A 223,197-nucleotide genomic window follows, 5' to 3' on the forward strand; every position below is an offset into this window, starting at 1 on the left:
GGCGTGGCGGGCTTCATCGGCTCCAACCTGCTGGAAGCCCTGCTGCGGCTCGACCAGCGCGTGGTGGGGCTGGACAACTTCGCCACCGGCCACCGGCGCAACCTGGAGCAGGTGCAGGCGCTGGTCACACCGGAACAATGGCAGCGTTTCCGCTTCATCGAGGGCGACATCCGGGACCTGGACACCTGCCGCGCAGCCTGCCAGGGTGTGGAATACGTGCTGCACCAGGCGGCCCTGGGATCGGTGCCCCGTTCCATCGAGGATCCCCTGCTCACCAATGCCGCCAACATCGACGGCTTCGTCAACATGCTGGTGGCCGCCCGGGATGCGGGTGTCAAACGCTTCGTCTATGCCGCCTCCAGCTCCACCTATGGTGATCACCCGGCGCTGCCCAAAGTGGAAGACCAGATCGGCAAGCCGCTCTCCCCCTACGCGGTGACCAAGTACGTGAACGAGCTTTACGCCGACGTGTTCGCCCGCTGCTATGGCCTGGCCAGCATCGGCCTGCGTTACTTCAACATCTTCGGGCCGCGCCAGGATCCGGAGGGCGCCTATGCCGCGGTGATTCCCAAATGGATTGCCGCCATGATCAAGAACGAGCCGGTGTACATCAACGGCGACGGGGAAACCAGCCGGGACTTCTGCTACATCGAGAACACCATCCAGGCCAACCTGCTCGCCGCCACCACGGAAGAAGACGCGGCCATCAACCAGGTGTACAACGTGGCGGTGGGCGAACGCACCAGTCTCAATCAACTCTACGAGGCGCTGCGGGCCGAGCTGGCGCCCCGTTTTCCCCATCTGGCCCACGCGCGCCCCGTGTACCGCGACTTCCGGCCGGGGGACGTGCGCCATTCCCTGGCGGACATTTCCAAGGCACGCACCCTGCTCCACTATCAGCCGACCCACACCATCCGCGATGGCCTGCGCATCGCCATGGACTGGTATGTCCGGGATCTCACGGGGCATCGCTAGCCACTTCGAGTCCAAACACCCGACACGCGCAGCCTGGGGCGCTGGCCCCGTCCGCGCCCGCTGCCTCGCCGGCCTGCTCATCTGGTTCCTGGGGGTCGTGTCCGCTGGCGCGGCCGAACTGCCCCCGCCCCTTGCTGCGGCCCTCGCCGCCGCGAACCTGCCGGAGTCGGCCGTGGCCCTCGAGGTCGAGGATCCCGGCCAGAACGCGCCCCTGCTCGCCCTCCATGCCGACCGGCCCATGAACCCGGCCTCGGTGATCAAGCTGGTCACCACCTTCACCGCCCTGGAGGCGCTCACCCCCGCCTGGCGCTGGCGCACGGAAGTGTATGGCGACCGGCCGCCGCAGCGGGGGCGGCTCGCGGGCAACCTGTATTTCAAGGGCTACGGCGATCCCCGCATCACCCTGGAGACCCTCTGGCTGTGGCTGCGGGAGCTGCGCGCACGCGGCATCCGCGATGTGGAGGGGAACCTGGTCCTCGACCGCAGCTTTTTCGATGTGCCGCCCGAGGATCCGGCTGCCTTCGACGGCCAGCCCCTGAAGCCCTACAACGCAGGGCCGGATGCCCTGCTGCTCAATTTCCGCAGCCGCCGCCTGAGCGTGGTGCCCGAGGGGCAAGCCCTGCGCCTCACGCTGGACGTGGACGCCCCGGGTGTGACCCTGGTCAACGCCCTCAGACCGGTGGACGGCCCCTGCGCCGACTGGAGGAACGGACTCGCCACCCGGGTGGAAGCGGGCCGCCGGGGACTCGTGGTTCGGGTGAGCGGGCCCTATCCCCGGGCCTGCGGTGAGCAGTCCTGGCACCTGGCCCTGTTCGACGGCAACACCCAGTGGGAGACGCTGTTCCGCGCCCTGTGGGGCGAGCTGGGAGGACGGCTGCGCGGACGGGTGGTGGACGGCACGGTGCCCGGCGAGGCCCAACTCATCGCCCGCTTCGAGTCCGTGCCCCTGGCAGAGGTAGTGCGCGACATCAACAAGTTCAGCAACAACGTGATGGCGCGCCAGCTCTATCTCACCCTGGGCGCGGAACTGCTCGGCCCGCCGGCGACCCCGGACAAGGCGGCGCAGGCGATGGAAGCCGTGTTGAAGAGCCGGGGCCTCGATTTCGTCGAGCTGGCGCCGGGCAACGGCTCCGGGCTCGACCGCCGCACGCGCGTGAGTGCGCGCCACCTGGCGGCCCTGCTCGCGCGCGCCCGGTACTCCCCCTGGTATCCGGAATTCGCCGCCTCGCTCCCGCTGGTGGGACTGGACGGCACCCTGCGCCGCCGCCATACCGGCGAACCCCTCGCGGGGCAGGCGCGCCTCAAATCCGGCTCCCTGGACGACGTGCGCGCCCTCGCCGGCTACCTGCGCACCGCCAGCGGAAGGGAGGTGATCCTGGTGTGTCTGGTCAACCACCCCGACGCGGCACGCGCCCGACCCTTCCAGGATGCGCTGTTGCGCTGGGTGTTCGAGAACTTCTGATCAACCCTCGGCTTCACCTTCCTCGAGGGGATTGTCCGCCAGCCGCAGGGGATGGTCGGTGGGCATGTCCCGGAAGATTTGCCGGCTTTCTTCCGTTTCAAAATAGATCACCACGTTGCCGTCCACCAGATAGGGCAGGCCCGTAAGGTCCCCGAGGGGGGCGCCGGTGATGGGATCCACGTCGAACAGGATCTGCGCCGGTTCGTGCAGCCGGCGGCTGGGCTGCTGGTCGCGGAGGAGGGGATCGGTGGCGGTCCAGTTGGGGGCGTCGAAGGTCAGCATGGGGAACTCCTTTGGCAAAGAGGCGGACGATTCCGCCCTCAACTGACCTATAGCAGCCCGCGCCCCCGCCGGCGATCAAAATATTTTGGCCCGCCGCGCGTCAGGGTTTCCTGCCCAGGAGGGCATTCAGCAACTCGATGGGCAGGGGAAAGACGATGGTGGAATTCTTGTCCGCGGCGATGGTGGTGAGGGTTTCCAGATAACGCAGCTGGATGGCCGCCGGCTGCCGCGCCAGCACCTCCGCCGCCTGCGCCAGCTTCTCCGAGGCCTGCAGCTCGCCTTCCGCATGGATGACCTTGGCGCGCCGCTCCCGCTCCGCTTCCGCCTGCTTGGCGATGGCGCGCACCATGGACTCGTCGATGTCCACGTGCTTGATCTCCACGTTGGACACCTTGATGCCCCAGGCATCGGTCTGCTGGTCCAGCACGGTCTGGATGTCCAGGTTGAGGCGTTCCCGTTCCGCCAGCATGTCGTCCAGCTCGTGCTTGCCCAGCACCGCACGCAGGGTCGTCTGGGCGAGCTGGCTGGTGGCCGAGAGGTAGTCCTCCACCTGGATGATGGCCTTGGCCGGATCCACCACGCGGAAATACACCACCGCATTCACCTTCACCGACACGTTGTCGCGGGAGATCACGTCCTGACTGGGTACGTCCATGACAATGGTGCGCAAATCCACGCGCACCATTTGCTGGATGCCGGGGATCACGATCACCAGACCCGGCCCCTTCACTTTCCAGAAGCGGCCCAGCATGAACACCACGCCACGCTCGTATTCCCGCAACACCTTGAGGGCAGAGACGAGAAAGGCGATGACCAGAATGAGCAGCCAGCCGGAGCCGAATATGAGTTCCATCATGGGTTGTCTCCTTGGTTCAGGTTGGAATCCCTTGCACCTCCAGGGTGAGGCCGTCCACCGCCTGCACCCTCACCCGCTGTCCCGGCACGAGCGGCGCATCGCAGCGGGCACGCCACAACTCGCCATGGACGCGCACCCAGGCGAGGCCTTCTCTCACCTCGACTACCTCGCCTTCGGCGCCGACCAATTCCTCGCGGCCGCTGACCACCGGCTTTTTGCGCGAGGCCAGAGCCATGCGTCCCACCACCAGGATGAAGGCGGCCGTGGCCACGGTAAAGGCAATGATCAAACTGAGGGGCACCGCCGCGCCGGTCACCTCCCGGTCCATGAGCATCACCGAGCCGGCAACGAAGGCGACGATGCCCCCCAGCCCCAGCACACCGAAACTGGGCACGAACACTTCCGCGATGAGCAGCCCCACGCCCAGCAGAATCAGCGCCAGGCCTGCGTAGCTGATGGGCAGCAGCTGGAAGGCGAACAGGGCGAGCAGGAGACAGATGGCCCCCGCCACGCCCGCGACCCCGAAGCCGGGATTGGAAAACTCGAAAAAGAGGCCATACATGCCGATGAGCAGCAGAATGTAGGCCACACCCGGATCCGTGATCACCGCCAGGAAACGGGTGCGCCAGTCAGGCTCGCGGTTTTCCAGCACGGCGTTGCGGGTGGCGAGAGGCCGTTCGGTCTCCCCCACCTTCACCTTGCGTCCATCCACCGCGGTGAGCAGGGACGGCAGGTCCGCCGCCACCAAGTCGATCACCTTTTCCTTCAGGGCTTCCTCGGCGGACAGGCTCACTGCCTCGCGCACCGCGCGCTCCGCCCATTCGCCATTGCGGCCCCGCAACTGGGCCAGCCCGCGGATGTAGGCGGCGGCATCATGCACCTGCTTTTTCGCCATGGCGGAAGGCTCGTTAGGCTTGGCTTCCTTCTCCCTGCCCGGCTGGGCGGGAGGTTCCGGCCCGCCGATGGCCACCGGCGTGGCCGCCCCCAGATTGGTGGCCGGCGCCATGGCCGCCACGTGGGCGGCATAGAGGATGTAGGTTCCGGCACTGGCCGCACGGGCGCCTTCCGGCCCCACCCAGACGATGACGGGCACCCGGGCGGCAAGGATCTTGCGGATGATGTCACGCATGGCCGAATCCAGGCCACCCGGTGTGTCCAGGCGCAGCACCACGGCCTCCGCGCCCGCCTCTTCCGCGTGGCCGATGCCCCGCACCACATAGTCCGCGGTGGCCGGAGAAATGGCGCCATCCACGCCCAGTACCACCACCCGCGGGGCGGCGGCGGCAGGCAGGGCGACCAGGAAGCCGAGCAGGAAAAGGATGCGCAGGAGCATGCCCTTGACTATACCGGCAAAACGTCCAAAGCTGCCACCATGCTGCGTCGCGTCATCAAACTCCTGGCCGCCTTCGGCTTCATGGTCTGGTTTCTCGAGGCCGTGGTGGCGGCCGTGCGCTGGTGGCACGGTGACACACTGACCCCCTTTGACCGGTTTCTGGCCGCGACGTTGCCGGTTCTGATTTTGTTGTGGGCGCGGTATTTCTCGGTATTGGCCTGCAACGGCTGTGCGGCGCGCTTCCGCCGCGATCAACGCTGAGGCCGCAGAAGGTCGATTTTCAGAGTGGTCTCGTAGGGCGGGACGTTGCACTCGATGATGTCAGTGGGGGCGACATCCAGGGTCACACCCACGATGTCGGTGCGCACCGGCAGCTTGGCCGCGCCCCGGTCCACCAGCACGGCAGTGCGGATTTCGGCCGCCCCCTTGCCCGCCAAGTACTCCACCGCACGCAGCATGGAATAGCCCTTGTACATCACGTCGTCCACCACGATCAGGCTGCGTCCCGTGAGGTCGAGTCCGGCATGGGCCGGGTTTTCCATTAGGCGCGTCTCCGGATGGAGCAGGGTGAGATCATCCGCGTAGCGCTTGATGGCCAGATCCAGCCGCGACAGGCCGGGAATGCGAAAGTCGCGGGTCAGCCGTTCGAACAGCAGGTCGGCAAGGGGCGCCCCGCGACGCAGGATGCCCACCACGATCACATCCTGCCGGCCGGTGAGCAGACCCGCCGCCTGCCAGGCCATGCCGTCCAGCACGGCGGCAAGCTGCGCCGTGTCATAGAGACAGAAACGTTGCCCCGGGACCTGGCTCATGGCTGGCCCGTCATGAGGGCGTTAAGTTTTTCCACGTACTGGGGCGCATCCCACTCGGCACCCCCCTGCAGCGTGTAGCGGATGCGGCCCTGGGGATCAACGATGAAGGTGGACGGCGCGACGAACACCTTCCACGCGGCGATGGCCTGGCCGTCGGGGTCCATGAGAATGGTGAAGTCCACGTTGACCTTCTTCAGGAAGGCGCGCACTTCCGCCTCGCTTTCCCCCATGTTCACTGCCAGGATGCGAAACGGCCTGCCCGCAAGCCTGGCCGCCAGACGCTGCATGGAAGGCATTTCCTTGACGCAGGGGGCACAGTAGGTGGCCCAGAACTGCACCATCACCACCTGGCCGCGATAGTCGGCGAGATCGTGCACCTGCCCGGCGAGATCCTTGAGACGCAGGGGCGGGGTGGCACCGGCATAGGGCCTGAGCTCTTGGGCGAAGGCCCCGACCAGGGGCAGCAGCAGGGTGAAAAGCAGGACGAGACGGCGCATCATGGTCGGTTTTCCTTCTTCATGGCATCGATCCTGTCCAGGGCCTGCCGCACCAGTTCCGGCAGGTGCGCGGCCATGGCCGCCTCTTCCGGGGTCTGTTCCTCGCGCAGGAAGAAATAGCCGCGCACGCCCGGCAGCAGCGCTCCATGCACCTGGCTGCCCGCGGCCTGAAAGGCCTGTACCAGATGGTTGAGCCACCAGCGGCCGGGTGAGCGTGCGCCCTGGAGAATGACGATGCGAGTCACGGTTTCGTGCACCACCGGCTCGTAGCGCGCCTCGGTACCGGGTGCCGGCGTGCCGGCATAGAGCTCCGGATAGAACAGCAGCACGCCTTCCACTTCCTGACTGCCGGCGCTCCCGCGCCAGCGAGCGAGGCCCCGCAACACCGGCAGCGCCGCGCGCCCGGCCGTCACCAGATAGACCCGCTTGCCCGTCTGCCGCGCCCGTTCGATGAGGGCGGCGATCTCATCGGGCGGAAGCTGATCCATGCTGGAAGGCGCCATGGGCAGGAAATGGGCGCCCAGCATGTCCGGCAGCCAGGTCTCGATGCCCTGGGGCACCAGGGCCGCCGCCGCCTTCGCTTCTGCCGTGCCCTGACCTTCGTCGCAAGGAAACCACAACAGGAGACGGTCTCCGGCGGCGGGGAAGCGGCGCACCGCCACTTCCGTGCCGTCGGGCAGGGGGAACATCGAGACCTCCATGGCCCACGCGGCGAGGGGCAGCAGCAAAAGCAGCAGGGCCGGCGCCTGAAATCGGAGTTTCATGTCCTTTATCCTAGCCGCCCTCCCGGGCGCTGTCAAAAATCGCCGGTCTCCCCCTGCGCCAGTCGGGCAAGGGCCGTGGCGCGGGCTTCGGGCGCGAGGTGACCCAGCCGCCGCGCTGCCTGGTAGAAGCGGGGGAGATCGTAGTCCACCTGGGCGAGCAGCGCCCGCAGCGCCGGCACCTGGTCCGCATAGAGGGTCACCGAAGTCAGCTTGGCATTGTTGAGGGGTGTGCTGCGGAACCAGCGATCATAGCCGGTATAACCGCCCCAGGCCGCGCGCAGGGATTCGTATTCCCTTTCCGCCTCGCGCAGGATGGCGGCCTTGGCGGTGCGCGCCGCATCGGCATCCGGCGCCGCTGCGTAGGCTGCGGCCAGGCGGTCCCGGGTGCGCTGGAGTAGGGCCTGAAAGGCCTGTTTCCGTTCCCATCCCTGCTGCCAGCGGGCCAGCGCTCCCGCCTCCCCCTGCCGGGCGAACCAGCGTTTCACGCCTTCCTCTTCCACTACGCTGGCGAAGGCTTCATTGAAGGCGGAATCGCCCGGCACATAGACCACCTGATGGGCGAGCTCGTGGAAGATCAGGCCCACCAGTTCCGCTTCCGGATAATGGATGAAGGTGTTGAGGAGGGGGTCGTCGAACCAGCCCAGGGTGGAATACACGGGAATACCCGCCACATACACATCCAGACCCCGGGCGGCGAGAGCTGCCGCCTCCTCACGGGCCGCCTGCTCCGAGAAATAGCCCCGGTAGGCCACACAGCCCGCCACCGGGAAGCACCAGGCGAGGGGATCCACCGACAGCTCCGGCGTGGCAAACACGTTCCAAACGGCAAAGGGTCGGCCCAGATCGGCATAGCCCCGGAAACTGCCGTTGTCCGGCAAATGGAGCTCGCGACTGGCGAATTCCCGCGCCGCCCGGGCCCGCTCAAGCTGCCGGGCGAGGGCCGGGTCCGTTCCGGGATCGGCCAGCACTTGGGAAAGGGGCGCGGCGCGCCGGTAGAGCTCCAGCTGGCCCTGGATGGCCTGGGCGTAATAGCCGAGATGGCTGCAGCCCGAAAGCAGGAGCAGGACGAGAAGAAAAAGTCGAACCATCAGCCAGCCGCGCCCGTGGCAGGAAGCCGTCCATTCTGGGGCCAATCACGCCTGTTGGCGAGCAGGATGCCTGTCATCGATCCGTCACATTGGCGTCATACTATGACGGCGCTCGAACGAAGGAGAAGGTCATGCCCGCGACGATACTGGTCGTCGAAGACGAACCCGCCATCCAGGAACTGGTTGCCTTCAACCTGAAACAGGCCGGCCACACGGTAGTACAGGCGGACAGCGCCGAAACCGCCGGCCGGCTCATGCGCGAGGCCCTGCCGGATCTGATCCTGCTGGACTGGATGCTGCCCGGCCAGTCCGGCATCGAGTTTGCCCGTCGGCTCAAGGCGGAACGCCATACCCGCGACATTCCCGTGATCATGCTCACCGCGCGCGGCGAGGAAGCGGACCGGGTGCGCGGCCTGGAGACGGGTGCCGACGACTACGTCACCAAGCCCTTCTCCCCCCGGGAGCTCCTGGCCCGCATCAAGGCGGTGCTGCGCCGGCGGGCGCCCCAGATGACGGACGAACCCGTGGAAATCGGCGGGCTGCGCCTGGATCCGGCCAGCCACCGGGTCACGGGCAACGGCACGCCCCTCGAGCTGGGGCCCACCGAGTTTCGCCTGCTGCATTTCCTCATGACCCATCCGGAACGGGTGCATTCCCGGGCGCAGCTTCTGGATCAGGTCTGGGGCAGCCACGTGTTCGTGGAGGAGCGGACGGTGGACGTGCACGTCCGCCGCCTGCGCCGGGCCCTGGAACCCACCGGCCACGATGCGCTGGTCCAAACCGTGCGCGGCGCCGGCTACCGTTTCTCCCAGTCGCCCTGAAGGCTGCGGCGGCCCGGCGTGGCCGTCAGCCAGGCGCGGCCCCGTCAGGCCCCCGAAAAACCCGGCCCGGGTGCGCAGCCACTTGATGGCCGGGAGAAGGCCGGCCGGCGGCATGAGCCATCAGCCGGTTTGCCAAGCGTTGAGCCGGGATTGGATAATGGCCCCAGGGTTTCCCCTGTCCGTGCTTTCCCATGTCTGACTTCTGGTCGCGCGCCCTCGCCGCCCCCCTGCTCTACGCCCTGGCCGCACTCCTGCTGTGGCCGCTGGCCGGCGGCACGGCCGCGGCCCTGTTCCTGCTGGCCGCCCTCCTCGGACAGCTCATTTACCAGCTGCGCCAGGTGGAGAAACTCGCGCGCTGGCTGAAGGATCCCCAGCTCACCAACGTGCCCCAGGCCAACGGCCCCTGGGGCGATGTGTTCGCCCAGCTCTACCAGATCGTGCGCCGCCAGTCCAGGAGCCGGCACCAGCTCTCGGAGGCGCTCGCCCGCTTCCGTCGTGCCGGCGAGGCGATGCCGGACGGCGTGGTGATCCTGGACGAGCATGACGAGATCGAGTGGTTCAATCCGGTGGCGGCACGCCAGCTGGGACTCAACCTGGAGACGGACGCCGGTCGGCCCATCACCTACCTGCTGCGCCAGACCCAGTTCCACGAATATCTCGCCGCCCACAATTACAGCGAACCCCTGATCCTGCGTTCCGCCCGCAACCCCGAGCTCACCCTGTCTATCCAGCTGGTGCCCTTCGGCGCCAAGCAGAAGCTGCTCATTTCCCGCGACATCAGCCGCGTCGAGCAGCTGGAGACGGTGCGCCGGGATTTCGTGGCCAACGTCTCCCATGAGCTGCGCACGCCCCTCACCGTGGTGGGCGGCTTTCTGGAAACCCTGCTGGACCACGCCGACCTGCCCGCCGAACAGCGGCAGCACTATCTGCAAACCATGCTGGACCAGACCCGCCGCATGCGGCGTCTGGTGGACGATCTGCTGACCCTGTCGCGTCTGGAGAGTGCCTCCAACCCTCTGCAGGAGGCGCCGGTGGACGTGCCCGCCCTGGCACAACGCCTGCTCGCGGAAGCCCAGGGCCTGTCCCGCGGCCGGCACACCCTGCGCATGGAACTCAAGAGCGATGCCTGGCTCATGGGCAGCGAGCGCGAGCTGGAAAGCGCCTTCGGCAACCTGCTCAGCAACGCGGTGCGATACACCCCGGCAGGCGGCGAGGTGATCCTGCGCTGGGAAACCACGCCGGAGGGCGCGCGCTTTTCGGTGCAGGACTCGGGCATCGGCATCGAGCCCCAGCACATCCCGCGCCTCACGGAACGTTTCTACCGGGTGGACCGCAGCCGTTCCCGGGAAACCGGCGGCACCGGCCTGGGACTGTCCATCGTCAAGCACGTACTCACCCGCCACCAGGGACGCCTGGAGATTCAAAGCGAGGTAGGCAAGGGCAGCACGTTCTCGGCCTGTTTTCCGGCAAGCCGTGTGATCGCGCGCAAGGACCTCCCGGCGGCCCTCAGCCCACGCTGAAGGTCACCCGGTCGAAATCCGAGCCCCGGTTCATGAGGCCGGTGAGCTTCACCGTGAGGCGGTCCTCGAACAGCAGTTCCAGGGGACGGTTCTGGCTGTACCAGCCGCTGGGCAACACCAGCGTGGCCGGCACCTTGAGCGCCGGGATCTCGGGCAACAGCAGGGCGGGCTGATACTTGGCCGGCAGCGCAGCGATGAGCACGGGCGGGCGTACCCCCACCGCCACCGGAATGCCGGGGAAACTGTGCACACCCATCTGCAGGGTGCCGTCCGGCCGGTAGCGCAGCCAGCGCACCTCACCCAGCACGAAGCTACGGGCGTCAGGGGGACGCACCGCCACCAGCTGGCTCTGGTGGATGCGCGCGGCGTGCAGGCCCTCCGCCGCGAGCCGGAACCCCAGGGCGGATTCATCGACGATGGTCCAGGTCTCCAGCGCATACCCCTTCTGGGAGGCCTGGAGCCTGGCGCTGTGGCTGGAGACGTGACCGAACACCTGCAGGTCCTGCATGGCCTGCCAAGACAGCTCGGGCGCCTCCCCCGGCTGGCGCAGGGGCTTCTCACCGTTGCAGTAAAAGTGGATGGCGGGCACCGTGAAGGTGACCTGGGCCTTGGCCTGACCGACGCGCCGCTCGTAGGCGCGGATGGGCAGCGGTTCGCACCACTGCTGGTAGAGCTGGGCGAGAAAGGCTTCGCAGGCCGGCTGCACGCAGTCTTCCCCCACATCCAGCTCGGAGGGGCTGCCCCCCTTGCGCAGGTGGCGGATGCGCTTGAGCAGGGTCACCGCGAGCTGGTTGGTGTCGAGATAGCGGCCGGTGTCCGGCAGGCCCGCATCCTGCAGCATGGACGGCCCCTCGGCACGGGCGAGATCCACGGTCACCGGCGCCAGCCTGAGTTCGGGATAGAGGGGCGTGGGCTTTTCCTTCGTTACCGGCACCCGTGCGGCCCACTTGGCCAGCCAGCGGTTCACCTGGGCGAGCTGGCGCGCCGTGAGATGATAGGGATCCGCCAGCGCAACGAGCAACACCGCCACATAGGCCGCCTCCACCGAGGAGATGTCCATCATCGGATTGAGGCCGTCCTTCACCGCCTGGCGTGCCACGCCCTCCTTTTCGGCGAGGGCATAGGTCTGGTGCAGCTCACGCCACAGCCGTTCCGGTACCGGCTGATAGGCGTAGTGATGTTCCAGGATGTGGCAGCCCAGGGCATGCACCAGCCGCTGGCAGACGAAGCCCAGATAGGCCTGCAGCTCCGGCTCGCCGGCCTCCAGGCTTTCCAGGCAGAGCTGGTAGCCCCTGGCCAGCCCCTGCCAGAGGGCGAGCACCTTGCGCCACAGGGAGAGTTCCGTGTTGTCGAAGGGCAGGGGCTTGCCGGCATATTTGCGCCCCTGCTCGCCCTGCAGGTAGAGAATGGGTTCCCGCAGGGCCTCCATCACCTTCAGCCGCTCCACCCCGCTCATGGCGTAGTGGTTCACCAGCTCCATCTGCACCAGGATTTCCGCATGGGCGGCAGGCACGTTGGTCAGGGGCAGACCCTGCAGCCACTGGCGGCAGGTTTGCGCATCCGAGATGTGGGGGCGGGTGCCCTGCATGGTGCCGGCGCTGGCGGGAGGCGTCATGAGATCGGTGGGCCCGATGGCAATGACGCTATCCTAGGAACTTTGCAGGGCGTCTTCAAGGGCCCGGCGCAGGCGCCCGATTTCCGGCGGCGGACGGGGACGGGCCGGCCGAACCGGCGGCGCCCACACCGGCGCCGGGAAATGGGGATCGTCGAGGAAGCGCGGGATCACATGCCAGTGCAGATGGGGCACCTGGTTGCCCAGGCTGGCCAGGTTGATCTTGTCCGGCTGCGTCAGGCCGCGCAGGGCCTGCTCCAGGGCGAACACCACGCCCATGAGATGGTGGCGCTCGTCGTGCGCGAGATCGCTCATCTCCTTCACGTGGGCATGCCAGATGACGCGGCAGAAGCCGGGATAGCCCACCTCCTCCGCCAGCACCACGCGCAGCCGGGCATCCTGCCACACCACCTCGCCGCCCGCGCCGGTGCAGAAGGGACAGCTCACAGGAGCACCCGTTCGATGCCGCCCTGGCTGGCGCGGGCGATGTAGTCCTGCATCCAGTTCTCACCCAGGACATGGCGGGCGAGTTCCACCACGATGTAGTCCGCATCCAGTCCCGTGTCGTCCTGATAGCGCGCCAGGCCCTGCAGGCAGGAGGGGCAGGCGGTGAGCACCTTGACGGGTGCTGCGGGGGCGTCGCGTCGGATGGCGTCCCGGCCCAGGATCAGTTCCTCCTGCTTGCGGAAGCGCACCTGGGTGGCGATGTCCGGGCGGGTCACCGCCAGCGTGCCCGATTCGCCGCAGCAGCGGTCCGACAGGCGCACGTCGGCCGAAAGCAGGCTTTGCGCCACCTTGAGGGGCGCGTGGGTTTTCATGGGCGTGTGGCAGGGATCGTGGTAGAGGTAATGCCGCCCGGGGATGCCCGTCAGGGACACCCCCTTTTCCATCAGGTATTCATGGATGTCCAGCAGCCGGCAGCCCGGGAAGATCTTCTCGAACTGGTATTTGAGCAGCTGGTCCATGCAGGTGCCGCAGGAGACGATGACGGTGCGGATGTCCAGATAGTTGAGGGTGTTGGCGACGCGGTGGAACAGCACCTGGTTCTGGGTGCTGATGGCCTGGCCGCGATCCTCGAACCCGGCAGAGGTCTGGGGATAGCCACAGCACAGGTAGCCCGGCGGCAGCACGGTGATGGCGCCCACGTGCCAGAGCATGGCCTGGGTGGCGAGCCCCACCTGGGAGAACAGCCGTTCCGAGCCGCAGCCCGGGAAATAGAACACGGCCTCCTGTTCCTCCTGGGCCCGCGCCGGGTCGCGGATCACCGGCACGATGGCGGGGTCCTCCAGCCCCAGCAGGGCCCGCGCCGTCTTCTTGGGCAGCCCGCCGGGCATGGGTTTGTTCACGAAGTGGATCACCTGGGCCTTGAGGGGCGGCCGCCCGACGGTGGCGGGCGGCGTGGCACGCCCATTCACCAGCTTGAGCCGGCGCGCCAGGCGCGCCGCGAAACGCTGGGCCCGGTAGCCCCACTGGATCGCCACCTTGCGCACCAGCTTGATGGTGGCCGGATCGGTGGCATTGAGGAACAGCATCGAAGCCCATGTGCCGGCATTGAAGCGTTTCTGGCCCTGGTTGCGCAAGAAATTGCGCATGGCGATGGACACGTCGCCGAAATCGATGTCCACCGGGCACGGGTTGGCGCACTTGTGGCAGATGGTGCAGTGGTCGCCCACGTCGTTGAACTCTTCGAAATGGCGCAGGGACACACCACGGCGGGTCTGCTCCTCGTACAGGAAGGCCTCGATCAGAAGCGAGGTCGCAAGGATCTTGTTGCGCGGGCTGTAGAGCAGGTTCGCGCGCGGAATGTGGGTGTTGCACACCGGCTTGCATTTGCCGCAGCGCAGGCAGTCCTTGATGGAATCGGCGATGCGACCGATCTCCGACTGCTCCATGATCAGCGACTCCACCTCCAGCAAATTGAAGCTGGGCGTGTAGGCATTGCGCAGATCGGCGCCGGGCAGAAGCTTGCCCTGGTTGAAATGGCCTTCCGGATCGACGCGCCGCTTGTAGGCGGCGAAGGCCTCGATGCTCGCCGGATCGAGGAATTGCAGCTTGGTGATGCCGATGCCGTGCTCGCCCGAAATCACCCCGCCCAGCTCCGTGGCCAGCTTCATGATGCGCTCCACCGCCCGGTTGGCGGTGGCCAGCATTTCGTAGTCGTCGGAGTTGACGGGAATGTTGGTGTGCACGTTGCCGTCGCCGGCGTGCATGTGCAGAGCGACGAACACGCGGCGCTTGAGCACCTGCCGGTGAATCTCGTCGCAGCGGTCCAGGATCAGGCGGAAGCCGCGCCCGGTGAACAGGTCGTGCAGCGGGTCCCGCACCTCGCGCTTCCACGATACACGCAGGCTGTGATCCTGCAGCGCGCGGAACACCGTGGCCGCCTGGCTCTCCACCGGACCAAAGGCGGCCACGAAGGTAGCGAGCGGCGCATCCAGGTTTTCCAGCAGCCACTGCCAGCGCCGCCGCACCGCCGCCAGCAGTTCCAGCGCCCGGGCGCGCCGGGTCTCCGTGAGTGCCGGATCGGCAAGAGCATCCTCGTCGCGGCTCATGGGCAGTTCGCCGCGGAAGAAGGTTTCCAGCTCGTCCAGCAGGAGCAGCTTGTTGGCGATGGACAGCTCGATGTTGATGCGCTCGATGCCGTCGCTGTAATCGGCCAGACGCGGTAGCGGAATCACCACGTCTTCGTTGATCTTGAAGGCGTTGGTGTGGGCGGCGATGGCCGCGGTGCGCGCGCGGTCCAGCCAGAAAGTGCGGCGCGCCTCGGGCGTGACCGCGATGAAGCCCTCTCCGCCGCGGGCGTTGGCCAGGCGCACGATGTGGGACGCGGCCTCGCCCACCGCCTGCTCGTCGTCGGAGACGATGTCCGCCAAAAGGACCATGTTGGGACGCTGGGGCCGGTTGGCCTTGGTGGCATAACCCACCGCCTTCACGTAGCGCGCGTCCAGGTGCTCCAGGCCAGCCAAGCGCGCTTGGGGATGGGCGTCGAGGTACGCCTTGATCTCGACGATGGCCGGCACCGCCTCGTGCACCTGGCCGAAGAACTCCAGACACACGGTGCGGCCGTAGGCCGGCATGCGATGCAGGATGAAGGTGGCCGAGGTGATGATGCCGTCGCAGCCTTCCTTCTGGATGCCCGGCAGGCCGGCGAGGAACTTGTCCGTGACGTCCTTGCCCAGCCCGCTGCGCCGGAAGGCACGGCCCGGGATTTCCAGCACTTCCTCGCTCTCCACGCTGGCACCGTCGCGGGCGTAGCGCGTGATGCGGAAACGCGCATGCTCCACCTCGTGGATCTTGCCCAGGTTGTGATCCAGCCGTTCCACCGTGAGCCAGTGGCCGCGGGGGTCCACCATGCGCCAGGAAACCAGATTGTCGATGGCGGTGCCCCACAGCACGGCCTTCTTGCCGCCGGCGTTCATCGCCACGTTGCCGCCGATGCAGGAGGCATCGGCGGAGGTGGGATCCACCGCGAAGACCAGCCCCGCCGCTTCCGCCGCCTCCATCACCCGGCGCGTGACCACGCCGGCCCCGCAGCGAATCACCGGCACCGGATGAGCCACGCCCGGCAGCGTGACCTGCTCCACCGGGCCCAAACTGTCGAGCTTTTCCGTGTTGATCACCGCCGACAGGCGGGTGAGAGGCACCGCACCGCCGGTATAGCCGGTGCCGCCGCCGCGGGGAATGATGGTGAGCTTGAGTTCGATCAGCGCCCGCACCAGGGGCGCGATTTCCTCCTCGCTGTCCGGGGTGATCACCACGAAGGGATATTCCACGCGCCAGTCGGTGGCGTCCGTGACGTGGGAAACCCGGCTCATGCCGTCGAAGGCGATGTTGTCGCGCCGTGTGATGGCGGACAGGGTCTTCATGACCCGCGCCCGCAGGAGCCGGGTGTGCTCGAACTCCGCCTCGAAGGCGTCCACCGCGCGCGCCGCGGCGGCGAGCAGGCGCGCCACCTGCTCGTTGCCCTGACGGCGCGCCTCGATTTCCCGGAGGCGGTGACGCAGGGCACCAATGAGGGCGGCGCGGCGTTTGGGATCGGCGAGGAGATCGTCCTGGAGGTAGGGGTTGCGCGACACCACCCACAAATCCCCCAGCACCTCGAACAGCATGCGCGCCGAACGGCCGGTACGGCGCTCGCTGCGCAGGGCGTCGAGCACCTGCCACATTTCCTCGCCCAGGAATCGGATGACGATTTCCCGGTCGGAAAAAGACGTGTAGTTGTAAGGGATTTCCCGCAGGCGGGTGGTCATGGCGGCGTCCGGCAAAGCGGCATTTTAGCACCCGCGATCCCGGCTCCCGCCGGTCACGGTGCGGCGAACCAGGCGACCAGCGCGTAGCGGGCAAACTTGCCCAGGGCCAGAAACAGGGCGCAAAGCAGAGGCGACAGACGCAGCCAGCCCGCCGCCAGGGGCAGGGCATCGCCCACGACCGGCAGCCAGGCCAGAAGCAGGGCGGCGCTGCCGAAGCGCCGCACAGGGGCCAGCCCGCGCCCCTGCACCCGGGCCGGCAGGAGGCGGCCCATGAGGTAGGAAGTCATGCCGCCCAGGGTGTTGCCCAGGGTGGCCACGGCGAGGGCGGGCACCACCTGTTCCGGATGGAAACGCAGGTATGCGAACAGGGCCGCCTCGGAATGGCCGGGCAGCAGGGTGGCGGAAAAGAACGAGGCGGCGAACAGGCCGGCCAGCGCGATCACGGTGCGCCTAGCGTACGGCGCCGAAGATCTTGCCGAGCCAGTAGCCGCCCCGGCCCAGCGGATCCCGGCGGATCGCCTTTTCTTCCTCCGCCATCATGAGATAGAGACCGTCGAGGGCCTTGGCCGTCACGTACTCGTCGAGCCGGGCGTCCTGCGCGCTGATCAGGCCAAATCTCGCAGCCTGCCCGGCGAGCTGGTCATACTTCTGCGCAAGCGCCACCCGCCGTGTCATCCGGGACACGATGGGCAGAAACTTCTCGCGCAGCGACCCCGCCGTGGTCCGGCGGAAATAGCGGGTGGCCGCGTCCTCGCCGCCGGTGACGATGCCTTTGGCATCCTCGAAGGACAGGTTCTTCACGGCGTCGAGCAGGATCTTTTGGCCTTCCGGTATCGCCCCCTCCGCCGCACGGTTCATCGCCAGTACCAGCTCGTCGGCCTGCCCGCCCAGGCCGAAAGTGCGCAGGAGGCCCTCCACCCCCTGCAGGCTCTCGGGGAGGGGAATCCTGACCTTTTCGTTGCCGAAAAAGCCATCGGTCCGGCCAAGCCTCGCCACGGCACCCGATACGCTCGCGGTGAGGGCTTCCTTCAGTCCCCGCACCGTCTGGGCATCGGTGAAATCGGCAAGCGAAGCAGCCCAGGCAAGACCGGCAGCAAGACTCATGAGCACAATGGCAAGGGATTTTTTCATGGCCAACCTCGGCAGCGGAAACGGGACCAGTGTAGCCCATCCTGCGGCTCCACCTAGCGTGGACGCAGCAGGGGCTCCACCAGATCTTTCATGCGTCCGTAATGGACCTGGCCGTGCACCTTGTGGCGCAGCCGGCCTTCGGTATCGAGGATGTAGGAGGTGGGCAGGCGGCTCACGCCGCCGAAGGCCTGCTGGATGGCAACATCCGCCATGGCCGCCGGAAAGGTGTAGCCCTTCTCCTGCATAAAGGCGGCCACGGGCGCGGGCCCGTCGTCCACACTGAAGGCGATGATCTCGAAACCGCGGTCGCGGTAATCCCGGTAGAAGCGCTCCATGGCGGGCATCTCGTGACGGCAGTAGGGACACCAGGTGGCCCAGAAATTGACCAGGACCACCTTGCCGCGCAGGTCTTCCAGGCTCAGCGAGCGGCCGTCGAGGGTCGTATAACGCACGGGCGCCGGTCTGTCGTCGAGATCCTGCACCCAGGCGGGTGGCAGAAACCAGAGATAGGCGATGAGCCCCACCAGCAGCAGGGGAACCAGCTTGCCGTTGTGGCGCCTGAGAAAGGCTTTGGCGTCCATGGCCGCTTCTTCGCTATGATCCGTGTTTTGGGGAGGATTCCGACATGCTCTGGGTCAAGTCGTTCCACATCATCTTCATGGTCACCTGGTTTGCCGGGCTATTCTACCTGCCGCGCCTGTTCGTCTATCACGCCATGAGCGAGGACCGGCCGTCCATCGAACGCTTCAAGATCATGGAGCGCAAGCTCTATTACGGCATCATGACGCCGGGCGGCGTGATCACGGTGATCCTGGGACTGTGGCTGTGGCTGGGCTACGGCATCAGCGGCGGCTGGCTCCATGCCAAGCTGGCGCTGGTCACCATCCTCATCGCCTATCACCTCTGGTGCGGCCGGCTGCTCGCCGACTTCCGCGCGGACCGCAACCGGCACAGCCACGTCTGGTACCGCTGGTTCAATGAATTTCCGGTGCTGATCCTGATCTCGGTGGTGATCCTGGTGGTGGTGAAGCCATTTTGAGCGAGCATTTCTTCGCGCCCTGTCCGCGCGGTCTGGAAGGCGCGCTGGCCACGGAACTCGCGCAGCTCGGCGCGACCCGGGTGACCACCGCCGAGGGGGGTGTGGGTTTCGAGGGCGACTTTCTCCTCTGCTACCGGGTCAATCTCTGGAGCCGGCTGGCAAGCCGTGTGCTGTGGCGCATCGCCCACGGTCCCTACCGCAGCGAGGAGGACATCTATCGCCTCGCCCGCGCCGTGGACTGGCCCGGCTGCTTCGACGTGGGCCAGACCTTCGCCGTCACCACCGTGGCCCGCAAGTGCCCCCTCAAGAGTCTCAACTTCGTCACGCTGCGCATCAAGGACGCGGTGTGCGACCGCTGCCGCGACACCTGCGCGGCGCGTCCCAGTGTGGACACCGCTGCGCCCGGGGTGCGTCTTTCCGCCTTCCTGGACGCCACCCACCTGACCCTCTACCTCGACACCTCGGGCGAGGCGCTGTTCAAGCGGGGCTGGCGCAAGTCCAAGGGCGAAGCCCCCCTCAAGGAAAACCTGGCGGCCGGCATTCTGCACCTGGCGGGCTGGCAGCCGGGCATACCCCTGCTCGATCCCATGTGCGGCAGCGGCACCTTCCTGATGGAGGCGGCGCTGATGGCCCTTGCCATCGCGCCCGGCCTGGGACGCGGCTTCGCCTTCGAGCGGCTGAAGAATTTCGACGCCCCGGCCTGGGCGCGACTGCGCCGGGAGGCCCAGGCTACACGCCGGCCGCCCGAGCGCCTGCCCCTGTGGGGTTCAGACAGCGACGCCGGCGCCATCCGCCACGCGCAGCGCAATTTCAGGGAGGCGGGGCTTGCGGACGTGGTGAGTCTCGCCCACAAGGACGTGCTGGACCTGGAGGCGCCGGCAGCCGAAGGCATGCTGGTGACCAACCCGCCCTACGGCGAACGCCTGGGGGATCCGGCCACGCTGGCCGCGTTCTATCCGAGACTCGCCAGCGTGCTCAAGCAGCGCTTCGCCGGCTGGCGGGTTTTCATCTTCACGGCGGATATGCGCCTGCCGGGGCTGATGCGTCTCAAGCCGGCGCGCCGCACGCCCCTGTTCAACGGCCCGCTGGAATGCCGCCTGTACGAATTCCCCATGGTGGCGGGCAGCCACCGGCGGCCGCGCCCGTGACGCTCAGATGATGTCCAGGTGGTCGATGCCGGACATGATGTCGCGCTCCTTCGCCTCCTGGCCGTGCAGCTTGATCTGCAGACGCAGGTCGTTGACGGAGTCGGCATTGCGCAGGGCGTCCTCGTAGCTGATGAGGCCCGCTTCGTACAGCTCGAACAGGTGCTGGTCGAAGGTCTGCATGCCGATTTCGCGGGACTTGGCCATGACTTCCTTGATCTCGTGCACCTGGCCCTTGAAGATGAGGTCCGAGATCAGCGGCGAGTTGAGCATGATCTCCACGGCGGCGATGCGTCCCTTGCCTTCCCGGCGCGGGATGAGACGCTGGGAGATGAAGGCCTTGAGGTTGAGCGACAGGTCCATGAGGAGCTGGTCGCGCTTCTCCTCCGGGAAGAAGTTGATGATGCGGTCCAGCGCCTGGTTGGCACTGTTGGCGTGCAGGGTGGACAAGCACAGGTGACCGGTCTCCGCGAACTGGATGGCGTACTCCATGGTTTCGCGGTCGCGGATCTCGCCGATCAGGATCACGTCGGGTGCCTGACGCAGGGTGTTCTTCAGGGCCGAGAACCAGTCGTCCGTGTCCACGCCCACTTCCCGCTGGGTGATGATGCACTTCTTGTGGTCGTGCACGTACTCGATGGGATCCTCGATGGTGATGATGTGGCCCTGGCTGTTCTCGTTGCGGTACCCCACCATGGCCGCGAGGGAGGTGGACTTGCCGGAGCCGGTGCCACCCACGAAGATCACCAGGCCGCGCTTGGTCATGGCGATGTCCTTGAGCACCTCGGGCAGCCCCAGTTCCTCGAAGGTGGGGATGGTGGAGTTGATGGTGCGCAGCACCAGCCCCGTGCGCCCCTGCTGGACGAAGGCGTTCACCCGGAAGCGGCCGATGTCCGGCGGCGCAATGGCGAAGTTGCATTCCTTGGTGGATTCGAACTCGTAGGCCTGCTTGTCGTTCATGATGGCCCGCGCCAGCTCCACCGTGTGCTGCGGGGTCAGGGTCTGGTTGGACACCGGCGTCACGCGCCCGTCGATCTTGAGGGCCGGCGGAAAGCCGGCGGTGATGAACAGGTCGGACGCCTTTTTGCTGACCATCAGGCGCAGCAGGTCGTGCATGAACTTGGTGGCTTGTTCGCGCTCCATGTGAGCCTCCCGGGTGGATGACAGGGCGATACCGCCCCGCTCAGAACTTCGCGTCCTTGCGCGCCGCCTTCTGCGCCTCGGCTTCGGAGACGATGTTGCGGCGCACCAGGTCGGCCAGACACTGTTCCATGGTCTGCATGCCCACGGCCTGTCCGGTCTGGATGGTGGAATACATCTGCGCCACCTTGTTCTCGCGGATCAGGTTGCGGATGGCGGGCGTGCCGATCATGATCTCGTGGGCGGCGACGCGCCCGCTGCCGTCCTTGGTCTTGAGCAGAGTCTGGGCGATGACCGCGCGCAGCGATTCCGACAGCATGGCCCGCACCATGTCTTTCTCCGCCGCCGGAAACACGTCGATGATGCGGTCGATGGTCTTGGGAGCGGAGCTGGTGTGCAGGGTGCCGAACACCAGGTGACCGGTTTCCGCCGCGGTGAGGGCGAGACGGATCGTTTCCAGGTCGCGCAGCTCGCCCACCAGGATCACGTCCGGGTCCTCGCGCAGGGCCGAACGCAGCGCGTTGTTGAAGGACAGGGTGTGGGGCCCCACCTCGCGCTGGTTGATGAGGCACTTCTTCGATTCGTGCACGAATTCGATGGGATCCTCGATGGTGAGGATGTGCCCGTATTCGGTCTCGTTGATCTCGTTGATCATGGCCGCCAGCGTGGTGGACTTGCCGGAGCCCGTGGGCCCCGTCACCAGCACGATGCCGTTGGGGTGGTGGCAGAGGTCCTTGAAGATGGCCGGCGCGGCAAGCTGCTCCAGGGTCAGCACCTTGGACGGAATGGTGCGGAAGGCCGCCGCCGCGCCCCGCTGCTGGACATAGGCATTGACTCGGAAGCGCGCCAGGTTGGGCACCTCGAAGGAGAAATCGACCTCCAGGTTCTCCTCGTAGAACTTGCGCTGCGCATCGTTCATGATGTCGTAGATCATGCTGTGGACGCCCTTGTGGTCCAGAGGCTCCACGTTGATGCGCCGGATGTCGCCGTTGACCCGGATCAGGGGCGGCAGCCCCGCGGACAGGTGCAGGTCGGAGGCCTTGTTCTTGACGGTGAAGGCGAGCAGGTCTGCGATTTCCATTTATAATCCCCGGCGGGTGATTGCGCGAAAACGGTTGCAGGCGCGGCGGCGCTACGGCCATGGATAACGGCCGTTTCGGCCGTTTCTTGAGTGCTCGGCGGACCATTATGACGACAATCGAGAACGCATTGCAAGCCGTTAAGGCGCGCATCATTCGGGCCGCCGCGCAGTGCGGCCGCGACCCCGCCGGCATCACCCTGCTTGCCGTTTCCAAGACCTTCGGACCGGATGTCATCCGCGCCGCTTTCGCCTGCGGTCAGCGCGCCTTCGGCGAAAGCTACGTGCAGGAGGCGCTGAACAAAATGGCGGCGTTGGCGGACCTGCCCATCGAGTGGCATTTCATCGGCCCCATCCAGAGCAACAAGACCCGCCCCATCGCCGAGCATTTCGCCTGGGTGCACAGCGTGGACCGGGAGAAGATCGCGCGCCGCCTTTCCGACCAGCGTCCCAACGCCCTGCCGCCCCTCAACGTCTGCCTCCAGGTGAACGTCAGCGGCGAAGCCAGCAAGAGTGGTGTGACGCCAGAGGAGCTTCCACCCCTGGCGCACGCCGTGGCGAGCCTGCCGCGTCTGCGACTGCGCGGCTTGATGACCATCCCGGAGCCCACGGAGGACGTGGCCCTGCAGCGGCGCCGCTTCCGCCTGCTGCGGGAGCTGAAGGAGACACTGGTGGCAGAGGGTCTGCCGCTGGACACCCTGTCCATGGGCATGTCGGGGGACCTGGAGGCGGCCATCCTGGAGGGCGCCACCATCGTGCGCGTGGGGTCGGCGATCTTCGGGCAACGGGCGAGGACGGAGAAGGCATGAAAGGCGGCTGGGTGGGCCGGTGGGCCTGCCTGGGCCGGGCGGCCGTTGCCCGGCTGCCGAGCATTCCAAGAAAGGATTCGTGAATGATCATCACCTTCATCGGCGGCGGCAACATGGCCACCGCCCTCATCGGCGGCCTGCTGGGTCGGGGTTTCGCGCCCGGGCAACTGCGCGTGGTGGAACCCAACCCTGAGACCGCAGCACGTCTCGCGCAACGCTACGGCGTGGCGGTACAGGCCGCGCCCGACGCGGCCTTCCTGGCCTGCGATCTGGTGCTGCTGGCGGTGAAACCCCAGCAGCTGCGCGCGGTCGCCACGGGGCTTGCCCCCCATCTCGCCCGGCAGCTGGTGGTGTCCATCGCCGCCGGGGTGCGGGCGGCGGATCTGTCCCGCTGGCTGGGGGGCTACCGGCGGCTGGTGCGGGCCATGCCCAACACGCCGGCCATGGTGCAGGCCGGCATCACCGGTCTGTATGCCCTGCCCGAGGTGAGCGGGGCGGAACGCCAGCGCGCGGAGGACGTGCTGGCGGCGGTGGGCGAGGTGGTGTGGGTGGCCGAGGAAGCGGAAATGGACGTCATCACCGCCGTATCCGGCAGCGGCCCGGCCTATGTCTTTTATTTCATGGAAGCCCTGGAGGAGGCGGCCATCACCCTGGGCCTGACCGAAACCCAGGCGCGCCGCCTGAGCCTGGCCACCTTCGCCGGCGCGACACGCCTGGCCGGCGCGTCCAGCGAGGACGTGGCCACGCTGCGCGCCCGCGTGACCTCCAAAGGCGGCACCACGGAGCGGGCTCTCGCCACGATGGAGGCCGCCGGCCTCAAAACCATCATCGCCGAGGCCGTGCGCGCTGCGGCCCAGCGCGCCCGGGAGCTGGGCGACGAGCTGGGCCGCGACGACGCCGCCTCATCATGACAGTTTCGTCATCTGCGCCGGGGGCCTAAAGCCATGCTCACCCAAGCCGTTATTTTTTTGCTGGACACCGTCGTCACCGCGTTCGTTGCGCTGCTGCTGCTGCGCTTTTACCTGCAGCTGCTGCGGGTGCCCCATGGCAATCCGCTCACGCCCTTCGTGGTGACGCTGACCAATTTCCTGGTGCTGCCCCTGCGCCGGGTGATTCCCGGGCTGTGGGGGTTGGACCTGGCCACGCTGGTGGGCGCGTGGCTGGTGCAATGGCTGTTGCTGCTGGTGGTGGAGGCGCTGTCCGGGCTGCCCCTGGCGCGGGGTTCCGCGGTCCTGTATCTGGGCTTCGGTCTGTGGGCGGCGGTGGAATTGTTGCGCATGAGCCTGTACCTGCTCATGCTGGTACAGGTGATGCTGTTCGTGGTGAGCCTGGTGAACCCCTACAGCCCCTTCATGGGGGTGCTGGAGGCCTTGTCCCGGCCGTTCACACGGCAGGTGCGGCGGATTCTGCCGCCCATTGCCAACGTGGACCTGTCGCCCATGGTGATCCTGATCGCCTGCCAGCTGCTGCTCATGCTGCCGGTGGCCTGGCTGGAGCAGGTGGCCAAGGGTGTGATCCACGCCGGCATGGGCGGGCTGGGACTGTGAGCGAGGCCCCCTGGTATCGGCGCGACGAGGCGCGCGGGGTGCTGGTGCTTACCGTTCAGGTGCAGCCCAATGCGGCGCGCACCCAGGTGGCGGGGCTGCACGGCGACGCCCTGAAGATCCGGGTAGCCGCCCCGGCAGTGGAAAACAAGGCCAATGCGCAACTGATCGCCTTTCTGGCGGAAGCCTTCGGGGTGCGACCGGGGGCGGTGACCCTGAAGGCCGGTGCCCACGGCCGGCGCAAGATCGTGGAAATCAAGGGCAGTTCCATAGCCCCGGAGACGCTGCTGAACGACACATGAGCACGCTTTTGGAACGACAGGTCGAGACCTACCGGCGCTGGCGCGAGGAGCTCCTCGCCGCCATCGACGCCTATCAGGCCTGGCTGGAGGCGCGGGGTGAGGTGGATGCCGAACAGTCCCTGCGCCTCTACGACCTGATCGAAAGCCTGCGTCACGATCACATCACTATCGCCTTCGTGGCCGAGTTCTCCCGGGGCAAGACCGAGCTCATCAACGCCCTGTTCTTTGCAGATTTCAAGCAGCGCCTGCTGCCCTCGGACGCCGGCCGCACCACCATGTGCCCCACGGAGATTTTTTACGACCCGGCCGAGCCGCCCTATCTGCGCCTGTTGCCCATCGAAACCCGCTACCGGGACGAGACCATCCGCCAGCTCAAGAAAAAGCCGGTGGAATGGGTCACCAGCCGGCTCGACCTCGATTCACCGCAGCAGATGGTGGAAGTGCTGCAAACCCTCACGGAAACCAAGCTGGTGTCCCAGGTGGAGGCGCGCACCATGGGCCTGTGGGATGACCAGGATCCCATGCAGGCGGACATGCTGCGGGAGGGTGACCGGGTGGAAATCCCCAAGTGGCGCCACGCACTGATCAACTACCCCCACCCCCTGCTCAAGAGCGGGCTGGCCATTCTCGACACGCCCGGCCTCAATGCCCTGGGTTCCGAGCCCGAACTCACCCTGAGCATGATTCCCAGTGCCCACGCGGTGCTGTTCCTGCTCGCCACCGATACGGGCGTGACCCGCTCGGACATGGAAATCTGGCAGAAACACGTGGCACCCCATGCCGCCCACAGCATCGTCGTGCTCAACAAAGTGGATACCCTGTGGGACGAGCTCAAGCCCCGGGACAAGGTGCAGGCCTCGATCGAACGCCAAAGGCAGGCCACCGCCCTGCAGCTGGGGGTGCCGCCCGCCAACGTGCTCGCCCTGTCTGCCCAGAAGGCGCTGTTGGCCAAGATCCGCGGCGATGCGGCGCTGCTCGCGCGCAGCGGCATCGGCGCGCTGGAGGAAATGCTCGCGCGCGAAATCATCCCCCTGCGCCAGGAAATCCTGCGCAAGGCCGTCACGCGGGAGATCGGCGCCCTGGTGCTGTCCGCCTACAAGAGCGTGAGCGCACAGCTCGCAGCAGTGCGCCGCGAGCGCACGGAGCTCACCTCCCTTTCGGGCAAGAACCGGGAAGTGATCCAGAAGATGCTCAACCAGCTGCACGAGGACAAGCTCGCCTACGAGGAGACCATCCGTGCCTTCAATGTCACCCGCACGGTGATCACCCAGCAGGGGCGCATCCTCCTCAACAACCTGAGCGTGGAGCGCCTCGACGGCATCCTGCAGAAGGCCCACGACTCCATCAAGGGCAGCTGGACCACCGCCGGCCTCATGCGGGGCATGCAGTCCCTGATCCGCCACACCGCCCAGCAGTTCCAGCACATCCACAAGCATGGCCGCCAGATCAAGGGGCTGGTGGACAGCGCCTACGTGCGCTTCCACGTGCAGCACGGGCTGGAACGGCGCGAGGCGCCGCTATTGGATCTGGATGCCTACCAGGCCGCCTTCCAGGAACTGGGGCGGCGCACCGAGGCCTTCTGCCGCGACCCCATCAACATCCTTACGGAAAAGCACTTCCTCGTGCGACGGTTCTTCCTCAACATCGCCGCCGAGGCGCGTGCCCTGTTCGAGCGCGCCCGTCAGGAAAGCGAGGCCTGGCTGCGCAATGCCCTGGGGCCGCTCACCAGCCAGATCACGGACTACAAGATCGCCATCGAGCGGCGCATCGAGAGCATCCGCCGCATCCACGACAACATCGACAACCTGCAGGAACGCCTGAAGGAACTCGCGGCCACGGAAGCGAACCTGGCCCGCGACGTGGAAATCCTGGGCGGCATCCTCACCCGCCTGCAGCCTCCCGCCGCGACCCAGACTGGCCGCCGGCGGAACGCTGCCTGATCACCGGCCCATTGCCCGTTCACTTGCGGTCGCTGTGGCCGAGATCCTTGTCGGGCGCGATGCGGTCCCGCACCAGCTGCTTGAGTTCCTTGGCTTCCGGGAAGCGGCCGGCCTCGGCACGGGAAAAAATCAGCTCCCCATCCAGCCACACCTGGAACAGCCCGTTGCCAGCGGGCGCCAGCGCCACCTCCCCCAGCTCGTCTTCGAACGTGCTGAGCAGCTCCTGGGCCAGCCACGCCGCCCGCAAAAGCCAGCGACATTTGGGACAGTAACGGATTTCGACACGGGGTGAGGCCATTGCAGACTCCAAAGAAAGGACACACGTTCAACCACCATCGCCGCCCATTTTGCAGAAAAAAGCTGCACAGGATCAGCCGCTGCCCAGTGTATGCCGGTGCAGCGACCGGCGGCGGCTACGTACCCGTTTCGTTTCGAAGTGGCCTTTTGGAGTAGATGTCTGCCGGCCCTGCCGTCGCAGGCTCGCTCAGGAAACCGTCGCGCCCTGGCGGGGATCGGGTTTTGGCAGACATCACCTGGGTGCGCCAGGAGCCGGTGACTAAAAAGCGGGTATAGGTAAAGCCCCGCCTCTGCTGGAGCGGCATTCATTTGTCCGGCCTCCTTACCGAGCCATCCTATTTTTCTTCAGCGGGCTGTTCGGCATTCGGTTTTTTCTTGAGCTGGGGCAGGAGGGGCATGCCGCTCGCCTGCTTGGCTTTAATTTCTTTCACAGCTTCTTCTAACGCAACGAAGCGATGCGGTGTGGCTGGATGGGAGGCAGTATGGTTGGACCGAATCGTTGCGGGATGGGCAGCCGCCATTCGGCGCCAGAATTTTGGGGCCTGCTCGAAATCCAGTCCTGCACGCGCCATCATGTACAAGCCCACATAATCGGCCTCCGCCTCGAAATCCTGGGAGTACGCGGCCGCGGCCGCGTTTCCGAACGCGCCCTGAGTGTTGACGCCGTAAGCGGCCGCAATGATATCGAGAATCGAACCGAGAACAAAGTTGGTCTTTTTCGCATTGATGTGCCCCATCGCATTGTGCGCAAGTTCGTGCGCCACGACGAGACCAAGCTCCGTATCATTCTGGGCAAACCGGAGCATCCCTCGAGTAACTACAACTTTATTGCCATCGGCAAAGGCGTTAATGATGTCCTGTCCATTCAGGTCCACCGCATAGTCGCAGGCTTTTTCCGGAGCAACCTCAAGCGATAGTCTCTCCTGGCCACGTTGAACGATCATAGCAAGAGCGTCTCCCCGTACCAGCAGCCCCGATAGTTTGTCCATGAGACCTTTCATCGCCCCGTCTCCGACAGGCACAGCCCACCCGTTGATGGATACCGGATAATCGCCGACCCGTAAGCCTGCGCGATCAGCTGGAGAGCCCGGTATGACATACATCACCTTGACAATATCGCTCAAGCCGTAGGCCGTAGCGGCTGCTTCTTTGAACTCCGGCCCGTATGCCGAGGTGTTCGCGAACCATGCCCCTATCGTGTGGCGCGTTTTCTCGCCACAGAGCTCATGTGCACCGGTCACAATTGGATACGAAACGCGGAAGAGCCGGATTTGGTCATCCACCAATGCCTCAAGAGCAACCTGCCGTTGTTTCTTCGCCTCGATCTCTGCGGCGACATCATCAACCTTGATGCGCTGCGTGGTCGGCGTAGCACACCCCGCGATGAGAATGACAGTCAGCAAAGTGACAGACGCTTTCCCCATGGTCACCCCCTTCGATCTTTGTTGGTCTGGTTCACTCGAGAGTTCGCTTACCCAAACGTCGGATGCCGACAGCCATATCCAGGGTGTTTCGTGTTGACGATCGATCTAGCACCACGAGTTGGCCGCAGCAGGCACGCGATCACGATATGATGCAGCATCTTCCCCCAGAGGTTCAACCGCGGGGCAGGCCTTTACGGTAGTGTTGCAGTTTGCTGCGGCGAAAGCGGCCGCAGTCGCCAGCCCCCTAACATGCGTTAAAAGGCCCAGGGTCAGTAAAAGGCTCAGGGTCAGGGCTTTGCTTTATAGTGCCACTGTGCGCCGCGGCGAAAGCCGCCGCCGGCGCCGCCCCGCAAGACGGCAGAAAGGGAAAGCGGGAAGTGTGCCACGGGTTTTTCACAACCAGGCGTCGTTCCTTTCCCGCGATGCGGCAAGCACTGGTGTCGGGATGGCTCCGGCGCGCGCCTGCGGTCGCATGCCTGGCGCTGGGGCAATGTTTCCGTCGGCTCACTCCCGCAGTCCCAAAAGGCCCTCGGGATCGAATTCGTCGAAGTCGGCGATGTCCTGCAGGGTAATCGGCCTTCGCAGCGCGAATTTTTTCCACGTCTCCCTGAGATCTTCCTCCCCGCTCTCTGGATCCTCATTGAGATTGTCGACGATCTTTGCCTTTTTCGTGAGCAGGTTGATACTGATCGACCGGACGAACTTATCGCCCAGATGAAAGTGGTCGTCGTAGCCGATCAGTTCAAAGTCACCGTGCCGGTAGCGAAAAGTGTAGCCCCAATCGCCACTGGTACTGCGTTGGTACCAGATGTAAAGCTTGCCTTTCTCTATCCAAACGTTGAGAACCGGCGTGGGCCCGGGCTCCCACATATCGTCTTCTGAGAAAAAGCACTCACGCTTGTCCACTGCGAGGGCATAACCATAGAGGTCGCTGAGCACGACGATGATCCCGCGGCGGTTGTAATCCCGTTCGTAGCGGTCGTCATCCTTGACGACTTTCCGTTTGTCCGTGCCCTTGATGAGGAAGACGTAATCCGGCCGGTTGTCGCCGTTCAGGTCACCCTGCACCTCACCAACCACAACATAGCCCGGCGGGACGAAGGCCGCCGGCGCTTTGGTCTGCTCTTTAAGGTGGGCAAACGCAATGGCACCGAAGACAAGGAAGACGATCAAGGCGACTTTTTTCATGACGCACCCTGCAGACCCAATGGGTCCAGAAAACCGGACAGAGGTGTCGGCGCCCGGCTGCCGGCTGAGCCCCGGGCACCCTGTCGGCATCACGCCGCCTGCCCGGGCACGCGCCCCGTCGGGGACGCCATGATGCAATACCAAACGCATTTTACCGGAATATGCGAGTGGCATTACCAGGCGCGAGGGCAGGAGAAGTTCGCCGGCACGGCGGACGGGGGCGCTTAGAGAGCCTTTTCCAGATGGAGGCGGAGACGCTCGGCCACCTGCTCCGGGGATTCGGTCACACCCAGGTCGGCGAGTTGGGTGACCTCCAAGCCCTCGTAGCCGCACGGGTTGATATGGGTGAAGGGGGCGAGGTCCATGTCCACGTTGAGCGCGAGGCCGTGGTAGCTCATGCCGTGCCTGATGCGCAGGCCCAGCGCGGCGATTTTTTTGCCCGCCACGTACACGCCCGGCGCCTTGTCGCGGCGCCGGCCTTCGATTCCATAACCGGCAAGCAGGTCGATGACCGCCTGTTCCATGCGGGTGACCAGTTCCCGCACACCGTAGCCGCGACGCTTCAGGTCCAGCAGGAGATAGGCCACGATCTGGCCGGGACCGTGATAGGTGACCTGGCCGCCACGGTCGATGGCAACGATGGGAATGTCCGTGACGCGCAGGATGTGGTCGCGCCGGCCGGCGAGCCCCAGGGTGTAGACCGGCGGATGTTCCAGCAGCCAGAGTTCGTCCGGTGTCTCGGGCCTGCGTGCGGCGGTGAAGGCCTGCATGGCGCGCCAGGTGGGCTCGTAGGCTACCCGCCCCAGCCGCCGCACCACCAGGGGTGGCGTTTGCCGCCGATCAACCGGGGGTGTCACAGGCTCAAAGCACCACCTTCACCAGGGGGTGGCGGGTGAGCTCGGTGTAGAGCGCATCGAGCTGGGCCCGGGAGGTGGCGCGAATGGTGCAGGTAAGGCTCAAATAACGGCCGGCACGGGAGGGCCGCATTTCGGTGCTGGCCACATCGTAATCCGGCGCGTGGCGCAGCACGATGTCCACGATGCTCTGGGCAAAATCGGCCTGCGCCTCGCCCATGATCTTGATGGGGAAGGTCATGGGAAATTCCATCAGGTCCTTGTCCGCGCCCATGCCTATCTCCCCCGCATGGTGGTGGCCTTGTAGGCCTGGTAGAGGGCATCCATGCGCCGAAACAGGGGCCCGGGCCGGCCATCCGCCACGGGCTTGCCGTCGAGCCGGGTGATGGGCAGCACCTCGCGTGTGGAGGAGGTGAGCCACAGCTCGTCCGCGCTGCGCACCTCGGCCTCGGGAATGCGGCGGATGTGCACCGGGATGCCGTCCTGCCGGGCGAGTTCCACCACCACGTCGTAGGTGATGCCGGGCAGCATCAGGTGATCCTTGGGCGGCGCATGGAGCGCACCCTGGCTGACCACGAAGATGTTGCTCGCCGCACCCTCGGTGAGGAAGCCGTCGCGCAGCAGGACCGCCTCCATGGCGCCCGCCTCCACCGCCAGCTGGCGCAGCAGGACATTGGGCAGGAGCGAGATGGACTTGATGTCGCAGCGCAGCCAGCGGTTGTCCTCGGCGGTGATGGCGGTCACCCCGCTGGCCTTGAGCGCCGGGTCGGGGGTGGCAAGGGGCGTGCTCATCAGGAACACGGTGGGTTTCACCACCTTGGGAAAGGCGTGATCCCGCGGGGCAGGACCGCGCGTGACCTGGAGGTAGAGGTACTGGTCTTCGCCCTCGTTGCGGGCGATGAGTTCAGCGATGAGCCCGGTCCACTCGGCGTCGGTATGGGGATTGGCGAGCTTGATCCCGTCCAGGCTGTACTGCAGGCGGCGCAAATGTTCGCCCAGCCGGAAGGGCCGCCGCGAATAGACGGGAATCACCTCGTACACGCCGTCGCCAAAGATGAAGCCCCGGTCCAGCACCGACACCCGCCCCTGCTCCAGGGGCATCCACTCGCCATTGAGGTAAATCACTTGAACCACAGCTTCACCGTATCCCAGGCACGGCCGAACACACCCGCCACCGGCACTTCCTCCAGGGTCTGCAGAGTGTAGCTGGCGTAGGGTTTGCCTTCGAACTGGATGGTGAGGGTGCCCACCGCCTGCCCCGGGGTCAGGGGCGCCAGCAGGGGCTGGCGGCTCACCAGACTGGCCTTGGCCTGGGGATACCAGCCCTTGGGCAGGGACAGATACACGTCGCGGTCGAAACCCGCCTTCACCGTGTTGGAGGCTCCCTTGTAAACGGGCAGGGTGGCCACCGTCTGGCCCTTTTGGTAGAGGCGGTAGGTCTCGTAGAACTGGAAACCGTAGTTGAGGAGCTTCTGGCTTTCCGCGGTGCGGGCATTGTCGGAGGCGGTGCCGGTCACCACGGAGATGAGCCGCATCTGGCCGCGCCTGGCGGAGGAGATCAGGCAATAGCCCGCCGCTTCGGTGTGGCCGGTCTTGACGCCGTCCACGTAGGGATCCTGCCACAGCAGCCGGTTGCGGTTGGGCTGGGTGATTTTGTTGTAGGTGAATTCCTTGAGGGAATAGAGCGGATAGAACTCGGGGAAGTCACGAATCAATGCCGCGGCGAGCAGGGCCAGGTCGCGCGCGGTGGAATAGTGCTGCGGATGGGGCAGCCCGGTGGAATTCACGAAGTGGGTGTTGTTGAGCCCCAGCCGTCTGGCCTCCCGGTTCATCAGTTCGGCGAAGGCCTCCTCCGTGCCGGCAATGCCTTCTGCAAGGGTGATGCAGGCATCGTTACCGGACTGCACGATCATGCCCTTGAGGAGATCGTCCACGCGGGCGGGAACCTTGGGATCGAGGAACATGCGCGAGCCTTCCGCACGCCAGGCCTTCTCCGACACGGGCAGGGTCTGGTCGAGCTTGAGCCGTCCCTGGCGGATGGCGGTGAAGCTGAGATAGGCCGTCATCAGCTTGGTGAGGGAGGCCGGCTCGATGCGCTGGTCCGGGTTCTGTGCGGCGAGCACCTGCCCGCTCTGGAAATCGAGCAGCACCCAGGAACGGGCGGCGATGTCGGGCGCCGGCGGTGGCGGCAGCAGACGGTTTTGTCCATGGGCCAGCGCCGCATGGACCAGCAGCACGAACGCAAACAGCAGTTTTCTCATGGGGAAAGGAAGGAAGGACAGGCTGCGGAAAAGACGCGATTATAGCGCGAAGGTTCCGTGTGCCCGGCCGCGGTCACAGGCTGTTGAGCCGCGCGAGCAGGGCGCGCATCTTTTCCGGCTCCTCGGTCTTGAGCATCTTGCCCACCAGGGTCTGCACTTCCGGCAGACTGGTCTTGAGCACCTGCTGCTTGACGGCGAGCAGATGGGCCGGGTGCATGGAGAACTCGCGCAGCCCGAAACCCAACAGCAGCCGGGTGAGCGCCGGATCGCCCGCCATCTCGCCGCACACTGCCACCGGGGTGCCGGCGCGCGTGGCGGTGCGAATGGTGTGGGCCACCAGCTGCAGCACCGCGGGATGCAGCGGATCATAGAGGTGGGCCACGGTATCGTCGGTACGGTCGATGGCCAGCGTGTACTGGATCAGGTCGTTGGTGCCGATGGAGAGAAAGTCCAGCTTCTTCACGAAGGCCTGCACCGTCAGCGCCGCTGCCGGGATTTCGATCATTCCCCCCACCTTGACGCCCTTGTCGTAGGGCAGGCCATCGGCCTCCAGGCTGTGCTTGGCCACCTCGATCAGATGCAGGGTCTGGTTGAGCTCCTGCACGGTGGCCAGCATGGGAATGAGGATCTGCACCCGGCCGTAGTGGGAGGCGCGCAGGATGGCGCGCAGCTGGGTGTGGAACAGATGGGGTTCGGCCAGGCACAGGCGAATGGCGCGCAGGCCCAGCGCGGGATTGGCGCTGGCGGGGCGCTCCATGTGGGTGAGCTGCTTGTCCGCGCCCAGATCCAGGGTGCGGATGGTCACGGGCGCCCCGTCCATTTCCTGCACCACCTGGCGGTAGAACTCGAACTGCTCGTCCTCCCCCGGCAGGTCCGGACGGTTCATGAACAGGAACTCGCTGCGGAACAGACCGATGCCCGTGGCACCATTCTCCTTCACCTGGGCCACGTCCTGGGGCAGCTCGATGTTGGCATGGAGCTCCACCGGCGTGCCGTCCAGCGTGCGCGCCCGGGCCTGGACGAGGCGCCTGAGCTTCTGGCGGTCGATCTCCCACTGGTTCTTGCGCAGCTGGTATTCGGCGAGCACATGCTGGTCCGGATTGACGATGACCACGCCCTGGTCGCCGTCCACGATGATCAGCTCGTGCTCGCGGATGAGGCTGCGCGCATGGTGCAGCGCCACGACGCAGGGAATGTTGAGGCTGCGCGCGAGAATGGCGGTGTGGGAGGTGGCGCCGCCCACGTCCGTGATGAAGGCGGCGAACTGGTGGCGCTTGAACAGGATCATGTCCGCCGGGGAGAGGTCATGGGCCACCAGGATGCTCGCCTCCTCCGGCGTGCGGGCCTCGGCGGGCGCCCCCGGATGGCCCAGCAACTGCTTGAGCACCTTCTCCACCACCTGGATCACGTCCTGCTTGCGCTCGCGCAGGTAGGGATCTTCGATGCTCTCGAACTGGTCCAGCAGGTTTTCCATCTGCTGGCTCAGGGCCCATTCCGCATTGCATTGCTGGGCCTCGATGAGCTGCTTGGGCACCTTGGACAGGCTGGAGTCGTTGAGGATCATCAGGTGCACGTCGAGGAAGGCTTCCACCTCGGGGGGCGCGTTGGGCGGGATGTGCTCCCGGGTGGCTTCCAGCTCCGCGCGCACCGCCGCCACGGCGGCATCGAAACGGGCCTTTTCCTCCTCCAGCAGATGGCGCGGCAGGGCGTAATGGGGCACGTCCAGGGCAGCGTGGGAGACCAGGTGGGCAAAACCGATGGCGATGCCGCCGGACACCGCCACGCCGTGCATGGTGAAGCTCATGCCTGCCCTTTCGCCGGCAAGCCGGGCGCGCGCCCCAGCAGTCGCACGCCGCGGCGGGATGCCCGTGGCGCACAGGCCGTCATTGACCCTCCCCGAACTTGTCGCGGATCAGGGCGGTGAGGGCGGCCATGGCCTCGGCCTCGTCGGGACCATTGGTCTCGATGCGAATGGTGCTGCCCTTGGCGGCGGCCAGCATCATCACCCCCATGATGCTTTTCGCATTGACCCGGTTGCCATTGCGTTCCAGGAAGACATCGCTTTGGAACTGGCCCGCGAGCTGGGAGAGTTTCGCCGAGGCGCGCGCATGCAGGCCCAGTTTGTTGGTGATTTCAACGTCCTGCTGCAACACTGCACGCTTCCTTCGACACCTCGATCACCCCTTCCCGGCCACCGCTGATGGCCTTTTCCACCACCACGTTCAGCGGCTGTTCCCGATAGGTCAATGCCCGCACCAGCATGGGCAGGTTCACGCCCGCCACCACTTCCACCCGGCCGGGCTCCAGCAGACGGCAGCCGATGTTGCAGGGCGTGGCGCCGTAAATGTCCGACAGCACCAGCACCCCGCTGCCATCGTCCAGCTCCGCCACCAGCTTCCGCGCCTGGGGCAGCAGGGCAGCGGGTTCGTCATGGACGCTCACCCCCAGCTGGCGCAGGCGCGGCGGCCGCGCGCCGAACACGTGGCTCGCGCAGTGAATGAGACTCTCGCCCAGGGTACCGTGGGCGATGATCAAAATTCCGACCATGATGCCATCCTCACCGGGGGATGCCCCGGCCTTCCGCTAGCGGCAACTCCCCGCGTTGCCCGGCGGCCGGCGTACCTGGCGCCGGCCCTGTTTGGCTAGAAAGATTCGTGCCACCAGGGCCCTGCCGCCCCCGGTCAGGGCACGATCACGGGCTTGGGCGCATCCGGCGCGAATTTGAGGCGCCGGGCCAGGGCCTGGGTGACGAATATTCTACCCTGCCCGTCCACCAGGAGGGCCTGGCGAACCTGCAGTTTTTCAGCCACTTGGCGCCAGGCCGCGGGGCCGGCGATGAACAGGGGCTTGGACAGGACATCCGAACGGACCCCCGCCTGCGGCCCCGGCGGCACCAGGACCGTCACCGCCTGCACCCCCTGGGCCGGCCAGCCGGTGCGGGGGTCGATGATGTGACAATAACGTCGGCCGTCCGCTTCGAAATATCGCTGGTAGTCGCCGGAGGTGCCGATGGCCTCACCGTCCTCCAGATCCAGCTCGGCGAGCACGCCGGCGCGGCGGGGATGCTGGATGCCCACGTGCCAGGGACGGTCGCCGGCCCGCCCCAGGGCGAGGATGTTGCCGCCAATGTTGATGAGGGCGTTATGGATGCCCGCCGCCTTCAACCGCTCTGCCGCCAGGTCCAGGGCGAGCCCCTTGGCGTAGCCGCCGAAATCGAGCTGCACGGCGGGATTGCGGCTTGTTGCCCGCCCTGCCGTGATCTCGATGTCGCCCATCACCGGCCGGGCCGCCACCAGGGCGGCGATGGCCGCCGGGTCGGGACGCACCGGCTTGAACTCGTCGGCGTGAAACCCCCAGAGGGCGATCAGCCGGCCGATGGCAGGATTGAACAGCCCATCCGAGGCGGCCCACCAGCGGCGGGCATCCTCGATGGCGGCGGCGAGCTCCAAGGACACCGGCGCCGCCTCCCCCCGCGCGAAAGCTGCGTTGAGCGCGGTCACCGGCCCCGGCTGCCAGGCGTGGAAATCGCGGTTCAAGCGGTCGAACTCACGCAATACCGCGCCGGCCGCGTCCCGCGCCTTGTCCTGCGGCTCGCCCTGGATCACCACTTCCACCAGGGTGCCGAACACATAGGACTGCTGGTGATAGGGCGGCTCCCGGCCGCAGGCCGCGAGCAGCAGGGCGACAAGCCCAATCATGAGCCGGGCGGCAAGGGGGGCCCAAGGCGTGCCGTGTGGCATTCCGTGTCTCACGCCCCGTTCCGCGCGCGCCTCTCCAGCGCATCCAGGAACATGGCCGCCACGTCGAAGCCCGTCTGGGCGGTGATTTCCTGCATGCCCGTGGGACTGGTGACATTGATCTCGGTGAGGTAATCGCCGATGACATCGAGCCCCACCAGGAACAGGCCCGCGTCCTTGAGCACCGGGCCGAGGGCCGCGGCGATTTCCCGGTCGCGTCTGCTCAGGGGCTGGGCCACGCCGCGGCCGCCGGCGGCGAGATTGCCGCGCGTCTCACCGGGTTTGGGAATGCGCGCCAGCGCCCACGGCACCGGCTCGCCGTCGATGAGCAGGATACGCTTGTCCCCCCGCACGATCTCCGGAATGTAGCGCTGGGCCATGACGGTGCGCGTGCCCATTCGGGTCATGGTCTCCAGGATGACGCTCAGATTGGGGTCGGTCGGGGAGACGCGGAACACACTGGCCCCACCCATGGCGTCGAGGGGTTTGACCACGGCATCGCCCTGGGCCTCCACGAAGGCACGCAGGCGTGCCATGTCGCGGCTCACCAGGGTGGGCGCCATGAACTGGGGAAAGCGCGCAATGGCGAGTTTTTCGTTGTAGTCGCGGATGGCGGCAGGCCGGTTGAGAATGCGCGCGCCCTGCCTCTCCGCCAGCTCCAGCAGATAGGTGCTGTAGACATACTCGAGATCGAAAGGGGGATCCTTGCGCATAAGCACCCAGTCGAAATCCTCGAGGCCATGGGTTTCGGGCGCTTCCACCGAATACCAGGACAGGGCGTCGTCGATGAGCTGGAGCCGACGCACGCTCGCGCGCACCGCCTGCCCTTCCAGCCACAGGTCTCCCTGCTCCAGCACGAACAGCACATGCCCCCGGCGTGCCGCCTCGCGCATGATGGCGAAGGTGGAGTCCTTGTAGGTCTTGATGTGTTCCAGCGGGTCGAGAATGATGGCCAGGCGCATGACTCACCCAACGACAAGCGAAGCCGGTCCGTCTGCCCAGCGCTGCGGCCGAATCGCCTGGGAAACGCCGCATCGCGCAGATGGTCCGTCGAAGCGGCGGGCACTCGTTGAGCGCGTCGCCGCGCCACGGATCGCGCCAATCGCACCGTGCCCGGACCGGCAAACTCCAGCGGCGGGAAGCCGCCGGGGGCCCTCCGGCCCGAAGACGCCTCGCGCGTGGCGCGAAAGAAGTGCTTCCCCCACGGTATCAGGCCGTGACGCGCTGGCGCCGGGGATCGGTCTGCTCCAGCTCCAGCGATGCCGCGAGCAGGGCGAGGCGCGCGATCACGCCATAGGCATAGAAGCGGTTGGGCGGTGCATCCGGGCGCGCCCCGGTCTCCGGCAGGGAACAGGCCGTCTCGAAGGAAAGGGGCACGAAGTGCATGCCGGGCGAATTGAGATTCTCGTCCTTGCCCCGGCCCGTGTGCACCCGATAGAACCCGCCCACCACGTAGTGGTCGATCATGTACACCACCGGCTCGGCCACCGCCTCGTTGATGCTCTCGAAGGTGTAGACGCCTTCCTGGATCAGCACCTCGCTGACCGCCAGGCCTTCCTTGACCACGGCCATTTTCTTGCGCTGGTTGCGGTTGAGCGCGCGCACGTCCTCTGGGCGCTTGGCGGTCATGATGCCCATGCCGTAGGTGCCGGCATCCGCCTTGATGATGACGAAGGGTTCTTGGTCGATGCCGTTCTCCCGGTAGCGGGCGCGGATTTTCTCCAGCAGCGTTTCCACCTTGGCGGCGAGGCACTCCTCCCCTTCCCGCTCGCGGAAGTTGATTTTGCCGCAGGTCTCGAAGTAGGGATCGATCAGCCAGGGGTCGATGCCGATCAGGCCGGCGAACTCCGCCGCCACCCGGGAATAGTTGGCGAAGTGCACGGACTTGCGGCGCACGTGCCAACCCGCGTGCAGCGGCGGAATGATGGGTTGTTTGATCCCCTCGAGGATGTCCGGCACGCCCCCCGACAGGTCGTTGTTGAGGAGAATGGCGCAGGGATCGAAGCCGTCCAGGACCAGACGCCCGCCGTCGCGGTGCATGGGCTCCAGCAGCAGTGACTCGCCGGTGGGCAGGTCGATGGACGTGGGGCGGGTGATGTCCGGAATGAGGGTGCCGATGCGCACCTCGAGCCCGGCATGGCGCAGGATGTAGGCCAGCGCCGCCACGTTGGCGAGGTAGTAGAGATTGCGCGTGTGGCTCTCGGGAATGATGAGAAAGCGGCGCGCATCGGGACAGATTTTTTCCACCGCCGACATGGCGGCGTGCACGCACAGGGGCAGGAAATCCCGGTTCAGGTTGTTGAACCCCCCCGGGAACAGATTGGTGTCCACGGGCGCCACCTTGAAGCCCGCATTGCGCAGGTCCACCGAGGCATAGAAGGGCACGCTGTGCTCCTGCCACTTGAGGCGGAACCAGTGCTCGATTTCCGGCATCGCCTCCAGGATGCGTTTTTCCAGGGCGAGCAGCGGGCCGGTCAGGGCGGTGGTGAGATGGGGAACCATGATGACCCGGGCAGTGGGGGACGCGGCGATTTTAGCCTAGAATGCGGGCTCGCTCTGAAGGGATCTCACGCCATGCACGCTCCCATCGTCATCATCGGGCTGGGCCAGCTGGGCCGCGTATTCGCCGGCGGCTTCCTGCGCGCCGGTCATCCCGTTTTTCCGGTCAACCGTGGCGACGACATGGACACTTTGGCAGCCGGGATGGGCGAGCCGGCCCTGGTGCTGGTGGCCGTGGCGGAACCGGACCTGCACCCGGTCCTTGCCGCCCTGCCCCGGCCGTGGCGGGAACGGGTCGGGCTGATCCAGAACGAACTGCTGCCCCGCGACTGGCAGAGCCACGGCATCGTCCGGCCCACCGTGGCGGCGGTCTGGTTCGAAAAGAAGGCGGGCACCGACGCCAAACCGCTGCTGCCCACCCCCGTGCATGGTCCCGCCGCGCAAGCCGTGGTGCGTGCCCTCGCTGCCATCGGACTGCCGGCACGCGTGCTGGCAGGCGAAGCGGAGCGGGACTACGAACTCGTGCGCAAGAATCTCTACATCCTCACCACCAACATCGCGGGGCTGCTCACGGGAGGCAGCGTGGGTGAGCTGTGGGCGCAGCACCGGCCCCTCGCGGAGGAAGTGGCGCAGGAGGTGCTGGAGGTGCAGCAAATCCTCATGGGCGCTCCCCTGGATCGGGCGCGCCTGATGCAGGGCCTGGTGGAGGCCATCGAGGCGGACCCCCAGCATGCCTGCCGCGGCCGCAGCGCGCCGGACCGGCTCCGCCGCCTGCTTGCCCACGCCGATGCCGCGGGGCTGGCCGTGCCCAAACTGCGCGAGATCGCCGCCGGCGTGTTCGCCTGACCGGACGGCGCCTCACCCCATAAAAAAGGCGCCCGCGGGCGCCCCAGGCCTCGGAGAGGCAAAGCCTATTCCACACGTTCCCCATGCAGGGCCACGTCCAGTCCTTCGCGTTCCTCTTCTTCCGCGACGCGCAGGCCCATCGCCAGGTCGATCACCTTCAGGATCACCCAGCTCACGACCGCGGTGTAGATCACGGTGACGCCCACCCCGATGAGCTGGGTCACCACATTGCCCTCCACACCACCGATTGCCTTCACCGCAAACACGCCGGTGAGGATGGCACCGAGGATACCGCCCACGCCGTGCACGCCGAAAGCATCCAGGGAATCGTCATAACCCAGCATGCGCTTCAGACTGGTGGCGCTCCAGAAGCACACCACCCCCGCCGCGATGCCGATGATCAGGGCCCCCATGGGTGCCACGAAACCGGAAGCGGGCGTGATGGCCACCAGGCCCGCCACCGCGCCCGAGGCAATCCCCAGCACGCTGGGTTTGCCCTTGGCGACCCACTCGGCGAACATCCAGCCCAGGGCGGCCGCGGCCGTCGCGATCTGGGTCACGGCCATGGCCATGCCGGCGCGCGCATCCGCCGCCACCGCCGAGCCGGCGTTGAAGCCGAACCAGCCCACCCACAGCATGGCCGCGCCGGTGATGGTAAGGGTCAGATTGTGGGGTGGCATGGCCTCCCTGCCATAGCCGATGCGCTTGCCCAGCATCAGGGCGGCCACCAGGCCCGCCACGCCGGCATTGATGTGCACCACGGTGCCGCCGGCATAGTCCAATACCCCCAGGCCACCCAGCCAGCCGCCCGGCCCCCACACCCAGTGGGCGACGGGTGCATAGACCAGCAGCGACCACAGGCCCGTGAACCAGAGCATGGCGGAAAACTTCATGCGCTCGGCAAAGGCACCCGCGATGAGTGCCGGCGTGATGATGGCAAAGGTCATCTGGAAGGTCATGAACACCGACTCGGGGATGTTGGCGCCGTCCGCCCCGGACAGGGCATCGAGCCCCATGCCGTTCAGGAACAGGCGGCCGAAACCGCCGACGAAGGGGTTGCCTTCCTGGAAGGCGACGCTGTAGCCGGCAACCATCCAGATGATGCTGATCAGCGCCGTGATGGCGAAGCTCTGCATCATCGTGGCCAGCACGTTCTTTTTGCGCACCATGCCGCCGTAGAACAGCGCCAGACCGGGGATGGTCATGAACAGCACCAGGGCGGTGGAGATGAGCATCCACGCCGTGTTGCCAGTGTCGAGCTTCTTCGCGACCGGAGCCGGTGCGACGGCTTCGGCCGCGGGTGCGGCAGCCGGCGTTTCCGCGGCGGGCACCGGCGCAGCGGCCGGCGCCTCGGCCGCAGGGGCAGGGGCCGGCGCGTCCCCGGCAAGCCCCGGCATGGCCAGGACCACGCCGGCCAGGAGGGCGAAGAGCGTGATGAATCTTTTCATGGTGTCCTCCCTCACAATGCGTCCGGCCCGGTTTCACCGGTGCGGATGCGAATGGCCTGTTCCAGATCGAACACGAAGATCTTGCCGTCGCCGATCTTGCCCGTCTGGGCGGCCTTCTGGATCGCCTCCAGCACCGCATCGAGCATGTCGGCGCGGATGGCGACCTCGATCTTCACCTTGGGCAGGAAGTCCACCACGTATTCGGCGCCGCGGTAGAGCTCCGTGTGTCCCTTCTGCCGGCCGAAGCCCTTGACCTCGGTGACGGTGACCCCCTGCACGCCGATGGCGGACAGGGCCTCACGCACCTCGTCGAGCTTGAACGGCTTGATGATGGCCGTCACGAATTTCATGGCTGGGTTCTCCTTCAGAAGGATTTCGTGAAAGAGACGAAGGCACGGCCATTCGCCACTTTCTTGAAGTCGTTACCGCTGGCCGAGGTGGACCAGTCATAGACCCAGTCCTTGGCGTTGGTGTCGGTGTAGGCCAGGGTGATTACGCCGAAGCCCACATCCTTGCTCACGCCCAGCTTCCAGTCCGTGTAGCTGGCATCGCCGAGGTTCTTGACCGTCTGGTGCCCCACGTGGCCCAGGACGCCCCAGCCGTTGCCCAGGTCGTAGCTGGCGTTGAGTTCCAGGTAGTGGCTGCCCCGGGTGTTGCGGTTGTTGGTGGCGTCGTACCAGCCGATGAAGTTCTCGGAAACCACATGGCTGTATTTGACGCTCAGGAACTTCCAGCTGCCGCCGACATAGACTTCCGTGGTGTCCGGCGATTTGGCGGTGGTCTTGTCGCCGGGGTAGTAATAGGTGATCACGCCCAGGTCATAGCCGAAATCCCCCACGGTGCCCTTGTAGCCCCCGTAGAAGTCCCATTCCATGCTGTTGTTTTCCTTGAAGGGGTCGCCTGTCGTCACGGTGCCGGTGCTGTCCTTGAAGGCGCGCACCGAGACCCACGACACGTTGGAAGCCCAGGTGCCCAGGTAGAAACCGCTCGGGTGGGCATAATCGATGCCGCCCTGGATGGCCGGCCTGCCCTGGGTCTGGGATACGCCGCGGAAGACGTAGTCGCTGGTGAGAGTGAGGTTGCCGCTGAGGCTTGAGGCACTTTCCTGCGCCATACCCGCGGGGGGCAGGGCGGCAAGCAGTCCGGCAAGCGGGGCGAACCGCAACAGAGATGGGTTCATGATCAGGCTCCTTGTCGGGTGAATGCGAAAAGCCGCGTCCCTGCTTCAGCACACACCGTGCCAGACCGCGAAAACGTCGGACAATCAAGGCCCTAAAAATTTGATCCGGGGACGCCCCGGCCCCACCCTCACCAAGCTGGTGCACCGTTCACCGTCCATGCACCAGGACGGCGCAGCCCGGCGGCCGGCATGCGCGCGGCATGGCGCCTCTGCTACACTCGCCGTTTTCGGAGGTGATCATGTTGAGCGCCAAGTTCCTCGACGAGCTGTCGGGCCGGATTCGGGAAGTCTTCTCCCAGTCCCCGGCTGCGGATGTGGAAAAAAACCTGCGGGCCGTGCTCACGAGTTTCTTTGCCCGTCTCGATCTGGTGACGCGGGAGGAATTCGACGTGCAGCAGGCGCTGCTGGTCCGCACGCGGGAGAAGCTGGACGCCCTGGAGAAGAAGGTGGCGGCCCTGGAAGCCGCGGCTGCCACCCCGGCCAAGGCGGCCGGGAACGGGACGCGCGCACCCGAGGCCTGACCCTCCTCCATGAGCCTGGCCGTGCTCTTCAGCCGCGCGCTCTCCGGGGTGGAGGCGCCGCTGGTGACAGTGGAGGCGCATCTGGCCAATGGACTGCCCGCCTTCACCATCGTCGGCCTGCCGGAAGCGGAGGTGAAGGAAGCGCGCGACCGGGTCCGCGCGGCCATCCAGACCGCGCGGTTCGACTTTCCCGCCCGGCGCATCACGGTGAATCTGGCGCCTGCCGACCTGCCCAAGGAAGGCGGCGCCTTCGATCTGCCCATTGCCCTGGCGATCCTCGCCGCTTCCGGCCAGATTCCCGCAGAGGAACTCCCGCGTTTCGAGTTCGCCGGTGAGCTCGCCCTCACCGGGGCCCTGCGCCCGGTGCGCGGCGCGCTGGCCATGACCTGGCGCGCGGGGCGAAGCGGACGGGCCTTCGTTCTGCCGGCGGAGAATGCCGCCGAAGCGGCGCTGGCCGGCACCGCGCAAATCTATCCCGCCCGCAGCCTGCTGGAGGTCTGCAACCACTTCGCCGGCGGCGAGCGGCTGTCACCCTACCGGGGTGAGCCGGCGCGGGCCGTCCCCGCCTATCCGGATTTCGCCGAGGTAAAGGGACAGGCCCACGCCAAGCGCGCGCTGGAAGTGGCGGCGGCTGGCGCCCACAGCGTGCTGATGAGTGGTCCGCCGGGCACCGGCAAGTCCATGCTGGCGGCGCGTCTGCCCGGCATCCTGCCGCCCATGAGCGAGGAGGAGGCGCTGGAATCCGCCGCCATCCAGTCCCTCGGCAGCGGCGGATTCCGCCTGGAAAACTGGCGGGTACGGCCGTTCCGCTCGCCCCATCACACGGCCTCGGCGGTGGCGCTGGTGGGGGGAGGCAGCCAGCCCCGTCCCGGGGAAATTTCCCTGGCCCACCACGGCGTGCTGTTCCTGGACGAATTGCCGGAGTTCGACCGGCGCGTGCTGGAGGTCTTGCGCGAGCCGCTGGAATCCGGCCGCATCCACATCTCGCGCGCGGCCCGTCAGGCCGAGTTTCCCGCGCGCTTCCAGCTCGTGGCGGCGATGAATCCCTGCCCCTGCGGCTATCTGGGCCACCCCTCGGGCCGCTGCCGCTGCACGCCGGACCAGGTGGCACGCTACCGCGCCAGACTCTCGGGGCCGCTGCTGGACCGCATCGACATCAAGATCGAGGTGCCGGCCCTGCCGGAGGCCGACCTGACCGCTGCGCCCACGGGCGAACCGTCAGCGACCATGCGCGCGCGGGTGGAAGCGGCACGGAAGCTTATGGTGGCCCGCCAGGGCAAACCCAATGGGGAGCTCACCCCTGCCGAAATCGACACCCACTGCCGGCCGGATGCCGCAGGCGAGGGCCTCTTGCGGCAGGCCATCGCCAGGCTCGCCCTCTCCGCCCGGGCCTATCACCGCATCCTGGCCCTCGCCCGCACCATCGCCGACCTGGAAGGCAGCACGACGGTGCAAGGTCCCCACATCGCCGAGGCCATCCAGTACCGGCGTGGCATGGATGGCTGAGGGAGGCTTCCGCCGGATCAGCCCGGCAGGAGCGCCTCGATGGCCCTGATGAGGCGCGGTGACTCCGGCTCGGTGGTGGAATGGAAATAGTCCACCAGGCGGCCGTCGGGCCCCACCAGATACTTGTGGAAGTTCCACTTGGGCGCACCGGCCAGCCCAAAGCGTTCCCGCGCCCAACGGTAGAAGGGATGGGCCTGCTCGCCCCTGACGTGCACCTTCGCCGCCATGGGGAAGCTCACGCCGTAGTTCACCTGGCAGAAGTTGGCGATCGTCTCGCTGCTGCCGGGTTCCTGGCCCCCGAAGTCGTTGCTGGGCACCCCGATCACCACCAGGCCGCGCGCGCGGTATTTCTCGTAGAGGGCTTCCAGCCCCCGGTATTGCGGGGTGAAGCCGCACTCGGAGGCGGTGTTCACCACCAGCAGCACCTTGCCCCGGTACTGCGCCAGGGGCAGGGGCCTGTTGCCAATCAGGGTGGTGAAGCTGTAGTCGTAGGCACTGCCGCCCAACCCGTCGGCGGCGTGCGAGCCAAATGGCCAGATCATGACGGCTCCCAGCAGGATGGTTCGCAACAGCCATTGAAACATGGTTTGATCCCTCGGGCAGGACACCGCCCGCTCGGTGCGCAGGTGGGGTCTCCCCACCCCCTGACCACGTCTGCTCCCGGGCCAAAGCTTCCCGTCCTGCGCCCCGTGCACCAGAAAGCACATCCCCCTGGGGCGACCGGCTTCAGCGCGCTTCCATGTCCAGGGCCGTGTCGTAGCTGGGCTTGGCCTCGAGGAAGGTGGCGAGGCCAAAGGCGGCGGTGGGCTGCATGTGGATGCAAATCATGCGCACGTTGATGGCGCGACAGGCGCGTGCCAGGCTCTCCAGCCAGGCGTGGTGCAGCCGGTCGATCACGGGCACGTCCGCCAGGTCGTAGTAGAGGCGCTCGGCCTTGTGGGCCTGCAGCTCGGCGAGGAGGCGTTCCAGCACCGGGCCGGTGTCCGAGAGATCCAGGGCGCGACTGGGTTCGGCCAGCATGGCGCCGCCGCCCACGCGCGTGAGATGGATGCCACCCACGTTCATGCCGCGCGGCTCACATGCACGCCCAGCAGGCGGAAGGCTTCCTTCAACCCGTCGGACAGGGTGGCGCGGGTGGTGACATTGCCCAGGTCGATGTTGAGGCTGGTCATGGCGCGCGCGATCTCCGGGCGGATACCGGTGAGGATGGCAGTGGCCCCCATGAGCTGGATGGCCCGCACCATTTGGATCATGTGGTGGGAGACCTGGGAGTCCACCGTATGCACGCCGGTGACGTCCATCACCACCGCGCTTGCGCGTTCCTGGGCGATGCGGTTCAGGAGTGCTTCCATGATGAGCAGGGTGCGCGAGGAGTCCAGGGTGCCGATGATGGGCAGCGTCAGCACGCCATCCCAGATTTCCGTGATGGGCGTGGAAGTCTCGCGCAGCTCCCGCTGCTGGGCCTCGATGGTGCGTTCCTTCTCTTCCAGATAGGTCTGGAACACGGCCAGCAGCAGTTCGTTGAACACGCTGGAGAGCAGAAGCAGGATGGCGCGCATGTCCTCCGGCGCCACCTGCTCGTCCCGGCCCAGGGATTCGATGAAGCAGCGCTGCAGGAACTGCATGTAGCGCACGAAGTCTTCCATGCGTCCGCCCCGCGCCACGATCTGCTGGGAGATGTTGCCGAAGAAGGTCTTGAGCGCCCGGAACGCCGGCTGGTGGGAATCCAGCGGATCCTCCGTGTCCAGCAGCGTGACCATCAGTTCCAGAAACTGCACGCTGAGATCCGTGATCTCGTCGGTGGACAGGACGTTGGCCTCGCCGAATACGGCCTTGCCCTGTTCCTCGATGCGGTTGGATATGTGGCCCACCTGCAGCTTGAGCTGCTCGATCAGGGTGAGCTTGGCTTGGGTCGGGTTCTTGGCCATTTGCCGTCTCCTATGGAATGCGGGTGCGTCCGTCTAGTTGAGTCGCAGCACGCACACCGACTGGTCGTCGGTGAGCCGTGCCATGGAATTGCCCAGCACGTAGGCCACCAGCTGGGGATGCTGGCGGCACAGGCCAGGGAAGGTTTTCTCGTCCCAGCCGCGCCGGATGCCGTCGCTGGTGGAGACCAGCACCGCCCCGGCCTCCAGCGCGAGGTCCATTGGCCGGGGTGTCTTGTGTTCCCGTCCCAGCACGCCCGGCGCGAAGGCATAGTGCTGCACCTCGCCCTCGCGGCAGACGTGGGCGGCCATGTCACCCACCCCCAGCAGGGTAAGCCGGCGCCTGCGCGGCACGAGCTCCCAGGCGATGGCCACCGCGCCACGGCTGGTGGCACGCAGCTGGCGGTCCACCCGCTCCATGAGGCCGGTGAGGCTGTCCGCCTCTTCCACGTGGCGCGCCAGGTGGGCCGTGGCATGCGCCGCCTCCGCCCCATGCCCCAGCCCGTCCAGATGCAAAAGGCGCAGGCGCTCGCCGTCGTCGTGCAGATAGATGTGGTCACCGTTGTGGCGGTCGTCCGCCAGGGAACGCACGAACAGCCCCACCTCGCAGCGGCCCGGCGGCCGGGGCTCGGGCTCGAAACGGCACCACACCGCGGTGCCATGCCAGCGCTCCGCCCCGCCGGCGGGGCGCTGGGAAAACAGGCCGAAGCGGTCCGACAGGCGCTGCATGCTGCCAAGTCCCTTGCCCAGGGTGCCGGCCGTGGAGAAGCCGTCCCGCTGGGCGAGGGCGGGATTCTCCACGCCGGGACCGTAATCGAAGGAGACCAGATCCAGCGCGTTGCCCGGCTGCTGCCAGATCTGCAGCACCCCGCGCCCGTGGGCGTGCTTGATCAGGTTGGTCACCATCTCGGACGCCACCAGCACCATGTTCTCCCGGCGCGCCTCGGCAAACCCCAGCCGGCGCGCCACCGACTGCAGGCGCGAGCGCAGCAGAATGCCGGCGCTCTCGCTGGCGATGGCGTCGGAAAAGAGCAGCCGGCAGGCGCCGGAATCGAGCAGGGCCGGTGCCGTCACGGGACCGCCTCCTCGAGGGTGTACTCGCTGAAGGTGATGCGCCCGTCCGGCAGACAGGTGTCGGCGACGATGCGGCCCCGCCCGCGGTTCTTGGCCTCGTAGAGCGCCCGGTCGGCCCGGGCGATGAAATCCGTGAGGGAACCGGCGCAGGGTTCGTCCGCCGAAATGGCGGCCAGCCCCACGCTGATGCGCCCGTCCATGGCCCTGAGCAGGGTGTGGGCCCGACGCAGGGCAATGGCCTTGCCGCAGCGGTAGAGCAGGGCGAACTCGTCGCCGCCGAAGCGGAAGGCGGCGTCGGTGTCACTGCGAATCACCGACAGCATGGCCTGGGCCATCTTGCACAGATAGGCGTCGCCATACTGGTGGCCGTGTTCGTCGTTGATCTGCTTGAAGTGGTCCAGGTCACACAGCACCAGGGTGATCGCCTGGCCACTGGAGGCAGCTTGCATGAAGGCCTGGGCGATGCGCGCATCGTAGGCGCGGCGGTTGTAGAGGCCGGTGAGGGGATCGGTCTCCGCCTGGCGCAGCGAATCCGCGAGTTCCGCCTGGCGTTTTTCCAGCGCCGCCTGCATGCGCGCGAGCTCCCGCTCCGCCCGCGCCCGGGATTCCTCCAGGAAGCGCGCCATCTCGGCATTGCGCCGCAAAAGGAGGGCGGGATCCTCGATCTCGGTGGAACGCTGGAAATACTGGCGCAGTTCCGAGATGAGCGCCGGGCTGGGCGCCTGACTGAGGCGCGCGATGGTCAGGGACTCGGCGCCGTTCCAGGTCACCTTGAGCTCGCCCTGGTCCAGGCGCAGACTGGCGGGGAGGGGATAGCCCGTGCCCGCCCCCGCCGCGCGCAGCCGCTCGGCCAGCGCGATGCTCGCAGGCGTGGCGGCAAAGGCATTGCCGCCGAGGCGGGAAACCGCGCTCAGCACGAAGCCGATAAAATTCTGCAGATCCGGCTCGATGGCCAGGTTCTGCCGCAACAGCTCGGTGGCCATTCCTTGCACGACAGGGGTTTGCACGCCAACGTTATCGGGCCGCGTGAGGAAATCTTGAGGCGCTTGTCGGAAATCCGGAGGGAGAGGGGGCGCGATGGAACACGAACTCGAAAGCTGGCGGGAAGAAAAGCGCTCCGCCTATCTCTACCGGGTGGTGTCCGATGCCGAGTCCGGCACGCCCCGCCAGATTTTGTTCCTGGAGCTCGCCCGCGCGGCGGACGAACAGGCCGAGCTGTGGGCGCGGGAGATGCGCAAATCCGGGCACACGCCGCCTGCGCGCTACGTGCCGGACCTGCGCACCCGGCTGGTGGCCTGGCTGGTGAAGAAGCTGGGCCCGCGTTACCTGCGCGCGGTGCTCGCCGCCATGAAGGTGCGCGGCATGTCCCTCTACACCAAGGCGCCGGTGGGCCACGCCATGCCCACCGATGTCTCCCAGGTGGGGCGGCGGCACCAGGGCATGGGGGCCGGCAACAACCTGCGCGCGGCCGTGTTCGGCGTCAACGACGGGCTGGTATCCAATGCCAGTCTGATCCTGGGGGTGGCCGGGGCGGTCTCCCACAGCCCGGGGGAGGCCGGCATGATCGTCCTCTCGGGCATCGCCGGCCTGCTGGCCGGCGCCTTTTCCATGGCCGCGGGCGAGTATGTGAGCGTTCGCTCACAGCGGGAGATGTACGAGTACCAGATCGGCCTGGAACGCGCCGAGCTGGAACAGTATCCGCAAGAGGAAGCTGCGGAGCTGGCCCTCATCTTCGAACACAAGGGCATGGCCAAGGACGAGGCGAAGGCCCTGGCCGACAAGCTGATCGCCGATCCGGACCGGGCCCTGGACACCCTGGCGCGGGAAGAGCTGGGCCTGGACCCGGACGACCTGGGTTCGCCCCTCGCCGCGGCGGTGTTTTCCTTTCTTTCCTTCTCTGCCGGGGCGGCCCTGCCCCTGCTGCCCTTCGTGCTGTTCGACGCCGCGCGCGCCCTGCCGGTGGCAGTGGCTCTCACCGCCCTCGCCCTGTTCGGGGTGGGCGCGACCCTCTCCCTGTTCACGGGCCGCAACGCCTGGTTGGGGGGACTGCGCATGCTGGCCATCGGCGGTGCCGCCGGAGCGGGTACTTACATCATCGGAAAAGCGCTAGGGGTCACGCTCGGCTAGTCCTTAAGCTTATAGATGCGGACGGCGTTCCCGTAGGCTACCTTGGCTGCCAGATCGGGGGGCAGCTGCTCCAGCAGCTGTCTCGCCAGTTCGTGCGAGTCCTTCGGCCCCCGCTCCGGCGGCCAGCGGGGCGTGTAGAACATGTCGCTGTGAATGGTGAAGCGGTCGGGAAAGTCCTGGATCAGCTTGAGCCACTGGGGTTTCAGTTGGCCACCCTCGTCCAGCGGAATCGTCGGGCGCGGGCCGCGCTGGGCGACCAGCAGCGCCGAATAGAGATTGGGGTGGCGCTCCAGCAGCTGGCGCATGAGCAGCGGCGTGCGCTGGCCCAGCGGGTCGCGCCCGGCATGGGCCCAGTTGAAGCGCGCCTTGCGGTTGTGGGCGAGCAGGCGCTCGAAGGCCTGCAGATTTTCTTTCAGCTCTGGCGGGTTGTTGCGCCGCAGCATGGGCGGCGTGGGCATGTCCGCCGGAATCACGTCGAAGTGGAAATCGATCGGCACGTCCTTCTCCGCCGCGATGTCCGCCAGCAGCAGGAGCAGCGGGTGGTCCGGCGGCGCGGATTCGCTTGCATGGATGTCGCCCATGCCGACTGCGACCGCCAGATGTTCCGCGGTGACTTCGCCGAAGCCGAGGGCGCCGAGCGCGAGGATCTCGTCGCAGCGCCGGCGGAAGACGGTCTTCACCTCGTCGGTGACCTCGCCTGGGGCGTATTTCTGGATCATGCCGTTGAGTGAGCCGCCGCCGGCGAGGAAGCTGAAGCGGGTGGGGTGGTCCTTGATCGCGCGGGCAATCTCCTCCGCGTCGTAGGCCAGGGCCGCGCCGTGGGGCATGGGCGGCGGGACGATGAACATGCGGCGGATGCCCACCCGGTCCATCTCGTGCAGCATCGTTTCCAGGGTGCCGGCATAGTTGCGGTGCACCGGGTCGAACTGCGCCTGGGTGTCGATGTACTGCGGCGCTTCCGCATGTGCCGCGAACACGCTGCCCCAGAGCAGGGACGCGGCCACCGTCCGTGTCAGCGCCAGCGCCTTGCCCATTTCACACGTCACTGCGCGTCGGCCTGGCCGCGACCAGACGCTTCCAGCACACGCGCGAGAAACGCCGTGGTGGTCTTCAGGGCATCCGCCGTCGCTGCCGGGTTGCTGCCAACCATGACCGGTCCCAGGCCTGGGTTCCCCGTATAGAGGCGCGGCGGCATCGGCTTGTCGAAGGCGTGGTAGGTGTCGGGATAGACCTTGATGTCGAAGGAAGCGCTGCCGGCTTCCTGGCGTTTGGCCAGCTGCAGGCAGGCGGAAGCCGGATTCCATTCGTCCTTTTCGCCGACGAATACCTGGATCGGCGCATAGGGCGCGAAACGGTTGTCCATCTTGTCGCACTCGGGGTAGAACATCACGGCGCCGGCAAAGCCCGTGCCTGCCAGTTTGCGGTAGGGCGAAGCCTGGTTCATGGCCTGCAGGCTGCCCGTTGCGCCCCAGCTCACTAGGAAAATCCGGTCGGCCAGCACGTCGCTGCGACTGCGGAGGTAGGCGAGGCCGCCGAATGCGTCCTTCAAACGGGTCACGTTATCGATGGATCGGGTCTTGCCGGACTGACTGCAGATTTCCTTGAACCCGCGCGGGTTGAAACCATCGATCAGCAGCACCGTGATGCCCATCGCGTTCAGGTGGTGGGCCATTTTTCGATAGTTGGGATTGATCTGGCTGCCGTCCGGCGTCAGCAGGCCCTGACAGGCGGGCGCGAGAACGGCTCCGGGAGCTTTGCCCTCGCCGGAGGCCTTCAACAGATAGCCTTTGATCTTCACTGGCTTGGGGGAGAACACGCCAGTGGTTTCGAGACTGTCGAAGTCGATCGGTTCAAAGGCCCGCTGCGCCGACGGGGAGGGGTCGACTGCACCGGCCCCGTGGGCACCGAGCCCGAGAAACACGGCAAGAAGGAATGCGCGAAATGGTTTGCCGCTTGTCATGGCAGTGTCCCTCCTGTGAGCCAACCGCGATTGTTGTTGGCATTACGGTACCCGCACCGCCCGCGGCGGCAAGAGGCTAGCTGGGCCCCAGTTTGACCAGCTCAGTGTGACCGAAGCCCTGCGAATAGTCGAGCAGCGAGATCACGGTCGGCCGCACCCGCACGAAGGCGATGGCCGGGTCCGAAGCCGGGAACTCCCCCATGTCCGGAAACTTGGCGGCCAGGATGTGCCAGGCGGCTTCCCGCTCGCCGCCCCGCAGGATGCGCGCATGGCCGCCCAGGTTCAGGCCGCGGATCCTGCGCCAGTCCCGGTATTCCCGGTTGATGGCGGCGGCGACCTTGTCGCAGCGGCGGATGTTTTTCACCTTCTGGCTGGTACGGTCGCAGGAGAAGTAGAGATCGAAGCCGTCGTTGGCGTAGCCGACAGTGGTGACCTGGGGAAAACCGTCGGGCCGGATGGTCGCCAGGGCCATGTAGCGGTGGCGGCGCAGCACATCGAGGATGAACTTCTGCTGGCGCGGCTCCATCAACATTGCTCCCAGGGCAGGCCTTCGAAGCGCCAGCCGTTGAGCCTGCCCCGCTGGTGCTCCTCGTTGAGGTCGCCCTCGAACCCGTGTTCCACGTTGTACACCTTGGTGAACCCGGCTTCCTCCAGGGCCTTGCCCGCATCGCGGGAGCGGTTGCCGCTGCGGCAGATGAGCACCACCGGCCGGTCCACCGAGGTGGCCCGCTTGACGTGGGCGACGAACTCGGGGTTGCGCTCCCAGTTGGGCCCGTCCACCCAGGGGATGAGCAGCGCGCCCTTGGGGTGCCCCACGAACAGGTATTCCCACTCGCTGCGCACGTCGATGAACACCGCCTCCGGATGGGTGCGCAGGAACTCGTAGGCTTCCCGGGGTTTCAGGTGCTTCATGGACCCAGTATAGGCAGCGGCGGGCCAGCCGGCCAAACCGCCGCCGGCAAGGCCGGTGTGTTACCATAACACGCTTTTTTTTCAAGCGTTTTTTATGTCCGTCGACCGCATCGCCCGCCTGCCGGAGCTTCTCGCCCAGCGCATCCTGGTCCTGGATGGTGCCATGGGCACCATGATCCAGACCTTCAGGCTCACGGAGGCCGACTACCGGGGCAGCCGCTTTGCCGACTGGCCCCAGGATCTCAAGGGCAACAACGATCTGCTGGTGCTCACCCAACCCGAGGTGATCCGGGGCATCCACGCCGCCTACCTGGAGGCGGGGGCGGACATCATCGAGACCAACACCTTCAACGCCACCCGCATCGCCATGGCCGACTACGGCATGGAATCGCTGGTGCACGAGATCAATCTGGCGGCGGCACGCCTGGCGCGCGCGGTGGCCGACGAGTACGAGGCGAAGGATCCGGCCAAACCCCGTTTCGTCGCCGGCGTGCTGGGCCCCACCAACCGCACCGCGACCATTTCTCCCGACGTGAACGATCCGGGCCTGCGCAACGTCACCTTCGACGAGCTGGTGGCGGCCTATGGCGAGGCCGTGGACGGGCTGGTCCAGGGCGGCGTGGACCTGATCCTGATCGAGACCATTTTCGACACCCTCAACGCCAAGGCGGCGGTGTTCGCGGTGCAGGCATATTTCGACCGCATCGGACGCCGGCTGCCCATCATGATTTCCGGCACCATCACCGACGAATCCGGACGCACCCTCACCGGCCAGACCGCAGAGGCCTTCTGGAACAGCCTGCGCCACGCCGAACCCCTGTCCGTGGGCTTCAACTGTGCCCTGGGCGCGGACAAGCTGCGCCCCTACGTGGAGGAGATCGCCCGCAAGGCGGATGTCTATGTCTCGGCCCACCCCAACGCCGGCCTGCCCAATCCCCTCTCGGAAACCGGCTATGACGAGACGCCGGAGCACCTGGCGGCGGAAATCCGCGCCTGGGCCCGGGATGGCATCCTCAACATCGTGGGCGGCTGCTGCGGCACCACGCCCGCCCACATCCGGGCCGTGGCGGAAGCCGTGGCGGACCTGGCGCCGCGGCGCATCCCCGAAATCCCCCGTTGTCTGCGTCTGTCCGGACTGGAGGCGCTCAACGTGTGCGAGGGTTCCCTGTTCGTGAACGTGGGCGAGCGCACCAACGTCACCGGCTCGCGCATGTTCGCCCGCCTCATCCTCAACGGTGAATACGACAAGGCCCTGGACGTGGCGCGGCAGCAGGTGGAAAACGGCGCCCAGATCATCGACGTCAACATGGACGAGGCGATGCTGGATTCCGAGACGGCCATGGTGAAGTTCCTCAACCTGGTGGCCTCGGAGCCGGATATCGCGCGGGTGCCCGTCATGATCGACTCCTCCAAATGGAGCGTGATCGAGGCGGGACTCAAGTGCATCCAGGGCAAGGGTATCGTCAATTCCATTTCCCTCAAGGAAGGCGAGGCGGAATTCCTGGAACGGGCACGGCTTGCCCGCCGCTATGGCGCGGCGGTGGTGGTGATGGCCTTCGACGAACAGGGTCAGGCGGACAGCTTCCAGCGCAAGATCGACATCTGTGCCCGTTCCTACCGGCTGCTCACCCAGGATGGCTTCCCCCCCGAGGACATCATCTTCGATCCCAACATCTTCGCGGTGGCCACCGGCATCGAGGCGCACAACAACTACGCCGTGGATTTCATCGAGGCCACCCGCTGGATCAAGCAGAACCTGCCCTATGCCAAGGTGAGCGGCGGCGTCTCCAACGTCTCCTTCTCCTTCCGCGGCAACGAGCCGGTGCGCGAGGCCATCCATACCTGCTTCCTCTACCACGCCATCCGCGCCGGCATGGACATGGGCATCGTCAATGCCGGCCAGCTCGGCGTCTATGAGGAAATCGATCCGGAACTGCGGGAGCGCGTCGAGGACGTGCTGCTCAACCGCCGCCCGGACGCCACCGAGCGGCTGGTGGAATTCGCGGAACGCTACAAGGGCCAGAGCCGGGAACAGGTGGAAGATCTCGCCTGGCGTCAGTGGCCGGTGGAGGAGCGCCTCACCCACGCCCTGGTGAAGGGCATTACCACCTATATCATCGAGGACACGGAAGAAGCCCGGCAGAAATTCGAGCGGCCCATCCAGGTCATCGAGGGCCCCCTGATGGCGGGCATGAACGTGGTGGGCGACCTGTTCGGTTCCGGCAAGATGTTCCTGCCCCAGGTGGTGAAATCGGCGCGGGTGATGAAACAGGCCGTGGCCCACCTGGTGCCCTACATCGAGGCGGAAAAGGCCGCCAGCGGCGACACGCGCACCAAGGGCAAGATCGTGCTGGCCACCGTCAAGGGGGACGTCCACGACATTGGCAAGAACATCGTGGGGGTGGTGCTCGCCTGCAACAACTACGAGGTGGTGGACCTGGGGGTGATGGTCCCTGCCTCGAAGATCCTCGACACGGCCCGGGAAGTGAATGCGGACATCATCGGCCTGTCCGGCCTGATCACCCCCTCCCTGGAGGAAATGGCCTTCGTCGCCAGGGAGATGGAGCGCCAGGGCTTCACCGTTCCCCTGCTCATCGGCGGCGCCACCACTTCCCTTGCCCACACGGCGGTGAAGATTGCACCCCAGTACAGCGGGCCGGTGGTGTACGTGAAGGATGCCTCCCGTTCCGTGGGGGTCTGCACCAGCCTGCTGTCGGACGACCAGCGTGCCGAGTACATCGCCAAGGTGCGTGCCGACTACGACCAGGTGCGGGCGCGGCACCTCGCCAAGGGTGAGCGCGCCCGCCTCATTCCCCTGGAGGCCGCGCGGGCCAATGCCTTTCCCACGGACTGGGCGCACTACACGCCGCCCGTGCCACGCCGGCTGGGGGTGCAGACGTTCCGCGACTATCCCCTGGAGGAAATCGCGCGCTACATCGACTGGACGCCCTTTTTCCAGACCTGGGACCTGCACGGCCGCTTTCCCGGGATCCTCGATGACGAGGTGGTGGGGGCGGAAGCGCGCAAGGTCTATCAGGATGCCCAGGGCATGCTCGCCGGCATCATCCGCGAGAAGTGGCTCACCGCCAACGCGGTGATCGGTCTCTTCCCCGCCAATGCCGTGGGTGACGACATCGAGATCTACACCGACGAGACCCGCACCCAAGTCGCCATGGTGTATCACACGCTGCGCCAGCAGCAGGAGAAGCCCTCGGACCGGCATCACTACGCGCTGGCGGATTTCATCGCGCCCAAGGCCACGGGGGTGCGCGACTACATCGGCGCCTTCGTGGTCACCGCCGGCATCGGCATCGAAAGGAAACTGGCCGAGTTCGAGGCACGCCACGACGACTACCAGGCCATCATGCTCAAGGCCCTGGCGGACCGGCTGGCGGAAGCCTTCGCCGAACTGATGCACGCGCGGGTGCGCCGGGAATTCTGGGCGTATGCGCCGGACGAAGCCCTTTCCAACGAGGAACTCATCGCCGAGAAATACCGGGGCATCCGCCCCGCGCCGGGCTATCCCGCCTGCCCCGACCACACGGAAAAGGGCCCGCTGTTTGAGCTGCTGCACGCACCGGAGAACGCGGGGGTCACCCTCACGGAAAGCTATGCCATGTGGCCCGCCGCGGCCGTCTCCGGTTTCTATTTCTCCCACCCCCGGGCACACTATTTCGCCGTGGGCAAGATCGGCCGCGACCAGCTGGAAGATTACGCCCGGCGCAAGGGCTGGGACATGGAAACCGCGCAGCGCTGGCTCGCGCCCCTGCTCTAGGCGCGCAGCCGCCGGCTGCTCCCCGGCACCCAGGCGTGTTACCCACGCGGCCTACCCCGGCGCGACCGCCGAGGTCGCGCCGGCCCAGGGGGACGTACCCAGCCAGTGGTTTAGCGCCTCGAGGGGCATGGGGCGCGCCATGTAATAACCCTGGGAACGGTCACAGCCGAGCCGGCCCAGCAGCTCCCACACCCGGGCGTTTTCCACGCCTTCCGCGGTCACCGTGAGCCCCAGGTTGTGGGCGAGGTCTATGGTGGAGCGCACGATCACGGCATCGCTTTCGTTGTTCTCCATGTCCAGCACGAAGGACTTGTCGATCTTGAGTTCGTCCACCGGCAGACGCTTGAGATAGGCCAGGGACGAGTAGCCGGTGCCGAAGTCGTCGATGGCCAGCTCCACGCCCATGCGGTCCAGTTCCGTGAGGATGGCGAGACTGTCGGCGGGGCTGGCCATGACCGCACTTTCCGTGATTTCCAGCATCAGGTGTTCCGGCGCCATGCCGGTACGGGCAAGCAAAGCCTCGATGGCTGCCGGCAACCCCAGGTCGTGCAGACTGCGGGCGGACAGGTTGACCGCCACGTGCAGCCGGTGGCCCTGACGGTGCAGCCGGGCCAGGTCGCGCAGCGCCTGCTCCAGCACCCATTCGGTGAGGGCGCCGATGAGGCCCGCCTGCTCGGCCAGGGGCACGAACTGGTCCGGGCCCAGAAAGCCCTTCGTTCGGTGGTTCCAGCGCACCAGGGCCTCGAGGCCCACCACACGCCCGGTGCGGTGCTCGATCTTGGGCTGGTAATGCAGCACCAGCTCGTCGTTGCGCAGGGCCTCGCGCAGTTCGCCCTTGAAGGAGAGATCCCCCCGGGTCATGCGCGACTGGTCGGGCGCAAACAGGGTCCAGCCCCGGCCCGAGCGCTTGGCCGCGTACATGGCAATGTCGGCACAGCGGATCAGGCTGCTGGCATCCTCGCCATGGTCGGGATAGAGGGCGATGCCCAGGCTCGCCCCCAGGTCGATGCGGTTGCCCTGCCACAGGAAGGGCGCATCCAGCGCGGCCAGGATCTTTTTCGCCACGGTGGCCGCACTCTTCTCCGTGAGCCCGTGCAGGAGGAGCACGTACTCGTCCCCGCCGAGCCGGGCCACCGTGTCTTCGCCGCGCACTGTCTCGGCCAGCCGGCGCGCCACCTCCCGCAGCAGTTCGTCCCCCACCTCATGCCTGAGGGTGTCGTTCACCTCCTTGAAGCGGTCCAGATCCAGCAGCACGACGCCAAAGGAAAAGCCATGGCGGTGCGCGTGGGCGATTTCCGTTTGCAGACGGTTCTGCAGCAGACAGCGGTTGGCAAGCCCCGTGAGGGGATCGTAGAGCGCCTGGCGCGCCAGAAGGCCCGCCTGGCGCGCGACCCGGCGGCTGACCAAGGCGGCAATGGCAAGGCCCAGCAGCACCGCCGCCGTCCCCAGCGCCAGGAGCATGTTGCGCACCGAGGCGTAGGAGGCCTGGGCCTCGCGCAGTGCGAGCGCGGTCTGTTCCCGCTGCAGTTGAATGAGCGCATTGACCTCCCGCGCAATGGCCCGCTGGCGCGGCATGGCCACATTCCGGATCTGTTCGAACACCGCCTCCGGATCATTCATGAAGATGCCCATGTCCACCACTTTCTCCACCTCCGGCTGGGCTTCGCGGGTCAGTTCCCGGATACGGGCGAGAATGAGCTGCTCGGCCGGACTCAGGGGCATGGCCTCGAGTTTCGCCCGCGCGTTCATGTAAATGACCCCCTGGGCGTGGAAATACTGGGCCAGGGCATCCTTGTCGAAAGTATCGGAGATGATGGGGATGGCGTGCATGGCCAGCGCCCGCTCGCGCAGGGCATTGTGCATGGTGGTGGCGAGCTCGGTCTTGACGTTGTGGTTGTTGGCGATGCGCGCCAGCCGGTCATTCGCCTCCTGCATCCCCCGGAGGGCAAGCCAAGTGAGGGCCCCCAGCAGGCAAAGCACGACGACAAAGCCGGCTACAATACGGCTGCCGATGCCCTGCCTGGGGTCATCCCCGCCATGGGGGGCCGTCCCCCTGTCTGTGTCCCGGACCATGGCCCTGTTTACGGCAGGGCCAATCTTGACTTGAGGTCAGCATGTCATCCCTTCCCCGTGCGCTGCTCGTCACCCTCCCCGGCTGTCCCCATTGTCCCGGCGTGAAGCGCGCCCTGGAGAAGCTGCGGGAGGAGGGCCTGATCGGCACGCTGGAAGTGGTGGATGCCGCCGGCCAGCCGGAACGGGCCCAGGCCCTGGGCGTGCGCAGCGTGCCCTGGCTGAAACTGGGGCCGTTCCGTTTCGAGGGACAGCTGACACCGGACGAACTCCGGCGCTGGGCGCGCGAAGCCGCCGATCCCGGGGGACTGCGCCGCTATTTCGTGGAAATGCTCAAAACCGGCCGCCGGGACAAGGTGGAAGCCAGCATCCGCGAGGAGCCCGCCCGCGCCGCCCTGCTCGCCGCCCTGGTGACCGACCCGGAAGCCGCCATGGCCGTCCGCCTGGGCATTGGCGCGGTGCTGGAAGAATTCCAGGGCACGGACTTCACCCGGGCCATGGTCGCCCCCCTGGTGGCCGCCCTGCCCGGGGCCCAGCCCCGGGACCGGGCCGACATCGCCCATTTTCTGTCTTTGATCGGCGGCCCCGAGGCCCGGGCGGCCCTCGCCCGCCTGGTGGACGACCCGGATCCCGAGGTGCGCGAGATCGCCCGGGAGGCGACGGGCGGCCCCTGATCCCCGGCTGCTTTGGGCTACCATCAGGGGCGTACCATCAGAAAAATCTTCGCTTCCCATGCCCTTTGAGGTCCGGTTACTGCCCAGCGGCCACGTGTTCGAAGTGGCCGGCCACGATACCCTGCTGGAAGCGGCGCTGCGCGCCGGGGTGGCCATCAATTACGGCTGCAGCAGCGGCAACTGCGGCCTGTGCCGTGCCCGCCTGGTGTCGGGACAGGTGGAACGCGTCCGCCATCACGATTACGTGTTCCCGGAAGCGGAAAAGAACCAGGGCTGGCTGCTCATGTGTGCCCATACGGCGGCCAGCGACGTGGTCCTGGAAGCCGGGGTGGCGACCGGCGCCGCCGAGATCCAGTTCCAGGAAATCGTCGCCCGGGTGAAAGCCATCACCCCCCTCACGGACAAGGTGCGGCTTTTGCACCTGCAAACGCCCCGCAGCCAGCGGCTGCGCTTCCTGGCCGGGCAAAGCGTGGCCCTCACGGTGGGAGAGGATGCCGGGGTATATGCCATCGCCAGCTGTCCCTGCGACGACCGCAACCTGCAGTTCCACGTGCGTGCCGTCCCGGGCGACCGCTTCGCCGCCCGGGTGTTCGGCGACATGAAGGTGGGCGACAACGTGACCGTCTATGGGCCGGTGGGGGATTTCGTGCTGCGCCAGGACGCCCGCCGCCCCCTGCTGTTCATCGCCTGCAACAGCGGCTTCGCGCCCATCAAGAGCCTACTGGAGCACGCCGCCTCCCTGGAATGGGAAGCCCCCCTCCACCTCTACTGGCTGGCCACCGTGCCGGGGGGTCACTACCTCTCCAACTGGTGCCGCGCCTGGGAAGATGCCCTGGACCAGTTCCACTACCGGGAACTGACCGCCGACAACCTGCAGGAACCCAACCCGGATCAGGTGCTGAACGCCATCCTCGCCGAGCACCCCGACCTGGCCCCGTTCCAGGCCTACGTGGCAGGCCCCCAGGGCTTCGCCTCGCGGGCCTGTGCGCGCCTGATGGAACACGGTCTGCCACCGGCGCAGCTGGCGGCTGCGGTGGTCTGAGCCGTTGGCCCCGCTGCTTCAGGACTGGGCGGTGAGCTTGAAGTAGAGCGCTTCTTCCAGGGCATCCCGCGCCAGGGCGTAATCCGGCTGCAGTTCCACCGCCCGGGAAAAGGCCCGGGCGGCATCGGCGAACCGCTGCTGGGCCATGAAGGCCAGCCCCAGCTGGAAATAGAGCTCGGCATTGCCCGGGCACAGGCCGATGGCCTCATTGAAGCAGTGCACCGCCACATCGGGCGAGCCCACCGCATAGCAGATGAGCCCCAGGTTGACCCAGGAGGCATAGAAATCCGGCTTGAGGGTGATCGCCCGCTGGTAGCACAGGGCGGCTTCCTGGATCTGCCCCAGATTCTGCAGGGCAACCCCCAGGCCGTAATGGGCGGAGGCAAACAGGGGATCCGTCGCGAGGGCACGGCGGAACAGCTCGGCCGCCTCCTCGAACCGGCCGGCGTCGTTGAGCAGCATGCCCAGGTTGTTCTGCGCCTCGGGGAAGCGCGGCCGCAGGGCCAGGGCCGCGCGGTATTCGGACATGGCGCGCTCCGTTTTGCCCTGGGCGGCGAAGGCACGCGCCAGGTTGTAGCGGGCGATGGCCAGCCGCTTGTCGTCCCGGCTGCGGGCGGCCAGGAGCACGTCCACGGCGGACTGGAAGGCTTCCTGGGCGGCATGGTGCTGGCCGGCCTCCATGAGCCGGTTGCCCTCGTCCACCAGGGCGGCAACGGACAGGGCGTTTTGCTGGTTGGCGCGCAGGACGGCCTGGGCGGAGCGGGAATTTTTCTTCATGTTCCCATTTACGGCAGGCGCGGCAAAATATTGAGGGCCCACCGACCCGGGGTTGAATTTTCCCGGCGGCATACCATCTAAGGAGCAGCGAAGCAGATTGCTTCAAGGAGGTAGCAGATGATGAATTTGGTGTTCGCCAACGATCAATACCAGGTGCTGGAATACCCCGAGCTGAACGGGTTCGAGCTCCTGAACACCCGGCTTGGCACGGGCGTGTTCCTGAGTGGGGAAATGGCGCGCGTGTTCCGCCAGTCCATCGAGGGGCTGCGCAACAGCAACCCCACGGAAGAAGACGTGGAAGGCGTGATCGGCAATTTCGACGCCCTGATGACCCACCGCCTGATCTACCACTGATTCCCTCCCACTGATCCCGTTCCGGCCCCGGCCCCCGGGGCTTTGTTTTTTCGGCCGGCCCGGCGCTTGACGATCGCGCCCGCCCGGGTGCTATCATGGCCGACCGCCCCGGCGGGGCGGATCGCCATTTTCTGGAGTGCCTGGAGAGCCCCTGCATGAAGCTGGAATACAATTACCGGATCGGCCCGGCCGGGATCGAGTTCTCCCTGGTGGAGGATCTCGACGATGGCATCGAGGTGCAAGGCACGCCGGAACAGCGCATGACGGTCCAGCGCTATGTCATGCTGGCCTGGCAGGAGGCCATCAACCACACCTTCACGCCGGAGCAGATCCGGGAACTGATGGCCACCCCGGAAGGCCAGCGGCAGTTGCAGGAGGGCGCGGAAGGCTATCTGGCCAAACTGCTGGAAAACTTTCCGCCGGAGCTGGACCGGCGCAAGACGCCGGACCGGCGCGACTGGTCCAAACGCCCCCGCGACGGCTCCACCGACCGCCGGCGCAGCCGCCGCAACGCCGGCGCCTGATTTCTCTTTGCGGCTGGCTGCGCGCCCGGGACGGCGCGCGCCCAACCGACTATAATCCGCGCTGTTTTTTCTTTCGTCCCCATGCCCAGCCCCTCGGCCCAAACCAGCTCCGTAGGCATCGTCACGCCCCAGACGGCGCAGTTCGACACGCCCATCGCCCTGCGCAGCGGGGCGGTGATCCCGCGCTATCAGCTGGTCTATGAAACCTACGGCGAGCTCAATGCCCAGCGCTCCAACGCGGTTCTGATCTGCCACGCCCTCTCGGGCAACCATCACGTGGCCGGCCGCTACACGGCGCACGACAAGTATCCGGGGTGGTGGGACAACATGGTGGGACCGGGCAAGCCCATCGACACCAACCGCTTCTTCGTCATCGGCGTCAACAACCTGGGCGGCTGCCACGGTTCCACCGGACCCTCCAGCATCGACCCGGAAACCGGCAAGCCCTGGGGATCGCGCTTTCCCGTGGTGACCGTGGACGACTGGGTGGAGACCCAGGCACGCCTGGCGGACCGGCTGGGCATCGAACAGTTCGCCGCCGTGGTGGGTGGCAGTCTCGGCGGCATGCAGGCGCTGCAGTGGAGCATCACCTATCCCGAGCGTCTGCGTCACTGCCTGGTGATCGCCGCCGCACCCAAGCTCACCGCCCAGAACATCGCCTTCAACGACGTGGCCCGCCAGGCCATCCTGAGCGATCCCGATTTCCATGGCGGCGATTACTACGCCTATGGCGTCACCCCCAGGCGCGGCCTGCGCCTTGCGCGCATGCTGGGCCACATCACCTATCTGTCCGACGACGTGATGGGCACCAAGTTCGGCCGCATCCTGCGTTCCGGCACTTTCCAGTTCGGCTACGACGTGGAGTTCGAGATCGAGTCCTACCTGCGCTACCAGGGGGACAAGTTCGCCGCCAGCTTCGATGCCAACACCTATCTGCTGATGACCAAGGCGCTGGACTACTTCGATCCCACCCACCACTACGAAAGCGGCCACCTGTCCGAAGCCCTGGCGCCGGCGAAGGCCAACTTTCTGGTGATCTCCTTCACCAGCGACTGGCGCTTCGCGCCCGAGCGCTCCCGGGAAATCGTCAAGGCACTGCTGGACAACGAACGCAACGTGACCTACGCGGAGGTGAAATCCCGCCACGGCCACGACGCCTTCCTCATGGTGGATCCCTATTACCACGAGGTGGTGCGCACCTACATGGGCAACATCACCCTATGAACACCAGCGTGCGTCCCGACTTCGAGGCCATCGGCGCCTGGGTGCACCCCGGCGCCAAGGTGCTGGATCTGGGCTGCGGCGACGGCAGCCTGCTCAAGTACCTGCGCGAGAGCCGCAATGCCTTCGGCTACGGCGTGGAGATCGCCGACGAAAAGATCGCAGCCTGCGTGCGCAACGGTGTCAATGCCATCCAGAGCGACCTGGAAAGCGGGCTGTCCACCTTCGCCTCCCATTCCTTCGACTACGTGATCCTGTCCCAGACCCTGCAGGCCATGCACCACACGGAGGACATCATCCGCGAGATGCTGCGCGTGGGCCGCGAAGCCATCGTCAGCTTCCCCAATTTCGGCCACCTGGGTCACCGCCTGCAGGTGCTGGCCGGCCGCATGCCGGTCTCCCGCGAGCTGCCCTACCAGTGGTACGACACCCCCAACGTCCACCTGTGCACCCTCAAGGACTTCGAAGATTTTTGCGCCACCCATGGCGTGGAAATCCTGGAACGGCTGGTGCTGCACCGCGGCCGCCGGGTAAGGCTGCTGCCCAATCTGCTGGGCAGTCTGGCGGTATACCGGCTCAAGGCGCGGTCGTGAAAGCCGGCTATATTGACAGGGTGAATCACACCCGGAGGAGAGACGCCATGAAAAAACTGCTCGCCACCCTTGCATTGCTCCTGCTGGCTCCGCCCCTGCTGGCCGAACAGGCCGCGCGCTTCGGCGATGTGGAGGTTCACTACAACGCCATGCCCACCGACGAGCTGTTGCCGGAGGTGGCCAAGAACTACAGAATCGACCGCTCGCGCAACCGGGGCATGGTCACCCTGTCGGTGCTGAAGAAGACGCCCCTGGGCGTGAGCCAGCCGGTGCGCGCCCAGGTCAGGGTGGTGCTGCCCACCCTCACCGGCCAGAGCGTCGAGGTGCCGGTGCGGGAAATCGTCGAGGGCACGGCCATCTACTATATCGGCGAGTTCCGCATCACGCCGCCCCAGACCCTCAAGTTCAGGGTGACCGCCCAGCCCGAAGGCGGGAGTCAGCCTTTGAGTTTCGAGTTCGAGCGCGCCTTCTACCGGTAGCGGCCGGGTTTCACACGAGAAGCCGCGCCAGTCCCCAGAGTCCGAGGGCAAGCACCGCCAGCCCGGCGAACCTGCGCACCGCCGGCTGGCGCACCCAGGCCGCCAGGCGGTTGGCGAACCAGCCCATGGCCAGCAGGTTGGGCAGGGTGCCCAGACCGAAGGCGAACATGGTGAGGGCCCCCTTGGCGGGACTGCCGCTGGCGAGCGCGGCGATCAGGACGCTATACACCAGCCCGCAGGGCAAAAAGCCCCAGAGCAGCCCGGCCAGCAGGGCCTGGCCCGGGCGCCGGATGGGCAGCACGCGCTTAAGCGACGGCTGCAGCCGCCGCCAGAGCAGCCCCCCCGCGCGCTCCACCTGCGCAAGCCAGCGGTTCCACCCGGCGAGATAGAGACCGAGCAGGATCAGCATGACCTGGGCCAGCCCGAACAGCAGCCGCTCCACCGGAAACAGGTGCCCCAGCCACAGGCTGCCTGCGCCCACCCCGCCCGCCACCGCCCCCGCCAGGGTATAGCTGACGAGGCGCCCCAGGTTGGCGGCGAGATACAGGGCAGGGCGCGGCTGCTCCCCCGGGCGCTGCAGGGCGAAGGCCGTCACCAGGGGCCCGCACATGCCCACACAGTGCACGCCGCCCATCAGCCCCACCAGGGCCGCCGCCAGCAGGGACAGTTCAGGCATGGGGTCCCGCCCGGGCGGCGCGCCACACCAGGATCAGCACCGGCAGTCCCAAGAGGGCGCTGCCCGTGAAGAAGGCGCTCCAGCCGAAGGCATTGACGAACTCGCCGGAAAAACCGGCGATGAACTTGGGCAAAAGGAGCATGAGGGAACTGAACAGCGCGTACTGGGTGGCGGAGTAGGCCTGGTTCACCAGTCCCGACAGGTAGGCCACGAAGGCGCTGGAGGCAATGCCCGCCGACAGGTTGTCGGCGGACACGGTGAACACCAGCGCCCACACATCGTGCCCGCGCGCCAGCAGCCACAGGAAGAGGAGATTGGTGGCGGCGGACAGCAGGGCGCCGAGGAACAGGGTGCGCATCAGACCCAGGCGGGCCACCAGCAGGCCCCCCAGGCCGGCACCGGCCAGGCTCATGATGACGCCATAGACCTTGGACACCGTGGCCACCTCCTCCTTGGTGAAGCCCATTTCCCAATAGAAGGGGTTGCTCATGACGCCCATCACCACGTCCGAGATGCGGTAGAGGGCGATCAGGCCGAGAATGACCAGCGCCTGCCAGCGGTAGCGCGCGAAGAACTCCGCGACGGGACTCACGAAACTGCCGTAGAGCCAGCGCCCGAAGCCTTCCCGGGCCATGGCGGGCGGCGGGGACGCATGGTCCGGCTCCCCAATGAGGAAGGTGGTGACGACACCCACGGCCATCAGCCCCGCCATCACCGAGTAGGCCACCTGCCAGGGGAAGAACTCGTAGCGCGTCTCACTGGGATCGAACAGCGCGGCGATCCACAGCACGCCGGCGCCTGCGATGATCATGGCGATGCGATAACCGGTCTGGTAGCTGGCTGCCATGGCAGCCTGTCGCTCCAGGCTCACCGCCTCGATGCGCCAGGCATCCAGGGCGATGTCCTGGGTGGCGGACGCCACCGCCACCAGCAGGGCAAACAGGAGGGTGGCGGAGAGGGCCCGCGCCGGGTCGCTGTGGGCCAGCCCCAGGAGCCCCACCGCCGCGGCCAGCTGGCCCAGCAGCAGCCAGGCCCGCCGCTTGCCCAGCCAGCGACCAAGGAGGGGCAGGGGCAGCCGGTCCACCAGGGGCGACCACAGGAATTTCAGGCCCCACACCAGTCCCACCCAGGAGAAGTAGCCGATCTGCGCGCGGTCCACGCCGGCCTCCGCCAGCCAGCGGGACAGGGTGCCCACCGCCAGCAGGGGAGGCAGGCCCGCGGAAAAACCGAGAAACAGGATGGCCAGCACCCGCGGGTGCCGGTAGACGGCCAGCGCCGCCAGCCAGGGATGGGCTTCAGGCCGGGACATCCTGATAATCCACGATCAGCGGCGCGTGATCGGAAAAGCGCTGCGCCTTGTACACCCGCGCCGACCGGGCCCGCGCGGCGATGTCCGGCGTGGCGATCTGATAGTCGATACGCCAGCCCACGTTCTTGGCCCAGGCCTGGCCCCGGTTGCTCCACCAGGTGTAACCCTCGCCCTCGGCCTCGGGATACAGGCGGCGATAGACATCCACCCAGCCGGACGCGAGCACCCGGGTGAACCAGGCTCTTTCCTCCGGCAGGAAGCCCGAATTCTTCTGGTTGGACCTCCAGTTCTTCAGGTCCTTCTCCGTGTGGGCGATGTTCCAGTCGCCGCAGATCACCACCTGCCGGCCGCTGGTGCGCAGGGCGTCGAGCTGCGGCAGGAAGCGCGCCATGAAATCGAACTTGGCCTGCTGGCGGGCCTCCGATGCGGAGCCCGAGGGCAGATAGAGGCTCACCACGCTCAGGGGGCCGAAGCGCGCCTCGAGATAACGCCCCTCGGCGTCGATGTCGGGAAGACCCAGTCCCTCGATGATCTGGTCCGGCTGGCGCCGGCTGTAGAGTCCCACACCGCTGTAGCCCTTCTTCTCGGCGAAGTGGAAATACCCGAACAGCCGGTCCGGCTGCAGCATCTCGCGGGTGAGGTCGGTGGCCTGGGCCTTGAGCTCCTGCACGCACACCACGTCGGCGCGCTGGTGCGCAAGCCACTGGAAGAAGCCCTTGGCGGCGGCGGACCGGATGCCGTTGAGGTTCGCGGTTATAATCCGCAAGACGATCTACTCGCTCATTGCCATGGAAGATTTCCGGCAGGAATTCATCGAATTCGCCGTGCAGAAACGGGTCCTGCTGTTTGGCGAATTCAAGACCAAGGCCGGGCGCTTGAGCCCGTACTTCTTCAATTCCGGGCTGTTCAACGACGGAGCATCCCTGGGCAGGCTGGGCCGATTTTACGCGAAAGCCATTCTCGCGGCCCAACTTGACTTCGACATGCTGTTCGGCCCGGCCTACAAGGGCATCCCGCTGGTGGCCGCGATTGCCATCGCCCTGGCCGAACTGGGCCGCAACGTGCCCTTCGCCTTCAACCGCAAGGAGGCCAAGGACCACGGCGAGGGCGGCCGGATCGTGGGCGCGCCCCTAAAGGGACGGGTGCTCATTGCCGATGATGTGATCTCGGCCGGCACGTCGGTGCGCGAATCGGTTTCGCTGATCCGGGACCAGGGCGCCACCCCCTGCGGCGTGGTGATCGCGCTGGACCGTCAGGAGCGGGGCCAGGGTGCCCTGTCCGCGGTGCAGGAGGTGGAACGGGACTACGGCATGCCCGTCATCGCCATCGCCACCCTGGACGACCTGATCGCCTACCTGCGCCGGCAGCCGGCGCACGCAGCGGATCTGGCGCGCGTGCTGGCCTATCGCGAGCAATACGGCATCGAGGACCCGGCCAAGTCATGAATTCCATGCGTTTCGTCATCGCCCCCCTGCTGCTCACCCTGTTCCTGGCCCCGGGCGGCGCCCTCGCGGGCAAGCAGATGTATCGCTGGGTGGATGCCCAGGGCAAGGTGCATTACGGCGACACCATTCCGCCCGAATACGCCAACCAGGGCAATGCCGAGCTGAGCAAAAGCGGCCGGGTGGTGAAGCAAACCCCGCCCGCCGCCACGCCGGAACAGCTGCGGGCACGGCAGGAGGCGGAGGCGCGGGAGCGGGAGGCCCGGGAGAAGGCCGAGGAACAGCGCCGCCGCGACCGGGCGCTCTTGGCGAGCTACACCACCCTGGACGAGCTGGATCTGGCCGAGCGCCGCAACCTGGAGGCGGTGGACGTGCAGATCAAGAGCCATGAGCTGCGCATCAAGTCGGTGCAGGGCCGGCTCGACGGTCTGCGCAGGCAGGAGGCCAGCTTCCGCGCCCGTCAGCGTCCGGTGCCGCCGGACCTCAGCGCGGACATCAGCCAGGCGCAGGCGGAAATCGACCAGCTGCGGGCACGCATCGCCCAGGCCAACCAGGAAAAGGACGCCATCCGCGCCCGCTTCGCCGCGGACCGCAAGCGCTTCATGGAAATCAAGGGTCTGGCGCCGGGCGGGCCCGCCACCCGGCCCTGACTCAACCCAGCCGGGCCTTGAGCAGCTGGGTCACCTGCTGGGGATTGGCCTTGCCCTGGGTGCGCTTCATCACCTGGCCCACCAGGGCGTTCAGGGCGCGATCCTTGCCGGCGCGGTATTCCTCCACCGACTTGGGATTGGCCGCGATCACCTCCTCCACCAGTTGTTCCAGGGCACCGGTATCGGTGATCTGGCGCAGGCCCCGCTTCTCGATGATGGTGTCGGCATCGCCCTCGCCCGCCCACATGGCCTCGAACACTTCCTTGGCGATCTTGCCCGAGATGGTGTTGTCCAGGATGCGCGCGATCAGGCCCGCGAGCTGCGCGGCGGAAATGGGGCTGTCGCCGATGTCGCGCCCGTCACGGTTGAGCGCCCCCGCCAGTTCCCCCATCACCCAGTTGGCGGCGACCTTGGCGTGGGCCGCCCCCACGCCCGCCACTACCGCCTCGAAATAGGCCGCCATGGCGCGGCTGGCCGTGAGCACGCCCGCATCGTAGCCCGACAGGCCATACTGGCTCATGAAGCGGCTGCGCTTGGCGTGGGGCAGTTCGGGCAGGCTGGCCCGGATGGCTTCGATCATCTCCTCCGGAATGCGCAGCGGCAGCAGGTCCGGGTCGGGGAAATAGCGGTAATCGAAGGCTTCCTCCTTGGAGCGCATGGAACGTGTCTCGTCCCGGTCCGAGTCGTAGAGGCGGGTTTCCTGCTCGATGAAGCCGCCGGCTTCGAGAATCTCGATCTGCCGACTCACCTCGTATTCGATGGCCTTCTCCAGGAAGCGGAAGGAGTTGAGGTTCTTGATCTCGCAGCGGGTGCCGAAGGTGTCGGACCCCTTGGGCCGCACCGAGACATTGGCGTCGCAGCGGAAGGAGCCTTCCTGCATGTTGCCGTCGCAGATGTCGAGATACTGGACCAGGGCGTGCAGGGTCTTGGCATAGGCCACCGCCTCCTGGGCGCTGCGCAGGTCGGGCTCGGAAACGATTTCCAGCAGGGGCGTGCCGGCACGGTTGAGGTCGATGCCGGTCATGCCGTGGAAATCCTCGTGCAGGGACTTGCCGGCATCCTCCTCCAGATGGGCGCGCGTGATGCGGATGACCTTTTCCTGGTCCCCCACTTGGATGGTGAGGCTGCCACCCTCGACGATGGGCAGCTCATACTGGCTGATCTGGTAGCCCTTGGGCAGATCCGGGTAAAAGTAATTCTTGCGGGCGAACACCGACTCGCGGTTGATCCGGGCGCCGATGGCCAGACCAAAGCGGATGGCACGCTCCACCGCCCCCTTGTTGAGCACCGGCAGCACGCCGGGCAGGGCGATGTCCACTGCACAGGCCTGGGTGTTGGGCGCGGCCCCGTAGCGCGTGGCGGCGCCGGAAAAGATCTTGCTGCGGGTGGAGAGCTGGGCATGCACCTCCAGCCCGATGACCACTTCCCATTCCATAACAAACTCCCGGGTAGCGGCAGACAGGAGACGGCGTGCGCGAGGTACCGCCTGCTGCCTGCCCTTGACTGTTCACAATTGGGGCATGCGCAGGTGCCAGTCGGTCACCTTCTGGTACTGGTGGGCGACGTTGAGCATCTTCGCCTCCGAGAAATAGTTGCCGATGATCTGCAGCCCCACCGGCCGTCCCCGTGCGCCGAAACCCACGGGAATGGACATGCCGGGCAGGCCCGCCAGGTTCACCGCGATGGTGTAGATGTCGGACAGATACATGGCCACCGGATCGTCGGCCTTTTCGCCCAGATCGAAGGCAGTGGTGGGCGAGGTGGGCCCCATGATCACGTCACAGCGCTGGAAGGCATCGCTGAAATCCTGGGCGATCAGCCGGCGCAGTTTCTGGGCCTTGAGATAGTAGGCGTCGTAGTAGCCGGCGGACAGCACATAGGTGCCGATCAGGATGCGCCGCTTCACCTCCGCGCCGAAGCCCTGGGCGCGGGTCTTCTTGTACATGTCCATGAGATCGCTGTACTCGGGCGCCCGGTAGCCATAGCGCACGCCGTCGTAGCGCGCCAGGTTGCTGGAGGCCTCGGCGGGCGCGAGCACGTAATAGACCGGAATGGACAGCCGGGTGTTGGGCAGGGACACCTCCACCACCTGGGCGCCCAGCCTGCGGTATTCCCCGATGGCCGCCTCGACCGCCGCCGCCACGTCGGGCGCCACGCCCTCGGCGAAATACTCCTTGGGCAGGCCGATCCGCAGGCCGGCCAGCGGTTCCTCCAGCAGCCGCGTATAGTCCTCGGCGGGACGGTCCAGGCTGGTGGAGTCGCGGGGATCGAAGCCCGCCATGACGTTGAGCAGAAGGGCGCAGTCCTCGGCGCTCTTGGCCATGGGGCCGCCCTGGTCCAGGGAGGAGGCGAAGGCGATCATGCCGTAGCGGGAGACCACACCATAGGTGGGCTTGATCCCCGTGATGCCGCACAGGGCCGCCGGCTGGCGGATGGAGCCGCCGGTGTCGGTACCGGTGGCCGCCGGCGCAAGACGCGCCGCCACCGCGGCCGCCGAGCCGCCGGAGGAACCGCCGGGAACCGCGGCGCGGTCCCAGGGATTCTTCACCTTGCCGAAGAAGGACGTCTCGTTGGACGAGCCCATGGCGAACTCGTCCATGTTGGTCTTGCCCAGGTTGACGATGCCGGCGGCGTTCATTTTCTCCACCACGTGGGCATCGTAGGGCGCCACGAAGTTGGCGAGCATCCGGGAGCCGCAGGTGGTAAGCCAGCCCCTGGCGCAGAAAATGTCCTTCTGGGCCACGGGAATGCCGGTGAGGGGGCCGCCCTGCCCGGCGGCCAGAAGCCGGTCTGCGGCATCGGCCTGGGCCAGGGATTTCTCCCGGTCCACCGTGATGTAGGCATTGAGCTCCGGGTTGTGGGCCTCGATGCGCGCGAGGAACAGCTCGGTGAGCTCGCGGCTGGATATACGGCGGGCGGCGAGCGCTGTGGCGAGTTCTTTCAGACTGCTGTTGATCATGTCGGGTCCCAATCTTGAGACGGCGCGCGCCACACCCGGCATCAGGGCCGGCGGTGGCACGCAGGGCCGGGGGGAAATTACTCGATCACCTTGGGCACCAGGTACAACCCGGCTTCCACCTGGGGGGCGATGGACTGGAAGAGTTCGTGCTGGTCGGTCTCGGTGACCTCGTCCTCGCGCAGACGCAGGGCGATGTCCTGGGCATGGGCCATGGGCTTGATGCCCTCGGTGTCCACCGCCTGCATCTGCTCCACCAGATGCAGAATGTTGGACAGCTGCGCGAGCACGGGCTCGATTTCGGCTTCCGTGATCTCGATGCGGGCGAGATGGGCGACGCGTTTCACGTCGGCTGCGGAAAATGACATGGATTTCACCGGGTTCCGTTAACGAAACAAGCCCTATAGGGTATCATAACCCCTTTGTTCGAGCAGGCTGCCGGCCGCCTCGCGCCTTCCCGGCGTGCCACCTGCCCCTTCCTTTCACGGTAGCGAAGACATGTTCGGATTCCTGCGCGGTTATTTCTCCACCGACCTGGCCATCGACTTGGGCACGGCCAACACCCTGATCTACGTGCGCGGCAAGGGAATCGTCCTGGACGAGCCCTCCGTGGTGGCCATCCGTCACGAGGGCGGGCCCACGGCCAAGAAGACCATCCAGGCGGTGGGCATCGAGGCCAAGCAGATGCTCGGCCGCACGCCCGGCAACATCACCGCCATCCGGCCCATGAAGGACGGCGTGATCGCCGACTTCACCATCACCGAGCAGATGCTCAAGTACTTCATCAAAAAGATCCACGGCTCGCACCTGTTCGGCCCCAGTCCGCGCATCATCATCTGCGTGCCCTGCGGTTCCACCCAGGTGGAGCGGCGCGCCATCCGGGAATCGGCCATCGGTGCCGGTGCGCGCCAGGTGTATCTGATCGAAGAGCCCATGGCGGCGGCCATCGGCGCCGGCCTGCCGGTGGCGGAGGCCACGGGCTCCATGGTGGTGGACATCGGCGGCGGCACCACCGAGGTGGGCGTGATCTCCCTGGGCGGCATCGTTTATGCGGCCTCGGTGCGGGTGGGGGGAGACAAGTTCGACGAGGCCATCATCAACTACATCCGTCGCAACTACGGCATGCTCATCGGCGAATCCACCGCGGAGCAGATCAAGAAAGAGATCGGCTCGGCCTTCCCCGGCTCGGACGTGCGCGAGATGGAAGTCAAAGGCCGCAACCTGGCCGAGGGCATCCCCCGCAGCTTCACCATTTCCAGCAACGAAATCCTGGAAGCCCTCACCGATCCCCTGAACAGCATCGTCTCGGCGGTGAAATCCGCCCTCGAGCAGACCCCGCCCGAGCTGGGCGCGGACATCGCCGAGAAGGGCATGGTGCTCACCGGCGGCGGCGCGCTGCTGCGCGACTTGGACCGCCTGCTCATGGAGGAGACCGGGCTGCCGGTGATCGTCGCCGAAGACCCGCTCACCTGCGTGGTGCGCGGCTCCGGACGGGCGCTGGAGGAAATGGAGCGTCTGTCCACCGTCTTTACCAACGACTGACCCGCGGGACAGGGCAGGAAAGCGCCCCGCCCGGGGTGAGGGGACATGATCGACACGACCCCGCCGCCGTTCTTCAAGACCGGGCTCAGGCCCGCCACCCGCTTCGCCATCTTTGCCCTGCTGTCGCTGTTCCTGATCCTGGCCGATGCCCGCTTCGGCTATCTCCATCCCCTGCGCCAGGCCCTGGCCGTGATCATCAATCCCCTGCAGCATGCGGTGAATGCGCCGGTGCGCCTGGCCGCCCAGGTGGGCGAATTTTTCGTCACCCAGACCCGGCTGCGCCTGGAAAACGACGAACTCCGGGAGGCGCGTCTGCGCCTGTCGGGACAGCTCATGGAATTCCAGGCGTTGCAGGCGGAAAACGCCCATCTGCGCGCCCTGCTCAAGGCGCGCGAGCGTTACGCCAATCACGCCCAGCTGGCGGAAATCCTCTATTCGGAACGCGATCCCTTCGCGCGCAAGATCATCATCGACCGCGGCAGTCTGCATCAGGTGGAACCGGGGCAGGTGGTGGTGGACGAGCTGGGGGTGGTGGGACAGGTCACACGGGTCTATCCCGGGGTGAGCGAAGTCACCCTGATCACGGACAAGAACCAGGCAGTGCCGGTGCAGAACCTGCGCAACGGTCTGCGCGCGGTGGTGTTCGGCAGCGGTCAGGACGGCACTCTCAACGTGCCCTTCATGCCCATCCATGCCGACCTGCAACCCGGGGACCAGCTGGTCACCTCGGGCATCGACGGCATCTACCCGCCGGGGCTGCCGGTGGCCACCGTGCTGCGCGTGGAGCGCAATGCGGCCTATCCCTTTGCCCGCATCACCTGTCTGCCCGCCGCCGGCGTCGATCGTCATCGCCAGGTGCTGGTGGTGGCCAGCCACGCGCCCGCCCCGCCGCCCCGGCCCAAACCCGTGGAGTCCGCCCGTGGCAAGCGCTAATCCCCGCCAGTCGGTGCTGACCCGCCCGCCCCGCACGCGGTTCATCGTCATGAGCCTCACGCTGGCCCTGCTGGCCAACCTGCTGCCGTGGAATGGCGTCGCGGTGCTGCTGTGGCCCGATCTGGTGGCCCTGGTGCTGCTCTACTGGATCATCCATTACCCGCGCCGGGTGGGGCTGGCCAGCGCCTGGTTCCTGGGTCTGTTGATGGACATCGCCGAGGGCGTGCTGTTCGGCCAGCATGCCCTGGCCTACGTGGTCACCGCCTACGCCGCCTGGCTGCTGCACCGGCGGCTGCAAACCTTCAATCCATGGCAGCAGGCACTCTACGTGCTGGGACTTTTGCTCCTTTTGGAACTCACCATGCTGCTCGTGCGTCTCGCTTTCGGTGCGGCCTTCCCGGGCTGGCTCTATTTCGCGGGCAGCCTGGTGGGCGCCGTACTGTGGCCGCTCCTCACCCTGGTGCTGCAGCTGCCCCAGCGCAGGCAGCCGGCCGCGGCACCGCCCTACGGTACCGCCCCGCGATGAGCCGCCGACCGGAGATCCGCGACCATCAGCGCGAGCTCTATTACTTCCGCATCCGCCTGGCGGTGGCCGCCAGCGTGGCCCTCGTGCTGTTCTTCATCCTGCTCGCCCGCGCCTTCTGGCTGCAGGTGCTGCAATACGAGCATTACCACACCCTGGCCGAGGAGAACCGTATCTCCATCGTGCCCATCGTGCCCAACCGCGGCCTGATTCTGGACCGCAACGGTGCCGTGCTGGCCCACAACTATTCCGCCTATACCCTGGAGATCACGCCCAGCAAGGTGCAAGGGGGGCTGGACAAGACCATCGACGCCCTGGCCCAGCTGATCGAAATCACCCCCAAGGACCGCAAGCGCTTCCGCAAACTGCTGGAGGAGAGCAAGAACTTCGAGAGTCTGCCCATCCGAACCCGCCTCAACGACGTGGAGATCGCCCGCTTCGCCGCCAACCGTTACCGTTTCCCCGGGGTGGAGATCCATGCGCGTCTGTTCCGGCACTATCCCCAGGGACAGCTCACCTCCCACGTGGTGGGCTATATCGGCCGCATCAACGAGGCGGATCTCAAGCGGCTTGAGGAGATGGAGCTGCTGCCCAACTACCGCGGTTCGGACTACATCGGCAAGGCGGGGCTGGAGCAGAGCTATGAGCAGGAACTGCACGGCACCACCGGTTTCGAGCGGGTGGAGACCGACGCCGCGGGACGGGCGGTGCGCACCCTGTCGCGCACCCCGCCGATTTCCGGCAACAATCTCACCCTGCATCTCGACCTCAAGCTGCAGCAGGTGGCGGAGCAGGCCTTCGGCAATTTCCGCGGGGCGCTGGTCGCCCTCGATCCCCGCACCGGCGGCGTGCTCGCCTTCCTGTCCAAACCGGGCTACGACACCAACCTGTTCATCGACGGCATCGACCCCCAGAACTGGCAGGCGCTCAACGAGTCACCGGACAAGCCTTTGGTGAACCGCGCCATGCACGGTATGTATCCGCCGGGCTCCACCTTCAAGCCCTTCATGGCACTGGCCGCGCTGGAGCTCAAGAAGCGCTCCCCGAGCCATACCATCGCCGATCCGGGCTATTTCAGCCTGCCCGGCAGCAGCCACCGCTATCGTGACTGGAAGCCCGGCGGCCACGGCATGGTGGATCTGCACAAGTCCATCGTGATCTCCTGCGACACCTATTACTACGGGCTGGCCGTGGACCTGGGCATCGACGCCATCCACGACTTCATGAGCCACTTCGGCTTCGGCCGCAAGACCGGCATCGACATCGAGGGCGAGCGCGCCGGCCTACTGCCTTCCCAGGAATGGAAATGGAAACGCTTCCGCCAGAAGTGGTTTCTGGGGGACACGGTGAGCGTGGGCATCGGTCAGGGCTACATGCTGGCCACGCCGCTGCAGCTGGCGGTGGCCACCGCCACTTTGGCCAACGGCGGGCGGGAAATGCGTCCGCGCCTGGTACAGGCGATCCAGAATGCCAAGACGGGTGCGGTCACACCGGTGGAGCCGGAGGTGGTGTCCCGGCTGCCCGTGAATCCGGAGAACCTGGAGCTCGTCAAGGCAGCCATGGTGGACGTGACCCGCCCCGGCGGCACCGCGGCGCGGGCCGGCGCCGGCGCGCCCTACACCATGGCGGGCAAGACCGGAACGGCCCAGGTGATCGGCATGAAGCAGGGCGAAAAATACATTGAGAGCCGGGTGGCGGAACGCCACCGGGACCATGCCCTGTTCGTCGCCTTCGCCCCGGCGGAGGACCCGAAGATCGCCGTGGCGGTGCTGGTGGAAAACGGCGGCCATGGCGGCTCCACGGCGGCGCCCATCGCCCGTGCCCTGTTCGACTATTACCTGCTGGGCAGGCAGCCGGCCGGTGCCGCCGCCACCGAGGAAGGGGCACAGGAAAATGGAGATGATTAGACGCTGGCTGCTGCGGGCGGCACGCCATGTGGACTGGGTGCTGTTCGCCCTGCTGGGCGTGGTCCTCCTGCTGGGTCTGGGGATTCTCTACAGCGCCTCCGGCCAGGACATGGGCCGCGTGGTCGGCCAGATGGTAAACATCGTGCTGGCGCTCGCCATCATGTGGGCGGTAGCCAATGTGCCGCCCCAGCATCTGATGCGCTTCGCCCTGCCGGCCTACCTGCTGGGCCTGCTCCTGCTGGTGGCCGTGGCCCTGTTCGGGGAAGTGAGCAAGGGCGCGCGCCGTTGGCTGGACATTGGGGTGACCCGCATCCAGCCTTCGGAATTGATGAAGATCGCGGTGCCGCTCATGCTCGCCTGGTATCTGGACAAGCACGAGAAGATGCTGCGCCTGCGCGACTTCGCCGTGGCAGCCCTGATCCTGGCCCTGCCGGTGGCCCTGATCGCCAAACAGCCGGATCTGGGCACGGCGCTTTTGATCTCCGCCTCCGGCTTCTACGTGCTGTTTCTGGCGGGCATCGGCTGGCGCGTGATCCTGGGGCTTTCGCTGGCGGGCGCCGCCATGCTGCCGGTGGTCTGGTCCCTGCTCCACGACTACCAGCGCCAGCGTGTGCTGACCCTGCTCGATCCCGGCCAGGATCCCCTGGGCGCGGGCTATCACATCATCCAGTCCACCATCGCCCTGGGTTCCGGCGGCATCGTGGGCAAGGGTTGGCTGCACGGCACCCAGGCCCATCTGGATTTCCTGCCGGAGCGCCACACGGATTTCATCTTCGCCGTCCTGGGAGAAGAATTCGGGCTGCTAGGCATCCTCGTGCTTCTGCTGCTCTATCTCGCCATCCTCGCCCGGGGACTTCTGATCGCCGCCAATGCGCCCTCCCTGTTCGGCCGACTCATGGCAGGCAGCATCACCCTCACCTTCGGTACCTATGCCGTGGTGAACATGGGCATGGTGTCCGGCCTCCTGCCGGTGGTGGGGGTGCCCCTGCCCCTGGTGAGCTATGGCGGGACCGCCATGGTGACGCTGCTGATGGGCTTTGGTATTTTGATGAGCGTGGCCACCCACCGGAGACTGGTGAAGACATGAGACGGGGTTGTCGTCCCGCGGCGGCCTGGACTGTCCTGGCCCTGTTGGCCGGGGTGCTGGCGGGCTGTGCCAGCGCACCGGGGCCGGTGCCGCGCCCCGGTTCCGGGGTGGAGAGCAAGCCTGCCGAAAAACCCGCCCCGGCCGTGGCGCGGCCCGGCGGTTACTACCAGGACGATGGTCCCGGCGACAACCCACCGCCCGACATCGAGCGCATTCCCGACGCCGAACCCAAACCGGAACCTCTGCACCGTTTCGCCAACAATCCCTACATCGCCTTCGGCCGCACCTATGTCCCGGATGTGAGCGGCCGGCCCTACGTGGCAGAGGGTATCGCTTCCTGGTATGGACGCAAGTTCCATGGCGCACGCACCTCCAGCGGCGAACCCTACGACATGTATGGCATGACCGCCGCCCACCCCACCCTGCCCATTCCCAGCTATGCGCGCGTGACCAACCTCGCCAACGGCAAATCGGTGATCGTGCGCATCAACGACCGCGGACCCTTCCATGGCGACCGGCTCATCGACCTGTCCTACACCGCCGCCTACAAGCTGGGACTGGTGCGCGCGGGCAGCGGACGGGTACGCGTGGAAAGCATCGACCCGGCCACCTGGAATGGCACTGCGGTGGCCGCCGCGGCGCCGGAGCCGGAGGGCGCGGCCTGGTGGGTGCAGCTCGCCGCCTTCAGCGTGGCGGCCAATGCCGAGCAGATGCTGGGCCGGGTCAGGGTCCAGGTGGCCGACCTGGCCGACCGGCTGCGGCTCGTGGAGGGAGACGGCGTGGTGCGTCTGCGCGCAGGACCCTTCGCCAGCCGCAGCGAGGCCGATGAGGCAGCGGCCCTGGTGCGCCGCCTCACCGAACTCGCCCCCATGGTGATCCGCTGACGGCCACCCCTTCCTGCGTCCACGCCAGGCCGGATCCTGACGCAAATAGACGTGGACGCTGACCGCGCCCCTCCCTAGAATCTGGGCTTTTGCCGCCCAAGCCCTGCTCCCCCCATGACCGTCGTCCAGGAAGGCAAACCCCACGAAAGCGTCCAGGAATCCCTGCACCAGGTGCAGGAGCTCCTGCGCAAGGCCGAGCTCGTCGAGTCCCTGGTGCACAAGCAGGACATGCCCCGCCATGAGCTGGTGGAATCCCTGGTTCACAAGCAGAACCTGGCAGCCCTGCAGAAAAAGCTGGACGAGCTGCATCCGGCCGACGTGGCCTACATCCTCGAGGCCCTGCCCCTGGAGCAGCGGCTCAAGGTCTGGGACCTGGTCAAGGCGGAACGCGACGGCGAGATCCTGCTCGAGGTCTCGGATGCAGTGCGCGAGAGCCTCATCAAGCACATGGACTCGGAGGAGCTGCTGGCCGCCGCCGAGACCCTGGACACGGACGAGATCGCCGACCTGGCGCCGGACCTGCCCAAGGACGTCATCGACGAGCTGCTCGCCTCCCTGGACGTCCAGAACCGGGCGCGTCTGCAATCCGCCCTGTCCTACGAGGAGGATCGGGTCGGCGCCCTCATGGATTTCGACATGGTGCCGATCCGTGAGGACGTCACCCTGGAGACCGCGCTGCGTTACCTGCGCCGGCTGCGGGAACTGCCGGACCAGACCGACAAGCTGTTCGTGGTGGACCGCAACAACGTGCTCAGAGGTGTGCTGCCCCTGAAGCGCCTGCTCACCGAGGAGCCGGAACAGACCGTGCGCGAGGTGATGGCGGAGGATGTGGTGGTGTTCCACCCGGAGGACGATGCCCACGAGGCCGCCCAGGCCTTCGAACGCTACGACCTGGTGACGGCCCCGGTGGTGGATCAGGAAGGGCACCTCATCGGCCGCCTCACGGTGGATGCGGTGCTGGACTTCATCCGCGAGGAATCCGAGGCCGAGAAGCTCAACCTGGCGGGTCTGCGCGAGGAAGAGGACCTGTTCGCGCCGGTGTGGAAGAGCGTGCAGAACCGCTGGACGTGGCTGGCCATCAATCTGGTCACGGCCTTCGTCGCCTCACGCGTGATCGGCCTGTTCGAAGGCACCATCGAGAAGCTGGTGGCACTCGCCACCCTGATGCCCATCGTCGCGGGCATCGGCGGCAATTCCGGCAACCAGACCATCACCATGATCGTGCGCGCCCTGGCCCTGGGCCAGGTGCAGGAAACCAATGCGCGCAAGCTGCTGTGGAAGGAACTGGGCGTGGCGGTGGTCAATGGGCTGCTGTGGGGTTCGGTGATCGGTCTGATCGCCTGGTGGCTCTACGACAACGTCGCCCTGGGCCTGGTCATGACCGCGGCCATGACCCTCAACCTGCTGCTCGCCGCCACCATGGGCGTGCTCATCCCCATGGTCATGCACAAGCTGGGACGCGATCCGGCAGTGGGATCCAGTGTCATGATCACCGCCATCACGGACAGCGGGGGATTTTTCATCTTCCTCGGACTCGCCACCCTGTTTTTGTTGTAAAGTCCGGATTCGTGCGGCCACGGGGCGTGGCCACAACGGGGCAATCGCCGGGGGCAACCTCCAGCCATGCAATACGACCTGATCGTGATCGGCTCCGGGCCGGGCGGTAACCGGGCCGCCGTCCTCGCCGCCAGTCACGGGCTCAAGGTCGCCATCGTGGAAAAGGCCGAGTGGGGCGGCTGTGGCCTCAACCGCGGCTATCTGCCCAAGCACGACTGGCATCACACCGCCCGGCTCATCGCCGCCGCCCGGGGCTTTCCCCGGCGCGGCATCCAGGGCAGCGTCAGCGGTGATCTCGCCGGCGCCTGGGAACACGCGCGCAAGCTGGCCCGCGCGGTGCGCGACGCCCACATCGCCCAGATGAAGCGCCTGGGTATCAACGGCTTCGCCGCCAGCGCCTCCTTCGTCGATCCCCACACCATTGCCCTGGACGGGCGCGACCGGTTGAGCGCCCGCCATTTCGTCATCGCCACCGGTTCCGCCCCCTATGTGCCCAAGCCGTTTTTCCTCACCGAGCAGCGGGTGCTCACCACGGACGAGCTGTTCGGGGCACCGCCGCCGCCCGGCAAGCGGGTGGCCATCGTCGGTTCCGGTGCGGTAGCCACCGAGCTCGCCTTCATCCTCACCATGCTGGGACGGGAGGTCACCTGGGTGGCGCAAAACCCGCCGCTGTCCCATTCCCGCTTCAGCGCCGCGGCCCTGCAGCAGCTCAACGACCGTCTGCGCCGCCATGGCATCGAGGCGCGCGTGGGGGCGCGCCCCGAGGCAGTGGAAATGTCCCCGGAAGGCGTGCGCCTGATCCTCGCCGGCAGCAGCGAGTCCGTGCTGGTGGACTGGGTGCTGCTGGGCACCGGCCGCCGTCCCCACACCTCGGGCCTGGCACTGGACGCCGCCGGGGTGAACACGGACAGCAAGGGCTTCATCAAGACCAACGAATCCATGCAGACCTCGCAGCCCCACATCTACGCTGCCGGCGACGTCACCAATCCCCGCATGAGCGCGAGCCAGGCGCTGGCCGATGCAGCCGTGGCGGTGGCCAACATCCTTGCGCCGGGCTCACGGGTCCAGGACCGGCGCGCGGTGCCCGAGGTGATCCATTCCGCCCTGGAACTGGGCCGCATCGGGGTGAGCCACGAGGCAGAGGAGCCGGGCGTGCTGGTGGGCAGCGCGGATTTCGGCCACAACGTGCGCGCCATGAGCCAGGACGAGGCCGACGGCTTCGTGCGCCTGCTGGGGGATGCCCGGACCGGAACGCTGGTGGGCGCGGAAGTGGTGGGAGCCGATGCCGCGGAGCTGATCCACCTGCTCGCCCAGCGTCTCGGCCAGCCCGACGCCCTACGCGCCCTGGCCAACGGCTTCTACGGTCATCCCGCCCGTGCCGAGGCGGTGTGCCAGGCCGCCCAGGCCTTGCTCGCCCGCCTGCCGGCCACCGCCCCGGCGGAAAAGGCCCTCGGCTGAAAAAATTTTCCGGGCCGCGGGAATAAACGGCCGCGTCGTCCTGTTTGCTCCAGTGTAATTCCCCTTAACCCGCCTCCCACGGAGACGGCGCCGCGCCGCCACTGACCTGGCACCCGGCGCAATTTCCGGCGAAGGCCTTGCAGGAGCAAACACCATGCACAAGATCACGCTGCCTTTCCTTCTGTTCGCCACCTTTTCGCTGACCGCCGAGGCGGGCCCCGCCGAGGATGCGCGCGCCCATTTCGACGCCATCGCTGCCGGCCAGGTGGACGCCATCATGGGCCAGTACGCCCCCAATGCCACGTTCCAGTGGGTGGGTGGCCCGCTGGACGGTGCCTACCTGGGCGAGGACCGTATTCGCGAGGTGTGGAGCCGTTTCGCCAGCAACGCGCCCTACACGGTCACCGTCGCGCGCCTGGAGGAATCCGTCAACGACAAGGGAGGCACGGTCACCGCCAGTGTGCAGTTCCAGGGGAAGAACACGGTCAAGGTGCGCTACGTGCTGGTGTACCGTGACGGCAGGCTGGTCAGCGAGGTGTGGCAGGTGGATCCCAAGCTCGCCTTCAACGGCTATTGAGCGAAGCTGCCCCCGTGTGGTCGAAGCCGCACCCCGTTGCCGAACACATTCCCCGTTTGCGTCGCTACGCGCGGGCGCTGACGGGGGATGCCGCACGCGCCGACGATCTGGTGCAGGACACCCTGGAGCGGGCCTTGACCAAGTTCGGCCTCTGGCGCCACGGCTCCGATCTGCGTGCCTGGCTATTCACCGTCATGCACAATGTGTATGTGAACCAGGAGGCGACGCGGCGTGATCGCCTCGGCCTCCCGTGGGAGGAGGCCGAGCTGGAACTGCCCCTGGCCGCCAGCCAGGACCACTCACTGGAGTTGCGCGACCTGGTGACCGCCCTTGGCCGGCTTGCCCCGGAATATCGCGAGGTGTTGTTGCTGGTGGGCCTGGAAGGCTTGCGCTATGAGGAAGTGGCGCAGGTGCTGGGGGTGCCGGTGGGCACCGTGATGTCGCGCCTGGCACGCGGACGCGAACGGCTGCGGCGCCTGATGGATGGCGAGTGGGGGCCCAGTCTGCGCAGGGTGAAATAATGACGGAAATCGACGAACAGCGCCTGCATGCCTACGTGGACGACGCCCTGGACGGGAGTGCGCGCCAGGAAGTGGAGGCCTACCTGGCACGCCACCCGGAGGCCGCCGCGCGTGTGGCGGCATGGCGTCGCCAGAAGCAGGCGCTGCATGCCCTGTTCGATCCGGTGCTGACGGAACCTGTGCCGGCCCGGCTTCTGCCCCGGCCGCCTGCCGCACGCCGGCTGCGCTACGCCGCCATGCTGGCCTGGCTGGGGCTGGGCGTGATCCTGGGCTGGCTGGGCCGGGGCGCCGCGCCCGCGCCCCAACCTTTGGCAAGTCTGCCGCGGGAAGCGGCAGCCGCGCACGTGGTGTATGCACCGGAGGTGCTGCATCCGGTGGAGGTGGAAGCGACCCGCGAGGTCCATCTGGTGCAGTGGCTGTCCAAGCGGCTGGGCCGCGAGCTACCCGCCCCTGACCTGAGCCGCGCCGGCTTCCAGCTCGTGGGCGGGCGGCTGCTGCCGGCGCAGGACGGACCGGCGGCGCAATTCATGTACCAGGATGACCAGGGCAGACGCGTCACCCTCTATGTGCGCGTGCTTGCCGGGACGACCGCCGATACCGCCTTCCGCTATGAACGCCGCGACGGAGTGAGTGTCTTCTACTGGGTGGACGGCCGTTTCGGCTACGCCCTGTCGGGCGATCTGGAACGCAGCCATCTGCTGGAACTCGCCACGGCGGTCTATCACCAGCTCGGCTGAAAGGAGTTTTCATGCCCAGACTGCGCATCCCGGGCATTCCCCCCTCGGAAATCACTCCGGTCGAACTGTTCCGCAGCCGCCGGGCCTTTCTCACGACCGGTGCGGCCGCGCTGGCCGCGCTCGCCGCCCCGGCGCAGGCGCGGCTGTCCGCCCGGGCGAGTGGCTATTCCACCGCGGAGCCCCCCACGTCCCTCGAGGATGTCACCCATTACAACAACTTCTACGAGTTCGGCACCGGCAAGGAGGATCCGGCGCAACACGCCCACAGCCTGATCACCCGCCCCTGGACGGTGAGCGTGGAAGGGCTGGTGCGCAAACCCGCCGTGTGGGACGTGGACACGCTCCTGCGTTTTCCCCTGGAGGAGCGCATCTACCGCCTGCGCTGCGTGGAAGGCTGGTCCATGGTGATTCCCTGGATCGGCTTTCCCCTGGCCAGCCTGCTGCGCCTGGCGGAACCCCTGGGATCGGCGAAATACGTGGAATTCGTGAGCCTGCACGACCCCCGGCAGATGCCGGGCCAGCGCCGGCCCATCCTGGACTGGCCCTATCGCGAGGGACTGCGTCTGGACGAAGCCCTGCACCCCCTCACCCTGTTGGCAGTGGGCCTCTATGGCGAAGTGCTGCCGAACCAGAACGGTGCGCCCATCCGCCTGGTGGTGCCCTGGAAATACGGCTTCAAGAGTGCCAAGTCCATCGTGCGCATCCGTCTTGTGGAGCAGCAACCCGTCACCACCTGGATGCGCGCGGCGCCTGACGAGTATGGCTTCTATTCCAACGTGAACCCGGCGGTGGACCACCCGCGCTGGAGCCAGGCGCGGGAACGGCGCATCGGCGAGTTCCGCAAGCGCCCCACCCTGCCCTTCAACGGCTACGGGGAGCTGGTGGCCCACCTCTATGCCGGAATGGATCTCCGGAAGTTCTTCTGAATGGGACGGGCGTCCCAACGGCCGGCGGGGCCTCCACCGCGGATCTGGCTCAAGGCCGGGGTGTTCCTGGCGGCCCTGATGCCTCTTGCGCGGCTGGGCCTACTGGCGCAGGGCGACGGTCTGGGAGCCAATCCGGTGGAATTCGTCACCCACTCCACCGGCACCTGGGCGCTGGTGTGGCTGCTCGCCACCCTGGCCGTGACGCCGCTGCGGCGGCTCACCGGGTGGGGCGAGCTGGCGCGCCTGCGCCGCATGCTGGGCCTGTTTGCCTTTTTCTACGCCAGCCTGCATCTCCTCACCTATCTGTGGTGGGACCAGTTCTTCGACTGGCGGGAGATTGCCCGTGACGTGGCGAAACGTCCCTTCATCACGGCGGGGATGACCGCCTACCTCCTGATGGTGCCCCTCGCCCTCACCTCCACCCAGGCCATGATGCGGCGCCTGGGCCGGAACTGGCAGCGGCTGCACCGCGCAGTGTACTTGGTCGCCATCGCCGCGGTGTGCCACTACGCCTGGCTGGTGAAGAAGGATCTCACCCTGCCGCTCCTCTATGGCGCCGTGCTCGCCCTGCTGCTCGCGGCGCGGGCGATTCCCGCGCTGCGCAGGCAATAAAAAAGGCGGGTGGGTTTCCCCACCCGCCCTGTGGGCCGTGCCGGGCTTACTTGAGCAGCGACGCCACCGTGGCCATGGGCTTCGGAATCACCGGAGCAATGGGCGCGGTGGGCGCAGCCGCCGGCGCCGGGGCGGGAGCCGCCGGCTTGGGTGCGGCCTTCTTGGCGGCCGGCTTCTTGGGCGCCGCCTTCTTCGCCGCCGGCTTGGGCGCGGCTTTCTTCGCCGCCGGTTTCTTGGCGGCGGGTTTCTTGGCTACCGCCTTCTTGGCCGCAGGCTTCTTGGCAGCCGCCTTCTTGGGTGCAGCCTTTTTGGGCGCGGCCTTCTTGGCGGCGGGTTTCTTGGCTACCGCCTTCTTGGCTGCAGGTTTCTTGGCAGCCGCCTTCTTCGGTGCAGCCTTCTTGGCCGCCGGTTTCTTGGCCGCGGCCTTCTTCGGTGCAGCCTTCTTGGCGGCGGGCTTCTTGGCCGCAGCCTTCTTGGCCGCCGGTTTCTTGGCGGCCGCCTTCTTGGCGGCGGGTTTCTTGGCGGCGGCCTTCTTCACCGCGGGCTTCTTGGCGGCCGGTTTCTTGGCAGCAGCTTTCTTGGCTGCAGGCTTCTTGGCGGTCGCCTTCTTCGCTGCGGGCTTCTTGGCTGCCGCCTTCTTGGCGGCGGGCTTCTTGGCCGCAGACGCGCCAGACGAACTGCCAGCTGCCGCTGCGGCCATTTCCAGTGTTGCCATGGTTGAACTCCTTTTCGAAACGTTAAGGGTTGAAACCGGCGCGGCCCGGGGCCACGCCACCCGGCGGCAGATGGCTTCCAATTGACTCACGCGCAACTCTTACCTTTCGTGACTCAGTTGAAAGTTCGCCACCGCCCGGTGACGCGAAATTTATGGCAGCGACTGGATGCACACAATAGGCGTCAACGCAAATCGGGCGTTTTTCTGCTGGAAAAACCGGGGTCTCGGTTATTTGGTCGCGAGTCGATACCAATTCGCCAAAGGCACCGCGGCGCGCAATGCAAGGAAAGACGCGGCTTCCGCGAGTTGGTATCGAGCCGAAACGACCCGGGCTGGCAAAAATAATTTTTGCGCGGCGGCGCGCCCGGAATCGTTCAGGACGCCGCGGACGGACCGCCCGGCAGCAGGTGTTCCAGGGCGTACAGGGCCTCGAGGGGTTCGCGCTCCCGGATCAGGAAGGACTGGGCGCCGCTCACCATGACCTCGGCGGCACGCGGCCGGCTGTTGTAGTTGGAGGCCATGCTCATGCCGTATGCGCCGGCGGACATGATGGCCAGGAGATCGCCCTGGGCCAGGGCAAGACGCCGGTCGTGGCCGAGGAAGTCACCGCTTTCGCACACCGGGCCGACGATTTCCCACACCCGCTCGGGGTCGTCGTGAGGCCGCACGGGCAGGATGTCATGCCAGGCATCGTACAGGGCGGGCCGCATCAGGTCGTTCATCGCCGCATCGACGATGGCGAAGTTGCGCGTCTGTCCGGGCTTGAGGTACTCCACCCGGGTCAGCAGCAGGCCGGCATTGCCCACCAGGGCGCGGCCCGGCTCCAGCAGCAGGGTCAGGCCGCGTCCCGCGAGGCGTTCGCCGATGCGCCGGGCATAGTCGGCAAGATCCGGCGGGGTTTCGTCCCGGTAGCGGATGCCCACACCGCCGCCCAGATCCACGTGCTCGAGCCGGATACCCGCGGCCGAGAGCCGGTCCACCAGGGCGAGCACCCGCTCCAGGGCATCCACGAAAGGCTCCACCTCGACGATCTGGGAGCCAATGTGGCAATCGATGCCCCGCAGCGTCAGATGGGGCAGCGTCTGCGCCACCTGGTAGAGCTCGAAGGCCCGGCCATATTCGATGCCGAACTTGCTTTCCTTGAGGCCGGTGGAGATGTAGGGATGGGTGCGGGGATCCACGTCCGGATTGACCCGCAGCGATACCGGCGCCCGGCGTCCCAGGCCTCCCGCCACCTCGTTGAGACGGTAGAGCTCGGCCTCGGATTCCACGTTGAAGCAAAGGATGCCCGCCTCGAGGGCCAGGCGCATTTCCGCCTCGGTCTTGCCCACGCCGGAAAACACCACGCGGGACGGGTCGCCCCCCGCGGCCAGCACGCGTTTGAGCTCGCCGCCGGAGACGATGTCGAAACCCGCCCCCAGGCGGGCGAACAGATTGAGAATGGCCAGATTGGAATTGGCCTTGACCGCGTAGCACACCAGATGGGGCAGGCCCGCAAAGACCCTGTCGAATTCCCGGTAGGCAGACTCCAGCCCGGCGCGGGAATAGACGTAGCAGGGCGTGCCGTACCGTTCGGCGACGTGGGTCAGGGGCAGTTCTTCCACGCACAGCCCCTGCTCGCGATAGCCGAAGGGATTCACGGCTTTTCCTTGACCGGGGCCGGGGCAGGGGCCGGTGTTGCCGCGGTGGGCTGGGGCAGGTAGAGGGGGCCTTTCACGCCACAGGCTTGCAGCACCGCAGCGAGCACCAATATCATGGGGACGAGTCGCATGGCTGGCATGAATCGGGGGTGGGGCAGGCAGCCCGCATCTTAGCACACCGGGAAAACACCATGACCGAGACGGAATTCAACCGACTGGTGGACGAGACACTGGCCCGCATCGAGCAGGCGATCGAGGACAGCGGTGCCGACATCGACTACGAGACCAGCGCGGGCATTCTCACCCTGACCTTCCCGGATGCCAGCAAGATCGTCATCAACCGCCAGGCCGCCAACCAGGAACTGTGGGTGGCGGCGCGCGCCGGCGGCTTTCACTACCGCTGGCTGGACGGCGCCTGGCGCAATACCCGCGACGGCTCCGAACTCATGCCCGCCCTCTCCCAATGGGTGAGCCAGCAGGCCGGCGAGCCGGTCAGCATCGGCTAGCAGGAGACGCCCGCGGCCGCCCATGCGCAAGAGCGCATTCAATCTGCTGGAACTCACGGAACGCCTGGGCAACCTGATCCGGGTGGAGATGCGCCGGCTGGGCGCGGCCTACAAGCTGCATCCCGTGCACCTGCAGGCCCTGAGCTATCTGCGCCAGGCCAACCGCTACAGCAACACGCCCCAGGCGCTCACCGAGTATCTGGGGCTGACCAAGGGCACCGTATCCCAGAGCCTGCTGCTGCTCTACCGCAAGGGTCTGGTGACCCGCTACGTGGACGAGCACGACCGGCGGGTGGTCCGCCTCAAGCTTTCCGCCGCCGGCCGCCGCCTCATGAAGGATGCCCAGCTCGCCCCCATCTGGCAGAGCGCCGCGGCCAACATCAGTCCCGCCCGCAGCCGCACCACCGTGCTGGTGCTGCAGGAGACCCTGCGCAATCTCCAGGCCATGCACCAGGAACGCACCTTCGGGGTATGCAACACCTGCGCCCATCTGCAGCGGGAAAGCGCCCGCATCTACCACTGCGGGGTCACGGGGGAGCGCCTGAGCGTGCCGGAGACCCGTCAGATCTGCCGCCTGCACACCCCGCGCACCTGAAGGCTCAGGCCCCCGGCATGAGGGTCACGGCCAGCTCCACCGGCCGCCCGGCGCGCAGCAGGCGCAGGGCCACCACATCCCCCACCTGAAAATCGTCCAGACGGGAAAACAGTTCGGCCACACTGCGCACGGGCCGGTTGTTCACCGCCAGGATGATGTCGCCCGGCACGACGCTGCCGTCCGGGGCGATGGTGGCGCCCTTCAGCCCGGCCTGGGCGGCGGGGGAATCCGGCAGCACCCGCAACACCACCACCCCCTCCACCCCCAGCAGACGGGTCAGGCGCGCATTGAGCATTTCATCCACCTCGATGCCCAGGGCGGGGCGGATGTAGCGACCCTTGGCGATGAGCTGGGGCACCACGCGGTTGACGGTATCCACGGGCACTGCGAAACCGATGCCGGCGGAGGCGCCGCTGGGACTGTAGATGGCCGTGTTGATCCCGATCAGGCGACCCGCGGAGTCCAAAAGCGGCCCGCCGGAATTGCCGGGGTTGATGGCGGCATCGGTCTGGATCAGGTGGTCGATGGTGCGGCCGTCCTCGGTGGGCAGGGCGCGGTCGAGGGCGGAAACGATGCCGGTGGTGAGGGTCCAGTCCAGACCGAAGGGATTGCCGATGGCAAACACTTTCTGGCCCACCTTGAGATCATGGCTGGTGCCGACGGGCACCGGCGGCGGCCGCTTGAAACCGACCCCGATCCTGAGCACGGCGATGTCGTGGGGCGGCGAGGCCCCCACCAAAGCCGCCCGGAAGCTGCGCCCGTCGGCCAGACGCACGGTGGCCTCGGAGGCCCCCTGGATGACATGGAAATTGGTGATCACGTGACCCGCGTCGTCCCAGATGAAGCCGGAGCCGGTGCCACGGGGCACGGTGAACACGTTGCGCGTGTAGAGATCCATGACGGTGGCGCGGGTGCTGATGAACACCACGCTGTCCCGGGATTTCTCGAAGATTTCGATGGTGGCCTTCTCGTCGGCGGCCAGGTCGCCCCGGGCGGTCACCGGGCGCGGCTGGGCGTCGCGACCCGTCTGCCCGAGCCACAGCGGCGCCCCCTGCCAGATCAGAAGCAGCAGCACGGCGGCCACGGCAAGCCAGAGCAGGGAACCAATGGTACGCAGGGACATGGCGCGTTCCTCGGCGAGTCAGGACTGGGACCGGCGCGCGGCCGCCTCGTCGCGCTCACGCATCAGCCAGTAAACGATGCCCAGGGCCAGGGTAGCGCCCGCGAGGGCGGCGATCTTGGCCGGCGCCACCTCGGGATCCAGGATCACGAACTTGCGCGCCAGTGCGATCAGGGCGATGAGCACGACGGTCTTCACCTGGATGATGCTGTCCCGGCGCAGCGCCACCTTGATGATGGAGTGCTTGAACTCCATGGCGATGAGGAGGGTCATGATGGCACCGAACACGGTCTGGAACACCGTGTGGTCGAGGGGATTGAAGGCGTCCACCCAGAGCAGGGTGAACACCAGGCGGATGAGCTGGATCAGGGAAATGACCACGATCACGGCGATCACGCCGGAGAGGATGAGGGCGATGACTTCCTCGAAGCGCTCGTAGAAACTCATCACCTCCCAGGCTTCGCGCAGATTTTTCCAGGCGGCAGAGGTGCGCGGCTTCATGGCGTCTCCTTGGCGGCGGGGTGAAGCGGCGATTGTAGCGTGTCGCGCAGGGCGGCGATGAGACCGTCGGTGCGTTCGGCATCGACGCCGCTTTCCAGCAGCGCCCGTTCCGCCAGGGCCAGTCCCGCTGCCAGACGCTCCACATAGACCTTCACGCCGGGTTCGCCCAGCAGGCGGCGGGCCTCCCGGTCGGTGAGACTGGTGGCCAGCACCGGCACTTCGGGATGGCTGTGACGCAGGAAATGGACGATGCGCAGGGCCTGCTCGGAACGGTGGAAGGTGATCACCACCAGCCGCGCGCGCTCCACACCGGCGGCGCGCAGGGTGTTGATGCGGCTGGCATCCCCGTAGTACACGGGCAGTCCTTCGGCCCTCGCCGCCTGGTAGGCCTCGTAGTCCGACTCCACGAGCAGGTGGGGGATCTCCGCCACCGCCAGCGCCTGGCTGACGATGCGCCCCAGCTGGCCCGCCCCGCAGACGATGACGTGGTGTTCCAGCTGGGCGGCACGCAGGCCCACGTCTTCCTCCTGGGGTGGGCCGGGCGGGGCCGCGCGGCCCGTGAGCAGGCGCGCGATGCCTTCGTGGTGGCGGATCAAAAGAGGCGCCGCGCCCATGGACAGGGCCAGGGCCACCAGCGCGGCCTGGCCCAGGTGAGGCGGGATCACCCCCACGGCCAGGGCGCCGGCCAAAAGCAGCAGGCCGAATTCGCCCCCATGGCCCAGGATCACCGCGCCGCGCCAGGCATCCGCGCGCGACAGGCCGGACAGGCGCAGCGCCGGCCAGTTGAGGAAGATCTTCAGGGGCACCAGCGCCGCCAGCCAAGCGAGTACCGCGAGCGGCGCGGCGAGCAACTGGCCGGCATCCACCTGCAGGCCCACGGTGATGAAGAACAGGCTCAGCAGCACGTCGCGGAAGGGCCGGATGTCGTCTTCCATGCGGTGGCGGAAATCGCTTTCCCCCAGCACCACCCCCGCGAGGAAGGCACCCAGCGCGGGGGAGACGCCCAGGACATGGGCCCCGTAGGCGGCGCCCAGCACCACGGTCAGCGCCACCAGCAAAAACACTTCCTCCACGCCGCGCCGGGCCACCCAGGCCATGAAGCGCTGCAGGGGCCGGCGCGACACGGCCACCGCCACCACGAACAGGGCCAGCACCCCTGCGACTTCCGCCACCACGGCGCCGGTGTCGGGCGCACCGCCGCGTGCCCAGATGGCAAGCAGGGCGAGCACCGGGATGGTGGCAATGTCCTGGAAGACCAGCACCGCCATGGCCATGCGGCCGTGGCGCACCGTGAGTTCACCCTGTTCCGCAAGCTGTTTGCCGGCGATGGCACTGGAGGACATGGCCGCCGCGGCGCCAAGCAGGAAGGCCGCCTGGGCGTCCGCCCCCAGGGCGTGGGCAGCGAATCCCACGGTGAGGCCCACGAACAGCATCTGCAAGAGACCCGCCGAAAGCACCCGGCGCCAGGTGGCCCACAGACTCGCCACCGAGAATTCCAGTCCCACCATGAACAGAAGCAGCACCACCCCCACCTCCGCCAGGAAGGTGAGGCTCTCCCCCGGCTGCAACAGTCCCGACACGGAGGGCCCCAGGGCCACACCGGCGGCAAGGTAACCCAGGAGGGTGGGCAGACGCAGGCGGCTCGCGATGGCGGCGGCGATCGCCCCCGCCACCAGCAGCACCAGGGAAAAGGAAAAGAGATCCTGCACGGACCCAGGCGTTCAGCGCAGGTGTGCCTGGACCCAGCGCACGATGTCCTGCGCCCCCATCGCCCCGGCCTGGCGCGCGACCTCGCGCCCGCCGGCAAACAGCGCCAGGGTGGGGATGCTGCGAATCCCGTATTGGGCCCCCAGCATCTGTTCCGCTTCGGTGTCCACCTTGGCCAGGCGCACCCGCGGCTCCAGCAGGCGCGCCGCCTGCTCGAACTGGGGCGCCATCATGCGGCACGGTCCGCACCAGGGGGCCCAGAAATCCACCAGCACCGGGATGTCGTTGCGCTCCACGTGCTTGGCGAAGGTGGCCGCAGTCAGGGGCACCGGGTGGCCGGTAAACAGGGGCTGGTGGCATTTGCCGCAGTTGGGATGCTGGGCGAGGCGCGCCGCGGGCACCCGGTTCACGGCATGGCAATGGGGACAGACAATGTTGAGGGTATCGCTCACGATGATTCTCCGACTGTTGTGACGGCAGCTTATCTGGGGGTGGTGGCGGCCTCGGCCAAGGCCGGTTTCTTCAGATCGGCGGTGAGGGACTGGATGGCCGCCTCGTCCAGGGTTTCCCGCGCCAGAAGCTCCGACGCGCAACGGTCCAGCACCGCCCGGTTCTCGACAAGGATGCCGTAGGCACGCTGGAACACGCCCATGACGATGCCCCGCACCGCGGCGTCGATGCGCGCCTGGGTGGATTCCGCCACCCGGCAGCCGCCGGCGGTGAGTTCGGGCACGTCCAGGAAGCGGGGACGCTGGGCCTCGTAGGCGATGTAGCCCAGGTCCTCGTCCATGCCGTAACGGGTGATCATGTCCCGGGCGATGTCGGTGGCCTTGGCCAGATCGTCGGCCGCGCCGGTGGACAGTTCGCCGAAGACCAGCTTCTCGGCGGCGCGCCCGCCCAGCAGCACCGCGATCTTGTTCTCCAGCTCCTGCCGCGTCATGAGGTAACGGTCTTCGGTGGGCCGCTGGATGGTGTAGCCCAGGGCACCAATGCCGCGGGGAATGATGGACACCTTGTGCACCGGATCGGTGCCCGGCAGGGCCAGGGCCACCAGCGCATGTCCCATTTCATGGTAGGCCACGGTCCGCCGCTCCCGTTCGTTGAGCACGCGGTTCTTTTTCTCCAGCCCGGCCACGATGCGTTCGATGGCAGCGGTGAAGTCGGCCAGCTCCACCGCGTCGGCCTTGCGCCGGGTGGCGACGAGGGCGGCCTCGTTCACCAGGTTGGCGAGATCCGCCCCGGAAAACCCGGTGGTGAGTGAGGCCACCTGTTCCAGATCCACGTCCGGGGCGAGCTTCACCTTCTTCGCATGCACCCGGAGGATGGCCAGCCGTCCGTTCTTGTCGGGGCGGTCCACCAGCACCTGGCGGTCGAAGCGGCCGGCGCGCAGCAGGGCCGGGTCCAGGATCTCGGGACGGTTGGTGGCGGCGAGGATGACGAGACCCACGGAGGAATCGAAACCGTCCATTTCCGTGAGGAGCTGGTTCAGGGTCTGCTCCCGTTCATCGTGGCCGCCGATGGGACTGGCTGCGCCCCGGGCGCGCCCCAGCGCATCCAGCTCGTCGATGAAGATGATGGCCGGCGCCTTCTGCCGCGCCTGCTCGAACAAGTCGCGCACCCGCGCCGCGCCCACCCCCACGAACATTTCCACGAATTCGGAACCGGAGATGGAGAAGAAGGGCACCCCCGCTTCCCCCGCCACCGCCTTGGCGAGCAGGGTCTTGCCGGTGCCGGGCGGGCCCACCAGGAGCACCCCCTTGGGAATACGCGCCCCCAGCCGGCCGTATTCCTGGGGATTCTTGAGAAAATCCACCACCTCCCGCAGCTCGGCCTTGGCCTCGTCCACCCCCGCCACGTCGTCGAAGGTGACACCGGTATCCTTCTCCACATAGACCTTGGCGCGGCTCTTGCCGATGGTCATGAAGCCGCCCATGCCCTGCTTCTCGGCGAATTTGCGGAACAGGAAGAACCACACGGCGAAGAAAATCACCGCCGGCAGCACCCAGGACATGAGATCGCGCAGGAAGGTACTTTCCACCACACGGGTGTAGGGCACGCCGTACTGGGACAGGCGCGCGGCGAGGTCGGGCTCCACCCGGTTGGCCACGATCACGGTCTTGCCTTTGACGTCCGGCGACTTGAGCTTGCCCGTGATGAGCTGGTCCGTGATGAACACTTCCTGCACCCGGCCTTCCCTGAGGGCCTGCTCGAATTCGCTGTAGGGCACGGGCTCGACCGTGCGCGCCGTCTGCCACCAGTTCTGCAACATGAGGAGCAGCGTGACGGCGACGATCCAGTAGATGAGATTCCATTGGGTTTTTTGTTCCATGGGTCTCCTTTCGTGTTCAGCGCCAGATCCCCAGGGGATGCCAGCGGGGCTGGCTCACCGGGGCGCCCGGCCAGTTCCAGTCCTGATGCAGGGCCGCACCACCCTGGAGCGCCCGCAGGCGGGCGATGCGTTCCTCGGTGGCGGGATGGGTGCGCAGCCAGGACGGCTCGGGATTGCCCCAGCCCGGCATGAGCCAGCTCTTCCAGGAACGGCTCACCCGCTCGATCTTCGCCAGGGCGGCGGCCAGTCCCTCCGGGTCCCCGGTGAGGCGCACCGCCATGAGATCCGCGTCGAACTCCCGCACCCGCGACAGCCCCAGCTGGGCGAGCAGTGCCAGCTGGGGTGAAAACAGCAGCAGCAACAGGCCGCTCCACTGGATCTCCAGGGCGCCGGCCAGCCATGCCGGCAGGGCCATGAGCAACGATACCTGCGCCACCAGGGCGATGAGGGCGGTGAGGCGGCTCACGTAGTCCGCCAGTCCCATCACCCGAAGGTCGTCCTGGGCGATGTGGGCGATCTCGTGGGCCAGCACGCCCGCCAGCTCACGCCAGCCCAGATTGCGCAGGAGGCCTTCCGTGACGGCGATGTGGGGATCGTGGCGGCTGCCCACGGCGAAGGCATTGGCCAGGGGCGTCGCCACCCAGTACAGGCGCGGCGGGTGTGGCAGCCCCGCGCGTGCCGAAAGCTGCGCCGCCAGCTGCTCGAGCGCGGGCGCCCCGGTGAGCGGGCGCGCGCCGTAGAGGCGCAGGGTCAGGCGTGACGCGGCAGCCGGCTCGACGGCCAGAGCGACCCCCGTGGCCGCCAGAGCCGCCCACAGGCCGGATTCGCCCATGAGCAGCCAGCCGGCGGCCCCGGCAATGGCCACCAGCACGCCCACCAGCAGCAGGCTCTGCAAGCGGTTGGCTCGTGCATGGCGGCGCCAGTCTTCGCCACCGGTTGCGGGACTCACAGTTCACCCAGGCAACGCAGACGCCGGCGCAGCCGGTCGGTTTCCTCCAGGAGATCGGCCACCAGCGCGGCGAGCTCCGGCACCGCATCGAAGTCCCGCTCCAGGCTGCGCATGCGGCGGGCCCGGGTGAGGGCCTCCTCGGCGAAGCGCCACACGCCGCCGACGCTTTCGGCATGGGGAAACAGCCCTGCCTCCAAGTGGGCGAGCAGCCAGTCGGTTTCCACGTCGCAGGCGGCCGCCACCTGTTCCAGGGTGAGCCAGCTCTCGGAGAGCAGGGTACCGATCAATACCTCTTCGTCGCTCATCATGTCCTCCCGGCGCGCGGGTCGAAGGCAAGCTCCCGCGCCATGGTTTCATAGAGTTCCTTCGCCCGCGGCGTATCCGCCGGCGGCAGCACCACCTGCAGGGTGAGCAGGAGATCGCCCGGCGGATCGGAGGGAATCCCCTTGCCCCGTACCCTCAGCTGCCGGCCGGACTGGGCACCGGGCGGGATGCGCACCTTGACCACACCATCCGGCAGTTCCACCGGCACCACGGCCCCCAGGGCCGCCTCCCAGGGCGCCACCGGCAGCCGCATGAGCAGGTCCTTGCCCTGCACCTGGAAACGGGGATGGGGATGGAAATGCACCTCCAGCAGGAGATCGCCGGGGGGACCACCCCCGATGCCGGGTGCGCCCTGGCCCACCAGCCGGATGATCTGACCCTCGCGCACGCCCTTGGGAATCTTCACGTTGAGGGTGCGCGTATCCAGCACCACGTGGCCACTGGCATCCAGACGCGGCGCGCGCAGGGTGATCTGGCGCGTGGCGCCCGTGAAAGCATCGGCCAGATCGAGATAGACCTTGGCGTGATGGTCCTCGCCCTGGGCGCGGAAGGCGCCGCTGCGCCGGCTGCGCCCGCCCAGCCCGCCGAAGAGCTGGGAGAAGAAGTCGGAGAACTCCGCCGCCTCGTGGGGCGAGAAACCGTGGGTGGAAAACTCGAAACCCGCATCCCAGCCCGGCGGCGGCCGGAACTCCTCACCGGAACGGTAGCCCCGGGCCGCGAGCTGATCGTAGGCGGCCCGCTTCTCCGGATCGGAGAGCACGGCGTAGGCCTCGTTGATCTCCTTCATGCGCTTTTCCGCATCCGGCTCCTTGGAAACGTCCGGATGATATTTGCGCGCGAGCTTGCGGAAGGCCTTCTTGATCTCCTCCGCCGTCGCATCGCGGGAGACGCCCAGCACTTCGTAGTAGTTCTTGAATTCCATGCCTGGTCCTTGTTCTGGCGTGTGCGGCGAGCAGGAGATATGAGGGCCGGGGCCCGCCAATCAAGGGGCCGCCCCTGGGTGGCCACCCATCAGGGACTCACCCATGGCGCTCGCCCCTCCGGGGCCCACCGGGCCAGCCGTCGCCCCGGCCGTTGAAACCCGAGACGACCGCCCAAAGCTATTTGGCGATAGGGAGAAGTTTCACACATTTTTTCGTTTGGACTGCTTTAATGAAAATAGGACAGGCAGAAAGGAGTGGGCCATGAAATTGGGTTTGCGCGATGTCGGCAGTCTGTGGGACAGCGTCACGGAGGGCTGGCGCCATCTCTGGGAATCGGCGCGGGGCGCCCTGACCCGGTTCAGGCCCGGCGACAAGACCAATTTGCCCAAGGCCGAGGAGATCGGGGACGAATCCTTCCTCCCCGCGCTGGGTTGGGCCATGCTGGGAGGCGAGGTATTCGAGGACGACACCCGGGTGGTGGTGCGCCTGGAGGTGCCGGGCATGGACAAGGCCGATCTGGACATCCAGGTGGAGGGCGACAGCCTGGTGGTCTCCGGCGAGAAGCGCTTCGAGCGTGAGTCCACCGAGGGCCGCTGGCATACGCTGCAGTGTGCCTATGGCAGCTTCCGGCGCGTCATCCCGCTGCCGGTACCGGTGAAGAGCGAGGAGGCACGCGCCAGCTACCGCAACGGGGTGCTCCGGGTGGAACTGCCCAAGCTGGAGCCCGGCCGGCGCGCGCCCCGATCCATCCCGGTGGAATGAGTTTTCCCAACCCTGTCATCGCAAGAGGAGCCGAGTCATGACCATCCCCATCTATGATGCCGCGCAAGGCAGGATCATCGTGCGCAACCACTACGGCGAGCTGGTGGAGCTGGACGAATGGTCCCCTGAGATCGCACGCCAGATCGCCGAGCAGGAGGGAATCACCCTCACCGACGAGCACTTCCAGGTGCTCAATTTCCTCCGGGATTACTTCATCAACCAGAACGGCAGCACCGAGGACGCGCACCAGATCCTGCGTTCCACCGAGGAGTATTTCGCCGACAGGGGCGGGCGCCGCTGGCTCTACCAGCTGTTTCCGCGCGGGCCCATGGTGCAGGGGATGAAGATCGCCGGGCTGCCGGTGCCACCCCACGCCACCGATCCGTCCTTCGGCAGCGTGAGCTGACCGTCACCCGGAAAGGCTCGCCCGGGCGCGGGCGATGGCGGCGCGCACGGCCTCCGGCGCCGTGCCGCCCACGTGGCGGCGCGCCGCGAGGGATCCTTCCAGGGTGAGCACGGCGAAAACGTCGCCGTCGATCACGGGCGAAAACTGGCGCAGCGCCTCCAGGGGAAGATCGGCGAGATCGCAGCCCCTGGCTTCTGCATGGCGCACCGCACGCGCCACCACCTCGTGGGCGTCGCGGAAGGGCACGCCCTTCTTCACCAGATAATCCGCGAGGTCCGTGGCCGTGGCGAAGCCTTCCCGCGCCGCGTTGCGCATGGCCTCGGCGTTCACGGTGATGCCGCCCATCATGTCCGCGAACAGGGTGAGTGCGTCCAGCAGCGTATCGACGGTGTCGAACAGGGGCTCCTTGTCTTCCTGGTTGTCCTTGTTGTAAGCCAGGGGCTGCGCCTTCATGAGGGTCAGCAGCGCCATCAGATGACCATAGACGCGCCCGGTCTTGCCCCGCACCAGCTCGGGCACATCCGGATTCCGTTTCTGGGGCATGATGGAGGAGCCGGTGCAGAACCGGTCCGCCAGCCGGATGAAGTTGTAGCGGGGGCTCATCCACAGGATGAGTTCCTCGGACAGGCGCGACAGGTGCATCATCACCAGGGCCGCGCAGGCGGTGAATTCGATGGCGAAGTCGCGATCGGACACTGCATCCAGGGAGTTCTCGCACAGGCCCTCGAAGCCCAGCAGTTCCGCCACCCGTTCCCGGCGGATGGGATAGGTGGTACCGGCGAGCGCCGCCGCCCCCAGGGGCAGACGGTTGACCCGCCGCCGACAGTCCGCCAGCCGTTCCTGATCCCGCGCAAACATTTCCTGGTAGGCCATCAAATGATGGGCGAAGGACACCGGCTGGGCCACCTGCAGGTGGGTGAAGCCGGGCATGATGGTCTCGGTGTGACCCTCGGCCAGATCCAGCAGCGCAAGACGCAGCCCGCGCAGGCGTTCCTGCAGCCGGTCGATGGCATCCCGCAGCCACAGGCGCACGTCGGTGGCCACCTGGTCGTTGCGGGAACGCGCAGTATGCAAACGCTTGCCTGCCTCGCCGATGAGCTCGGTGAGGCGGCGCTCGATGTTCATGTGCACGTCTTCCAGATCCACCGACCAGGGAAAGCGGCCGGTCTCGATCTCCTCACGGATGCGTGCCATGCCCGTTTCGATGGCGGCGAGATCGGCCGCGCTGAGCACCCCCACCTCGCTCAGCATGCGCGCGTGGGCAAGCGAACCCTGGATATCGAAGAGCGCCAGCCGACGGTCGAAAAAGACCGAAGCGGTGAAGCGTTTCACCAGCTCGTCCACGGGCTCGGAAAAGCGTCCCGACCAGGCGCCGTCCGGGGATTTTTCTTCTTGCATCAAGGATATGCCTTCACCACAATAGGAAGGTGGCAAGTATAAACCATCCCCATCCGGTCACCCTGCCCAATTTCGCCAATCTCGGCGTCATCCTGCGTATCCTGGTGCTTTCCAATGTCATGGGTCTGGCATCGGCCCTGCTGACCGCCCCCACCCTGGCCCAAAGCTGGCGCGCCCTGCAGGAGGTTTCCGTGCATCTGCAGCCGGTGGTACTGGCCAGCGTGGCCTTGCTGTTCCTGGGCAACCGGCTGCTGGCGCGCCTGCCCTATGCCTGGGGCGCGGCGCTGGTGGCGGCCCTGGTGACGCTCCTCGCCATGGGCCACGAGCTCCTGCTGGCGCGTCTGTTCCTGCTGGAAACCCGGGCCGAGCCGGCACGCGCGGGGATGCTGGCGCTTCTGGCAACGGGCACCATCCTTGGCTACTTCCACATGCGCAGCCGCATCCTCTCCCCCGCGGTGACCGAGGCGCGTCTGGCAGCGCTGCAGGCGCGCATCCGGCCCCATTTCCTGTTCAACAGCATCAATGCCGTGATGAGCCTGGTGCGCAGCGACCCGCGGCGTGCCGAGCGGGCGCTCCTGGACATGGCCGATCTTTTTCGTGTGCTCATGGGCAACAACCGGGAACTGGTGACCCTGGAGAGCGAGCTCAACCTGAGCTGGCAGTACCTGGAGCTGGAGCAGCTCCGGCTGGGCGACCGGCTCAAGGTGATCTGGCATATCGACAAGATGCCCAAGGACGCCCTGGTGCCGCCGCTGCTGCTGCAGCCCCTGCTGGAAAATGCCGTCTATCATGGAGTGGAGCCGGTGGCGGAGCCGGGCGAGATCGTGGTCAACATCTACCGCCACCGGGACCAGGTGCACCTGGTGGTGAAGAATCCCTGCCCCGCCAACGGCAGTCACCATGCGGGCAACCGTATGGCGGTGCAGAACATCCGCGAGCGGCTGGCCCTGCACTTCGATGCCGAGGCCACCATGAAGGCGGAAAGGCTGGGGGACACCTATCAGGTGCACATCACCCTTCCCTACACCCGGGCCAAGAATGCAGCCAGAACCCCTGCGCGTGCTGATCGTGGATGACGAGGCGCCGGCGCGCGCGCGCCTGCGTGACCTGCTCGCGGACCTGGCGCCGCGCCTGCCGGTCACCGTGGCGGGGGAGGCCGCCAACGGACGCGAGGCCCTGGATGCCGTCTGCCTGCTCAAGCCGGACGTGGTGCTGCTGGACATCCGCATGCCGGAGATCGACGGCATCGAAACCGCCGAACACCTGCTGAAGCTGGAACAGCCGCCGGCGGTGATCTTCACCACCGCCTACGACAACTACGCGGTGCGCGCCTTCGAGGTGAACGCCGTCGACTACCTGCTCAAGCCCGTGCGCGAGGAGCGCCTCATGGCCGCCCTGCAGAAGGCCCAGGCCCTCAGCCGGCCGCGCCTGGCGGCCCTCAGGGAGGCGGCAGGCCATGTGCGCAGCCATCTGGCCATCACGGACCGGGGGCGCATCGTGCTGGTGCCCGTGAACGAGGTGATCTACCTCAAGGCGGAGCTCAAGTACGTGACGGTGCGCACCGCAGCTCGGGAATATCTGCTAGAGGAATCCCTGAGCCGGCTGGAACAGGAGTTTGGCGAGCGTTTCGTGCGCATCCACCGCAACTGCCTGGTGGCGCGCGCCCATGTGGCGGGGTTCAAGCGGCTGAAGGACGGAGAAGGCGAAGGGGAACATGCCGGCAGCGGCTGGGTGGTGCTGCTCAAGGAGGTGCCGGAGACCCTGCCCGTGTCACGGCGCCAGCAGCACGTCATCCGGGAGTTCAAGAGCGGGTTTGCCGGCCCGGAGGCGGACTGAAGCCGGGCCGGGAGCAAAGCGGGCTAGTTTGCGGCGGTGCGCGCCTCGCCCCGCACCCGCGCCTGGGCGGCGTGGATGGCCTCGTCCAGCGGGCCGCCGTAGAAATCCGGATTGGCGATGCCCACCAGGGGCAGGGCCACCTCGCGCCCGCGGGTATCAAGGAACTTGACCGTCGGCGTCATGCTCACCTGGTAGCGCGCGGCAAACTCGGCGTGGGTGGTGGGGCGGCCGTCGAAATCCACCAGACGCTGGGAGCTGCCCGCGTCGACCTCCACCATCACCACCTTGTCGTCATAGTCGGCGTTGCGCGTGGTGGGGATGAGGAAGCCGTCGCGCACCTGGGCACAGTAATGACATCCGGCGGAGCTGAACAGGACGAGGATCGCCGCACGCCGGCTGGCGGCCTCGCGCGCCACCTTGGTGAGATCGCGCGCCATGGGCAGCACGCCACGCTCCACCGCACCCGCCGGCACCGCCGCCAGCCATGATAAAATGCCCGCCAGCAGGGCCAGCCTGAGCGTTTGCCAATGCAACGCCGCGGGTCGCAGCTTCCAGGTCTTCATTTCCGCTTGTCTCCGTTCCACGCCTGTCCTATCAGGCCGTCGTTTTCGTGATTGGGTTCCATTCCACCAAGCTTCCGGGGAGAACATCATCAGCGAACTGATCATTGCCTCGCGCGAAAGCCAGCTTGCCATGTGGCAGGCCCGCCACATCCAGGCACAGCTCGCCGGATTATACCCGGACTGGCGGGTGTCCATCCTGGGCATGACCACCACCGGCGACCGCATCCTGGATGCGCCCCTGGCCAGGATCGGCGGCAAGGGGCTGTTCGTGAAGGAGCTGGAAGTGGCCATGGCGGAAGGCCGCGCCCACATCGCCGTGCATTCCATGAAGGACGTGCCCATGGTGCTGCCCGAGGGCTTCGCCCTCGCAGCCATCGGGCCGCGGGAAGATCCACGGGATGCCTTCGTCTCCAATGAATACGCCATGCTCGCCGAGCTGCCTGCGGGCGCGCGGGTGGGCACCTCCAGCCTGCGCCGGCAGGTGCAGCTCAAGGCACGCTTCCCCCATCTGGTGATCGAACCGCTGCGCGGCAATGTCCAGACCCGGCTGCGCAAGCTGGACGAAGGTCAATACGCCGCCATCATCCTGGCCGCGGCGGGTCTCAGGCGCCTGGACCTCGCCCACCGCATCACCGCCGTGCTCAGTCCGGAAGAGAGCCTGCCCGCGGTGGGTCAGGGCGCGCTGGGCGTGGAATGTCTCGCCGCGCGCACGGATCTCATCGAGCGCCTGCAACCCTTGAACGATCCCGCCACGGCAGCCTGCGTGCAGGCCGAGCGGGCCATGAGCCGCCGGCTTGCGGGCAGCTGCCAGACGCCCCTTGGCGGCTACGCCACCCTCAGCGGCGACACCCTCACCCTGACCGGCTTCGTGGCGGATCTGGACGGCCGGCGCATGGTGCAGGACCGCCTTTCGGGGCCCGTGACGGAAGCCGAACGCATCGGCGTGGCGCTTGCGGAGCAGCTGCTCGCCCGCGGGGCGGACCGCATCCTGGCCGAGCTCGGAGTCCTGTCGTGAATACCGGGACCGGGCCCCTGGCGGGTCTGGGTATTCTGGTGACCCGTCCCGCGCATCAGGCCGAACATCTGGCCGAAGGCATCCGCGCAGCAGGCGGGGAGCCCATCCTGTTTCCCCTGCTGGAAATCGTCGATGTCCCGGATCTCGCGCCCCTAAACGCCCTCATCGACCGTCTGGACCAGTTCCATCTCGCCATCTTCATCAGTCCCAACGCGGTGGCCAAAGCCATGAACCTGATCCTGGCGCGGCGCACCCTGCCGCCGGGCCTGGCCATCGCGGCCGTGGGACAGGGAAGCGCGCGCGCCCTCAGGGAACGGGGCGTTTCCGACGTGATCGCCCCCCAGGGCCGCTTCGACAGCGAGGCGCTGCTGGCGCTTCCCCCCCTCAAGGCGGTCGAGGGCAAGCGCGTGGTGATCTTCCGCGGCGAGGGGGGCCGGGAACATCTCGCCGATGTGCTGAGAAGCCGCGGCGCCCAGGTGGAATACGCCGAGTGCTACCGCCGGGCCCCGCCCCAGGACGATAGCGCCCAGCTTTTGCACCTGTGGGCGCGGGGCGCGCTTAACGCCATCACCGTCACCAGCAGCGAGACCCTGCACAACCTGTTCGAGCTGGTGGGCAAACTGGGCCAGCAGTGGCTGCGCGCCACGCCCCTGTTCGTGACCCATGAGCGCATCGCGGCAGCCGCGCGCGCCCTGGGCCTCAACCAGGTGTTCGTCACGCCGCCCGGCGACGACGGGCTGGTGGCGGGCCTCATCGCCTGGCGCCAGGGCCGATCCGCTAGAATGTCCCAATGAACGAAAACGCCAGCGAAACCGTCTCCGCGCCCGTTCCTGCTCCCGAGCCGACCACACCGCCTCCCAGGAAGCCCCTGTTCACGGCCTCGCGCCTGATCGCCGCACTGGCGCTGTTGGTGGCGCTGGGCGTGTGGCTGTACACCGCCCGCCAGATCCACGGGCTGGAAGCCGAACTCGCGCGCAGGCTGTCGGCCATCGAGACACGCAGCAACGAAAGCCGGGTGCTGGCGGGTCAGGCCCAGGAGGCCATGCGCGAGCTGCTGGTGAAGATCGGCGTGCTGGAGCAGAAGCTGCAGGAATCCCAGGACCAGCAGCTCGCCCTGGAGGCCCTGTATCAGGAACTGGCCCGCGGGCGCGACGAGGCAACCCTGGCCGAGATCGAGCAGCTGGTGTATTTCGCCAGCCAGCAGCTGCAGCTGTCGGGCAACGTGAAGGCCGCGCTGATCGCCCTGCAGAACGCCGAGTCCCGCTTGAGCCGAAGCGACAAACCCCAGTTCCACCGCCTGCGCCAGGTGCTCGCGCGGGACATCGAGCGTCTGCGCGCCTCCCCCGCGGTGGATGTGACGGGCCTGTCCCTGCGCCTGTCCGAACTCATCGACGAGGTGGATGAGCTGCCGCTGTTTCCGGCGCCGCCGAGCGCCCCGGCCGGCACACCCGCCCAAACACCGGCGACCGGACCGGGCGGGCTCACCTGGTGGAAACGCTTCGCCGCCGAGGTGTGGTCCGATTTCACCCAGCTCGTACGCATCCAGGACACGGGCCGCGCCGAGCTGCCCCTGCTGCCGCCGGAGCAGGCCTATTACGCCCGCGAGAATCTCAAGCTGCGTCTGCTCACGGCGCGCCTGGCTTTGCTCCACCACGACGAGACGGGCTACCGGCGCGATCTCAAGGCCGCCCAGCAGTGGCTGGCCCGCTATTTCGATAGCGGCGACAAGCGGGTCAAGGCCGCCGCCAGTCTGCTGCGGCAGCTCGCCGAAAGTCCGGTGCGGGTGGATCTGCCGGACATTTCCGCCAGCGTGGCCGCGGTGCGCGACTTCCGTCTGGCGCCGGAGCGGGGGACGCGGTGAAGGCGCTCACATGGTTTCTGGCCGTCGTCGGCGCGGCCATCGCCCTGGTGCTGGCCATCAAGACCAACGTCGGTTACGTGGTGGTGGTCTATCCCCCCTACCGGTTCGATTTCTCCCTAAACTTCCTGATCATCGCCCTGCTTCTAGGCTTCGTCCTGCTCTATGGCGTGGTGCGTGTGGCGGTGCACACCTGGCGTCTGCCCGCCTATGTGCGCCGGTTCCGGCGCGAGCGGCGCCGGGAAAAGGGCCGGCGCGCCACCCTGGAGGCGGAGCTGGCTTTCGCCGAAGGACGCTGGGCCAGGGCCGAGCGACTCGCCCAGCAGGCCATGGACCTGGGCGAGGCGGTGCTGCTCAATGCACTGCTCGCCGCCCGCGCCGCCCACGCCCAGCGCAACTTCAAGGCACGGGATGCCTATCTCGCCCGGGCGGAGAAGGCAAGCCCGGATGACCCCACGGCACGGCTCATGACCCAGGTGGAGCTCATGCTGGATGCGCGCGACGTGCAGGCCGCCCTGCCCCTGTTGAAACAGCTTAGGGATATCGCGCCCAAGCACATCGGCGTGCTGCGCCTGGACCTCAAGGCCCAGCAGCTCGCCCGCAACTGGGATCAGGTGCTCGCCGTGCTGGCGCAACTGGAGAAACGCGAGGCCATCGAGCCAGTGCAGGCCGAGCAGCTGCGCCTCAACGCCCATCTGGAAAACCTGAAGCGCAAGGCCCACAGTGCCGAGGCCCTCGCCCAGTACTGGGAACGCATGGCGCCGGAAGACCGCACCCGCACCCAGATCGCGGCCAGCGCGGCACGCCTGTTCCTGGCCTTGGGCGGCACCCGCCAGGCACGCGAGATCATCGAGCAGAGTCTGGAAAAAAGCTGGGACAGCGCCCTGGCCGCCCTCTATGCCGAGTGCGCGGACCGGGACGTGATCCGGCAGATCGAGCAGGCGGAAAAATGGCTGCCGGCCCACCCGCGCGACCCGGCGCTCCTGCTGACCCTGGGGCGCCTGTGCGCGCACCAGGAATTGTGGGGCAAGGCGCGCTCCTACATCGAGGCCAGCCTCGCCGTGGAACCCACCCGCGAGGCCCACCTCGCCCTGGCCGAGCTGCTTGAACGCATGAACCAGCCCGACGAGGCCTGCCGCCATTACCGCGCAAGTCTCGCCCTGGCAGGCGCAGGCGGCACACCGCCCGCGTCGTGAGCCGGGCTTTACAAGCTTGGGAAAAACACCGCGCGGAGGGCCTGGCGCCCAGCCACCGGGCCACCACAGCGGGCAGCGAGTCGAGGAGACCGCGCCGCGTCACGCCGGAAGGGCGCCCCCCAGGCGTCTGACAACGGCCTGTCAGGCGGCGGATTGCGGCTGGCTGTCCTTGGCCGGGGTGAAGGCGTCCGAATAGAACTCTTCCTCCGGCAGGCCCGCCGCCACCAGCACGCGATGGGCCTCGTTCACCATGGCCGGCGACCCGCAGGCATACACCTGATAATTCCCGATGTCCGGATGGTCGGCCAGGGCACAGTCCTGCACGTGACCGGTGCGCCCGCTCCACTGATCCTCCGGCGCCGGCCGCGACAGCACGGGCACGAAGCGGAAGTTGGCGTGGGTCCTGGCCCATTGTTGGGGCAGATCCAGCATGTAGAGGTCATCCTTGTGGCGTCCCCCCCAGTAGAGGGTGATGGGGCGCGTGATGCCCACGTGGAAGGCATGTTCCAGCATGCTCTTGATGGGCGCGAAGCCGGTGCCGGTGGCGAGCATGATGATGGGCTTGTCGCTGTCTTCCCGCAGGAAGAAGGTGCCCAGCGGCCCTTCGAAACGCAGGATGGTCTTCTCCTGCATGGTGGTGAACACGTATTCCGTAAAGGCACCGCCGGGCACGTGCCGCACGTGCAGCTGCAACAGCGCATCGTCATGGGGCGCGTTGGCGAGGGAGAAGCTGCGCCGCTTGCCATCCTTGAGCAGGATGTCGATGTACTGGCCGGCCAGGAATTGCAGGCGCTCGCTGGCGGGCAACTTGAGATAGAGCACCGCTACGTCTTCCGACACGCGCTCGATCTTCTGCACCCGGCAGGGAATGGTCTTGACCTGGATGTCCTTCGCGGCACCCACCTCGCGGGATTCGATCACCAGGTCGGACAGCGGCCGCGCGCAGCAGAACAGGGCAAAGCCGGCGGCCTTGTCCTCGTCGCTCAGGGCCGTGCTCTGGTAATCCCCGTAATCCACCCGGCCTTCCAGGATCCTGCCCTTGCAGGAACCACAGGCGCCGTTGCGGCAGCCGTAGGGCAGGGTGAAACCGTGGCGCAGGGCGGATTCCAGGACGGTTTCGTCGGCCTCGGCGTCGAAAGCATGGCCACTGGGCTGGATGGTGATATGAAACGACATGGCGAATCCTCAGGGAACCAGACAATCCCGGTATAATCCAGGCCCCTGCCTGGATGGTTCGAACATGAGACGGCTGTTGATCGTGGGGTGCGGCGACGTGGGCCTGCGGGCGGTGAAACGCCTGTTGCCCGCTTTCCATGTCTATGCGCTCACGCGCAACCCGGCGCGGGTGAGCACCCTGCGCGCCATGGGCATCACGCCCATCATTGGTGATCTGGACCGTCCCGAAACCCTCACCAAACTCGCGGGCCTGGCCCACTGCGTGATGCATTTCGCGCCGCCGCAGAACGAAGGCGAGGTGGACCGGCGCACACACCACCTCCTGGCCGCGCTGGACAGGGGCGTGATGTTACCACAGCGTCTGGTGTATATCAGCACCACCGGCGTGTATGGTCATTGCGAGGGTCAGTGGGTGGCGGAAACCCATCCGGTGCGCCCCGCCACGGCCCGCGCCAAGCGCCGCCTGTCGGCAGAAACCCAGTTGCGCGAATGGGGAAGGCGCCGGGGCGTGGCGGTGTCCATTCTGCGCGTGCCCGGCATCTATGCCCAGGACCGTCTGCCCCTGAAACGCCTGGAGGCGGGCCTGCCCACCCTGGTGCCGGAGGAGGACAGCTACACCAACCACATCCACGCCGACGACCTCGCCCGCATCGCCGCCGCCGCCATGTTTCGCGGCCGGCCGGGACGCGTCTACAACGCCGTGGACGATTCCAACATCAAAATGGGGGACTGGTTCGACCTGCTCGCCCGGCGCCACAACCTGCCGCCGCCACGCCGCGTCACACGCGCCGAGGCGCAGACCCAGTTGCCGGCCAACCTGCTGTCCTTCCTCAACGAATCGCGCCGGGTGAGCAACCGGCGCCTGAAACGGGAGCTGCGGGTCAGGCTTGCCTACCCCGACGTGGAGGCCGGGACCCGCCCCGCGCCGGGACTCAATCCTCGCGTCTGAATTCCCCCTCGATCACATCCGGGGCGCGCCCCGGCGCCCGGGCTTTGCGCTGCGGCCAAAGCAGCACCCCCACGGCCAGCAGGTCCGACACCAGACCGGGAAAGGCAAGCAGCAGGCCCGCCAGCATCACGCGCCCCGAGGCCAACAGGGCCTGCCAGGGATCGCGCCCTGCGGCCAGGGCCGCGATGAGCCGGCCCTGTGCCGCGAACTGCTCCTCGCGCATGAGCAGCAGGCCCGCCACGAAGGCCACCAGCAGCCAGACCAGCAGCCACCAGCCGATCTTTTGCGCGACCAGCACCATGACCAGCACTTCGAGGGTGGGGAAACCCAGTAAAATGAGCGGGATCAGAAAAATACGCATGGAGGACGCAGATGGGGGCGGTACTGGTGATTTCGAATCTGCCCGATCAGGACAGTGCGCAGGCGCTGGCGCAGGCGGCGGTGACGGCGCGGCTCGCCGCCTGCGTGAATGTCATGGCACCCTGCGGCTCAGTCTATCGCTGGCAGGGCCGGCTGGAAAGCGCCACGGAAGTGCCGGTATTCTTCAAGACTTCCCGGGAACGCTATGCCGAACTGGAGGCCTTCATCCGCGCCCGGCACCCCTACGAACTTCCGGAGATCGTGGCAGTCCCAATCGAAACCGGCCTGCCCGCCTATCTCCAGTGGCTGGCGCAGGAGAGCGCCGGCGAACCCTCACAATAACAGCGAACGGAAACCAGCGATGAAACTCTTTGCCGCCCTTGCCCTGTTTTTGTCCTTCGCCGTCCACGCCGCAGAAGAAGGCGAACTGCTGGAACCGGAAAAGGCCTTCGCCTTCTCCGCCCGCGCCCTGGATGCCGCGACCTTGGAAATCCGCTACCGCGTCGCCGACGGCTACTATCTCTACCGCGACAAGTTCCGTTTCGAGGTCGAGCCCCGCTCCATCGGCCTGGGCGCGCCCCAGCTGCCGCCGGGCAAGGTGAAGCAGGACGAGTTCTTCGGCCGCGTCGAGACTTACCGGGGCACCCTCGTGTTCAAGCTGCCCCTCACCCGCCCGGCACCGGGCCAGACCCTGACCCTGAAGAGCACTTCCCAGGGTTGCGCCGACGTGGGCGTGTGTTATCCGCCCCTCACCCAGACGGCCCAGCTCACCCTGCCCGCCGCGGCGCCCAAGCCCCCCGCCGGCCTCACGGCGCTCAAGGAACTCGGCACCGAGCTGGGCGGCGAATCCGACCTCCTTCCCCCGGATCAGGCCTTCAAGGTTGCCGCGCGGGTGCGGGATGGACGCACCGTGGAGGTGAACCTGGAGCCCGCGCGCGGCTACTACCTCTACCGCGACAAACTCAAGTTCCGGGTGGTGGAGGGGGCCGCCAGCGTGGCGGAAGTCAGGCTGCCCCGGGGCGAGCAGAAGGAGGACCCCAACTTCGGCAAGACCGAGGTGTACCACGACGCCGTGCAGGCCCAGGTGGTGCTCAACCGCGCTGAGGCCGGAGCGGGCCGCATCGTGCTGGAGGCGGGCTGGCAGGGTTGCGCCGACAAGGGGGTGTGCTACCTGCCCGCCACCCGCCGCTTCACCCTGGATCTGCCGGCCCTGGCGGCTGCCACGCCTGGACCTGCCGCAGCACCGGCAGCCGCCCCCGAGGCTGCTTCACCGGCGCCTGCCGCGCAAGCCACGCAGCCGGCTCCCGCGCCCACGCCGGCGACTCCCCCCGCTGCAGCGCAGAACGGCACCCAGGCCGAGGATGAGTCCTCGGCCATCGCGCGCCTGTTCCGGGAAGGGCATTTCTGGGCCATCGTCGCCAGCTTCTTCGGCATCGGCCTGCTGCTTGCCCTCACGCCCTGTGTCTTCCCCATGATTCCCATCCTGTCCGGCATCATCGTCGGACAGGGCAAACAGCTCACCAAGATGCAGGGTTTCGTGCTGTCCCTGGCTTACGTGCTGGGCATGGCTGTCACCTATGCCATCGCCGGCGTCGTGGCGGGACTCTCCGGTGCCCTCATTTCCGCCGCCCTGCAGAATCCCTGGGTGCTGGGCGCCTTCGCCCTGATCTTCGTGGCGCTGGCCTTCTCCATGTTCGGCTTCTACGAACTGCAGATGCCCAACTTCATCCAGAGCCGCTTCACCGAAAAGGCCAACCGCATCCAGGGCGGCAACCTCACGGGGGTGTTCGTCATGGGCGTGCTTTCCGCCCTGATCGTGGGCCCCTGCGTGGCCGCCCCCCTGGCCGGGGCGCTGCTCTACATCGGCCAGACGCGGGATGTGTGGCTGGGCGGTTCGGCCCTGTTCGCCATGGCCCTGGGAATGGGCGTGCCGCTGCTGGTGGTGGGGGTCGCGGGCGGCGCCCTGCTGCCCCGCGCCGGTGCTTGGATGAACGCGGTCAAGGCCTTCTTCGGCGTCATGCTCCTGGGCGTGGCCATCTGGCTCATCTCGCCGGTGATTCCCGCCGTGGTGCACATGCTGCTGTGGGCGGCGCTGCTGATCGTCTCCGCCATCTACCTGCATGCCATCGATCCCCTGCCGCCGGGTGCCTCGGGCTTCCGCAAGTTCTGGAAGGGTGTGGGGGTGATCACCCTCGTGATGGGCGTCTCGCTCCTGATCGGGGCCCTGTCCGGCAGCCGGGACATCCTGCAACCCCTGGCCGGGCTCCGGGCAGCGCCCGCCGCAGCGGCGGCCGCGGAAACCACCGGTCTGAAGTTCGAGAAGGTGCCCGCCGCCGAGTTCGACACGCGCCTGGCGGGCGCGCGCGGCACGCCGGTGATGGTGGACTTCTACGCCGACTGGTGTGTCTCCTGCAAGGAAATGGAGCGTTTCACCTTCAGTGATGCGCGGGTGGTGGAACGCCTTAAAGGCGTGACCCTGCTCAAGATCGACGTCACCCGCAACGACGAGGCGGACAAGAAACTGCTCAAGCGCTTCAACCTGTTCGGCCCGCCCGGAATCATCTTCCTGGATGGCGAGGGCAGGGAACGCTACCGGGTGGTGGGCTACCAGCCGCCCGAGAAATTCCTGCAAAGCATCGACACGGCGCTGAAGTAAGGCCATGGGGACCCGGGCGCAGTGGCTGCTGATCGGGGTGGTGGCCCTGGTCGCGCTCGGCCTGGGCCTGTGGGCAGGCGAGCGCCACAGCCGCCCCGCGCCGCCCGCCGGGATGACGCCGGAAGCCCTCTATGCCCTCACCTTCCCGGATCTGCAGGGCCGCCCCCAGGGGCTTGCCCGCTGGCGGGGTCAGGTGCTGGTCCTCAACTTCTGGGCCACCTGGTGCCCGCCCTGCCGCGCCGAAATGCCGGAATTCGTGCGGGTGCAGACACGCTACGGGGCGCGCGGCTTCAGCTTCGTGGGCATCGCCCTGGACGAGCCGGCGGCGGTGGAAGCCTTCGCCCGGGAACTGGGCATCAACTATCCCCTGCTTCTGGGCGGTGCCGAGGGCGCGGCCCTCGCACGCACCCTGGGCAGCCGCGGTGCGCTGCCCTTCAGCGTGATCCTGGACCGGCAAGGCCGCATCGTCGCCACCCGCCTAGGCACGCTCAACGAATCCGAACTCGACCAACTGCTGCCTTCCCTGCTGTGACGGCTTCGCGGACCGGGGACATGCTGGCGCCATCTTCGGCGAAGATATGGACAAGTTCCCCCGAATTGCGGCAAACTTGCGCCCATGAAAAAACAAGCCCCCGCCGCGGGGAGCCCGGGCCGGCCAGCCGGCACCAACAAGAAAAACATCCTGGTTCTCCATGGGCCGAATCTCAATCTCCTGGGTAGCCGCGAGCCGGAGCACTACGGCCCCGTCACCCTGGCGGAAATCGACGCGCGCCTGAAACGCCGGGCGGAGGCCGCCGGGGCACGGCTGGAAACGTTCCAGAGCAACGGCGAGGCCGCCCTGATCGAGCGCATCCACGGGGCGCGGGAGGCGGGCGTGGATTTCATCCTGATCAACCCGGCGGCCTTTACCCACACCAGCATCGCCCTCCGGGATGCCCTCACCGCCGTCGGCATTCCGTTCATCGAAGTGCATCTGTCCAACGTGTTCGCGCGGGAGCCCTTCCGCCATCACTCCTACCTGTCCGACCGGGCGGTGGGTGTCATCAGCGGTCTCGGGGCGCTGGGCTACGAGCTGGCCCTGGAATACGCGCTGCAGAACTGAGGAACCCGTCATCATGGATTTGCGCAAGCTGAAGAAGCTGATCGACCTCGTCCAGGAGTCCGGTATCGCCGAGCTGGAAATCACGGAGGGCGAGGAGAAAGTCCGCATCACCCGCACCCAGGCGGGCGGCCCCGTCACCTACGCCGCGCCGCCGGTGCAGCAGGTGGTGGCCGCCCCCGCCCTGGCCCCCCAGGCGGCCCCGGCGCCGGCGGCGGAACCCGCTTTGCCTGAAGGCCACGTGGTGAAGTCGCCCATGGTGGGCACCTTCTACCGCGCGCCGGCACCCGGTGCGAAGCCCTTCGTGGAAGTGGGCCAGACGGTGAACGCAGGCGACACCCTGTGCATCATCGAGGCCATGAAGCTTTTGAACGAAATCGAGGCCGACATCGGCGGCGTGATCAAGGCCATCCTGGTGGAGAACGGCCAGCCCGTCGAATACGGCGAGCCGCTGTTCGTCATCGGTTAGACCTCCACGCGCCAGGCGCGGGAACAGGGCAAACGCGGGCCTCATGGCTGCCACCCCGTGGAACCGTCCGTCCCCCCTGGCTGCGTGGTGAACTAGAGGTTTCCCCATGTTCGAAAAGATCCTGATCGCCAACCGCGGCGAGATCGCCCTGCGCGTGCAGCGGGCCTGCCGCGAAATGGGCATCAAGACCGTGGCGGTGCACTCGGAGGCGGACTCCGACGCCAAGTACGTGAAGCTCGCCGACGAGTCGGTGTGCATTGGACCTGCGCCGTCCCACCTGAGCTATCTCAACGTGCCGGCCATCATCGCCGCCGCCGAGGTCACCGATGCCGAGGCCATCCACCCGGGTTACGGTTTCCTCTCGGAAAATGCCGACTTCGCCGAGCGGGTGGAATCCAGCGGTTTCGTGTTCATCGGCCCGCGGCCGGAGAGCATCCGGCTCATGGGCGACAAGGTGAATGCCAAGCGCGCGATGCTGGAATCCGGTGTGCCCTGCGTGCCGGGCTCGGAAGGCGCGCTGCCGGAGGATCCGGACGAAATCCTGCGCATCGCCCGCGACGTGGGCTATCCCGTGATCATCAAGGCCGCGGGGGGTGGCGGCGGGCGGGGCATGCGCGTGGTGCACACGGAAGCCAATCTGCTCACCGCCGTGAACATGACGCGCAGCGAGGCCCAGTCGGCCTTCGGCAATCCCGAGGTGTATCTGGAACGCTTCCTGCAGAATCCCCGTCACATCGAGATCCAGGTGCTGGCCGATGAGCACGGCAATGCGATCCATCTGGGGGAGCGCGACTGTTCCATGCAGCGGCGCCACCAGAAAATCATCGAGGAGGCGCCGGCGCCGGGCCTGGACCCCAAGCTCCGGGACAAGATCGGTGAGCGCTGCGCCGCCGCCTGCCGCCGCATCGGCTACCGCGGCGCCGGGACCTTCGAATTCCTCTACGAGAACGGCGAATTCTTCTTCATCGAAATGAATACGCGGGTGCAGGTGGAGCACCCGGTGACCGAGCTCATCACGGGAGTGGACATCATCCAGGAGCAGATCCGCATCGCCGCCGGCGAGAAGCTGCGTTACCGGCAAAAGGACATCCAGTTCCGGGGCCACGCCATCGAGTGCCGGATCAACGCCGAGGATCCCTATACCTTCGTGCCCTCGCCCGGACGCATCACGCAGTACCACGCGCCGGGCGGGCCGGGCATCCGCGTGGATTCCCACGTCTATCAGAACTACTACGTGCCGCCCTACTACGACTCCATGATCGGCAAGCTGATCGCCTACGGTGCCACCCGGGAACAGGCCATCGCCCGCATGCGCATCGCCCTGTCCGAAATGGTGGTGGAGGGCGTGAAGACCAACATTCCCCTGCACCAGGACCTGATGCAGGATCCCGCCTTCATCGCCGGCGGAGCCAGCATCCATTACCTCACCCACAAGCTGGAAGCCCTCAAGCCGGGCAAGTGAAGGGCATCCGCCCATGGCCTGGCAAGTCCTGAAGATCCGCACCGACGCCGCAGCCGCCGAGCGTCTCGCCGACGCCCTGCTGGAAGCGGGCGCCCTGTCCACCGGCATCGAGGATGCCCAGGCCGGTACGGCGGCCGAACAGCCCCTGTTCGGCGAGCCCGGCCTGGAGAACGCAGCCCCCCTGTGGCAGGACAGCCTGGTCACCGCCCTGTTCGAGCCGGGGGTGGACGTGGCGGCCGTGCTCGCCGCCGCGACCCAGGCAGCCGGCCTGGCCGCGCCGCCGCCCTGGACGGTCGAGTCCCTGGCGGAACAGGACTGGGTGCGGTTGACCCAGTCCCAGTTCGAGCCCATCCCCGTCTCGCCCCGCCTGTGGGTGGTGCCTTCCTGGCACAGCGCGCCGGATCCCGCGGCCATCAATCTGGTGCTGGACCCGGGGCTCGCCTTCGGCACCGGCAGCCATCCCACCACCCGCCTGTGTCTCCAGTGGCTGGACGCGGAACTCAAGCCCGGGGAATCGGTGCTGGATTACGGCTGCGGCTCCGGCATCCTGGCCATTGCCGCGAAGAAGCTGGGGGCGGGCGAAGTGGCCGGCGTGGACATCGACCCCCAGGCCGTGGCGGCTGCGCGCGAGAACGCCGCACGCAACGGCGTGGCGATCACCTTCGCTTTGCCCGGTCAGCTGCCTGCGGCACAATACGACGTCGTGCTGGCCAACATTCTCGCCAATCCCCTGCGTGTGCTCGCGCCTGCCTTGGCCGCCGCCGTGCGGCCGGGTGGCCGCATCGTGCTCTCGGGGCTGTTGGCCGAACAGGCAGCGGAAATGAGCGCCCGCTACGCCCAGTGGTTCGACATGGCGCCCCCCGTGGCCGAAGAAGGCTGGGCGCGGCTTGCCGGGGTGCGCCGACCATGAGCATGCAGACCACCTGCCCTTCCTGCCAGACCGTGTTCCGCGTGACGGCGCAACAGCTGGAAGTGCGGGGGGGCAAGGTGCGCTGTGGCAAGTGCGCCTTCGTGTTCAATGCCTTCGACACCCTGGTTACCCCCATCGAGACGGTGAGTCTGATCGCGCCGCCGGACGAAGCGCCGCCGGCCACGGAACATATCACCCTGCAGCCGGCCCCGCTCACCATGGCCGAGCCCCTCACCGCGTCCTTCCCCCTGCCCACGGACGAGCAGATCCAACGGGAGACGGAGGAGATCAACCGCACCATCGCCGAGACGGAGCAACTGGAAAACCAGCGGCCCCAACGGACGCGGGAGGAACGGGAAACACGCGCGCGCCCGCGTCTGGAAATCACCCCGGAATTGCAGGAGAAGCTTCAGAACCTGCAGGAAGAACTCAGCGCCCAGGAAAAGCGCGCACGCTGGCGCCGCCTGGGCTGGACGGCGGGTGCCCTGGGACTGGCCGCCATGGCGCTCGTGCAGATCGCCTATTTCCAGCGCGTGTGGCTCGCCTCCCGTTACCCCCAGACCCGGCCGGTGCTGGAAGCCCTGTGTGGACTTGCCCGCTGCGAGATCGGCCTGCCCGCCGAGGCAGACCGGATCCGGCTCGAATCCTCGGAACTGCAGGCCGATCCCGAGCGGCCCCAGGGGGTCGTGCTCAGCGCCACGCTGCGCAATCTCGCGGCCTTTCCCATGGCCTACCCCCATCTCGAACTCACCCTGACCGACAGCAACGGCCGGCCGGTGGCGCGACGCCACCTGGCGCCCCGGGACTATCTGCCGGCAACGGCCCGGGCCGAGCAGGGCATGCCGCCCAACGAGGAAGTGACGGTAAAACTGCCCCTGCAGGTGGTGGGCGTGGACGCCACCGGCTACAAGCTGCTCGCCTATTACCCCTGACGCCAACTCATTTCACCGCGCCCATGACGGCCACCTGGCTGGCATACCAGAACACCCCCTGGTCCAGGGTCTCGTAGCCCACATTGAGGGCCTGCAGGGCACGGGTGCGCAGCGCCTTGCCTCCCAGGCTCCAGCTTGCCCGGATGAGCACGGCGGCGGGGGCGGGCGTGGCGCCGTCCGGCACGATGCGCTGGTAATAGGGGCGCGCGAGCAAAGGCTGGGCATCCAGCGTCCAGCCGCGGGGACCGTGGAACAGCTCCCAGGCACGGGTCACCAGGGCATGCGCCCGCTCCCGGTCAGCCGCCTGGCCGTCCAGGGCGGCGTAGGCCAAAAGTCCCTCGGCCACGTAGGCGTAGTCCTCCAGATCGGCCGGGCCCAGGCGGCGACCGCCGGCGATGCCCTTGATGAGCCCGCCATCCGGCATCAGTCGTTCCACCAGGCACTCCCGCAGGGCGCGTGCCGCCGGCCGGTAACGGGGTTCGTCCTGGGCTGCGCGCGCCAGCGCGGTGAGGGCCAGCCCGTTGAGACCGGCCAAAAGCTTTTCGTCGCGGGGCAGCACCCGGCGCGCCCGCTCCGCCTTGAGGCGGGCGTACACGGTCGCAAGACGCGCCGCCTCTCCGTCCGCGGGAGTCACGAGTTCCATGGGCAGATAACCCAGTTCGAAGGGGGCGGGCTGGCCCAGCCCCCAGACACGTTCCACCAGGGCGTAATCCGCAGCATCGAGCAGGCGGGCGAGTTCCGTTTTGTCCCAGAGATAGGCGCCGCCCTCGCGCCCCTCGCCGTCCACCGCCGAGGTGCTGGTGATGAAGGCGCCGGAGGGCTCGCGCAGCGTCTCCAGCATGAAGTCCAGGGTTTCGTGGGCGATGCGCCGGTATTCCGGCCGGTTGAGCACGCGCGCCGCATCCAGATAGAGGCGCGCGAGCTGGGCGTTGTCGTAGAGCATTTTCTCGAAGTGGGGCGTGTGCCAGTCCGGATCCACCGTGTAGCGGAAGAAGCCCCCCGCCACGTGATCGCGCAGGCCCAGGCGGGCCATCTGATCCAGGGTGAGGCGCAGGAAGTCCGCCAGACGGGGATCGGGAGCCCGCTCCTGGATTTCCAGCAAGGCGGCGAGCTGGGGCACGTGGGGAAACTTGCTCACCTTGCCGAAGCCGCCACGAAAAGGATCGGCTAGGGCCAGGGCTTCCTCCACCAGGCGCTGGCGGTAGAGCACGGCGATCCCTGGCGCAAAACGCGCCTCCACCGTGATCGGCGGCGGTGGGGGTAGCGCCGCCTCCCTTGCCAGGCGCGCAAGCTGCGGGCCCTCGGCTTCCCAGCGCGCGGCCAGGCGCTCGACCGCTTGCAGAAACTCCGCCGGCGATGCGTAGAGCAGGGCGAACAGGGGATAGCCCTCGGGGGTGATGAAGACGTTCAGCGGCCAGCCGGACTGGCCACGGGTGGCCTCGGCGAAGGCCTGGAGCTCGGCATCCAGGGCGGGGCTGAGTTCCCGGTCCACCTTCACCGGAATGAAATGGGCGTTGAGAAAGGCCGCGATCTTGGGATCGCGGTAGCTCTCCCGCTGCATCACGTGGCACCAGTGACAGGAGAAATAACCCAGGGAAACGAACAGCAGCTTGTTCTCGCGCCGCGCCCGCGCCACGGTTTCGGCATTCCATTCCTGCCAAGCAGTGGGGTCGGTGCCGTGCAGGGCGAGATAGGGGGACGGATGATGCCGCAGCTGGTTGGTGAGCGGCTCCGCCGCCACCGGCAGGACACCCAGCATCAGCAGGAGAAGAAGGATGCGCACGGAGGCTCCTCTTGGCCAGGGGCGGGCCGGACGCCGGCGCCGCTCACGGGGAATGCCTGGGTTGGGCCTCAATGGCCCCGTTTTTGTTCCGCCTCGATGCGGTCCAGCTCGGCGTCCAGCTCGGACTCGGACAGGGGCCGGTAGGGTTCGTCCCCGGTGCGCGGCCGGCTCACCAGCCGCGCCAGCAGAATGCCCACTTCGTACAGCAGCCACAGGGGCACGGCCAGCATGAACTGGGACACCACATCCGGCGGCGTGAAAATGGCGCCCACCACGAAGGCCCCCACGATGATGTAGGGGCGAATCTCGCGCAGCTTCTCCACGCTCACCAGCCCCACCTTCACCAGCAGGACCACCGCCACCGGGACTTCGAAGGTGATGCCGAAGGCAATGAACAGGGTGATGACGAAGTCCAGGTATTTGCCGATGTCGGTCATCACCGCGACGCCTTCCGGCGCCACGTGGGTGATGAAGCCGAACACCACCGGGAACACCAGGAAATAGGCGAAGGCCATGCCCACGAAGAAAAGCAGGGTGCTGGACACGATGAGCGGCAGGGCGAACCGCTTTTCATGGGCATACAACCCCGGGGCGACGAAGGCCCAGATCTGGTAGAGGATGTAGGGCAGCGCGATCAGAAACGCCGCCAGCGCCGTGACCTTCATGGGCACGAAGAAGGGTGTGGTGACCTCGGTGGCGATCATCTGTCCGCCCCGGGGCAGGCTGGCGAGCAGCGGCTTGGCCAGCAGGGTGTACAGGGTGTTGGCGCCGGGATAGATGGCGAGGACGATGAAGGCCACCACCACCGCGGCCACCATGCGCAGCAGGCGGTCGCGCAGCTCGAGCAGGTGGGAGATGAAGGTCTGCTCGGTCATGGGGCCTTGGGCGGCGGATTCTCAGCCGTGTCCGCCGGGGGTTCGGCGAGGGGCGGGAGGGGCAGCTCCAGCTGGGGCGAGGGTTCGGGAGGGGGCGAGGCGCCCGCGTCCGACGCAGCTCGCGTGACCTCCACCGGCTTCGGTTCCTCGACGAATTCCAGGGACCCCACGGCATCGGGAATGGACTTGAGGATCTGGCCGGTCTCGCCCATCTCTTCCCGCAACGAGCGCTCCACCCCGGTGACCGCATCCTTGGCCTCCTGCAGGCTGGTGGAGAGCTTCATGATCTCCTCGTTGTGCATTTCGCGCTTGATCTCGGCCTTCACGTCCGAGACGTAGCGCTGGAAGCGCCCGAACAAATGCCCCGCGGTGCGGGCCACCTTGGGCAGGCGCTCCGGCCCCAGCACGATGAGAGCCACCACGCCGATGACCAGGAGTTCGGAAAAGCCAACGTCGAACATGATCAGGCGCCCCACTCAGGCTTCGGGCATCCAGCCCTCACCGGCCCCCAGTGACCCCTGCCGCGCAGCCCGCCGCCTGCGTTGGGCCTGGCTTCATCCGTGGGTCTTGTCCTTGACCTCGCCTTCCACCGTGGTGCCGGCGGATTTGGCTTCCACCTGTTTGGGCGCCTCGCCGGCGCCTTCCTTCATGGCGTCCCTGAAGCCCTTCACCGCGCCGCCCAGATCGCTGCCCAGGTTGCGCAGCTTTTTGGTGCCGAACACGAGCAGGACGATGGCCAAAACGATGAGCCAGTGCCAGATGCTGAAAGAACCCATTTGTCGCTCCTCCGGAAAATCAGATCTTGGGAATGCGCTCGCCGCCACCGAACACATGCAGATGCAGGTGGAACACTTCCTGGCCGCCGCCCCGGCCGGTATTGATCATGGTGCGGAAACCGTCCGTCAGACCGTGTTCCCGCGCCAGGCGCGGCGCCAGCAAAAGCAGCTTGCCCAGCAGCGCCTGGTGCTCGGGACCACAGTCGGCCAGGCTTGCCACGTGTGCCTTGGGAATCAGCAGCAGGTGCACCGGGGCGATGGGCCGGATGTCGTGGAATACCAGCACATCCTCGTCTTCGTAGGCCTTGCGGCTGGGCAGCTCACCCCGCACGATCTTGCAGAAAATGCAGTCTTCCATAGCGGTCTCCCACGCTCCGTCACGATTTGGGCCGCGAGGCCTTCTCCACGAGACCGGAGACGCCCTCGCGCCGGGCGAGTTCCGCCAGCACATCTTGCGGCCCAAGGCCCTGGCTGGCCAAAAGCACCAGGGTATGGAACCACAGATCCGCCACTTCGTGCACCAGCTGGCCACGATCGCCGCCCTTGGCAGCAATCAGCGTTTCCGCCGCTTCCTCGCCCACCTTCTTGAGGATGGCGTCCAGCCCCCTGGCATAGAGCCGCGCCACGTAGGAGGTCTCGGGATCGGCCCCCTTGCGGGCCTCCAGGGTGGCCGCGAGCTTCTCGAGGATGTCGTTCATGGTTGCCGCCTCACTTGCCGTAGATGGCCGCAGGATCCTTGAGCACGGGTTCCACGCTCACCCAGTGATCCCCCTCCAGCCGGCGGTAGAAGCAGCTGTGGCGGCCGGTGTGGCAGGCAATGCCGCCCACCTGCTCCACGGTGAGCAGGATCACGTCGCCATCGCAGTCCAGGCGGATTTCCTTCACCTTCTGCACGTGTCCGGACTCCTCGCCCTTGTGCCAGAAGCGCCCGCGGGAGCGGGACCAATACACAGCCTCGCCGGTGGCGGCCGTCCGGGCCAGGGCTTCCCGGTTCATCCAGGCCACCATCAGCACGCGGCCGCTGCCCGCCTCCTGGGCGATCACCGGTACCAGGCCGTCCGCGCTGAAGCGTACTTCGTCGAGCCAGTCTGCCATGGCGCTTCCGTCAAAAGGCCCATTTTACACGTCCGGCGGCCGCTCACAGGCGCACTTCGATGCCGTGGCGCGCCAGATAGGCCTTGGCCTCGCGCACCGTGTATTCGCCAAAGTGGAAAATACTCGCGGCCAGCACGGCGTCGGCATGGCCCTCCAGGATGCCGGCCACCAGATGGTCCAGATTGCCCACCCCGCCGCTGGCGATGACCGGAATGTCCACGGCATCGGCCACCGCGCGCGTCAGGGGAATGTTGAATCCCTGCCGGGTGCCGTCCCGATCCATGGAAGTGAGCAGGATCTCCCCCGCCCCCAGGCTCTCCACCTGACGCGCCCAGGCCACGGCATCCAGCCCGGTGTTCCGGCGCCCGCCATGGGTGAACACCTCCCACCTGCCCGGACCGGTCTCCTTGGCATCGATGGCCACCACGATACATTGGTTGCCGAAACGCGCCGCGGCCTCCGCCACCAGCTGGGGGTTCTGTACCGCGGAAGTGTTCATGGAGACCTTGTCGGCACCGGCGTTGAGCAGCCGGCGCACGTCCTCGACACTGCGTACCCCGCCGCCGACGGTGAGGGGAATGAACACCTGGGAAGCCACCGCCTCCACCACGTGCAGGATGATGTCGCGCTGGTCCGCGCTGGCGGTGATGTCGAGAAAGGTGAGCTCGTCCGCGCCCTGTTCGTCATAGCGCCGGGCGATCTCCACCGGATCGCCGGCGTCCTGCAGATTGACGAAATTGACGCCTTTCACCACGCGACCGGCGGTGACGTCGAGACAGGGAATGATGCGTTTGGCAAGGGACATGCCGGGAATCTGTGATCCAGCGGGGGTAGGAAACGTTGGCGCGCGTTGGGGGCGTCCTGCCAGGGGCCGGCGGCCTACCGCGCACCCAGCTCGTCGGCGAGCTTCTGCGCCGCCGCGAAATCCAGTGTACCTTCGTAAATGGCGCGGCCGACGATGGCCCCCATGATGCCCTCGTCCTCCACCTGGCACAGCGCGCGGATGTCATCCAGGTTGGTGATGCCGCCGCTGGCGATGACCGGGATGGTGAGCTCCCGCGCCAGACGCACGGTGGCCTCGACGTTCACCCCGGAGAGCATGCCGTCGCGGCCGATGTCGGTATAGATCACCGCCTCCACGCCATAGCCCTCGAATTTCCTGGCCAGATCCACCACATCGTGGCCCGTGACCTTGGACCAGCCGTCCACCGCGACCTTGCCGTTCTTCGCATCCAGGCCCACCATGATGTGGCCGGGGAAGGCATCGCAGGCCTCGTGCAAAAAACCCGGGTTCTTCACCGCCGCGGTGCCGATGATGACGTAGCTCACGCCGTCGTCGAGATAGCGCTCGATGGTGTCCAGATCGCGGATGCCGCCCCCCAGCTGAACCGGGATTTCCCCACCCACCGCATCGATGATGGCCTGGATGGCCTTCTCGTTCACCGGTTTGCCGGCGAAGGCGCCGTTCAGGTCCACCAGATGCAACCGACGCGCGCCCTGGGCCAGCCAGTGGCGGGCCATGGCGGCGGGATCCTCGGAAAACACCGTGGCGTCTTCCATGACACCCTGCTTGAGGCGAACGCAGTGACCGTCCTTGAGGTCGATGGCGGGAATGATCAGCATGGCGGAACTCTCACAGGCAGGCCGATGAGGTACAGGCGGCGCCCGCACTGGCGCTGCCGTCCCAGAGCACGAAATTGCCCAGCAGAGTCAGGCCCGCGGCCTGGCTCTTTTCCGGGTGGAATTGCACGGCGAACACGTTGTCCCGGGCCACCGCGCTGGTGAAAGGAAAGGGATAGAGGGTATATCCCGCCACCAGGTCGGGCGTGGCCGGTTCGCAGTAATAACTGTGCACGAAATAGAAGCGCGCGCCGTCTTCAATGCCCTGCCACAGGGGATGGGGCTGGGCCTGCCAGACCTGGTTCCAGCCCATGTGAGGCACCTTGAGCCGGTTGCCCTGGGCATCCTGCATGGCCTCGGCGGGAAACCGCAGCACCCGCCCCGGGAGGATGCCAAGCCCCGGCGTATCGCCTTCCTCCGAATGTTCGAACAGCATCTGCATGCCCAGGCAAATGCCGAGAAACGGCTTGCTTTGCGCCGCCTCGCGCACCACTTCGGTGAGTCCGCGGGCAGCCAGCTCGCGCACGCAGTCGGCGGCATGTCCCACGCCCGGGAACACGACGCGGCCCGCGCGCCGGATCACCGCGGGATCGCTGGTGACGCTCACCGTCACGCGCGGGGCCACGTGTTCCAGGGCCTTGGAAACCGAGCGCAGGTTGCCCATTCCATAATCGATGACGGCGATGTCTGTCATGGTCGGATGCGGCCGGGCGCGACGCGTCGCACCCACAGGCCCGCCTACAACGTTCCCTTGGTGGAAGGCATGATACCGGCTGCCCTGGGATCGAGCTCCACCGCCATGCGCATTGCCCGCCCGAAGGCCTTGAACACGGTCTCCGCCTGGTGGTGGGCATTGATGCCGCGCAGATTGTCCACGTGCAGGGTGAGCTGGGCGTGGTTGACGAAGCCCTGAAAGAATTCCCGGATCAGATCCACGTCGAAATCCCCCACCCGGGCACGGGTGAAGTCCACCTGGAACACGAGGCCGGGGCGCCCCGAGAGATCCACCACCACCCGTGACAGGGCCTCGTCCAGGGGCGCATAGGCGTACCCCATGCGGCGGATACCCTTTTTGTCCCCCACCGCGCTGGCGAACACCTGGCCCAGGGTGATGCCCACGTCCTCGACGGTATGGTGGGCATCGATGTGGAGATCGCCCTGGGCCTGCACTTCGATGTCAAACAGGCCATGACGGGCCACCTGATCCAGCATGTGATCGAGAAAGGACACGCCGGTGGCGATGCGGGCCTGGCCGCTGCCGTCGAGATTGATGCGGGCGCTGACGCGCGTTTCCAGGGTCTGGCGTTGGGTGGCGGCTTCGCGCATGGGGTCAAAGACAGGTCGCGAGAACTTGCAGGAATCGGCTGTTTTCTTCCGGTGTGCCCACGGTCACGCGCAGGCAGCCCGCGAGCATGGGGTGGGCCCGGTTCAGGTTTTTGATCAGGATGCCCTGTCGCTTCAAGCCTTCGAAAGTCCGCTCCGCATCCGGGACGCGGAACAGGATGAAATTCGCGTCGCTGGGATAGGGGGCAACACCCGGCAGGGCCGCCAGCGCGGCATAAAGCTCCCCGCGCGCCTCGCGGATGCGCGCGGCCTGGTCTTCCAGCACCGGCATCGCCCCCAGCACCCGTTCCGCCACCACCTGGGTGAGGGTGTTCACATTATACGGCAAGCGCAGCTTGCCAAGCTCCGCAAGCCACGCCCGGTCCCCCACCAGAAAGCCGAGCCGCAGGCCCGCCAGGCCCAGCTTGGACAGGGTCCGCATCACCAGCAGATTGGGATGGGTCCCAAGGCGGGGCAGGAAGCTCGCGCCGGCGAAGACGTGATAGGCCTCGTCCACCACCACCAGTCCGGGCGCGGCTTCCAGGATCTCCACCAGCGCCGCCTCGTCGAACAGGTTGCCCGTGGGATTGTTGGGATAGGCAATGAACACCAGCGCCGGCTGGTGGCTGCGGATGGCCGCCAGGGTCGCCTCCCGGTCCAGGCTGAAATCCGGCGCCAGCGGCACCCCCACGTAGCGCACGCCGGCGAACGCGGCGATCATGCGGTACATGACGAAGGAAGGCTCCAGGCCGAGGATGGTGGCGCCGGGCCGCGCCACGGCCAGCGCAAGGATCTGGATGATCTCGTCGGAGCCATTGCCCAGCAGGATGTCCCAGTGCGGCGCGATGCCCATGGCCTCCCGAAGCCGCGTCTTGAGCCGCGTGGCGTCCGCGTCCGGATAGCGGTTGATCTCGGCGCGGGCCACCAGCTGGGCGATTTCCGCGCGCAGCGCCTCCGGCAGCAGGTAGGGATTTTCCATGGCGTCGAGCTTCACGTAGCCGGTGGCTTCCGGCACGTGATAGGCAGTGAGGGCGCGGATTTCGTCGCGGATGAGCTGGTCGGGCGTAAGCGGCATGGGCATCAGCGCACGGGCAGGGGGCAGGCTCATTGCCTGGCTTGGGCGGGACCTTGGCAATCCAGGGGACTCAACGATGGGTGATCCGGTACTCCGCCGACTTCGCATGGGCCGGCAGGCCCTCGCCGTAGGCCAGGGTGGCGGCGATGCGCCCCAGGGTGTTCGCCCCCTCGGGCGAGACCTGAATCAGGCTAGTGCGCTTTTGGAAATCATAGACCCCGAGGGGCGAGGAGAAGCGCGCAGTGCGGGAGGTGGGCAGCACGTGGTTGGGCCCGGCACAATAGTCACCCAGGGCCTCGCAGGTGTTGCGCCCCATGAAGATGGCGCCGGCGTGGCGGATATTCTTCGCCCAGAACTCCGGCTCTTCCACCGACAGCTCCAGATGCTCGGGCGCGATGCGGTTGGCGAGCGTCACCGCCTCATCCAGATCCCGCACCCGAATCAGCGCGCCACGACCTTCCAGGGAAGCGGTGATCACGTCCCGGCGCGGCATGTCCGCGAGCAGTTGCCCGATGCTCGCCGCGACGCGTTCGATGAAGTCGGCATCCGGGCAGAGCAGGATGGACTGGGCGAGTTCGTCATGCTCGGCCTGGGAAAAGAGATCCATGGCGATCCAGTCCGGCGGCGTCCGGCCGTCGCAGATAACCAGGATTTCCGAGGGCCCGGCCACCATGTCGATGCCCACCACGCCGAACACCCGGCGCTTGGCGGCAGCCACATAGGCGTTGCCCGGACCGACGATCTTGTCCACCTGGGGGATGGTCTCGGTGCCGTAGGCCAGGGCCCCCACCGCCTGGGCGCCGCCGATGGTGAACACCCGGTCCACCCCGCACACTGCGGCGGCGGCCAGCACCAGATCGTTCACCACGCCGCCGGGCGTGGGCACCACCATGACCAGTTCCCCCACCCCAGCCACCTTGGCGGGAATGGCATTCATGAGCACGGAGGACGGGTAGGCCGCCTTGCCGCCGGGCACGTACAGCCCCACGCGGTCCAGGGGCGTCACCTGCTGGCCCAGCACGGTGCCATCCGGCTCGGTATAGGTCCAGGACTGCAGCACCTGTCGCTCGTGGTAGGCACGCACCCGGTCCGCCGCCAGCACCAGGGCCTCGTGCACGTCCGGGTCCAGTGCGGCGAGCGCTTCCGTGAGCCGCGCCTTGGGCAGCTCCAGGGCCTGCACGGAAGGCGCATCGAGCCGGTCGAATTGGCGCGTGTAGTCCAGCACGGCGGCATCGCCGCGCTGTCTCACGTCGTCGAGGATCCGCGCGACGGTGGCTTCGATGGCGGCATCCTGGGCACCCTCGAAGGCGAGCAGCCGGGCAAACTGGGCCTCGAAATCGGCATCGGCAGTGGACAGGCGGCGCAGTTTCAGCATGGGTCAGTCTCCAACGGCCGCGGCAAACTGGTCGAGCAGGGGCTTGATCTGCCCGTGCTTGAGTTTGAGCGCGGCCTGGTTCACCACCAGCCGGGAGCTGATGGGCATGATTTCCTCCACGGCCACCAAATTGTTGGCCTTGAGGGTGCCGCCGGTGGACACGAGATCCACGATGGCATCCGCCAGCCCCACCAGGGGCGCGAGTTCCATGGAGCCATAAAGCTTGATCAGGTCCACGTGCACCCCTTTGCCGGCGAAATGCTCGCGTGCGGTCTTCACGTACTTGGTGGCCACCCGCAGGCGCGCGCCCTGGCGCACCCGCCCGGCGTAGTCGAAGCCCTGGGGCACCGCCACCATCATGCGGCAGCGGGCGATCTTGAGATCCAGGGGCTGATACAGCCCCGTGCCGCCGTGCTCCAGCAGCACGTCCTTGCCGGCGATGCCGAGATCGGCCCCGCCATGCTGGACGTAGGTGGGCACGTCGGTGGCGCGCACGATGATGAGGCGCACATCGGGCCGGTTGGTGCCGATGATGAGCTTGCGCGAGGCCTCCGGATCCTCCAGCGGCACGATGCCCGCCGCCTTCAGAAGCGGCGTGGTTTCCTCGAAGATGCGGCCCTTGGACAGGGCGATGGTGATGCCGGACACGGTCGATATCCGAAAAACCTTCATTCTACAGGAGACGCGCCGCGCCTCCCACGGTTGGACGCAGGCCCACCGCCCCTGGTGCCGCCGGTCCGTTTGCCGTAGCATGCCCCCCTTCCGTTCCAGTCCGCACCGATGAAAACACCCGCTCTGCCCGACCGTCTCGCGCCAGCGTTCGCCCTTGCCGGCCTGTCGCTGCTGATCGCCTTCCTGACGCGCCTTGTCCTGGTCATTGCCGCGCGCGAAGGGCTGCCCCCGGGCCTCCTGCCCCTCGGGGAAATCTTCGGCTTCGGCCTGCTTTACGACGTGGCGACCGCAGTGTATTTCGTCGCCCCCCTGGTACTCGTCCTTGGTCTGCTGCCCGACCGGGTCGCCCGCTGGCACGGCCTGCGCATCCTGGGCATGGCAGCAGTCCTGGGCCTGACCTTCGTGCTCCTGCTCACGGCGGTGGCCGAATGGTTCTTCTGGGAAGAGTTTGGCGCCCGCTTCAATTTCATCGCTGTGGACTACCTGATCTACAGCCAGGAGGTGCTGGGCAATATCCGTGAAAGTTATCCCGTGGGGCGCATCCTGACCGGCCTGGCCGTGCTGACGCTGGCTCTGTGGCTGCCCCTGGCGCGACGGGTGTATGGAGCTAGCGCCGCACCCTGGCCATGGAACTCCCGCGCAGGCTGGATCGGGGGCTGGGTTGGACTGGTGGCCGTGCTCAGCTTGGGGCTCGACCAGGACCTCAAGAACCGAAGCCCCAACGACACCGTCAACGAACTGGCGGGCAACGGGATCTACTCTTTCTTCGCGGCGAACCGGCGCAACGAGCTGGACTTCGAGCGCTTCTATGCGGCCCTGCCGCGGGACGAAGCGTTTGCCATCACCCGGCGCACCCTGGCGGCGGATGGCGGCGAGTGGCTCGTTCAGCCGCCCGGCGGTGTCAAGCGCCATTTCCCCGCCACGACGGCGCCCCGTCGGCTCAACGTGGTACTGGTGAGCATCGAGAGCATGGGCGCCGAATTCCTGGGGGCCTATGGCGATTCCCGCGGCCTCACGCCCAACCTGGACCGGCTGGCGCGGGAAAGCCTGTGGTTCTCCCGGGTCTATGCCACCGGCAACCGCACCGTACGGGGCCTCGAGGCGCTGTCCCTGGCCCTGCCGCCGACACCCGGCCAGTCCATCGTGCGCAGGCCCGGGAACGAACACCTGGCATCGCTGGGCGGGGTACTGGAAGACATGGGCTACGAAGTGACCTTCGCCTACGGGGGCTATGGCTACTTCGACAACATGAATGCCTTCTTCCAGGCCAACGATTACCGCGTGCTCGACCGCACCGACATGGCTGCGGAACGGATCGGCTTCGCCAATGTGTGGGGCGTGGCCGACGAATACCTGTTCGACGAGGTGCTGGCGCGGCTGAACCGCCTGGCCGCGTCCCGCGGGACGGCGGGGGACGCACGGCCTTTCTTCGTGCACGTCATGACCACCAGCAACCATCGGCCCTACACCTATCCCGCCGGCCGTATCGACATCCCCTCGGGCTCGGGCCGGGAAGGCGCCGTGAAATATACCGACTGGGCCATCGGTCATTTCCTCGAGCAGGCGCGCCGCCAACCCTGGTTCGACGACACCGTGTTCATCATCACCGCCGACCATGGCGCCAACGCCCGGGGTACCGTGCAGATCCCGGTGGACCGGTATCTCATCCCCGTCTTTTTCTATGCGCCCAGGCATATCGCGCCCCAGCGCGTGGACCGGCTCATGTCCCAGATCGACATCCCGCCGACCCTCCTGGGATTGCTGGGAATCGAATACGACGGGAAGTTTTTCGGCCGCGACATGCTGCACGCCCCGCCCGCCGGTGATCGTGCCTTCGTGGCCAATTACCAGACCCTCGGCTATCTCAAGCACGGCAGGATGGTGGTGCTTCGCCCACGTGTCGCGCCCGAGATGTTCCGTCTGAACGAGCGCGGCCTGCCGGAGCAGCCGGTGGCCGACCCGGACCTCGCGCAGGAGGCAGTGGCCCTCTACCAGACCGCGGCCTACCTGTTCCGCAGCGGGCTGTACCGGGACGAGGAACAGCCTCCGCCCCGGACCACGGTAACGGCGCAGCGCACGCGGTAACCAATTGTAACCAATTGGGGTCAGAGAACCAATTGGGGTCAGGGCTTTACTTTATAGTCAGCGCACCCGCCGGATGCGGGCGCCCAAGCGGGAAAGTTTCTCCTCGATCGCCTCGTAGCCCCGGTCCAGGTGATAGATGCGGTCGATCAGGGTTTCCCCCTCGGCCACCAGCCCGGCGATGACGAGGCTCGCCGAAGCGCGCAGGTCGGTGGCCATGACCGCCGCACCGGTGAGCCGCTCCACGCCCTCCACCACGGCCTGGTTGCCGTCGATCTTGATGCGCGCGCCGAGACGCTGCAGCTCCACGGCGTGCATGAAGCGGTTCTCGAAGATGGTTTCGCGAATGACGGCGGTGCCGCGGGCAATGGTGTTGATGGCCATGAACTGGGCCTGCATGTCGGTGGGAAAAGCCGGGTAGGGTGCAGTGCGCACCGATACCGCCTCAAGCTTTCGCGGCGCCCGCAGGCGGATGGCTTCATGGCTGGGCGACTTTTCCGTGACGATGTCGCAGCCGGCATCCATGAGCTTGTCGATCACGGCATCCAGATAGGATGCGGAGGTGTCCAGCAGGCGGATCTCGCCGCCGGTGGCCGCCGCCGCGCAGAGGTAGGTGCCGGTCTCGATGCGGTCGGGCATGATGCGGTGGCGCGCGCCGGTGAGGCGTTCCACGCCGCGGATGCGGATCACGTCGGTGCCGGCCCCGGAAATGCGCGCGCCCATGCTGGTGAGACACTGGGCGAGATCCACCACTTCCGGCTCCCGCGCCGCGTTTTCGATCACCGTCTCGCCCTCGGCCAGGGTGGCCGCCATCATCAGGTTTTCCGTGCCGGTCACCGATACCAGGTCCATGAAGATGCGCGCCCCCTTCAGGCGTTCGGCCCGCGCCACGATGTAGCCGTGCTCGATCCCGATCTGGGCGCCCATGGCCTGCAGCCCCTTGATGTGCAGATCCACCGGCCGCGAGCCGATGGCGCAGCCGCCCGGCAGAGACACCCGCGCCTCGCCGAAGCGCGCGAGCAGCGGCCCCAGCACCAGGATGGAGGCACGCATGGTCTTCACCATCTCATAGGGGGCCTCGCGCCGGTGGATGTCCGCGCCGCTCAGGGTGACCTCCATCTTCTCGTCCACGGTCACCTGCATGCCCATGCCGCCGAGCAGGGACAGCATGGTGGTGACGTCGCGCAGATGGGGCACATTGGTGAGCGTGAGTGTCTCCGGCGTGAGCAGCCCGGCGCACAGAATGGGCAGGGCCGCATTCTTGGCGCCGGAGATACGCACTTCACCCTGGAGCGGCACGCCGCCCTGAATCAGCAGTTTGTCCATGTCTTCGGTGGGAGTTGCACCTTGCCGTCGCGCGGGGCGGACAGAGCCTGGTCACGGCCGGGGCCCGCCCGGGGGGTGCCGCGGTCTTGCGACGGCCCCCTAGCGCTTTGCCCAGTCCTCGGGCGTGAAGGTCTTCATGGACAGGGCGTGGATTTCTTCCCGCATGCGGTCGCCCAGCGCGGCATAGACGGCCTGGTGCTGCTGCACCATGTTCTTGCCGCGAAACACGGGGCTGACGATCACCGCCTCGAAGTGGTGGCCGTCGCCGCGCACTTCCACGTGGTCGCAGGGCAGGCCCTGGCGAATGTAATGCTCGATCTGTTCGGGGGTCACCATGGCATCAATAGCGGAGCTTGTAGCCCGACTTGAGCAGTTGCAGGGTCGCCAATGATAAGACCAAACAGGCCAGGGTCACAATGAACAGGCTGCGTTCCGGCGGCACGTCGGACAGGCCGAAGAAGCCATAGCGGAAGCCGTCGATCATGTAGAAGAAGGGATTGAAATGGGACACCGCCTGCCAGAAGGGCGGCAGGGAATGGATGGAATAGAACACCCCTGCCAAAAAGGTGAGGGGCATGACGAGGAAATTCTGGAACCCCGCCATCTGGTCGAATTTTTCCGCCCAGATGCCCGCCACCACGCCCAGCGCCCCCATCAGCGCACTGCCCAGGAACGCGAAGCTGAGCGCCCATCCCGGATGACGCAGGGGCACGGGCGCAAACCACACCGCCACCAGGAGCACCCCGAGGCCCACCACCACACCCCGTACCATGGAGGCCGCCACGTAGGCGAGGAAGAACTCCCGGTAGGAAATGGGCGGCAGCAGCACGAACACGATGTTGCCCGTGATCTTGGACTGGATCAGGCTGGACGAGCTGTTGGCGAAGGCATTCTGCAGCACCGCCATCATCACCAGCCCCGGAATCAGGAAGGCCGTATAGGGCACGCCGGGATAGACCTCGTGCCGGGCCAGCACATGGGAGAAGATGAGCAGATAGAGCAGCGCCGTGATGATGGGCGCCAGGATGGTCTGCAGGGAAACCTTCCAGAAGCGCAGGATCTCCTTGTAGAACAGGGTGAGGAACGAGGTCATGACTCTCCCTGCATCAGCTGGATGAACACTTCCTCCAGGTCCGGCTTCACCAGGTCCAGATCGGCGATCACGGCGCCGTGGGTGCGCAAAAGGCACAGCAGGTTCTCCAGCTCGGCCATGTCGTTCAGGCGCACCGTGTAGCGGTCGCCGCTGACGGTCACGCGTGCTTGCAGCTCGGGCGGCAGGTGCCCCTCGCGCAGGGTGAAGCTGGCGTATTTCTCGGTGAAGCGGGCGAGCAGGTTCTGCTTGGTGTCCAGGGCGATGATGCGCCCCTGCTTGAGCATGGCGATGCGGTTGCACAGGGCCTCCGCCTCTTCCAGGTAATGGGTGGTGAGCAGGACCGTGTGCCCCTCGCGGTTGAGCATCTGGATGAACTGCCACAGACTCTGGCGCAGCTCCACGTCCACGCCGGCCGTGGGCTCGTCCAGGATGATCACCGGCGGCTTGTGCACCAGCGCCTGGGCCACCAGCACGCGCCGCTTCATGCCCCCCGAGAGCTTGCGCATGTTGGTGTCCGCCTTGTCGACCAGACCCAGACCGTCGAGCAGGGCGTCGATCCAGGCGTCGTTGTGACGCAGGCCGAAATAGCCGGACTGGATTTCCAGCGTTTCGCGCACGGTGAAGAAGGGATCGAACACCAGCTCCTGGGGCACCACGCCCAAGGCCCGGCGCGCGGCGCGGTAATCGTGCACCACGTCGTGGCCCATGACCCGGGCGCTGCCGGACGTGGCGCGGGCGAGGCCGGCCAGGATATTGATCAGGGTGGATTTGCCCGCGCCATTGGGCCCCAGCAGAGCGAAGAATTCGCCGGCCTCCACGCTGAGATCCACGCCGCGCAGGGCGTGCAGCTCACCGAAGCGCTTGTGGACCGCGCGCACTTCCAGCGCGGGGGAACCGCCGGCGCTCATGCCTCCTCGGGCAGGAGTTCCGTGACGCCATAGAGGGCGGCCAGACTCTTGAGACTCTCGGGAAGACGGGCGAAACGCAAGCGCTGGCCGCGCCGTGCCGCCTGACGCTGCCATTCCAGCAGCAGACTGACGGCGGCGGAATCCACCTCGGTGACCCCGGAAAGATCCACCGTGGTCACCTCCGGCGTGAGCAGGGCGCTGCCCTGCTCCAGCAGTGCGCGGGCGTTGGACATGTGGACGGGACCGCTCAGTTGCAGCCGGTCCCCGTCACGGCGGATGGCGCTCATCAGTTCTTCCGGGTGGCCGGCTGGCCCACCTGGGCGTTCTTCTCGGCCAGGGTGCGGATCAGCCTTTCCATGCCCCCCTGCTGGATTTCCTGGGCGAAGCTGGAACGGTAGTTCACCACCAGGCTCACCCCCTCCACGGTGATGTCATAGACCTTCCAGCCGTCCGGCGTCTTCACCATCTGGTAGTCGATGGGAATGGGCTGCCGGCCCGGTTCCAGCACCACCGTCTTCACCGTCACGTCGGTGTCGTTGGGACCGAGACGCAGCGGCTTGTATTCGATGGTCTGGTTCTTGTAGTTGGCCAGCGACATGGCATAGGTGCGCACCAGGAGGTCGCGGAATTCCTTGACCAGCCGCTCCTGCTGTTCCGGCGTCGCGTCGCGCCAGTAACGCCCCACCGCCAGCCGCGTCATGCGCGTGAAATCGAAATGGGGCAGCACCTTGGCATCCACCAGGGCATAGATCTTTTTCTGATCGCCCTTCTGGATGTCCTTGTCGGCCTTGATGATGGCCATCACCTCGGTGGCCACGGACTTCACCAGCTCGTCCGGCGGCAGGGTGTTGGCCAGGGCCGCCAACGGCAGGGTAAAAAACAGGAGAAGGGAAGCGAGCAGTTTTTTCATGGCTAGGTCCTTTCAGACGCCCGTGGGGGGGCAGGTTTACTTGGCGCCGTCCCCCTCGGCCGCCTTGCTGTAGAGGAACTGGCCGATGAGGTTTTCCAGCACCACCGCGGACTGGGTCTTGGCGACCTTGTCGCCATCCTTGAGATTCTCGGGATCCCCGCCCGGATCCAGGCCGATGTACTGCTCACCCAGGAGGCCGGAGGTCAGGATCTTGGCAAAGGTATCCCGCGGGAACTGGTAACGCTTGTCCACGTTGAAGGTGACCCGGGCGCGGAAGGTCTGGTTGTCGAACTGGATGTCCGCCACCCGGCCCACCACAACACCGGCGCTCTTCACCGGCGCGCGCACCTTGAGTCCGCCGATGTTTTCGAATTCCGCCCAGAGGCGGTAGGTCTCGTTGTTGTTGAAGGTGCCCAGGTTACCCACCTTGAAGGCGAGCACCAGCAGGGCAGCCATGCCGGCGACCACGAAAGCGCCCACCCAGAGGTCCATCGTCGTGCGTTCCATTACGCCTATACTCCCCGAAACATGAATGCGGTCAATACGAAATCCAGCGCCAGCACGGCCAGCGACGAGGTCACCACGGTACGCGTGGTGGCGTGGGACACGCCCTCCGCCGTGGGCGGCGCGTCATAACCCTCGAACAGGGCGATGGCGGTGACGGCGATGCCGAACACCACGCTCTTGATCACGCCATTGACGATGTCTTCACGGAAGTCCACCGCCGCCTGCATCTGCGACCAGAACTGTCCCTCGTCCACGCCGATCAGCACCACACCCACCAGATAGCCGCCGAACACGCCGATGGCGGAGAACATGGCGGCCAGGAGCGGCATGGAAATCACCCCGCCCCAGAAGCGCGGCGCCACCACCCGCGCAATGGGGTCCACCGCCATCATTTCCATCGCCGAAAGCTGTTCGGTGGCCTTCATCAGGCCGATCTCGGCGGTGATGGCGGAACCCGCGCGGCTGGCGAACAGGAGCGCGGAGAGCACCGGCCCCAGCTCCCGCACCAGGGACAGGGCCACCAGGGTGCCCAGCGCCGATTCCGATCCGTATTTCTGCAGCGTCTCGTATCCCTGCAGTCCCAGCACCATGCCCACGAACAGGCCCGACACCAGGATGATGATCAGGGACAGCACCCCGCTGAAATAGATTTCCTTGATGGTCAGGTGGAAGCGCCGGAAGCTCGCGCCGGAATGGAACAGGGTGGCGACGAAGAAACGCGCCGCGTAACCCATGCGCCAGACCGCATCCACCACGCGATGGCCGATGCCGCGCACCGCGGCCAGGAAGCGTTCAACCATGGCCCGCCTCCAGCCCCAGGTCCGCGCTGTAGGGAGGAGCGGGATAGTGGAAGGCCATGGGCCCGTCGATCTCGCCATGCACGAACTGGTGCACGAAGGGCGTCTCCGAGTTGCGGATTTCCTCCGGCGTGCCCTGGGCGATCACCACGCCGTCGGCCATGAAGTAGATGTAGTCCACGATCTGCAGCGACTCCTGAACGTCGTGGGTGACGATGATGGAGGTGGCGCCCAGGGCATCGTTCAGGCGGCGCACCAGGTTGCCGATCACGCTCATGGCGAGGGGATCCAGTCCGGTAAAGGGTTCGTCGTACATGATCAGCATGGGATCGAGGGCAATGGCCCGCGCCAAGGCCACCCGCCGCGCCATGCCGCCCGACAGCTCCGCCGGCCGCATGTTCCACACTGCATGCAGCCCCACCGCATGCAGCTTCATCATCACCAGGTCGCGGATCAGGGACTCGGGCAGGTCGGTGTGCTCGCGCATCTGGAACGCGACGTTGTCGAACACCGTCATGTCCGTGAACAGGGCACCGAACTGGAACAGCATGCCCATGCGCCGGCGCAGGGCATAGACGCCCTCGCTGTCCAGCTCGCTGGTGACCCGGCCGTCCACCACCACTTGGCCGCTGGTGGGCAGGATCTGCGCCCCGATCAGGCGCAAAAGCGTGGTCTTGCCGCAGCCGGACAGGCCCATGATGGCCACCACCTTGCCGCGCGGGATGGTCATGTTGATACCCTTAAGCACCGGCCGCACGTCGTAGGTGAAATTCACGTCCCGGATTTCGATCAGGTTCTCGGAAGCCATGAGCGGGAACACAAAAATTGCGTGATTTTATCCCGGCCGCGCCGTTTTCAGTAGCCCAGGACCTCGACCAGGGTGCGCACTTCTTGCAGGCGCCCCAGATGGGCGTCCAGGGACAGCAGATACAGCCTGTGCCCCTGGGCAAACGCCTCTTGCCCCTTTTCCTGGATGCGCTCCGCCAGGGCCTTGAGATCGCTGCCGGCATCGAACCAGATGAGCCAGGCATTTTCCCCGGGACCCAGCACGACGGCCCGTTCCCCCAGGGCGGCGATGCGCACGGTCTCCTCCGGCTGCAGCGCGCCGGGGGGATGCTCCAGCAGGAAGCGGAAACGCTCCAGCGTCTCCGCCGCCCAGGTCTCCAGGGTTTCCGGCGCGGTGCGCGCCCAGTGGGCGTGGGGCAGGTACACGCAGTCGAACTGGGTGGCGTAATAGGCGAGCCGCCATTCCTCCGGCAGGTCTTCGGGATAAAAGGCGCCCAGCCAGTGGTCGTGTTCCCAGCCAATGGCGCCCAGGGCGGTGAAATGCATGGCGGTATCGTTCATGCCCGGGATTATCCCAGATCGGGCGAGCCTCACGCCCCCTGGCATGACGGTCGCCGGTGATGCCGCCATAATCCGGGATTGCCGACCCAAAGCGCCCGGGCCATGCACTTCGATCTCTTCCACGAACTCGCCATGCCCCCCGGCCTCGCCCGCAGCGAGGTGCAGGCCGTGGACGACTGGCTGGAGGAGCTGGCGCTGGCGGACGCCCTGGGCTTCCGCTGCGCCTGGCTGGTGGAACATCACTTCACCCGCCACTACTCCCACAGCTCGGCCCCCGACCTGCTGCTGGCCGCCGCAGCCATGCGCACGCGCCGGCTGCGCCTGGGACTGGGGGTGATTCCCCTGCCCCACCACCACCCGGTGCGGGTGGCAGAGCGCGTGGCCACCCTGGACGTGCTCTCCCACGGCCGGCTGGAGGTGGGCATCGGCCGCGGCTTCGCGCCGGAAGAATACCGGGTGTTCGGCACGCCCATGGGCGACAGCCGCGCCCGCACCGAGGCGGGCCTTGCGGTGCTGCGCGCAAGTTTCGCCGGCAGCCCGGTGCTCCTGCCGGACGGCACGCGGGTGGACATCCTGCCCCGCCCGGTGCAGCCGGCGCCGCCCCTGTGGGCCGCCGCGGTGAGCCCGGAAAGTTTCCGCTGGGCGGCCACGCAGGGACTCAACCTCCTGGCCGGCCCGTTCAAACCCTGGTTCATGACCCGCGCCGACATCGCCGCGTATCGCGCGGCCTGGCAGGGTGAGGGAACGCCGGCCATCGGCATGACCCTGGGCGTGTTCTGCCTGCCAGACGGACGCCGGGCACGCCGGCTCGCGAAACCGGCCTTCGAGTGGTTCTACCGGGAACTCCTGCGCGTGACCGGGCCGGTGCTGGAGCGGCTCTATCCCGGCTACGAGCACTTCCGCGAACTGGGGCGTTTCCGGCACCTCATGCGCCTGGGCGTCGACCTTGCCCTGCTCACCCGCTTCGGCATGGCAGTGGTGGGTTCGCCTGCCGAGTGCATCGACCGCCTGGCGCCCCTGGCGGAGGCAGGCGTCACCCACGTCCTGTGTGCCGTGGGCGCCGGGGCGCTGCCCACGGCGCTGGTGCGGGAGTCGTTGCAGGTAATCGCGGAAGAGGTGATGCCCGTCCTCGGAGCAGGCGCCTGATGCAGGTTCTAGTCACGGGTGCCGCCTCCCATCTCGCGCGGGTGCTGCTGCCCGCCCTGTGTGCACGGCCGGACGTGGAGGCGGTGATCGGCCTGGACCTGCGTTCGCCCGGCTTCGTCCATCCCAAATTCACGCCCCACATCGCCGACGTGCGCCGTCTCGATCCCTCCCTGCTCGCGGGCTGCGACGCCCTGGTGCATCTGGCCTTCGTGGTGCTGCGGGGACGCATGGATCCCGCGACCATGCGCGCCATCAACGTCGAGGCCACCCAGCGCCTGTTCGAAACCGCCGCCCGGCTGGGTGTCGCGCGTCTGGTGCATCTGTCCAGCGCCGCCGTCTATGGCCATGGCGAGGCCCTCACCGAGGATGCGCCCCTGGCCCCCCTGCCCGGCTTTTTCTACGCCGCGCACAAGGCGGAGCTGGAAGCCTGGTTCGAAAGCCACCTGCCCCAGGCGGTGCGCCTGCGTCCCCACGCCATTCTCGGCCCCTGCTGTCAGCAGCTCCTCACCACGTTGCTGCGCCTGCCCCTGGCCGTTGCCGTGCCGCCCCCCGCACCGCGTCTGCAGTGCGTGCACGAAGAGGACGTGGTGGCCGCCATCCTCGCCGCGCTCGTTAGCGACGTGAGCGGGCCCTTCAACCTGGCCGCCCCCGGCCATTTCACCTGGCACGAGCTGGGCCGCCGGGTGCGGCTGCCCCTGCCCCTTGCCCGGGGGCTGCTCACCGCCGCCTGGCAGCTCACCGGCTTCGGCGGCGAACCCGGCTGGATCGAGGGGCTGCGTCACTCCCTCACGCTGGATGTCAGCCGGGCCCGCGCCCTGCTCGACTGGCAGCCCCGCCACGACGTGCACGCCACACTGGCTGCTATCATGGCCCCATGACTGCCGCCATCCGTCTCGAGGGTGTGTGCAAGACTTACGCCGGGCGGCCCGTGCTGCGCGACGTCTCGCTGGAAGTGGCCGCAGGAGTCACCTGCGGGCTGGTGGGCGCCAATGGCGCCGGCAAGACCACCCTCATCAAGTGCCTGCTGGATTTCTGCACCCTCGACGCGGGCCGCATCACGCTCATGGGCACGCCCCACCATGCCGTCGAGGCACGGCGCGCCATCGCCCATCTGCCGGAAAACTTCCTGCCGCCCCACTTCCTCACCGGGCGCGAATTCCTGCGCTATCTCCAGAGTCTGCGCGGTCAGCCCTATTCCGGGGCGGACACGGCGGCCGCCTGTGCGGCGCTCGACCTCGATCCCGAGGCATTGGACCGGCCGGCGCGCACCTATTCCAAGGGCATGACCCGCAAGCTGGGGCTGGTGGCCTGTCTGGTGAGCGGCGCGCGCCTGTTTGTGCTGGACGAACCCATGAGCGGCCTGGACCCCAAGGCACGCGCCCTGCTCAAGCAAGCGCTGGCGCGTCTGGCCCAGAAGGGCCACACGGTGTTCATGAGTACCCACGCCCTCGCCGACGTGGAAGAACTGTGCGATGCCATGGCCATCCTGCATGAGGGCACCCTGCGCTTCATGGGCACGCCGGCCGCCTGCCGCGCCCGCTTCGGCACCACCACCCTGGAGGCCGCCTATCTGGCCGCCATCGCATAAGGCGCGGCCTTGGTTTCCCCGCGCCGGTTCTGGCACAATGCCGGGAAAAGTCATAATTGTCGAACCCGGCGCAGAGGCTTTCGTTTCTGGGAGTTCCTCGTGGCAACACCGCAGAATGAGAAGCCCGCTCTCCTCATCGTCGACGACGACCCTCTCATCAGCGAAACCCTGAGTTTCGTGCTGGCCAAACGGTTCCGGGTGCTGACCGCGGATTCCCGCGCGCGCGCCCAGGTCCTTCTGCAGGAGCTGGAAGCACCGCCCGAGCTCGCCCTGGTGGACCTGGGCCTGCCGCCGCTGCCCCACCTGCCGGACGAGGGCTTCCATCTCATCTCGGAGCTGCTCGCCTATTCGCCCGACATCAAGATCCTGGTGCTCTCGGGGCAGAACGACGAGGCCAACGCGCGCCATGCGCGCACCCTGGGGGCCATCGACTTCATCGCCAAGCCCTGCGACCCCGACACCCTGATCGGCCATCTGGAGCGGGCGCTCGAAGCCCGGCGCGCAGAAGTGGCGGCGCAGGCCCAGGCCGAGGGCGATGCCACCTGCGGCCTGGTGGGGACAAGCCCGCCGGTGACCAAGCTGCGCCAGCAGATCGCCCAGTTCGCGGATTCGCCTTTCCCCGTGCTGATCGAGGGCGAATCCGGCAGCGGCAAGGAACTGGTGGCAGCCTGCCTGCACAGGCTCTCCAGCCGGCGGCGCAAGCCCTTCCTCGCCCTCAACTGTGCCGCGATCTCGCCCACCCTGGTGGAGCCCACCCTGTTCGGTTACAGCAAGGGCGCCTTCACCGGCGCGCAAACCGCCCGCTCCGGCTATTTCGAGGATGCCAGCGACGGCACCCTGTTCCTGGACGAGATCGGTGAGCTACCCTTCGAACTGCAGGCGAAGCTGCTGCGGGTGCTGGAGAACGGCGAATTCCAGCGGGTGGGCGAGACCCAGACCCGGCATTCCAATGCGCGCATCATTGCCGCCACCAACCGCGACCTGCGCGCGGAGATTCGTGCCGGCCGGTTCCGCGCCGACCTCTATCACCGTCTGTCGGTGTTCACCATCGACGTGCCGCCGCTGCGCGAGCTGGGGGAGGACAAGCTGGCGCTGCTGGAGCATTTCCGCGCCTTTTACGCGCGCCAGGCCAAGGTCGCGCCGTTCGAGCTGGACCGCCAGGCGACGGAACGCTGGATGAGCTACCACTTCCCGGGCAACGTGCGCGAGCTGCGCAACATCGTCATTCGCCTCACCACCAAATATGGCGGACAGAAGGTCAGCGCCCAGCAGCTGGAGGACGAGCTCGATACCGAGGTCATGGCTGCAAGCCCCCTGGAACTGCTCACCAGCCCCGAGGCGGTGATGGAAATGGCGCGCAAACATCTGCAGAGCCAGGCCAATTTCAACCTGGACCAGATGCTCAAGCAGTGGGAGAGGAGCTACGTGGAGGCGGCGCTGAAACTCACCCACGGCAATCTCAGCCAGGCGGCCAAGCTGCTGGGGGTCAACCGCACCACGCTCTACAGCCGCATGCAGTCCTACGAGAACGCGGCTCGCGAGTAGGAAACCAGACGGCCCGCGCGTGTACCTGGAGTTCTTCGGTCTTTCCCAGCCGCCCTTCCGCATCACCCCCAACACGGAGTTCTTCTTCCCCGGGGGCAACCGGGGCGCCATTCTCGATGCCCTGATCTATGCCATCCGCCACGGCGAGGGCATCGTCAAGGTGATCGGCGAGGTGGGCAGCGGCAAGACCATGCTCTGCCGCATGCTGGAGGACAGCCTGCCGGAAACGGTGGAGACGGTCTATCTTGCCAATCCCAGCGTGCAGCCCGGCGAGATCCTGCACGCCATCGCCTTCGAACTGCACCTGCCCCTGGCGCCGGATACGCCACGACTCGAGGCGATGCAGGCCATCCACGACCACCTGCTGCAACGCCATGCCCAGGGCCGGCAGGTGGTGCTGTTCGTCGAGGAGGCGCAGGCCATGCCCCTGGCCACGCTGGAGGAGATCCGGCTGCTGTCCAATCTGGAAACCCGGCACCACAAGCTGCTCCAGATCGTCCTGTTCGGCCAGCCGGAACTGGACGAGCTGCTTGCGGATCCCGCCATCCGCCAGCTGCGGGAGCGCATCGTCCACAGCTTCCACCTCGATCCCCTGAACGCCACCGACACCCGCGCCTATCTCAACTTCCGCATGCGCCAGGCAGGCTACCGGGGGCCGGACGTGTTCGGTCCCGCCGCGGTGCGGGAAATCCAGCGCGCCTCCCTGGGGCTGACACGGCGCATCAACATCATCGCCGACAAGGCCCTCCTGGTGGCCTACACGGAACGCACCCACCAGGTGAATGCGCGCCACGTGCTGGCCGCCGCCCGCGATTCCGAGTTCATCGACTTTGCCCGTCCCGGCCAGCGACGCCTGTGGGCCGCGGGCGTCGCGCTGTTGCTGCTCGGGGCGGCGGCAGGCTTCGCCGCGGGACGCCTGCTGCCCCACCCGAGCCCGGCGCCTGCGCCTGCGCGCCCGGCCGCGGTGTCTGCCGCCCCCGCCGCGCCCGCCGGCGCGCCCGGCCCCGCACCGGCGCCCGCCACGCCGGCGGGTCTGGCTGCGGCACGCCTGGCCGCCACCGAGGCCTGGCTGGCCAGCGCATCCCCAGACACGTTCAGCATCCACGTCCAGCTGGTGGCGGGCACAGACCCGAAAAAGCTCGAGCTTTACTTGGAAGAGCTGGGCAAACTCGTTGAAATAGAGAAGGTTTTTGTGTACCGTACCCAGGCGGGAGGCAAACCCGCCATGAGTGTGCTCTACGGCAGCTTCCCCGACCGGGCCGCCGCCAACGAGGCCATGTCCCGCCTGCCCGCCGCCCTGCGCGCCCAGCGCCCCTATTTGCGCAGCGTGCGCGGGGTGCGCGAGGAAATCCGCAACACCCGCTGACGGCCGCCCTGCGGGGTAGAGAGGAGCAAGCGATCGTGAGGCGTTCCGGCATCCTTCCCCTGACCGGCCTGGCCTTCCTGGTATGCGCCGGCTGCGCCAACGAAGCGCGCATCCCCCTCTCCCAGGGCCACATCGCCCCACCGGCTGCCGCGACGGCCGACATTCCCCCGCCGGTCAGCGCCGCGCCGCGCCTGCCGCCCCCGAAGCCGGCGGTGAAGGCACCCACCTACAGCGTCGTGGTCACGGAAGTGCCGGTCAAGGAACTCCTGTTCGCGCTCGCCCGGGACACCCAGCTCAACATCGACGTGCATCCCAATATCCAGGGCGTGGTGACCCTGAACGCGATCAACGAGACCCTGCCGGCCATCCTGGACCGCATCGCCCACCAGGTGAACATCCGCTGGAAACTGGATGGCCGCACCCTGATCGTCACGCCGGACACGCCCTATCTCAAGACCTACCACGTCGATTACGTGAACCTCAGCCGCAAGACCACCTCCACCATCGGCGTCTCCGCCCAGGTGGCCACCACCGGCAGCGGCACCGCTGCCGGGCAGCAAGCCGCGGGCAGCAACAGCTCCGCCACCAGTGTCACCAGCACCTCCAGCAATGACTTCTGGGAGGTGCTCGCCGCCAACATCCGCGACATTTTGCGCACCACGCGCGCCCAGGCCCTGTCCGCGGAGGAACGCAATGCGCGCGTGGAAGCCCTGCGTGCGGCGCGCGAGGAGCGGTTGCAGCAGGCCAGCGCGGTGGCGCGCGCCGGGCAGGCCGCGCCCACCCTGTACAAGGAGATTTTCGGTCAGGGCGCTCAGCCGGGTCTGGATGAGCGCAAGGACGAGGTCATCGTCAATCCCGTGGGCGGCACGGTGATGGTGATGGCCACCGAGGCCCAGCACAGGCTGGTGCAACAGTACCTGGAGGGCGTGCAGGCGGCCGCCAACCGTCAGGTGCTGATCGAGGCCACCATCGTCGAGGTCATCCTCAAGGACGAGTTTTCCGCCGGCATCGACTGGCAGCGTGCCCTCACCGCCGGCGCGGGCACCGGGTTCTTTTTCGGCACCAATCCCAATCTGGTCACCAGCACCCCCTTCTTCACCCTCACCTACAACAATGCCGGCCGCGACTTCACCGCGGCGGTCAAGCTGCTGGAATCCTTCGGCGAGGCGCGGGTGCTGTCCAGCCCCAAGCTCATGGTGCTCAACAACCAGACCTCCATGCTCAAGGTGGTGGACAATCTGGTGTATTTCTCCGTGGACGTGCAGCAGGGCACCCAGACGGCGGGGGGCATCATCGTCCAGCCCACGTTCACCACCACCGCCCACACCGTGCCCGTGGGCGTGGTGATGGCGGTCACTCCCCAGATCAATGCCGATGGCCGCGTCACCCTGGTGGTGCGCCCCACCATCACGCGCAAGGCCGGCGATGCCCCCGACCCCAATCCGGAACTGAAGAAGGTCGGCGTCACCAACAACGTGCCCGTGATCCAGGTGCGGGAAATGGAATCGGTGCTGCAGGTGGCCAGCGGCGAGACGGTGGTGCTGGGTGGCCTCATGCAGGATGACAGCGCCAAAAACCGCGACGGCCTGCCGGGACTCACGGAGAACCCGGTCACCAATTTCCTGACCGGCCGCCGGGAGCGCAACGTGAAGCAGACCGAGCTGGTCGTCTTCCTGCGCCCCACCGTCATTTCCAATCCGAGCCTGGCCAGCGACGAGCTTTCCTTCTACCGCCGCTGGCTGCCCACCCCGGCGCAGAAGCCTTCGTCGTCGCCATGAGCCTGCTGATGAAGGCATTGAAAAGCGTCGAGCGTCCGCCCTCGGGCCCGGACAGCCTGCCCCATTCCGGGGCGTCCGAGGGCGCGCCACCGGCCCCCGCCCAGGCGGCGGCGGACCTGATCCGCGCCCACGGCGAAGGCAGCGAAAACCGGCGTCTGCTCGTGCTGCTGATCCTGCTCGTGGCCGTGGTCCTTGGGCTGGGGGGCTATTTCTACGTGGCGGTGTACATGCCCTGGCTGCTTGTGCCCAGACCCCCCGCAGCCGCGGCGCCCCCGGGCCCCGTCACGAACGGTCCCGCCGCGCCGGCGCAACCGCTGACCGCCCCGCCGCAGGTCCTGCCGCAGCTTCTGCCGCCAGGGGACGGCGCGCCCGCGCCCGGGAAACCCGCGGCGGCCCCGCTGCTGCCCGGCGAGCCGGCGGCCAGGCAACCGGCGCCCGTCAGCCCTGCAGCCGGCAAGGCGGCTTCCGCCGGGGTCGGCTCAACCCCTGCCACGCCACCCATCGCGCGCGAACCGCTGGTGCGGCCGGCGAGCCCCCGGGATGCGGCCGATCCCTCTCCCGCCCTCGCCCAGGCCTACGCCCTGCTGGAGGCCGGGCGCGAAGCGGAGGCGGAAGCCGCCTACCGGAAACTCCACGCCCTCGATCCGGACAATCCGGACGTGCTGCTGGGGCTCGCGGTGATCGCCCAGAACCGCAACCGGGACGATGAGGCCGCGCGCCTCTACCTGCGTGTGCTGGAAAAGGATGGGCGCAACGGCTACGCCCAGGCGGCGCTGGTGGCGCTATTGGGCCGCAGCGAGCCGGCGCAGGCGGAGGCGCGTCTGCGCGCCCTCATGGCGGAGCAGCCGGCGCCGTATTTGTACTTCGCCCTGGGCAATCTCCTCGCCGCCCGGGGCCGCTGGCATGAGGCGCAGCAGGCCTATTTCGAGGCCCAGCGGCTGGAGCCGGAGGTCGCGGATTATGCTTTCAATCTCGCGGTGAGCCTGGAGCACGTGAACGAGCCGCGCGCGGCCGCGGAATACTACCGGCGTGCCCTGCGGCTTGCCCGCCAGCACGGCGGCGCCCACTTCGACCTCAGCCGGGCGGAAAGCCGCCTGCGCCAACTGGCCCCCTGACCGTGTCCGAACAACGCCGCAAGCTCCGTCTCGGTGACCTGCTGGTGCAGCAGGGCCTGATCACCCAGGACCAGCTGCGCATCGCCCTCAAGGAGCAGGAAAAGAGCCAGCTTCCCCTGGGCCGGCAACTGGTGGCCCTGGGCTTCGTCACCGAGGCGGTGATCCGCGACACCGTGGCCCACACCATCGGTCAGGAAAGTGTGGATCTTTCCACCGTGGTGGCCGATGCGGAGGCCCTCCGGCTGGTGCCCCAGGAGTTCGCCCGCCGCCACAACCTGCTGCCGCTGGCGTTCGATGCCGGCAAACGCCTGCTGGTGGTGGCGGTGGCCGACATCTTCAACGTGATGGCCCTGGACCAGCTGCGCGCCCTGGTGGGCCCCCAGGTGGAGATCAAGCCGCTTCTCGCGGGACTCGCCCAGCTTGCCGAATACATCGACCTGTTCTACGGCTACGAGCTGTCGGTGGACGGTATCCTGCGCGAGATCGAGACCGGCGAGGTGGACTACGCCAGCCTGGTCACCGCCAATGGCGAGATGGAATACACCCAGCCGGTGGTGCGCCTGGTGGGGGCGCTGCTGGCGGATGCGGTCAAGCGCGGTGCCTCCGACATCCACTTCGAGCCGGAATACGCCTTCCTGCGCATCCGCTACCGCATCGACGGCGTGCTGGAACAGATCCGCAGCCTGCACAAGACCTATTGGCCTTCCATCGCCGTGCGCCTCAAGGTGATGAGCGGCATCAACATCGCCGAGACCCGCGCCGCCCAGGACGGGCGCTTTTCCCTCAACCTCAACGGGCGGCCCATCGATTTCCGGGTCTCCACCCAGCCCACCATCTGGGGCGAAAACATCGTGCTGCGCATCCTCGACCGGGAGCGCTCCATCATTCCGCTGGAAGCCATGGGCCTGCCACCCGACACCCTGGCCACCCTGAAGCGCATGATGGCCCGGCCGGAAGGCATCCTCATCGTCACCGGTCCCACCGGCTCCGGCAAGACCACCACGCTCTACTCACTGCTCACCCACATCAACGACGAGACCGTCAACATCATGACCCTGGAGGATCCGGTGGAGTATCCGGTCACCCTCATGCGCCAGACCTCGGTCAACGAGACGGTGAAGATGGATTTCGTCAACGGCATCCGCTCCATCATGCGCCAGGATCCGGACATCATCCTGGTGGGCGAGGTGCGCGACCGGGAGACGGCGGAAATGGCCTTCCGCGCCGCCATGACGGGCCACCAGGTGTTCACCACTCTCCACACCAATTCGGCGCTCGGGGCGTTTCCGCGCCTCCTGGACATCGGCATCTCGCCGGAGATCATGGCGGGCAACATCATCGGCGTCATCGCCCAGCGTCTGGTGCGCCTGCTCTGCCCCCAGTGCAAGGCGCCCTACAATCCCAGCCGCGAGGAACGGGCGCTTCTGGGCGATGTGCCCGAGGACACCGTCATCTACGGCCCGGTGGGTTGCGCCAACTGCCACTACAAGGGTTACCGGGGACGCATGGCCCTGATGGAACTCCTCTACATGGACAACGAGCTGGACGAGCTGGTGGCCACACGGGCGCCCCTGCACGCGCTGCGTGCCGCAGCGGTCGCCAGGGGCTTCCGCTCCCTGGCCGAGGACGGCATCCGCCGCGTGCTGGAGGGCAAAACCAGCCTGACCGAAGTGGCGCGGGTGGTGGATCTCACCGGCCGCCTGCGCTAGAGGGGCGGTGCCATGCCGGCCTTCCAGTATTTCGCCGTGGATCGCGACGGGCGCCGTCTGCGCGGACGCATGGATGCCGTCAACGAGGCCGATCTGGAGCAGCGCCTCAAACGCATGGGGCTGGACCTCATCACCAGCCGGGTGCAGACCCATCCTCCCGCCCTGTTCGGCCGGCCCGTCTCGCGGCGGGACCTGATCAACTTCTGCTTCCAGCTGGAGCAGATCACGCGCAGCGGCATTCCCCTGCTGGACGGCGTGGCCGATCTCGCCGCGACCCTGGACAACCCCCGCTTTCGTGAAGTGGTGGCCGCGGTGCACGAGGACATGGCAGGCGGACGCATGCTCTCCGACGCGCTGGCCAGTCACCCGGCGGTTTTCGATGCCCTGTTCGTCAGCCTGATCCGCGCCGGGGAGCAGACCGGCAACCTGCCGGAGGTACTGGCCAATCTTGCCAGCACCCTCAAGTGGCAGGACGAACTGGTGGGTCAGACCAAGCGCCTGCTCATCTATCCCACCGCGGTGCTGATCGTGGTGGGCGCGGTGATCGTGTTCCTGATGCTGTATCTGGTGCCGGAGCTCACGTCCTTCCTGCGCACCATGCGCCAGGAGCTGCCCTGGCAGACGCGGGCGCTCATCGCCCTGTCCGATTTCGTGGCACGCTACTGGCCGGTGCTGTTTCTGCTGCCCCTGGCAGCGGGGGCGCTGTTTCTCGTCGCCCTCCGGCGCAGTGGCAGCGCGCGTCTGACCTGGGACTGGCTCAAGCTCAACCTGCCCCTCACGGGGCCCATCCTGCAGAAAATCCTGCTGGCGCGCTTCGCGAACTTTTTCGCCCTGCTCTACCGCTCCGGCATCACGGTGCTGGATGCCATCGCCGCCTGCGAGGGCATCGTCGCCAACCGCTACGTGGCGGAAGGCCTGCGCCGCGCCGCCCAGCAGATCAGCGCCGGCGAGAGTCTCACCGAAAGCTTCCGCAACACCGGGCTGTTCCCGCCGCTGGTGCTGCGCATGATCCGCATCGGCGAGACGACAGGCGCCCTGGACGAGGCCCTGATGAACGTCACCTACTTCTACAACCGCGACGTGCGTGAATCCGTGGAGCGCGCCTTAAGGCTGCTGGAACCCGCGCTCACGGTGTTTCTCGGGCTGATCCTGGCGGCCATCCTGTTTGCCGTGCTCACGCCCGTCTATGATATTTTGGGCACGGTGAAACTGTGAGCGCGCCGCGCCGTACGCGAGCCACCGATGCCCGCTAGAATCGTCCTCAATCTCTCCGCGCGCCATGTCACCTGGGGCGTGTTCCGCGCCGGGCGGCTTGCCCAGGTGACCCGCCTGCCCAACGACGGCAGCGCGCAGGCCCCTTTTCTCCAACTGCTTGCCAGCCATCCGCGCCGTCCCGTCTATGTCATGCTGGACGTGGTGGAAGAGGACTTCCGCGCCGAGACCCTGCCCCACGTCTGGGGCCGCGCCCGGCGGGAGATGGTGGAGCGCAAGCTCGCCCAGCTTTTCCGCACGCCCTACCGGGCCGCCTGCCGGCAGGGGCGGGTGGCGGGTCGCCGGCGCGACGACCAGTACCTGTTCGTGGCGCTGACCAGCCAGGATCTGCTGCGCCCGTGGCTGGGGCTGATCGCCGCCCAGGGCACGCCGCTGGCCGGCATCTATCTGCTGCCCTCGGTGAGCGAATCCCTGGTGGCGCGCCTCGACGGCCATGGCGCCCGGCTGCTGGTCTCGGTGCAGGGCGGCGGGCTGCGCCAGAGCCTGTTCGTGGATGGGCACCTGCGCATCAGCCGCCTCACGCCCCTGGAGGACACCTCCGCCGCGGCGCTGGAAAGGCTGCTGCCGGAGGAAATGGAAAAGAGCCGGCTGTTTTTCTACAACGCGCGCCTCATCGCGCGGGACGCGCCCCTGGTGGCCTGGGTGCTCGATCCCACCGGTGAACTGGCCGCTGCCTGCAGCCGGGTACCGCCGGAACCGGGCTTTCACTGCGAGGCCGTGGGAGCCGAACGTCTCGCCCGGGCGATGGGGCTGCCCGAAAGCCGGCTGCCCCGCGACATGGATGCCCTCATGCTCTGCTTGCTGGGCCGCCACGCGCCCGCCTGCAATCTGGCGCAACCGCAGCAGCGGCGGGGCTTCATGCACCAGCGCCTGCGCCTGGCCGCCTATGGGCTGGCCGGCGGCATCACTCTTGCGGGTGTCGCCTACGCCGGCGCGGCGTTCTATCAGCGCCAGGACTGGCTCGAGCAGGCGGCGCGGACCCGCGCCGAGGCGCAAGCGGTGCACGCCCGCTACGAGGCCGTCACGCGCACGTTTCCCGCCGCGCCCGCATCGGCGGAGCAGATGCGTGCGGCAGTGGAAGCGGCCGGGCTGCTCTCGGCCCAGCGCCGCACGCCCGAGACGGCGCTGCGGCTCCTGGGCCGGGTGCTGCCGGCCTTTCCCTCGGTGGAACTCACACGCTTCGCCTGGAAATCGGAGCTTCCCCCGGTTGAACAGGTGGAGCTCGCCGCGGAGATTCGTCCCTTCGATGGCGACTATCGTGCCGCCCTCGTCCTCATCCAGCGTCTGGCGGACAGCCTGCGCAGCCAGCCCGGCGTGAAGGACGTCAACGTGGTGGAGCTGCCGGTGAATCTGGATCCCCGAGCGCCGCTCGCCGGCAACACCGCCGAAGCCCCGGAAAGCGCCAGCGCCCGCTTCCGCCTGGCCCTGCGTCTGGAGCATACCCCATGAGCTTCGCCGACTGGGTCAGGACGTGGCTTGCGCCATTGGTAGCCCTGCTGGCCGCCGCCGCGCTCGCGGTCTGGCTGGCCAACGTGAGCGGGAGCGCGGCGCGCGAGGCCCGGCAGACCTTGGAGGCAGAGCGACAGCGCCTTGCCCAGGCACGCGCGCGGCTCAATCAGGTGGACGAGGAACGGCGCCTCCTGGAGCGCTATGGTCCCGCTTACCGGCAGCTGCTCGCCGCCGGCATCGTGGGACCGGAACAGCGCGTGAACTGGATCGACGCCGTGCGTGGGGCGGGCCAGAGCCTGCGCGGCTTCGGCGTGGATTACCGGCTCGCCGGCCGGCAGCCGGCCCGACTGCCGGCCCCGCCGGCGGGCGTGGTGGTGCAGGAAAGCCCCATGGAACTCAACCTGAAACTGCTGCACGAGGGCGACCTGCTGGCCTTCCTCGCGGCGCTGGACAGCCAGCAGGCGGGTCTGGTCCTGCCGCGATCGTGCACCATCCACCGGCTGGGCAGCGGCCCCTTCAGCGCGCGCTTCGAACCCAAGCTCGCCGCGGAATGCAGCCTGGCCTGGGTCACCTTGAGCCCGGTGGAGAGCCGCCCGTGAAGCGTTGCCTGCTTGGCCTTGCCCTGCTGGCTGCCTGCCTGACGAAGGCATGGAGCGACGACCTGGGCCGGATTTTCTTCACGCCGGAGCAGCGCGCCCTGCTCGAGCTGGCGCGGCGCACCCAGACGGCGGGAGGCCCAAGTGAGGCAGGCGGGGGGCTCACCCTCAACGGCATCCTCACCCGCAGTGACGGCCGGCAGACCGTGTGGATCAACGGCCGTCCCCATCCGGACGCCCGGGCACGCGCGCCGGGCACGGCCCTGATTCCCCTGGAAACCGGCCAACAGGTCCGACTGCGGGTGGGTCAGACCCTGGATCCCGTCACCGGCCGGGTGGTCGAGCCCTATCGCCTGCCCCGGCCCCCGGCGGCGCCGGACAAGCCTGCCGCGGGCCCGGCCGGGGCTGCGCCTGCGCCCCAGGCAGGGGCCGACGCCGTGAAGCCCGCCCGCCCCCGCGCCGCGCCAGCGGACGCCGCCGATGAAGCAAATGAAGCGCCGTCCCAGTGAAATGCCCGCACGCCAGCCCCTGAAGCGAAGAGGCGGCTTGGGCGTGATGCGCCGAGGCAGGAAAACGCGTGGCGAGCCTGGCGTGTTCCCCATGCGGGCGCGGGAGGGGGGCGCGGCCCTGTTCCTGGTTCTGCTCCTGCTTTTGGTGGGCGGCGGCCTCGTCTTCGTCAGCCAGCTCAAGAGCGCTTCGGTGGAGCTCGAGGCCCAGCGCAAGACCGCGGCGGCGCTGGCCCAGGCGAAGCAGGCGCTGCTGGGCTACGCGCTCCTCGACGCCGGCAGCACGAGCGTCAACCCCGGCCGCCTGCCCTGTCCGGATCAGGACAACGATGGCGATGCGCAGGGTGCGGCGTGCGCAGCCCCTTACCTCGGCTGGTTTCCCTGGCGCACGCTGGCCACCGGCGACCTGCGTGACGGCGGCAATGAACGTCTGTGGCTCATCGTGGACGGAGCCTTCCGCAGCGGCGGCGGCGCGCTCAACACCACGATCCAGCCCACCCTGAAGCTGGACGGCCGGCCGGTGGTGGCCATCCTGTTCGCGCCCGGCCCGGTGCTCAACCGGCTTGGCCAGGTGCGCCCGGTCACCGGCCCGTTTTCAGCCGTAACCACTTCGCCCAATTACCTGGAGGGCATCAGCCCAAGCCCGCCCGCCGTGACCACGGCGCCCCTCTCCGACACCTACAACGACCGCGTCCTCGCGCTGACACCCCGGGAACTCTTCACCGCCGTGACGCTGCGCATGGCGCGGGAGCTTGCCCAAGCCAACTCACCACCGTATCCAGCAGGCACTTTCGCCGACCTCGCCAAACCTGCAATTTGGAGCGCCAATAACTGGGACGCCGCAGTGGATCCCGCCTCCAGCGTCACTGCCTCCACCATCACCCTCAAGTTCCAAGACTGCGCCATTGTCTATACGATCACGGGAACACATGCCGTGCAGCGGTCCCAGCCATCCTGCTGAGCCGGCCCTTTGACCGGTGTTGCCCCGGGTCTCGTGGGCAGCGCTGGTGGGGTGTGTCCGGCCACGCCGCGCAGCCGCCCCTGGCAGGTTGGCTCCGCTGGAATCCGCGGATCGTCCTTGCTTCGGCTGCCAGCAAAACGACGCCATGCTGCTCTGGTTCGTCATCGGTTACTGGCTGATCTCCGTGGGGATCGGCCTGTGGGCCGCCACCCGCGTGCACAATGCCCGTGACTTCGCCATCGCGGGCCGGCATCTGCCCTTCTACATGGTGACGGCCACGGTGTTCGCCACCTGGTTCGGCTCGGAAACCGTGCTGGGCATTCCCGCGACCTTCCTCGACGAAGGCCTGAACGGGGTGGTGGCCGACCCCTTCGGCGCCAGCATGTGCCTGATCCTGGTGGGGCTGTTCTTCGCTGCGCCGCTGTACCGAATGAACCTGCTCACCATCGGCGACTTCTACAAGCGGCGCTACGGGCGCAGTGTGGAAATGCTGACCACCCTCGCCATCGTGATTTCCTACCTGGGCTGGGTGGCCGCCCAGATCACCGCCCTGGGGCTGGTGTTCAACGTGGTCTCGGGCGGCGAGATCAGCCGGCAGACCGGCATGTGGATCGGCTCGCTCACCATCCTCGTCTATACGTTCTTTGGCGGCATGTGGGCCGTTGCGGTCACCGATTTCCTCCAGATGCTGGTCATCGTCATCGGCATGCTGTGGATCGGCAATGAAGTGAGTGGCATGGTGGGTGGCGTCGGCGCAGTGGTGGAGCACGCACGGCAGGCGGGCAAGCTGGCCTTCGGCCCGGGGCCGGATCTGAAAGACATCATCGCCTTCACCGCGGCCTGGCTGACCATGATGCTGGGCTCCATCCCCCAGCAGGACGTGTTCCAGCGCGTGCAGTCGTCCAGGACCATACGCATCGCCGTGTGGGCCTCGGTGCTGGGTGGCGTGCTCTATTTCCTGTTCGCCTTCGTGCCCATGTTCCTGGCCTATTCCGCCACGCTGATCGACCCGCACCTCGTCGACACACTGATGGAAAAGGACTCCCAGCTCATCCTGCCCACGCTGGTGCTGGAGAAGACGCCACTCGTTGCCCAGATCATGTTTTTCGGCGCGCTGCTCTCAGCCATCAAGAGCTGCGCGTCGGCGGCACTGCTGGCGCCCTCGGTCACCTTCACCGAGAACATCCTGCGTCCCCTGCTGCCGCCCATGTCGGACCGGAAACTCCTTCACGCCATGCGTGGCGTCACTCTCGGCTTCACCCTGCTGGTGACGCTCTACGCCCTGCAGTCGAAGGCGAGCATCTTCAGAATGGTGGAGGAAACCTCCCACATCACCCTGGTGGTGGCTTTCGTGCCGCTGGCCTTCGGCCTTTACTGGAAACGCGCCACCAACCAGGGCGCGCTGCTGGCGATTTTCTTCGGCCTCGCCGTGTGGCTGTCGCTGCTGATCTTCGGGCCGGCCGATCCCCTCGTGCCGGCCCAGCTCGCCGGCCTGCTCGCGAGCCTCGCCGGCATGGTCCTCGGCTCCCTCATGCCGCAATTCCTGCCCCACCCCCTGCCGGAACGGAGGGAGCACGAGTTCCTGCACGAGCACGCCGCGCATCCGCACCCCGGAGTGCAGCCCCACCGCCATTGAGGATGCGCCTCCGCACATCCCCAGAGACGCGTCTGCGCCCCGCTAGGGACGTTCCAGTCGCTCCAACAACCCCTTCGCGCTAGCAGCGAGTCGGGAATTTCCCCCGAGATCGATCGCCCGCTTCAGCGCTTCACGGGCCTTGGCCTTGTCGCCGGCCTCGGCATATGCCATCCCGAGGTGATAAAGAATCTCCGGGTTTTTGGGCGCCAGCTGGGCGGCCCGTTGGAACGAAGTTAGCGCAGCCCTCGTATCGCCGCGGGCCTTCTGCGCAAGCCCCAGGGTGTCATGGAAGTTCGCGACGGAAGGGTCCAGCTCCACGGCCTTGCGCGCCCAGGCTTCGGCTTTGGCCGAGTCTTGTCCTCCCTCGACGGCAAGCGCTGCCAAGTTGTTGTACGCGAGGGCCTGCTTGGGATCGAGGGCAATCACTTTTTGATAGGATGCCATGGCCAAATCGCGCTGACCTGCGCGGTGGGCGCTCAGAGCGAGCCGGAGCTGGGGAAGATAAGACTTCGGCGCCAGCCTGGCCGCTTCCTGGTAAGCCGCCATGGCCTGGGATTGCTGTCCTTTCGCATCGAGAAGGTCGCCACGCAGGAGCAGGGCGTCCACCAGGCTCGGCTGGAGAGCCAAGGCCCGTTCCACCGCCGCCAAGGCGCGATCCACATCATGCATGGCCACATACAACCTGGCCTGGGCCAGGGGCGGCAGCGGATTCTTGGGCTCGATGCGCCCCGCCGTGCTCAATGCCGATTCCGCCTGCGCAAATTCGCCCAGTCGCGTCAGGGCAACCCCTGCCGCATAATGCGCGCCAGCGTGCTGGGGGTCGATGGCCTGCACCTGCCGGTAGTAGCTCAGCGCCTCCTGCAGACGCCCCTGGGCGGACAGCAGGTCGGCTAGATCCATGCGTGCTCGTATCGCCGACGCATCAAGCTCCACCGCCTTACGCAGCGCGGCTTCCGCCTCCTTGTACTTGCGCTGAATCGCCAGGTAGCGCCCCAATGAGGCTTGGGCGTGACTGCTGTTCGGATCGGTCTCGACAGCCTTGCGAATCCATTTGCCCGCCTCCTCCTGCTGCTTGTTCTGAAATGCGACCTCCGCCAGGCCCAGCATGGCTTTCACCGACTTGGGGTCCAGTTTCAGTGCTTCCCTGAAGCCCTGCGCCGCGGCCTTCACGTCGCCATCGGCGAGACTTTTGATCGCACGTTGGTATGCCTGCTCCGCAGGCGACACGGCGGCAGAGCCAGGCGCCGCGAGTTCCGCGGGTTTGGGCAGTGGCAGCGGGGAGGCATGCGCCGCCAGTGCGCCCGACAAAAGCCATGTAAAGAAAGCAATGCTGCGAGCGGACATGAGCGAATAACCCGTTAATCGGCGTATTCAAGCGAAAAAATCCCTTTGGGCTTGGCCCAAAGGGATTTTAGACGCTATGGCGGGGCTGCCAGCGTTCAGGCAGACCTGCGGCGACGAACCGCCGCCAGGCCCGCGAGACCCAGACCCAGCAACGCCAGAGAGGCGGGTTCCGGGGTCGGGTAGACGGGAGTGCCGCCCACGCCCTTGAAGCCGAAGATATAGGTCGCGGGGGTGCCGCCCGTGGGGTCGTCGCTGTTTTGGCCCAGGGAGAACAGTTCGATGCCTTCAGCGGCGATTGCAGCCAGCGCGTCCTTTTCACTGCCCGCGGCACCGTAGAAGATGTCGAAGGCGTAGCTCGCCCCATCGGCAAGATCGCCGAAGTTGAAGCGGAAGTAGGCCCCATGGTCATCCGGGCCCGAGTCCGTGCAATCGACGTTGTGACACCCGTACAGATTCGAGTAGCCCGCCAGCGGGTCGGGCGTGTTGAAGCCGTTATCCCCCGATTCTTCCAGCAGCGTGGTGGTTGCCGTGCCCTTGATGGTCACGTACTCGCTGAATTCGGTGGGAGGGACGTCCCAGTCCATCACCCGCACGTACTTGACGTTGTTCACCAGCCCACCCGTCGTATTGGTGATGGTCACATGCACGCGGAACAGGGCATCCGGCGCGTTGGTGGATGGCTGGTACTCGTGAGTGACCTTGATGCCGGGCAGACTGGTCAGGTGGACCACGGAGGTGGCGCTCGTCGCAGTGTTGGTGAAGCTGTCGACGGTGAGGTTGTGGCTGCCGCCAACGTCCCTGTCCGCATAGCCTGACACGGCGCCGTTTACCGACACACCCCAGCCTTCGCACCAGCAGCCCGGGGAAGTTGCGTCGCGCCAACTGCCGTCGGGAAACTTGAAAGCCAGGCCCGTGAGGGAAGCGTTGCTGACGATGTCAGGTTCAGTGTTTAGCGAGCCATCGGGGTTGATACCCATCGCGACAGTGCCCGCAGGATTGATGATGACCGCGCCGGCGTGGGCCGTCGCTGCCGTGCCGAGCAGCCCAGCCGTCATCAGGCCAGCGGTGAAGAGTTTTCCGGCAAATCCCATGATAATCCCCTTTCCTAGTCAAGCAGTAGGACACGATTGTCCCGACAGCCCCAAGTTAGCAACTGGCGTGCCAGCAGCACAAAGTGACCACAATTCAATGGGTTGCCACACAGGGGCGGGGCACGGGAACGCGTTTCAGTCAAGGTGCCCGACATTCGGCGCCGGATGTGCTTGCCAGCCCAGCCTGTGATTACGCCTTATGTTCTTGTTTAGTATCGTGAAACACAAAAAAATGGGCTGTGTAAAGAAATCCGACAAACCGGCCAGATCCGGCGCAAGCCATGAGCGGTGCGATGGGCCGTGCGGCGGAAAATCGCCAGCCGGCTGCCCCACTCCCAACTGGTGCAAAGGGTGTTGGAAGGCGTGGCAGCCTTCCTTTTCCACGGCCCCAGCGCCTCCTTTCGCTGCCTGCGCGCAGAGCACGACCGACGCCTGTGGCCCCGTCAGCGCAGAAAGCCTTCCTGCTCCAGCTTGATGAGGATGCGCTGAACGGCTTCGTCCACGGTGAGCTGGCTGGTGTCGATCGTGAGCTCCGGCTGCTCCGGCACTTCGTAGGGGTCGGACACCCCCGTGAAAGCCTTCACGAGACCCGCCCGCGCCTTGGCGTAGAGACCCTTGCGGTCCCGGGCCTCGCACACCTCAATGGGGGTGGAGACATACACCTCGAAGAAGCCGCCGTATTGCCGGATCATTTCGCGCACGGCACGGCGGCTTTCCCGGTAGGGCGCGATGGGCGCGCAGATGGCGATGCCCCGGTGCTTGACGATCTCGCTCGCCACGTAGCCGATGCGGCGCACGTTGATCTCGCGATGCTCCCGGGAGAAACCCAGCTCGCTGGAGAGGTGCTTGCGCACGATGTCACCGTCGAGCAGGGTCACCTGGCGCCCGGTGATTTCCAGCAGCCGGATCTGCAATGCCTTGGCGAGGGTGGACTTGCCCGCGCCCGACAGGCCGGTGCAGAACACACAGAAGCCCTGCTGGTGGCGCGGGGGATGGGCGCGCTGCAGGGCGGCCACCACGTCGGGCCAGGCATACCACGGGGGAACCGCAAGGCCCCAGTCCAGGCGGCGTTGGAATTCCTGCGCGGGGAAGGCCAGCGCCCGCGCCCCCGGCGGCACTTCTTCTTCCGGCAGGAACTGGGCGCGCTCCTCCACATACACCATGCGGCGGAAGGGCACCAGCTCCACGCCCACCGCATCGATGCCGTCCGGCACGGCTTCCCGCACCTCGGCCAGAATGTCCTCGCCACGGCGGTGGTCGCCCGCGGCCATTTCCTCACCGCCGACGATGAGGTGGGCGCAGCCGTGATTGCGTGCGAGGATGGCCCGCAGCATCACGCCCCGCGGGCCGGCGGGCAGCTGCGCCAGAGGCAGCAGGGCAAAGAGGCTGGAGGCGGGCGGCAGGTGTTTGAGCGCCGCCTGCCAGGCGCGCACGCGGCTGAAATACTCCGCCTCGTTGGGTGGCAGCACGCCGGCCACGCCGTGCAGGAGCAGATTCGCCTCGCGCGCCAGCGATGCCTGCACCGCAAAGGCTTCGTGCATGCGGTGCAGGGGATGGGCGGTCTGACAGGCGATCACACGCTTGAAGCCACGCCGCTGAAACTGGGCGCGCAGGGCAGCCGGCGTGAGGCGCAAGTCGAGAAAGTCGTGACGGGGCGGCAGGGCCACGCCTTCCACCCGCCCGCCGACACAGATGCCGCCCGCTGCGGCGCCCAGCGCCGCAATTTCCAGCGCCTCGTCGGCCGGCCACACCTCCGACACCGTGAGCACCGCGGGCATGAAACCTTCCGGGTCCCGCAGCGCATAGCGTTTCCCCGGCAGCACGCCCTCGGCCTGTTTTTCCGTAAGGCGCAGCACCACCGGCCACGGCCACCAGGTGCCGTCGGTGAGACGCTGTGATTCCAGCACCGCCCGGTAATCCTCCCGTCCCAAGTAGCCGGCCAGGGGCGACAAAGCGCCGTTGAGCAGGAGTTCCAGCTCGCACAACTGCTCGCGCGTGAGATCCAGGTCCGGCAGATCGCGCGCTTCCTCGCGCAGGGCGCTGGCGCGGTCCGCATCCACGAGCAGATCCATGAGCCGGCCGCCGTAGGGGGCGATGAGGGTGTCCGTCACGCCTTCCTCCCCGGAACGAAGGCCGCGTCGAAGGCGGCGATGAAGCGGGCAAGCTCCGCCTCGGGCAAATGGTTGATGCCTGCCGCCGCCCTGCGTCCGCCGCCGGTGGCAAACTGGCTGGCGAGCCCGTCGGCGCCGCTAGGGTTGGCGAGCGGTGCGCGGATGCTGACGAGATAGCCACCCTCCCTGCGCGTGAGCACCGCGTGGGCCTGCTGCGGCGCCTGCCGCGCCAAGAGGTTGCCGAACAGGCCGGACACCCGGCGCGCCCAGGCCGCGTCCGGCAACAGATAGATGGCACCGGCCGCGGAGACGTGCACCGGCTGCAGGGCGCGCGCCTGTTCCAGATCCCGGGCACAGCCTTCCCTGAGGATCACGTAGGCACGCTCCTGGGCGATGAAATCGAAGGGGTCGCGATAGGCGTGCACCAGGCGGTACAGCTCCGCGGGGTGAAAGTAGAGATCCTCCGGCGTTTCGCCGTAGGCGTTGTAGTTGAGACACTCGCCCAGCTCACGCAACGCGTCGAGCTGGGCCTCGCTCAGGCCCAGATCCTTCGCCGCGCACCGGGCCGCATCGTGCAGGTTGTCACCGAAGGCCGCCACCACCGCCCAGGGACGATGGCGACCGGAAAGATGCCGGTCCACCAGCAGACTGGTGCACCACTGGGAGCCCGTTTCGATGTGCACCGACAGACGGGGATGGGCCGGAATCTCCCCCGCCTGATGGTGATCGAAATAGGTCACCTCGGCGCCCGCCTCCAGCATGCTGAGCAGCGCCTCGCGGTTCTTGTCCAGGGAAATGTCCAGCACGGTGACGCGATCCCCCGCCCCGGCCGGCACGCGCGCAAGCAAGGCGATGTCGCGCTTGACGCCGGTGACGAGCCGGGCCTCGCGCGGCTCTTCCAGGCGCAGCATGTGCAGGGCGCAAATGCCGTCTGCATCGCCGTTGAAGACGTCATAGTCGGTCATGGGGCCATTCTAGCGGGAATCGGCGGCAGGCTATACACTTCGACCCTGATGCTCACGCTGCGAGCCCGCCAGCCTGCGGCCCCGCGATTCAGTGGGAAGGCCACAGTGCACGCTGCCTCCCGCACGTGCCGCCGCAGGCCGGCAACGTGCGACGAAGGCCGCGAATGGACAGGAGCCCTGCACGAAGCAGGGGGTGACCGCGGCGGCCACAGCACACGCCAGCCGTGCAGCCCGCATGGTGCCCCACCCTGTGCCGGCGCAGCGACAACGCCCTGACGAAGAAATGGTGGAACGCTTCACGCCCGAACTCATGCGTCCGGCGGCACGGCTTACGCGGCCTGCTTACGGAGACGCGAGCTGACATGGCCGCATCCGTCCTCGTCGTCGGCGGCGCCGGCTACATTGGCTCCCACATGGTCGCGGAGCTCCTTGCGCGCGGCTGCCGCGTGACCACCTTCGACAATCTCAGCACGGGGCATCGCGATGCCGTGCTGGGAGGAGAATTCATCCAGGGCGATCTCGCCGACCGTGCGGGCCTCGATGCACTGTTCCAGAGCCGCCGCTTCGACGCGGTGATGCATTTCGCGTCCTTCATCCAGGTGGGTGAGTCGGTGCGTGAGCCGGCGAAGTATTACGCCAACAATGTCACCAACACGCTCAATCTCCTGGATGCGATGGTGGCCCACGGCGTGGGACGCTTCATCTTCTCCTCCAGTGCGGCGGTGTATGGCAATCCGCTTGCCGTGCCCATCGCCGAGGACCATCCGCGTCAGCCCATCAACCCCTATGGCCGCACCAAGGTCATGGTGGAAGACATCCTCGCCGATTACGACCGGGCCTACGGGCTGAAATCCGTTTGTCTGCGCTATTTCAACGCCGCCGGCGCCGATCCCGCCGGGCGGCTCGGCGAGCGCCACGAGCCGGAAACCCATCTCATTCCCCTGGTGCTGCGCGCCGCGGCGGGCCGCCTGCCGTATGTATCGGTGTTCGGCCGGGACTACGACACGCCGGATGGCACCTGCATCCGGGATTACGTCCACGTGGCCGATCTCGCCGCGGCCCACTGGCTCGCCCTGGAATACCTCCTTGCCGGCGGGACCTCCACGGCCTTCAATCTGGGCAACGGCGCGGGCTTTTCGGTGGCGGAGGTGATCGCCACCGCCGAGCGTGTCACGGGGCGCGCGATCCCGGTGCAGGACGCACCGCGCCGGCCAGGCGATCCGCCGCGCCTGGTGGCGGATGCCACGCGGGCGCGCGAGGTGCTCGGCTGGCGCCCGCGCCACGAAGCCCTCGCCACCCTCATCGCCCACGCCTGGCAGTGGGAATGCCGCGCGCCATGAGCGCGCCAGGACGCCGGCCGCCCCTTGCCCTGCTGCTTTACACCGCCCTGCTGGTGTACGGCAGCCTCTACCCCCTGCAGGGCTGGCAGGTGCCCGGGCCCGCCGCCTGGGACTTTCTCTTGGCGCCCCCGCCGCCGGTGATCACCCGCACCGATCTCGCCACCAACGTGCTCGTCTATGTGCCCCTGGGCTGGCTGCTCGCACGTTTCCTGAGCGCCTCCCGCCGCCTGCGCGCGGCCCTGCCCCTGGTTGGCGTGCTCGCGGCCCTGTTTTCCACGGCCATGGAAACCGGCCAGTTGTTCGTCCCGGGGCGGATCGCTTCCAATCTGGACATCGTGGCCAATACTGCGGGCGCGCTCCTGGGCGGGGTGCTCTTTGGGCTGGCACGCCTGCACCGCGCGCCCGGACGGCTGCTTATCATTCTGCGCCAGCGTCTCATCGCCCCCGGCCGGCTGCCGGAGGTCGGCCTGCTCCTGCTCGCCCTGTGGCTGCTCACCCAGCTTTCCCTGGAGCCGCCGTCCCTGCTTGCGGGGCACCTGCAGCGCGGCTTCGTGCCCTTCTGGGAGGCCGGCGCCAGCCTGGACCGGCTGGAGCCTTTGCTGGCCGCCCTCTACGCCGGCGAGCTGGTGGTCCTGGGGCTTCTGGCCGCTTCGGTGTTGCGGCAGCCGCTGCCGCCGGCGGCGATGACGGCCGCCGCGACCCTGTTCCTGCTGCTGGGCAAGTTCGCCGCGGCGGCGGTGCTGGTGAAGTGGACGGTGATGGGGCGACTGCTGTCACTGGAACTCCTGGGCGGGCTTGCAGCCGGCGCGCTGTCCCTCACCCGGCTGCTTCGGGTCTGGCCCCAGCGGCGGGCGCGGTTTTCGGCGGTGGCCGTCGCCCTCGGCCTGGGCCTGGCCCTGGCATTCCTGCTCTGGCCGGAGGTGGCGGTGCCCTCGGCGCGCCTGCTCAACGTCACCGGGCTGGCCGCGGCCGCGGCGCTGGCGTGGCCGTGGCTCGCGGCCGCCTATCTGACGCTCGCCCGGATAGCACCGCCGTCACCCCGGCCGTAACGGCGACGGTCAATCCCCAGGCAAGCAGGAAGCGCAGGGCAAGCGCCCCGGGACCGGCGTAGTGCGCGCGGTCGGCCGAGAGCAGAAACTGCAGCGCGGAAAACACCTGCCCGTATTTCACCAGGGTGGGCTCCAGCCCCAGGGCGAGCAGGCCCCAGGCCAGGGGGGCGCTTCCCGCCACCATCCAGGGCAGCCAGCGGACACGGTGCCCGCCAAGCCAGGCGGCCAGACCATAGCCCGCCAGCGCGGTCACGAAGCCCGCCAGCCATACCCACAGGAAGGCATCCCAGCGCGCCGAATGGGCAAGGAGCTCCGTCAGGTTGTCCGTGTTGGCGGCCAGCACCACCACCGCATAGGACACGGCAAGGAGCGGCACGGCCAGGGCCGCGGCCAGCCACTGCGCGGGCCGCGCCGCACCCAGGGCCAGGCAGGCGGCCGGCAAGGCCGCCGCCGAAACGGCGGCGAACAGGCCCAGGAAGCGTGCCGCGATTTCCCATTCCCCGGGCCAGTTCAGGGTGGGGCTGCCCACCACGTCGTGAAAACTCTCCAGGGGAACGGCGAGCCGCAGCAGCACGAAGGCAATGAGCCCGTGCAGCAGGGGCGCGGCCGCCAGCCGGCGCAAATGACAGGTGTGAGCGCATGCTTTCGCCAGCCAGGCCGGAAATCCGACGATCCACACCAAGGCCAGCGCCAGCCCCAGGGCAGACAGGACGGGATGGGCGCCCCCCAGCAGCTCCCGCACGTTGTAGGGCACGAAGGGCAGCCGGGCGAGCAGGAGGAACCCGACGGCGAGCGCCGCCACCAGCAGCAGCGGGCGCAGGGGCTGACGCAAGGCAGGGCGTTGCCGGGCGGCCGACGGTTCCGGCCGGGGCTGGCTCACCGAAACGTCGCCGGCGAGCCACCCGGCAAGCCACACCCCTGCCGCCGCGCCAAGGCTTTCGATGATCCAGTCCGTGACATCGGCGTTCTTGCCCGGCAGGAAGAGCTGGCCTGCCTCCACGGCCGCGGCGGCACACGCCCCCAGGACCAGGGCTGCCGGTGGGCTGAAGCCCGCGCGCACGGCCAGCCAACCCACCGGCAGGAAGAAGAGCAGCTTGTGGAGCACCTCCGTGGCGGCGCGGTACTCGGTCCCGAAGTAATAAGCGGTGAAGGGCACACGGGCGAGGCCTGCGACCCGCCGGGAAAGAAACGCGCCATCGGCGCGGAAGTCGAAGGGATACCAGAACACCAGCGCCAGCACCACCACCCACAGGGCGAGCAGGCCGGCCGCGGTCAGGGGCCGCAGGGTCCAGCCGGACCGGCGCGCCAGACCCGCCCCCAGCAGGCCTCCCAGGGCAGCGGTGAACACGTCGGTCACGTCCGTCACCCGGCTGAACACCCAAAGCTGCAGGAACTCGAGCAGCGCGGCGGCCAGCACCGTGTTGGCCACCGTCCGCAGGAAGCCAGCGCCTGCGCGGCGCCACAGCCAGGCCGCGGGGATCCACACCGCCACATCCGCCAGCAGCTGGTAGAACGCCTCCACCGGATCCCGGGGCAGGCCGGCGAAGGGCACCAGCACCACCCGCCCCTCGCGGAACTTGTGATAGACCTCCACCGGACTGATGGTGAGATCCAGGGGCAGCACGTTGTAGAGGAACAGGCCGGCAAGCCACAGGGCGAGCAGGCGCTCCTGGCGCGCCAGGGGACCGTGCGCCTCGCGCCAGCTCTGCACCCAGCCCATGAGGCGCGGGCCCGTCATCCACCAGAGCGCCACCCCCGCCAGCGCGCCCAGGGTCTCCGCCAGCACATCGTTCAGGGAAACGGTGCGCGGCGGGAAGAACAGCTGGGTGAACTCGAGCGCGAGAGAAAACAGCACCGCCCCCGCCAGCACCGTCAGGGAAGCCGCGAGCCGCCAGCCCCAATGCCAGCGATGCCACAGCACCCCCAGCCAGAGGAAGGCCAGGGGAAGGAACAGCAGGATGTTGGCCACCCAGTCGGCCCGCGACCCGATGCCCAACTGCAGGTAGGGGATGGCCCGGAAGCGCGCCAGCGCCTCCTCCGGCGGCAGGGGCCGGAAGTCCAGCGGCACCAGGCTGCCGTAGATGACGAAGGCGCTGTAGGCCAGCGCGGCCCAGAACAGCAGGCGGCGGGGGGCAGGGCTCATGGGTGCGGATCCGGAACCCTTACCTTAGCAGCTCATTGCCCATTTCCGCCGGTGGCGTGCACGCCACAAAACGCTCCAGGAGCAAAGCGGGGTCGGCCGCCGGGTCGAAGCCGGCCGCCTCCGGCGGGCCCGTCACGTTCGGCCCGTGCACGCCCGCCACCGGCTCGCGGGCGTGGATGAGGTTGTGCATCACCCGCTGCACATGGGCCTCGGAGCCCGGCCCAAGGCGCAGACTCACCCCCGTGCCCGCCGCCAGCACCACGTTGCGGGTGATGGTCACCTCCCGCGGAATATCGTTGTGGGGCTGGATGCGAATGGCATCGCCGTGGGGCGCCAGGAAGACATTGCACTCGAGCACGATGTTGCCCTCCCCCTGGAACAGGGCTTCGCCGGGCATGGGGTTGCCGTGGAACACGTTGTGGTGCACGAGATAGCGGTCCTGGGCCCCGGGTCCCGTCCTCGGGAAATGTCCCAGAAGCACGCTGGGCCGGGACAGGCTGTCGGCACGGGGCGGCGCGAGCTTCACGAAACGGTTGTGGCGGATCACGGTGACGGCGGCGAACAGGGGCTCCACGAGAAACACCCCCTTCAGCCCGTGGTGCTCCAACACCGTTATCTGGTAGTCGATACCGTATTCCCCCGTAGCCGTGCGGCCGTAGACGTAGCCGCTCAATTCCGCTTCCAGGCGACGGCCGCTAGCGGGAAGGGGCTTCACCGGCCAGCCGGACACGGCCGGCTAGAGTTCGGTGTCGACGGTCAGGAGAACCCGCAGCATGATGGAAACATGAGTTTGTGTGTATCCACGGCTAGCGCAGCGCACAGCCGACGGCGGCACGGAAAATGTTATGATTTTCATTCTACTCGATCTGCGCGGCGACCAAGCGTAAATGCCCTATTTTCCAGCTAACGGCCACGACCCAAAGGGTCACATTTGCTGAACGAAGGAACAAACTTGGCCCAGGCACAATTAAGCGACAAGATGCGCGAAGGCGCGCTCTGGGCTTACATGCAAACCGCCGGGATCACCGGCCTGCAGTTTTTGTCGGGCATCGTGCTGGCGCGAATCTTGGATCCGGTCGACTTTGGCGTATTCATTGCGGCCACCGCCTATACCGCAATCTTTAGCAGCCAAGTGACCTTCGGCATTCCCTCCGCCCTGCTCCAGACCAAGGAAATATCCGACGCGCAGGTGCATTCGTCGTTCTGGATGATGGAGGCGATCGCGCTGCTATGCACTCTGTTCGCGGTGGGACTTTCGCTGCTACTCACCGACACTTACGGCGACCCCCGTTATGGCAGCGTGATGCAGCTCATGTGCGTGACGTTCTTCTTCCTGCCGTTCGTGAATATCACCACCACGCTGCTGCGCCGCGAAATGGACTTCAAGGCCATCAGCAAGATCCGGATTCACGCCACCTTGCTGACTATGCCGGTGGGTATCCTGTTTGCGCTGTTCGGTTTCGGGCCCTACAGCCTGGCAGTATCGGGTATCACATCTATCGCCGTGACTGCCATGTTGCAGGCCCGGCGTAAGCCCTGGCTTCCACGCCCGCAGTTCCAAGCCTCCGCCATGCGTGATTTGTTCGGCTATGCCTGGCGAACCAACGTGAACAACAGCCTCGACACCTTCGGAGAGCGGGTCGACAACATGATGATCGGCGCCATGATGAGCCCCTACGCCTTGGGCATCTACAACCGCAGCTATTCCTTGGCCCGGCTCCCGGTCGAGCAGCTGGGGCTAAGCCTGCAGCCGCTGCTGTTCGGCGGCCTCGCCCGCATCCAGGACGATCTCGCTTACACGCGCTCTATGTACCAGAAGGCAGTCGGCACCCTGAGCCTGGGGGTGTTTCCCCTCATCCTGCTGTTCATCTTCATCGCCCATAGCTTCATCGCCAACGTTTACGGCGAGAAATGGCTGGAAGCTGCTTTACCCCTCCAGATCATGGCCTGCGGCGCCTTCGCTTTCCTGCTCTCTATCACGCTGCGCGCCCTGATCGCGGCGCAGAACCTTGTCAGCCGCGAAATGCCGCTGCAGGTGGCGCGGATGCTGATAACCGTCGTGGTCGTCGCCATTGCCGCACCTGGCGGGCTGACAGCGGTCGCCGTCGGTATCACGATGCGCGAGTTCTTTTTCCTTGCGCTGCTTCAGCGCACGGTCAGCAGCGCCGGCCTCGGGCTTACCGCACGCACGATGTTCTACGCAATCGCTCCGACCGTTCTCGGCTGCTTGGTGGGCGCCGCGGCGGGTGCCGGTGCGCACGCACTGCTGCTCGCGGGCACGCCCCCGACCTCGGTCCTATACTTGTTTGTAATGAGCGCCTGCGTGCTCGGCGGATATGCGCTGGCGATTCTCATCATGGGTCGTAGCTGGCGCTCGCATGCGCCCCTACAGGCGGCACTGGGAGTCGTCACCGACTGGGCGAGGCGGCTGCCGCAAGGAGAGGCAATTGCCCGATTGATTCGCCCTTCCGTGGAGGAAAACAAATAATGCTGAATCGGCTCACAGCAAATATCTCGAACAAGCCGGTGCGCGGCGGGACCATTGTCGCGCTGCTCATTGCTGGCGCGTTCACCGTCCTGCTGCTGCTTCGCTCGGTGCTGGAGTACTCGCAGCCCGGCCCGCCGATCCGTCAGGAGATCATTTATTCCTACATCGGCTACATCGCCTACGCCATGGGGCGCCTCGCGTTCTGGGTGTTTGTGCTTTCCGCCGCAATGGCCGGGATCGGCGTGCTGGTCTATGGCAGCATCGCGTCGCTGATGCAGTGGCGCTTCCGCTGGTACTGGGCGGCGATCTCCGGCGTGGCCGGTCTCGGCGCGCTGACGGCCTACGCCTTCCTGTACCAGCTCCTCTACGTGCCGAGTAGCATCGCCGCCTCCTTTAACTACCGCATCAGCCGCCTCTATCCGGTTTGGGAGCAGCTTTCTCCCGAACGGTTGACCGTCCTGGGTTGGGCATTGGCCATTCTCATTGTCGCGCCCGGCGCCCTGTGCGCCCTGCGGCTCGCGCTGCGGGGCAGCTTGGGCCGCGCGGGCGGTGTGGCTCTGACTCTAGCAGGCGCGTCGGCCCTCGTGGCTTTCGCCACCGAGCAGTCCGACGCAACGCCCCGGCCCGGACTGGGCTCGAACGATCCGAAGCGGCCCAACATTCTGATGATCGGCTCCGACAGTCTGCGCGCCGATCGTCTCGGTGTCCTCGGCTATTGGCGCAATCTCACGCCCAACGTCGACCGGCTCGCGCGCGAGGGCACGGTGTTCGCCCAATGCTACGTACCCATCGCACGCACCGGACCCAGCCTGGCGTCCATGCTTACCGGCGTGTGGCCGCACACTCACGGCTTCCGCGACAACTTCATCTCGGACGAGGCGAAGGTGTTGCACGTGGCAACGCTGCCCAAGGCCCTGCACGAGGCAGGATACATCACCGGCGCGGTGGGCGACTGGGCGGCCAGCGATTTGGGCAAGATCACCTTCGGCTTCGACCGGCTCGATGTGCCCGCCGACCAGTGGAATGCCAAGTTTCTCATCAAGCAGGGGCCCAAGGACATGCGCCTGTTCCTGGTATTGTTCACCCACAACCGCTTCGGCAAAGCGGTCCTGCCTGAGCTCTACTATCTGGCTGGCGTTCCCCTCACCTCCGAAAAAGGACGCGACGGGCGTCGGCTCCTGGAGCGAATGGCGGTCTCGGGCAAGCCGTTCTTCCTCAACATATTCCTAGCCAGCACCCACGGGCCTTTCGGCTCAGCTTGGCCGTACTACCACATGTTCTCCAATCCTGACTATCGGGGAGATTCCTTGTTCTCGCTGACCCGTTCGAGCAGCGCAGAAGAAGTCGTGGCGCAGCAGGGAAAGAGCGAACGTGATTTTGACGTGCAGCAGATGATCGACCTGTACGACGGTGCCACCAAGAGCTTCGATGACGAGGTTGGGCGCTTCATAGAATTCCTGAAAGCCAGCGGGCTGAGCAGGAACACGATCGTTATCGTCTACAGTGATCACGGCTTCGATCTGTTCGAACAAAAAACCTGGGGGCAAGGTAACGTGCTGTCGGATGAAGCCCATCGGATCCCGCTGGTGATCTACGATCCGCGAACGCCAGGTGGCGGCCGGGTAGTTACGCAGGTGGTGCGTTCGGTAGACCTGATGCCGACCGTGCTCGACCTGCTGGATCGCCCCATTCCGGCGACGGTCGAGGGCGAATCCTTCGCGCGCGTGATCAAAGACCCCAAGGCCACCATCGCCAGCCGCCCAGCCTTCGCCGAAACCGGCATGTGGATTTCGCCCAACGTGCCAGGGTTGCCGAAGGACCGCATACGCTACCCATCCATCCTCGAAGCCCTCGAAGTACCGCACGCCGAGACAGGCACCTTGGCCATCAAGCCGCCTATCGAGAACGAAATCATCCGCGCCAAGTCGCGCATGATCCGGACCGACCGATGGAAGCTGATCTATTTTCCGCTCAAGGAGGGCGCCTCTTACCAGCTTTATGACATGGAGAACGATCCAGGCATGCGCACCGATGTCAGTGCAAAACATCCGGCGGTCACAGCAGAGCTAAAGCAGCAGCTCGTCGCCTGGCTGAAAAAGGATCCGTCGCGTGTATGGAAGAACGACCATCTCGTCCCGAATAACGCGTCCCTTGCGCCGGCGAAACCCTGACGTCATGACCACGCTGACCCTACTCAACCGCGCGACCCTCGTGTTCGCCTCTTTCTACCTGCGGCGCGCGCCGACCCAGTTCGGCCGCTGGCGTCTCATCAACCATTGCCTGCCACTGCTTCGGCAGCATGGCGCCGGCCTTGGGGCACGCGTGGTCAAGACGCGCTACGGCTTCAAATTCCACGCAGATCTCGCCGACTGGCTGGGGCAGTACGTTTACCTTACCGGCGCCTACGAGCCACCAACCGCGCGGGTGATCGCAAATCTACTGCAGGAGGCCGACGCCATGCTCGACATCGGCGCGAACGCGGGCTTTTTCAGCCTCCTTGCCGCAAGCCGGGTCGGCCGCAACGGCCGCGTCTATTCCTTTGAGCCGGTGCCGACAGTGCGTCGGCGGCTGGCAGCTAACGTCGCCTTGAATTGCTTCGACAGCATTGTCATCTCCGAGGTAGCGCTCTCGGATCAACCCGGTCAGGTTGACATGTATGAAGGTCCTGAAGGGCACAAAGGTTTGTCCAGCCTGCGACCGCTCGAGCATGCGGCGCAGAAGATCACGGTCCGCGTCGAGCGCCTTGATGATCGACTGAATGAACTGCCGCGCATCCGCCTGGCCAAGATCGACGTAGAAGGCGCGGAGCAGAATGTGCTGCTAGGCATGAGTAGCCTGCTGGAACGCGACAAGCCGGACATCGTTCTCGAAATCACCGATTCCTATCTGCAGCAATTTGGCCACAGCGCGGACGAATTGCTAAGCTGGCTCACCGCGCGTGGCTACCGCGCCTACCGCATCGACGAGCAGGGGCTGCTTCCGCTTTCCGGGCCCGTACCGTCGAGTTGGCCAGATCAGTTCAACGCCCTTTTCACGACCGCATCCCGGCTTCCGAGGCGCCTGCAGGAAATGGTTTATGGCCATTAAGCGTGCAGGCAACTGCCTTCTCATCAACAACAGCCCGCAGCCCGGGCGTGAGCATCTCGCCAAGCTGGGCGGAGGCGGCATGAGCCTGCTGGGGTTGCTGTCCAGGCTGCCGGAATTCGGTTGGCAGCCCCATGTGGTGGTGCCGGGTGAGGGCCAGTTCACGGAACATGCCCGTGCCCTGGGCTTTCCCGTCGAGGTGTATCCCTTTCAGCCCCTGAGCGCCGGCCAGCCCCTGGCCTCCGCCATGGGCACCCTTCACTGGTTGCGTCTGTTTCGGCGGGTGCGGCCGGCCATCATCCATGCCAACGGCTTCGATCTGAGCCGGTCCTTCGCGCTCGCAGCGGGGTTTGCCGGGATCCCCTACGTGACCCACGTGCGTTTTCCCGTGGACGCGGCGGGGGCGCGCTGGACGTTGCGGGGCCTGCCCAAACCGGCGGCATTCATTTTCAACAGTCACGCAATGCATGACATGCTGTGGCCTATGCTACAGCCGATCACACCCCGCAGCCGCGCGTACGTCGTGCACAACGCCGTGGAGCTGGAGCGCTTTACGGAATCCCCGGCACCGCAAGCGCCTGTTTTCCGAATAGGCATGATCGCCAATTTCGCGCCAATCAAACGGCACGAAGATTTTTTCCACATCGCGGCAGAAATGCTTAAGGAGCGTGTTGACCTTGAATTCTGGGTCATCGGCGAAGATACCGAAGGAACGGGCAGGCGCGCTGATCTCAAGGGCCTGGTCCGGACGTTGGGAATCGAAGGACACGTGCAGTTTCTGGGTCACCGCGGGGATATCCCCGACCTTCTGCGCCAACTCCATCTCCTGATCATTCCGTCCAAATTCGAATCTTTTGGGCGGGTGGCAATTGAGGCTATGGCATGTGGACGTCCAGTTGTCGCAAGTAACGTTGGGGGTATTCCCGAGATCATCGAAGATGGGCAGACGGGGTTCTTGCGGCAAGTCGGCGATGTGCGCGGTTTCGCTGAGGCCGCGCTGATGCTGCTCTCCGACCGGGGCCTTTGGGAGCGTATGAGCCGGGCGGCGGCTCAGGCCGTTCGGGAGCGGTTTTCCCTGGCGGTTCACACGCAGGCCATAACGTCCATCTACCGTGAGTTGCTGGAAGGGCGGTAATACTTAGGGTCGGGACAAAAGCGGCAGTAGGGCCTGTCGGGATCAGTCGTGGTGGCCTTGGGTTCAGGCTCGACACTCTGGGTAGAGGCTGCAGGGGCTGGTTCGGGTGCTTTGCCCCCGCTGTCCGGCAGGGCGGGACTGCCGGACGCGGCCACCGGTTCCGGATAGGAAAGCTTTCCACCCAACGTGGTGTAACGGTTCTTCAGGGCGCGGTGGCTGGGATTCCAGCGCAGGCCCTTGGTGGCCACCTTATCAGGCCGTTGAGAAACCCCGCTTATCTTAGCGGGTCGGTTAAATGGGCTCACTGACAATCCGGACACACTGACCCCGATGTGAGACAGGATGCTTAATCAGGGCGCGATTTTCTTCTACGTGTGTCGCGATGACCGGTTTCCGAAAAATCACCCGCTGCGCAAGCTGCGTGTTCTGGTCGTTGCGGTGCTGGAGTCGATGGACCAGGAATTCGAGACGGTCTACGCCGAGACGCGTCGACGGTCGGTGCCGTCGGAGCGGTTGTTGAACGCGATGCTGCTGCAGATCCTCTTCACCAGTCTTTCTGAACGCCTCCTAGTCGAGCTCATAAGGGGCACCCTCTCGTATCGCTAACCCGCGGCGCTTTCCAGCGATGATCCCGCATGGGCCCCTCCAACTTCAGCGCCAAACGGAAGCGTCTGTTCAACGAGGGACTGGCCCGAGTGTTCTTCAAGCGGGTCAAGGTGTTGCCCGCTGGCAACGGTTGACGTCCAGTGAGCCCTTCAGCGTGGATGACACCGTAGCCGACTCCTGGGCGTCGCACAAATGCTTTCGCCCCAGGGACAATGATCGCCCGAGTCCGCTGGGGCGAAACCCCGAAGTAGATTTCAGGGGCCAGCCACAGGTCCATAACAGGCACGCCTCAATTCGGCATCCCAACCCCGGCTGTGCGACAGGAGCCACGTGCTGATCGAGAACCGCAACGGCTTGGTGGTAGACTGAGCCGCCACCGAACCGAACGGTCCAGCGTAACGCCAGGTTGTGCTCAAGCTTCTGGCCAGGAACGCCAAGCGGAGCACGCCCTGGCCCCGCACCTGTGCCGACGCGCTCCGGGATTACCCCAAATGACACTGTCGGACCGGACGCACCTGCAGTGCCGGTGGCGACGCCTTGTACGCGCTAAGTCTGCTGATCGCGGGTATGTGGAGCAAAAACTCTATGTGCGCCAGCTCACTTTCCGGTGGTCGCCCGCTTATTCATCAGGACAGAATCGGCAATAAGGGCCCTTCGTGCTGGACGGGACCGGCACCCTCGGCGTGGTCCCCGAAGCATCCTCCGCTTCCGAAGGCGCGGCCCTTTCCGCGGCGCTGGGTGGCGACGGCATCTCCTGCGCGGAATCGGTCATCAAACGCGGTGCCGCTTCAGTCGGCGACGGTTGCTCCGGGCGCGCCTCTTCAGTTTTCGCCAGCGGCTTTGGGTAAGGCAGCTTCCCGCCCAGGTAGGTGTACCGGCGTTGCAGCAGCTTACTGTCCGGGCTGTACCGCAAGCCTTCGGTCACAGCTGCCAGCGCCTCCTCCCGTTGCTTGCGGTCGGCCAGAAAGTCCGCATATCCAGCCCAGCCAAGCGCATAGCCGGGCCGGGATTGGGTCACGCGCGCAAAGGCCCGTGCGGCCTCGACGTCCTTGCCCAGCAATGCCAAGGTCTTCGCCTTCTGCACCAATACTTCAGGCAGGATGTAGGAATCGGGTTGCGCGCGTTCGATAACGTAGTCAAAGTCGGTAATCGCCTTACTGAGCAGGCTTGCGCGGCGCGCACCCATGTGCCGAAAGGATTGGTTAACGTAATTCAGCGCCCAGCAATAGTGATGGATACGCGTGAAGTCTGCGCCAAGCACCGACTGCCATTTGTTGAATTCCGCCTTGTCGAAGCCGCCGCCGCCGACCAAACTGCCCAGCTTTGGCTTGCAGTAAGGCGGAAGCATTGCCATATCGGCGGCAGATATCCTAGGGTTCGTTGCGTACGCTGGCGCCAGAGACAGGACGCTAGCTCCAGTAAGCAATGCGGTTACAAATTTGTTCGTATTCATCCACCGATCACATTATCTTATACGGACACAGAATCACCTGCCTGCGGCTGGATATTGCCGGCAAACCGCACGGTCTTCCACCAATTGCGCAGACGACGCATGGCAGGATACTCATGTACCTACTAATCAGGTACGCAACCGCCAACGACGAACACACTGCTGCGAGTATAGCTAACCCGGGCACCGCACCACACGATTCAATCTTTCGGATAACGGTATGACAAGCGTGGCTTTTTAGAGCAATTGCGTCTTCCGAGCCACCGCATGCCAGCTGAATTCGCAGTGCGCGCGCTGCATGGCTTTTTTGGCAATGCTTCCCGCGCCAGCTGCATCATTGAGCAGGGTGACTAGGCCGCTAGTCACAGATTCCAGTTGTTCGCCCCGCACGCGAAGGCCCGTCACCCCCTCCACCACCGCGGCCCCGGTCCCCCCCGCCGTGCCTGCCAGCGCCGGCTTGCCGCAGGCCGCCGCCTCGATGAATACCATGCCAAACCCCTCCGTGTCGCCGTCGATCTCGCGGTTGGGCATGGCAAAGACATCGCAGGCATTGTACCAACGGGGCAGATCGTCCGGTGGCACGTGCCCAAGCATGTGCACCCGGTCGGCCACGCCCAGTTCCCGCGCCAGATTCGACAAATAGTCCCAGTCCTCGCCGATGCCGATCAGGGCATAACGCACTTTTAGGCCCTGGCGCAGGAGTTCCGGCAGGCTTCTGATCACCATGTCGAAACCCTTGCGGCGGGACAGCCGGCCCACGGACAGAATGAGTTTTTCGTCGGGAGCCAGGCCGATGCTTGCCTTGAGGTCGTCGCAGGGCAGCCCCGGGCGGAAGCGCTCGGTATCCACGCCCGGGTAAATGAGCACGATGCGCTCCGGCGCCACACCCAGCCTGAGGAGCTCATCACGGGTGAATTCGCTGTTGGCGATCACACGGTCCGCATGGCGGTAGACGAAGCGCATGACCCGGAATTTGGCGGGCTGGCGCCAGGTGGTGATCTCCTCGCCGTGGGCATAGATGACTGCGGGAATGCGGGCGATGCGCGCCACCAGCCAGGCCACCAGGCCTTCCGGCAACACGCGGCCGGCGTGGACGGCCTGAAAACGATGACGCAGGGCGAGCCCCAGGCTCTTGAAGAAAAGCTTTCCATACATGGCCAGCGACTCGGGCTTGAGCCACCAGTGGCGTCGCAGGGAGAGCCGGTGCACGGTGTTGGGGTGGGCCGCGTCGTGTTCGGCGGCGCCCGGCACGTCCGCCGTCACCACGTGGATTTCCTTACCGCCGAGGCGGCGGTACACCTCGTCGAACCAGACGGCGGTGCCGCCCTTGGTGGGCAGGTAGAGTTCGGTGATCACGAGCAGCTGCACGCCTGGGTTCTCCGTGGTAATCATCCCGCGTCGGCCTGGCGCAGCAGGTCGAGCAACGGTCGCAGGGGAATGGCTTCGACGCCTTCCCCAAGAGAATACTGCTCGCCGCCGGGATAGACGATAAAGGCACGATCCGGCTTCAGGTCCTGACACGCGTTGTGGAATCCGCGCTCGACCCTGGGCGCCAGGCTGCGCTTGACTTCCACCACCCAGCGGCGGTCAGGCCATTGCAGCACCAGATCGACTTCCGCGCCGGCCGCAGTGCGATAGAAATGCGCCGCCGCATTCGGTCCCGCAGCCGTCACCACATTCTCCACGACGAAGCCCTCCCAGCTGGCGCCCACGACGGGGTGCCCCAGCAGCGTCTCCTCGTCCCGGATGCCAAGCAGCGCGTGCAGGATCCCGCTGTCCCGCACATAGAGTTTCGGCGATTTGGTGAGCCGCTTGCCGACGGTGCCGTGCCAGGGCGGCAGCCGCCGCAGGAGAAACAGCTCGGTCAGCAGGTCGAGGTAACGGTTCACGGTGCGCACGTCGATGCCCAGACTGCGGGCCAGCAGGGCGGCATTGAGCAAGCCGCCCTGCGCGCCGGGCCCGGTCGATGAGGCCGCGCAACACCGGAAACAGGCCGGGGGCACGGTGGACCTCGTCCAGCACCACCAGCCGGTCGAGACGCTCGCCGAGATAGAGCTCGGCAGCGGCGAGCTTGGCGCGATCCTGCTCGGACTCGAGATCCAGGTAGACCCCTCCCAGCCGGCCCGCGACGTCCAAGGCGAGGGTGGTCTTGCCGGCCTGGCGCGGGCCCAGCAGCGCCACCGCCGGATATTCGGCCAAATCCTGCAGCAGCGGTTCGAAGAGTTGCCGCTTTATCATCCTTGCAATTCTGTCGTCATGATGCGTTTTTTACAAGGATATGATTGGCCGCTTGGACAGGCATTCCGCGGCCGGCGCGAGCCTTGGAGCAGGGTCGGCGGCCGGCCCCTCATCCGCGCACCATGGAAAGCACATCCCGCAGGCCCTGGGGAAACCGCCACAGGTTGGGCAGCACCACGCGCGCGGCCGCCCAGCGCCGGCCGCTCCGCACCAGGGCATACCCCAGATCGAGCCGCCCCTGCCGCAGACGGGCTCGCACGCCGCGGCGCACCCCCTCGGGATAGGCGGCGGACTCCCGGTACATGGCCTCCAGGGTGTGCACGTTGTCCTGCTGCGCCCGCAACGGATCGCGGCGGGTGGCGCTTCCTTCGTGGATGACATAGGCTGCCATGGGCCGGCACACCACGCCCACGCGCGCGCTCGCCGCGCACAGCCGCACCAGGAAAAACACGTCCTCGCACACCCGGTAGCCGGTGGGGTAGCCGCCCAGGCGCAGGAAGGTGGCCCGCGGCACCGAGAGCGTATGGGTGTCGCCGAAATGGTCGGCGACGAAGGCCTCGAATTCCTGCGCCTCCATGACCACCCGCGGCGCGCCCTGCGCCTTGCTCAGCATTGCCTTGCCCGATTCATGCTGGTCCATGGAGCGGGACAGGATGCGCCCCACGCCGTTCACGTAGTGGTAATCGCCGGTGAGGAAATCGAGAGACTCCCCTTCGGCGATCCACTCCCCGTGCCAGCGCAGCCGGTCCGGGTAATACCAGTCGTCGGCATCGAGGAAGGCCAGCCAATCCCCCGTGGCCACCTGTGCGCCATGGTTGCGCGCCGCCGACACGCCGCGGTTGTCCTGGCGCAGATAACGGATGCGGTCGCCATAGCGGCGGGCAATTTCCGGCGTCCCATCGGTGGAGCCGTCGTCCACCACGATGATCTCGTGGGCCGGCCAAGTCTGGGCGAGGACGGAGTCGATGGCCCGGGCCAGAAATGCGGCACCATTGAACACCGGAATGACAACCGAGAACCGCGGGGTGCTCATGGGGCGGCGAGCCTTGCCCAACATTGCGCCGGCGCCGGCGCACGCACCCACGCGGGGTCGCGCCGCACCAGCACGTCGCCCAGTTCCGCGCTGGACAGGAAGCGCAGATTCGGGTGGCGCTGCAGCGCCTGCTCCAGGGCGCGCAACAGTTCCTCCCGGGCGCGGGGCGCACCTTCGCCCACGTAGTTGAAGCGATGGGTTTCCACCAGGCACGGCCGCCCGCTTTGGATTTTTCGCGCAAGCCCGGCCAGCAGCCTTTCCCGGCCATGCCCGCGGGCGGGCTCGAAATACACGTCGCGCACCAGATAGCGCACGCCGGTGGGGGATGGGACACCGTTGTACAGACCGCAGCGCTCCGCAATCAGGCGCCCCCGTGCGTCGCGCCCGCTGTAGCGACAGCCGGGCGTGATCACCCACTGCACACCGGCCCGGTGCCAGGCGGATTCCACGTCGTCGTTCCACACGAAGGTGTTGGGCACGGCCACGGGGGGCACGGCGCCGAACCATTGCGCAAGCAGGGCCGCCTCCTCTGCCACAGCCTGTTCAATGGACTCCCTGGGCAGGCTGGGCGTTGGCAGTCGCGAGCCGTCAACCCAGCGGCTCTGGAACGCATCCGGCAGGGCCTCCGTGGACGCTTCCTCCGCAAGCCATGCCGCGACGGGCGGCTCATCCCGGGCCGCAACCAGCGCCTCGGGCCAGTAGTGCTCCAGCCCGTGCCACTGGATGGCGAACACGCCCGCCTCCACCCCGGTCTGCAGGGCGGCCAGCACCGGAACCTGGGAAGGGTGGTCCAGGGTGAGCCGGCGATAATGGCCGTGCCGGCGCCAGGCGTCCCGGTCGATGATCCCCGCCACCAGGCCGATGGTCATGACGGCGGAACGCCCCGCACCGTCGCGGATGGCCGTGAGCAGCCGCACCAGGGCTTCCAGCGCCGCCGCCTGCTCGGCCACGCGGCCCGGCGCATCCGCTCCCCAGTCGTCGCTCTCAAGCACCAGCACGGGGCGGATGAAAGCGGGTTCACGCCAGGCGGCGGCGAAACGGGATCCCTTCACACGCTGTACCCCATGCGCCGGGCCACCGGCTCCACCCGCGGCATGACGCGCTCGATGCGGTCCCGGTTGCGCCCGTCCTTCCATTTGTCCAGGCGGATGGCCGAGAAGGCGTTGTAGGGTGTGTCCAGCACGTTCCGGCAGTGAGCCTCCAGCGCCGGGGTGAAACGCAGGCCGGCCTCGGTGAAGAGCCGCCGGAATTCACCGACGGGATCGCGCACCAGATCCTCGTAGAAGACCTCGGACCACTGGCCCCCAGGCACGGCATCCCTGGCATCGAGGATGGCCTGATTGATGGCCTCGTATTGGAAGGCACACACTTCCTCGATGGATGCGCGGGTATAGGCCCGCCAGCCGTCGGCCAGGAAGAAACACCAGCGCGTGTAGCGTCCGCCGTCTATGGCCACGGCAGCCGGCAGTTCGTCGGACCAGGTGGCGAACTCCTCCGGTTTGCCCCAGCCTTCGATGAGACTGTTCAAATTGTCCCCGGGGCTGCGTTTCACGAAGACGAAATGGGCATCGGGAAAGAGAGCCTGGAGATAGGGCACACACAGCCCGTTCTGGTTGTTCTTGTCCACCCAGCGCGAGCGGCCGGTCCAGGCGTAGAAGTAGCGTGTCACGAAATCCCGGTCCGCCGCCGAGGCATGGCGCGCATCCAGGGCATGGGTGTCCCAGGCGCGGTCGCGCGGGTGGTGCAGCGCCATCCAGAAGTCGTGGGTCTCCCGGTGAAGCGTGCCCAGTTCCCGGGATTCGGAAAACGTCTTGTAAACCAGCGTGGTACCGGCCCGGCTGCAGCCGATGACGATGACGGGACGCTCCGCCGGCGGGCGCAGGAGATCCCACATGAGGCCGCGCCCCGCGCGCAGGGCGGCACGCCCATGGTGGCGCAGCGTTTTATCGACTTTCAACCAGAATTCACTCAAAATCGGGTCCTTCATTCAGGGGACGGCGCGCGCGCCGCACACTGCGGGGTCGTGGCGCGCGGCCCCATCGCAAGGGAGGTTCCATGCTCTGCGGCTGGCTGGGTGTCGCCACCGATGATGCACGCGCGGTGCTCGACAGGATGGCGCCGGGAGCACCGGGCGTGCTCGCCCGGCCGAATGCAGGGCTCGCCGTGCATTCGCCGCTGGGTCTGGCCACGACAGGGGAACACGGCGGGACCGTCGTCGCGATCCACGGCCGGGTGCGATTCGCGGAGCCCAGCCTCGCGGCGATTGCTGCAGAAAGAGGCGCGGCGGTGGCCGTCGCCCAGGGCTTCCGGGAACAGGGTACGAAGGTGCTCGGCGCGCTGCAGGGCGGCTTCTGCCTGGCGCTCATGGATCCGGGCACGCGCACCCTGCTGCTCGCCATCGACCGCATGGGCATCGAAAAGCTGGGCTTTGCCCTGCTTCCCCAGGGTGTGGTGTTCGGGCGCAGTCTGGACGGCGTGGCGCAGCATCCGGCCGTGGGGGTGCGACTCTCGCCCCAGGGTCTGTTCGATTACCTTTACGCCCACATGGTACCCTCGCCCGGGAGTATCTACCGCGGCGTGGAAAAGCTTCTGCCAGCCCAGTATCTGCTCTGGCGCGATGGCCGAAGCGAGCGTGGCTTCTATTGGGAAGCCGCCTGGGAAGACGCGGAAACCGATGCCTTCGACGAGCGGGCCGCGCATTTGCACACCCTGCTGGAAGAGGCCGTGCGCACCGCCTTGGGCAGCGATCGCGCAGGGGCCTTCCTCTCGGGCGGGCTGGACAGTTCCACCGTGGCCGGCATGCTGGCTCGCGTGGCAGGTCATGCCGACAGCTTTTCCATCGGTTTCGCCGCGGAAGGCTATGACGAAATGGCCTACGCCCGCATCGCGGTGCGCCATTTCGGTCTCACGCCGCATGAATACTACGTCACGCCGGCCGACGTGGCCGCAGCCATTCCCCTCATCGCCCGCGCCTACGACGAGCCCTTCGGCAATGCCTCGGCAGTGCCCACCTATTACTGCGCCCTGCGGGCCCGGGAAGCGGGGCTGCCGGTATTGCTGGCCGGTGACGGGGGCGACGAGATTTTTGGCGGCAATGCGCGTTACGCCAAGCAGATGGTGTTCGAGCTCTATCAGCGGCTGCCCCGCAGCCTGCGCAGCGGCCTGATGGAGCCCCTCGCCCGTCGGCTGCCCGACACGATTGCGCCCCTGCGCAAGGTCAAAAGCTATGTGGAGCAGGCACGCATCCCCCTGCCGGAGCGGCTGGAGACCTACAACTTCCTGCACCGCGACCCGCTGCCGGCGATTTTCGATGCCGCCTTCCTGAACACCGTCGATACGGACCGGCCGCTGGCCATCCAGCGCGAGGCCTATTTCCGCACCCGCGCCCGTCACCCCATCAACCGCATGCTGCACCTGGACTGGAAGCAGACCCTGGCCGACAACGACCTGCGCAAGGTGGGCCGCATGACGGAGCTGGCCGGTATCGAAGTCCGCTACCCCATGCTGGATGAGGCACTGGTGGACTTCGCCGCCAAACTGCCCCCCTCCTACAAGGTGCGGGGTCAGCGCCTGCGCTGGTTCTACAGGGAGGCACTGCGCGACTTCCTGCCCGCCGAGATCCTTGCCAAGAGCAAGCACGGTTTCGGCCTGCCCTTCGGCGTGTGGATGAAGGAAGACCCGGCCCTGCACGCCCTTGCCCTGGACAGCCTGCGCGCCTTCCGCGCCCGCGGTATTTTGCGGGAAGCCTACATCGACCGCCTGATCGCCGCCCACGAAAGCGAACATGCCAGCTACTACGGGGTGATGATCTGGGTGGTCATGATGCTGGAACAGTGGCTGCACGCCCATTCCCTTTCCCTCTGACCGGCGCTGCAGCGGGAGCCGCCGCCTTTTCCTCCTGGAGCAGGATCACCTTGGCCAGGATGATCAGCATGAGCACGTGGTAATAGAGGTCGAAATAACTCAGCCCCAGAAAGGCCCCCGCAGCGTAGTAGGCCATCATGGTCACCTGGCCCATGGCTGCGAGATCCGCCGCCCATTTGCGCTCCGGATCTTTTTTCGCACGGCGTATCACCCATGAACCCGTGCGCCAGGTGAGCAGGCCCAGCAGCAGCCACAGAGCCAGTGCCGGAAAGCCGTGCTCGCCGAGCTGCTCGAAATAAACACTGTGCACGTCGTGCAGGTCTTCAGGGTCAGGGGCATACATATGGAATGTCGGCGCCTGGAACATCTCAAAGCCCCCGCCGGTGATCCGTGTCTTTGCCACGTTGAGGGCCGTCCACCAGGCATTGATGCGACCCTGGGCCGAGCCATCCTCCTGATAGTTCTCGATGGTCTGCATGCGCTCGTACCACTGGGGCGGCATGATGAGCCAGACCAGTCCCGCGGCAATGGTTATCAGGAGGGCCGTGACAAACTTGTTGCGGCTCTTCCACCAGAAGATGACGCCCATCACTGCCGCCCCCACCAGGGCCCCGCGCGACTGACTGCCTATCGCGGCGAGCGCCGTGAGCACGATGCCCGCGGTGAGCCCCAGCCGGATCCAGCGGCTCTTCTCCGTGAGCTGCAGATAGCGCATGAGGGGAATGGTCATGAGCAGGGCGAGGGCAATTTCATTGTTGCCCCCGATGAACGAGCCTGATGGGCCCTGGACGCGATACACCCCGCCGTGGACGATGGTGAAGATGCCGCCCTTGATCCCGTAAAACCCCAGGGAAAGGACGATCACCCAGACCAGGAGACGCAGCTTGTGCCGGTCATTGATGACAAGGGGGGTGATGAAGATCATGAGCATGATTTTCATCACCTTTTCCCACTGGGTCCACGCGAGCTCCGGATAGAAGGCAAAGAAGGTGGTCAGCGTCCACCACAGCGCGAGCAGGAGAAGCACCGTCATCTCCCGGGTCCAGGGCATGCGCCTGGGCTCCTTTGAAAACAGTACGCCCCCCAGCGTGGCCAGCGCCGCCAGGTAGGCCCAGGGGAAAGAATAGGCAAAGCCATAGGCCAGCCGGTGCGGGTTCATGTAACTGATCCAGGAATACAGATACAGGCCCCAGTGCGGCCGCGACAGGGCGAAGGGGAGCACCCCGAAGAACACCACCGCCAGCAGCAGATCCCTCATGGCGTCACCCTGCTCACAATGTAACGATATTTGCCCGATGCCTCGCGGGGAATCTCCGCCACCCTTTCGATGGCAATGGTCACACCTTCGCCCAGGCGGCGGCCAAGGCCGCTGCGGATGCCTTCCAAGGACGCTTCGTGGAACCCCGGCCCCGTGACCAGCAGCACCCGGGTGAGATCCCGGCTTTCCTGGATGATTTTGAACTGCACCACACCCGGCACGTCGCGCACCACGTAGATCAATGCGAGGCCGTGCATGACGGTGCCATCACGGGCCACGACGAAGTCCGTGGTACGGCCCTGGATTTCCGCGAGCAGGGGCAGGCCGCGGCCGCAGGGGCAGGGTCGGTCGTCCAGCACACCCACGTCGCCCGTGCGGTAGCGGATGAAGGGGAAATCACCCGTGGCCAGGTGCGTGACCACGATCTCGCCGGGCTGGCCCGGCGGCAGAACGCGGCCATCATCCCCGACGATTTCCACGATGATGTCCTCCGCCGTCAGGTGCATGCCCCCTGCGGGGCACTCATGGGCGATGAAGCCGGCGTCGCGCCCGCCGTAGCCGTTGGCCACGGGACAGCCGAACACCCGGGAAATGGTTGCGCGCTGGTCATCGTAGAGCCGCTCCGAGGTGACGAAGGCCACACGAATGCCCAGCCCGTCCATCGCCACGCCTCTTTTTTCCGCGTGCCGGGCAATCAGCGCCAGGGAGGAAGGATAGCCAAACAGCATGCGCGGCCGGAGGCGGCGTATCCGGGCGAGATAGCCGTCGAGCTTCTGTTCCGACATCTCGAAGGCGGGCAGGAGGCAGGTGCGCAGCAGCCGGTCGCGCAGCGCACGCAGCCGGTCCTGCCGGGTGAGCTCGATGGGCGAGCCCCAGACCACGATTTCCGGATCGCCGATGTCCACCCCCCACCAGCGGGTGGCCCGCCACTTCGCCGCCACATCGTGGGAGACACGCTCCCGGCCGACGAAGAAAATCAGGGGCTCGCCGCTGGAACCGCCGGTATTGAACCGCGCCAGCCCCCGCGCATCGTCGGCCTTCAGCGTTTCCAGATGGGAACGGATATCGGCCTTGGTCAGGAATGGCAGCCGTGCCAGGTCGGCCGGGCTCGTCACGGTCTGCGCATCGAAGCCCAGGCGCCGGAACAGTTCCCGGTAATAGGGCACGTGGGCCTGGGCGCGCGCCAGCAGGTGTTTCAGGCGCGCAAGCTGCAGCGCGCGGATTTTCTCCCGCGGCCACCACTGGCTCCGCTCGAGCTCCCGGCGCACGGCCACGGTATCGTGTCCTTTCAGGCGCTCATGCACGGGAAACAGCACACGGGCTGCGAACCAGGTGTAGGCGTCGCTCATGCCGCTGCCAGCTCCCGGAAGCGCGTGATGAGCGTTCTCACGCGGTTGTCCCAGGCGTTCTCCGCCGCGTAGGCACGAATGCGCGCGCGATCCCATTGCTGGCGAAGGGCCCTTCCAAGCGCCGTGGCCAATGCATCCGGGTCGCCGAAGGGCACCACCATGCCCAGGCTTTCGTCGCGCACCACTTCCCGGTTGCCCCCCACGTCGGTGGTCACCACCGGCAGACCGCAGGCCATGGCCTCCAGGAACACGTTGGCCCAACCTTCGTTGCGGGTGGCGAGCACGAACACATCGGCCGCGGAAAGGGGCCAGCGCAGTTCCCCCGGCGGCACCACTCCGAGGAAGCGCACGTGCCGGCCCAGGCCCAGCCGGGCCACCTGCTGTTCCAGCTCGGCGCGCATGTCGCCCTCGGGGGAGGCACCGCCGACAATGAGATAGACGAGATTCGGGAATTCCCCGAGCAGGCTGGGCAGCACTTCTATCACGCGATGGAAACCCTTGCGTTCCACCAGCCCGCCCACGGAAACCAGCACTTTGGCGTCCGCGGCGAGGCCGAGCCGCGCCCGCGCCTCGCCCTGGTTTTCCGGATGAAAGACTTCGGTATCGACCCCGTTGCCCACGACCTCGATTTTGTCCGGCGCCGCACCCAGGTTCACCACATGGCGCCTGAGGGCCTCGGCCACACTGAACACGCGCGCCGCGCGTTCCAGTGCCGAAAGCATGCGCCGGCGTTTGAGCGCATGGCGGGCATGGGGCACCTCGGTGCCGCGCAGGGTGATGGTGACGGGCACGCCCAGCCAGCGGCCGAGCCAGGTCGCGGCGTAGCCGTCGGGCCAGGCGAAGTGGGCGTCGATGAGCTGGAAACCAAATTGCCGCTTGAGACGCCCCATCAAAGGCAGGCTGCAGACAGCCATCATGAAGCCATCCCAGCTGCGGAACAGGCCGGGCACCGCGAGAAAGCGCGGGTGCCACACTTCGATGCCCTGCTGGGTTTCGTGCCGGGGCGGCATCAGCCGGTAACCGGGCCTAAACAGGCGGATGAGTCCCTGCAGGGGAAACCAGGGCACCGGCGCCACCACGACCAGGGGCAGGTGGCGCGCCACGCGGAACATGCGCTCGCGGATGAACAGTCCAGCCGCGGGCTGCACGCTGCTGGGAAACAGCGAGGAAAACACCACCAGGCGCGGACCCTCAGCCATGTCGGTGTCTCCGTGCGTCTTCATACACCTGGCGATAGCGCGCCACGCTGGCCTTCCAGTTGCGCTCCGTTTCCACGAAGCGGCGACCCCGCGCACGCATCTCGTCCCACCGGTGGCGGTGAGCGAAAGCGTGCAGCACGGCACGCGCCAGGGCGGCGGCGTCATCGGCGGGAAACAGCCAGCCGGTCTCGCCGTGACGAATGAGCTCCCGGTGCCCGCCCACATCCGAGGCCACGAACAGGTGCCCCTGGGCCATGGCTTCCAGCGGCTTGAGCGGTGTCACCAGGTCGGTGAGGCGCATACGGTGGCGGGCGTACACCAGCAGATCGATGAGGTCGTAGTAGCGGTTCACCTCTCCATGGGGCACGCGGCCCGTGAACACCACGCGTTCCGCGACCCCCAGGCTTTCCGCCTGGCGTTTCAGGTTGCCTTCCTGCGGCCCGCCGCCCACCAGCAGGACCTTCACATCCGGCGCGTCCTCGAGAATGCGTGGCAGCGCGGCCAGCAGCAAATCCAGCCCCTCGTAGGCGTAGAAGGAACCGATGAAACCCAGCACCCGCGCCCCGGCAAGGCCGAGGGCTGCCTTGAGTTGCTCATCCGCCGGCCCGCCCAGGGGAAACCTTTCGATGTCCACTGCATTGGGTATCACCGTCACCTTGTGCGGGGCGATACCGCGCGCCACGATGTCGGCGCGCAGCCCTTCGCAGATGCAGGTGACCGCGTCGGCATGCTGGAAAGCCCAGGTATCCATGGCGCGGGAAAGACGGTAGCGCAGGCTGCCCTCGCTGGTGGTGCCGTGGTCCACCGCCGCGTCTTCCCAGAAGGCCCGCACCTCGTACACCACGGGGATGCCCCGGGCGTGGGCGGCCCTGACGGCCGGCACGGCATTGAGCTGGGGCGAATGGGCATGCACGATGTCCGGACGGACGGTGTCGATGACCGCCCCAAGGCGCCGTTCCAGCGCGCGCATGTCCGCCAGCTGGTTCAGCACCGGCAGGCGCCCCATGACGCCCTCGGGCTTGCGGGTGCGGTAGAAATGCAGCCCCTCCACTTCCTCCTCCGCCACGCTGCAGCCTTTCTGGCGCGGACCCGTGAGGTGGAAGGTCTCCCAGCCCAGCGCCCGCTGCTCGCGCAGGATGGCCGCGCTGCGAAAGGTGTAGCCCGAGTGCAGGGGCAGCGAATGGTCAAAGACGTGGAGGATGCGCATGGTTGCTGCTTCTCAGAAGGATGGCGGGGCCACCGGTCCCCTTTGCCCAGCGTTCCGACGAGAGTGCTGCTCCCAGCGCAAAGACTCCCAGTCGAGAACTGCCGCCCTAACGCCGGTGGCCACCACCGGGTCACTTTCCCACCGAGCGCGGGGGATCCAAGCGGAAGCGTCTTGCCGCGCCTCCTCATTCGAGAGATTCAACGTAGTTCTCACTCCCGTCGCGTCGACGTGTGCGATCGCTGAGGGATGCTCAAGGGAACCCACATACTGAAAGAGCCCGGCACGGGCGTAATCTCCGGAAAGTGTAAAATCGGTGCCCCCAGACAGGATGAGGGGCATCACGGTGGTTTGCCCCATCGGATGATTCAACCCCGCCAAAGGTCGGCTCGAGACGAAGACCGTGCGTGTCTGGGTATCGTCTAGGATGTGCCCATGCCCCAGGAAACCGTCGTCAAAGAGAGACTCGCCGTGATCCCCGCTGATGACGAACCAGGTCCTTTGGCTCAACCCCCTGTGCCGGATTTCTTCGACGATCTGGCCCAGGGCCCAGTCCGCGTAGGCTACGGCGTTATAGTAGGTCTCCCGAAGCCGTTCCCGACGGGATGGATCAATTTTCCCACGGGGCAGGGGCTTTATCCCAAGAAAATTCGGCATGCCATGGTAGTAATAGGGGAAGTGGGCGGATTGGAGATTTAGATAGAAAAAGAACGGTCTGTGAAGATCCAGCGCGCCCAGCGCCTGTCTGAACTGCTGCACCACGCGATGGTTGGACAGCGCCAGCGAGCCAAGCGCCGCGGAGGGGAAAACACGGTCCTCTTTGGCGGTCTCGGCGTCAAAGTAGATGTCCGCAAACTTTCTGCTCCCGACCTTGTTTGCCAACTCGCCGAACCCTTCTGCCTGCCCCGAAACCACCGCGATCTGATACCCGGCTCGTCTAAGCACCCCAAAGAGGCAGTTCTCAGGCGACGTGGGGTCGGTCAGCGTGCCGCAAAATATTGCTTTCAGAGAGCTCGTGGTATAACCCGTATGGCTGTAGTAGAGCGGGGCGGCGATACCCTCGCTGGCGATTTCCTTGAGATTGGGCATCACCGGTCTGCCGTTGACGCGTGCATCTAGCGCGTCTGCACGAAGACTCTCGACCACCACGAGGACGATGTTGTCTCGGTGTGAGGGCGCCAAAGCGGCTCGCCCGGGATCAACGGGTTCATGAAAGTCACCAAATAGGCCATCTTGGTCGATGCCATCGTCCGGAACATCGAGCGCATCGGGGTAACGGGAGGCGTCGAAGGGCCATGGATCGGGACGCCACGCAAAATACCCATAACCGTCCCCGTCGAAATCCGTCCCGGCGTCAAGGGCCAATTTGGCTAGAAAATAGGCTGTCGTGCGATTCATGTGATAACGGAAATCGCTGCTCTGATTGGCAACCCACACGCAAATCGCGGTACCCACCGAAGCCAATATTGCCCACCGGACATAGTAAGTGGCACGCCCTGCCAAAGGCTCGCTAACGCCAACCGTGGGCACGCCACCCCGTACAAAGGCATTTCCCAGCAAATACACCAGTACGAGGAAGGCCCCAGCAGCCAGAGCCACCGCACCTTCCTCGAGGATGTAGCGCAAAGCGTCCGCGAGGCTTCCGCCACCGAGGTTTTTCACCACGGAAAAGGTTAGGAAGTCGCTGAAATACTGGGCCAGCTGGTAGCGGCCCCCGATAAAGGCCAGGCTCAACACACCAGCGCCCCAAAAATAATGGTAGGCAAGAGTCGTACGGCTGACGCCCCACCGTGCAGCAAGAGCCGCGCCGGCCGCGAGCAGAAAGCCGTAGAAGGAAAGCTCCATGGCAATCAGGAGGCCCACGAACAACGGGATGTCAAAACCCGCGATCACATGCGATTGCAGGAAGGCGGGCTTGAAAATTTCGTACTTCGCGTGCAGCAATCCGAGTTCGACCGCGGAAAGGACCAGGACGTGGGCGAAGAGCAGAGCAGCAAGCCCTGGTTTGCCGAAGATGGCGTGGGTTGCGCGAAATATCTGCTTTCTCATGGCGTCAGCGCGGGGCTCTGACTGCGGCGCCTGCTCCCCAGCCGTCACTCGCGCACGCCGCACCAGAGGACCAGGAGCGAGTGTTTTCTTCCAATGCAGGCATGGTCGCGACGCCGCCAGCGGGCAATGGTTGCCACCTGGTGACAGATCGCCTTGGGCAGAACGGCCAATGGTCGACGATGTGGAGGATGCGCATCACGTCGTTTCCTTGCGGCAAATCAGCCAGAATCCAAGACAGCGGAGGTCGTCATCGCTGAGTCTCCGAAACCGGCGCGCAAGAGCCGGCCTGATTTCCTGCACTTCCAGAGGATCGGCGAGGAGCGTGGGCTCCAGCGCCATGATTTCGAGTCGCGCCTGCCGCACCGCTGTCCGGTAGGCATCGACACGGAGCCGATTGGGTGTGCCCTTGTGGCTATACATGAGCTGCCAGAGAAACTCGGGCCAGGCGAGAAAATCGAGGCGATTGTGCCGGTGCAGCCCGTGGCTCTTGGGATCCACCTGATGGATGGCGAGGGCGTCGCGTTTCATGGCGCGGCTCATATCCCGGAAGGTTGCCTCCAGATCGTTCACGTGCTCCAAAACGGCGCGGGAATAAACCAGATCGACCTCGTCGCAGAGTCCGCAAAGACCGTCCGGGTCGATCCGGTATTCGATTCGGTCGGGCCGAAGGCCTGAGGCGGGGTTGCCCGGTTCGGCGAAGCATGTCATCGCCCGCGCGCGCGCCGGGGGCGCCAGCGAATCCAGGAGTGTTTGATAAACGGCAAGGTTCTCTGGCGAGAGGGAAAGCAGGGGAAAGCGGTCCACGCAGGTGACACGCTCGGCACCGTGGGCGATCATGAGGAGCGCCACACCGGGAAGATCACCGGGACCGTATTCGAGGAGGCACTTGCCCCTCAGAAAATCGGGGATCTCCCGAGGCCGGATTCCCAACTTCACGAAGTAGTCATCAAAACACCGGCGGAAATACTCGGCGGCCTGGCCCACTGATTCGGCCCCGAGCCCCCGCCCGGTCTCCCCGGTGAGCCTCATGTAAAAGCCGGGTGCCAGGCGCGCCACCTGATTGGTGAGCGTGGCTTTAGCCACCCGTACGCCATCCTCCAGCCAACTCACGCTCGCCCTCCCGCAACCACCCGCAGCGCAGAACCCGCAGCGACACCGAGCGCCTCGTTCAGCCGCAGAAACGCCTCGAACATGAGCAGGCTCCAGAGGGGCGCGCTGAAATCCCGCACGCCGCTTTGGTGCTGGTCCACCATTTCCCGCAGGAAGGTCATGTCGAACCAGCCGGTGTCCGCCAGGCGGCTGCCCAGCACCGCTTCGCGCACGCGCGCCCGCAGGGGCCCGCGGAACCAGCTCGCCAGGGGTACGGCGAAACCCATCTTGGGCCGGTAGAGCACTTCCTGGGGCAGGTAGGGTTCCATGGCCTTCTTGAACAGGTATTTGCCCTCCCGCCCCTTAAGTTTCAGGGAACGGGGCAGGCCGGACACCCATTCCATCAGCACGTGGTCCATCAGGGGCTCGCGCACCTCCAGGGCGTGGGCCATGCTGGCGCGATCCACCTTGGTGTTGATGTCGCCCACCAGGTAGGTCTTCATGTCGAGATACTGCACGCGCGAGACCGGGTCGTCCTTGGGCGCGTGGGCATCGTGCCGGCGCAGCACTTCCACGGCCTGGTAGCCCTGCAGCTCGCGCCTGAAGCGGGTGCTGAACAGCCTGTTGCGCAGGGGATCCCCCAGGACGGAGACACCGTGGAAGTAGCCCGCGACTGCATCCCGCGCCAGGGCCTCGAAGGTGGACTTGGCGCGCAGCACTTTCGGCGCCCAGTCGAGCTTGGGGTAGAGCCGGCCCAGGAGGCCGAACAGGGGCCGCCGCAGGCCATCCGGCATCAGGCCGCGCAGGCGTTCTTCGTAGAGGTGCCAGCGATAGCGCCGATAGCCGGCGAAATTCTCGTCGCCGCCGTCTCCGGAAAGGGCGACGGTGACGTGGCGCTTCGCCAGCTCACACACCCGGTAGGTGGGCAGGGCGGAGGAATCGGCGAAGGGTTCGTCGTAGAGGCCGGCAAGCCTGTCGATGAGGTCGTAGTCGTCGGCATCCACCGTCTCCACGTGGTGGTGGGTGTGGTAGCGCCGCGCCACCTGCTGGGCGAAGGCGGCTTCGTTGAAGGCCGGGTCGGAAAAGGCGATGGAGCAGGTATTGACCGGCTCCGCCGACAGTCCGGCCATCATGGCCACCACGGCGCTGGAATCCACGCCACCCGAGAGGAAGGCCCCCAGGGGCACTTCCGCCATGAGACGGATCTTGACCGCTTCGCGCAGGCGTTCCACCAGTTCTTCCTGGGCATCGGCGAGGCTAACGGGCCCCACCGGACGGAAGGGAATGTCCCAGTACTGGCGCGGGGGGGGCAGCGGTGCGCCCCGGCGCAGGGTGAGGGTGTGGCCGGGCGGCAGCTTGAAGCAGTCGCGGTAGATGGTGCGGGGTTCCGGAATGTAGCCGTAGGCGAAGTAGTCCTCCACCGCCAGGGGATCCAGCACGCGCGCGAAGCCCGGGTGGGCGGTGAGCACCTTGAGCTCCGAGCCGAACAGGAACTGCCCATCGGGCAGCAGCGCATAAAAGAGCGGTTTGACGCCGAAACGGTCGCGGGCGAGGAAGAGGGTGCGCCGGTTGCGGTCCCACAGGGCGAAGGCGAACATGCCGCGAAAACGGTCGACGCACTGCTCGCCCCATTGCTCCCAGGCGTGGACGATCACCTCCGTGTCGCAATGGGTGCGGAACACGTGCCCGAGCGCCTGCAGCTCGGGCATGAGCTCGACGAAGTTGTAGATCTCGCCATTGAACACCACCGCCACGCTGCCATCCTCGTTGAACAGGGGCTGCTGGCCGGAGGCGAGGTCGATGATGGACAGGCGCTTGTGGGCGAGCCCGATGCCAGGCTCCAGATGCAGCCCGGTTTCGTCCGGACCACGGTGGTGCTGGCGTTCGTTCATGGCCGCGAGCAGCGCCCGGTCGATGGGACGTTCGCCGTCAAGATCGAAGATGCCTGCGATGCCGCACATAGTGGTTGGTCGTCAGCCCCGGCCCGCGACACGGGCCACGCTCGATCGGGGTGTGTGGCGCGCCAGCACTTCGTCATAGACGCCAAGATATCCGCGCACCATGGCGTCCAGGCTGAAGCGGGCGTCCACGCGGGCCCGTGCGGCGGCGCCGGCCTGGGCCCGGCGCACGGGATCGTCCACGTATTCAAGCAACGCCCGTGCCAGCTCCATGGGCCGACCCGGTGGCACCAGCCGGCCGGTGATGCCGTCTTCCACCAGCTCGGGATTGCCGCCGACGCGCGTGGCCACCACCGGCAGGCCGCTGGCCATGGCCTCCAGGATGGTGTTGGAAATGCCCTCGCCCAAGGAGGGCAGGACGAACACGTCCATGGCCCGCATCAGTTCCGGGATGTCGGCCCGCTCCCCCGGCAGCCAGACCCGGTCCGCCACGCCCGCGGCTTCGGCGATGGCCTGGCAGTGGGCGCGGCTCACACCTTCGCCGATGATCATCAGGCGCACGTTGCCGCGCAGGGCAGCCAGCTGCACGAAGGCCTGCATCAGGGTGGGGAAGTCCTTCACTTCCGCCATGCGGCCCACGCTGCCGATCACCACGCAGCCGGCATCGGCGAAACCTGCGGGACCGACGCCGGGGCGCGCCCCGCTGCGGGGATGGAAGCGTTGCCCGTCCACGCCGTTGTAGATCTGGGTGATTCGGCTGGCAGGCACGCCCACGGTGTCCGCGAGCCAGCGCGCGAGATCCTGGGACACGGCGATGTAGTGATGCACCAGCGGCCGCGCCAGCCGGCGCAGCAGGTTGTATTTGCGGTTTGTGCCTGCCAGATCGAACACATCGCGGCCATGCTCGCCGTGCACGCGGGCGCGCACGCCGCAGGCCGCCGCCACGAACTGGCCCTCCAGCGCAGAGAGATTGCGCGTGTGCACCATGTCCGGCGCGAGCCGCTTAAGGAGGCGTGCCAGCCGCAGCCAGAGGCCGGGATCCTTGCCCGGGCGCTTGCCGAGGGCGTGGAATTCCACCGCCGGGTTGGTGATGCGCAGGCGGTAGTCGGAATAACCCGCGAGGCACACCACGGCATGGCGGTAACGGCCGGGGGGAATGCGGTTGAGCAGGTTCACCATGCCGTTTTCCAGGCCGCCCGTGTCGAAGTGGTGCACCACGTGGGCGATGAGGGGAATGGCGTGGGTGCTCACGTGTCTGCCGCCTGCGCCAGGGTGGCCGTGAGGGCGGGCAGCATGTCGTTCAGGAATTCCTGCAGGGTGTGCGCCGCTCCCTCCGGCTGGTCTTCGTAGGGGGTATAGACGATGATGGCCGCGGCATCGTCCCAGTGGCCCAGAAGCCGCGCGCGCGCCTCGTAGAACTTGGCCCAGTAGGGGTTGACCGTAAAGGGCCCGTTGAGCCAGTTCCAGTGCCACACCAGGAGGCGCTGGGGCGCGGACCGGAGCCGGGTCTCCAGCACCGTCACCGGCCGGCCCGCGAGCTGCACACGCCGGCTTGCCTCGCCCACGTTGCTCCACACCGGGTGCTTCTGGCGCACCATCACGTTCTGGCTGTTGATGAGCTCGGCATCCTGACGCTGGTAGCGGTAATAGGCGAGGAACACGCCCACCACCTGCCCGTCCCGGGCATAGGTCTGGTGGAGGCTTGCGTCCATGCCCTTGTATTCGGGCCGCCAGTCGGTGACCGGGCTGACCACGCGCCAGCCGTTGCGACCGGCAGGCGGGTCCAGGCGCACCGCCAGGTCCTTCGGGGCGAGACCTTCCAGGTAGGCCGCATAGGCCGGCCAGAGGGCGGCGACGACGAGTCCCGCCGCGAGCATGGGCATCAGGCCGCGGGGCGGTGCCCAGCCGTAGGCCACCACCTGGGGAGCCGGTTCCGCCGCCTCGTCCTCGCGCCAGAAGGAGCCGATCCAGAACAGAAGCAGCATCACCAGTCCGAAGAACACCCAGCCGTAGATGTAATGGTCCACGCCCAGGGCCAGGCGCATGTCCGAGAGGTGGGCGATCATCACGATCATGTAGGCACGCAGGCCGTTGGCGATGATGGGCACGACGATGGCAGCCGCGGCGAACAGCAGGCGTTTTTTCAGGCTGCGGTAGGTGAGGTAGCCGTAGAGAGTGCCCAGGGTGAAAGAGGCAATGAGGTAGCGCAGGCCGCTGCAGCCCTCCACCACCGACCAGTTGCCGCTGGGGATGGTAAAGAAGGTGCCCTCGCGATAGACCGGAATGCCGGTGAGCCGCAGGGCCGCCACGGTGAAGTCCGCAGTGAATTCCATCATGGGCGGAATCAGGAATTCGCCCATGGGCACGGCGAACAGCAGGAAGGCCAGGGGAAAGGCCATGGCCCAAGTGACGCGCCACCCCAGCAGGGTGAACACCAGGGCGGGGACCATGGCCACCAGGGCGAGCTGCTGCACCACCAGCACCCGGGCCACCTCCGCCGCGAGCCAGACCAGGCCCAGTCCGGCCAGCAGGATGAGGCCGCGCCAGTCCGGTACCGGACTCAGGGCGGCGATTTCCCGGCGCCGCTGCCAGATGAGCCAGGCGGAGATGGGAAAGATGAGAAAGCCGTGGGCGAAGGTGTCCGAGCGCCGCCAAATGGCCACGGTGGATGCCACCGTGGGCCAGTAGATGACGAACAGGGTCAGCACGCCCGCCAGAGCGATCCAGGCGGCGCGCGGCCAGGGTGGGTTGCCGGTGGCGTTCATGCGTGCGCCTCGAGCGTGGGTGACGGGGTGACGGAGGAGGCGCCCTCGAGCAGCGCGTCCACCCGTGCCAGATGCACCGCCCAGGCGTAATCGGCCAGCACGCGGGCGCGGGCGCGGCGGCCCACTTCCGCAGCGCGGGCCGGGTCATCCAGGAGTTCGCCGCAGCGGGCGAGAAACTCGCCGGCGCCATCGGCCACCAGGAGTTCCTCGCCGGGGCGGGCGCGAATGCCTTCCAGCGCCTGGGGTGATACCACCGTGGCGCGGGCCATGGCCATGGCTTCCAGCACCTTGTTCTGGATGCCGCGCGCGATGCGCAGGGGCGCCACCGCAGCCGCGGCGTGAGCGAGCCAGGGGCGCACGTCGGGCACGCCGCCGGTGACCACCACGCCCGGCTGCCGGGCCAGCGCCTCGACGGCAGGCACGGGCCGCGCGCCGACGATGTAGAAGGCGCTGCCGGGATGGCGTCTGTAAAGGCCGGGCCAGACTTCGGAGGCGAACCAGGAGACGGCATCCACGTTGGCCCAGTAGTCCATGGCGCCGGTAAACACCAGCGCCCGGGTGCCGGCAGGGTAGGGATTGGCGCCCGCCGCGGCGGGGGAGAAGTAGTCCGTGTCCACGCCGTTGCTGAAGGCCGACACGTGCGCCGCGCTCTCCGGGGCGAGACGGCGGAACAGGGCCGCCTCGGCCTCGGAGACGAAGGTGGCGGCATCGAAGGTGAGCGCCACCTTTCGCTCGAAGGCGAACAGCCGGCGCGCCTCCCGCCGGTACAGGGCGCTCACGGGCCAGGGACGACTCGCCGCATACTGGCGCCATTTGTCCGAATCCATGTCCACGAAGTCGATCACGCGCCGCACCCCGCTGCGCGCCAGCACGTAGGGCGCCATGGACGAGGAATACACCAGCACCCGGTCCACGCCGGCGGCCAGGCGCGCATCCACCCAGCGCTGCATGCGGCGGTCCCGGAACCAGGGCAGGGTCAGGGGCTCGCCGGTGACGAAGCCCGTGAGACTGCGCAGCAGGGCCCGGCGCCGATCCAGGGGCAGCAGGCACAGCTCCCCCTCGACCCATTCGCTCAGGGCCGGCGCGTGGGCCCAGTCGGCAAGGTCGTCCACGAAGGCACCCAGATGCACCCGGTGACGCCGTGCCAGATGGGCAAGCAGGTGGAAGGAGCGGATCTTGTCGCCCTTGTTGGGGGGGTAGGGAATCCGGTGCACCAGGTAGAGCAGGTCGGTCATGCGGCCTTCGTTCCGGAGGGTTGTGCTGCGGCGCAGCGGCCCCTCATCCCAGGTTCTTCACGATGGCAGGGCCCAGGGCATTGGCCAGGGGCAGGGGCAGGCGCTTCCACAACTCGATGAACAGCCGGTATTTGGGATTGGCGGGGTTGTGCTGGGGAATTCCGGACCGGCGCACGAGATCGTATTCGTAATAGAGGGGCTGGGGTTCGAACCCCCAGTTCTTCTTGAAATCGAACTGCCCGGTGCCGCGCTTGCTGCGCCCGTAGTCGAACACCCGGCAGCCGCGCTCGCAGGCATGGCGCATCAGTTCCCAGTACTTGAAATCGTTGGCCGCCAGTTCCCGCGCGGCCGGCACGTCCCCCGCGTAATAGGGCAGCACCTCGTCGCGGAACCAGAAGGTGAGCACGCTGGACACCGGGCGGCCCTGGTGGGTGACGGTGAGCACGTCGCAGTCGGCGCCGAACACCTCGCGCAGCAGGGCGAAATAGCGGCGCGGCAGGGCGGGGGTGCCGTGACGGTGGACGTTGTCCGCGAACAGGGCATAGAAGCGCTCCACGTCGGCATCGAATTCGGCCTTGAGGCCGTTCTTCATGCCCTTGCGCACCATGGCGCGCTGCTTGCGCGGAATGGCCTTCAGGTTGGCTTCCACGTCCGGGGCGATTTCCCGGCGGAAGGTGCAGTAGAGATCCTGGGTCGGCCAGTCGCTGTGGAAGGGCCGCAGGTTACGGTATTCCAGATGGCCCACACCCAGTTCCCGCGCCAGGGCCCGGGCGTGTTCGTCCAGTGCCCGGCGCGCGGCCTCGTCCGCGGCGGCGATGCCGCCATAGACGCAGAAAGCGTTGGAGATCAGGGCATGGCCGAACAGGCGGCTTTTGATTTCGGTGAGGGGCAGCACCCCCACGATGACGCCCGCGCGCTCGGCGAACAGGTAATGGGTGCGGTGGCCGAAGGCGCGCTCGATCACGGTCTTCCAGCCGGCACGGTGGAAGAAGGTGGCCTCCGGGCACGCCGCCACGAAGGCATCCCAGCGGGCCTCGTCGGCGGCGGCCAGCCTCCGGACCCCGGTGGGATTCACTGCGTCTTTTGCAAGAAGATGCGGTCCATCCGGTCCCATTGGAAATCCCTGAGGAGGCGGCTCAAACGGCCTTCCATGCGCGACAGATTGACGTAGTGCCGGAAGCGGGTCTTGAGACCCACGCCGCGCTGGCGCGGCTGGTCCGGGTCGATCTCCCACGGATGGAAGTAAAAGATGCCGGGCTGGCCGTCGCGCCGGTTCACCTGGCGCAACATCCAGCGCGAAACGGGATAGGGCAGCAGGCGGAACCAGCCACCCCCCGCGGCGGGCAGGTTGCGCCCGAACAGTTGCACCGTGGTGGCCGGCAGTTCCATCACGCCGTCGTGACCCCGGGGATGGTGGGCGAAACGCGGCGCATCCGGCATGCCGTAATGGTCGTGGCGCACCGGATAGATGCTGGAGCTGTAGCGGTAGCCCGCCGCGGCCAGTTCGTCCAGGGCCCACAGGTTGTGCTGGTTGATGGAGAAGCTGGGCGCCCGGTAGCCCAGGACCGCAACGCCCGCCGTGTCTTCCAGGAGTTTCTTGGCCCGGTCGATGTCGGCGCGGAACTCGGCGCGGCTCTGCTCGCTGGCGCGCTGGTGGGCATAGCCGTGGCTGGCCAGCTCGTGCCCGGCCTCGACGATGCGGCGCACGAGCCCCGGGTGGCGCTCCGCCACCCAGCCGAGAGTGAAGAAGGTGGCGCGCGTGTCGTGTTCGGCGAGCAACGCCAGGATGCGCTCCACGTTGCGCTCCACGCGGCAGGGCAGACGGTCCCAGTGCTCGCGGGGAATGTGGGGGGCGAAGGCGGAGACCTGGAAGTAGTCTTCCACGTCGATGGTCATCGCATTCTTCATGCCGCCGCGGTCCTCGCCGAAGACAGTCCCAGCCAGCCGGCCAAGTGGGCGGCGATGCGCCGCGCCGCCTGGCCGTCCCAGTATTCCGGCACGCGCCCGGCCTTGCCGCCGGTGGCCAGAATGTCCGCCACCGCCCCCAGGATGGCCTCACGGGAGCGGCCCACCAGGGTATTGGTGCCTTCCTCCACGGTGATGGGCCGCTCGGTGTTCTCGCGCAGGGTGAGGCAGGGCACGCCCAGGGCAGTGGTTTCTTCCTGGATGCCGCCCGAATCGGTGAGCACCAGGCGGGCATCGCGCATCAGCCCCAGCATCTCCAGATAGCCCTGGGGCGGCAAAAGATGAATGCGGGCATCGGCGATCAGCGCCTCCAGACCGAATTCCCCGATGCGGGCCCGGGTGCGCGGGTGCAGGGGAAACACCACCGGCAGTTGCGCTGCGATCTCCTTCACGGTGGCCAGCAGCCGGCCCAGCGTGGAGGCCTCGTCCACGTTGGAGGGGCGGTGCAGGGTGAGCACGGCGTAGCCGCCCGGGGAAACCGAACCGCTCACGCCGGCGGCGGCCAGCGTGACCGCGACGGGGACCGCCCGCGCCAGATTGTGGCGCAGGGTGTCGATCATCACGTTGCCCACGAAATGGATGCGCGCGGGATCGATGCCTTCCCGCACCAGGTTCGCCGCGGCGGCCCGCTCCGTGGTGTAGAGCAGATCGGAGATCTGGTCGGTGAGCACCCGGTTGATCTCCTCCGGCATGGTGCGGTCGAAGCTGCGCAACCCGGCCTCCACGTGGATCACCGCCACGCCCTTCTTGGCCGCCACCAGGGCGCAGGCGATGGTGGAATTGACGTCGCCCACCACCAGCACCGCGCGCGGCCGCAGCGCATCCAGCACCGGCTCGAAGCGGCGCATGATCTCCGCCGTCTGCTGGGCATGGCTGCCGGAGCCCACTTCCAGGTTGATGTCCGGCTGCGGGATGCCCAGGTCGCTGAAGAAGCGGTGGTTCATCGCCTCGTCGTAATGCTGGCCGGTGTGCAGCAGGCGCGCGGGAATGCCGGCCTCGGCGAAGGCCGCCATGATGGGCGCGATCTTCATGAAATTGGGGCGTGCGCCCACCACGCACAGCACACCGCCGGCGAGGGAAGCGTGTACCTCAGCCATGGGAGATGCGCTCCCCGGTCCTGTCCTCGCCGAGGGCATGCAGCAGCTTGCGCATCATGGCGAGCAGCCGGTTCAGGGAACGCTCGATGCCCTCGATGCGCTCCTCCAGCCCCGGGGCCGCCTCCGCTGCGGGCACGGCCGCCAGCCCCGGCCTGGATTTCACCGGCGCGGTGCTGTAGGCCACCTCCTGGGCCAGGTCGTCGATCACTTCCTGCACTTCGGCCCGGTCGAAGTGATGCTTTTCGGCAAGGAAACCCAAAAGCATCAGCCGGTCGCACAGGGTATTGATGCGGCGCGGAATCCCGCCCGTGAATTCGTGGATCAGCTGGTAGGCCGCATCGCTGATGGAAGGATCGCCCTGCCAGCCCACCAGATCGAGCCGGTGCTGGATGTAGGCGCGCGTTTCCGCCGCATCCATGGCCGACAGGTGATAGGACGCGATCACCCGCTGCTTGAGTTGCTGCAGCTCCTCGCTTTGCAGGGTGGCGCGGAACTCGGGCTGGCCAAGCAGAAAGCTCTGCAGCAGGGGTTCGTTGCCATGCTGGAAATTGGACAGCATGCGCAGCTCCTCCACCGCCCGGGGCGAGAGGTTCTGTGCTTCGTCCACCACCAGCAGCGCCCGCTTGCCCTGGCGGTGCACCGACAGCAGGTAGCTTTCCAGCTTCTTGAGCAGGGTGGCCTTGCTGAGCCCCTCCTGCTCCAGCCCGAAGGCCGCCGCCACGGCGCGCAGCATGTCGTCGGCGTCGAGCTGGGTGGAGACGATCTGCGCCGCCACCACGTCCTCGTGCTCCAGTTTCCGGAACAGGTTGCGCACCAGCATGGTCTTGCCGGCGCCGATCTCACCGGTGATGACGATGAAGCCTTCCTTCAGGCTGAGCCCGTATTCCAGGTAGGCCATCGCCCGCTTGTGACCCTTGCTGGCGAAGAAGAAGCGCGGGTCCGGATTGAGCGAGAAGGGCTTGGCACGCAGGTGATAGAACGCTTCGTACACGGCGGCGGTCCTGCTCAGAACTGGTAGTTGACGGTGCCGATCACGGCGTTTTCCCGGTAGCCCGCACCGGAGACGTCGCTGTCCCGCTGCTGGTGGCGCAGGTTCAGGCTGCCGGTGAGCTGGGGGTTGAAGTTGCGCGTGAGGCCCAGGTTGAACACCTTCAGGTTGTCGGTGCGGTCCAGCGCGGTGAAGCGGTTGCGCGTGAAGCTGGCCGAGCCGGTGGCGGTGAGACGCGGCGACAGGCGCCAGGAAATGCCGAAATTCAGCCCCCGTTGCTTGAGGGTGTTGGTGCTGGCGAAGGGACCGCCGGCGACCAGGGTGCCCGCGGTGGTGCCCGACTCCAGGGCCTCCCGGGAAAGATCGTAGTAGGACAGCACCGTGGTGGTCTTCGCGGTGGAGAAGGCCACCGAGGCGTCGAAGCGCTTCTGCAGGTAAACCAGCTGGGACAGGATGTTGAGGGGATCGGTCAGCGTGGCCGGCAGATTGAGCAGGGTGATCAGGGTCTGCACGAACTGGGCGCGGGCGGTGGCGTCCGGAATGCTGTCCTGATAGAGGGCGTCCAGGAAGGCTGCCGTGGACAGTGTGGCGGGCACCGTGAACTGGCTGGTGAAGGTGGTCACGTCGCGGCTGTAAGCCACATGCCAAATGGTGCGGCGCATGCGGTGGTCCAGCTTGAGGCCATAGGTCTTGCCGAAATAGCGCTCGCCGGTGAAGGCCGACACCTCGCTGCGCACCGTGGGGTTCCAGGTGGCCCCCACCTGCCAGAAACTGCCGGCCGCTTTCTGCCCGCCCAGGGGCACGTAGTTGTTGTCGTCGTAGCCCAACGTGGCATTCAGGCGCAGGCGGGGCAGAAGGCGGTAGCCCAGGGTGCCGTAAGTGCTGGACAAGCGCACGTCGGGGCGGCTCTTGTAGTCGATGCTCTGGCTGCTGTGGTGCAGCCCCCAGGAGAAATCCCGGAAGGCGCTGCCGCTCTCCAGTGCCGCCTGCACGCCATCCACGGTGGAGTCCGACACGCCGCTGCCGGAACGCACCTCGCTGTGGGTGTAGCGCAACAGGCCATTGGCGGTGGCGCCGAACCGGTGCCGCCAGTAGGGACTCAGGGTGATCTGGCTGACATTGGTCAGGTTGCCGGCGCTGGTGGCCGTGTCGGTGCCGACCGGGCCCAGCAGGGAAGTGATCTGCTGGCTGATCGCCGCCGTGGCATCCAGGAACAGCTCGTTTTCGTAGAGCTCGGCCTTGCCCCGTGCGGCAAGCTGGTGATAGGTGCGGCTGCGGCTGCTCTGGTCGGCATAGAACAGGTTCTGCATGCGGTAGGAGAAGTCCGCCTCCAGCCGCGCGCCTTTCTTCGAGGCGGTGACGTAGGGTGTGAGTTCGGTGATGAAGTCGGCGTTGCGATTGCTGGCCGACAGGCCCACGTTGTCGGTGTAGGTCTCCCTGGCGCTGATGCCCGCGCCGAGTTTCCAGTCGGCGGCACGGGCCGTGGGCAGGGCCGCCGCCAGCGCGGCAGCCAGCGCCGCCGCGCCCAGGTAGTGGATGCGCCCCATCTCGGTTGTGATCCTCCCCGTGTGTGGTCTCACCGCTCAGGTTCCGTACTTCCCGTAGCCATAGCCGTAGCCGTAATAGCCGCCGGCGCTCTGGGGACCAGTGGTCTTGTTGAGCAGGAGGCTGATGGCGGCACCGGAATCCCCGATCAGCTCCAGCGCCTCGCGCAGGGCGCTCTGAGGCGTGCGGTCGGCCTCCACCACCATCACGATCTGGCCCATGTGGGACGCCAGCACACTGGCTTCCGAGGTGGCGAGAAGCGGCGGCGAATCGAAGATCACGATGCGGTCCGAGTAACGGTTGGCCATGTCGTCCACCAGCCGGTTCATGGCCTCGCTGGCCAGCAGCTCGGTGGCGTGCTTGTAGGGTTTGCCCGCCGGCAGCAGGGTGAGTTTTTCGATGTTCGTCTTGAGCAGCACGTCCGCGAGCGAGACCCTGTCGTTGCGCAGCACGTCGAGCAGGCCCTCCTTTTCGCCCTGCACACCCAGATAGTGGAGCAGCTTGGGCTTGGCCACGTCGGCGTCCACCAAAAGCACCGTGCGGTCCAGCTCCATGGCGATGGAGATGGCGAGATTGATGGCACAGAAGGTCTTGCCCTCGCCCGGCAGAGAACTCGTCACTAGGATCATGTTGCCGCGGGGCACCGCCTCCCCGCCCTGACCCGTGGCGTTGACGAGCAGGGGCCGCTTGATCAGACGGAACTCCTCAGCGATCTCGGTGCGCTCCGCATCCGGCGTGACGAAGCCGGCACTCTTGAGACGGGCCAGGTTGATGGTGACGCTCTGGGTGGTGGCCGGCGCGGCACTGCGGGCGGGTTCCCGGGCAGGGGCAGCGGGGGCCGCCTGCTTTTCCATCGCCTGGGCAATGACGTCCGGTTTGGCCGTGGCTGCCCCGGCCTCGTCGGTTCGCGGTTCTTTGGAATCGGCCGGGGAAGCCGCCGGGGCGGTCCCGATGCCAAGTTTGTCGACGGCTTTTTCGATCAGGCTCATGGTTTCCTCCCCGCTGGGGTCAGGCGGCCCGGCCCAGCAGCGCCAGGGCCGAGACGAGCACGCCCCAGGCACCGATCAGGCTGGCCACAGAAGCGGCGAAGGCGATGAGCCCGCGCCGGCGTTGCCGTTTCTGGGCGGGGCTCCATACCTTCGAAACCGAACCCAGGATGGGATAGTCGGCCACCGCGCGCAACGCGGTGCGATCCGGGATGACGGGAATGATCTGGCTGACCAGGAAGGCCACCGCGATCCCCGCGCCCAGGGCCACCAGCAGCACCAGGGACAGGAGCAGGGGCCGGTTGGGGAAGGCGGGCTTGGACGGCACGCGCGGAGGATCCACCACGCGGAAATCGATGACCTCGGTCTTGGATTCCATTTGTTCCGAGATCTCCGCCGACTCCAGCCGCTTGAGCAGCTGTTCGTAATTGGCCTTCTGCACCTCGTAGTCACGGGTGAGCTGGGTGAGCTCGGCCTCCACCTGGGGCACCATGTTGACCGCCTGCTTGAGCTGGGCGTGGCGGGCGGCCAGTTCGTTCACGCGCGCCCGGAGGGAGGCGACATTGGCCTCGGCCTCGGCCAGGGCGATGCCCAGCTGCTGGTAGTAGGGATTGGGCGAGCTGCCGGCGGAAGCCGCGGTGGGCTTGATGTGTTTGGCCTCCTCCCGCTTCTGGTTCTCCAGCTGTTCGATCAGGCGCCGGGTGGCCACCACGTCGGGATGGCGGTCGGTATAGACCAGCCGCAGCTGGTCCAGCCGCCGCTGCTGCTCCTGGATGCGGGCATCGAGTTCGGGATTGGCCGCCGCCAAAGGCTGGGCTTCCTTTTCGATCTCGGGACGTTCGTCGGCGAGCTGGCGCTTCAGCTGGTCGCGCCGCGACTCCGCCTCGCGCAGGGCGAGCTGGGCTTCCGACAGGGCCTGCTGGGCGGCGGCCAGCTTGGCGAAGTAGTCGCCGCCTTCGCCGGGCATCAGCCCCACGTGTTTCTGCTTGAATTCCTTGAGGGCATTCTCCGAGGCGATGAGTTTTTCCTCGTAGCTCTTGAGCTGGTCCTGAATGAAGCGCTTGGCGGTGTCCGTGTCCTTGCGTTTGGTGCCCAGGCTGCTTTCCACCAGGATGGTGAGGAGGGACTGCACCACCCGCTTGGCCGTCTCCGGATCCCGGTGCTGATAGCGGATGACGTAAAGGTTGTCGCCGCGCGCCGCCTCCAGCTTGATGTCGCTGGCCAGGCCGTCGAGCAGGGCCTCCATCTCCTTGGGCGTCTTGGCGGTGACGTCCAGGTCGGTCATGCGCGCCACCTTTTCCATGTTGGGACGGGAAATGAGGGTGCGCGTCATCATGGTCACGATCTGGTCCATGTTGGGCGCCACGGTGAGTCCGGACATGAGGGGCTTGAGGATGGACTGGGTATCGATGTACACCCGCGCCGTGGCTTCGTAACGGTTGGGTGTGAGATACACCCAGGTCCAGCCGGCCAGAGCGATCACCCAGGCGACCCCCACCGCATACCAGCGGCGCAGCCACATGGCACGCAGGTAGGACATCAGTTTGGCGAGGACTTCATGCATGGCGCACCCCTCGCGGCCGGACCAGGGCCCGGCCGCCGCTGGTCAGAAGAAGCTTTCGGGAATGATGAGCACGTCGCCCGGCATCATCTCCACATTGGCGGAAATGTCGCCACCGCGGATGAGATCTTCCAGGCGCACGGAGAACTGCTGCTGCTTGCCGCCATAGGTGCGCACGATGGTGGCCTTGTTGCCGGCGGCGAAATCGGTGATGCCGCCCACCGCGATCATCACGTCCATCAGGCTCATCTTCTCACGGTACTGCAGGGCCTGGGGCTTGGCCGCCTGACCGATCACGCGGATCTGCTGGCTGTAGGGGCCGTTGAAGCCGGTAACCATCACCGTCACGATGGGGTCCTGGATGAACTTGGCCAGGTGTTTCTCCAGATCCCGTTCCAGCTGGGTGGGCGTCTTGTTGGCGGCGACCATGTCATCCACGAGGGGCGTGTTGATCTTGCCGTCGGGCCGCACGGTCACGGTGGCGGACACTTCCGGGTTGCGCCACACCTGGATGCTCAGGGAATCGCCCGGACCGATGAGATAGTCCGGGGCACCCTTGATGTCCGCCTTGGCCGGCGCGGGCGGGAAGTCGCCGGTGCTGGCACAGCCCGCGGCCAAAAGCGCAAGGCCGGCGGACAGAAGAGCGAAGACGCGCGTCATGAGTCCGTTCATTTTTCCCCTCCTGAAGGTCCCGATGATGAATTCTCGGCAGACGTGTTATTGATAAAGCACTTGAATTATGGCAGACAACTATGCGTTTTTCATGGTGTTTCGCCCCGTCCGGGCAATCCCGCCGGCTTTTTGCGGGGAAGCGGCGATGAGAGCATGCAATATTCGGGCCATACAATCTGCCAAAGGTTATAGGGCCCGCATGACCGGGATGTTGCTCCATCATGCGCGGGAAGGGGGCCGGCGGCAAGCCTGCCCGGGCGCCCCCGACGAGTTTCTGCCAGACTGACGCCCACAGCCGGAGCCTGACATGACCCATAAGACCGCACCGCAGCAAGACTTGGCCACCCTGCGCGCCCGCGTGCGCGAGTTCGCCCGTGAGCGGGACTGGGAGCAGTTCCACAGTCCGAAGAACCTGGCCATGGCCCTCATCGTGGAGGCAGCCGAGCTGGTGGAGCCCTTCCAGTGGCTGACCCAGGACGAAAGCCGCGCCCTCGATGCCGACACGCGCCAGGCGGTGGCCGAGGAAATCGGCGACGTGCTCATCTATCTGGTGCGTCTGGCGGATGTGCTGGGCATCGATCCCCTGGAGGCCGCCTTCGCCAAGCTGGCGGTCAACGCGCGCAAGTATCCGGTGGAAAAGGCCCGCGGCCACAGCCGCAAGTATGACCGGCTGGAATGAGCAGGCAGTTATAATCCCGGGCTGTCCAGCGGGACGCCGGAGGGCACGCTGCCTGCGAAGGGGGCAGTCTGCCCGGGACGGGCCCATGGGAAATCCGCGATAATGCTGCTTTGCCCTGCCGCCGGTCATGTCGAACTACTACCGCTACCACGTATTCTTCTGCACCAACCAGCGCGAGGATGGCGCCGCCTGCTGCGCCGATCACGACGCCCAGGCCATGCGCGACTACGCCAAGCGCCGCATCAAGGCGCTGGATCTCAACGGTCCGGGCAAGTGCCGCATCAATACCGCCGGCTGCATGGACCGCTGCAGCGAAGGGCCGGTGCTGGTGGTGTATCCCGAGGGCGTCTGGTACACCTACGTGGATCAGGCGGACATCGACGAGATCATCGAGGAACACCTGGTCAAGGGCCGCGTGGTGGAGCGGCTGAGAATCGGCTAGTGCCCCGTTTCAGGCTGCGCATCGACGGTCCGGCGGGCAAGATCGAGACCGTCATCGACGATCCGGGCGTGACCCGCCGGGGGCTCGCCCTCATCGCCCACCCCCATCCCCTGCACGGCGGCAGTCTGGAAAACAAGGTGGTGAAGACCCTCAGCGACACCCTGCACGATTTGGGCTACGTGGGGGTGCGCCCCAATTTCCGCGGGGTGGGTGGCAGCGGCGGAGAATACGACGGCGGCCGCGGCGAAGTGGAGGACATGCTGGCGGTGCACGACTTCGTGCGCCCCCGCTATCCGCAGCTGCCGCTGGTGCTGGCGGGCTTTTCCTTCGGCGCCTATGTGCAGAGCGTGGCGGCCCGGCACCTCGCTCCCCGCCACCTGCTCCTGGTGGCACCCGCGGTGAACCTGTTCACCATGGCTGACGCCCCACCCGGCACCATCGTCATCCACGGCGAGCACGACCAGCTGGTGCCGGCGGAGGAAGCGCGCCGGTGGGCTGAGGCCCATGGCGCCACCTTCGCCCTGGTGCGCGGGGCGGACCACTTCTTCCACCGGAAACTGGCGGCCCTGCGCGAGCACATCGAGACCCTATGTCCGTGCTGAAGGCACAGGCCCTGCGCAAGCGCTACGACGGGCTGGAGGTGGTGGCCGGGGTGGACCTGGCGGTGGAGAAGGGCGAGTGCTTCGGCCTGCTCGGCCCCAATGGCGCCGGCAAGACCACCACCCTGCGTCTGCTGCTGGGACTCATCGAGCCCGACGCCGGCACCATCGAACTGCTGGGCGAACCGGTGCCCCGGCGGGCGCGCCAGGCGCGCCGGCGGGTGGGGGTGGTGCCCCAGATGGACAATCTGGACCCGGACTTCACGGTGGAGGAAAACCTCCTGGTCTATGGCCGCTATTTCGGGCTGGGCGACCGGGCCATCGCCGCGCGCATCCCGGCGCTGCTGGAATTCGCCGGGCTGGCCCACCGTGCCCGGGCCCGCATCCCCACCCTCTCCGGCGGCATGAAGCGCCGGCTGACCCTGGCCCGCGCCCTGGTCAACGACCCGGACGTGGTCTTCCTGGACGAGCCCACCACGGGACTCGACCCCCAGGCGCGCCACCTGCTCTGGCAGGGCCTGCGCCGCCTCACCGCCCAGGGCAAGACCCTGATCCTCACCACCCACTTCATGGAAGAGGCGGAACGCCTGTGCGACCGGCTGGCCATCATGGACCAGGGACGCATCATCGCCCAGGGCACCCCGCGCGAGCTCATCGCGACCCACATTGAGCCCTTCGTCGTGGAAATCTATGGCGAGCAGGCAGGGCCGTGGGCCGATGTCTTCGGCAGCCGGCTGTGCCGCCGCCTGGAACGTGCCGGCGAGAGCGTGTTCTGCTACACGGACGATGGCACGGCGCTCATGGAAAACCTGCGCGCCCAACCCGCCCTCAAGGTCACCCACCGTCCCGCCAACCTGGAGGACGTGTTTCTCAAACTCACCGGCCGGGAGCTGCGCGACTGATGCGCCATTTCCGTCTGCCCCGCCTGAGCCTGCGCTTCGTGCCCGTGTGGCGGCGCAATTTCCTGGTCTGGCGCAAGCTCGCCATCCCCTCCATGCTGGGCAATCTGGCCGACCCCATGCTCTACATGCTGGGCCTGGGCTTCGGCCTGGGCGCCCTGCTGCCGGACGTGGGCGGCGTGCCCTACCTCACCTTCCTTGCCGGCGGCACCGTGGCCTACTCCACCATGAACAGCGCCACCTTCGAAACCCTCTACTCAGGCTTCTCCCGCATGCACGTGCAGAAGACCTGGGACGCCATCCTCAACACGCCCCTGACCCTGGACGACGTGCTGCTGGGGGAATGGCTGTGGGCCACCTCCAAGGCCCTGCTGTCGGGCTTCGCCATCCTGGCCATCGTCTGGGTGCTGGGACTCGAGCATTCCTTCGCCATGTCCCTCTGGATCCTGCCGGTGGTGGTCCTTACCGGTCTGTGCTTCGCCGGCATGGGGCTGGTGATGAACGCCGTGTCTCCCAACTACGACTTCTTCCTCTACTACTTCACGCTGGTGATCACCCCCATGGTGCTGCTGTGCGGGGTGTTCTATCCCGTCTCCCAGCTGCCCGCCCTGCTCCAGGCGGTGTCCGCCTTTCTGCCACTGACTCACGCCATCGAGTTGGTGCGGCCCCTCATGCTGGGCCGGGTGCCGGCGGACGTGGTGCTGCACGTGGGCGTGCTGCTGGCTTATGGGAGCGTGGGATTCTGGCTGGGCCTGGGACTGACACGCCGGCGGCTGCTGCGCTAGACGGCCCTTGCCGCGGGAATATGACAAATGATATTCTTGGGTGCATCCCAACAGCATAGGCCCGCCCATGACCGGAAACCCGCCCCTGACCCGGCGTCCCCTGGAAGAACGCAGCTTCCTGACCCATGACGGCGTGCAACTGTTTTACCGCCATTGGCCCGCCGTCAGCCCCAGGCCGCGGGGCGCCGTCGTGCTGTTCCACCGTGGCCATGAGCATTCCGGGCGCATGGCCCACCTGGTGGATGAACTGGATCTGCCGGACTTCGCCTTTTTCGCCTGGGATGCCAGGGGGCACGGCCGCTCCCCCGGCGCCCGCGGTTTCAGTCCCAGCCTCGGCACCTCGGTCCGGGATGTGCAGACCTTCATCGAGCACATCCAGTCCGAGCATGGCCTGGCGGAGGAGGATCTGGCCGTGGTGGCGCAAAGCGTGGGCGCGGTCCTGGTGGCCACCTGGGCCCACGACTACGCGCCCCGGATCCGGTGCATGGTGCTGGCCTCGCCGGCCTTCAAGGTCAAGCTGTACGTGCCCTTTGCGCGCCCCGCCCTGCGCCTGATGCACCGGCTGCGCGGCAATTTTTTCGTCAACAGCTACGTCAAGGCGAAATTCCTGTCCCACGATCCCGCGCGCGTCGCCAGCTACAACAGCGACCCGCTGATCACCCGCCCAATTTCCGTCAACATCCTTCTGGCGCTATATGAAACTGCCGAGCGCGTCGTGGCGGATGCCGCCGCCATCACCATTCCGACCCAGCTCCTGATCTCGGGCGCCGACCGGGTGGTGCATCACGCGCCGCAGCACCGCTTTTTCCAACGGCTGGGGGCCCCCGTCAAGGAGAAGCACGTCTTCGACGGCTTTTTTCATGACACCCTGGGCGAGAGGGATCGTGCCCTGGCCCTATACAGGGTGCGCAACTTCATTCTTGCCCGCTTCGCGGCCCCCTGGCGGCGTCCCGATCTGACCCAGGCCCATGTCACCGGCTACACCGCCGAGGAAGCGGCGCGGCTCGCGACCCCCTTGCCCGCGCTTTCGCCACGCGGCCTGTACTGGACGCTCACCCGCCTGTGGCTGAGATTCCCGGGCAGTCTGTCACGGGGCATCCGGCTCGGCCATGAAACCGGCTTCGATTCCGGTTCGACCCTGGACTACGTGTATGCCAACCAGGCCCAGGGCACGACGCCCCTCGGGCGGATGATCGATCGCTGGTACCTGGACGCCATTGGCTGGCGCGGGATTCGTCAGCGCAAAGTCCACCTCGAGGAACTGATACAGCTCGCCGCGACCCGCCTGCGTGAAGCCGGAGAACCGGTGCACGTGCTGGACATCGCCGCCGGCCATGGCCGTTACGTGCTGGAAGCATTTGAGCGCGGTGCCATTGAGCGGCCCGACTCGCTGACCCTGCGCGACTACAGTGAGATCAACGTCGCAGCCGGCACGGCCCTGATCGCCGAGAAGAACATGGGGGATTTCGCGCGCTTCATCCGGGCCGACGCCTTCGATCCGGACAGCATTGCCGCCACCGATCCACGCCCCACCCTAGGCGTCGTGTCCGGCCTGTATGAACTGTTTCCGGACAATGCGCTGATCCAGCGTTCCCTGAGCGGCCTCGCGCGTGCCCTGCCCAAGGGCGGCTATCTGGTCTACACCGGGCAGCCCTGGCATCCGCAACTGGAATCCATCGCCCGTGCCCTGACCAGTCACCGCAACGGCATGCCCTGGGTCATGCGCCGCCGCACCCAGGAGGAAATGGATCAACTGGTGCGCGCGGCGGGCTTCCGCAAGATCACCCAGCGCATCGACGAGTGGGGGATTTTCACGGTCTCCCTGGCGCAGCGGATGTGATGAACGGGAAACCTGCCGGGCGCCCCTGGAAAACGGCCCTTGCCTGGCTGATTTTTCTCGCGCCGTTCTTCTTTCTCACCTACGGCACCGCCAACACCCTCGCGGCGCGGCGCGACGGCGTGCCGTCCATCGTGTTCGACTGGGAGCGACACATCCCGTTCTGGGACTGGAGCATCCTGCCTTACTGGTCCATCGATGTGCTGTATGGCGTGTCCCTGTTTCTGTGCGCCACGCGGGCGCAACTGAATGTTCATGTGCGGCGCCTGATCACCGCGCAGGGGATTGCGGTCACCTGCTTTCTGCTGTTTCCCCTCACTTTCAGCTTCGAGCGTCCTCCGACCACGGGCTGGACCGGCAGCTTGTTCACCCTGCTGGCCGGTTTCGACAAGCCCTTCAACCAGGCGCCGTCGCTGCACATCGCGCTGCTGGTCATCCTGTGGGTGCTTTATGCCCAACACCTGCGCGGCCGCTGGCGCTGGCTGTTGCACGCCTGGTTCACCCTGATCGGCATCTCGGTGCTCACCACCTATCAGCACCACTTTTTCGACGTGCCCACCGGCCTGCTCCTTGGCTGGCTGTGCGTGTGGGCATGGCCGGAACATCGGGCGAGCCCCCTGAGCCAGGGGCACATCACTTCGGACCCACGCCGGCGCATGCTGGCGGTGCGCTATGCGCTGGGGGCAGGCCTGTGCGCGCTGGTGGCCAGCGGCCTCGGCGGCGGCTGGCTGTGGCTGTGGTGGCCGGCCGTGTCCCTGCTCCTGGTCGCGGCGGCCTATCTCGCCCTGGGTCCGGAAGGTCTGCAGAAGAATCCGGACGGCCGGTTCTCGCCGGCAGCGGCCTGGCTGCTTGCGCCCTATGTTCTGGGAGCCTGGCTCAACAGCCGATGGTGGACACGCCATGGCCCGCCCTTCGCCGAGGTGGTGCCGGGACTCTGGCTCGGCCGGCTGCCCGCTTCGGGCGACGCAGTCTGGCAGAAAGTGGCCACGGTGATCGATCTCACCGCCGAACTGCCCCTGCGCCCCCCGGCTTCGGGCCATACGGCGGTCGTCTCGCTGCCCATGCTGGATCTGGTGGTCCCGCCCCAGGCGATACTCCGGCAGGCGGTGGACGCCATCGAGACGGCACACGCCCGGGGGCCGGTGCTGGTCTGCTGCGCCTTAGGCTACTCCCGCAGCGCCCTGGCCGTCGCCGCCTATCTGACGCGGCGGGGCCACGATCCGGCCCGGGCAGTGCGCCTGGTCGCCCGGGCACGGCCGGCCGTCGTCCTGACGCCAGCCCACCTCTCCACCCTGCAGGCGGTCCATGCTACAAGCTGACAGGAGGACCCGGTGGTCACTGGAAATCGTGGTGGCGGCCCTGCGGGCCTGCCGCCTGCTTGCCCTGTTATCCCTGCTGTTCACCGCCATCGCCCTCTCGCCCTGGCTGGGTGCCACGCCGGTCCTGCAGCGCGCTGCGATCCTGCTGCTGGGCATGGGCGCGCTGGGATTTGCCGTGCGCGTCGCCATTGACGAGCACCTGTTTCGCCGCATGCTGGAGACCGGCCCGGATCTCTCGGCCCTGGACGCCGCGCTGGGCGCACTGGGATGGCTCGAGTCCGGCAAGGCGGGGCGCCCCCTGACGCTGCGCTTTCACGGCGCCCTGCGCCTGGCGCGCTGGCAGGCCGGCCTGACCCTGCTACAGGGCCTCCTCGCGGTGACGGCGCTTTCCCCATGAGGTTTCCCCACCAGGCCAAAAGCATGCCCAGCATTTACCAGCTCAAGCCCGCATTCCAGCAACTGTTGCGCCCGCTGACGGGTACCCTGGCGCGCGCAGGGGTCACCGCCAATCAGGTGACGATCGCAGCCATGCTGCTCTCCTTCGCCGTCGGCGTCTGCCTGTGGCGATGGCCCAGGGAAACATGGCCTTTGCTGGTGGTGCCCCTGTTCCTGATCCTGCGCATGGCGCTCAATGCCATAGACGGCATGCTGGCGCGGGAGCATGGGCAGAAGAGTGCGCTGGGCGCGCTCCTCAACGAGCTGGGCGATGTGTTCTCGGATGCCGCGTTGTATCTGCCCTTCGCGCTGCTGCCGGGTTTTTCTCCCACCCTGGTGGTTCTCGTGGTGCTGTTGGCGACCATCAGTGAAATGACCGGCGTGGTGGCGGTCCAGATCGGTGCCAGCCGGCGCTACGACGGGCCCATGGGCAAAAGCGATCGCGCCTTCGTGTTCGGTGCGCTGGCGCTGGCGCTGGGCCTGGGCGTGCCACCGGGTCCATGGATCGATGGGCTCATGGTCGTGATGCTGGCGCTGCTGGTTCTCACCACGCTCAACCGGGCGCGCGCCGCCCTCAGGGAGAGCCGATGATGGCCGACCATTTGCAGTCCAACGTCCTGTGGGGGCTGGCCGGTCTTCTGCTGGTCCTGGTGGTAGCCACCCTCATCGTGGCGCTGCTCGTTGCCACCCACCGCGACCGGGATTACCAGGAACTCAAGCTGCGCATGCGCTCCTGGTGGGTCATGATAGGCATCTTTACCGGCGCCATGCTGCTGTCCCCCATGGCGGCCGTCGTGTTCTGGGCCTTCGTCAGCTTTCTCGCGCTGAAGGAGTATCTCTCCCTGATCCCGACGCGACGCGCCGACCGGCGGGTACTGTTCTGGGCCTATCTCGCCATTCCGGTGCATTACTACTGGGTGGCCATCGCCTGGTACGGCATGTTCGTTATTTTCATTCCGGTGTACATGTTTCTGCTGCTGCCGCTGCGCATGGTCATCATCGGTGAGACCGAGGGCTTTCTGCGCGCAGCCGGGACCCTGCATTGGGGCATGATGACCACCGTGTTCAGTCTGAGTCACCTGGCCTATCTGCTGGTGCTCGACCCCAAGGGGAATCCGGCCGGCGGCGGTGCCGGCCTGCTGCTGTATCTGGTGTTCCTCACCGAGTTCAACGACGTGGCGCAATACACCTGGGGCAAGCTGTTCGGCAGGCACAAGGTGATTCCCAGGGTCAGTCCGAACAAGACCTGGGAGGGGCTGGTGGGCGGCATCGTCACAACCGTGCTGCTGGCCGTCCTGATCGCACCGTGGCTGACCCCCCTGAGCCTCCCGGAGGCCCTCGGCGCCGGACTGATCATCGGTGTGTTCGGCTTCGTCGGTGACGTCACCATTTCCGCCCTCAAGCGTGACATCAAGGTGAAGGACAGCGGCAGCCTGATTCCCGGCCACGGCGGCGTGCTGGATCGTATCGACAGCCTGACCTATACCGCGCCGCTGTTCTTCCACTACGTGTACTACCTGCACTACTGATGTGGCTGCGGGCCCTGCAACTGCTGTTTTTCGCCCTGCTGGTGCGCCCCCTGGTGCTGATCGTCATCGGGCTCAACGTGCGTCACCGGGAACGCCTGCCGCAGGACGGACCGGCGGTCATCGTCGCCAACCACAACAGCCATCTCGACACCCTGGTGTTGATGTCGCTGTTTCCCCTGGCACGCCTGCGCCGGCTGCGGCCGGTGGCCGCCGCCGATTATTTTCTCCGTAACCGTTTGATCGCCTGGTTTTCCCTCAACATCATCGGCATCGTGCCGATTGCGCGGGACGGCACAGGGGAACGGGATCCCCTCGCCCCGGCCAGCGCGGCCCTGGCCGAGGGCGACATCCTGATCCTGTTTCCGGAGGGTTCCCGCGGCGAGCCGGAGCAATTGGCGGAATTCAAGTCGGGCGTGGCGCATCTGGCCAAGCGCCACAAGGGGGTGCCCGTGGTGCCGGTATTTCTGCACGGCCTGGGCAAATCGCTGCCCAAGGGGGAGGCACTGCTCGTGCCCTTCTTTTGCGACGTGTTCGTCGGCACGCCGCTCTATTGGGAAGGCAACAAGCGCGGGTTTCTGTCCGCCCTGGAAGGGCAGATCAATGCCCTTGCCGCCGAAGGCAACTTTCCACCCTGGACCTGACTCAGGCGATGCCCGCCGCCTGCAGGTCTGCGTGGTAGGAGCTGCGCACCATGGGGCCGCAGGCGGCGTTGGCGAAGCCCATGGCCTGTGCCGCCCGCTGGAAGGCCTGGAACTGCTCCGGTGTGACGAAGCGCTTCACCGGCAGGTGATGCCGGGACGGCTGCAGATACTGGCCGAGGGTGAGCATGTCCACCTCGTGGGCGCGCAGGTCGCGCATGACCTCGAGGATCTCCTCGTCCGTCTCGCCCAGGCCCACCATCAGCCCGGACTTGGTGGGAACCCTGGGATGGCGTGCCTTGAACGCCTGGAGCAGGTGCAGTGAATGGGCGTAATCCGCGCCCGGACGCGCGGCCTTGTACAGGCGGGGCACGGTTTCCAGGTTGTGGTTCAGCACGTCCGGCGGCGCACCGGAAAGGATGTCCAGGGCCAGCTCCAGCCGGCCGCGGAAATCGGGCACCAGGATTTCGATCCGGGTAGCGGGGGAGGTTTCGCGCACCGCCCGGATGCAGTCCACGAAATGCTGCGCCCCGCCATCGCGCAGATCGTCCCGGTCCACGCTGGTGATCACCACGTAGCGCAGGCGCAGGGCAGCGATGGTCTCGGCCAGGTGCGCCGGTTCCTCCGGGTCGGGCGGCCGGGGTTTGCCGTGGGCCACGTCACAGAAGGGGCAGCGGCGCGTGCACACGTCACCCAGAATCATGAAAGTGGCCGTGCCATGGGAAAAGCACTCGCCGATGTTGGGACAGGAGGCTTCCTCGCACACCGTGTGCAGCCCCTGGCTGCGCAGGATCTCCTTGATCTCGAAGAACCGGGGACTGTTGGGTGACTTGGCGCGGATCCAGGCCGGTTTCCTGGCCACCGGTTCCGGCACGATCTTCACCGGAATGCGCGCGGTCTTGGCAGCGCCCCGCTGGGCAGTGGGATTTTTGCGGTCGTCTGTCATCTGATTTCCAGGCACAGGCATCGAACCGGACATTCCGGGACCGGCCCAGCCCGTGGTTCAGGCCCGGTCGCCCCCGGCGGCAGCGGCCCACGCGCGTGACCCCCATGGCGCCATGGATATCCTGGGGGACAGCCCGGCAGACACCCCGGGCAATCGCGGCACCAAACCGTCCGGCGTTTTCCCCGCGCCCCGGCAACCTCTGAGCGGTAAGGGTTTTGCCGGGGCGCACCCTGCTCCCGCGTTGCCCCGGGGCTTCCTTCCCGGTTAGAATCGTGAACTTTTCACCGAATTTTGCAGGGTTTGGCGATGAACAGACAGAGCTGGCTGGAGGGCACCCTCTACCGCCCGGATTTCGAGCAGGACAGCTGCGGTTTCGGCTTGATGGCGCAAATGGATGATAAGCCAAGCCATTGGCTGGTGCAAACCGCGATCAACTCGCTGGCATGCCTCACCCACCGCGGTGCGGTGGCCGCCGACGGCAAGTCCGGCGACGGCTGCGGCCTGCTGTTCAAGAAACCCGATGCCTTCCTGCGCGCGGTGGCCAGGGAGGCGGGCTTCACGCTCCGGGAGAAATACGCCGCAGCGCTGGTGTTCCTGAACACCGATGCCACGCTCGCCCTCACCGCGCGGGACATCTTAAGCCGCGAACTCGCCGCCCAGGGGCTGGAGGTGGCGGGCTTCCGGCCGGTGCCCATCAATCCCGAGGCCTGCGGCGAGTACGCCCTCGCCACCCTGCCCGTGATCGAGCAGGTGTTCGTGAATTGCCCGGATGACGTTTCCGAAGACGTCTTCGAGCGCCGGCTGTTCATCGCCCGCCGCCGGGCGGAAAAGGCCATCGAGCCGACGGATCCCACCTTCTACATCCCCACCCTGTCGTCCCGGGTGGTGGCCTACAAGGGGCTGGTGATGCCGGCCAATCTGCCGGTGTTCTACCCGGATCTGCGCGACGAGCGTTTCGCCTCCAGCCTGGCGGTGTATCACCAGCGCTTCTCCACCAATACCTGGCCCCAGTGGCGGCTGGCCCAGCCTTTCCGCTATCTCGCCCACAACGGCGAGATCAACACGCTGCAGGGCAACCGCAACTGGTCCCGGGCGCGCGAGATGAAGCTCGCCTCGCCCCTCATTCCCAACATGGACGACGTGCGGCCCCTGGTGAACACCACGGGCTCCGACTCTTCCAGCCTGGACAACATGCTGGAAGGCCTGCTCATGGGCGGGGTGCCCCTGTTCCGCGCGCTGCGCATGCTGATGCCGCCCGCCTGGCAGAACGTGGACGACATGGACCCGGACCTGCGCGCCTTCTACGAATACAACTCCATGCACATGGAGCCGTGGGACGGCCCCGCGGGCATCGTGCTCACCGACGGCCGCTATGGCGCCTGCGCCCTGGACCGCAACGGTCTGCGCCCGGCGCGTTATGTGGTGACCAAGGACCGCTATCTCACCATCGCCTCGGAAGTGGGGGTATGGGATTACAAGCCGGAGAACGTGGCCATCAAGGGCCGCATCAAGCCCGGCGAGATCGTGGCGGTGGACCTGGCCACGGGCCGCCTGCTGCTGCCCCAGGACATCGACGACGAGCTCAAGCGCGCCCAGCCCTACCGCCAGTGGCTGAAGGAAAACGTGCGCTATCTGGAGTCCTCCCTCACCCAGGCGCAGACCATGCCCCTCATGGATGCCCACGAGGTGCTGGTGCACCAGAAGCTGTTCAACGTCACCTTCGAGGAACGCGACCAGGTGATCCGCGTGCTGGCGGAGGATGGCCAGGAGGCCGTCGGTTCCATGGGCGATGACACCCCCATGGCGGTGCTGTCGCAGATGGTGCGCTCGCCCTTCGATTACCTGCGCCAGCAGTTCGCCCAGGTGACCAATCCGCCCATCGACCCGATCCGCGAAGCCATCGTCATGTCGCTCAAGACCTGCTTCGGTCCGGAGCGCAACCTGTTCGAGGAAACGCCGGAACACGCACGCCGCATCGAGGTGCATTCGCCGGTGCTCACCCATGAGAAGTTCGTCTTCCTCACGGAGCAGGCCGGTCCGGAATACCGGTCGGTCACGCTGGATCTCAACTACGACCCGGGCAAGACCCACCTGAAGGCCGCCATCGAGGCGCTCGCACAGCAGGCAGTGGAGGCGGTACGCAAGGGAGCCGTGATCGTCGTGCTGTCCGACCGGGCCATCGCCCGCGACCGGCTGCCCATCCACGCCCTGTTCGCCGTGGGGGCGGTGCACCACGCCCTGATCCGCGCCGGGCTGCGCTGCGACTGCAACATCATCGTGGAGACGGGCACGGCGCGCGATCCCCATCATTTCGCCTGCCTGATCGGCTACGGCGCCACGGCCGTGTATCCCTATCTCGCCTATCAGGTGATCCATGACCTGATCCGCAGCCACGAGATCAGGGAAACGCTGGAGGAGGCCATCGCCCATTACGTGAAGGGCATCAACAAGGGCCTGCTCAAGATCACCTCCAAGATGGGCATCTCCACCATCGCCTCCTACCGCGGCGCCCAGCTGTTCGAGGCAGTGGGCATGCACGAGGAGGTGGTGGATCTGTGTCTCGCGGGCACGGTGAGCCGCATCTCCGGGGCCAACTTCGAGGACTTCGAGCAGGACCAGAAACAGCTCGCCCGCCACGCCTTCGATCCGCGCAAGCCCCTGTCCCAGGGCGGCCTGCTGAAGTTCATCTTCGGCGGCGAATACCATGCCTACAACCCGGACGTGGTGATGCAACTGCAGAAGGCGGTGCAGAACGGCGACTACGAGGAATACAAGAAATACGCCGACCTGGTGAACAACCGGCCGGTGGCCATGCTGCGGGACCTGATGAAGCTGCGCACCGGCATTTCGCCCATCCCCCTGGAGGAAGTGGAGCCCATCGAGAACATCCTGAAGCGCTTCGATTCGGCGGGCATGTCCCTGGGCGCGCTCTCTCCCGAAGCCCACGAGGCCCTGGCAGAGGCCATGAACCGCCTGGGCGGCCGCTCCAATTCCGGCGAGGGCGGGGAGGATCCGGCGCGCTACGGCACCATCAAGATGTCCAAGATCAAGCAGGTGGCCTCCGGCCGCTTCGGCGTCACGCCCCACTATCTGGTGAACGCGGAAGTGCTGCAGATCAAGATCGCCCAGGGCGCCAAACCCGGCGAGGGCGGACAGCTCCCGGGCGACAAGGTCTCGCCCATGATCGCCCGCCTGCGCTGCTCCAAGCCGGGTATTTCCCTGATCTCCCCGCCGCCCCACCACGACATCTATTCCATCGAGGACCTGGCCCAGCTCATCTTCGATCTCAAGCAGGTCAATCCGGAGGCGCTGGTCTCGGTGAAACTGGTGGCGGAACCCGGTGTGGGTACCGTCGCCGCGGGCGTGGCCAAGGCCTATGCCGACCTCATCACCATTTCCGGCTACGACGGCGGCACCGGCGCCTCCCCCCTGACCAGCGTGAAATACGCCGGCACGCCCTGGGAGCTGGGGCTTACGGAAACCCAGCAGGTGCTGCGCGCCAACGGCCTGCGCGGCCGGGTGCGGGTGCAAACGGACGGCGGTCTCAAGACCGGCATGGATGTGGTCAAGGCCGCCATTTTGGGTGCGGAGTCCTTCGGCTTCGGCACCGGCCCCATGGTGGCCCTGGGCTGCAAATACCTGCGCATCTGCCATCTCAACAACTGCGCCACCGGCGTGGCCACCCAGGATGCGCGCCTGCGTCAGAAATACTTCATCGGCCTGCCCCAGATGGTGATGAACTATTTCACCTTCATCGCCATGGAAACGCGCGAGCTGATGGCGAGCCTGGGCGTGCGCACCATGGAGGAACTCATCGGCCGCACGGACCTGCTGGAGCTCATGGAGGGCCAGACGTCCAAGCAGAAACGCCTGACCCTCGGCGTGCTGCTCGACCAGGGCGACATTCCCGAATCCGAGCCCAAGTTCTGCGTGCAGGAACGCAACCCCTCCTTTGACAAGGGCGAGCTGGCGGAAAAAATGGTTGCGGACGCCCGCGAGGCGATCCGGGACAAAAAGCCGATCCGCCTGTTCTATCCCATCCACAATACCAACCGCTCCATCGGCGCCCGCCTGTCCGGCGAGATCGCGCGCATCCACGGTGCCGAAGGGCTGCCGGAAGACTGCATCCACATCAAGCTGGTGGGCAGCGCGGGCCAGAGCTTCGGGGTGTGGAATCACAAGGGTCTGACCCTGGAGCTGGAAGGGGATGCCAACGACTACGTGGGCAAGGGCATGGCGGGCGGCCGCATCATCATCTATCCGCCGCGCTCGTCCACTTTCGCCGCCCACCAGGCGGCCATCATCGGCAACACCTGTCTCTACGGGGCCACCGGCGGCCGCCTCAATGCGGCGGGTGTGGCGGGCGAGCGTTTCGCCGTGCGCAATTCCGGCGCAGTGGCGGTGGTGGAAGGCGCCGGCGACCACTGCTGCGAATACATGACCGGCGGCTGCGTGATCGTGCTGGGCAACGTCGGGCTCAACTTCGGCGCCGGCATGACCGGCGGCTTCGCCCTGGTGTATGACGAGGACGGCGGCTTCGCACGGCGCTACAACAACGAGCTGATCGACATCCACCGCATCACCAACGAATCCACCGAGGAATACCGCCAGTTCCTGCGGGAGAAAATCGAGGAGCACGTGGCGCTCACGGGCAGCCGGCGCGGCCAGGACCTCCTGGCCGACTTCGACAATGCGGTGGCGAAGTTCTACCTGGCCAAGCCCAAGGCGCTCAAGCTGGACAGCCTGCTGAAGGACTGAAGCCGCGCCGGGGCTTCGGTCCATCCGCGGGAACAATGACCTGTTTTGTGGAAAGCAGACGATGGGTGACGTTTTTCAGTTTTTGAACGTGCCGCGCCGGGATGGCAACAAGACGGCGGTGGAAGTGCGCATCAGGCAGTTCAGGGAAATCTATGCGCCTTTCGACGCCGCGCAGGCGGCGGAACAGGCGGAGCGCTGCCTGGGCTGCGGCAACCCCTATTGCGAGTGGAAATGTCCCGTCCACAACTACATCCCCAACTGGCTCAAGCTGGTGGCGGAAGGCAATCTGCTGGAGGCGGCGGAGCTCTCCCACAAGACCAACTCCCTGCCCGAGATCTGCGGCCGGGTGTGTCCCCAGGACCGCCTGTGCGAGGGCGCCTGCACCCTAAACCAGGGCGGCTTCGGTGCGGTGACCATCGGCGCGGTGGAGAAATACATCTCGGACGAAGCCTTCAAGCTGGGCTGGCGCCCGGACCTCTCGGAGGTCACCCCCACCGGCAGGCGGGTGGCGGTGGTGGGCGCGGGGCCGGCGGGCCTGGCCTGCGCCGACGTGCTGGTGCGCAACGGCGTCACGCCCGTGGTCTATGACCGCTACGACGAAATCGGCGGCCTGCTCACCTTCGGCATCCCGGAATTCAAGCTGGAGAAGGAAGTCGTCCGGCGCCGGCGCGCCATCATGGAGGGCATGGGCATCACCTTCGTGCTCAACACCGAGATCGGCCGCGACATTCCCTTCCAGAATCTGCTGGACGAATACGACGCGGTCTTCCTCGGCATGGGCACCTACACCTACATGAAGGGCGGCTTCCCGGGCGAGGAGCTGCCGGGGGTGTACGAAGCGCTGCCCTTCCTCATCTCCAACGTGCGCCACTGCCTGGGGCTGCCCCCCAACGACACCGGCTACATTTCCATGGAAGGCCAGCGCGTGGTGGTGCTGGGTGGCGGCGACACCGCCATGGACTGCAACCGCACCGCCATCCGCCAGGGCGCGAAATCCGTGGTCTGTGCCTATCGCCGTGACGAGGCCAACATGCCCGGTTCCCGCCGGGAGGTGGCCAACGCCAAGGAAGAGGGCGTGCAGTTCCTGTGGAACCGCCAGCCGGTGGAAATCGTCGGCAACGGCAAGGTGGAGGGTGTGAAGCTGGTCACCACCGAGCTCGGTGCGCCGGATGCCCGCGGCCGGCGCATGCCCCAGGTGGTGCCGGGCTCCGAGGAGATCATTCCCTGCGACCGGGTGATCATCGCCTTTGGCTTCCGCCCCAATCCCCAGCCGTGGTTTGCGGAATTCGGCATCACCACCGACCAGGCCGGTCGGGTGGTGGCCAGAGGCCATGCCCACCCTTACCAGACCGCCAATCCCAAGGTGTTCGCCGGCGGCGACATGGTGCGCGGCTCGGACCTGGTGGTCACCGCAGTATGGGAAGGCCGGCAGGCGGCGGAGGGCATCCTTGCTTACCTCAACGTCTGACGCCCCACGGCGCCGCGGCGGCGCCCCGGGTCTTCGGGGGTCTCGATGAAGCCCCGGAACGACACCTTCCTGCGTGCCCTGCTCAAGGAGCCGGTGCCCTACACGCCCATCTGGATCATGCGCCAGGCGGGCCGCTATCTGCCGGAATACAACGAGACGCGCGCCCGCGCCGGCTCTTTCCTCGATCTGTGCAAGAACCCGGACTACTGCACCGAAGTCACGCTGCAGCCCATCGCCCGCTTCGGGCTGGATGCCGCCATCCTGTTCTCGGACATCCTCACCATTCCGGATGCCATGGGTTTGGGGCTGTATTTCGCCGAAGGCGAAGGCCCCAAGTTCGAGCGGCCCCTGCGCGAGGAATGGGAGATTCGCGATCTCGCCGCCCCCGATCCCGAAATCCAGCTGGGCTACGTGCTGGATGCCGTGCGCCAGATCCGTAAGGCGCTGGACAACGAGGTGCCGCTGATCGGTTTTTCCGGCAGCCCCTTCACCCTCGCCTGCTACATGGTGGAGGGGGGCGGCTCGGACGATTTCCGCACCACCAAGACCATGCTCTACCGGCGGCCGGATCTGCTGCACCGCATCCTGGAGGTGAACACCCGGGCGGTGACCGATTACCTCAATGCCCAGATCCGCGCCGGCGCCCAGGCCGTGCAGATCTTCGACACCTGGGGCGGCATGCTGTCCTCACGCGCCTATGAGGAATTCTCCCTGGCCTATCTGCGGCAGGTGGTGGCCGGCCTCATCCGCGAACACGAAGGCGTGCGCGTGCCGTCCATCGTCTTCACCAAGGGCGGTGGTGTGTGGCTGGAAAAGATCGCCGCCATCGGCTGCGATGCGGTGGGGCTGGACTGGACCTGCGACATCGGCGAGGCACGCAGGCGGGTGGGACACCGCGTGGCGCTGCAGGGCAACATGGATCCCATGGTGCTGTTCGCCGGCCCGGAGGTGGTGCGCGAGGAAGCCCATCGCATTCTCAAGTCCTACGGTCAGGGCTCCGGGCACGTGTTCAACCTGGGCCATGGCGTCTCCCAGTTCACGCCGCCGGAAAGCGTGGCCGCGCTGGTGGACGCGGTGCACGAGCTCTCCCGCCCCTTTCACTGAGCCTTACTCCGGCGCCAGCACCAGCCGGTTGCGTCCTGCGCGCTTGGCTTCGTAGAGTGCATGGTCTGCCGCCTCGATCAGGGCATCGCTGCTGCCGTGGGCGGGAAAGCCCGCGATGCCGCCGCTGGCGGTGGTGTGGAAGAAGCTGTCCCGGAAGGGGTGGCGCACCCGGCTGAAGTCCTCGCGGATGCGGTCCATGATGGCGAATGCCTGGGCCGGGGAGGTGTGGGGCAGGGCGATCAGGAATTCCTCACCGCCGTAACGGCAGAGGAGATCGCTGCGGCGCAGCCGCTGACGCAGCAGCCAGGACAGACTGCGGATCACCTGGTCCCCCACCGGATGCCCGTAGCTGTCGTTCACCTGCTTGAAGTGGTCGATGTCCATCATCACCACCGACAGGGACGTCCCTTCCCCTCGCAGATTGGAGAGCAGCACGTCCAGAGTGTTCTTGCCGCTGGTGTGGTTGAGCAGCCCGGTCAGGCTGTCGTGGTACATGGTGCGGCGCATGGCGCGGTAACGCTCGATCTGGGTGCGCACCACCGCGTTGAGGAACACCGGATTGAAGGGCTTGGTGAGGAAATGGTCGCCGCCCAGGCGCATGGCGTCCACCTGCAGCGCGACATTGGTCTCGCCGGACAGATACACGATGGGCACGCTCAGGAACTCCGGATGCTCGCGGATCACCCGCGTGAGCTCCACGCCCGTGCAGCCCGGCATGTACATGTCCATCAGCACCAGATCGGGATTGAACCGCTTCAGGGCAGACAGGGCCTCGCGCGGATCCTGCACGACCTCGCAGGCGGTGCCGTTTTCTTCCAGGGTGCGCCGGATGAGATGGCCGGCCGTGCGGGAGTCCTCCACGATCAGCACCCGGCCCGCTTCCTGATCCTGGCGCTGGCGCAGTTCCAGGATGCGTTCCACGAGCGCGTGGAGGGGCGTTCCCTCCAGCAGGCAGTGATCGGCGCCGCCCGCCAGGAGCGGGTGGATTTCCTCGAAGTCGGAGCGCACCCCCAGGCAGAGGATCTGGCTGCCCGGCCGGCTCGCCCGCAACTGCTCCACCCGGGCGCGCCATTCGCCCAGCGGCAGGCTGCGCAGGTCCAGGAGCAGAAGCGCCGCGTCCCCCTGGGGCAACGCCTCACCCCAGCGCAAGAAGCCCACGGGGGTGCCGAAGTGACCCAGCTGCTCCAGAAGGGCACGCCAGCGCTCCGGCTCGTGACCGATCAGCCAGCCCTGGGCTTCGGCTGAAAGGGCCGCGGCGGCGCCACTCGTTCGCCGGCGCTCCGGCCGCCCGGCCGCCGCCTCGACCTGGGCCTCCACCTGGGCGGTGAGGGCCGCCAGGCGCCGTGCCAGATCCGCCCACGCCGCCTCCGGCAGGGGATGGCTCACCTCCGGCTCGAACAGGGCCAGCACCGCCTGCTCCAGCTCATGACTGGCGTGGGAGAGGGCCGTGGCCCGCGTCTCGCGCAGGAACTCGGCGAGACTGTTGACGCCCACCGCCAGTTCCACGAAATGTTCCAGGGTGGGAGCTTCGCCATAGCGCCGCCAGGCATCGTGGACGAGTTGAAGGCGGCGCAGCAGGGTGGGTGGGACAGGCATGGCAGGGGGCGCGGGCGAGTGGCTCCTTATAGCCCTATTCCTCCCGCGCGTAAAGCCCAGGCCGGCAGCCCGGAAAGCCCATGGGGGCGGGCTTTTCAGCGTTCACTTATGCACAGATCCCGGGCCGATGGCAAATAGGCGCATCTTTGCAGAGGTTTTCTCAAGACCTGCGCGCAATTTACTGAATAGTATGTGATTTTGCCGCTGGCGCGGCGCTTTCGCGCTGCTTCCGCTTGACAGGTGAATGATTTTGCGCCCCGCCGCGCAAGACTATGCACAAAGTTATCCACAGCCCGCCGGGCCGCTAGAATACGGCCTTCCCAGCCATCCATTGCCATGCCCATCGCCCGCGTCGCCCTCGACGTTCCCGTCCCGGCCCCCTTCGATTACCTGGCCCCCACCGCCCTGGCGGAGGACGTGGGACGCCTGGCGGTGGTGCCCTTCGGCCGGCGCACCCTGGTGGGCGTCATCGTGGCCCTCACGGAAGCCCCCACCGTCGAGGGCGTGCGCCTCAAGCCCGTCAGCCGCATCCTGCGCGAGCTGCCGCCCCTGCCCGGGGACGTGCTCGAGCTGGCGGCCTTCTGCAGCAGCTATTACCACCATCCCCTGGGCCAGGTGCTGGCGACCCTCGTGCCCCAGCGCCTGCGCCGTCCCCGGCCGGCGCGGGTCGCCGAGCCCTGCTGGCGCCTCACCGAAGCGGGCCGGGCGGTGGAGCCGGCCAGCCTGCCGGCGCGTGCCGCGGTGCGCCGCAGGCTGCTGGCCGCCCTGCAGGCCCGGGGCGCCCTGTCCCGGGAGGATCTGCTTGCCCTCTCTCCGGGTGCACCCCGGGCCCTGCGCGATTTCCTCGCTCTGGGCTGGGTGGAAGCGGCCACCGCGCCCCTGAAGGTGGAGGCGCCAGCCGCCGCCTATCCGGCCCCAACCCCGCCGCCGCTGAATGCGGACCAACAGGCCGCGCTGGAGGCGGTGCGCGCGGCCGGTCCGGGCTTCGTACCCTGGCTGCTCCTGGGCGTCACCGGCAGCGGCAAGACCGAGGTCTATCTGCACCTCATCGCCGACGTCCTGGCCCAGGGCAGGCAGGCGCTGGTACTGGTGCCCGAAATCAATCTCACTCCCCAGACCGAGGCGCGCTTTCGCAGCCGGTTTCCGCAAGCCGTCATCGTCAGCCTGCACAGCCACCTCGCCGAAGGCGAGCGCCTGCGCCACTGGCTGCTGGCGGCCGAGGGCCGTGCGGCCATCGTGCTGGGCACGCGCCTGGCGGTGTTCACGCCCATGCCCGAGCTCGGGCTCATCGTGGTGGACGAGGAACACGACGCCTCCTTCAAGCAGCAGGATGGCCTGCGCTACAGCGCCCGGGACGTGGCGGTGTTCCGTGCCCGGCAGCGGGGGGTGCCGGTGATCCTGGGTTCGGCCACCCCGTCGCTGGAAAGCTGGCACAACGCGATGAACGGCCGCTACCGGCTGCTGCGACTGGCCACGCGCGCGGTGGCAGCGGCGCGTCCGCCACGCCTCACCCTCATCGACTTGCGGCGGGAGCCCGTCACGGAAGGGCTCACCGCGCCCCTGGTGCGCGCCCTCAAGGACCGCCTGCAGCGCGGCGAGCAGAGTCTCGTGTTCATCAACCGGCGCGGCTATGCGCCCGCCCTCACCTGCCATGCCTGCGGCTGGCTTGCGGGCTGTCCCCGCTGCGCCGTGAAGCTGGTGGTACACCTCGGCGAGGGGCGTTTGCGTTGCCACCACTGCGGACACGAAAGCGCCATTCCCCGCCAGTGTCCCGCCTGCGGCGCCCTGGAGCTCGCGCCCCTGGGACAGGGTACCCAGCGCCTGGAACAGACCCTGCAACGCTTTCTGCCGAAGGCGCGCATCCTGCGCGTGGACCGGGACAGCACCCGCCGCCGTGACGCCCTGCCGGAGATGCTGCGGCGGGTGCAGGCAGGCGAGGTGGACATTCTGGTGGGCACCCAGATGCTCACCAAGGGCCACGATTTTCCCCGGCTGACCCTGGTGGGCATCCTCAATGCGGACAGCGGCCTGTACAGCGCCGACTTCCGTGCCTCGGAACGCCTGTTTGCCCAGCTTCTGCAGGTGGCCGGGCGCGCCGGGCGCGCCTCCGGTAACGGCGAGGTGCTGATCCAGACGGCCTTTCCCGCCCACCCTCTGTTCACCGCTCTCACCCACGGCGACTATGGCGAGTTCGCCAACGCGCTGCTCGCCGAGCGCGAGGCCCTCGGGCTGCCGCCCTTCACCTTCCAGGCGCTGCTGCGCGCGGAAGCCCATCGCATGGAGACCACCCTGGACTTCCTGCGCGAGGCGGCGGCGCGGGCCCCCCGCTGGCCGGGCGTGCGCGTGTACGATCCCGTGCCGGCGCTTCTCGCGCGACTGGCTGGCAAGGAACGGGCGCAGCTTCTGGTGGAATCCGCCTCGCGCAGCCTCCTGCAAAAATTCCTCGCCGAGTGGATGGCCGCCCTGGCGGGGGAGAGGACGCACAGCGTGCGCTGGGCGCTGGACGTGGACCCCCTGGAGCCCTGAACCCGCGCGCGGGCGGTATAATCGGGTTTTTCGTGCGCCCATCATGTCCGATCTCAAGTCCCATCTCGTCGAACTGTTGTCCGATGCCGTGCGCGTGGTCGCGCCGGACACGCCCGTGACCATCGAGGTCCTGCCCACACGCCAGGCCGCCCACGGAGACCTGGCGTGCAACGTGGCGATGCAGCTCGCCAAGGTCCTGGCGCGCAATCCGCGCGAGGTGGCGCGCGACATCGTGGACGCACTGCCCCTTTCGCCCTGGGTGGAGAAGGTGGAGATCGCCGGCGCGGGCTTCATCAATTTCTTCTTCAGCCAGGCCGCCAAGCAGCGTGTCGTGCCGTTGATCCTCACCCAGGGGGAAGCCTTCGGACGCGGCCGGCCCCGGGGCGTGAAGGTCCAGGTGGAGTTCGTGTCGGCCAATCCCACCGGGCCGCTCCATGTGGGACACGGACGGGGCGCGGCCTACGGCGCATCCCTGTCCAACGTGCTCGCCGCGGCGGGCTATGACGTCACGCGCGAGTTCTACGTGAACGACGCGGGTCGGCAGATGGACATCCTGGCGCTGTCCACCTGGCTGCGCTATCTGGAGTTGAACGGCATCAACGTTCCCTTCCCGCCCAACGCCTATCAGGGCGAATACGTGCGCGACATGGCGCGCATCATCCACGCCCACCATGGCGACCGTTACGTGCACGAGCCCTGGCACGTGCTGGATGGCGCCCCTTCCGTGGAAGAGGACCCGGAAGGCCACCTGGACCAGCTCATCGCCAACGCCAAGCGGCTGCTGGGCGAAGACTATGCCTATGTGCACAACCTCGCCCTCACCGAGCAGCTGGGTGACTGCCGCAACGACCTCACCGAGTTCGGCGTGGTGTTCGACAACTGGTTCTCGGAGAAATCCCTGTACGAAAGCGGCCTGGTGGCGCGCGCCATCGACCTGCTGGAAAGCCGCGGCCACCTCTACCGCCAGGACGGTGCGCTGTGGTTCCGCTCCACCGCCTTCGGTGACGAGAAGGACCGCGTGGTGCAGCGGGAAAACGGCCAGTACACCTATTTCGCCTCCGACATCGCCTACCACCTGAACAAGTTCGAGCGGGGTTTTGACCGGGTGATCGATGTCTGGGGCGCCGACCATCACGGTTACGTGGCGCGGGTGAAGGGCGCATTGACCGCCCTGGGGCTCGATGCCGAGCGTCTCACGGTGGCCCTGGTGCAGTTCGCGGTGCTCTACCGGGGCAAGGAAAAGGTGCCCATGTCCACGCGCGCCGGCGAATTCGTCACCCTGCGCGAACTGCGCAACGAGGTGGGCAACGATGCTGCACGTTTCTTCTATGTGTTGCGCAAGTCGGACCAGCACCTGGATTTCGATCTGGAACTGGCCAAGGCCCAGAGCAACGAAAACCCGGTCTATTACATCCAGTATGCCCACGCCCGCGCGGTGAGCGTGCTCACCCGCTGGGGGGGTGATCCCGGTCTGCTGGCCCAGGCGGACGTGTCGCGTCTGGTGAGCCCCCACGAGCTTGCCTTGGCGAAGCGGCTGGACGGCTATCCGGAAGTGGTGGAGACCGCCGCACGGGAACTCGCGCCCCATCACATCGCCTACTATCTGCGTGATCTCGCCGGCGATTTCCACACCTACTACAATGCCGAGCAGTTTCTGGTGGAGGACGAGGCGACCCGGCTCGCGCGGCTGGCCCTGGTGGCGGCGGCACGCCAGGTGATCGCCAACGGGCTGGGCCTGCTGGGTGTGTCGGCACCCGACAAGATGTAAGCCCCCGAGATCGACGAAGGAGCCATGAGCAAGGACTACAAACCCCGCAGCGCGCCCCGTTCCCGGAGGGCCAATCCGATGCTGACCGGCATCCTGATCGGCATCGTCATCGGGCTGGGGGCGGCCATCGCCGTGGCCTGGTATGTGCCGTCGCTCACGCGCGGCTTCCGTCAGCCGGAGCCGCCGCCCGCCGCCAAACCGGAGCCGGCGAAACCCGCGCCTCAGGCCGCCGCCCGGCCCGAGGCGGAAACGCACAAGCCGCGCTTCGACTTCTACAACATCCTGCCGGGCACGGAAGAGCCGGTGACCGACCAGGAGGTGAAACAGCCGGCGCCGGGGGCGCAGGAGCAGTTCTTCCTGCAGGCAGGCGCCTTCCAGAACCAGAGCGAGGCCGACAACCTCAAGGCGCGCCTGGCCCTCATGGGGGTGGAAGCCACGGTGCAAAGCGCCGATCTGCCGGACAAGGGGGTGTGGCATCGCGTGCGCATCGGCCCCTTCGCCAGCGTGGACGAGATG

At 67.0% G+C, this 223,197-nt stretch carries 217 protein-coding genes and 1 pseudogene (2 of these 218 only partly in view); 98 read left to right on the forward strand and 120 right to left on the reverse strand.

All coding sequences use genetic code 11. The features are described from left to right. Both ACZ42P_RS08165 and dacB read left to right on the forward strand, forming a co-directional pair. Positions 1-975 carry the 3' portion of an SDR family oxidoreductase gene (locus ACZ42P_RS08165; protein WP_464897058.1) on the forward strand. Its footprint begins 69 nt before the window's first position, so 975 of the gene's 1,044 nt are visible here — the last part of the coding sequence; its start codon lies off the left edge, out of view; the stop codon is at positions 973-975. Continuing rightward, positions 947-2,437, forward strand: coding sequence for a D-alanyl-D-alanine carboxypeptidase/D-alanyl-D-alanine endopeptidase (dacB, locus tag ACZ42P_RS08170; protein WP_464897059.1), 1,491 nt, complete (start codon positions 947-949; stop codon positions 2,435-2,437). The genes ACZ42P_RS08165 and dacB overlap by 29 nt, the downstream gene beginning before the upstream one ends. Here the strand turns inward: dacB and ACZ42P_RS08175 are convergent, their stop codons facing one another. From ACZ42P_RS08175 to ACZ42P_RS08185, 3 genes are all read right to left on the reverse strand, one after another. Next, the gene (locus tag ACZ42P_RS08175; RefSeq protein WP_464897060.1) at positions 2,438-2,719 is read right to left on the reverse strand and encodes a hypothetical protein; all 282 of its coding nucleotides are present in this window, start codon (positions 2,717-2,719) and stop codon (positions 2,438-2,440) included. A 100-nt stretch (positions 2,720-2,819) separates the two neighbouring features. Continuing rightward, positions 2,820-3,572 (reverse strand): slipin family protein, encoded by a 753-nt coding sequence (locus ACZ42P_RS08180; protein ID WP_464899390.1) that lies wholly within the window; start codon positions 3,570-3,572, stop codon positions 2,820-2,822. Positions 3,573-3,591: 19 nt separating this feature from the next. Continuing rightward, positions 3,592-4,908 (reverse strand): NfeD family protein, encoded by a 1,317-nt coding sequence (locus ACZ42P_RS08185; protein WP_464897061.1) that lies wholly within the window; start codon positions 4,906-4,908, stop codon positions 3,592-3,594. Positions 4,909-4,947: 39 nt separating this feature from the next. Between ACZ42P_RS08185 and ACZ42P_RS08190 the strand changes: the two genes are divergently transcribed. After that, positions 4,948-5,169 carry a hypothetical protein gene (locus ACZ42P_RS08190; RefSeq protein WP_464897062.1) on the forward strand — a complete coding sequence of 74 codons (222 nt, stop codon included), beginning with the start codon at positions 4,948-4,950 and terminating at the stop codon, positions 5,167-5,169. On the opposite strand, the gene ACZ42P_RS08195 is transcribed toward ACZ42P_RS08190, so the two are convergent. The 4 genes from ACZ42P_RS08195 to ACZ42P_RS08210 are packed head-to-tail and all read right to left on the reverse strand — an operon-like array spanning position 5,160 to position 8,069. After that, positions 5,160-5,720, reverse strand: coding sequence for a phosphoribosyltransferase family protein (locus ACZ42P_RS08195; RefSeq protein WP_464897063.1), 561 nt, complete (start codon positions 5,718-5,720; stop codon positions 5,160-5,162). The two genes, ACZ42P_RS08190 and ACZ42P_RS08195, sit on opposite strands and share 10 nt — an antisense overlap. Next, complete coding sequence (locus tag ACZ42P_RS08200; RefSeq protein WP_464897064.1) at positions 5,717-6,220, reverse strand: TlpA disulfide reductase family protein; 504 nt, start codon at positions 6,218-6,220, stop codon at positions 5,717-5,719. The genes ACZ42P_RS08195 and ACZ42P_RS08200 overlap by 4 nt, the downstream gene beginning before the upstream one ends. Then, entirely contained in the window at positions 6,217-6,981 is a 765-nt protein-coding gene (locus tag ACZ42P_RS08205) for a hypothetical protein (protein WP_464897065.1), read from the reverse strand. Before ACZ42P_RS08205 ends, ACZ42P_RS08200 begins: the two co-directional genes overlap by 4 nt. A 32-nt stretch (positions 6,982-7,013) precedes the next feature. Beyond that, positions 7,014-8,069 (reverse strand): aminopeptidase, encoded by a 1,056-nt coding sequence (locus ACZ42P_RS08210; RefSeq protein WP_464897066.1) that lies wholly within the window; start codon positions 8,067-8,069, stop codon positions 7,014-7,016. Between the two features lie 131 nt (positions 8,070-8,200). On the opposite strand from ACZ42P_RS08210, the gene phoB reads away from it, so the two are divergent. Continuing rightward, the gene (gene phoB, locus ACZ42P_RS08215; protein ID WP_464897067.1) at positions 8,201-8,890 is read left to right on the forward strand and encodes a phosphate regulon transcriptional regulator PhoB; all 690 of its coding nucleotides are present in this window, start codon (positions 8,201-8,203) and stop codon (positions 8,888-8,890) included. Positions 8,891-9,081: 191 nt separating this feature from the next. Continuing rightward, a complete protein-coding gene (gene phoR / locus ACZ42P_RS08220) occupies positions 9,082-10,410 on the forward strand; it encodes a phosphate regulon sensor histidine kinase PhoR (protein WP_464897068.1) in 1,329 nt (442 codons plus the stop codon). Here phoR and ACZ42P_RS08225 read toward each other — a convergent pair. Genes ACZ42P_RS08225 through ACZ42P_RS08250 form a run of 6 tightly spaced genes read right to left on the reverse strand, consistent with a single transcriptional unit; the run spans position 10,397 to position 17,984 of the window. Then, positions 10,397-12,025 (reverse strand): hypothetical protein, encoded by a 1,629-nt coding sequence (locus tag ACZ42P_RS08225; protein ID WP_464897069.1) that lies wholly within the window; start codon positions 12,023-12,025, stop codon positions 10,397-10,399. The genes phoR and ACZ42P_RS08225 overlap by 14 nt on opposite strands. 33 nt (positions 12,026-12,058) lie before the next feature. Beyond that, positions 12,059-12,469, reverse strand: a complete 411-nt coding sequence (locus ACZ42P_RS08230; protein ID WP_464897070.1) for an HIT family protein — start codon at positions 12,467-12,469, stop codon at positions 12,059-12,061. Beyond that, entirely contained in the window at positions 12,466-16,272 is a 3,807-nt protein-coding gene (locus ACZ42P_RS08235) for a DUF3683 domain-containing protein (RefSeq protein WP_464897071.1), read from the reverse strand. Before ACZ42P_RS08235 ends, ACZ42P_RS08230 begins: the two co-directional genes overlap by 4 nt. A 53-nt stretch (positions 16,273-16,325) precedes the next feature. Then, complete coding sequence (locus ACZ42P_RS08240) at positions 16,326-16,715, reverse strand: YqaA family protein (RefSeq protein WP_464897072.1); 390 nt, start codon at positions 16,713-16,715, stop codon at positions 16,326-16,328. 7 nt (positions 16,716-16,722) lie between these two features. Next, the gene (locus ACZ42P_RS08245; RefSeq protein WP_464897073.1) at positions 16,723-17,403 is read right to left on the reverse strand and encodes a DUF4197 domain-containing protein; all 681 of its coding nucleotides are present in this window, start codon (positions 17,401-17,403) and stop codon (positions 16,723-16,725) included. Positions 17,404-17,456: 53 nt separating this feature from the next. Then, positions 17,457-17,984 (reverse strand): TlpA disulfide reductase family protein, encoded by a 528-nt coding sequence (locus tag ACZ42P_RS08250; protein WP_464897074.1) that lies wholly within the window; start codon positions 17,982-17,984, stop codon positions 17,457-17,459. A gap of 44 nt (positions 17,985-18,028) precedes the next feature. Here ACZ42P_RS08250 and hemJ point away from each other — a divergent pair, with 44 nt between their 5' ends. Together hemJ and ACZ42P_RS08260 are read left to right on the forward strand one after the other, a co-directional pair. Next, the gene (hemJ, locus tag ACZ42P_RS08255) at positions 18,029-18,442 is read left to right on the forward strand and encodes a protoporphyrinogen oxidase HemJ (protein ID WP_464897075.1); all 414 of its coding nucleotides are present in this window, start codon (positions 18,029-18,031) and stop codon (positions 18,440-18,442) included. Then, positions 18,439-19,590 carry a THUMP domain-containing class I SAM-dependent RNA methyltransferase gene (locus ACZ42P_RS08260; protein WP_464897076.1) on the forward strand — a complete coding sequence of 384 codons (1,152 nt, stop codon included), beginning with the start codon at positions 18,439-18,441 and terminating at the stop codon, positions 19,588-19,590. Before hemJ ends, ACZ42P_RS08260 begins: the two co-directional genes overlap by 4 nt. Positions 19,591-19,593: 3 nt before the next feature. Here the strand turns inward: ACZ42P_RS08260 and ACZ42P_RS08265 are convergent, their stop codons facing one another. Together ACZ42P_RS08265 and ACZ42P_RS08270 are read right to left on the reverse strand one after the other, a co-directional pair. Further along, positions 19,594-20,730: a PilT/PilU family type 4a pilus ATPase gene (locus tag ACZ42P_RS08265; RefSeq protein WP_464897077.1), complete on the reverse strand. Its 1,137-nt coding sequence runs from the start codon at positions 20,728-20,730 to the stop codon at positions 19,594-19,596. A gap of 40 nt (positions 20,731-20,770) precedes the next feature. Beyond that, a complete protein-coding gene (locus ACZ42P_RS08270) occupies positions 20,771-21,808 on the reverse strand; it encodes a type IV pilus twitching motility protein PilT (protein WP_464897078.1) in 1,038 nt (345 codons plus the stop codon). 107 nt (positions 21,809-21,915) lie between these two features. Here ACZ42P_RS08270 and ACZ42P_RS08275 point away from each other — a divergent pair, with 107 nt between their 5' ends. The 5 genes from ACZ42P_RS08275 to ACZ42P_RS08295 all read left to right on the forward strand — a co-directional run bounded on the left by ACZ42P_RS08275 (position 21,916) and on the right by ACZ42P_RS08295 (position 26,400). Next, a complete protein-coding gene (locus tag ACZ42P_RS08275; protein WP_464897079.1) occupies positions 21,916-22,614 on the forward strand; it encodes a YggS family pyridoxal phosphate-dependent enzyme in 699 nt (232 codons plus the stop codon). A gap of 83 nt (positions 22,615-22,697) precedes the next feature. Further along, positions 22,698-23,525 (forward strand): pyrroline-5-carboxylate reductase, encoded by an 828-nt coding sequence (proC, locus tag ACZ42P_RS08280; protein WP_464897080.1) that lies wholly within the window; start codon positions 22,698-22,700, stop codon positions 23,523-23,525. Positions 23,526-23,558: 33 nt separating this feature from the next. Continuing rightward, positions 23,559-24,161: a YggT family protein gene (locus tag ACZ42P_RS08285; RefSeq protein ID WP_464897081.1), complete on the forward strand. Its 603-nt coding sequence runs from the start codon at positions 23,559-23,561 to the stop codon at positions 24,159-24,161. Further along, the gene (locus tag ACZ42P_RS08290; RefSeq protein ID WP_464897082.1) at positions 24,158-24,460 is read left to right on the forward strand and encodes a DUF167 domain-containing protein; all 303 of its coding nucleotides are present in this window, start codon (positions 24,158-24,160) and stop codon (positions 24,458-24,460) included. The genes ACZ42P_RS08285 and ACZ42P_RS08290 overlap by 4 nt, the downstream gene beginning before the upstream one ends. Beyond that, the gene (locus tag ACZ42P_RS08295; protein ID WP_464897083.1) at positions 24,457-26,400 is read left to right on the forward strand and encodes a dynamin family protein; all 1,944 of its coding nucleotides are present in this window, start codon (positions 24,457-24,459) and stop codon (positions 26,398-26,400) included. Before ACZ42P_RS08290 ends, ACZ42P_RS08295 begins: the two co-directional genes overlap by 4 nt. A 19-nt stretch (positions 26,401-26,419) precedes the next feature. On the opposite strand, the gene ACZ42P_RS08300 is transcribed toward ACZ42P_RS08295, so the two are convergent. The 13 genes from ACZ42P_RS08300 to gshA all read right to left on the reverse strand — a co-directional run bounded on the left by ACZ42P_RS08300 (position 26,420) and on the right by gshA (position 38,663). Next, on the reverse strand, positions 26,420-26,698 hold the full coding sequence (locus tag ACZ42P_RS08300; RefSeq protein WP_464897084.1) for an Rdx family protein: 279 nt from the start codon (positions 26,696-26,698) through the stop codon (positions 26,420-26,422). 334 nt (positions 26,699-27,032) lie between these two features. After that, positions 27,033-28,121: a M48 family metalloprotease gene (locus ACZ42P_RS08305; protein WP_464897085.1), complete on the reverse strand. Its 1,089-nt coding sequence runs from the start codon at positions 28,119-28,121 to the stop codon at positions 27,033-27,035. A 504-nt stretch (positions 28,122-28,625) separates the two neighbouring features. Beyond that, positions 28,626-29,309 carry a hypothetical protein gene (locus tag ACZ42P_RS08310; RefSeq protein WP_464897086.1) on the reverse strand — a complete coding sequence of 228 codons (684 nt, stop codon included), beginning with the start codon at positions 29,307-29,309 and terminating at the stop codon, positions 28,626-28,628. 224 nt (positions 29,310-29,533) lie between these two features. After that, positions 29,534-30,166 (reverse strand): lipoyl(octanoyl) transferase LipB, encoded by a 633-nt coding sequence (lipB, locus tag ACZ42P_RS08315; RefSeq protein WP_464897087.1) that lies wholly within the window; start codon positions 30,164-30,166, stop codon positions 29,534-29,536. A 4-nt stretch (positions 30,167-30,170) separates the two neighbouring features. Beyond that, a complete protein-coding gene (locus tag ACZ42P_RS08320) occupies positions 30,171-30,437 on the reverse strand; it encodes a YbeD family protein (protein ID WP_464897088.1) in 267 nt (88 codons plus the stop codon). A 2-nt stretch (positions 30,438-30,439) separates the two neighbouring features. Beyond that, the gene (locus tag ACZ42P_RS08325; RefSeq protein ID WP_464899391.1) at positions 30,440-31,264 is read right to left on the reverse strand and encodes a D-amino acid aminotransferase; all 825 of its coding nucleotides are present in this window, start codon (positions 31,262-31,264) and stop codon (positions 30,440-30,442) included. A 20-nt stretch (positions 31,265-31,284) separates the two neighbouring features. Next, positions 31,285-32,424, reverse strand: a complete 1,140-nt coding sequence (locus tag ACZ42P_RS08330; protein ID WP_464897089.1) for a D-alanyl-D-alanine carboxypeptidase family protein — start codon at positions 32,422-32,424, stop codon at positions 31,285-31,287. Between the two features lie 73 nt (positions 32,425-32,497). Beyond that, positions 32,498-34,228, reverse strand: coding sequence for a phosphoenolpyruvate--protein phosphotransferase (gene ptsP / locus ACZ42P_RS08335; RefSeq protein ID WP_464897090.1), 1,731 nt, complete (start codon positions 34,226-34,228; stop codon positions 32,498-32,500). A 79-nt stretch (positions 34,229-34,307) separates the two neighbouring features. After that, entirely contained in the window at positions 34,308-34,577 is a 270-nt protein-coding gene (locus tag ACZ42P_RS08340) for an HPr family phosphocarrier protein (RefSeq protein WP_464897091.1), read from the reverse strand. Continuing rightward, positions 34,558-34,971 carry a PTS sugar transporter subunit IIA gene (locus ACZ42P_RS08345; RefSeq protein WP_464897092.1) on the reverse strand — a complete coding sequence of 138 codons (414 nt, stop codon included), beginning with the start codon at positions 34,969-34,971 and terminating at the stop codon, positions 34,558-34,560. Before ACZ42P_RS08345 ends, ACZ42P_RS08340 begins: the two co-directional genes overlap by 20 nt. A 134-nt stretch (positions 34,972-35,105) precedes the next feature. Continuing rightward, positions 35,106-36,122 (reverse strand): FAD:protein FMN transferase, encoded by a 1,017-nt coding sequence (locus tag ACZ42P_RS08350; RefSeq protein ID WP_464897093.1) that lies wholly within the window; start codon positions 36,120-36,122, stop codon positions 35,106-35,108. A 50-nt stretch (positions 36,123-36,172) separates the two neighbouring features. Further along, on the reverse strand, positions 36,173-37,123 hold the full coding sequence (gene gshB, locus ACZ42P_RS08355) for a glutathione synthase (RefSeq protein ID WP_464897094.1): 951 nt from the start codon (positions 37,121-37,123) through the stop codon (positions 36,173-36,175). A gap of 247 nt (positions 37,124-37,370) precedes the next feature. Continuing rightward, positions 37,371-38,663 (reverse strand): glutamate--cysteine ligase, encoded by a 1,293-nt coding sequence (gene gshA / locus ACZ42P_RS08360; RefSeq protein WP_464897095.1) that lies wholly within the window; start codon positions 38,661-38,663, stop codon positions 37,371-37,373. A gap of 72 nt (positions 38,664-38,735) precedes the next feature. Between gshA and ACZ42P_RS08365 the strand changes: the two genes are divergently transcribed. After that, entirely contained in the window at positions 38,736-39,506 is a 771-nt protein-coding gene (locus ACZ42P_RS08365) for a ketopantoate reductase family protein (RefSeq protein ID WP_464897096.1), read from the forward strand. Between the two features lie 65 nt (positions 39,507-39,571). On the opposite strand, the gene ACZ42P_RS08370 is transcribed toward ACZ42P_RS08365, so the two are convergent. From ACZ42P_RS08370 to ACZ42P_RS08380, 3 genes are read right to left on the reverse strand one after another with little or no spacing between them, the layout of a single operon-like run. Next, on the reverse strand, positions 39,572-40,954 hold the full coding sequence (locus tag ACZ42P_RS08370; RefSeq protein ID WP_464897097.1) for an ammonium transporter: 1,383 nt from the start codon (positions 40,952-40,954) through the stop codon (positions 39,572-39,574). Between the two features lie 11 nt (positions 40,955-40,965). Further along, the gene (gene glnK / locus ACZ42P_RS08375) at positions 40,966-41,304 is read right to left on the reverse strand and encodes a P-II family nitrogen regulator (protein ID WP_464897098.1); all 339 of its coding nucleotides are present in this window, start codon (positions 41,302-41,304) and stop codon (positions 40,966-40,968) included. A 14-nt stretch (positions 41,305-41,318) separates the two neighbouring features. Next, complete coding sequence (locus tag ACZ42P_RS08380) at positions 41,319-42,134, reverse strand: TorF family putative porin (RefSeq protein ID WP_464897099.1); 816 nt, start codon at positions 42,132-42,134, stop codon at positions 41,319-41,321. 239 nt (positions 42,135-42,373) lie between these two features. On the opposite strand from ACZ42P_RS08380, the gene ACZ42P_RS08385 reads away from it, so the two are divergent. Together ACZ42P_RS08385 and ACZ42P_RS08390 are read left to right on the forward strand one after the other, a co-directional pair. Further along, positions 42,374-42,655, forward strand: a complete 282-nt coding sequence (locus ACZ42P_RS08385) for an accessory factor UbiK family protein (RefSeq protein ID WP_464897100.1) — start codon at positions 42,374-42,376, stop codon at positions 42,653-42,655. Between the two features lie 9 nt (positions 42,656-42,664). Further along, entirely contained in the window at positions 42,665-44,161 is a 1,497-nt protein-coding gene (locus ACZ42P_RS08390) for a YifB family Mg chelatase-like AAA ATPase (protein WP_464897101.1), read from the forward strand. Positions 44,162-44,178: 17 nt separating this feature from the next. On the opposite strand, the gene ACZ42P_RS08395 is transcribed toward ACZ42P_RS08390, so the two are convergent. From ACZ42P_RS08395 to ACZ42P_RS08415, 5 genes are all read right to left on the reverse strand, one after another. Further along, on the reverse strand, positions 44,179-44,745 hold the full coding sequence (locus ACZ42P_RS08395; protein WP_464897102.1) for a glutathione peroxidase: 567 nt from the start codon (positions 44,743-44,745) through the stop codon (positions 44,179-44,181). 142 nt (positions 44,746-44,887) lie between these two features. Then, positions 44,888-45,226: a hypothetical protein gene (locus ACZ42P_RS08400; RefSeq protein ID WP_464897103.1), complete on the reverse strand. Its 339-nt coding sequence runs from the start codon at positions 45,224-45,226 to the stop codon at positions 44,888-44,890. Then, on the reverse strand, positions 45,223-46,089 hold the full coding sequence (locus tag ACZ42P_RS08405) for an STAS domain-containing protein (RefSeq protein ID WP_464897104.1): 867 nt from the start codon (positions 46,087-46,089) through the stop codon (positions 45,223-45,225). Before ACZ42P_RS08405 ends, ACZ42P_RS08400 begins: the two co-directional genes overlap by 4 nt. Before the next feature lie 33 nt (positions 46,090-46,122). Then, the gene (locus ACZ42P_RS08410) at positions 46,123-47,160 is read right to left on the reverse strand and encodes an ATP-binding protein (protein ID WP_464897105.1); all 1,038 of its coding nucleotides are present in this window, start codon (positions 47,158-47,160) and stop codon (positions 46,123-46,125) included. Continuing rightward, entirely contained in the window at positions 47,157-48,167 is a 1,011-nt protein-coding gene (locus tag ACZ42P_RS08415; RefSeq protein WP_464897106.1) for a GGDEF domain-containing protein, read from the reverse strand. Before ACZ42P_RS08415 ends, ACZ42P_RS08410 begins: the two co-directional genes overlap by 4 nt. A 70-nt stretch (positions 48,168-48,237) precedes the next feature. Here ACZ42P_RS08415 and ACZ42P_RS08420 point away from each other — a divergent pair, with 70 nt between their 5' ends. After that, positions 48,238-49,287 (forward strand): VIT1/CCC1 transporter family protein, encoded by a 1,050-nt coding sequence (locus tag ACZ42P_RS08420; RefSeq protein WP_464897107.1) that lies wholly within the window; start codon positions 48,238-48,240, stop codon positions 49,285-49,287. On the opposite strand, the gene ACZ42P_RS08425 is transcribed toward ACZ42P_RS08420, so the two are convergent. From ACZ42P_RS08425 to ACZ42P_RS08440, 4 genes are all read right to left on the reverse strand, one after another. Then, positions 49,284-50,321 (reverse strand): amidohydrolase family protein, encoded by a 1,038-nt coding sequence (locus ACZ42P_RS08425; protein WP_464897108.1) that lies wholly within the window; start codon positions 50,319-50,321, stop codon positions 49,284-49,286. The two genes, ACZ42P_RS08420 and ACZ42P_RS08425, sit on opposite strands and share 4 nt — an antisense overlap. A gap of 8 nt (positions 50,322-50,329) precedes the next feature. Continuing rightward, positions 50,330-51,247 carry a dienelactone hydrolase family protein gene (locus ACZ42P_RS08430; protein ID WP_464897109.1) on the reverse strand — a complete coding sequence of 306 codons (918 nt, stop codon included), beginning with the start codon at positions 51,245-51,247 and terminating at the stop codon, positions 50,330-50,332. Between the two features lie 76 nt (positions 51,248-51,323). Further along, complete coding sequence (locus ACZ42P_RS08435; RefSeq protein WP_464897110.1) at positions 51,324-51,773, reverse strand: pyridoxamine 5'-phosphate oxidase family protein; 450 nt, start codon at positions 51,771-51,773, stop codon at positions 51,324-51,326. Then, positions 51,773-52,159 carry a rhodanese-like domain-containing protein gene (locus tag ACZ42P_RS08440; protein WP_464897111.1) on the reverse strand — a complete coding sequence of 129 codons (387 nt, stop codon included), beginning with the start codon at positions 52,157-52,159 and terminating at the stop codon, positions 51,773-51,775. The genes ACZ42P_RS08435 and ACZ42P_RS08440 overlap by 1 nt, the downstream gene beginning before the upstream one ends. 94 nt (positions 52,160-52,253) lie before the next feature. Here ACZ42P_RS08440 and metH point away from each other — a divergent pair, with 94 nt between their 5' ends. Continuing rightward, positions 52,254-55,934 (forward strand): methionine synthase, encoded by a 3,681-nt coding sequence (gene metH, locus ACZ42P_RS08445; RefSeq protein ID WP_464897112.1) that lies wholly within the window; start codon positions 52,254-52,256, stop codon positions 55,932-55,934. A gap of 51 nt (positions 55,935-55,985) precedes the next feature. On the opposite strand, the gene ACZ42P_RS08450 is transcribed toward metH, so the two are convergent. Continuing rightward, positions 55,986-58,007, reverse strand: a complete 2,022-nt coding sequence (locus ACZ42P_RS08450) for a putative bifunctional diguanylate cyclase/phosphodiesterase (RefSeq protein WP_464897113.1) — start codon at positions 58,005-58,007, stop codon at positions 55,986-55,988. A 41-nt stretch (positions 58,008-58,048) separates the two neighbouring features. Here ACZ42P_RS08450 and ACZ42P_RS08455 point away from each other — a divergent pair, with 41 nt between their 5' ends. Then, positions 58,049-58,678 carry a thioredoxin family protein gene (locus ACZ42P_RS08455; RefSeq protein ID WP_464897114.1) on the forward strand — a complete coding sequence of 210 codons (630 nt, stop codon included), beginning with the start codon at positions 58,049-58,051 and terminating at the stop codon, positions 58,676-58,678. 58 nt (positions 58,679-58,736) lie between these two features. Further along, positions 58,737-59,720 carry a 2Fe-2S iron-sulfur cluster-binding protein gene (locus ACZ42P_RS08460; protein WP_464897115.1) on the forward strand — a complete coding sequence of 328 codons (984 nt, stop codon included), beginning with the start codon at positions 58,737-58,739 and terminating at the stop codon, positions 59,718-59,720. A gap of 18 nt (positions 59,721-59,738) precedes the next feature. Here ACZ42P_RS08460 and ACZ42P_RS08465 read toward each other — a convergent pair whose 3' ends face one another. Beyond that, a complete protein-coding gene (locus ACZ42P_RS08465) occupies positions 59,739-60,497 on the reverse strand; it encodes a tetratricopeptide repeat protein (protein WP_464897116.1) in 759 nt (252 codons plus the stop codon). Between the two features lie 117 nt (positions 60,498-60,614). Between ACZ42P_RS08465 and ACZ42P_RS08470 the strand changes: the two genes are divergently transcribed. The 5 genes from ACZ42P_RS08470 (at position 60,615) to ACZ42P_RS08490 (ending at position 63,668) form a co-directional block, all read left to right on the forward strand. Continuing rightward, positions 60,615-60,851 carry a DUF3567 family protein gene (locus ACZ42P_RS08470; RefSeq protein ID WP_347307694.1) on the forward strand — a complete coding sequence of 79 codons (237 nt, stop codon included), beginning with the start codon at positions 60,615-60,617 and terminating at the stop codon, positions 60,849-60,851. A gap of 155 nt (positions 60,852-61,006) precedes the next feature. Next, complete coding sequence (locus ACZ42P_RS08475) at positions 61,007-61,375, forward strand: hypothetical protein (protein WP_464897117.1); 369 nt, start codon at positions 61,007-61,009, stop codon at positions 61,373-61,375. An 81-nt stretch (positions 61,376-61,456) separates the two neighbouring features. Continuing rightward, positions 61,457-62,599: a homoserine O-succinyltransferase MetX gene (metX, locus tag ACZ42P_RS08480; protein ID WP_464897118.1), complete on the forward strand. Its 1,143-nt coding sequence runs from the start codon at positions 61,457-61,459 to the stop codon at positions 62,597-62,599. Continuing rightward, a complete protein-coding gene (gene metW, locus ACZ42P_RS08485; RefSeq protein ID WP_464897119.1) occupies positions 62,596-63,189 on the forward strand; it encodes a methionine biosynthesis protein MetW in 594 nt (197 codons plus the stop codon). The genes metX and metW overlap by 4 nt, the downstream gene beginning before the upstream one ends. A gap of 47 nt (positions 63,190-63,236) precedes the next feature. After that, complete coding sequence (locus tag ACZ42P_RS08490; RefSeq protein ID WP_464897120.1) at positions 63,237-63,668, forward strand: DUF4426 domain-containing protein; 432 nt, start codon at positions 63,237-63,239, stop codon at positions 63,666-63,668. A 10-nt stretch (positions 63,669-63,678) separates the two neighbouring features. Here ACZ42P_RS08490 and ACZ42P_RS08495 read toward each other — a convergent pair whose 3' ends face one another. Genes ACZ42P_RS08495 through ACZ42P_RS08505 form a run of 3 tightly spaced genes read right to left on the reverse strand, consistent with a single transcriptional unit; the run spans position 63,679 to position 66,419 of the window. Beyond that, a complete protein-coding gene (locus tag ACZ42P_RS08495; RefSeq protein WP_464897121.1) occupies positions 63,679-64,344 on the reverse strand; it encodes a sulfite exporter TauE/SafE family protein in 666 nt (221 codons plus the stop codon). Then, positions 64,337-65,653, reverse strand: coding sequence for an AmpG family muropeptide MFS transporter (locus ACZ42P_RS08500; protein WP_464897122.1), 1,317 nt, complete (start codon positions 65,651-65,653; stop codon positions 64,337-64,339). Before ACZ42P_RS08500 ends, ACZ42P_RS08495 begins: the two co-directional genes overlap by 8 nt. After that, the gene (locus tag ACZ42P_RS08505; RefSeq protein ID WP_464897123.1) at positions 65,640-66,419 is read right to left on the reverse strand and encodes an exodeoxyribonuclease III; all 780 of its coding nucleotides are present in this window, start codon (positions 66,417-66,419) and stop codon (positions 65,640-65,642) included. Before ACZ42P_RS08505 ends, ACZ42P_RS08500 begins: the two co-directional genes overlap by 14 nt. A 22-nt stretch (positions 66,420-66,441) precedes the next feature. On the opposite strand from ACZ42P_RS08505, the gene pyrE reads away from it, so the two are divergent. After that, complete coding sequence (pyrE, locus tag ACZ42P_RS08510) at positions 66,442-67,098, forward strand: orotate phosphoribosyltransferase (protein WP_464897124.1); 657 nt, start codon at positions 66,442-66,444, stop codon at positions 67,096-67,098. Further along, complete coding sequence (locus ACZ42P_RS08515; protein WP_464897125.1) at positions 67,095-67,745, forward strand: DUF4124 domain-containing protein; 651 nt, start codon at positions 67,095-67,097, stop codon at positions 67,743-67,745. Before pyrE ends, ACZ42P_RS08515 begins: the two co-directional genes overlap by 4 nt. A 1-nt stretch (position 67,746) precedes the next feature. Here ACZ42P_RS08515 and gatB read toward each other — a convergent pair whose 3' ends face one another. The 3 genes from gatB to gatC form a co-directional block, all read right to left on the reverse strand. Beyond that, positions 67,747-69,180: an Asp-tRNA(Asn)/Glu-tRNA(Gln) amidotransferase subunit GatB gene (gene gatB / locus ACZ42P_RS08520; protein ID WP_464897126.1), complete on the reverse strand. Its 1,434-nt coding sequence runs from the start codon at positions 69,178-69,180 to the stop codon at positions 67,747-67,749. Between the two features lie 72 nt (positions 69,181-69,252). Continuing rightward, the gene (gene gatA, locus ACZ42P_RS08525) at positions 69,253-70,704 is read right to left on the reverse strand and encodes an Asp-tRNA(Asn)/Glu-tRNA(Gln) amidotransferase subunit GatA (protein ID WP_464897127.1); all 1,452 of its coding nucleotides are present in this window, start codon (positions 70,702-70,704) and stop codon (positions 69,253-69,255) included. A gap of 77 nt (positions 70,705-70,781) precedes the next feature. Beyond that, complete coding sequence (gene gatC / locus ACZ42P_RS08530; protein WP_464897128.1) at positions 70,782-71,069, reverse strand: Asp-tRNA(Asn)/Glu-tRNA(Gln) amidotransferase subunit GatC; 288 nt, start codon at positions 71,067-71,069, stop codon at positions 70,782-70,784. A 130-nt stretch (positions 71,070-71,199) separates the two neighbouring features. Between gatC and ACZ42P_RS08535 the strand changes: the two genes are divergently transcribed. The 13 genes from ACZ42P_RS08535 (at position 71,200) to ACZ42P_RS08595 (ending at position 83,965) form a co-directional block, all read left to right on the forward strand. Further along, entirely contained in the window at positions 71,200-72,243 is a 1,044-nt protein-coding gene (locus ACZ42P_RS08535; protein WP_464897129.1) for a rod shape-determining protein, read from the forward strand. Between the two features lie 45 nt (positions 72,244-72,288). After that, positions 72,289-73,176, forward strand: coding sequence for a rod shape-determining protein MreC (gene mreC, locus ACZ42P_RS08540; protein WP_464897130.1), 888 nt, complete (start codon positions 72,289-72,291; stop codon positions 73,174-73,176). Next, the gene (gene mreD / locus ACZ42P_RS08545; protein ID WP_464897131.1) at positions 73,163-73,702 is read left to right on the forward strand and encodes a rod shape-determining protein MreD; all 540 of its coding nucleotides are present in this window, start codon (positions 73,163-73,165) and stop codon (positions 73,700-73,702) included. The genes mreC and mreD overlap by 14 nt, the downstream gene beginning before the upstream one ends. Next, complete coding sequence (gene mrdA / locus ACZ42P_RS08550) at positions 73,699-75,606, forward strand: penicillin-binding protein 2 (RefSeq protein ID WP_464897132.1); 1,908 nt, start codon at positions 73,699-73,701, stop codon at positions 75,604-75,606. Before mreD ends, mrdA begins: the two co-directional genes overlap by 4 nt. Then, a complete protein-coding gene (gene rodA, locus ACZ42P_RS08555) occupies positions 75,599-76,693 on the forward strand; it encodes a rod shape-determining protein RodA (protein WP_464897133.1) in 1,095 nt (364 codons plus the stop codon). The genes mrdA and rodA overlap by 8 nt, the downstream gene beginning before the upstream one ends. Next, positions 76,690-77,577 (forward strand): septal ring lytic transglycosylase RlpA family protein, encoded by an 888-nt coding sequence (locus tag ACZ42P_RS08560; protein ID WP_464897134.1) that lies wholly within the window; start codon positions 76,690-76,692, stop codon positions 77,575-77,577. The genes rodA and ACZ42P_RS08560 overlap by 4 nt, the downstream gene beginning before the upstream one ends. A gap of 114 nt (positions 77,578-77,691) precedes the next feature. Further along, on the forward strand, positions 77,692-79,134 hold the full coding sequence (gene mgtE / locus ACZ42P_RS08565) for a magnesium transporter (RefSeq protein WP_464897135.1): 1,443 nt from the start codon (positions 77,692-77,694) through the stop codon (positions 79,132-79,134). 66 nt (positions 79,135-79,200) lie between these two features. Then, on the forward strand, positions 79,201-80,592 hold the full coding sequence (locus ACZ42P_RS08570; protein WP_464897136.1) for a dihydrolipoyl dehydrogenase family protein: 1,392 nt from the start codon (positions 79,201-79,203) through the stop codon (positions 80,590-80,592). 154 nt (positions 80,593-80,746) lie between these two features. Continuing rightward, positions 80,747-81,169 carry a nuclear transport factor 2 family protein gene (locus ACZ42P_RS08575; RefSeq protein ID WP_464897137.1) on the forward strand — a complete coding sequence of 141 codons (423 nt, stop codon included), beginning with the start codon at positions 80,747-80,749 and terminating at the stop codon, positions 81,167-81,169. Positions 81,170-81,183: 14 nt separating this feature from the next. Next, positions 81,184-81,690 carry a sigma-70 family RNA polymerase sigma factor gene (locus ACZ42P_RS08580; protein WP_464897138.1) on the forward strand — a complete coding sequence of 169 codons (507 nt, stop codon included), beginning with the start codon at positions 81,184-81,186 and terminating at the stop codon, positions 81,688-81,690. After that, positions 81,690-82,427, forward strand: coding sequence for an anti-sigma factor family protein (locus tag ACZ42P_RS08585; protein ID WP_464897139.1), 738 nt, complete (start codon positions 81,690-81,692; stop codon positions 82,425-82,427). The genes ACZ42P_RS08580 and ACZ42P_RS08585 overlap by 1 nt, the downstream gene beginning before the upstream one ends. Positions 82,428-82,438: 11 nt before the next feature. Then, positions 82,439-83,353 (forward strand): protein-methionine-sulfoxide reductase catalytic subunit MsrP, encoded by a 915-nt coding sequence (gene msrP, locus ACZ42P_RS08590; RefSeq protein ID WP_464897140.1) that lies wholly within the window; start codon positions 82,439-82,441, stop codon positions 83,351-83,353. Further along, on the forward strand, positions 83,354-83,965 hold the full coding sequence (locus tag ACZ42P_RS08595) for a protein-methionine-sulfoxide reductase heme-binding subunit MsrQ (protein WP_464897141.1): 612 nt from the start codon (positions 83,354-83,356) through the stop codon (positions 83,963-83,965). A 46-nt stretch (positions 83,966-84,011) separates the two neighbouring features. Here the strand turns inward: ACZ42P_RS08595 and ACZ42P_RS08600 are convergent, their stop codons facing one another. The 3 genes from ACZ42P_RS08600 to lptM all read right to left on the reverse strand — a co-directional run bounded on the left by ACZ42P_RS08600 (position 84,012) and on the right by lptM (position 86,460). After that, positions 84,012-84,680: a histone H1-like repetitive region-containing protein gene (locus ACZ42P_RS08600; RefSeq protein ID WP_464897142.1), complete on the reverse strand. Its 669-nt coding sequence runs from the start codon at positions 84,678-84,680 to the stop codon at positions 84,012-84,014. Between the two features lie 374 nt (positions 84,681-85,054). Next, on the reverse strand, positions 85,055-86,320 hold the full coding sequence (gene lysA / locus ACZ42P_RS08605; protein WP_464897143.1) for a diaminopimelate decarboxylase: 1,266 nt from the start codon (positions 86,318-86,320) through the stop codon (positions 85,055-85,057). Further along, the gene (gene lptM, locus ACZ42P_RS08610) at positions 86,317-86,460 is read right to left on the reverse strand and encodes an LPS translocon maturation chaperone LptM (RefSeq protein ID WP_464897144.1); all 144 of its coding nucleotides are present in this window, start codon (positions 86,458-86,460) and stop codon (positions 86,317-86,319) included. Before lptM ends, lysA begins: the two co-directional genes overlap by 4 nt. Before the next feature lie 51 nt (positions 86,461-86,511). On the opposite strand from lptM, the gene cyaY reads away from it, so the two are divergent. Together cyaY and ACZ42P_RS08620 are read left to right on the forward strand one after the other, a co-directional pair. After that, a complete protein-coding gene (gene cyaY, locus ACZ42P_RS08615) occupies positions 86,512-86,826 on the forward strand; it encodes an iron donor protein CyaY (protein WP_464897145.1) in 315 nt (104 codons plus the stop codon). Between the two features lie 22 nt (positions 86,827-86,848). After that, complete coding sequence (locus ACZ42P_RS08620; protein ID WP_464897146.1) at positions 86,849-87,421, forward strand: MarR family winged helix-turn-helix transcriptional regulator; 573 nt, start codon at positions 86,849-86,851, stop codon at positions 87,419-87,421. Between the two features lie 4 nt (positions 87,422-87,425). Here the strand turns inward: ACZ42P_RS08620 and ACZ42P_RS08625 are convergent, their stop codons facing one another. From ACZ42P_RS08625 to ACZ42P_RS08660, 8 genes are read right to left on the reverse strand one after another with little or no spacing between them, the layout of a single operon-like run. Further along, positions 87,426-88,544: a S1C family serine protease gene (locus ACZ42P_RS08625; protein WP_464897147.1), complete on the reverse strand. Its 1,119-nt coding sequence runs from the start codon at positions 88,542-88,544 to the stop codon at positions 87,426-87,428. A gap of 18 nt (positions 88,545-88,562) precedes the next feature. Next, positions 88,563-89,042, reverse strand: a complete 480-nt coding sequence (locus ACZ42P_RS08630; protein ID WP_464897148.1) for a phosphate-starvation-inducible PsiE family protein — start codon at positions 89,040-89,042, stop codon at positions 88,563-88,565. Next, positions 89,039-90,751 carry a cation:proton antiporter domain-containing protein gene (locus tag ACZ42P_RS08635; RefSeq protein ID WP_464897149.1) on the reverse strand — a complete coding sequence of 571 codons (1,713 nt, stop codon included), beginning with the start codon at positions 90,749-90,751 and terminating at the stop codon, positions 89,039-89,041. Before ACZ42P_RS08635 ends, ACZ42P_RS08630 begins: the two co-directional genes overlap by 4 nt. 12 nt (positions 90,752-90,763) lie before the next feature. Then, positions 90,764-91,201, reverse strand: a complete 438-nt coding sequence (gene trxC, locus ACZ42P_RS08640) for a thioredoxin TrxC (RefSeq protein WP_464897150.1) — start codon at positions 91,199-91,201, stop codon at positions 90,764-90,766. A gap of 29 nt (positions 91,202-91,230) precedes the next feature. Beyond that, on the reverse strand, positions 91,231-93,078 hold the full coding sequence (gene ftsH / locus ACZ42P_RS08645) for an ATP-dependent zinc metalloprotease FtsH (RefSeq protein WP_464897151.1): 1,848 nt from the start codon (positions 93,076-93,078) through the stop codon (positions 91,231-91,233). A 16-nt stretch (positions 93,079-93,094) separates the two neighbouring features. Next, positions 93,095-94,027: a zinc metalloprotease HtpX gene (locus ACZ42P_RS08650; RefSeq protein ID WP_464897152.1), complete on the reverse strand. Its 933-nt coding sequence runs from the start codon at positions 94,025-94,027 to the stop codon at positions 93,095-93,097. Next, positions 94,024-94,335 carry a chaperone modulator CbpM gene (locus ACZ42P_RS08655; protein ID WP_464897153.1) on the reverse strand — a complete coding sequence of 104 codons (312 nt, stop codon included), beginning with the start codon at positions 94,333-94,335 and terminating at the stop codon, positions 94,024-94,026. The genes ACZ42P_RS08650 and ACZ42P_RS08655 overlap by 4 nt, the downstream gene beginning before the upstream one ends. Beyond that, positions 94,332-95,273, reverse strand: coding sequence for a DnaJ C-terminal domain-containing protein (locus ACZ42P_RS08660; RefSeq protein ID WP_464897154.1), 942 nt, complete (start codon positions 95,271-95,273; stop codon positions 94,332-94,334). The genes ACZ42P_RS08655 and ACZ42P_RS08660 overlap by 4 nt, the downstream gene beginning before the upstream one ends. Before the next feature lie 262 nt (positions 95,274-95,535). Here ACZ42P_RS08660 and ACZ42P_RS08665 point away from each other — a divergent pair, with 262 nt between their 5' ends. Continuing rightward, positions 95,536-96,036, forward strand: coding sequence for an Hsp20/alpha crystallin family protein (locus ACZ42P_RS08665; RefSeq protein WP_464897155.1), 501 nt, complete (start codon positions 95,536-95,538; stop codon positions 96,034-96,036). 37 nt (positions 96,037-96,073) lie between these two features. Further along, the gene (locus ACZ42P_RS08670) at positions 96,074-96,442 is read left to right on the forward strand and encodes a TusE/DsrC/DsvC family sulfur relay protein (RefSeq protein ID WP_464897156.1); all 369 of its coding nucleotides are present in this window, start codon (positions 96,074-96,076) and stop codon (positions 96,440-96,442) included. Positions 96,443-96,445: 3 nt separating this feature from the next. Here the strand turns inward: ACZ42P_RS08670 and argH are convergent, their stop codons facing one another. Continuing rightward, on the reverse strand, positions 96,446-97,840 hold the full coding sequence (gene argH, locus ACZ42P_RS08675; protein WP_464897157.1) for an argininosuccinate lyase: 1,395 nt from the start codon (positions 97,838-97,840) through the stop codon (positions 96,446-96,448). 29 nt (positions 97,841-97,869) lie between these two features. Between argH and ACZ42P_RS08680 the strand changes: the two genes are divergently transcribed. Further along, positions 97,870-98,916 carry a sensor histidine kinase gene (locus tag ACZ42P_RS08680; protein ID WP_464897158.1) on the forward strand — a complete coding sequence of 349 codons (1,047 nt, stop codon included), beginning with the start codon at positions 97,870-97,872 and terminating at the stop codon, positions 98,914-98,916. Next, positions 98,879-99,676 carry a LytR/AlgR family response regulator transcription factor gene (locus ACZ42P_RS08685; protein ID WP_464897159.1) on the forward strand — a complete coding sequence of 266 codons (798 nt, stop codon included), beginning with the start codon at positions 98,879-98,881 and terminating at the stop codon, positions 99,674-99,676. The genes ACZ42P_RS08680 and ACZ42P_RS08685 overlap by 38 nt, the downstream gene beginning before the upstream one ends. Before the next feature lie 23 nt (positions 99,677-99,699). Here the strand turns inward: ACZ42P_RS08685 and ACZ42P_RS08690 are convergent, their stop codons facing one another. Continuing rightward, on the reverse strand, positions 99,700-100,239 hold the full coding sequence (locus tag ACZ42P_RS08690) for a thioredoxin family protein (RefSeq protein ID WP_464897160.1): 540 nt from the start codon (positions 100,237-100,239) through the stop codon (positions 99,700-99,702). A gap of 85 nt (positions 100,240-100,324) precedes the next feature. On the opposite strand from ACZ42P_RS08690, the gene hemC reads away from it, so the two are divergent. From hemC to ACZ42P_RS08710, 4 genes are read left to right on the forward strand one after another with little or no spacing between them, the layout of a single operon-like run. Continuing rightward, positions 100,325-101,254 (forward strand): hydroxymethylbilane synthase, encoded by a 930-nt coding sequence (hemC, locus tag ACZ42P_RS08695; protein ID WP_464899392.1) that lies wholly within the window; start codon positions 100,325-100,327, stop codon positions 101,252-101,254. After that, entirely contained in the window at positions 101,251-102,048 is a 798-nt protein-coding gene (locus tag ACZ42P_RS08700) for a uroporphyrinogen-III synthase (RefSeq protein ID WP_464897161.1), read from the forward strand. Before hemC ends, ACZ42P_RS08700 begins: the two co-directional genes overlap by 4 nt. Continuing rightward, positions 102,045-103,115: a uroporphyrinogen-III C-methyltransferase gene (locus tag ACZ42P_RS08705; RefSeq protein ID WP_464897162.1), complete on the forward strand. Its 1,071-nt coding sequence runs from the start codon at positions 102,045-102,047 to the stop codon at positions 103,113-103,115. The genes ACZ42P_RS08700 and ACZ42P_RS08705 overlap by 4 nt, the downstream gene beginning before the upstream one ends. Beyond that, complete coding sequence (locus ACZ42P_RS08710) at positions 103,112-104,308, forward strand: heme biosynthesis HemY N-terminal domain-containing protein (RefSeq protein ID WP_464897163.1); 1,197 nt, start codon at positions 103,112-103,114, stop codon at positions 104,306-104,308. Before ACZ42P_RS08705 ends, ACZ42P_RS08710 begins: the two co-directional genes overlap by 4 nt. Positions 104,309-104,449: 141 nt before the next feature. Here the strand turns inward: ACZ42P_RS08710 and ACZ42P_RS08715 are convergent, their stop codons facing one another. After that, on the reverse strand, positions 104,450-105,484 hold the full coding sequence (locus tag ACZ42P_RS08715; protein ID WP_464897164.1) for a CDP-6-deoxy-delta-3,4-glucoseen reductase: 1,035 nt from the start codon (positions 105,482-105,484) through the stop codon (positions 104,450-104,452). Between the two features lie 64 nt (positions 105,485-105,548). On the opposite strand from ACZ42P_RS08715, the gene ACZ42P_RS08720 reads away from it, so the two are divergent. Continuing rightward, entirely contained in the window at positions 105,549-106,433 is an 885-nt protein-coding gene (locus tag ACZ42P_RS08720) for an SDR family oxidoreductase (RefSeq protein WP_464897165.1), read from the forward strand. On the opposite strand, the gene ACZ42P_RS08725 is transcribed toward ACZ42P_RS08720, so the two are convergent. Then, on the reverse strand, positions 106,417-106,794 hold the full coding sequence (locus ACZ42P_RS08725; RefSeq protein ID WP_464897166.1) for an FxsA family protein: 378 nt from the start codon (positions 106,792-106,794) through the stop codon (positions 106,417-106,419). The genes ACZ42P_RS08720 and ACZ42P_RS08725 overlap by 17 nt on opposite strands. 11 nt (positions 106,795-106,805) lie before the next feature. On the opposite strand from ACZ42P_RS08725, the gene cutA reads away from it, so the two are divergent. The 8 genes from cutA (at position 106,806) to ACZ42P_RS08765 (ending at position 114,321) form a co-directional block, all read left to right on the forward strand. Continuing rightward, positions 106,806-107,135: a divalent-cation tolerance protein CutA gene (cutA, locus tag ACZ42P_RS08730; protein ID WP_464897167.1), complete on the forward strand. Its 330-nt coding sequence runs from the start codon at positions 106,806-106,808 to the stop codon at positions 107,133-107,135. 19 nt (positions 107,136-107,154) lie between these two features. After that, complete coding sequence (locus tag ACZ42P_RS08735) at positions 107,155-109,449, forward strand: protein-disulfide reductase DsbD (RefSeq protein WP_464897168.1); 2,295 nt, start codon at positions 107,155-107,157, stop codon at positions 109,447-109,449. Positions 109,450-109,453: 4 nt separating this feature from the next. Then, positions 109,454-109,981, forward strand: coding sequence for a TlpA family protein disulfide reductase (locus ACZ42P_RS08740; protein WP_464897169.1), 528 nt, complete (start codon positions 109,454-109,456; stop codon positions 109,979-109,981). Positions 109,982-110,065: 84 nt separating this feature from the next. Continuing rightward, entirely contained in the window at positions 110,066-110,551 is a 486-nt protein-coding gene (gene aroQ, locus ACZ42P_RS08745; protein ID WP_464897170.1) for a type II 3-dehydroquinate dehydratase, read from the forward strand. 13 nt (positions 110,552-110,564) lie between these two features. Further along, positions 110,565-111,017, forward strand: coding sequence for an acetyl-CoA carboxylase biotin carboxyl carrier protein (gene accB / locus ACZ42P_RS08750; protein ID WP_464897171.1), 453 nt, complete (start codon positions 110,565-110,567; stop codon positions 111,015-111,017). 106 nt (positions 111,018-111,123) lie between these two features. Beyond that, complete coding sequence (gene accC, locus ACZ42P_RS08755; RefSeq protein WP_464897172.1) at positions 111,124-112,479, forward strand: acetyl-CoA carboxylase biotin carboxylase subunit; 1,356 nt, start codon at positions 111,124-111,126, stop codon at positions 112,477-112,479. A gap of 13 nt (positions 112,480-112,492) precedes the next feature. Further along, positions 112,493-113,389 carry a 50S ribosomal protein L11 methyltransferase gene (gene prmA / locus ACZ42P_RS08760; RefSeq protein ID WP_464897173.1) on the forward strand — a complete coding sequence of 299 codons (897 nt, stop codon included), beginning with the start codon at positions 112,493-112,495 and terminating at the stop codon, positions 113,387-113,389. Then, on the forward strand, positions 113,386-114,321 hold the full coding sequence (locus ACZ42P_RS08765) for a DUF3426 domain-containing protein (protein WP_464897174.1): 936 nt from the start codon (positions 113,386-113,388) through the stop codon (positions 114,319-114,321). The genes prmA and ACZ42P_RS08765 overlap by 4 nt, the downstream gene beginning before the upstream one ends. 7 nt (positions 114,322-114,328) lie before the next feature. Here ACZ42P_RS08765 and ACZ42P_RS08770 read toward each other — a convergent pair whose 3' ends face one another. The 14 genes from ACZ42P_RS08770 to hisG form a co-directional block, all read right to left on the reverse strand. Beyond that, positions 114,329-116,104 carry a thioredoxin domain-containing protein gene (locus ACZ42P_RS08770; RefSeq protein WP_464897175.1) on the reverse strand — a complete coding sequence of 592 codons (1,776 nt, stop codon included), beginning with the start codon at positions 116,102-116,104 and terminating at the stop codon, positions 114,329-114,331. Positions 116,105-116,172: 68 nt separating this feature from the next. Then, complete coding sequence (tatC, locus tag ACZ42P_RS08775) at positions 116,173-116,979, reverse strand: twin-arginine translocase subunit TatC (protein ID WP_464897176.1); 807 nt, start codon at positions 116,977-116,979, stop codon at positions 116,173-116,175. Then, positions 116,976-117,440, reverse strand: a complete 465-nt coding sequence (gene tatB, locus ACZ42P_RS08780; protein WP_464897177.1) for a Sec-independent protein translocase protein TatB — start codon at positions 117,438-117,440, stop codon at positions 116,976-116,978. Before tatB ends, tatC begins: the two co-directional genes overlap by 4 nt. A 93-nt stretch (positions 117,441-117,533) precedes the next feature. Next, the gene (gene tatA, locus ACZ42P_RS08785; protein ID WP_464897178.1) at positions 117,534-117,755 is read right to left on the reverse strand and encodes a Sec-independent protein translocase subunit TatA; all 222 of its coding nucleotides are present in this window, start codon (positions 117,753-117,755) and stop codon (positions 117,534-117,536) included. A 19-nt stretch (positions 117,756-117,774) separates the two neighbouring features. Then, positions 117,775-118,113 (reverse strand): histidine triad nucleotide-binding protein, encoded by a 339-nt coding sequence (locus ACZ42P_RS08790; protein WP_464897179.1) that lies wholly within the window; start codon positions 118,111-118,113, stop codon positions 117,775-117,777. A 19-nt stretch (positions 118,114-118,132) separates the two neighbouring features. Beyond that, on the reverse strand, positions 118,133-118,453 hold the full coding sequence (locus ACZ42P_RS08795) for a phosphoribosyl-ATP diphosphatase (protein WP_464897180.1): 321 nt from the start codon (positions 118,451-118,453) through the stop codon (positions 118,133-118,135). 10 nt (positions 118,454-118,463) lie between these two features. Further along, positions 118,464-118,850, reverse strand: a complete 387-nt coding sequence (gene hisI, locus ACZ42P_RS08800; RefSeq protein WP_464897181.1) for a phosphoribosyl-AMP cyclohydrolase — start codon at positions 118,848-118,850, stop codon at positions 118,464-118,466. 43 nt (positions 118,851-118,893) lie between these two features. Beyond that, complete coding sequence (gene hisF / locus ACZ42P_RS08805) at positions 118,894-119,655, reverse strand: imidazole glycerol phosphate synthase subunit HisF (RefSeq protein ID WP_464897182.1); 762 nt, start codon at positions 119,653-119,655, stop codon at positions 118,894-118,896. 74 nt (positions 119,656-119,729) lie between these two features. Continuing rightward, entirely contained in the window at positions 119,730-120,473 is a 744-nt protein-coding gene (hisA, locus tag ACZ42P_RS08810; RefSeq protein WP_464897183.1) for a 1-(5-phosphoribosyl)-5-[(5-phosphoribosylamino)methylideneamino]imidazole-4-carboxamide isomerase, read from the reverse strand. A 10-nt stretch (positions 120,474-120,483) separates the two neighbouring features. After that, positions 120,484-121,164 (reverse strand): imidazole glycerol phosphate synthase subunit HisH, encoded by a 681-nt coding sequence (gene hisH / locus ACZ42P_RS08815; RefSeq protein WP_464897184.1) that lies wholly within the window; start codon positions 121,162-121,164, stop codon positions 120,484-120,486. 44 nt (positions 121,165-121,208) lie between these two features. Continuing rightward, positions 121,209-121,796 carry an imidazoleglycerol-phosphate dehydratase HisB gene (gene hisB / locus ACZ42P_RS08820; RefSeq protein WP_464897185.1) on the reverse strand — a complete coding sequence of 196 codons (588 nt, stop codon included), beginning with the start codon at positions 121,794-121,796 and terminating at the stop codon, positions 121,209-121,211. A 4-nt stretch (positions 121,797-121,800) separates the two neighbouring features. Continuing rightward, on the reverse strand, positions 121,801-122,901 hold the full coding sequence (gene hisC, locus ACZ42P_RS08825) for a histidinol-phosphate transaminase (protein WP_464897186.1): 1,101 nt from the start codon (positions 122,899-122,901) through the stop codon (positions 121,801-121,803). 37 nt (positions 122,902-122,938) lie between these two features. Continuing rightward, entirely contained in the window at positions 122,939-124,243 is a 1,305-nt protein-coding gene (gene hisD, locus ACZ42P_RS08830) for a histidinol dehydrogenase (RefSeq protein WP_464897187.1), read from the reverse strand. A 3-nt stretch (positions 124,244-124,246) separates the two neighbouring features. Beyond that, complete coding sequence (gene hisG / locus ACZ42P_RS08835) at positions 124,247-124,891, reverse strand: ATP phosphoribosyltransferase (RefSeq protein ID WP_464897188.1); 645 nt, start codon at positions 124,889-124,891, stop codon at positions 124,247-124,249. Between the two features lie 132 nt (positions 124,892-125,023). Between hisG and ACZ42P_RS08840 the strand changes: the two genes are divergently transcribed. Next, a complete protein-coding gene (locus ACZ42P_RS08840) occupies positions 125,024-127,000 on the forward strand; it encodes an LTA synthase family protein (RefSeq protein WP_464897189.1) in 1,977 nt (658 codons plus the stop codon). A 57-nt stretch (positions 127,001-127,057) separates the two neighbouring features. Here ACZ42P_RS08840 and murA read toward each other — a convergent pair whose 3' ends face one another. The 10 genes from murA to ACZ42P_RS08890 form a co-directional block, all read right to left on the reverse strand. Continuing rightward, complete coding sequence (murA, locus tag ACZ42P_RS08845) at positions 127,058-128,323, reverse strand: UDP-N-acetylglucosamine 1-carboxyvinyltransferase (protein ID WP_464897190.1); 1,266 nt, start codon at positions 128,321-128,323, stop codon at positions 127,058-127,060. Positions 128,324-128,422: 99 nt separating this feature from the next. Continuing rightward, positions 128,423-128,659, reverse strand: coding sequence for a BolA family protein (locus ACZ42P_RS08850; RefSeq protein WP_464897191.1), 237 nt, complete (start codon positions 128,657-128,659; stop codon positions 128,423-128,425). 4 nt (positions 128,660-128,663) lie between these two features. Beyond that, entirely contained in the window at positions 128,664-129,416 is a 753-nt protein-coding gene (locus ACZ42P_RS08855) for an ABC transporter permease (RefSeq protein ID WP_464897192.1), read from the reverse strand. After that, complete coding sequence (locus ACZ42P_RS08860; protein ID WP_464897193.1) at positions 129,413-130,324, reverse strand: ABC transporter ATP-binding protein; 912 nt, start codon at positions 130,322-130,324, stop codon at positions 129,413-129,415. Before ACZ42P_RS08860 ends, ACZ42P_RS08855 begins: the two co-directional genes overlap by 4 nt. Further along, positions 130,321-130,611: an STAS domain-containing protein gene (locus ACZ42P_RS08865; RefSeq protein ID WP_464897194.1), complete on the reverse strand. Its 291-nt coding sequence runs from the start codon at positions 130,609-130,611 to the stop codon at positions 130,321-130,323. The genes ACZ42P_RS08860 and ACZ42P_RS08865 overlap by 4 nt, the downstream gene beginning before the upstream one ends. Continuing rightward, positions 130,611-131,234, reverse strand: coding sequence for an MlaC/ttg2D family ABC transporter substrate-binding protein (locus tag ACZ42P_RS08870; protein WP_464897195.1), 624 nt, complete (start codon positions 131,232-131,234; stop codon positions 130,611-130,613). The genes ACZ42P_RS08865 and ACZ42P_RS08870 overlap by 1 nt, the downstream gene beginning before the upstream one ends. 36 nt (positions 131,235-131,270) lie before the next feature. Beyond that, the gene (mlaD, locus tag ACZ42P_RS08875) at positions 131,271-131,741 is read right to left on the reverse strand and encodes an outer membrane lipid asymmetry maintenance protein MlaD (RefSeq protein WP_464897196.1); all 471 of its coding nucleotides are present in this window, start codon (positions 131,739-131,741) and stop codon (positions 131,271-131,273) included. A 5-nt stretch (positions 131,742-131,746) separates the two neighbouring features. After that, entirely contained in the window at positions 131,747-132,541 is a 795-nt protein-coding gene (mlaE, locus tag ACZ42P_RS08880) for a lipid asymmetry maintenance ABC transporter permease subunit MlaE (RefSeq protein ID WP_464897197.1), read from the reverse strand. Then, positions 132,534-133,346, reverse strand: coding sequence for an ABC transporter ATP-binding protein (locus ACZ42P_RS08885; RefSeq protein ID WP_464897198.1), 813 nt, complete (start codon positions 133,344-133,346; stop codon positions 132,534-132,536). Before ACZ42P_RS08885 ends, mlaE begins: the two co-directional genes overlap by 8 nt. 47 nt (positions 133,347-133,393) lie before the next feature. Further along, on the reverse strand, positions 133,394-133,885 hold the full coding sequence (locus tag ACZ42P_RS08890; protein ID WP_464897199.1) for a DUF72 domain-containing protein: 492 nt from the start codon (positions 133,883-133,885) through the stop codon (positions 133,394-133,396). 102 nt (positions 133,886-133,987) lie between these two features. Between ACZ42P_RS08890 and ACZ42P_RS08895 the strand changes: the two genes are divergently transcribed. From ACZ42P_RS08895 to ACZ42P_RS08960, 14 genes are all read left to right on the forward strand, one after another. Then, entirely contained in the window at positions 133,988-135,031 is a 1,044-nt protein-coding gene (locus ACZ42P_RS08895; protein ID WP_464897200.1) for an LLM class flavin-dependent oxidoreductase, read from the forward strand. Beyond that, entirely contained in the window at positions 135,031-135,909 is an 879-nt protein-coding gene (locus ACZ42P_RS08900; protein ID WP_464897201.1) for an NAD-dependent epimerase/dehydratase family protein, read from the forward strand. The genes ACZ42P_RS08895 and ACZ42P_RS08900 overlap by 1 nt, the downstream gene beginning before the upstream one ends. Further along, on the forward strand, positions 135,906-136,619 hold the full coding sequence (locus ACZ42P_RS08905; protein WP_464897202.1) for an ABC transporter ATP-binding protein: 714 nt from the start codon (positions 135,906-135,908) through the stop codon (positions 136,617-136,619). Before ACZ42P_RS08900 ends, ACZ42P_RS08905 begins: the two co-directional genes overlap by 4 nt. Before the next feature lie 99 nt (positions 136,620-136,718). Continuing rightward, positions 136,719-138,164: a sigma-54-dependent transcriptional regulator gene (locus ACZ42P_RS08910; protein ID WP_464897203.1), complete on the forward strand. Its 1,446-nt coding sequence runs from the start codon at positions 136,719-136,721 to the stop codon at positions 138,162-138,164. 19 nt (positions 138,165-138,183) lie between these two features. After that, positions 138,184-139,530 (forward strand): AAA family ATPase, encoded by a 1,347-nt coding sequence (locus ACZ42P_RS08915; RefSeq protein ID WP_464897204.1) that lies wholly within the window; start codon positions 138,184-138,186, stop codon positions 139,528-139,530. A 35-nt stretch (positions 139,531-139,565) separates the two neighbouring features. Then, positions 139,566-141,308, forward strand: a complete 1,743-nt coding sequence (locus ACZ42P_RS08920) for a type II secretion system protein GspD (RefSeq protein WP_464897205.1) — start codon at positions 139,566-139,568, stop codon at positions 141,306-141,308. Then, positions 141,305-142,423, forward strand: coding sequence for a tetratricopeptide repeat protein (locus tag ACZ42P_RS08925; protein WP_464897206.1), 1,119 nt, complete (start codon positions 141,305-141,307; stop codon positions 142,421-142,423). Before ACZ42P_RS08920 ends, ACZ42P_RS08925 begins: the two co-directional genes overlap by 4 nt. 2 nt (positions 142,424-142,425) lie before the next feature. Continuing rightward, the gene (locus ACZ42P_RS08930) at positions 142,426-144,132 is read left to right on the forward strand and encodes a GspE/PulE family protein (protein WP_464897207.1); all 1,707 of its coding nucleotides are present in this window, start codon (positions 142,426-142,428) and stop codon (positions 144,130-144,132) included. Between the two features lie 12 nt (positions 144,133-144,144). After that, entirely contained in the window at positions 144,145-145,347 is a 1,203-nt protein-coding gene (locus tag ACZ42P_RS08935; RefSeq protein WP_464897208.1) for a type II secretion system F family protein, read from the forward strand. 27 nt (positions 145,348-145,374) lie between these two features. Continuing rightward, a complete protein-coding gene (locus ACZ42P_RS08940; RefSeq protein ID WP_464897209.1) occupies positions 145,375-146,853 on the forward strand; it encodes a hypothetical protein in 1,479 nt (492 codons plus the stop codon). Beyond that, entirely contained in the window at positions 146,850-147,452 is a 603-nt protein-coding gene (locus ACZ42P_RS08945; RefSeq protein WP_464897210.1) for a hypothetical protein, read from the forward strand. Before ACZ42P_RS08940 ends, ACZ42P_RS08945 begins: the two co-directional genes overlap by 4 nt. After that, positions 147,449-147,958: a hypothetical protein gene (locus ACZ42P_RS08950; RefSeq protein WP_464897211.1), complete on the forward strand. Its 510-nt coding sequence runs from the start codon at positions 147,449-147,451 to the stop codon at positions 147,956-147,958. Before ACZ42P_RS08945 ends, ACZ42P_RS08950 begins: the two co-directional genes overlap by 4 nt. Before the next feature lie 82 nt (positions 147,959-148,040). Next, positions 148,041-148,916, forward strand: coding sequence for a hypothetical protein (locus tag ACZ42P_RS08955; RefSeq protein ID WP_464897212.1), 876 nt, complete (start codon positions 148,041-148,043; stop codon positions 148,914-148,916). A 145-nt stretch (positions 148,917-149,061) separates the two neighbouring features. After that, on the forward strand, positions 149,062-150,552 hold the full coding sequence (locus ACZ42P_RS08960) for a high affinity choline transporter 1 (protein ID WP_464897213.1): 1,491 nt from the start codon (positions 149,062-149,064) through the stop codon (positions 150,550-150,552). Between the two features lie 42 nt (positions 150,553-150,594). Here the strand turns inward: ACZ42P_RS08960 and ACZ42P_RS08965 are convergent, their stop codons facing one another. The 4 genes from ACZ42P_RS08965 to ACZ42P_RS08980 form a co-directional block, all read right to left on the reverse strand. Then, complete coding sequence (locus ACZ42P_RS08965; RefSeq protein ID WP_464897214.1) at positions 150,595-151,896, reverse strand: tetratricopeptide repeat protein; 1,302 nt, start codon at positions 151,894-151,896, stop codon at positions 150,595-150,597. 95 nt (positions 151,897-151,991) lie between these two features. After that, positions 151,992-152,987: a PEP-CTERM sorting domain-containing protein gene (locus tag ACZ42P_RS08970; protein WP_464897215.1), complete on the reverse strand. Its 996-nt coding sequence runs from the start codon at positions 152,985-152,987 to the stop codon at positions 151,992-151,994. Positions 152,988-153,430: 443 nt separating this feature from the next. Then, on the reverse strand, positions 153,431-155,098 hold the full coding sequence (locus ACZ42P_RS08975) for a bifunctional sulfate adenylyltransferase/adenylylsulfate kinase (protein WP_464897216.1): 1,668 nt from the start codon (positions 155,096-155,098) through the stop codon (positions 153,431-153,433). Further along, entirely contained in the window at positions 155,095-156,063 is a 969-nt protein-coding gene (locus ACZ42P_RS08980) for an acetyltransferase (RefSeq protein WP_464897217.1), read from the reverse strand. The genes ACZ42P_RS08975 and ACZ42P_RS08980 overlap by 4 nt, the downstream gene beginning before the upstream one ends. A 362-nt stretch (positions 156,064-156,425) precedes the next feature. On the opposite strand from ACZ42P_RS08980, the gene galE reads away from it, so the two are divergent. Beyond that, positions 156,426-157,403 carry a UDP-glucose 4-epimerase GalE gene (galE, locus tag ACZ42P_RS08985; RefSeq protein ID WP_464897218.1) on the forward strand — a complete coding sequence of 326 codons (978 nt, stop codon included), beginning with the start codon at positions 156,426-156,428 and terminating at the stop codon, positions 157,401-157,403. After that, positions 157,400-158,452, forward strand: coding sequence for a VanZ family protein (locus tag ACZ42P_RS08990; protein ID WP_464897219.1), 1,053 nt, complete (start codon positions 157,400-157,402; stop codon positions 158,450-158,452). Before galE ends, ACZ42P_RS08990 begins: the two co-directional genes overlap by 4 nt. Here ACZ42P_RS08990 and ACZ42P_RS08995 read toward each other — a convergent pair. Together ACZ42P_RS08995 and ACZ42P_RS09000 are read right to left on the reverse strand one after the other, a co-directional pair. Then, complete coding sequence (locus ACZ42P_RS08995; RefSeq protein ID WP_464897220.1) at positions 158,355-160,595, reverse strand: VanZ family protein; 2,241 nt, start codon at positions 160,593-160,595, stop codon at positions 158,355-158,357. The genes ACZ42P_RS08990 and ACZ42P_RS08995 overlap by 98 nt on opposite strands. 19 nt (positions 160,596-160,614) lie before the next feature. Further along, positions 160,615-161,268 carry a hypothetical protein gene (locus ACZ42P_RS09000; protein ID WP_464897221.1) on the reverse strand — a complete coding sequence of 218 codons (654 nt, stop codon included), beginning with the start codon at positions 161,266-161,268 and terminating at the stop codon, positions 160,615-160,617. 279 nt (positions 161,269-161,547) lie between these two features. On the opposite strand from ACZ42P_RS09000, the gene ACZ42P_RS09005 reads away from it, so the two are divergent. The 5 genes from ACZ42P_RS09005 to ACZ42P_RS09025 all read left to right on the forward strand — a co-directional run bounded on the left by ACZ42P_RS09005 (position 161,548) and on the right by ACZ42P_RS09025 (position 167,908). Then, on the forward strand, positions 161,548-163,083 hold the full coding sequence (locus ACZ42P_RS09005; protein WP_464897222.1) for a lipopolysaccharide biosynthesis protein: 1,536 nt from the start codon (positions 161,548-161,550) through the stop codon (positions 163,081-163,083). Further along, on the forward strand, positions 163,083-165,254 hold the full coding sequence (locus tag ACZ42P_RS09010; protein WP_464897223.1) for a sulfatase-like hydrolase/transferase: 2,172 nt from the start codon (positions 163,083-163,085) through the stop codon (positions 165,252-165,254). The genes ACZ42P_RS09005 and ACZ42P_RS09010 overlap by 1 nt, the downstream gene beginning before the upstream one ends. Positions 165,255-165,258: 4 nt before the next feature. Further along, the gene (locus ACZ42P_RS09015; RefSeq protein ID WP_464897224.1) at positions 165,259-166,170 is read left to right on the forward strand and encodes an FkbM family methyltransferase; all 912 of its coding nucleotides are present in this window, start codon (positions 165,259-165,261) and stop codon (positions 166,168-166,170) included. Then, positions 166,160-167,302, forward strand: a complete 1,143-nt coding sequence (locus tag ACZ42P_RS09020; protein WP_464897225.1) for a glycosyltransferase — start codon at positions 166,160-166,162, stop codon at positions 167,300-167,302. Before ACZ42P_RS09015 ends, ACZ42P_RS09020 begins: the two co-directional genes overlap by 11 nt. Positions 167,303-167,644: 342 nt before the next feature. Next, a complete protein-coding gene (locus ACZ42P_RS09025; RefSeq protein ID WP_464897226.1) occupies positions 167,645-167,908 on the forward strand; it encodes a transposase in 264 nt (87 codons plus the stop codon). A 619-nt stretch (positions 167,909-168,527) separates the two neighbouring features. On the opposite strand, the gene ACZ42P_RS09030 is transcribed toward ACZ42P_RS09025, so the two are convergent. From ACZ42P_RS09030 to ACZ42P_RS09060, 7 genes and pseudogenes are all read right to left on the reverse strand, one after another. After that, entirely contained in the window at positions 168,528-169,262 is a 735-nt protein-coding gene (locus ACZ42P_RS09030; protein WP_464897227.1) for a hypothetical protein, read from the reverse strand. A gap of 333 nt (positions 169,263-169,595) precedes the next feature. Next, on the reverse strand, positions 169,596-170,726 hold the full coding sequence (locus ACZ42P_RS09035; protein WP_464897228.1) for a glycosyltransferase family 4 protein: 1,131 nt from the start codon (positions 170,724-170,726) through the stop codon (positions 169,596-169,598). 20 nt (positions 170,727-170,746) lie between these two features. After that, the gene (locus tag ACZ42P_RS09040) at positions 170,747-171,298 is read right to left on the reverse strand and encodes an ATP-binding protein (RefSeq protein WP_464897229.1); all 552 of its coding nucleotides are present in this window, start codon (positions 171,296-171,298) and stop codon (positions 170,747-170,749) included. 73 nt (positions 171,299-171,371) lie between these two features. After that, positions 171,372-171,596, reverse strand: a pseudogene (locus tag ACZ42P_RS09045) (AAA family ATPase); the annotation flags it as partial. A gap of 109 nt (positions 171,597-171,705) precedes the next feature. Next, positions 171,706-172,629 carry a glycosyltransferase family 2 protein gene (locus ACZ42P_RS09050; RefSeq protein ID WP_464897230.1) on the reverse strand — a complete coding sequence of 308 codons (924 nt, stop codon included), beginning with the start codon at positions 172,627-172,629 and terminating at the stop codon, positions 171,706-171,708. Beyond that, positions 172,626-173,681, reverse strand: coding sequence for a hypothetical protein (locus ACZ42P_RS09055; protein WP_464897231.1), 1,056 nt, complete (start codon positions 173,679-173,681; stop codon positions 172,626-172,628). The genes ACZ42P_RS09050 and ACZ42P_RS09055 overlap by 4 nt, the downstream gene beginning before the upstream one ends. Further along, a complete protein-coding gene (locus ACZ42P_RS09060) occupies positions 173,678-174,616 on the reverse strand; it encodes a sulfotransferase family protein (protein ID WP_464897232.1) in 939 nt (312 codons plus the stop codon). The genes ACZ42P_RS09055 and ACZ42P_RS09060 overlap by 4 nt, the downstream gene beginning before the upstream one ends. Before the next feature lie 68 nt (positions 174,617-174,684). Between ACZ42P_RS09060 and ACZ42P_RS09065 the strand changes: the two genes are divergently transcribed. Next, positions 174,685-176,493: an asparagine synthetase B family protein gene (locus ACZ42P_RS09065; RefSeq protein ID WP_464897233.1), complete on the forward strand. Its 1,809-nt coding sequence runs from the start codon at positions 174,685-174,687 to the stop codon at positions 176,491-176,493. On the opposite strand, the gene ACZ42P_RS09070 is transcribed toward ACZ42P_RS09065, so the two are convergent. The 18 genes from ACZ42P_RS09070 to ACZ42P_RS09155 all read right to left on the reverse strand — a co-directional run bounded on the left by ACZ42P_RS09070 (position 176,447) and on the right by ACZ42P_RS09155 (position 199,353). Beyond that, positions 176,447-177,751 carry a putative O-glycosylation ligase, exosortase A system-associated gene (locus ACZ42P_RS09070; RefSeq protein WP_464897234.1) on the reverse strand — a complete coding sequence of 435 codons (1,305 nt, stop codon included), beginning with the start codon at positions 177,749-177,751 and terminating at the stop codon, positions 176,447-176,449. The two genes, ACZ42P_RS09065 and ACZ42P_RS09070, sit on opposite strands and share 47 nt — an antisense overlap. Beyond that, positions 177,748-179,100: a phenylacetate--CoA ligase family protein gene (locus ACZ42P_RS09075; protein WP_464897235.1), complete on the reverse strand. Its 1,353-nt coding sequence runs from the start codon at positions 179,098-179,100 to the stop codon at positions 177,748-177,750. The genes ACZ42P_RS09070 and ACZ42P_RS09075 overlap by 4 nt, the downstream gene beginning before the upstream one ends. Next, a complete protein-coding gene (locus ACZ42P_RS09080; RefSeq protein ID WP_464897236.1) occupies positions 179,097-180,299 on the reverse strand; it encodes a glycosyltransferase in 1,203 nt (400 codons plus the stop codon). The genes ACZ42P_RS09075 and ACZ42P_RS09080 overlap by 4 nt, the downstream gene beginning before the upstream one ends. Next, the gene (locus ACZ42P_RS09085; RefSeq protein WP_464897237.1) at positions 180,292-181,506 is read right to left on the reverse strand and encodes a TIGR04063 family PEP-CTERM/XrtA system glycosyltransferase; all 1,215 of its coding nucleotides are present in this window, start codon (positions 181,504-181,506) and stop codon (positions 180,292-180,294) included. Before ACZ42P_RS09085 ends, ACZ42P_RS09080 begins: the two co-directional genes overlap by 8 nt. A gap of 12 nt (positions 181,507-181,518) precedes the next feature. Beyond that, entirely contained in the window at positions 181,519-183,552 is a 2,034-nt protein-coding gene (locus tag ACZ42P_RS09090; protein WP_464897238.1) for an LTA synthase family protein, read from the reverse strand. 195 nt (positions 183,553-183,747) lie between these two features. Further along, positions 183,748-184,662, reverse strand: a complete 915-nt coding sequence (locus ACZ42P_RS09095) for a methyltransferase domain-containing protein (protein WP_464897239.1) — start codon at positions 184,660-184,662, stop codon at positions 183,748-183,750. Beyond that, positions 184,659-186,602 carry an XrtA/PEP-CTERM system amidotransferase gene (locus ACZ42P_RS09100; RefSeq protein WP_464897240.1) on the reverse strand — a complete coding sequence of 648 codons (1,944 nt, stop codon included), beginning with the start codon at positions 186,600-186,602 and terminating at the stop codon, positions 184,659-184,661. Before ACZ42P_RS09100 ends, ACZ42P_RS09095 begins: the two co-directional genes overlap by 4 nt. Positions 186,603-186,614: 12 nt before the next feature. Next, positions 186,615-187,790, reverse strand: coding sequence for a TIGR03088 family PEP-CTERM/XrtA system glycosyltransferase (locus tag ACZ42P_RS09105; RefSeq protein WP_464897241.1), 1,176 nt, complete (start codon positions 187,788-187,790; stop codon positions 186,615-186,617). Further along, a complete protein-coding gene (xrtA, locus tag ACZ42P_RS09110; protein ID WP_464897242.1) occupies positions 187,787-189,304 on the reverse strand; it encodes an exosortase A in 1,518 nt (505 codons plus the stop codon). The genes ACZ42P_RS09105 and xrtA overlap by 4 nt, the downstream gene beginning before the upstream one ends. Beyond that, complete coding sequence (locus tag ACZ42P_RS09115; RefSeq protein WP_464897243.1) at positions 189,301-190,539, reverse strand: TIGR03087 family PEP-CTERM/XrtA system glycosyltransferase; 1,239 nt, start codon at positions 190,537-190,539, stop codon at positions 189,301-189,303. The genes xrtA and ACZ42P_RS09115 overlap by 4 nt, the downstream gene beginning before the upstream one ends. A 43-nt stretch (positions 190,540-190,582) precedes the next feature. Further along, positions 190,583-191,653 (reverse strand): FemAB family XrtA/PEP-CTERM system-associated protein, encoded by a 1,071-nt coding sequence (locus tag ACZ42P_RS09120; protein WP_464897244.1) that lies wholly within the window; start codon positions 191,651-191,653, stop codon positions 190,583-190,585. Next, positions 191,611-192,447, reverse strand: a complete 837-nt coding sequence (locus tag ACZ42P_RS09125) for an XrtA system polysaccharide deacetylase (RefSeq protein ID WP_464897245.1) — start codon at positions 192,445-192,447, stop codon at positions 191,611-191,613. The genes ACZ42P_RS09120 and ACZ42P_RS09125 overlap by 43 nt, the downstream gene beginning before the upstream one ends. Continuing rightward, entirely contained in the window at positions 192,444-193,601 is a 1,158-nt protein-coding gene (wecB, locus tag ACZ42P_RS09130) for a non-hydrolyzing UDP-N-acetylglucosamine 2-epimerase (RefSeq protein WP_464897246.1), read from the reverse strand. Before wecB ends, ACZ42P_RS09125 begins: the two co-directional genes overlap by 4 nt. Beyond that, complete coding sequence (locus ACZ42P_RS09135) at positions 193,594-194,592, reverse strand: XrtA/PEP-CTERM system-associated ATPase (protein WP_464897247.1); 999 nt, start codon at positions 194,590-194,592, stop codon at positions 193,594-193,596. The genes wecB and ACZ42P_RS09135 overlap by 8 nt, the downstream gene beginning before the upstream one ends. Before the next feature lie 14 nt (positions 194,593-194,606). Beyond that, complete coding sequence (locus ACZ42P_RS09140) at positions 194,607-196,136, reverse strand: TIGR03016 family PEP-CTERM system-associated outer membrane protein (protein WP_464897248.1); 1,530 nt, start codon at positions 196,134-196,136, stop codon at positions 194,607-194,609. A 36-nt stretch (positions 196,137-196,172) separates the two neighbouring features. Beyond that, positions 196,173-197,123 (reverse strand): XrtA-associated tyrosine autokinase, encoded by a 951-nt coding sequence (locus ACZ42P_RS09145; RefSeq protein WP_464897249.1) that lies wholly within the window; start codon positions 197,121-197,123, stop codon positions 196,173-196,175. 19 nt (positions 197,124-197,142) lie between these two features. Further along, a complete protein-coding gene (locus tag ACZ42P_RS09150; RefSeq protein ID WP_464897250.1) occupies positions 197,143-198,684 on the reverse strand; it encodes an XrtA system polysaccharide chain length determinant in 1,542 nt (513 codons plus the stop codon). Between the two features lie 42 nt (positions 198,685-198,726). Continuing rightward, a complete protein-coding gene (locus tag ACZ42P_RS09155) occupies positions 198,727-199,353 on the reverse strand; it encodes an XrtA/PEP-CTERM system exopolysaccharide export protein (RefSeq protein ID WP_464897251.1) in 627 nt (208 codons plus the stop codon). A gap of 307 nt (positions 199,354-199,660) precedes the next feature. On the opposite strand from ACZ42P_RS09155, the gene ACZ42P_RS09160 reads away from it, so the two are divergent. From ACZ42P_RS09160 to ACZ42P_RS09210, 11 genes are all read left to right on the forward strand, one after another. Next, positions 199,661-200,032 (forward strand): nucleotide pyrophosphohydrolase, encoded by a 372-nt coding sequence (locus ACZ42P_RS09160; protein ID WP_464897252.1) that lies wholly within the window; start codon positions 199,661-199,663, stop codon positions 200,030-200,032. A gap of 127 nt (positions 200,033-200,159) precedes the next feature. Continuing rightward, entirely contained in the window at positions 200,160-200,474 is a 315-nt protein-coding gene (locus tag ACZ42P_RS09165; RefSeq protein ID WP_464897253.1) for a (2Fe-2S) ferredoxin domain-containing protein, read from the forward strand. Beyond that, complete coding sequence (locus tag ACZ42P_RS09170; protein ID WP_464897254.1) at positions 200,474-201,076, forward strand: alpha/beta hydrolase; 603 nt, start codon at positions 200,474-200,476, stop codon at positions 201,074-201,076. Before ACZ42P_RS09165 ends, ACZ42P_RS09170 begins: the two co-directional genes overlap by 1 nt. Continuing rightward, complete coding sequence (locus tag ACZ42P_RS09175) at positions 201,064-201,975, forward strand: ATP-binding cassette domain-containing protein (RefSeq protein WP_464897255.1); 912 nt, start codon at positions 201,064-201,066, stop codon at positions 201,973-201,975. The genes ACZ42P_RS09170 and ACZ42P_RS09175 overlap by 13 nt, the downstream gene beginning before the upstream one ends. Continuing rightward, a complete protein-coding gene (locus ACZ42P_RS09180) occupies positions 201,975-202,757 on the forward strand; it encodes an ABC transporter permease (protein ID WP_464897256.1) in 783 nt (260 codons plus the stop codon). Before ACZ42P_RS09175 ends, ACZ42P_RS09180 begins: the two co-directional genes overlap by 1 nt. A 67-nt stretch (positions 202,758-202,824) precedes the next feature. Beyond that, positions 202,825-204,597, forward strand: a complete 1,773-nt coding sequence (locus ACZ42P_RS09185) for a bifunctional alpha/beta hydrolase/class I SAM-dependent methyltransferase (protein WP_464897257.1) — start codon at positions 202,825-202,827, stop codon at positions 204,595-204,597. Beyond that, positions 204,597-205,913 (forward strand): phosphatase PAP2/dual specificity phosphatase family protein, encoded by a 1,317-nt coding sequence (locus ACZ42P_RS09190; RefSeq protein ID WP_464897258.1) that lies wholly within the window; start codon positions 204,597-204,599, stop codon positions 205,911-205,913. The genes ACZ42P_RS09185 and ACZ42P_RS09190 overlap by 1 nt, the downstream gene beginning before the upstream one ends. After that, positions 205,900-206,310, forward strand: coding sequence for a hypothetical protein (locus ACZ42P_RS09195; protein WP_464897259.1), 411 nt, complete (start codon positions 205,900-205,902; stop codon positions 206,308-206,310). The genes ACZ42P_RS09190 and ACZ42P_RS09195 overlap by 14 nt, the downstream gene beginning before the upstream one ends. 23 nt (positions 206,311-206,333) lie before the next feature. Next, positions 206,334-206,939, forward strand: coding sequence for a CDP-alcohol phosphatidyltransferase family protein (locus ACZ42P_RS09200; RefSeq protein ID WP_464897260.1), 606 nt, complete (start codon positions 206,334-206,336; stop codon positions 206,937-206,939). After that, positions 206,936-207,877, forward strand: a complete 942-nt coding sequence (locus ACZ42P_RS09205; protein WP_464897261.1) for a phosphatidate cytidylyltransferase — start codon at positions 206,936-206,938, stop codon at positions 207,875-207,877. Before ACZ42P_RS09200 ends, ACZ42P_RS09205 begins: the two co-directional genes overlap by 4 nt. Further along, on the forward strand, positions 207,877-208,518 hold the full coding sequence (locus tag ACZ42P_RS09210) for a lysophospholipid acyltransferase family protein (protein ID WP_464897262.1): 642 nt from the start codon (positions 207,877-207,879) through the stop codon (positions 208,516-208,518). Before ACZ42P_RS09205 ends, ACZ42P_RS09210 begins: the two co-directional genes overlap by 1 nt. 1 nt (position 208,519) lies before the next feature. Here ACZ42P_RS09210 and lipA read toward each other — a convergent pair whose 3' ends face one another. Then, positions 208,520-209,461, reverse strand: coding sequence for a lipoyl synthase (gene lipA / locus ACZ42P_RS09215; RefSeq protein ID WP_464897263.1), 942 nt, complete (start codon positions 209,459-209,461; stop codon positions 208,520-208,522). 306 nt (positions 209,462-209,767) lie between these two features. Between lipA and gltB the strand changes: the two genes are divergently transcribed. The 3 genes from gltB (at position 209,768) to hemE (ending at position 216,791) form a co-directional block, all read left to right on the forward strand. Further along, complete coding sequence (gene gltB, locus ACZ42P_RS09220; RefSeq protein WP_464897264.1) at positions 209,768-214,219, forward strand: glutamate synthase large subunit; 4,452 nt, start codon at positions 209,768-209,770, stop codon at positions 214,217-214,219. Positions 214,220-214,280: 61 nt separating this feature from the next. Continuing rightward, positions 214,281-215,687 (forward strand): glutamate synthase subunit beta, encoded by a 1,407-nt coding sequence (locus tag ACZ42P_RS09225; protein ID WP_464897265.1) that lies wholly within the window; start codon positions 214,281-214,283, stop codon positions 215,685-215,687. Positions 215,688-215,732: 45 nt separating this feature from the next. Further along, a complete protein-coding gene (hemE, locus tag ACZ42P_RS09230) occupies positions 215,733-216,791 on the forward strand; it encodes a uroporphyrinogen decarboxylase (RefSeq protein WP_464897266.1) in 1,059 nt (352 codons plus the stop codon). A gap of 3 nt (positions 216,792-216,794) precedes the next feature. Here hemE and ACZ42P_RS09235 read toward each other — a convergent pair whose 3' ends face one another. Further along, positions 216,795-218,387, reverse strand: a complete 1,593-nt coding sequence (locus tag ACZ42P_RS09235; RefSeq protein WP_464897267.1) for a GGDEF domain-containing response regulator — start codon at positions 218,385-218,387, stop codon at positions 216,795-216,797. Positions 218,388-218,717: 330 nt separating this feature from the next. Here ACZ42P_RS09235 and ACZ42P_RS09240 point away from each other — a divergent pair, with 330 nt between their 5' ends. The 3 genes in view from ACZ42P_RS09240 to ACZ42P_RS09250 are tightly spaced (at most 43 nt apart) and all read left to right on the forward strand, a layout consistent with a single transcriptional unit that may run on beyond the window. Next, a complete protein-coding gene (locus ACZ42P_RS09240; RefSeq protein WP_464899393.1) occupies positions 218,718-220,913 on the forward strand; it encodes a primosomal protein N' in 2,196 nt (731 codons plus the stop codon). A 43-nt stretch (positions 220,914-220,956) separates the two neighbouring features. Further along, a complete protein-coding gene (gene argS / locus ACZ42P_RS09245) occupies positions 220,957-222,681 on the forward strand; it encodes an arginine--tRNA ligase (protein ID WP_464897268.1) in 1,725 nt (574 codons plus the stop codon). 24 nt (positions 222,682-222,705) lie between these two features. Next, positions 222,706-223,197 carry the 5' portion of an SPOR domain-containing protein gene (locus ACZ42P_RS09250; protein ID WP_464897269.1) on the forward strand. Its footprint extends 81 nt past the window's final position, so the window shows 492 of its 573 coding nt (coding positions 1-492); its start codon is at positions 222,706-222,708; its stop codon lies off the right edge, out of view.

It is taken from the genome of Thiobacter subterraneus (assembly GCF_055379455.1).

Excerpts from the sequence above, each read along its gene's own strand:
- dacB (WP_464897059.1), top strand. The coding sequence starts at position 947 with ATGTCCGGGATCTCACGGGGCATCGCTAGCCACTTCGAGTCCAAACAC.
- ACZ42P_RS08175 (WP_464897060.1), bottom strand. The coding sequence starts at position 2,719 with ATGCTGACCTTCGACGCCCCCAACTGGACCGCCACCGATCCCCTCCTC.
- ACZ42P_RS08180 (WP_464899390.1), bottom strand. The coding sequence starts at position 3,572 with ATGGAACTCATATTCGGCTCCGGCTGGCTGCTCATTCTGGTCATCGCC.
- ACZ42P_RS08185 (WP_464897061.1), bottom strand. The coding sequence starts at position 4,908 with ATGCTCCTGCGCATCCTTTTCCTGCTCGGCTTCCTGGTCGCCCTGCCT.
- ACZ42P_RS08190 (WP_464897062.1), top strand. The coding sequence starts at position 4,948 with ATGCTGCGTCGCGTCATCAAACTCCTGGCCGCCTTCGGCTTCATGGTC.
- ACZ42P_RS08195 (WP_464897063.1), bottom strand. The coding sequence starts at position 5,720 with ATGAGCCAGGTCCCGGGGCAACGTTTCTGTCTCTATGACACGGCGCAG.
- ACZ42P_RS08200 (WP_464897064.1), bottom strand. The coding sequence starts at position 6,220 with ATGATGCGCCGTCTCGTCCTGCTTTTCACCCTGCTGCTGCCCCTGGTC.
- ACZ42P_RS08205 (WP_464897065.1), bottom strand. The coding sequence starts at position 6,981 with ATGAAACTCCGATTTCAGGCGCCGGCCCTGCTGCTTTTGCTGCTGCCC.
- ACZ42P_RS08210 (WP_464897066.1), bottom strand. The coding sequence starts at position 8,069 with ATGGTTCGACTTTTTCTTCTCGTCCTGCTCCTGCTTTCGGGCTGCAGC.
- phoB (WP_464897067.1), top strand. The coding sequence starts at position 8,201 with ATGCCCGCGACGATACTGGTCGTCGAAGACGAACCCGCCATCCAGGAA.
- phoR (WP_464897068.1), top strand. The coding sequence starts at position 9,082 with ATGTCTGACTTCTGGTCGCGCGCCCTCGCCGCCCCCCTGCTCTACGCC.
- ACZ42P_RS08225 (WP_464897069.1), bottom strand. The coding sequence starts at position 12,025 with ATGACGCCTCCCGCCAGCGCCGGCACCATGCAGGGCACCCGCCCCCAC.
- ACZ42P_RS08235 (WP_464897071.1), bottom strand. The coding sequence starts at position 16,272 with ATGACCACCCGCCTGCGGGAAATCCCTTACAACTACACGTCTTTTTCC.
- ACZ42P_RS08245 (WP_464897073.1), bottom strand. The coding sequence starts at position 17,403 with ATGAAAAAATCCCTTGCCATTGTGCTCATGAGTCTTGCTGCCGGTCTT.
- ACZ42P_RS08250 (WP_464897074.1), bottom strand. The coding sequence starts at position 17,984 with ATGGACGCCAAAGCCTTTCTCAGGCGCCACAACGGCAAGCTGGTTCCC.
- hemJ (WP_464897075.1), top strand. The coding sequence starts at position 18,029 with ATGCTCTGGGTCAAGTCGTTCCACATCATCTTCATGGTCACCTGGTTT.
- ACZ42P_RS08265 (WP_464897077.1), bottom strand. The coding sequence starts at position 20,730 with ATGGAGCGCGAACAAGCCACCAAGTTCATGCACGACCTGCTGCGCCTG.
- ACZ42P_RS08270 (WP_464897078.1), bottom strand. The coding sequence starts at position 21,808 with ATGGAAATCGCAGACCTGCTCGCCTTCACCGTCAAGAACAAGGCCTCC.
- ACZ42P_RS08275 (WP_464897079.1), top strand. The coding sequence starts at position 21,916 with ATGACGACAATCGAGAACGCATTGCAAGCCGTTAAGGCGCGCATCATT.
- proC (WP_464897080.1), top strand. The coding sequence starts at position 22,698 with ATGATCATCACCTTCATCGGCGGCGGCAACATGGCCACCGCCCTCATC.
- ACZ42P_RS08285 (WP_464897081.1), top strand. The coding sequence starts at position 23,559 with ATGCTCACCCAAGCCGTTATTTTTTTGCTGGACACCGTCGTCACCGCG.
- ACZ42P_RS08295 (WP_464897083.1), top strand. The coding sequence starts at position 24,457 with ATGAGCACGCTTTTGGAACGACAGGTCGAGACCTACCGGCGCTGGCGC.
- ACZ42P_RS08300 (WP_464897084.1), bottom strand. The coding sequence starts at position 26,698 with ATGGCCTCACCCCGTGTCGAAATCCGTTACTGTCCCAAATGTCGCTGG.
- ACZ42P_RS08305 (WP_464897085.1), bottom strand. The coding sequence starts at position 28,121 with ATGGGGAAAGCGTCTGTCACTTTGCTGACTGTCATTCTCATCGCGGGG.
- ACZ42P_RS08310 (WP_464897086.1), bottom strand. The coding sequence starts at position 29,309 with ATGAAAAAAGTCGCCTTGATCGTCTTCCTTGTCTTCGGTGCCATTGCG.
- ACZ42P_RS08320 (WP_464897088.1), bottom strand. The coding sequence starts at position 30,437 with ATGGGCGCGGACAAGGACCTGATGGAATTTCCCATGACCTTCCCCATC.
- ACZ42P_RS08325 (WP_464899391.1), bottom strand. The coding sequence starts at position 31,264 with ATGCCCCTGGAGCAGGGGCGGGTGTCGGTGCTGGACCGGGGCTTCATC.
- ACZ42P_RS08330 (WP_464897089.1), bottom strand. The coding sequence starts at position 32,424 with ATGAGAAAACTGCTGTTTGCGTTCGTGCTGCTGGTCCATGCGGCGCTG.
- ptsP (WP_464897090.1), bottom strand. The coding sequence starts at position 34,228 with ATGAGCTTCACCATGCACGGCGTGGCGGTGTCCGGCGGCATCGCCATC.
- ACZ42P_RS08345 (WP_464897092.1), bottom strand. The coding sequence starts at position 34,971 with ATGGTCGGAATTTTGATCATCGCCCACGGTACCCTGGGCGAGAGTCTC.
- ACZ42P_RS08350 (WP_464897093.1), bottom strand. The coding sequence starts at position 36,122 with ATGATTGGGCTTGTCGCCCTGCTGCTCGCGGCCTGCGGCCGGGAGCCG.
- gshB (WP_464897094.1), bottom strand. The coding sequence starts at position 37,123 with ATGCGCCTGGCCATCATTCTCGACCCGCTGGAACACATCAAGACCTAC.
- gshA (WP_464897095.1), bottom strand. The coding sequence starts at position 38,663 with ATGGTTCCCCATCTCACCACCGCCCTGACCGGCCCGCTGCTCGCCCTG.
- ACZ42P_RS08365 (WP_464897096.1), top strand. The coding sequence starts at position 38,736 with ATGCACGCTCCCATCGTCATCATCGGGCTGGGCCAGCTGGGCCGCGTA.
- ACZ42P_RS08370 (WP_464897097.1), bottom strand. The coding sequence starts at position 40,954 with ATGAAAAGATTCATCACGCTCTTCGCCCTCCTGGCCGGCGTGGTCCTG.
- glnK (WP_464897098.1), bottom strand. The coding sequence starts at position 41,304 with ATGAAATTCGTGACGGCCATCATCAAGCCGTTCAAGCTCGACGAGGTG.
- ACZ42P_RS08380 (WP_464897099.1), bottom strand. The coding sequence starts at position 42,134 with ATGAACCCATCTCTGTTGCGGTTCGCCCCGCTTGCCGGACTGCTTGCC.
- ACZ42P_RS08385 (WP_464897100.1), top strand. The coding sequence starts at position 42,374 with ATGTTGAGCGCCAAGTTCCTCGACGAGCTGTCGGGCCGGATTCGGGAA.
- ACZ42P_RS08390 (WP_464897101.1), top strand. The coding sequence starts at position 42,665 with ATGAGCCTGGCCGTGCTCTTCAGCCGCGCGCTCTCCGGGGTGGAGGCG.
- ACZ42P_RS08395 (WP_464897102.1), bottom strand. The coding sequence starts at position 44,745 with ATGTTTCAATGGCTGTTGCGAACCATCCTGCTGGGAGCCGTCATGATC.
- ACZ42P_RS08400 (WP_464897103.1), bottom strand. The coding sequence starts at position 45,226 with ATGAACGTGGGTGGCATCCATCTCACGCGCGTGGGCGGCGGCGCCATG.
- ACZ42P_RS08405 (WP_464897104.1), bottom strand. The coding sequence starts at position 46,089 with ATGGCCAAGAACCCGACCCAAGCCAAGCTCACCCTGATCGAGCAGCTC.
- ACZ42P_RS08420 (WP_464897107.1), top strand. The coding sequence starts at position 48,238 with ATGGAACACGAACTCGAAAGCTGGCGGGAAGAAAAGCGCTCCGCCTAT.
- ACZ42P_RS08425 (WP_464897108.1), bottom strand. The coding sequence starts at position 50,321 with ATGGGCAAGGCGCTGGCGCTGACACGGACGGTGGCCGCGTCCCTGCTC.
- ACZ42P_RS08430 (WP_464897109.1), bottom strand. The coding sequence starts at position 51,247 with ATGACAAGCGGCAAACCATTTCGCGCATTCCTTCTTGCCGTGTTTCTC.
- ACZ42P_RS08435 (WP_464897110.1), bottom strand. The coding sequence starts at position 51,773 with ATGGAGCCGCGCCAGCAGAAGTTCATCCTCGATGTGCTGCGCCGCCAC.
- ACZ42P_RS08440 (WP_464897111.1), bottom strand. The coding sequence starts at position 52,159 with ATGAAGCACCTGAAACCCCGGGAAGCCTACGAGTTCCTGCGCACCCAT.
- metH (WP_464897112.1), top strand. The coding sequence starts at position 52,254 with ATGTCCGTCGACCGCATCGCCCGCCTGCCGGAGCTTCTCGCCCAGCGC.
- ACZ42P_RS08450 (WP_464897113.1), bottom strand. The coding sequence starts at position 58,007 with ATGGTCCGGGACACAGACAGGGGGACGGCCCCCCATGGCGGGGATGAC.
- ACZ42P_RS08455 (WP_464897114.1), top strand. The coding sequence starts at position 58,049 with ATGTCATCCCTTCCCCGTGCGCTGCTCGTCACCCTCCCCGGCTGTCCC.
- ACZ42P_RS08460 (WP_464897115.1), top strand. The coding sequence starts at position 58,737 with ATGCCCTTTGAGGTCCGGTTACTGCCCAGCGGCCACGTGTTCGAAGTG.
- ACZ42P_RS08465 (WP_464897116.1), bottom strand. The coding sequence starts at position 60,497 with ATGAAGAAAAATTCCCGCTCCGCCCAGGCCGTCCTGCGCGCCAACCAG.
- ACZ42P_RS08470 (WP_347307694.1), top strand. The coding sequence starts at position 60,615 with ATGATGAATTTGGTGTTCGCCAACGATCAATACCAGGTGCTGGAATAC.
- ACZ42P_RS08475 (WP_464897117.1), top strand. The coding sequence starts at position 61,007 with ATGAAGCTGGAATACAATTACCGGATCGGCCCGGCCGGGATCGAGTTC.
- metX (WP_464897118.1), top strand. The coding sequence starts at position 61,457 with ATGCCCAGCCCCTCGGCCCAAACCAGCTCCGTAGGCATCGTCACGCCC.
- metW (WP_464897119.1), top strand. The coding sequence starts at position 62,596 with ATGAACACCAGCGTGCGTCCCGACTTCGAGGCCATCGGCGCCTGGGTG.
- ACZ42P_RS08490 (WP_464897120.1), top strand. The coding sequence starts at position 63,237 with ATGAAAAAACTGCTCGCCACCCTTGCATTGCTCCTGCTGGCTCCGCCC.
- ACZ42P_RS08495 (WP_464897121.1), bottom strand. The coding sequence starts at position 64,344 with ATGCCTGAACTGTCCCTGCTGGCGGCGGCCCTGGTGGGGCTGATGGGC.
- ACZ42P_RS08500 (WP_464897122.1), bottom strand. The coding sequence starts at position 65,653 with ATGTCCCGGCCTGAAGCCCATCCCTGGCTGGCGGCGCTGGCCGTCTAC.
- pyrE (WP_464897124.1), top strand. The coding sequence starts at position 66,442 with ATGGAAGATTTCCGGCAGGAATTCATCGAATTCGCCGTGCAGAAACGG.
- ACZ42P_RS08515 (WP_464897125.1), top strand. The coding sequence starts at position 67,095 with ATGAATTCCATGCGTTTCGTCATCGCCCCCCTGCTGCTCACCCTGTTC.
- gatB (WP_464897126.1), bottom strand. The coding sequence starts at position 69,180 with ATGGAATGGGAAGTGGTCATCGGGCTGGAGGTGCATGCCCAGCTCTCC.
- gatA (WP_464897127.1), bottom strand. The coding sequence starts at position 70,704 with ATGATCAACAGCAGTCTGAAAGAACTCGCCACAGCGCTCGCCGCCCGC.
- gatC (WP_464897128.1), bottom strand. The coding sequence starts at position 71,069 with ATGTCATTTTCCGCAGCCGACGTGAAACGCGTCGCCCATCTCGCCCGC.
- ACZ42P_RS08535 (WP_464897129.1), top strand. The coding sequence starts at position 71,200 with ATGTTCGGATTCCTGCGCGGTTATTTCTCCACCGACCTGGCCATCGAC.
- mreC (WP_464897130.1), top strand. The coding sequence starts at position 72,289 with ATGATCGACACGACCCCGCCGCCGTTCTTCAAGACCGGGCTCAGGCCC.
- mrdA (WP_464897132.1), top strand. The coding sequence starts at position 73,699 with ATGAGCCGCCGACCGGAGATCCGCGACCATCAGCGCGAGCTCTATTAC.
- rodA (WP_464897133.1), top strand. The coding sequence starts at position 75,599 with ATGATTAGACGCTGGCTGCTGCGGGCGGCACGCCATGTGGACTGGGTG.
- ACZ42P_RS08560 (WP_464897134.1), top strand. The coding sequence starts at position 76,690 with ATGAGACGGGGTTGTCGTCCCGCGGCGGCCTGGACTGTCCTGGCCCTG.
- mgtE (WP_464897135.1), top strand. The coding sequence starts at position 77,692 with ATGACCGTCGTCCAGGAAGGCAAACCCCACGAAAGCGTCCAGGAATCC.
- ACZ42P_RS08570 (WP_464897136.1), top strand. The coding sequence starts at position 79,201 with ATGCAATACGACCTGATCGTGATCGGCTCCGGGCCGGGCGGTAACCGG.
- ACZ42P_RS08575 (WP_464897137.1), top strand. The coding sequence starts at position 80,747 with ATGCACAAGATCACGCTGCCTTTCCTTCTGTTCGCCACCTTTTCGCTG.
- ACZ42P_RS08585 (WP_464897139.1), top strand. The coding sequence starts at position 81,690 with ATGACGGAAATCGACGAACAGCGCCTGCATGCCTACGTGGACGACGCC.
- msrP (WP_464897140.1), top strand. The coding sequence starts at position 82,439 with ATGCCCAGACTGCGCATCCCGGGCATTCCCCCCTCGGAAATCACTCCG.
- ACZ42P_RS08595 (WP_464897141.1), top strand. The coding sequence starts at position 83,354 with ATGGGACGGGCGTCCCAACGGCCGGCGGGGCCTCCACCGCGGATCTGG.
- ACZ42P_RS08600 (WP_464897142.1), bottom strand. The coding sequence starts at position 84,680 with ATGGCAACACTGGAAATGGCCGCAGCGGCAGCTGGCAGTTCGTCTGGC.
- lptM (WP_464897144.1), bottom strand. The coding sequence starts at position 86,460 with ATGCCAGCCATGCGACTCGTCCCCATGATATTGGTGCTCGCTGCGGTG.
- cyaY (WP_464897145.1), top strand. The coding sequence starts at position 86,512 with ATGACCGAGACGGAATTCAACCGACTGGTGGACGAGACACTGGCCCGC.
- ACZ42P_RS08620 (WP_464897146.1), top strand. The coding sequence starts at position 86,849 with ATGCGCAAGAGCGCATTCAATCTGCTGGAACTCACGGAACGCCTGGGC.
- ACZ42P_RS08625 (WP_464897147.1), bottom strand. The coding sequence starts at position 88,544 with ATGTCCCTGCGTACCATTGGTTCCCTGCTCTGGCTTGCCGTGGCCGCC.
- ACZ42P_RS08630 (WP_464897148.1), bottom strand. The coding sequence starts at position 89,042 with ATGAAGCCGCGCACCTCTGCCGCCTGGAAAAATCTGCGCGAAGCCTGG.
- ftsH (WP_464897151.1), bottom strand. The coding sequence starts at position 93,078 with ATGGAACAAAAAACCCAATGGAATCTCATCTACTGGATCGTCGCCGTC.
- ACZ42P_RS08655 (WP_464897153.1), bottom strand. The coding sequence starts at position 94,335 with ATGATGAGCGACGAAGAGGTATTGATCGGTACCCTGCTCTCCGAGAGC.
- ACZ42P_RS08660 (WP_464897154.1), bottom strand. The coding sequence starts at position 95,273 with ATGGAATTCAAGAACTACTACGAAGTGCTGGGCGTCTCCCGCGATGCG.
- ACZ42P_RS08665 (WP_464897155.1), top strand. The coding sequence starts at position 95,536 with ATGAAATTGGGTTTGCGCGATGTCGGCAGTCTGTGGGACAGCGTCACG.
- ACZ42P_RS08670 (WP_464897156.1), top strand. The coding sequence starts at position 96,074 with ATGACCATCCCCATCTATGATGCCGCGCAAGGCAGGATCATCGTGCGC.
- argH (WP_464897157.1), bottom strand. The coding sequence starts at position 97,840 with ATGCAAGAAGAAAAATCCCCGGACGGCGCCTGGTCGGGACGCTTTTCC.
- ACZ42P_RS08685 (WP_464897159.1), top strand. The coding sequence starts at position 98,879 with ATGCAGCCAGAACCCCTGCGCGTGCTGATCGTGGATGACGAGGCGCCG.
- ACZ42P_RS08690 (WP_464897160.1), bottom strand. The coding sequence starts at position 100,239 with ATGAAGACCTGGAAGCTGCGACCCGCGGCGTTGCATTGGCAAACGCTC.
- ACZ42P_RS08705 (WP_464897162.1), top strand. The coding sequence starts at position 102,045 with ATGAACGAAAACGCCAGCGAAACCGTCTCCGCGCCCGTTCCTGCTCCC.
- ACZ42P_RS08715 (WP_464897164.1), bottom strand. The coding sequence starts at position 105,484 with ATGTCGTTTCATATCACCATCCAGCCCAGTGGCCATGCTTTCGACGCC.
- ACZ42P_RS08720 (WP_464897165.1), top strand. The coding sequence starts at position 105,549 with ATGAGACGGCTGTTGATCGTGGGGTGCGGCGACGTGGGCCTGCGGGCG.
- ACZ42P_RS08725 (WP_464897166.1), bottom strand. The coding sequence starts at position 106,794 with ATGCGTATTTTTCTGATCCCGCTCATTTTACTGGGTTTCCCCACCCTC.
- cutA (WP_464897167.1), top strand. The coding sequence starts at position 106,806 with ATGGGGGCGGTACTGGTGATTTCGAATCTGCCCGATCAGGACAGTGCG.
- ACZ42P_RS08735 (WP_464897168.1), top strand. The coding sequence starts at position 107,155 with ATGAAACTCTTTGCCGCCCTTGCCCTGTTTTTGTCCTTCGCCGTCCAC.
- ACZ42P_RS08740 (WP_464897169.1), top strand. The coding sequence starts at position 109,454 with ATGGGGACCCGGGCGCAGTGGCTGCTGATCGGGGTGGTGGCCCTGGTC.
- aroQ (WP_464897170.1), top strand. The coding sequence starts at position 110,066 with ATGAAAAAACAAGCCCCCGCCGCGGGGAGCCCGGGCCGGCCAGCCGGC.
- accB (WP_464897171.1), top strand. The coding sequence starts at position 110,565 with ATGGATTTGCGCAAGCTGAAGAAGCTGATCGACCTCGTCCAGGAGTCC.
- accC (WP_464897172.1), top strand. The coding sequence starts at position 111,124 with ATGTTCGAAAAGATCCTGATCGCCAACCGCGGCGAGATCGCCCTGCGC.
- prmA (WP_464897173.1), top strand. The coding sequence starts at position 112,493 with ATGGCCTGGCAAGTCCTGAAGATCCGCACCGACGCCGCAGCCGCCGAG.
- ACZ42P_RS08765 (WP_464897174.1), top strand. The coding sequence starts at position 113,386 with ATGAGCATGCAGACCACCTGCCCTTCCTGCCAGACCGTGTTCCGCGTG.
- tatC (WP_464897176.1), bottom strand. The coding sequence starts at position 116,979 with ATGACCGAGCAGACCTTCATCTCCCACCTGCTCGAGCTGCGCGACCGC.
- tatB (WP_464897177.1), bottom strand. The coding sequence starts at position 117,440 with ATGTTCGACGTTGGCTTTTCCGAACTCCTGGTCATCGGCGTGGTGGCT.
- tatA (WP_464897178.1), bottom strand. The coding sequence starts at position 117,755 with ATGGGTTCTTTCAGCATCTGGCACTGGCTCATCGTTTTGGCCATCGTC.
- ACZ42P_RS08790 (WP_464897179.1), bottom strand. The coding sequence starts at position 118,113 with ATGGAAGACTGCATTTTCTGCAAGATCGTGCGGGGTGAGCTGCCCAGC.
- ACZ42P_RS08795 (WP_464897180.1), bottom strand. The coding sequence starts at position 118,453 with ATGAACGACATCCTCGAGAAGCTCGCGGCCACCCTGGAGGCCCGCAAG.
- hisI (WP_464897181.1), bottom strand. The coding sequence starts at position 118,850 with ATGGCAGACTGGCTCGACGAAGTACGCTTCAGCGCGGACGGCCTGGTA.
- hisF (WP_464897182.1), bottom strand. The coding sequence starts at position 119,655 with ATGTCCCTTGCCAAACGCATCATTCCCTGTCTCGACGTCACCGCCGGT.
- hisA (WP_464897183.1), bottom strand. The coding sequence starts at position 120,473 with ATGCTGATCATTCCCGCCATCGACCTCAAGGACGGTCACTGCGTTCGC.
- hisH (WP_464897184.1), bottom strand. The coding sequence starts at position 121,164 with ATGACAGACATCGCCGTCATCGATTATGGAATGGGCAACCTGCGCTCG.
- hisB (WP_464897185.1), bottom strand. The coding sequence starts at position 121,796 with ATGCGCGAAGCCGCCACCCAACGCCAGACCCTGGAAACGCGCGTCAGC.
- hisC (WP_464897186.1), bottom strand. The coding sequence starts at position 122,901 with ATGAGCCTGCCCCCTGCCCGTGCGCTGATGCCCATGCCGCTTACGCCC.
- hisD (WP_464897187.1), bottom strand. The coding sequence starts at position 124,243 with ATGCTGAAACTGCGCCGCCTGTCCACTGCCGATGCCGATTTCGAGGCC.
- ACZ42P_RS08840 (WP_464897189.1), top strand. The coding sequence starts at position 125,024 with ATGAAAACACCCGCTCTGCCCGACCGTCTCGCGCCAGCGTTCGCCCTT.
- murA (WP_464897190.1), bottom strand. The coding sequence starts at position 128,323 with ATGGACAAACTGCTGATTCAGGGCGGCGTGCCGCTCCAGGGTGAAGTG.
- ACZ42P_RS08850 (WP_464897191.1), bottom strand. The coding sequence starts at position 128,659 with ATGGTGACCCCCGAACAGATCGAGCATTACATTCGCCAGGGCCTGCCC.
- ACZ42P_RS08855 (WP_464897192.1), bottom strand. The coding sequence starts at position 129,416 with ATGACCTCGTTCCTCACCCTGTTCTACAAGGAGATCCTGCGCTTCTGG.
- ACZ42P_RS08860 (WP_464897193.1), bottom strand. The coding sequence starts at position 130,324 with ATGAGCGCCGGCGGTTCCCCCGCGCTGGAAGTGCGCGCGGTCCACAAG.
- ACZ42P_RS08865 (WP_464897194.1), bottom strand. The coding sequence starts at position 130,611 with ATGAGCGCCATCCGCCGTGACGGGGACCGGCTGCAACTGAGCGGTCCC.
- ACZ42P_RS08870 (WP_464897195.1), bottom strand. The coding sequence starts at position 131,234 with ATGAAAAAACTGCTCGCTTCCCTTCTCCTGTTTTTTACCCTGCCGTTG.
- mlaD (WP_464897196.1), bottom strand. The coding sequence starts at position 131,741 with ATGGAACGCACGACGATGGACCTCTGGGTGGGCGCTTTCGTGGTCGCC.
- mlaE (WP_464897197.1), bottom strand. The coding sequence starts at position 132,541 with ATGGTTGAACGCTTCCTGGCCGCGGTGCGCGGCATCGGCCATCGCGTG.
- ACZ42P_RS08885 (WP_464897198.1), bottom strand. The coding sequence starts at position 133,346 with ATGGCTTCCGAGAACCTGATCGAAATCCGGGACGTGAATTTCACCTAC.
- ACZ42P_RS08890 (WP_464897199.1), bottom strand. The coding sequence starts at position 133,885 with ATGAACGATACCGCCATGCATTTCACCGCCCTGGGCGCCATTGGCTGG.
- ACZ42P_RS08895 (WP_464897200.1), top strand. The coding sequence starts at position 133,988 with ATGCACTTCGATCTCTTCCACGAACTCGCCATGCCCCCCGGCCTCGCC.
- ACZ42P_RS08900 (WP_464897201.1), top strand. The coding sequence starts at position 135,031 with ATGCAGGTTCTAGTCACGGGTGCCGCCTCCCATCTCGCGCGGGTGCTG.
- ACZ42P_RS08905 (WP_464897202.1), top strand. The coding sequence starts at position 135,906 with ATGACTGCCGCCATCCGTCTCGAGGGTGTGTGCAAGACTTACGCCGGG.
- ACZ42P_RS08925 (WP_464897206.1), top strand. The coding sequence starts at position 141,305 with ATGAGCCTGCTGATGAAGGCATTGAAAAGCGTCGAGCGTCCGCCCTCG.
- ACZ42P_RS08935 (WP_464897208.1), top strand. The coding sequence starts at position 144,145 with ATGCCGGCCTTCCAGTATTTCGCCGTGGATCGCGACGGGCGCCGTCTG.
- ACZ42P_RS08940 (WP_464897209.1), top strand. The coding sequence starts at position 145,375 with ATGCCCGCTAGAATCGTCCTCAATCTCTCCGCGCGCCATGTCACCTGG.
- ACZ42P_RS08945 (WP_464897210.1), top strand. The coding sequence starts at position 146,850 with ATGAGCTTCGCCGACTGGGTCAGGACGTGGCTTGCGCCATTGGTAGCC.
- ACZ42P_RS08960 (WP_464897213.1), top strand. The coding sequence starts at position 149,062 with ATGCTGCTCTGGTTCGTCATCGGTTACTGGCTGATCTCCGTGGGGATC.
- ACZ42P_RS08965 (WP_464897214.1), bottom strand. The coding sequence starts at position 151,896 with ATGTCCGCTCGCAGCATTGCTTTCTTTACATGGCTTTTGTCGGGCGCA.
- ACZ42P_RS08970 (WP_464897215.1), bottom strand. The coding sequence starts at position 152,987 with ATGGGATTTGCCGGAAAACTCTTCACCGCTGGCCTGATGACGGCTGGG.
- ACZ42P_RS08980 (WP_464897217.1), bottom strand. The coding sequence starts at position 156,063 with ATGACCGACTATGACGTCTTCAACGGCGATGCAGACGGCATTTGCGCC.
- galE (WP_464897218.1), top strand. The coding sequence starts at position 156,426 with ATGGCCGCATCCGTCCTCGTCGTCGGCGGCGCCGGCTACATTGGCTCC.
- ACZ42P_RS08990 (WP_464897219.1), top strand. The coding sequence starts at position 157,400 with ATGAGCGCGCCAGGACGCCGGCCGCCCCTTGCCCTGCTGCTTTACACC.
- ACZ42P_RS08995 (WP_464897220.1), bottom strand. The coding sequence starts at position 160,595 with ATGAGCCCTGCCCCCCGCCGCCTGCTGTTCTGGGCCGCGCTGGCCTAC.
- ACZ42P_RS09010 (WP_464897223.1), top strand. The coding sequence starts at position 163,083 with ATGCTGAATCGGCTCACAGCAAATATCTCGAACAAGCCGGTGCGCGGC.
- ACZ42P_RS09015 (WP_464897224.1), top strand. The coding sequence starts at position 165,259 with ATGACCACGCTGACCCTACTCAACCGCGCGACCCTCGTGTTCGCCTCT.
- ACZ42P_RS09020 (WP_464897225.1), top strand. The coding sequence starts at position 166,160 with ATGGCCATTAAGCGTGCAGGCAACTGCCTTCTCATCAACAACAGCCCG.
- ACZ42P_RS09025 (WP_464897226.1), top strand. The coding sequence starts at position 167,645 with ATGCTTAATCAGGGCGCGATTTTCTTCTACGTGTGTCGCGATGACCGG.
- ACZ42P_RS09030 (WP_464897227.1), bottom strand. The coding sequence starts at position 169,262 with ATGGCAATGCTTCCGCCTTACTGCAAGCCAAAGCTGGGCAGTTTGGTC.
- ACZ42P_RS09050 (WP_464897230.1), bottom strand. The coding sequence starts at position 172,629 with ATGAGCACCCCGCGGTTCTCGGTTGTCATTCCGGTGTTCAATGGTGCC.
- ACZ42P_RS09060 (WP_464897232.1), bottom strand. The coding sequence starts at position 174,616 with ATGAAGGACCCGATTTTGAGTGAATTCTGGTTGAAAGTCGATAAAACG.
- ACZ42P_RS09065 (WP_464897233.1), top strand. The coding sequence starts at position 174,685 with ATGCTCTGCGGCTGGCTGGGTGTCGCCACCGATGATGCACGCGCGGTG.
- ACZ42P_RS09070 (WP_464897234.1), bottom strand. The coding sequence starts at position 177,751 with ATGAGGGATCTGCTGCTGGCGGTGGTGTTCTTCGGGGTGCTCCCCTTC.
- ACZ42P_RS09075 (WP_464897235.1), bottom strand. The coding sequence starts at position 179,100 with ATGAGCGACGCCTACACCTGGTTCGCAGCCCGTGTGCTGTTTCCCGTG.
- ACZ42P_RS09080 (WP_464897236.1), bottom strand. The coding sequence starts at position 180,299 with ATGGCTGAGGGTCCGCGCCTGGTGGTGTTTTCCTCGCTGTTTCCCAGC.
- ACZ42P_RS09085 (WP_464897237.1), bottom strand. The coding sequence starts at position 181,506 with ATGCGCATCCTCCACGTCTTTGACCATTCGCTGCCCCTGCACTCGGGC.
- ACZ42P_RS09090 (WP_464897238.1), bottom strand. The coding sequence starts at position 183,552 with ATGAGAAAGCAGATATTTCGCGCAACCCACGCCATCTTCGGCAAACCA.
- ACZ42P_RS09100 (WP_464897240.1), bottom strand. The coding sequence starts at position 186,602 with ATGTGCGGCATCGCAGGCATCTTCGATCTTGACGGCGAACGTCCCATC.
- xrtA (WP_464897242.1), bottom strand. The coding sequence starts at position 189,304 with ATGAACGCCACCGGCAACCCACCCTGGCCGCGCGCCGCCTGGATCGCT.
- ACZ42P_RS09115 (WP_464897243.1), bottom strand. The coding sequence starts at position 190,539 with ATGACCGACCTGCTCTACCTGGTGCACCGGATTCCCTACCCCCCCAAC.
- ACZ42P_RS09120 (WP_464897244.1), bottom strand. The coding sequence starts at position 191,653 with ATGGGACCGGATGGACCGCATCTTCTTGCAAAAGACGCAGTGAATCCC.
- ACZ42P_RS09125 (WP_464897245.1), bottom strand. The coding sequence starts at position 192,447 with ATGAAGAATGCGATGACCATCGACGTGGAAGACTACTTCCAGGTCTCC.
- wecB (WP_464897246.1), bottom strand. The coding sequence starts at position 193,601 with ATGGCTGAGGTACACGCTTCCCTCGCCGGCGGTGTGCTGTGCGTGGTG.
- ACZ42P_RS09140 (WP_464897248.1), bottom strand. The coding sequence starts at position 196,136 with ATGGGGCGCATCCACTACCTGGGCGCGGCGGCGCTGGCTGCCGCGCTG.
- ACZ42P_RS09145 (WP_464897249.1), bottom strand. The coding sequence starts at position 197,123 with ATGAGCCTGATCGAAAAAGCCGTCGACAAACTTGGCATCGGGACCGCC.
- ACZ42P_RS09150 (WP_464897250.1), bottom strand. The coding sequence starts at position 198,684 with ATGCATGAAGTCCTCGCCAAACTGATGTCCTACCTGCGTGCCATGTGG.
- ACZ42P_RS09155 (WP_464897251.1), bottom strand. The coding sequence starts at position 199,353 with ATGAACGGACTCATGACGCGCGTCTTCGCTCTTCTGTCCGCCGGCCTT.
- ACZ42P_RS09160 (WP_464897252.1), top strand. The coding sequence starts at position 199,661 with ATGACCCATAAGACCGCACCGCAGCAAGACTTGGCCACCCTGCGCGCC.
- ACZ42P_RS09165 (WP_464897253.1), top strand. The coding sequence starts at position 200,160 with ATGTCGAACTACTACCGCTACCACGTATTCTTCTGCACCAACCAGCGC.
- ACZ42P_RS09175 (WP_464897255.1), top strand. The coding sequence starts at position 201,064 with ATGTCCGTGCTGAAGGCACAGGCCCTGCGCAAGCGCTACGACGGGCTG.
- ACZ42P_RS09180 (WP_464897256.1), top strand. The coding sequence starts at position 201,975 with ATGCGCCATTTCCGTCTGCCCCGCCTGAGCCTGCGCTTCGTGCCCGTG.
- ACZ42P_RS09185 (WP_464897257.1), top strand. The coding sequence starts at position 202,825 with ATGACCGGAAACCCGCCCCTGACCCGGCGTCCCCTGGAAGAACGCAGC.
- ACZ42P_RS09190 (WP_464897258.1), top strand. The coding sequence starts at position 204,597 with ATGAACGGGAAACCTGCCGGGCGCCCCTGGAAAACGGCCCTTGCCTGG.
- ACZ42P_RS09195 (WP_464897259.1), top strand. The coding sequence starts at position 205,900 with ATGCTACAAGCTGACAGGAGGACCCGGTGGTCACTGGAAATCGTGGTG.
- ACZ42P_RS09200 (WP_464897260.1), top strand. The coding sequence starts at position 206,334 with ATGCCCAGCATTTACCAGCTCAAGCCCGCATTCCAGCAACTGTTGCGC.
- ACZ42P_RS09205 (WP_464897261.1), top strand. The coding sequence starts at position 206,936 with ATGATGGCCGACCATTTGCAGTCCAACGTCCTGTGGGGGCTGGCCGGT.
- ACZ42P_RS09210 (WP_464897262.1), top strand. The coding sequence starts at position 207,877 with ATGTGGCTGCGGGCCCTGCAACTGCTGTTTTTCGCCCTGCTGGTGCGC.
- lipA (WP_464897263.1), bottom strand. The coding sequence starts at position 209,461 with ATGACAGACGACCGCAAAAATCCCACTGCCCAGCGGGGCGCTGCCAAG.
- gltB (WP_464897264.1), top strand. The coding sequence starts at position 209,768 with ATGAACAGACAGAGCTGGCTGGAGGGCACCCTCTACCGCCCGGATTTC.
- ACZ42P_RS09225 (WP_464897265.1), top strand. The coding sequence starts at position 214,281 with ATGGGTGACGTTTTTCAGTTTTTGAACGTGCCGCGCCGGGATGGCAAC.
- hemE (WP_464897266.1), top strand. The coding sequence starts at position 215,733 with ATGAAGCCCCGGAACGACACCTTCCTGCGTGCCCTGCTCAAGGAGCCG.
- ACZ42P_RS09235 (WP_464897267.1), bottom strand. The coding sequence starts at position 218,387 with ATGCCTGTCCCACCCACCCTGCTGCGCCGCCTTCAACTCGTCCACGAT.
- argS (WP_464897268.1), top strand. The coding sequence starts at position 220,957 with ATGTCCGATCTCAAGTCCCATCTCGTCGAACTGTTGTCCGATGCCGTG.